203 protein-coding genes and 2 riboswitches (2 of these 205 running past the window's edge) are annotated in these 230,686 nt (G+C 50.7%); of the genes, 141 read left to right on the forward strand and 62 right to left on the reverse strand.

Annotation, left to right across the window (positions count from 1 at the left end):
- The 3 genes from AC1DF0_RS04605 to AC1DF0_RS04615 all read left to right on the forward strand — a co-directional run.
- On the forward strand, positions 1 to 923 hold the 3' portion of the coding sequence (locus AC1DF0_RS04605) for a type 2 periplasmic-binding domain-containing protein (protein WP_477573206.1). It extends 769 nt beyond the left edge of the window; only the last 923 of its 1,692 coding nucleotides appear in the window; its start codon lies off the left edge, out of view; its stop codon occupies positions 921 to 923.
- A gap of 76 nt (positions 924 to 999) precedes the next feature.
- Positions 1,000 to 2,334 carry a jacalin-like lectin gene (locus AC1DF0_RS04610; RefSeq protein ID WP_477573207.1) on the forward strand — a complete coding sequence of 445 codons (1,335 nt, stop codon included), beginning with the start codon at positions 1,000 to 1,002 and terminating at the stop codon, positions 2,332 to 2,334.
- Between the two features lie 72 nt (positions 2,335 to 2,406).
- Positions 2,407 to 3,084 (forward strand): MgtC/SapB family protein, encoded by a 678-nt coding sequence (locus tag AC1DF0_RS04615; protein ID WP_442048588.1) that lies wholly within the window; start codon positions 2,407 to 2,409, stop codon positions 3,082 to 3,084.
- Between the two features lie 5 nt (positions 3,085 to 3,089).
- On the opposite strand, the gene AC1DF0_RS04620 is transcribed toward AC1DF0_RS04615, so the two are convergent.
- Complete coding sequence (locus tag AC1DF0_RS04620) at positions 3,090 to 3,692, reverse strand: TetR/AcrR family transcriptional regulator (protein ID WP_477573208.1); 603 nt, start codon at positions 3,690 to 3,692, stop codon at positions 3,090 to 3,092.
- Positions 3,693 to 3,872: 180 nt separating this feature from the next.
- On the opposite strand from AC1DF0_RS04620, the gene AC1DF0_RS04625 reads away from it, so the two are divergent.
- Positions 3,873 to 4,610, forward strand: a complete 738-nt coding sequence (locus AC1DF0_RS04625) for an SDR family NAD(P)-dependent oxidoreductase (RefSeq protein ID WP_477573209.1) — start codon at positions 3,873 to 3,875, stop codon at positions 4,608 to 4,610.
- Between the two features lie 312 nt (positions 4,611 to 4,922).
- Here AC1DF0_RS04625 and AC1DF0_RS04630 read toward each other — a convergent pair whose 3' ends face one another.
- Both AC1DF0_RS04630 and AC1DF0_RS04635 read right to left on the reverse strand, forming a co-directional pair.
- Positions 4,923 to 5,879: a DMT family transporter gene (locus tag AC1DF0_RS04630; protein WP_442048591.1), complete on the reverse strand. Its 957-nt coding sequence runs from the start codon at positions 5,877 to 5,879 to the stop codon at positions 4,923 to 4,925.
- A gap of 159 nt (positions 5,880 to 6,038) precedes the next feature.
- A complete protein-coding gene (locus tag AC1DF0_RS04635; RefSeq protein WP_475822897.1) occupies positions 6,039 to 6,626 on the reverse strand; it encodes a TetR family transcriptional regulator in 588 nt (195 codons plus the stop codon).
- 322 nt (positions 6,627 to 6,948) lie between these two features.
- Between AC1DF0_RS04635 and helD the strand changes: the two genes are divergently transcribed.
- The 4 genes from helD to AC1DF0_RS04655 all read left to right on the forward strand — a co-directional run bounded on the left by helD (position 6,949) and on the right by AC1DF0_RS04655 (position 12,144).
- A complete protein-coding gene (gene helD, locus AC1DF0_RS04640; protein ID WP_477573466.1) occupies positions 6,949 to 9,369 on the forward strand; it encodes an RNA polymerase recycling motor HelD in 2,421 nt (806 codons plus the stop codon).
- 171 nt (positions 9,370 to 9,540) lie between these two features.
- Positions 9,541 to 9,993 carry a helix-turn-helix domain-containing protein gene (locus AC1DF0_RS04645; protein ID WP_475822896.1) on the forward strand — a complete coding sequence of 151 codons (453 nt, stop codon included), beginning with the start codon at positions 9,541 to 9,543 and terminating at the stop codon, positions 9,991 to 9,993.
- Between the two features lie 5 nt (positions 9,994 to 9,998).
- Positions 9,999 to 11,549 (forward strand): tetratricopeptide repeat protein, encoded by a 1,551-nt coding sequence (locus AC1DF0_RS04650; RefSeq protein ID WP_477573210.1) that lies wholly within the window; start codon positions 9,999 to 10,001, stop codon positions 11,547 to 11,549.
- Between the two features lie 16 nt (positions 11,550 to 11,565).
- Positions 11,566 to 12,144: a Crp/Fnr family transcriptional regulator gene (locus AC1DF0_RS04655; RefSeq protein ID WP_477573211.1), complete on the forward strand. Its 579-nt coding sequence runs from the start codon at positions 11,566 to 11,568 to the stop codon at positions 12,142 to 12,144.
- Here the strand turns inward: AC1DF0_RS04655 and AC1DF0_RS04660 are convergent.
- Positions 12,119 to 12,832 carry a DUF4386 domain-containing protein gene (locus AC1DF0_RS04660; RefSeq protein ID WP_477573212.1) on the reverse strand — a complete coding sequence of 238 codons (714 nt, stop codon included), beginning with the start codon at positions 12,830 to 12,832 and terminating at the stop codon, positions 12,119 to 12,121. The genes AC1DF0_RS04655 and AC1DF0_RS04660 overlap by 26 nt on opposite strands.
- A 913-nt stretch (positions 12,833 to 13,745) precedes the next feature.
- Here AC1DF0_RS04660 and AC1DF0_RS04665 point away from each other — a divergent pair.
- The 7 genes from AC1DF0_RS04665 to AC1DF0_RS04695 all read left to right on the forward strand — a co-directional run bounded on the left by AC1DF0_RS04665 (position 13,746) and on the right by AC1DF0_RS04695 (position 24,009).
- On the forward strand, positions 13,746 to 16,073 hold the full coding sequence (locus AC1DF0_RS04665; protein ID WP_442048597.1) for a hemoblobin-interacting domain-containing protein: 2,328 nt from the start codon (positions 13,746 to 13,748) through the stop codon (positions 16,071 to 16,073).
- A 22-nt stretch (positions 16,074 to 16,095) separates the two neighbouring features.
- On the forward strand, positions 16,096 to 17,799 hold the full coding sequence (locus AC1DF0_RS04670) for an S-layer homology domain-containing protein (protein WP_442048598.1): 1,704 nt from the start codon (positions 16,096 to 16,098) through the stop codon (positions 17,797 to 17,799).
- Positions 17,800 to 17,928: 129 nt separating this feature from the next.
- The gene (locus AC1DF0_RS04675) at positions 17,929 to 19,731 is read left to right on the forward strand and encodes a sensor histidine kinase (protein ID WP_442048599.1); all 1,803 of its coding nucleotides are present in this window, start codon (positions 17,929 to 17,931) and stop codon (positions 19,729 to 19,731) included.
- Positions 19,728 to 20,864, forward strand: coding sequence for a response regulator (locus AC1DF0_RS04680; protein WP_442048600.1), 1,137 nt, complete (start codon positions 19,728 to 19,730; stop codon positions 20,862 to 20,864). The genes AC1DF0_RS04675 and AC1DF0_RS04680 overlap by 4 nt, the downstream gene beginning before the upstream one ends.
- Positions 20,865 to 21,081: 217 nt before the next feature.
- Entirely contained in the window at positions 21,082 to 21,762 is a 681-nt protein-coding gene (locus tag AC1DF0_RS04685) for a response regulator transcription factor (protein WP_477573213.1), read from the forward strand.
- Positions 21,759 to 23,519, forward strand: a complete 1,761-nt coding sequence (locus AC1DF0_RS04690) for a sensor histidine kinase (RefSeq protein ID WP_477573214.1) — start codon at positions 21,759 to 21,761, stop codon at positions 23,517 to 23,519. The genes AC1DF0_RS04685 and AC1DF0_RS04690 overlap by 4 nt, the downstream gene beginning before the upstream one ends.
- Positions 23,509 to 24,009, forward strand: coding sequence for a hypothetical protein (locus AC1DF0_RS04695; RefSeq protein ID WP_477573215.1), 501 nt, complete (start codon positions 23,509 to 23,511; stop codon positions 24,007 to 24,009). Before AC1DF0_RS04690 ends, AC1DF0_RS04695 begins: the two co-directional genes overlap by 11 nt.
- A 60-nt stretch (positions 24,010 to 24,069) precedes the next feature.
- Here AC1DF0_RS04695 and AC1DF0_RS04700 read toward each other — a convergent pair whose 3' ends face one another.
- Positions 24,070 to 24,819: a YheC/YheD family protein gene (locus AC1DF0_RS04700; RefSeq protein WP_442048604.1), complete on the reverse strand. Its 750-nt coding sequence runs from the start codon at positions 24,817 to 24,819 to the stop codon at positions 24,070 to 24,072.
- 153 nt (positions 24,820 to 24,972) lie between these two features.
- Here AC1DF0_RS04700 and AC1DF0_RS04705 point away from each other — a divergent pair, with 153 nt between their 5' ends.
- Positions 24,973 to 26,157: an ATP-grasp domain-containing protein gene (locus AC1DF0_RS04705; protein WP_477573216.1), complete on the forward strand. Its 1,185-nt coding sequence runs from the start codon at positions 24,973 to 24,975 to the stop codon at positions 26,155 to 26,157.
- A gap of 52 nt (positions 26,158 to 26,209) precedes the next feature.
- On the opposite strand, the gene AC1DF0_RS04710 is transcribed toward AC1DF0_RS04705, so the two are convergent.
- The 3 genes from AC1DF0_RS04710 to AC1DF0_RS04720 all read right to left on the reverse strand — a co-directional run bounded on the left by AC1DF0_RS04710 (position 26,210) and on the right by AC1DF0_RS04720 (position 28,833).
- Positions 26,210 to 27,568: a catalase gene (locus AC1DF0_RS04710; protein WP_477573217.1), complete on the reverse strand. Its 1,359-nt coding sequence runs from the start codon at positions 27,566 to 27,568 to the stop codon at positions 26,210 to 26,212.
- 293 nt (positions 27,569 to 27,861) lie between these two features.
- A complete protein-coding gene (locus AC1DF0_RS04715) occupies positions 27,862 to 28,134 on the reverse strand; it encodes an alpha/beta-type small acid-soluble spore protein (protein ID WP_442048607.1) in 273 nt (90 codons plus the stop codon).
- A 54-nt stretch (positions 28,135 to 28,188) separates the two neighbouring features.
- On the reverse strand, positions 28,189 to 28,833 hold the full coding sequence (locus AC1DF0_RS04720; RefSeq protein ID WP_442048608.1) for a peroxiredoxin-like family protein: 645 nt from the start codon (positions 28,831 to 28,833) through the stop codon (positions 28,189 to 28,191).
- A gap of 147 nt (positions 28,834 to 28,980) precedes the next feature.
- Between AC1DF0_RS04720 and AC1DF0_RS04725 the strand changes: the two genes are divergently transcribed.
- The gene (locus AC1DF0_RS04725) at positions 28,981 to 29,589 is read left to right on the forward strand and encodes a TetR/AcrR family transcriptional regulator (RefSeq protein ID WP_442048609.1); all 609 of its coding nucleotides are present in this window, start codon (positions 28,981 to 28,983) and stop codon (positions 29,587 to 29,589) included.
- Here the strand turns inward: AC1DF0_RS04725 and AC1DF0_RS04730 are convergent.
- A complete protein-coding gene (locus AC1DF0_RS04730) occupies positions 29,581 to 30,456 on the reverse strand; it encodes a LysR family transcriptional regulator (RefSeq protein ID WP_442048610.1) in 876 nt (291 codons plus the stop codon). The two genes, AC1DF0_RS04725 and AC1DF0_RS04730, sit on opposite strands and share 9 nt — an antisense overlap.
- Positions 30,457 to 30,567: 111 nt before the next feature.
- Between AC1DF0_RS04730 and AC1DF0_RS04735 the strand changes: the two genes are divergently transcribed.
- The gene (locus tag AC1DF0_RS04735) at positions 30,568 to 31,284 is read left to right on the forward strand and encodes a tautomerase family protein (protein ID WP_477573218.1); all 717 of its coding nucleotides are present in this window, start codon (positions 30,568 to 30,570) and stop codon (positions 31,282 to 31,284) included.
- Positions 31,285 to 31,353: 69 nt separating this feature from the next.
- On the forward strand, positions 31,354 to 32,979 hold the full coding sequence (locus AC1DF0_RS04740) for an S-layer homology domain-containing protein (protein WP_477573219.1): 1,626 nt from the start codon (positions 31,354 to 31,356) through the stop codon (positions 32,977 to 32,979).
- A 61-nt stretch (positions 32,980 to 33,040) separates the two neighbouring features.
- Here the strand turns inward: AC1DF0_RS04740 and AC1DF0_RS04745 are convergent, their stop codons facing one another.
- Entirely contained in the window at positions 33,041 to 35,428 is a 2,388-nt protein-coding gene (locus AC1DF0_RS04745) for a glycoside hydrolase family 2 TIM barrel-domain containing protein (RefSeq protein WP_442048613.1), read from the reverse strand.
- Between the two features lie 180 nt (positions 35,429 to 35,608).
- On the opposite strand from AC1DF0_RS04745, the gene AC1DF0_RS04750 reads away from it, so the two are divergent.
- Positions 35,609 to 36,460, forward strand: coding sequence for a helix-turn-helix domain-containing protein (locus tag AC1DF0_RS04750; RefSeq protein ID WP_477573220.1), 852 nt, complete (start codon positions 35,609 to 35,611; stop codon positions 36,458 to 36,460).
- Between the two features lie 124 nt (positions 36,461 to 36,584).
- Here the strand turns inward: AC1DF0_RS04750 and AC1DF0_RS04755 are convergent, their stop codons facing one another.
- Together AC1DF0_RS04755 and AC1DF0_RS04760 are read right to left on the reverse strand one after the other, a co-directional pair.
- On the reverse strand, positions 36,585 to 37,853 hold the full coding sequence (locus tag AC1DF0_RS04755) for a sensor histidine kinase (protein ID WP_477573221.1): 1,269 nt from the start codon (positions 37,851 to 37,853) through the stop codon (positions 36,585 to 36,587).
- Complete coding sequence (locus tag AC1DF0_RS04760) at positions 37,853 to 38,530, reverse strand: response regulator transcription factor (RefSeq protein WP_442048616.1); 678 nt, start codon at positions 38,528 to 38,530, stop codon at positions 37,853 to 37,855. The genes AC1DF0_RS04755 and AC1DF0_RS04760 overlap by 1 nt, the downstream gene beginning before the upstream one ends.
- Positions 38,531 to 38,732: 202 nt before the next feature.
- On the opposite strand from AC1DF0_RS04760, the gene AC1DF0_RS04765 reads away from it, so the two are divergent.
- The 3 genes from AC1DF0_RS04765 to AC1DF0_RS04775 are packed head-to-tail and all read left to right on the forward strand — an operon-like array spanning position 38,733 to position 41,941.
- Positions 38,733 to 39,479, forward strand: a complete 747-nt coding sequence (locus tag AC1DF0_RS04765; protein ID WP_442048617.1) for a polyphosphate polymerase domain-containing protein — start codon at positions 38,733 to 38,735, stop codon at positions 39,477 to 39,479.
- Positions 39,476 to 40,153, forward strand: a complete 678-nt coding sequence (locus AC1DF0_RS04770; RefSeq protein WP_442048618.1) for a DUF4956 domain-containing protein — start codon at positions 39,476 to 39,478, stop codon at positions 40,151 to 40,153. The genes AC1DF0_RS04765 and AC1DF0_RS04770 overlap by 4 nt, the downstream gene beginning before the upstream one ends.
- Before the next feature lie 27 nt (positions 40,154 to 40,180).
- Complete coding sequence (locus AC1DF0_RS04775) at positions 40,181 to 41,941, forward strand: carbohydrate-binding domain-containing protein (RefSeq protein ID WP_477573222.1); 1,761 nt, start codon at positions 40,181 to 40,183, stop codon at positions 41,939 to 41,941.
- Between the two features lie 266 nt (positions 41,942 to 42,207).
- Here the strand turns inward: AC1DF0_RS04775 and AC1DF0_RS04780 are convergent, their stop codons facing one another.
- Positions 42,208 to 43,653: a DEAD/DEAH box helicase gene (locus AC1DF0_RS04780; protein WP_442048620.1), complete on the reverse strand. Its 1,446-nt coding sequence runs from the start codon at positions 43,651 to 43,653 to the stop codon at positions 42,208 to 42,210.
- A 63-nt stretch (positions 43,654 to 43,716) separates the two neighbouring features.
- Entirely contained in the window at positions 43,717 to 44,487 is a 771-nt protein-coding gene (locus AC1DF0_RS04785; protein ID WP_477573223.1) for an alpha/beta fold hydrolase, read from the reverse strand.
- Positions 44,488 to 44,631: 144 nt separating this feature from the next.
- Between AC1DF0_RS04785 and AC1DF0_RS04790 the strand changes: the two genes are divergently transcribed.
- The 3 genes from AC1DF0_RS04790 (at position 44,632) to AC1DF0_RS04800 (ending at position 47,638) form a co-directional block, all read left to right on the forward strand.
- A complete protein-coding gene (locus AC1DF0_RS04790; protein ID WP_477573467.1) occupies positions 44,632 to 45,552 on the forward strand; it encodes a helix-turn-helix transcriptional regulator in 921 nt (306 codons plus the stop codon).
- 119 nt (positions 45,553 to 45,671) lie between these two features.
- A complete protein-coding gene (locus AC1DF0_RS04795; RefSeq protein ID WP_477573224.1) occupies positions 45,672 to 46,133 on the forward strand; it encodes an SRPBCC family protein in 462 nt (153 codons plus the stop codon).
- Positions 46,134 to 46,153: 20 nt separating this feature from the next.
- Complete coding sequence (locus AC1DF0_RS04800; RefSeq protein ID WP_442048623.1) at positions 46,154 to 47,638, forward strand: protein adenylyltransferase SelO; 1,485 nt, start codon at positions 46,154 to 46,156, stop codon at positions 47,636 to 47,638.
- 147 nt (positions 47,639 to 47,785) lie between these two features.
- Here AC1DF0_RS04800 and AC1DF0_RS04805 read toward each other — a convergent pair whose 3' ends face one another.
- Both AC1DF0_RS04805 and AC1DF0_RS04810 read right to left on the reverse strand, forming a co-directional pair.
- Complete coding sequence (locus tag AC1DF0_RS04805) at positions 47,786 to 49,480, reverse strand: ABC1 kinase family protein (protein ID WP_477573225.1); 1,695 nt, start codon at positions 49,478 to 49,480, stop codon at positions 47,786 to 47,788.
- Positions 49,477 to 49,779: a phasin family protein gene (locus tag AC1DF0_RS04810; RefSeq protein ID WP_477573226.1), complete on the reverse strand. Its 303-nt coding sequence runs from the start codon at positions 49,777 to 49,779 to the stop codon at positions 49,477 to 49,479. The genes AC1DF0_RS04805 and AC1DF0_RS04810 overlap by 4 nt, the downstream gene beginning before the upstream one ends.
- 205 nt (positions 49,780 to 49,984) lie before the next feature.
- On the opposite strand from AC1DF0_RS04810, the gene AC1DF0_RS04815 reads away from it, so the two are divergent.
- Positions 49,985 to 50,341: a nucleotide excision repair endonuclease gene (locus AC1DF0_RS04815; RefSeq protein WP_442048626.1), complete on the forward strand. Its 357-nt coding sequence runs from the start codon at positions 49,985 to 49,987 to the stop codon at positions 50,339 to 50,341.
- A 65-nt stretch (positions 50,342 to 50,406) separates the two neighbouring features.
- Here the strand turns inward: AC1DF0_RS04815 and AC1DF0_RS04820 are convergent, their stop codons facing one another.
- A complete protein-coding gene (locus tag AC1DF0_RS04820; RefSeq protein WP_477573227.1) occupies positions 50,407 to 51,195 on the reverse strand; it encodes a helix-turn-helix domain-containing protein in 789 nt (262 codons plus the stop codon).
- A gap of 140 nt (positions 51,196 to 51,335) precedes the next feature.
- Between AC1DF0_RS04820 and AC1DF0_RS04825 the strand changes: the two genes are divergently transcribed.
- The 6 genes from AC1DF0_RS04825 (at position 51,336) to AC1DF0_RS04850 (ending at position 59,795) form a co-directional block, all read left to right on the forward strand.
- Positions 51,336 to 52,688, forward strand: a complete 1,353-nt coding sequence (locus AC1DF0_RS04825) for a glycoside hydrolase family 30 protein (RefSeq protein ID WP_477573228.1) — start codon at positions 51,336 to 51,338, stop codon at positions 52,686 to 52,688.
- A gap of 18 nt (positions 52,689 to 52,706) precedes the next feature.
- Positions 52,707 to 54,920 (forward strand): glycoside hydrolase family 3 N-terminal domain-containing protein, encoded by a 2,214-nt coding sequence (locus tag AC1DF0_RS04830; protein ID WP_477573229.1) that lies wholly within the window; start codon positions 52,707 to 52,709, stop codon positions 54,918 to 54,920.
- A 164-nt stretch (positions 54,921 to 55,084) separates the two neighbouring features.
- Positions 55,085 to 56,662, forward strand: coding sequence for a helix-turn-helix domain-containing protein (locus tag AC1DF0_RS04835; protein WP_477573230.1), 1,578 nt, complete (start codon positions 55,085 to 55,087; stop codon positions 56,660 to 56,662).
- 128 nt (positions 56,663 to 56,790) lie between these two features.
- Positions 56,791 to 57,804 (forward strand): ABC transporter substrate-binding protein, encoded by a 1,014-nt coding sequence (locus tag AC1DF0_RS04840; RefSeq protein ID WP_442048631.1) that lies wholly within the window; start codon positions 56,791 to 56,793, stop codon positions 57,802 to 57,804.
- A 19-nt stretch (positions 57,805 to 57,823) separates the two neighbouring features.
- Entirely contained in the window at positions 57,824 to 58,795 is a 972-nt protein-coding gene (locus tag AC1DF0_RS04845; RefSeq protein WP_477573231.1) for a FecCD family ABC transporter permease, read from the forward strand.
- Between the two features lie 4 nt (positions 58,796 to 58,799).
- Positions 58,800 to 59,795, forward strand: a complete 996-nt coding sequence (locus AC1DF0_RS04850) for a FecCD family ABC transporter permease (protein ID WP_477573232.1) — start codon at positions 58,800 to 58,802, stop codon at positions 59,793 to 59,795.
- 53 nt (positions 59,796 to 59,848) lie between these two features.
- Here AC1DF0_RS04850 and AC1DF0_RS04855 read toward each other — a convergent pair whose 3' ends face one another.
- Positions 59,849 to 60,670 (reverse strand): alpha/beta hydrolase, encoded by an 822-nt coding sequence (locus tag AC1DF0_RS04855; protein WP_477573233.1) that lies wholly within the window; start codon positions 60,668 to 60,670, stop codon positions 59,849 to 59,851.
- Between the two features lie 16 nt (positions 60,671 to 60,686).
- Positions 60,687 to 61,295: a TetR/AcrR family transcriptional regulator gene (locus AC1DF0_RS04860; RefSeq protein ID WP_477573234.1), complete on the reverse strand. Its 609-nt coding sequence runs from the start codon at positions 61,293 to 61,295 to the stop codon at positions 60,687 to 60,689.
- 204 nt (positions 61,296 to 61,499) lie between these two features.
- On the opposite strand from AC1DF0_RS04860, the gene AC1DF0_RS04865 reads away from it, so the two are divergent.
- Positions 61,500 to 62,261 carry an SDR family NAD(P)-dependent oxidoreductase gene (locus AC1DF0_RS04865; protein WP_337100646.1) on the forward strand — a complete coding sequence of 254 codons (762 nt, stop codon included), beginning with the start codon at positions 61,500 to 61,502 and terminating at the stop codon, positions 62,259 to 62,261.
- 65 nt (positions 62,262 to 62,326) lie between these two features.
- Here AC1DF0_RS04865 and AC1DF0_RS04870 read toward each other — a convergent pair whose 3' ends face one another.
- Positions 62,327 to 62,875, reverse strand: a complete 549-nt coding sequence (locus AC1DF0_RS04870) for a helix-turn-helix domain-containing protein (RefSeq protein WP_442048636.1) — start codon at positions 62,873 to 62,875, stop codon at positions 62,327 to 62,329.
- 282 nt (positions 62,876 to 63,157) lie between these two features.
- Here AC1DF0_RS04870 and AC1DF0_RS04875 point away from each other — a divergent pair, with 282 nt between their 5' ends.
- The 5 genes from AC1DF0_RS04875 to AC1DF0_RS04895 all read left to right on the forward strand — a co-directional run bounded on the left by AC1DF0_RS04875 (position 63,158) and on the right by AC1DF0_RS04895 (position 67,776).
- Positions 63,158 to 63,706 carry an alpha/beta hydrolase gene (locus tag AC1DF0_RS04875; protein ID WP_477573235.1) on the forward strand — a complete coding sequence of 183 codons (549 nt, stop codon included), beginning with the start codon at positions 63,158 to 63,160 and terminating at the stop codon, positions 63,704 to 63,706.
- 18 nt (positions 63,707 to 63,724) lie between these two features.
- Positions 63,725 to 64,498 carry a DODA-type extradiol aromatic ring-opening family dioxygenase gene (locus tag AC1DF0_RS04880; RefSeq protein WP_477573236.1) on the forward strand — a complete coding sequence of 258 codons (774 nt, stop codon included), beginning with the start codon at positions 63,725 to 63,727 and terminating at the stop codon, positions 64,496 to 64,498.
- Between the two features lie 109 nt (positions 64,499 to 64,607).
- Complete coding sequence (locus AC1DF0_RS04885; protein WP_477573237.1) at positions 64,608 to 65,963, forward strand: hypothetical protein; 1,356 nt, start codon at positions 64,608 to 64,610, stop codon at positions 65,961 to 65,963.
- Positions 65,964 to 66,393: 430 nt separating this feature from the next.
- Positions 66,394 to 67,206, forward strand: a complete 813-nt coding sequence (locus AC1DF0_RS04890) for an AAC(3) family N-acetyltransferase (RefSeq protein ID WP_477573238.1) — start codon at positions 66,394 to 66,396, stop codon at positions 67,204 to 67,206.
- 27 nt (positions 67,207 to 67,233) lie between these two features.
- Complete coding sequence (locus tag AC1DF0_RS04895) at positions 67,234 to 67,776, forward strand: GNAT family N-acetyltransferase (protein WP_477573239.1); 543 nt, start codon at positions 67,234 to 67,236, stop codon at positions 67,774 to 67,776.
- An 81-nt stretch (positions 67,777 to 67,857) separates the two neighbouring features.
- Here the strand turns inward: AC1DF0_RS04895 and AC1DF0_RS04900 are convergent, their stop codons facing one another.
- A complete protein-coding gene (locus AC1DF0_RS04900) occupies positions 67,858 to 68,778 on the reverse strand; it encodes an aldo/keto reductase (RefSeq protein WP_477573240.1) in 921 nt (306 codons plus the stop codon).
- Positions 68,779 to 68,993: 215 nt separating this feature from the next.
- Here AC1DF0_RS04900 and AC1DF0_RS04905 point away from each other — a divergent pair, with 215 nt between their 5' ends.
- The gene (locus AC1DF0_RS04905) at positions 68,994 to 69,509 is read left to right on the forward strand and encodes a VOC family protein (RefSeq protein WP_442048643.1); all 516 of its coding nucleotides are present in this window, start codon (positions 68,994 to 68,996) and stop codon (positions 69,507 to 69,509) included.
- Positions 69,510 to 69,796: 287 nt separating this feature from the next.
- On the opposite strand, the gene AC1DF0_RS04910 is transcribed toward AC1DF0_RS04905, so the two are convergent.
- Entirely contained in the window at positions 69,797 to 71,605 is a 1,809-nt protein-coding gene (locus AC1DF0_RS04910) for an SgrR family transcriptional regulator (RefSeq protein ID WP_442048644.1), read from the reverse strand.
- A gap of 146 nt (positions 71,606 to 71,751) precedes the next feature.
- Here AC1DF0_RS04910 and AC1DF0_RS04915 point away from each other — a divergent pair, with 146 nt between their 5' ends.
- From AC1DF0_RS04915 to AC1DF0_RS04925, 3 genes are all read left to right on the forward strand, one after another.
- Positions 71,752 to 71,922, forward strand: coding sequence for a hypothetical protein (locus AC1DF0_RS04915; protein ID WP_477573241.1), 171 nt, complete (start codon positions 71,752 to 71,754; stop codon positions 71,920 to 71,922).
- A gap of 88 nt (positions 71,923 to 72,010) precedes the next feature.
- Positions 72,011 to 72,757 (forward strand): ABC transporter ATP-binding protein, encoded by a 747-nt coding sequence (locus tag AC1DF0_RS04920; RefSeq protein ID WP_477573468.1) that lies wholly within the window; start codon positions 72,011 to 72,013, stop codon positions 72,755 to 72,757.
- A complete protein-coding gene (locus AC1DF0_RS04925; protein ID WP_477573242.1) occupies positions 72,754 to 74,718 on the forward strand; it encodes an ABC transporter permease in 1,965 nt (654 codons plus the stop codon). Before AC1DF0_RS04920 ends, AC1DF0_RS04925 begins: the two co-directional genes overlap by 4 nt.
- Before the next feature lie 35 nt (positions 74,719 to 74,753).
- Here the strand turns inward: AC1DF0_RS04925 and AC1DF0_RS04930 are convergent, their stop codons facing one another.
- Both AC1DF0_RS04930 and AC1DF0_RS04935 read right to left on the reverse strand, forming a co-directional pair.
- Entirely contained in the window at positions 74,754 to 75,761 is a 1,008-nt protein-coding gene (locus tag AC1DF0_RS04930) for a sensor histidine kinase (protein ID WP_477573243.1), read from the reverse strand.
- A complete protein-coding gene (locus tag AC1DF0_RS04935; protein ID WP_442048648.1) occupies positions 75,758 to 76,429 on the reverse strand; it encodes a response regulator transcription factor in 672 nt (223 codons plus the stop codon). The genes AC1DF0_RS04930 and AC1DF0_RS04935 overlap by 4 nt, the downstream gene beginning before the upstream one ends.
- Before the next feature lie 147 nt (positions 76,430 to 76,576).
- Between AC1DF0_RS04935 and AC1DF0_RS04940 the strand changes: the two genes are divergently transcribed.
- Positions 76,577 to 77,815: an RNA polymerase sigma factor gene (locus tag AC1DF0_RS04940; protein WP_477573244.1), complete on the forward strand. Its 1,239-nt coding sequence runs from the start codon at positions 76,577 to 76,579 to the stop codon at positions 77,813 to 77,815.
- Positions 77,816 to 77,888: 73 nt separating this feature from the next.
- On the opposite strand, the gene AC1DF0_RS04945 is transcribed toward AC1DF0_RS04940, so the two are convergent.
- On the reverse strand, positions 77,889 to 78,746 hold the full coding sequence (locus AC1DF0_RS04945) for a class II fructose-bisphosphate aldolase (RefSeq protein ID WP_337100670.1): 858 nt from the start codon (positions 78,744 to 78,746) through the stop codon (positions 77,889 to 77,891).
- Between the two features lie 331 nt (positions 78,747 to 79,077).
- On the opposite strand from AC1DF0_RS04945, the gene AC1DF0_RS04950 reads away from it, so the two are divergent.
- On the forward strand, positions 79,078 to 79,425 hold the full coding sequence (locus AC1DF0_RS04950; protein ID WP_442048650.1) for a potassium channel family protein: 348 nt from the start codon (positions 79,078 to 79,080) through the stop codon (positions 79,423 to 79,425).
- Between the two features lie 59 nt (positions 79,426 to 79,484).
- On the opposite strand, the gene AC1DF0_RS04955 is transcribed toward AC1DF0_RS04950, so the two are convergent.
- A complete protein-coding gene (locus AC1DF0_RS04955; RefSeq protein WP_442048651.1) occupies positions 79,485 to 79,916 on the reverse strand; it encodes a MarR family winged helix-turn-helix transcriptional regulator in 432 nt (143 codons plus the stop codon).
- 251 nt (positions 79,917 to 80,167) lie between these two features.
- Between AC1DF0_RS04955 and AC1DF0_RS04960 the strand changes: the two genes are divergently transcribed.
- Positions 80,168 to 81,361: an MFS transporter gene (locus tag AC1DF0_RS04960; protein ID WP_477573245.1), complete on the forward strand. Its 1,194-nt coding sequence runs from the start codon at positions 80,168 to 80,170 to the stop codon at positions 81,359 to 81,361.
- A gap of 63 nt (positions 81,362 to 81,424) precedes the next feature.
- On the opposite strand, the gene AC1DF0_RS04965 is transcribed toward AC1DF0_RS04960, so the two are convergent.
- The 3 genes from AC1DF0_RS04965 to AC1DF0_RS04975 form a co-directional block, all read right to left on the reverse strand.
- Positions 81,425 to 82,711: an MFS transporter gene (locus AC1DF0_RS04965; RefSeq protein WP_442048653.1), complete on the reverse strand. Its 1,287-nt coding sequence runs from the start codon at positions 82,709 to 82,711 to the stop codon at positions 81,425 to 81,427.
- A gap of 72 nt (positions 82,712 to 82,783) precedes the next feature.
- Positions 82,784 to 83,254: a MarR family winged helix-turn-helix transcriptional regulator gene (locus tag AC1DF0_RS04970; protein ID WP_442048654.1), complete on the reverse strand. Its 471-nt coding sequence runs from the start codon at positions 83,252 to 83,254 to the stop codon at positions 82,784 to 82,786.
- A 117-nt stretch (positions 83,255 to 83,371) separates the two neighbouring features.
- Complete coding sequence (locus AC1DF0_RS04975) at positions 83,372 to 84,427, reverse strand: LLM class flavin-dependent oxidoreductase (protein WP_337100855.1); 1,056 nt, start codon at positions 84,425 to 84,427, stop codon at positions 83,372 to 83,374.
- 567 nt (positions 84,428 to 84,994) lie between these two features.
- Here AC1DF0_RS04975 and AC1DF0_RS04980 point away from each other — a divergent pair.
- Together AC1DF0_RS04980 and AC1DF0_RS04985 are read left to right on the forward strand one after the other, a co-directional pair.
- Positions 84,995 to 85,543: a hypothetical protein gene (locus AC1DF0_RS04980; protein WP_477573246.1), complete on the forward strand. Its 549-nt coding sequence runs from the start codon at positions 84,995 to 84,997 to the stop codon at positions 85,541 to 85,543.
- Positions 85,544 to 85,706: 163 nt separating this feature from the next.
- Complete coding sequence (locus AC1DF0_RS04985; RefSeq protein ID WP_442048656.1) at positions 85,707 to 86,723, forward strand: SDR family oxidoreductase; 1,017 nt, start codon at positions 85,707 to 85,709, stop codon at positions 86,721 to 86,723.
- Between the two features lie 50 nt (positions 86,724 to 86,773).
- On the opposite strand, the gene AC1DF0_RS04990 is transcribed toward AC1DF0_RS04985, so the two are convergent.
- A complete protein-coding gene (locus AC1DF0_RS04990; RefSeq protein ID WP_477573247.1) occupies positions 86,774 to 88,060 on the reverse strand; it encodes a glycosyltransferase in 1,287 nt (428 codons plus the stop codon).
- A gap of 128 nt (positions 88,061 to 88,188) precedes the next feature.
- Between AC1DF0_RS04990 and AC1DF0_RS04995 the strand changes: the two genes are divergently transcribed.
- The 12 genes from AC1DF0_RS04995 to AC1DF0_RS05050 all read left to right on the forward strand — a co-directional run bounded on the left by AC1DF0_RS04995 (position 88,189) and on the right by AC1DF0_RS05050 (position 105,600).
- Complete coding sequence (locus AC1DF0_RS04995; RefSeq protein ID WP_442048659.1) at positions 88,189 to 90,603, forward strand: choice-of-anchor A family protein; 2,415 nt, start codon at positions 88,189 to 88,191, stop codon at positions 90,601 to 90,603.
- Positions 90,604 to 90,775: 172 nt separating this feature from the next.
- On the forward strand, positions 90,776 to 91,753 hold the full coding sequence (locus AC1DF0_RS05000) for a substrate-binding domain-containing protein (protein WP_475822836.1): 978 nt from the start codon (positions 90,776 to 90,778) through the stop codon (positions 91,751 to 91,753).
- A complete protein-coding gene (locus AC1DF0_RS05005; protein WP_442048661.1) occupies positions 91,750 to 93,219 on the forward strand; it encodes a sensor histidine kinase in 1,470 nt (489 codons plus the stop codon). The genes AC1DF0_RS05000 and AC1DF0_RS05005 overlap by 4 nt, the downstream gene beginning before the upstream one ends.
- The gene (locus AC1DF0_RS05010; RefSeq protein WP_442048662.1) at positions 93,194 to 94,732 is read left to right on the forward strand and encodes a response regulator; all 1,539 of its coding nucleotides are present in this window, start codon (positions 93,194 to 93,196) and stop codon (positions 94,730 to 94,732) included. The genes AC1DF0_RS05005 and AC1DF0_RS05010 overlap by 26 nt, the downstream gene beginning before the upstream one ends.
- Positions 94,733 to 94,754: 22 nt before the next feature.
- Positions 94,755 to 95,900, forward strand: a complete 1,146-nt coding sequence (xylF, locus tag AC1DF0_RS05015) for a D-xylose ABC transporter substrate-binding protein (RefSeq protein WP_442048663.1) — start codon at positions 94,755 to 94,757, stop codon at positions 95,898 to 95,900.
- 454 nt (positions 95,901 to 96,354) lie between these two features.
- On the forward strand, positions 96,355 to 98,448 hold the full coding sequence (locus tag AC1DF0_RS05020; RefSeq protein ID WP_442051959.1) for a methyl-accepting chemotaxis protein: 2,094 nt from the start codon (positions 96,355 to 96,357) through the stop codon (positions 98,446 to 98,448).
- A gap of 133 nt (positions 98,449 to 98,581) precedes the next feature.
- Positions 98,582 to 99,697, forward strand: coding sequence for a sugar ABC transporter substrate-binding protein (locus AC1DF0_RS05025; protein WP_477573248.1), 1,116 nt, complete (start codon positions 98,582 to 98,584; stop codon positions 99,695 to 99,697).
- 90 nt (positions 99,698 to 99,787) lie between these two features.
- Positions 99,788 to 101,308 (forward strand): ATP-binding cassette domain-containing protein, encoded by a 1,521-nt coding sequence (locus AC1DF0_RS05030; RefSeq protein ID WP_442051961.1) that lies wholly within the window; start codon positions 99,788 to 99,790, stop codon positions 101,306 to 101,308.
- 11 nt (positions 101,309 to 101,319) lie between these two features.
- Entirely contained in the window at positions 101,320 to 102,495 is a 1,176-nt protein-coding gene (locus tag AC1DF0_RS05035) for an ABC transporter permease subunit (RefSeq protein ID WP_475822829.1), read from the forward strand.
- Between the two features lie 150 nt (positions 102,496 to 102,645).
- On the forward strand, positions 102,646 to 102,981 hold the full coding sequence (locus AC1DF0_RS05040) for an ArsR/SmtB family transcription factor (protein WP_477573249.1): 336 nt from the start codon (positions 102,646 to 102,648) through the stop codon (positions 102,979 to 102,981).
- A gap of 19 nt (positions 102,982 to 103,000) precedes the next feature.
- On the forward strand, positions 103,001 to 103,513 hold the full coding sequence (locus tag AC1DF0_RS05045) for an SRPBCC domain-containing protein (RefSeq protein ID WP_477573250.1): 513 nt from the start codon (positions 103,001 to 103,003) through the stop codon (positions 103,511 to 103,513).
- 143 nt (positions 103,514 to 103,656) lie between these two features.
- Entirely contained in the window at positions 103,657 to 105,600 is a 1,944-nt protein-coding gene (locus AC1DF0_RS05050) for an S-layer homology domain-containing protein (RefSeq protein WP_477573251.1), read from the forward strand.
- An 80-nt stretch (positions 105,601 to 105,680) separates the two neighbouring features.
- On the opposite strand, the gene AC1DF0_RS05055 is transcribed toward AC1DF0_RS05050, so the two are convergent.
- Both AC1DF0_RS05055 and AC1DF0_RS05060 read right to left on the reverse strand, forming a co-directional pair.
- A complete protein-coding gene (locus AC1DF0_RS05055) occupies positions 105,681 to 106,541 on the reverse strand; it encodes an aldo/keto reductase (protein WP_477573252.1) in 861 nt (286 codons plus the stop codon).
- Positions 106,542 to 106,569: 28 nt separating this feature from the next.
- Positions 106,570 to 107,781: an MFS transporter gene (locus tag AC1DF0_RS05060; protein ID WP_477573253.1), complete on the reverse strand. Its 1,212-nt coding sequence runs from the start codon at positions 107,779 to 107,781 to the stop codon at positions 106,570 to 106,572.
- A gap of 159 nt (positions 107,782 to 107,940) precedes the next feature.
- Here AC1DF0_RS05060 and AC1DF0_RS05065 point away from each other — a divergent pair, with 159 nt between their 5' ends.
- Both AC1DF0_RS05065 and AC1DF0_RS05070 read left to right on the forward strand, forming a co-directional pair.
- On the forward strand, positions 107,941 to 108,333 hold the full coding sequence (locus AC1DF0_RS05065; RefSeq protein WP_337100692.1) for a winged helix-turn-helix transcriptional regulator: 393 nt from the start codon (positions 107,941 to 107,943) through the stop codon (positions 108,331 to 108,333).
- Between the two features lie 25 nt (positions 108,334 to 108,358).
- A complete protein-coding gene (locus AC1DF0_RS05070; protein ID WP_442051967.1) occupies positions 108,359 to 109,195 on the forward strand; it encodes a YitT family protein in 837 nt (278 codons plus the stop codon).
- Positions 109,196 to 109,232: 37 nt separating this feature from the next.
- On the opposite strand, the gene AC1DF0_RS05075 is transcribed toward AC1DF0_RS05070, so the two are convergent.
- A complete protein-coding gene (locus tag AC1DF0_RS05075; RefSeq protein WP_477573254.1) occupies positions 109,233 to 110,174 on the reverse strand; it encodes a helix-turn-helix transcriptional regulator in 942 nt (313 codons plus the stop codon).
- A 170-nt stretch (positions 110,175 to 110,344) separates the two neighbouring features.
- Between AC1DF0_RS05075 and AC1DF0_RS05080 the strand changes: the two genes are divergently transcribed.
- Positions 110,345 to 111,970 (forward strand): alpha-amylase family protein, encoded by a 1,626-nt coding sequence (locus AC1DF0_RS05080; RefSeq protein WP_477573255.1) that lies wholly within the window; start codon positions 110,345 to 110,347, stop codon positions 111,968 to 111,970.
- Between the two features lie 258 nt (positions 111,971 to 112,228).
- Here AC1DF0_RS05080 and AC1DF0_RS05085 read toward each other — a convergent pair whose 3' ends face one another.
- The gene (locus tag AC1DF0_RS05085; protein WP_477573256.1) at positions 112,229 to 113,068 is read right to left on the reverse strand and encodes a DegV family protein; all 840 of its coding nucleotides are present in this window, start codon (positions 113,066 to 113,068) and stop codon (positions 112,229 to 112,231) included.
- A gap of 234 nt (positions 113,069 to 113,302) precedes the next feature.
- Here AC1DF0_RS05085 and AC1DF0_RS05090 point away from each other — a divergent pair, with 234 nt between their 5' ends.
- The 5 genes from AC1DF0_RS05090 to AC1DF0_RS05110 all read left to right on the forward strand — a co-directional run bounded on the left by AC1DF0_RS05090 (position 113,303) and on the right by AC1DF0_RS05110 (position 118,629).
- Positions 113,303 to 114,466 (forward strand): S-layer homology domain-containing protein, encoded by a 1,164-nt coding sequence (locus AC1DF0_RS05090; protein WP_477573257.1) that lies wholly within the window; start codon positions 113,303 to 113,305, stop codon positions 114,464 to 114,466.
- Positions 114,467 to 114,654: 188 nt separating this feature from the next.
- Positions 114,655 to 115,737 (forward strand): dual-specificity RNA methyltransferase RlmN, encoded by a 1,083-nt coding sequence (gene rlmN / locus AC1DF0_RS05095; RefSeq protein WP_477573258.1) that lies wholly within the window; start codon positions 114,655 to 114,657, stop codon positions 115,735 to 115,737.
- Positions 115,738 to 115,865: 128 nt separating this feature from the next.
- Positions 115,866 to 116,345: a transcription elongation factor GreA gene (gene greA, locus AC1DF0_RS05100; protein WP_475822818.1), complete on the forward strand. Its 480-nt coding sequence runs from the start codon at positions 115,866 to 115,868 to the stop codon at positions 116,343 to 116,345.
- Positions 116,346 to 116,640: 295 nt separating this feature from the next.
- Entirely contained in the window at positions 116,641 to 117,288 is a 648-nt protein-coding gene (locus AC1DF0_RS05105; protein ID WP_477573259.1) for a hypothetical protein, read from the forward strand.
- Positions 117,289 to 117,345: 57 nt separating this feature from the next.
- The gene (locus AC1DF0_RS05110) at positions 117,346 to 118,629 is read left to right on the forward strand and encodes a polysaccharide deacetylase family protein (RefSeq protein ID WP_477573260.1); all 1,284 of its coding nucleotides are present in this window, start codon (positions 117,346 to 117,348) and stop codon (positions 118,627 to 118,629) included.
- Positions 118,630 to 118,683: 54 nt separating this feature from the next.
- Here AC1DF0_RS05110 and AC1DF0_RS05115 read toward each other — a convergent pair whose 3' ends face one another.
- Together AC1DF0_RS05115 and AC1DF0_RS05120 are read right to left on the reverse strand one after the other, a co-directional pair.
- Positions 118,684 to 119,865 (reverse strand): NAD(P)/FAD-dependent oxidoreductase, encoded by a 1,182-nt coding sequence (locus AC1DF0_RS05115; RefSeq protein WP_477573261.1) that lies wholly within the window; start codon positions 119,863 to 119,865, stop codon positions 118,684 to 118,686.
- Positions 119,866 to 119,895: 30 nt separating this feature from the next.
- Positions 119,896 to 120,327, reverse strand: a complete 432-nt coding sequence (locus AC1DF0_RS05120; protein ID WP_442051977.1) for a DUF1641 domain-containing protein — start codon at positions 120,325 to 120,327, stop codon at positions 119,896 to 119,898.
- 398 nt (positions 120,328 to 120,725) lie between these two features.
- Here AC1DF0_RS05120 and AC1DF0_RS05125 point away from each other — a divergent pair, with 398 nt between their 5' ends.
- The 19 genes from AC1DF0_RS05125 to AC1DF0_RS05215 all read left to right on the forward strand — a co-directional run bounded on the left by AC1DF0_RS05125 (position 120,726) and on the right by AC1DF0_RS05215 (position 142,035).
- Entirely contained in the window at positions 120,726 to 121,376 is a 651-nt protein-coding gene (locus AC1DF0_RS05125) for a glycosyltransferase (RefSeq protein ID WP_442051978.1), read from the forward strand.
- A 99-nt stretch (positions 121,377 to 121,475) separates the two neighbouring features.
- Complete coding sequence (locus AC1DF0_RS05130; protein ID WP_477573262.1) at positions 121,476 to 121,808, forward strand: MGMT family protein; 333 nt, start codon at positions 121,476 to 121,478, stop codon at positions 121,806 to 121,808.
- 144 nt (positions 121,809 to 121,952) lie between these two features.
- Positions 121,953 to 122,447 (forward strand): glutathione peroxidase, encoded by a 495-nt coding sequence (locus AC1DF0_RS05135; protein ID WP_442051980.1) that lies wholly within the window; start codon positions 121,953 to 121,955, stop codon positions 122,445 to 122,447.
- 99 nt (positions 122,448 to 122,546) lie between these two features.
- Positions 122,547 to 123,005: a hypothetical protein gene (locus tag AC1DF0_RS05140; protein WP_442051981.1), complete on the forward strand. Its 459-nt coding sequence runs from the start codon at positions 122,547 to 122,549 to the stop codon at positions 123,003 to 123,005.
- 143 nt (positions 123,006 to 123,148) lie between these two features.
- Positions 123,149 to 124,921 carry a sensor histidine kinase gene (locus AC1DF0_RS05145; RefSeq protein WP_477573263.1) on the forward strand — a complete coding sequence of 591 codons (1,773 nt, stop codon included), beginning with the start codon at positions 123,149 to 123,151 and terminating at the stop codon, positions 124,919 to 124,921.
- Positions 124,902 to 125,948: a response regulator transcription factor gene (locus AC1DF0_RS05150; RefSeq protein WP_442051983.1), complete on the forward strand. Its 1,047-nt coding sequence runs from the start codon at positions 124,902 to 124,904 to the stop codon at positions 125,946 to 125,948. The genes AC1DF0_RS05145 and AC1DF0_RS05150 overlap by 20 nt, the downstream gene beginning before the upstream one ends.
- Before the next feature lie 205 nt (positions 125,949 to 126,153).
- Positions 126,154 to 127,548 carry an extracellular solute-binding protein gene (locus AC1DF0_RS05155; RefSeq protein WP_477573264.1) on the forward strand — a complete coding sequence of 465 codons (1,395 nt, stop codon included), beginning with the start codon at positions 126,154 to 126,156 and terminating at the stop codon, positions 127,546 to 127,548.
- A gap of 69 nt (positions 127,549 to 127,617) precedes the next feature.
- Positions 127,618 to 128,502 carry a carbohydrate ABC transporter permease gene (locus AC1DF0_RS05160; RefSeq protein ID WP_477573265.1) on the forward strand — a complete coding sequence of 295 codons (885 nt, stop codon included), beginning with the start codon at positions 127,618 to 127,620 and terminating at the stop codon, positions 128,500 to 128,502.
- Positions 128,499 to 129,323 (forward strand): carbohydrate ABC transporter permease, encoded by an 825-nt coding sequence (locus AC1DF0_RS05165; protein WP_442051986.1) that lies wholly within the window; start codon positions 128,499 to 128,501, stop codon positions 129,321 to 129,323. The genes AC1DF0_RS05160 and AC1DF0_RS05165 overlap by 4 nt, the downstream gene beginning before the upstream one ends.
- 53 nt (positions 129,324 to 129,376) lie before the next feature.
- Positions 129,377 to 130,411 (forward strand): Gfo/Idh/MocA family protein, encoded by a 1,035-nt coding sequence (locus AC1DF0_RS05170; protein WP_477573266.1) that lies wholly within the window; start codon positions 129,377 to 129,379, stop codon positions 130,409 to 130,411.
- Positions 130,412 to 130,561: 150 nt separating this feature from the next.
- On the forward strand, positions 130,562 to 132,307 hold the full coding sequence (locus AC1DF0_RS05175; protein ID WP_477573267.1) for an ABC transporter ATP-binding protein: 1,746 nt from the start codon (positions 130,562 to 130,564) through the stop codon (positions 132,305 to 132,307).
- 39 nt (positions 132,308 to 132,346) lie between these two features.
- Positions 132,347 to 133,021 (forward strand): response regulator transcription factor, encoded by a 675-nt coding sequence (locus AC1DF0_RS05180; RefSeq protein ID WP_477573268.1) that lies wholly within the window; start codon positions 132,347 to 132,349, stop codon positions 133,019 to 133,021.
- Positions 133,018 to 134,085, forward strand: coding sequence for a sensor histidine kinase (locus AC1DF0_RS05185; protein WP_477573269.1), 1,068 nt, complete (start codon positions 133,018 to 133,020; stop codon positions 134,083 to 134,085). Before AC1DF0_RS05180 ends, AC1DF0_RS05185 begins: the two co-directional genes overlap by 4 nt.
- Before the next feature lie 196 nt (positions 134,086 to 134,281).
- On the forward strand, positions 134,282 to 136,336 hold the full coding sequence (locus AC1DF0_RS05190; RefSeq protein ID WP_442051991.1) for a methyl-accepting chemotaxis protein: 2,055 nt from the start codon (positions 134,282 to 134,284) through the stop codon (positions 136,334 to 136,336).
- 16 nt (positions 136,337 to 136,352) lie between these two features.
- Positions 136,353 to 136,919: a class I SAM-dependent methyltransferase gene (locus AC1DF0_RS05195; protein ID WP_477573270.1), complete on the forward strand. Its 567-nt coding sequence runs from the start codon at positions 136,353 to 136,355 to the stop codon at positions 136,917 to 136,919.
- 306 nt (positions 136,920 to 137,225) lie between these two features.
- Positions 137,226 to 138,020 carry an ABC transporter ATP-binding protein gene (locus tag AC1DF0_RS05200; protein WP_477573271.1) on the forward strand — a complete coding sequence of 265 codons (795 nt, stop codon included), beginning with the start codon at positions 137,226 to 137,228 and terminating at the stop codon, positions 138,018 to 138,020.
- Positions 138,020 to 138,880 (forward strand): ABC transporter permease subunit, encoded by an 861-nt coding sequence (locus AC1DF0_RS05205; protein ID WP_475822798.1) that lies wholly within the window; start codon positions 138,020 to 138,022, stop codon positions 138,878 to 138,880. Before AC1DF0_RS05200 ends, AC1DF0_RS05205 begins: the two co-directional genes overlap by 1 nt.
- Positions 138,881 to 138,906: 26 nt before the next feature.
- Positions 138,907 to 139,965: an ABC transporter substrate-binding protein gene (locus AC1DF0_RS05210; protein WP_477573272.1), complete on the forward strand. Its 1,059-nt coding sequence runs from the start codon at positions 138,907 to 138,909 to the stop codon at positions 139,963 to 139,965.
- Between the two features lie 144 nt (positions 139,966 to 140,109).
- Positions 140,110 to 142,035, forward strand: coding sequence for an S-layer homology domain-containing protein (locus AC1DF0_RS05215; protein ID WP_477573273.1), 1,926 nt, complete (start codon positions 140,110 to 140,112; stop codon positions 142,033 to 142,035).
- 285 nt (positions 142,036 to 142,320) lie between these two features.
- Here AC1DF0_RS05215 and AC1DF0_RS05220 read toward each other — a convergent pair whose 3' ends face one another.
- From AC1DF0_RS05220 to AC1DF0_RS05230, 3 genes are all read right to left on the reverse strand, one after another.
- Positions 142,321 to 143,379 (reverse strand): MJ1477/TM1410 family putative glycoside hydrolase, encoded by a 1,059-nt coding sequence (locus AC1DF0_RS05220; RefSeq protein ID WP_442049336.1) that lies wholly within the window; start codon positions 143,377 to 143,379, stop codon positions 142,321 to 142,323.
- Positions 143,380 to 143,386: 7 nt separating this feature from the next.
- Positions 143,387 to 144,364 (reverse strand): N-acetylglucosamine kinase, encoded by a 978-nt coding sequence (locus tag AC1DF0_RS05225; protein ID WP_477573274.1) that lies wholly within the window; start codon positions 144,362 to 144,364, stop codon positions 143,387 to 143,389.
- Positions 144,365 to 144,434: 70 nt separating this feature from the next.
- Entirely contained in the window at positions 144,435 to 145,079 is a 645-nt protein-coding gene (locus tag AC1DF0_RS05230; RefSeq protein WP_477573275.1) for a LysE family translocator, read from the reverse strand.
- A 185-nt stretch (positions 145,080 to 145,264) separates the two neighbouring features.
- On the opposite strand from AC1DF0_RS05230, the gene AC1DF0_RS05235 reads away from it, so the two are divergent.
- The 20 genes from AC1DF0_RS05235 (at position 145,265) to AC1DF0_RS05330 (ending at position 165,503) form a co-directional block, all read left to right on the forward strand.
- Positions 145,265 to 146,077 (forward strand): DUF6492 family protein, encoded by an 813-nt coding sequence (locus tag AC1DF0_RS05235; RefSeq protein WP_477573276.1) that lies wholly within the window; start codon positions 145,265 to 145,267, stop codon positions 146,075 to 146,077.
- Between the two features lie 14 nt (positions 146,078 to 146,091).
- Positions 146,092 to 147,237, forward strand: coding sequence for a glycosyltransferase family 4 protein (locus AC1DF0_RS05240; protein ID WP_477573277.1), 1,146 nt, complete (start codon positions 146,092 to 146,094; stop codon positions 147,235 to 147,237).
- Positions 147,238 to 147,250: 13 nt separating this feature from the next.
- Positions 147,251 to 148,630, forward strand: a complete 1,380-nt coding sequence (locus tag AC1DF0_RS05245; RefSeq protein ID WP_477573278.1) for a sugar phosphate nucleotidyltransferase — start codon at positions 147,251 to 147,253, stop codon at positions 148,628 to 148,630.
- Between the two features lie 261 nt (positions 148,631 to 148,891).
- Positions 148,892 to 149,830, forward strand: a complete 939-nt coding sequence (locus AC1DF0_RS05250) for an MBL fold metallo-hydrolase (protein WP_477573279.1) — start codon at positions 148,892 to 148,894, stop codon at positions 149,828 to 149,830.
- 409 nt (positions 149,831 to 150,239) lie between these two features.
- Positions 150,240 to 150,833, forward strand: a complete 594-nt coding sequence (locus AC1DF0_RS05255) for a TerD family protein (protein WP_337100724.1) — start codon at positions 150,240 to 150,242, stop codon at positions 150,831 to 150,833.
- A gap of 39 nt (positions 150,834 to 150,872) precedes the next feature.
- Complete coding sequence (locus tag AC1DF0_RS05260) at positions 150,873 to 151,448, forward strand: TerD family protein (protein ID WP_337100725.1); 576 nt, start codon at positions 150,873 to 150,875, stop codon at positions 151,446 to 151,448.
- Positions 151,449 to 151,568: 120 nt separating this feature from the next.
- Positions 151,569 to 152,150, forward strand: a complete 582-nt coding sequence (locus AC1DF0_RS05265; RefSeq protein ID WP_442049344.1) for a TerD family protein — start codon at positions 151,569 to 151,571, stop codon at positions 152,148 to 152,150.
- Between the two features lie 108 nt (positions 152,151 to 152,258).
- Positions 152,259 to 153,524: a TerD family protein gene (locus AC1DF0_RS05270; protein WP_477573280.1), complete on the forward strand. Its 1,266-nt coding sequence runs from the start codon at positions 152,259 to 152,261 to the stop codon at positions 153,522 to 153,524.
- A gap of 31 nt (positions 153,525 to 153,555) precedes the next feature.
- Positions 153,556 to 154,302 (forward strand): TerC family protein, encoded by a 747-nt coding sequence (locus AC1DF0_RS05275; protein WP_442049346.1) that lies wholly within the window; start codon positions 153,556 to 153,558, stop codon positions 154,300 to 154,302.
- A gap of 291 nt (positions 154,303 to 154,593) precedes the next feature.
- Positions 154,594 to 155,739, forward strand: a complete 1,146-nt coding sequence (locus AC1DF0_RS05280; protein ID WP_477573469.1) for an HpcH/HpaI aldolase/citrate lyase family protein — start codon at positions 154,594 to 154,596, stop codon at positions 155,737 to 155,739.
- Positions 155,684 to 157,111, forward strand: coding sequence for a phosphoribosyltransferase family protein (locus AC1DF0_RS05285; protein WP_477573281.1), 1,428 nt, complete (start codon positions 155,684 to 155,686; stop codon positions 157,109 to 157,111). The genes AC1DF0_RS05280 and AC1DF0_RS05285 overlap by 56 nt, the downstream gene beginning before the upstream one ends.
- Positions 157,108 to 158,268, forward strand: a complete 1,161-nt coding sequence (locus AC1DF0_RS05290; RefSeq protein ID WP_477573282.1) for a cysteine protease StiP family protein — start codon at positions 157,108 to 157,110, stop codon at positions 158,266 to 158,268. The genes AC1DF0_RS05285 and AC1DF0_RS05290 overlap by 4 nt, the downstream gene beginning before the upstream one ends.
- Entirely contained in the window at positions 158,265 to 159,095 is an 831-nt protein-coding gene (locus tag AC1DF0_RS05295) for an HAD family hydrolase (protein ID WP_477573283.1), read from the forward strand. The genes AC1DF0_RS05290 and AC1DF0_RS05295 overlap by 4 nt, the downstream gene beginning before the upstream one ends.
- Positions 159,092 to 160,126, forward strand: a complete 1,035-nt coding sequence (locus AC1DF0_RS05300) for an ATP-grasp domain-containing protein (RefSeq protein WP_442049350.1) — start codon at positions 159,092 to 159,094, stop codon at positions 160,124 to 160,126. Before AC1DF0_RS05295 ends, AC1DF0_RS05300 begins: the two co-directional genes overlap by 4 nt.
- A 142-nt stretch (positions 160,127 to 160,268) precedes the next feature.
- Positions 160,269 to 161,039, forward strand: coding sequence for a DUF456 domain-containing protein (locus tag AC1DF0_RS05305; protein ID WP_442049351.1), 771 nt, complete (start codon positions 160,269 to 160,271; stop codon positions 161,037 to 161,039).
- A 70-nt stretch (positions 161,040 to 161,109) separates the two neighbouring features.
- Complete coding sequence (locus AC1DF0_RS05310; RefSeq protein ID WP_442049352.1) at positions 161,110 to 162,210, forward strand: toxic anion resistance protein; 1,101 nt, start codon at positions 161,110 to 161,112, stop codon at positions 162,208 to 162,210.
- A 222-nt stretch (positions 162,211 to 162,432) separates the two neighbouring features.
- Positions 162,433 to 163,374, forward strand: coding sequence for a methylenetetrahydrofolate reductase (locus AC1DF0_RS05315; RefSeq protein WP_477573284.1), 942 nt, complete (start codon positions 162,433 to 162,435; stop codon positions 163,372 to 163,374).
- Positions 163,375 to 163,688: 314 nt separating this feature from the next.
- Positions 163,689 to 164,252, forward strand: coding sequence for a hypothetical protein (locus AC1DF0_RS05320; RefSeq protein ID WP_477573285.1), 564 nt, complete (start codon positions 163,689 to 163,691; stop codon positions 164,250 to 164,252).
- A 10-nt stretch (positions 164,253 to 164,262) separates the two neighbouring features.
- Positions 164,263 to 164,859, forward strand: a complete 597-nt coding sequence (locus AC1DF0_RS05325) for a sigma-70 family RNA polymerase sigma factor (RefSeq protein WP_337100736.1) — start codon at positions 164,263 to 164,265, stop codon at positions 164,857 to 164,859.
- Positions 164,860 to 164,891: 32 nt separating this feature from the next.
- A complete protein-coding gene (locus AC1DF0_RS05330) occupies positions 164,892 to 165,503 on the forward strand; it encodes a flavin reductase family protein (protein ID WP_442049354.1) in 612 nt (203 codons plus the stop codon).
- 126 nt (positions 165,504 to 165,629) lie between these two features.
- Here AC1DF0_RS05330 and cobA read toward each other — a convergent pair whose 3' ends face one another.
- The 3 genes from cobA to nirB are packed head-to-tail and all read right to left on the reverse strand — an operon-like array spanning position 165,630 to position 169,204.
- Entirely contained in the window at positions 165,630 to 166,406 is a 777-nt protein-coding gene (cobA, locus tag AC1DF0_RS05335; RefSeq protein ID WP_477573286.1) for a uroporphyrinogen-III C-methyltransferase, read from the reverse strand.
- A 28-nt stretch (positions 166,407 to 166,434) separates the two neighbouring features.
- The gene (nirD, locus tag AC1DF0_RS05340) at positions 166,435 to 166,749 is read right to left on the reverse strand and encodes a nitrite reductase small subunit NirD (RefSeq protein WP_442049356.1); all 315 of its coding nucleotides are present in this window, start codon (positions 166,747 to 166,749) and stop codon (positions 166,435 to 166,437) included.
- A 13-nt stretch (positions 166,750 to 166,762) separates the two neighbouring features.
- A complete protein-coding gene (nirB, locus tag AC1DF0_RS05345) occupies positions 166,763 to 169,204 on the reverse strand; it encodes a nitrite reductase large subunit NirB (RefSeq protein WP_477573287.1) in 2,442 nt (813 codons plus the stop codon).
- Positions 169,205 to 169,597: 393 nt separating this feature from the next.
- On the opposite strand from nirB, the gene AC1DF0_RS05350 reads away from it, so the two are divergent.
- A complete protein-coding gene (locus AC1DF0_RS05350; protein WP_337100741.1) occupies positions 169,598 to 170,215 on the forward strand; it encodes an ANTAR domain-containing response regulator in 618 nt (205 codons plus the stop codon).
- Between the two features lie 12 nt (positions 170,216 to 170,227).
- A complete protein-coding gene (locus tag AC1DF0_RS05355; RefSeq protein WP_442049358.1) occupies positions 170,228 to 171,271 on the forward strand; it encodes an anthranilate phosphoribosyltransferase in 1,044 nt (347 codons plus the stop codon).
- Positions 171,272 to 171,383: 112 nt separating this feature from the next.
- Here the strand turns inward: AC1DF0_RS05355 and AC1DF0_RS05360 are convergent, their stop codons facing one another.
- The 5 genes from AC1DF0_RS05360 to AC1DF0_RS05380 form a co-directional block, all read right to left on the reverse strand.
- Positions 171,384 to 172,163, reverse strand: a complete 780-nt coding sequence (locus tag AC1DF0_RS05360; protein ID WP_442049359.1) for a hypothetical protein — start codon at positions 172,161 to 172,163, stop codon at positions 171,384 to 171,386.
- Positions 172,148 to 172,687 (reverse strand): hypothetical protein, encoded by a 540-nt coding sequence (locus AC1DF0_RS05365; protein WP_442049360.1) that lies wholly within the window; start codon positions 172,685 to 172,687, stop codon positions 172,148 to 172,150. The genes AC1DF0_RS05360 and AC1DF0_RS05365 overlap by 16 nt, the downstream gene beginning before the upstream one ends.
- A gap of 131 nt (positions 172,688 to 172,818) precedes the next feature.
- The gene (locus tag AC1DF0_RS05370) at positions 172,819 to 174,282 is read right to left on the reverse strand and encodes a hypothetical protein (RefSeq protein WP_477573288.1); all 1,464 of its coding nucleotides are present in this window, start codon (positions 174,280 to 174,282) and stop codon (positions 172,819 to 172,821) included.
- 239 nt (positions 174,283 to 174,521) lie between these two features.
- Positions 174,522 to 175,043 carry a hypothetical protein gene (locus tag AC1DF0_RS05375; protein ID WP_477573289.1) on the reverse strand — a complete coding sequence of 174 codons (522 nt, stop codon included), beginning with the start codon at positions 175,041 to 175,043 and terminating at the stop codon, positions 174,522 to 174,524.
- A 27-nt stretch (positions 175,044 to 175,070) separates the two neighbouring features.
- On the reverse strand, positions 175,071 to 176,519 hold the full coding sequence (locus AC1DF0_RS05380; RefSeq protein ID WP_477573290.1) for a hypothetical protein: 1,449 nt from the start codon (positions 176,517 to 176,519) through the stop codon (positions 175,071 to 175,073).
- A gap of 293 nt (positions 176,520 to 176,812) precedes the next feature.
- On the opposite strand from AC1DF0_RS05380, the gene AC1DF0_RS05385 reads away from it, so the two are divergent.
- Complete coding sequence (locus AC1DF0_RS05385; protein WP_442049364.1) at positions 176,813 to 177,724, forward strand: NAD(P)/FAD-dependent oxidoreductase; 912 nt, start codon at positions 176,813 to 176,815, stop codon at positions 177,722 to 177,724.
- Between the two features lie 22 nt (positions 177,725 to 177,746).
- On the opposite strand, the gene AC1DF0_RS05390 is transcribed toward AC1DF0_RS05385, so the two are convergent.
- A complete protein-coding gene (locus AC1DF0_RS05390) occupies positions 177,747 to 178,685 on the reverse strand; it encodes a phosphotransferase family protein (RefSeq protein ID WP_442049365.1) in 939 nt (312 codons plus the stop codon).
- A 194-nt stretch (positions 178,686 to 178,879) separates the two neighbouring features.
- Between AC1DF0_RS05390 and AC1DF0_RS05395 the strand changes: the two genes are divergently transcribed.
- On the forward strand, positions 178,880 to 179,674 hold the full coding sequence (locus AC1DF0_RS05395) for an APH(3') family aminoglycoside O-phosphotransferase (protein ID WP_442049366.1): 795 nt from the start codon (positions 178,880 to 178,882) through the stop codon (positions 179,672 to 179,674).
- 85 nt (positions 179,675 to 179,759) lie between these two features.
- Here the strand turns inward: AC1DF0_RS05395 and AC1DF0_RS05400 are convergent, their stop codons facing one another.
- Positions 179,760 to 180,326 carry a beta-class carbonic anhydrase gene (locus tag AC1DF0_RS05400; RefSeq protein ID WP_442049367.1) on the reverse strand — a complete coding sequence of 189 codons (567 nt, stop codon included), beginning with the start codon at positions 180,324 to 180,326 and terminating at the stop codon, positions 179,760 to 179,762.
- Between the two features lie 120 nt (positions 180,327 to 180,446).
- Positions 180,447 to 182,603: a YhgE/Pip domain-containing protein gene (locus tag AC1DF0_RS05405; RefSeq protein WP_442049368.1), complete on the reverse strand. Its 2,157-nt coding sequence runs from the start codon at positions 182,601 to 182,603 to the stop codon at positions 180,447 to 180,449.
- A 149-nt stretch (positions 182,604 to 182,752) separates the two neighbouring features.
- On the opposite strand from AC1DF0_RS05405, the gene AC1DF0_RS05410 reads away from it, so the two are divergent.
- From AC1DF0_RS05410 to hxlB, 3 genes are all read left to right on the forward strand, one after another.
- Positions 182,753 to 183,076: a winged helix-turn-helix transcriptional regulator gene (locus AC1DF0_RS05410; RefSeq protein ID WP_337100753.1), complete on the forward strand. Its 324-nt coding sequence runs from the start codon at positions 182,753 to 182,755 to the stop codon at positions 183,074 to 183,076.
- A 127-nt stretch (positions 183,077 to 183,203) separates the two neighbouring features.
- A complete protein-coding gene (gene hxlA, locus AC1DF0_RS05415) occupies positions 183,204 to 183,836 on the forward strand; it encodes a 3-hexulose-6-phosphate synthase (protein ID WP_442049369.1) in 633 nt (210 codons plus the stop codon).
- 20 nt (positions 183,837 to 183,856) lie between these two features.
- Positions 183,857 to 184,414 (forward strand): 6-phospho-3-hexuloisomerase, encoded by a 558-nt coding sequence (gene hxlB, locus AC1DF0_RS05420; protein ID WP_442049423.1) that lies wholly within the window; start codon positions 183,857 to 183,859, stop codon positions 184,412 to 184,414.
- A 324-nt stretch (positions 184,415 to 184,738) separates the two neighbouring features.
- Here the strand turns inward: hxlB and AC1DF0_RS05425 are convergent, their stop codons facing one another.
- Positions 184,739 to 186,442: a PucR family transcriptional regulator gene (locus tag AC1DF0_RS05425; RefSeq protein WP_477573291.1), complete on the reverse strand. Its 1,704-nt coding sequence runs from the start codon at positions 186,440 to 186,442 to the stop codon at positions 184,739 to 184,741.
- A 226-nt stretch (positions 186,443 to 186,668) separates the two neighbouring features.
- On the opposite strand from AC1DF0_RS05425, the gene AC1DF0_RS05430 reads away from it, so the two are divergent.
- From AC1DF0_RS05430 to AC1DF0_RS05470, 9 genes are all read left to right on the forward strand, one after another.
- On the forward strand, positions 186,669 to 187,898 hold the full coding sequence (locus AC1DF0_RS05430) for an amidohydrolase family protein (protein WP_477573470.1): 1,230 nt from the start codon (positions 186,669 to 186,671) through the stop codon (positions 187,896 to 187,898).
- 43 nt (positions 187,899 to 187,941) lie between these two features.
- Positions 187,942 to 189,198 carry an ABC transporter substrate-binding protein gene (locus tag AC1DF0_RS05435; RefSeq protein ID WP_477573292.1) on the forward strand — a complete coding sequence of 419 codons (1,257 nt, stop codon included), beginning with the start codon at positions 187,942 to 187,944 and terminating at the stop codon, positions 189,196 to 189,198.
- Positions 189,199 to 189,247: 49 nt separating this feature from the next.
- The gene (locus AC1DF0_RS05440) at positions 189,248 to 190,129 is read left to right on the forward strand and encodes a branched-chain amino acid ABC transporter permease (RefSeq protein WP_477573293.1); all 882 of its coding nucleotides are present in this window, start codon (positions 189,248 to 189,250) and stop codon (positions 190,127 to 190,129) included.
- Positions 190,130 to 190,167: 38 nt separating this feature from the next.
- On the forward strand, positions 190,168 to 192,006 hold the full coding sequence (locus tag AC1DF0_RS05445; protein WP_477573294.1) for a branched-chain amino acid ABC transporter ATP-binding protein/permease: 1,839 nt from the start codon (positions 190,168 to 190,170) through the stop codon (positions 192,004 to 192,006).
- Entirely contained in the window at positions 191,993 to 192,709 is a 717-nt protein-coding gene (locus AC1DF0_RS05450) for an ABC transporter ATP-binding protein (RefSeq protein ID WP_442049374.1), read from the forward strand. Before AC1DF0_RS05445 ends, AC1DF0_RS05450 begins: the two co-directional genes overlap by 14 nt.
- 34 nt (positions 192,710 to 192,743) lie before the next feature.
- Entirely contained in the window at positions 192,744 to 193,967 is a 1,224-nt protein-coding gene (locus AC1DF0_RS05455; RefSeq protein WP_442049375.1) for an amidohydrolase family protein, read from the forward strand.
- Between the two features lie 238 nt (positions 193,968 to 194,205).
- Positions 194,206 to 194,640 carry an SRPBCC family protein gene (locus AC1DF0_RS05460; RefSeq protein ID WP_442049376.1) on the forward strand — a complete coding sequence of 145 codons (435 nt, stop codon included), beginning with the start codon at positions 194,206 to 194,208 and terminating at the stop codon, positions 194,638 to 194,640.
- Between the two features lies 1 nt (position 194,641).
- Positions 194,642 to 194,965 (forward strand): ArsR/SmtB family transcription factor, encoded by a 324-nt coding sequence (locus AC1DF0_RS05465; RefSeq protein WP_477573295.1) that lies wholly within the window; start codon positions 194,642 to 194,644, stop codon positions 194,963 to 194,965.
- 200 nt (positions 194,966 to 195,165) lie between these two features.
- On the forward strand, positions 195,166 to 196,092 hold the full coding sequence (locus tag AC1DF0_RS05470; protein ID WP_477573296.1) for a hypothetical protein: 927 nt from the start codon (positions 195,166 to 195,168) through the stop codon (positions 196,090 to 196,092).
- A gap of 81 nt (positions 196,093 to 196,173) precedes the next feature.
- Here AC1DF0_RS05470 and AC1DF0_RS05475 read toward each other — a convergent pair whose 3' ends face one another.
- Positions 196,174 to 197,553: an NAD-dependent epimerase/dehydratase family protein gene (locus tag AC1DF0_RS05475; RefSeq protein ID WP_477573297.1), complete on the reverse strand. Its 1,380-nt coding sequence runs from the start codon at positions 197,551 to 197,553 to the stop codon at positions 196,174 to 196,176.
- A 317-nt stretch (positions 197,554 to 197,870) separates the two neighbouring features.
- Positions 197,871 to 197,955, forward strand: a riboswitch (cyclic di-GMP riboswitch).
- 93 nt (positions 197,956 to 198,048) lie between these two features.
- A riboswitch (cyclic di-GMP riboswitch) is annotated at positions 198,049 to 198,133 on the forward strand.
- 80 nt (positions 198,134 to 198,213) lie between these two features.
- Between AC1DF0_RS05475 and AC1DF0_RS05480 the strand changes: the two genes are divergently transcribed.
- The 15 genes from AC1DF0_RS05480 to AC1DF0_RS05550 all read left to right on the forward strand — a co-directional run bounded on the left by AC1DF0_RS05480 (position 198,214) and on the right by AC1DF0_RS05550 (position 215,844).
- Complete coding sequence (locus AC1DF0_RS05480) at positions 198,214 to 199,599, forward strand: glycosyl hydrolase family 28-related protein (protein ID WP_477573298.1); 1,386 nt, start codon at positions 198,214 to 198,216, stop codon at positions 199,597 to 199,599.
- Positions 199,600 to 199,837: 238 nt separating this feature from the next.
- Entirely contained in the window at positions 199,838 to 200,866 is a 1,029-nt protein-coding gene (locus AC1DF0_RS05485) for a polysaccharide deacetylase family protein (protein ID WP_477573299.1), read from the forward strand.
- 21 nt (positions 200,867 to 200,887) lie between these two features.
- Positions 200,888 to 201,508, forward strand: coding sequence for a YveK family protein (locus AC1DF0_RS05490; RefSeq protein ID WP_477573300.1), 621 nt, complete (start codon positions 200,888 to 200,890; stop codon positions 201,506 to 201,508).
- Positions 201,509 to 201,556: 48 nt separating this feature from the next.
- The gene (locus AC1DF0_RS05495) at positions 201,557 to 202,570 is read left to right on the forward strand and encodes a Gfo/Idh/MocA family protein (RefSeq protein WP_477573301.1); all 1,014 of its coding nucleotides are present in this window, start codon (positions 201,557 to 201,559) and stop codon (positions 202,568 to 202,570) included.
- A gap of 19 nt (positions 202,571 to 202,589) precedes the next feature.
- On the forward strand, positions 202,590 to 203,921 hold the full coding sequence (locus tag AC1DF0_RS05500) for a nucleotide sugar dehydrogenase (protein WP_477573302.1): 1,332 nt from the start codon (positions 202,590 to 202,592) through the stop codon (positions 203,919 to 203,921).
- Positions 203,922 to 203,938: 17 nt separating this feature from the next.
- The gene (locus AC1DF0_RS05505) at positions 203,939 to 204,526 is read left to right on the forward strand and encodes an acyltransferase (protein ID WP_477573303.1); all 588 of its coding nucleotides are present in this window, start codon (positions 203,939 to 203,941) and stop codon (positions 204,524 to 204,526) included.
- A complete protein-coding gene (locus tag AC1DF0_RS05510; protein WP_477573304.1) occupies positions 204,523 to 205,626 on the forward strand; it encodes a DegT/DnrJ/EryC1/StrS family aminotransferase in 1,104 nt (367 codons plus the stop codon). The genes AC1DF0_RS05505 and AC1DF0_RS05510 overlap by 4 nt, the downstream gene beginning before the upstream one ends.
- A gap of 11 nt (positions 205,627 to 205,637) precedes the next feature.
- The gene (locus tag AC1DF0_RS05515) at positions 205,638 to 206,921 is read left to right on the forward strand and encodes a lipopolysaccharide biosynthesis protein (RefSeq protein ID WP_477573305.1); all 1,284 of its coding nucleotides are present in this window, start codon (positions 205,638 to 205,640) and stop codon (positions 206,919 to 206,921) included.
- Positions 206,922 to 206,950: 29 nt separating this feature from the next.
- Positions 206,951 to 208,336: a polysaccharide deacetylase family protein gene (locus AC1DF0_RS05520; protein WP_477573306.1), complete on the forward strand. Its 1,386-nt coding sequence runs from the start codon at positions 206,951 to 206,953 to the stop codon at positions 208,334 to 208,336.
- Between the two features lie 20 nt (positions 208,337 to 208,356).
- On the forward strand, positions 208,357 to 209,451 hold the full coding sequence (locus AC1DF0_RS05525) for a glycosyltransferase (RefSeq protein WP_477573307.1): 1,095 nt from the start codon (positions 208,357 to 208,359) through the stop codon (positions 209,449 to 209,451).
- Complete coding sequence (locus AC1DF0_RS05530; protein ID WP_477573308.1) at positions 209,441 to 210,718, forward strand: O-antigen ligase family protein; 1,278 nt, start codon at positions 209,441 to 209,443, stop codon at positions 210,716 to 210,718. Before AC1DF0_RS05525 ends, AC1DF0_RS05530 begins: the two co-directional genes overlap by 11 nt.
- The gene (locus AC1DF0_RS05535; RefSeq protein WP_477573309.1) at positions 210,684 to 211,829 is read left to right on the forward strand and encodes a glycosyltransferase; all 1,146 of its coding nucleotides are present in this window, start codon (positions 210,684 to 210,686) and stop codon (positions 211,827 to 211,829) included. Before AC1DF0_RS05530 ends, AC1DF0_RS05535 begins: the two co-directional genes overlap by 35 nt.
- Before the next feature lies 1 nt (position 211,830).
- Positions 211,831 to 212,955 (forward strand): glycosyltransferase family 4 protein, encoded by a 1,125-nt coding sequence (locus AC1DF0_RS05540; RefSeq protein ID WP_477573310.1) that lies wholly within the window; start codon positions 211,831 to 211,833, stop codon positions 212,953 to 212,955.
- A gap of 40 nt (positions 212,956 to 212,995) precedes the next feature.
- Complete coding sequence (locus AC1DF0_RS05545; protein ID WP_477573311.1) at positions 212,996 to 214,408, forward strand: sugar transferase; 1,413 nt, start codon at positions 212,996 to 212,998, stop codon at positions 214,406 to 214,408.
- Between the two features lie 14 nt (positions 214,409 to 214,422).
- On the forward strand, positions 214,423 to 215,844 hold the full coding sequence (locus AC1DF0_RS05550; RefSeq protein ID WP_477573312.1) for a glycosyl hydrolase family 28-related protein: 1,422 nt from the start codon (positions 214,423 to 214,425) through the stop codon (positions 215,842 to 215,844).
- 8 nt (positions 215,845 to 215,852) lie between these two features.
- Here AC1DF0_RS05550 and AC1DF0_RS05555 read toward each other — a convergent pair whose 3' ends face one another.
- The 10 genes from AC1DF0_RS05555 to AC1DF0_RS05600 all read right to left on the reverse strand — a co-directional run bounded on the left by AC1DF0_RS05555 (position 215,853) and on the right by AC1DF0_RS05600 (position 228,137).
- Positions 215,853 to 217,193 (reverse strand): glycosyl hydrolase family 28-related protein, encoded by a 1,341-nt coding sequence (locus tag AC1DF0_RS05555; protein ID WP_477573313.1) that lies wholly within the window; start codon positions 217,191 to 217,193, stop codon positions 215,853 to 215,855.
- Between the two features lie 152 nt (positions 217,194 to 217,345).
- Positions 217,346 to 218,176 (reverse strand): 1,4-dihydroxy-6-naphthoate synthase, encoded by an 831-nt coding sequence (locus AC1DF0_RS05560; RefSeq protein WP_477573314.1) that lies wholly within the window; start codon positions 218,174 to 218,176, stop codon positions 217,346 to 217,348.
- Positions 218,173 to 218,868, reverse strand: a complete 696-nt coding sequence (locus AC1DF0_RS05565) for a futalosine hydrolase (protein WP_477573315.1) — start codon at positions 218,866 to 218,868, stop codon at positions 218,173 to 218,175. The genes AC1DF0_RS05560 and AC1DF0_RS05565 overlap by 4 nt, the downstream gene beginning before the upstream one ends.
- Before the next feature lie 86 nt (positions 218,869 to 218,954).
- Complete coding sequence (locus AC1DF0_RS05570; protein ID WP_477573316.1) at positions 218,955 to 220,322, reverse strand: TrkH family potassium uptake protein; 1,368 nt, start codon at positions 220,320 to 220,322, stop codon at positions 218,955 to 218,957.
- A 90-nt stretch (positions 220,323 to 220,412) separates the two neighbouring features.
- Positions 220,413 to 222,041 (reverse strand): histidine kinase N-terminal 7TM domain-containing diguanylate cyclase, encoded by a 1,629-nt coding sequence (locus AC1DF0_RS05575; RefSeq protein WP_477573317.1) that lies wholly within the window; start codon positions 222,039 to 222,041, stop codon positions 220,413 to 220,415.
- A gap of 185 nt (positions 222,042 to 222,226) precedes the next feature.
- A complete protein-coding gene (locus AC1DF0_RS05580) occupies positions 222,227 to 224,500 on the reverse strand; it encodes a PAS domain S-box protein (protein ID WP_477573318.1) in 2,274 nt (757 codons plus the stop codon).
- Between the two features lie 261 nt (positions 224,501 to 224,761).
- Positions 224,762 to 225,256 (reverse strand): hypothetical protein, encoded by a 495-nt coding sequence (locus AC1DF0_RS05585; protein ID WP_477573319.1) that lies wholly within the window; start codon positions 225,254 to 225,256, stop codon positions 224,762 to 224,764.
- 133 nt (positions 225,257 to 225,389) lie between these two features.
- Complete coding sequence (locus AC1DF0_RS05590; RefSeq protein WP_337100789.1) at positions 225,390 to 225,893, reverse strand: hypothetical protein; 504 nt, start codon at positions 225,891 to 225,893, stop codon at positions 225,390 to 225,392.
- Between the two features lie 132 nt (positions 225,894 to 226,025).
- Positions 226,026 to 226,727 carry a multicopper oxidase domain-containing protein gene (locus AC1DF0_RS05595; protein ID WP_477573320.1) on the reverse strand — a complete coding sequence of 234 codons (702 nt, stop codon included), beginning with the start codon at positions 226,725 to 226,727 and terminating at the stop codon, positions 226,026 to 226,028.
- Entirely contained in the window at positions 226,728 to 228,137 is a 1,410-nt protein-coding gene (locus tag AC1DF0_RS05600) for a multicopper oxidase domain-containing protein (RefSeq protein WP_477573321.1), read from the reverse strand.
- Between the two features lie 230 nt (positions 228,138 to 228,367).
- On the opposite strand from AC1DF0_RS05600, the gene AC1DF0_RS05605 reads away from it, so the two are divergent.
- From AC1DF0_RS05605 to AC1DF0_RS05615, 3 genes are all read left to right on the forward strand, one after another.
- Entirely contained in the window at positions 228,368 to 228,628 is a 261-nt protein-coding gene (locus AC1DF0_RS05605; RefSeq protein ID WP_477573322.1) for a hypothetical protein, read from the forward strand.
- A gap of 262 nt (positions 228,629 to 228,890) precedes the next feature.
- A complete protein-coding gene (locus AC1DF0_RS05610; RefSeq protein ID WP_477573323.1) occupies positions 228,891 to 230,291 on the forward strand; it encodes an MATE family efflux transporter in 1,401 nt (466 codons plus the stop codon).
- A 233-nt stretch (positions 230,292 to 230,524) separates the two neighbouring features.
- Positions 230,525 to 230,686: the beginning of a YceI family protein gene (locus AC1DF0_RS05615; protein WP_442049394.1), read on the forward strand. It continues 372 nt past the right edge of the window; 162 of the gene's 534 nt are visible here — the first part of the coding sequence; it begins with the start codon at positions 230,525 to 230,527; its stop codon lies beyond the right edge, outside the window.

Raw genomic sequence — 230,686 nt, forward strand, 5'->3', positions numbered from 1 at the left:
AAATCATTAGACAATGGGATAAAGAGCTTGCCGCTCTGACGTTCAAAAAACAGCTGTACGATCAAAAAATTATAGACAGCGACTACATTAGCGACAAAGACGGCTCGAAGGCGAAGCAAGACTTCCTGAACGGCAAGCTTGGAATCTATGCGAACTTCAGCATGAGCTGGTTCGATTTTACAACGAAAGATCTGGTTACCCTCAAAAATAATGTGCCGGATGCCGTTGTAGCTCCAATGGCGTTCCCTGAATCGCCGTTCGGCCAATATACGGGCGCAGTCGATAATCCGATTCAGATGACGACGGTATTTAACGTGAATACGAAGGATCCGGTCGCGGCAGCCGAATACGTCAACTTCATATTGGAACCGGAGACGACGAAAATGCTGATGAAGGGTGAAGAAGGCACGCATTGGGTAGCTGGAGCGAACGGTTGCGCAACGTATCCGGATAGCGAGAAGTGGACGACAGAAGCAGGCTATGCGGGCGGATATGGTCTGTTCCTCAGCAGAGGCACCGACAAGTGCAACTTTGTGGTCAATCTATTCGATCCTGCTGACGAGCTGCAGAAGGCTGGTCTAGACATGTACTTAGCCGCTAAAGAAATGTATTTGGACCCATCCAAGCAATATCCTGGCTTCACTCTTGGCGACCATATCCCAGGCTTGCCTAGTGATCTAGATGTCATTCGTGCCAACGTGCTGAAGGAAATCAATGATCTTTATGTAAAAGCGATTGTCAGCGGCGCGAAATATAGCGCGGATCAAGCGGTTGCGGATGCACAAGCGGCATGGGAGAAAGCCGGCGGCGCGAAAATCATCGATTTCATGAATGAATGGTATGCGGCCAATAAGGATATCGCATTCATGGCCGATGATCTGTGGACGATTGTTGAGCAGCAGAAGGCATTGGCTGCGAAGTAAGGACTGGCAACTGCAACCGAAAGACATTCATCTCAGACACAAGCAGCTCTTATTATGATGAGAGAGGGTTGAGAAGATGATTCGTTGGTTAAGCAAGCTAGCTGCAATCGGATTGGCAGTATCCTTAGTAATCGGTTATTTGCCCGCACAGCATACCGTACACGCAGAACCAGGAGCGACTGGATCGTTCTCGATATTGTCTTATAATGTGGGAGGACTACCGGGCATTATCTCTAGTTCAGACCCGGCTGTATATACGCCGCTCATTAGCCCGCTGCTGAATCTGTACGATATGGTTAACGTGCAGGAAGATTTCAATTATCATGCGGCCCTTTACGCGAGCGCGAATCATCCCTACAAGACAGCGACGACCGGAGGAGCAGGAATTGGCAGCGGATTGAATTCGCTATCTGTCTTTCCGATGAGCGACTTGACTCGCGTGACTTGGAATGATAGATACGGCATATTCGACAGCGGCAGCGATCAACTGACGCCGAAGGGCTTCACCGCCAAGCGGATGAAGCTGGCTGACGGAGCGTATGTGGACATTTACAACCTGCATGCTGACGCCGATGTCGACGCTGGATCAATGGCGGCTAGAGCAAGCAATATGCGCCAGCTGTACGCGTATATTAACACGTATTCCGTCGGCAACGCGGTTATCGTCTACGGAGATACGAATACKCGTTATACAAGGGAAAGACCGCTGCTTGACGAATTTCTTGCCGCAGCTAATCTGACGGATGCTTGGGTTGAGCTCGTTCGCGGCGGCGTCGCGCCAGGTCTCGGCGATGCGCTGATGGATGCCACAGACCGGAATGGTCCTAATTTCGAGGTCGTCGATAAGATATTCTATAGAAGCAGTCAAGTGCTTGCTTTGGATGCAGTAGCTTACCGGCTTGAAGATGAAGTGTTCGTAGATGCGAGTGGAGAGCAGCTGTCCGACCACTATCCGATTAGCGCGGAATTTGAGTACACGTTGTCGAGCAATATCGGGCTTAGCGATTCGTTCGGCGGCACAGGCGGCATTCCTTTCAATCAGTTAAATCTATTGCCAGCATCCCGCATAACGCAGCTTACTTTGCGTAGCGGGGCAAGAGTTGACGGCATTCAGCTTGGATTCGCGAACGGGTCGACGCTTAGCGTCGGAGGAACGGCAACCGCGAGCAGTATCACGCTGGACAGCGATGAGTATATTAAATCGGTTACGCTCAATAAAGCGGCAAGAAACGGCAGTGACCGGATCTTCTATGCCCGGTTCGCCACCAATAAAGGCAAGCAGCTTGCAGGCGGAACCGCCAAGCCTGACACCGTTACGTATACGGCGCCCGATGGCTGGTATATTGCCGGATTTTACGGCAAAGCAGAGGCTGAAATCGATCGGCTCGGTGTGATCTATAAACGTCTATAAAGCAAAGCCGGCTGAAACAGCGTTAACGTATGCTGCTCAGCCGGTTTTTTCTATTTAACAGGGGGGACTGTCATGCTCGATGATTATGCAATAAAGCTGGCTATAGCATTGCTGTTGGGGTTGTTAATCGGGATCGACCGGCAGCTCCGTCATAAGCCGCTCGGGATCAAAACAAGCATGGTTATTGCCATCGGCAGCTGTCTCGTTACGATTGTATCTATCGAATCGGTAGCGAAATTCGCCGTTCCAGGCTTGACGACGATGGACCCGATGCGGCTCGCGGCCCAAATTGTCAGCGGCGTCGGCTTCATCGGGGCGGGCGTCATCCTGCGCCGAAATAACGACGTTATTTCCGGATTAACGACGTCGGCCATGATCTGGGGCGCTTCGGCACTCGGCATTGCGACGGGAGCGGGATTCTACAGAGAAGCGTTAGCTGCGGCGTTCTTTATTATGCTTTCCGTTAACGTCGTGCCATGGGCCATTCGTTTGATCGGTCCTTCCAAGCTGAAGGAGCGGGACTTGTCCGTCCACATTATTGTGGAGGACTATCAGGATGTGCAGGAGGTTGTCGAGGGTATTCGGTTAAGCCACAAAATCAAGCATACTAAAATTAAAGGGGTAGAGGGCAGAAGCCAGGAGCTTCATCTCATTCTTTCATTAGCAGGAAAAGGTGATCCGGCGACCAAGCTGTATCATGAAATCAAGCGAATGAACCGCGTTCATGCGGTGGAAGTGGAAAGTATCTGAGCAACCTATTGCCCGACATATTTAATCGAGTGCATATGGGTTTTGGTTAATTCAATCACTTCATGGATAAACTCCTCTTGGGAGGCTTTGAAATCGGAATTGATCCAATTCAGAATAAGTCCATAGAAGCCGTAAGCCGTGTAGTGTTTGAAATAGTCCATGTTAACGGGCATATTGTTGATCGTCTCGAATACAAACTGCTCCTTGTAAATCTTGAGTATCGTTTGCGGGAATGCCGTATGCAGCCTTGGCAACGTCTCGTCCAATTGAACAAGCTCGAAAAAATCCCGATGCTGGAAAATATAAGTAACGATATTAAAAGACGGCAGGTTTAGCTTGGACGTATATACCTTCTGGCCGGGAACGTAGGGTTTGCCAACGGCATCTTCCAATCCTTGAAGCATGGAAGTGAGCAATTGTTCAGCCAGTTCAACTTTATCTTGGTAATGAACATAGAAGGTGCTGCGATTATAAGAGGCGGCATCCACGATGTCCTTTACAGATATAGAATGGTAGCCTTTTTCTTTGATCAGTTTAATGAGAGCCGATTTGAAATGCTCTTGGGTCCTAATCCGCCGCTGTGTTGTCACCGTTTGTTCGTTATTCATGTATAGCCCTCCTTCGCAAAAAAGACATTCTCGCATGAAGTGTCTACTAGGTGGACATTTCATCATTTGTTGCTGATTGTTAATTGTGAACAGGATAGTACAATTAAGTTGTAAACAAAATATCGCTAAGTGAACGTATCCATTAGCGCTATTAAAAATATTGTACTGGAGGAATCAACGATGGGCAAATTGCAAAACAAAGTAGCTGTTATTACTGGTGGAGCATCCGGGATCGGCGCAGCTACTGCGCGTTTATTTATATCAGAAGGAGCCAAAGTGGTTCTTGTTGATTTGAATGAAGAAAAGGGAAAAGCGGTTGAGAGCGAGCTCAGAGCACTGAATGCCGAAGCGCTGTTCGTTAAAGCGAATATTACGAGCGAAGAAGAGGTTGCAGGCATCTTCAAACAAACCGTAGAAGCTTTCGGCAGAGTCGATGTTGTATTCAACAATGCAGGAATAGGCCGCGTTCATCCTTCGCATGAGTTGGAATTCTCCGAGTGGCGCAACACGGTTAATGTTGACTTGGATGGCGTCTTCTTGGTGGCACGAGAGTCGATTCGCGAGATGTTGAAAACGGGCGGAGGCGCAATCGTAAATACCGCATCGATGTACGGATGGGTAGGCTCGCCGGGTTCAGCGGCATACAATGCAGCCAAAGGCGGCGTAGTAAACTTGACTCGTTCGCTCGGTCTTGAATATGCGGAACAAAATATTCGCGTTAACGCATTATGTCCAGGATTCATTGACACGCCGATTATTCCGGAAGAAAGCAAGCAGGCTTTGTCTGCCATGACTCCGATGAAGCGTCTCGGACAAGCGGAAGAAATGGCGAAAGCCGTATTATTCATGGCTTGCGACGATTCCTCGTTCATGACAGGCAATAGCTTGATCGTTGACGGCGGCTATACGGCTCAATAATTGCAATCGAATTGAAGGATCTAGAGGGGGGCAGCTTCGTGCTGCTCCTTTTTTCGACGAAACGATGACGTCTATAGAAATGGACGACGCCAGGCGTTTCACCTTGTGCAACGGCATTCTGGGAAACTAATCTATGGGTTGCGCCTAAACCGCCTCATTTAGTTCGATTTCGGGACGTTAATGAGGCGGTTTTGCTGTCTAGTCAATAAAGTGGCTGAGTAGTTTGACGAAATGCCGCTAATCGCATACCTTTCGGCAGACCTCCTAATTTAGTTCGACGAAATGCCGTTACATACTCAAACTTGGTCGCTTTTAAGCAGTCGTGGTCGTTATCTTTCTCGTGCCGCGCTGCCTAGCCGGGAGATTCGTGCCAATCACTCCGACGATAATGAGCAACGAACCGACTAGGTGATACCAAGCGATCGTTTCCCCGAGAACCAAAGCGCCGGCAGCGATAGATACAATGGTGGACAGGTTGAGGAACACGCCCATCTTCGAGGCTTCGATGCGGGATAAAATATAGCTTCCCATCAGCGCGGTAGCTAGCTGGACTGAGCCTAGAAAGAGAATCAGCCCGATAAAAGTTAGGCTTGCAAGCGGTGCGAACAGGCTGCCAAGCGTTCCGCTTGTGCCATGCACGGTGAATGAAATCACGAGCGCAGCGGCAAATCCGACGCTTACCATGAAATAGCTGATTTCCACGGGGCTAAAATGTTTGGTGATGGAGCGGGCCAACACGCTATATCCGGCAAAAGCCGTACATGACAGAAGCAGCAGGACGATGCCTTTCAGGTTGGAAAAATCGAAGCTGCTCCCCTTCATCATAAAAATAAATACAATGCCGAATACGGATAACAGCGTAGACAGCTTTTGCAGCAAGGACGTTGCTTCTTTCAAAAAAGCGCTGGCGAGTACCAACGTAACTACCGGCGAAAACGCACTGATGATTCCGCCTTCTACGGAAGTGGCATGCTGCAGCCCAAACGTCTGCAAGGTGAAAAATCCAATCGGGTACATCGTTGCGAGCAGAAGCAGCTTATATATGGGCTTGCCCCGATAATTCAGCTTAAACAGGCCGAACGCTGTCGGAATGGACAAAATAATGAACGCCGCGGCAAAACGGAAGGTAAGCGTATCGAACGGGCTTGCGTAGTTGAGCGACAGTTTGACGAACAGGAACGATGCTCCGATAACGATGGCGTTGATAACAGCCAGCATATAGGCAAGCTTTACTCCTTTGGAGCTTTTGGACGAAGCACCGTTACTCATGACTCAGCACCTCCTGTGAACGTTTTTTTGCTAGTTCCAACTTCTTCATCTCACTCATCCCTCTTCTAAGAATCAATTCCATGCGTCTTCTCGCCGTTTTTCTAGTTAAATTAGGAAATTGTCTGTCAGTGCTTACTGACATCTACCTTGTAAAAATAGCTAGGTGGTCAACCCCCTAGCAAATAGGCTCACGCTTTCAAGCATGAAAGGCTCTAGCTCGATGTTCGGATAATTCTTCCCGGCATTTAGATCATTCATGAAGGCGCCATATTGAGACATCATGAACGTAAAGGCCTGCATTCTCGGATTGGTTCGAATCATCTTGCCTCGCTCGCCCATCGTGACAAAATAAGTCGTTAGAAACTCGAGCAGCTGCAGCGGGTGCTGCTGCGTCCGTTCCTTGAATCCGGGCAATCTGGACTCATCCTTCGTGCTGATCTCGATAAGCTTCCGATTGCGGTTCATGATCGTATGGTACGTCTTGCTGATCGTAAGCAGGTCTTCCTCCAGCTCCCACACCAGCTTCTCTTCGAAAAGCTTCCGCATCTCTTCGGCGTAATGATACCGGTCGAAGGCCGACTCCAGGAGATTCTGCTTGCTCTGAAAATGGCGGAACAACGTCTTCTCGCTTAGGCCAGCGGCCGTGGCGATCTCCTGGGTCGTCACGCCATTATAGCCCTTCTCGGAGATCAGATTGATTGCAGCCAATAAGAGTCTGTCGCTGCTCCCCAGCTTGCTGTTATTCATATGCCCCGTACCTTTCAAAAAGCAAATGTCAGTGACTACTGACATCAGCGTATACCAGTCACATCCACCTGTCAAGGGGCATCACGGAAACGTACAAGTCCTGCATATAAATCAAAAAAAGAACCGGCAACGTCTGCCGATTCTTCACTCATATATATTGCACGTTAACGAATAACGTGATATGCTTACAAAACGATTGCCTTATTTTTAAATAAAACATATTTATTGCATCTTAACTACAATACAATTGTAGCATGTGGAATCGTTGTTTGTCAAACGTTATTTTCTTCATTCTACTTAAGCAAGGAGCGTGGTCGTGAACATGGTAAACGAGAACGATTGGCAGCAAGAGCAGGAGCGGCTGGATCTGGTTACGGAGAAGCTGCGATCGGCAATCGCCGAATTGGAGCCGGAGGTGACAGGCCTTCGGAACCAGGTAGCTGACATTCGCAAGCGGTTCTGGGAAGAAGTTACGATCAACACGAGTACGTATGAGGATTTCGAAGACAGCTTCTACAGTATTAAGCAGCAAGAAGCAATATTGACGGAGCGGGAGCGCAGCCATCGGCAACGGCTGCTGCGCTTTAAGAGCATGAAGCGACTGCTGCCGACGCCTTATTTCGGCCGGATTGATTTTCATGAGGATGGTCTAAGTTCCAGCGAGTCTATCTATATCGGTGTTGCATCCTTCGTTGATGCAGACGGTATCGACTTCCTGGTGTATGACTGGCGAACGCCTATTGCAAGTATGTATTATGACCATTCGCCGGGGGTAGCTGCCTACGAAACGCCGGGCGGCACCGTCTCGGGGACGATGACGCTGAAGCGGCAATACCAGATCCAAGGCGGGCAGCTGCGCAATGTGTTCGATACGAGCATAACGATCGGCGACGAGTTGCTTCAGCAGGTGCTTGGCAAGAGCGCCGATAACCAAATGAAAAGCATCGTAGCAACCATCCAAAGGGAGCAGAATGCCATCATCCGCAACGTAAAGAGCCGAATGCTCATCGTGCAAGGGGCAGCCGGCAGCGGAAAGACGTCTGCTGCACTGCAGAGGGTAGCCTACTTATTATATAAATACCGCAATAGGCTCAAGGCGGATCAAATTGTCCTCTTCTCGCCTAATCCGATGTTCAACAGCTATGTATCGACGGTTCTTCCGGAGCTCGGGGAAGAGAATATGCAGCAGACGACGTTCCAGGAATATCTCGATCATTGGTTAGGGACTGCGTTCAATCTAGAGAGCCCATTCGAGCAGATGGAGTATGTACTAAGTTGGGAAGGTACTGAGGGCTATGAAGCGCGGCTTAGCGGAATCCGATATAAGACATCCGAAGCATTCCTGACTGCACTCCAAAGCTATGGGCAGTGGTTGTGCAAGGAAGGCATGTTATTCCGCGGCATTAGCCTTCGAGATCGGGAGCTGATCACCGCGGAGCAAATCGAATCGCAATTCTACAGCTACGACAGTTCGATTCGACTGGCTAATCGCGTTGCTCTGCTGCAGGAATGGCTGATGGGTGAGCTGCGGTCACTTGAACGTAAAGAGCAGGACGCGAACTGGGTCCAGGATGAATTGGACTATCTCGACAACGACCAATATGCCGAGGCTTACAGCATGCTGCGCAAGAAGTACGGGCAAGAAACGGTCGTTCTGCCCTTCGACGAACAATACAGGGAGATGCTGGAGGCGATGCAGGCGGATGAAGACGATGATTCGGACTTTCGAATGCAGGATGAAGAAGAGGAACTGCTGCGCCGGATGATCGTGAAGGAGTCCTTCAAACCGCTCAGACGGGACGTGAAGAGGCTAGTATTCATAGATGTGGTAGGGCTTTATAATCAGTTGTTCCGTGATGCTGCCGCTTATCAGGAGATGACAAGCGGGATTGAAGTGCCTGCGCATTGGCCGGAAATCTGCAAGCAAACGAAGGAGAAACTGGAACGGAACGAACTGTTTTACGAGGATGCGACTCCGTTCTTGTATCTGAAAGAGCTCGTAGAGGGTACTCGCATGAATATGGAGGTTCGGCATCTATTTATCGACGAAGGTCAGGACTATTCGTCCTTCCAATTCTCGTTCCTCAAGCAGCTGTTTCCTAGGGCCAGTATGACGGTGCTGGGCGATTTCGGTCAGGCGATCTTCCCCCAAGCGACGAATCTGCACGAGTCGGATTCGCCATTGATTCGGCTTTACGGCGAAGAGGACACGAGCTTGATCCGTCTTGTTCGGAGCTATCGTTCAACCCGCGAGATTGTAATGTTCACGAAGGCGCTGCTGCCTGGCGAAGAGATTGTGCCTTTCGAGCGGAGCGGTGCGAAGCCGTACCTCTTAAGGACTGGCGATGATGCAAGGAGGGCGGCGCGAATCAATGAAGATCTTGCGGCACTGCAAGCTGAAGGCTTCGACTCCATCGCTATCATTACGAAGACTGCAGCGGAAAGCCGTGAAGCTTATGAAGCATTGAAGGCACAGGGCGGTGGGGAGCTGCGGCTTATTACGAAAGAGACTCTTACCTTTGAGAAAGGCGTAATGGTTATTCCTGCGTATCTAGCCAAAGGTGTCGAGTTCGACGCGGTGCTGATCTACGATGCCTCTTCCGAGTCGTACCAACGGGAGAGCCAGCGGAAGCTCTTCTATACAGCATGTACACGAGCGATGCATCGTCTTCTGCTTTACACGACAGGAGATTGGACACCGTACATCGCATCATTGAATCCGTCTCTGTATGAGATGGAATAATAAATGAAGTAAGGAGTCTATTTGTAAGGCATTCCTCGAAGGAAGCCCACAAATAGGCTTTTTTCTTGATAGCAACTGCAGGTTGCGGAGGGCGGCAACGAAAGGTAGCTTTACTTTTGGGATCGGATTTTACAATAATGGGGTACAGATTGCGGGAAGGTGATAGCTGATATGATATTTGGCGATAAGTTGAAGATCGAGAGAAAAAACAAAGGCTGGTCGCAAGAGGAATTGGCCGAGAAGCTGTTCGTCAGTCGACAGTCCGTGTCCAAGTGGGAGAACAATCAAAATTATCCGAGCATTGAAATCATTATTAAAGTAAGCGATCTATTCGGAGTGACCATTGACGAGCTATTAAGGAGCGATGAGGAGTTGACGAAAAAAGTGATCCATGACGGGAAGCAATTAGCATATCCAAGGCTGAAATTTATGTTTGATGTTTTATTTCTGATTGGCGTCGTTCTGTTGATTATTAAGCTGGCGGTTGTCATACTGAATAAATTGGCGGGCTTCGATATGGAGTTGTACGGCGGGTGGTTTATTTGGAACTTTGGGCCGTTGATCTTGATGATCGGTGCGGGGATTGGTTCTGGCGTATTGAAAGAAAAATATAAAGAGGGTTAGCGCATATGACGATTGAGAAACAACAACGATATCGCTTCAGTGAAGCTCCTATATGGGAGATACAGCGGAGCTATTATGAGCAAAAAGGAATAAGGGCATGGAATAATGACCAGGTGCCTCAATATATAACGAGTAATCCGATGATTGCTGCCGCTTATGCGGAAATGATATTTGGCTTTCTTCAAGACCGGGCTGCTAAGGGATATCGTTCAGAGCCTGTACTTATTGTGGAGCTTGGAGCGGGGGCGGGACGTCTTGCTTACCATGTGCTGCATGAGCTATGTCAATTAAGGGACTACGCAGGCATTTCATTGCCCTCGTTCCGCTATATAATGACGGATTTGGCGATGCACAACGTGATGGCTTGGAAGGAGCATCCTGCTCTGCAAGCTTTTATTGCCGAAGGGCTGCTCGACTTTGCTCGTTTCGATGCGGTTCACGATACCGAATTAAACCTCGTGATGTCCGGCACAACCGTTAGTGAGGGCGATCTGCAGCAACCGATAGTTATCGTTGCCAACTACTTCTTTGACAGTATTCCGCAAGAGCTGCTTTATGTCGGTGACGGCCAGATTTATGAGGCAGATGTGTTTGTTGAATATCCAGAGGATAGAGAGTCTCTTACGCCGACACAGCTATTGGATCAAATAGAGCTGCATTATGAGCATAGACGTACACCGGAGTACGAAGCAGAGGATTATCCATACCGTGATGTGATTAGGGTGTATCAGGAGCAGCTAGAGGACTCGCATATTTTGTTCCCTGAGGTTGGAATCACTTGTTTGGAAAGAATGAATTTGCTTTCCCGTGAGGGCTTTCTGTTGCTGACGGCGGACAAAGGCGATCACTTGCTTGATAACTGGAAGTTCGCAGATCCGCCTGAGTTGGTCGTACATGGAAGCTTCTCGCTTACAGCCAACTACCATGCGATAAATCATGTATTCGAACAACGGGGAGCTACCGTTTTGTTTCCCTCGCATCATTATAAAAACATAAATGTGGGCTGCCTGATACACACCGATGAGCCGACGGAATATGGCAATACAAGATTAGCTTATCGACGGTCGATCGAACGTTTTGGCCCGGACGAATTTTTCAGCCTGAAGGAATGGGTAGATCTTCATCTAGGAAGCATGGGTTTCCAGCAGCTGTTAAGCTTTTGGCGCTTGGGCGGCTATGATGCGGAATTTTTCATTCAGAGTAAAAAGCAGCTCTCCCGTCTGTTGCCGGATGCGAACGATGAAGAAATGCAGGATATATGGAGAGGCATACAGCTCATGTGGTCATCGTATTATGACATCGAGCATCGCAACGATCTGGCGCTCAATGCCGGAATGGTGCTGTTCGAGATGGAAATGTACGAAGCTGCCATGTTTTTCTTGGAGGTATCGGTCCATGAAGACCAGGCTGAACGCATTTCAACCTTATATTATTATTTGGCTATTTGTTGTTTGGAGCTTGAGATGTATGAAGAGGCTTCGCGTTACACGAGGGAATTGTTAAAGCTGGAACCTGATCATGATGAGGGTTTGGCGTTGTTGAACCGGTTGAAGTAGGAGGAGGGAGTCGGGCATGGAGCGTATATTGTTCGAGTACATGACCAAGTTTACAACGCTTAGCGACGAAGAACAGCGGGAAATCGCCCAACAAATCCCCATCGAGTCATACAAAAAAGGAACCGTTCTCCTTGCGCAGGGAGACGTTCCTTCCAAATGTTATTTCGTGTTGAAAGGCTGCATCAGGCAATATTCCGTTAATGAGTTTGGGAAAGAGGTTACGTCTAATTTTTATACCGAAGAGCAAGCGATCTCGGTCTTCAATCACCATAAGGAGGATAAGTCTTCGGATTACACGTTTACATGCCTTGAAGATTCGGTATTAGTTGTTGGCATACTTGAACATGAAAGGGACATGTACAGCCGATACAACCAATTGGAATCGATGACCCGCATCATGGTAGAGCAGTTTTTTGGCCTTGTACAGGAGGAATTCGCTTCGTTTGTCGCTTCTACGCCCGAAGAAAGGTTTAAAGCTCTATTGCGAAACCGCCCCCAGTTGATCGATCGCGTGCCCCAGCATCAATTAGCGAGTTATCTCGGAATGACTCCGGAGTCATTAAGCCGAATTAAGAAGCGGGTTTCCATCCTCTGAACAGCAGCCATATCCCAAAACCCAATTCTCCGGCTGTCATGGGAGCGATAAATACATAATTAAGGATCGATATCATTTGATCGTATTGTGGTAGAAGCGCGGTGCCTAAGTGAATGGTTATATAGCCGAAGGAAGCAAGCAGCATGAGGACACCGAGGATCTTAGGTATGCGGTTGGATTTCAGAGCCAAATAACCGACAATCATGAGATGTCCGCCGAAAATAACTAAACCGACCGACCACATCGTTTCAAAGGCTTCCAGTGAAAGCATCACATATGCTTGGAGATGATCCGTCTTTAGTGCGGATAAATAGTAAGGATTATAAGCGAGCAGCATGGCAAAAATGAGATTGAGCAGGGCAACGCCCAATATAGCCGTATAAATAAGACGGAAGCAGGCGCCTAGCAAGGAAATGTTCTTGTTGATCGGTTTAAGCAGAACGTAGAAAGCCCAGGCGACTACGATATCGCAAATCAGGATCAGGAGCCAGCCCAGGATCTCGGCTTTGAACAGGAGCTCCGACGATAGGAGATTATCCCATGTAGCGGCGGGGTCCCCCTGTACGACCAGACTTCCATGAGCATAGCCATAACAAAAAAACGCCGCGATGGCCATAATGATTAGCGTTATGCCGGCAGCTAGAGCGGATGGTCGATGACCGATGTTTTCGGCTTGAATATGAATCATTTAAACAACCTCCCTATTATCCAATATGGTTTCATCATACTTGGAGGATCATAGGGAGGCATTGACTTAAATCAAGACGGACAACAAAAAATCATTTCTATCGGTATTGCCGCATCAAACGAATATACTCTCTGGCGATCTTGAGGTCCTCCAGCGCTTCCTTCGACTCGCAAGGGGCCGGGCGCTCGCCGCGTACGGCAGCGATCGAAGCAGACGAGCAAGCTTTCATGCCACTCGATCGAGGTGTGGTAAGGGGCCATCTCCAGCGCAACGGTGATGCCGCTGTCGCTTTCCCCGTTTATTGCAGTTTGCCGTATTCAACGCTTTGCTTCCATTCCTGCGTGCTCCATCGCGGGGTCGGAACGTTTGTGATAGCCGACCATATGGAGAGTTGCTCTTTCCTCCGCGATCCTCACTAATTGCTCGCCGGCCTCGACGGCCCGCTTGGCCCTCTTCCGATGAGATCCTAGCTTATTACACAAGTATACGGACTCAGCTTCTCCACCATGAATTTCCACTTAAGTTACTGCAAAAATCCAACATAGCAGTCTGGCTAACGGCTAGCTGCATACGTACAAAAGGGCTACCACTAAGCGATCTCCCTCTCAACAGAATGTGGGAGATCGTTTTTTGACCCGCCACCAAAGGACGGCATAAGCTAATTCGCCTTGTCTTGTTGCATGTTTTTATGTCGTAGTTTGTCATTTTGTAGTCATCGGGAAGGAATATACTTGTCTACATCATGGGTACAAAACAAATTTTTTTAATTTTTATTAATTGGGAGTGGAGAAAAGACATGGTAATAAGAGATGGGAAAAGCAATTCAAGCATTAAGCGAATGATGTCACAATGGATGGCAGTTGTCATGGTATTGACCACAGTTTTGACGGTCTTTCCTGGAGCAAGTCACGCAATGGCTGGAGCTGATTCTATTACATCGGCAACAGCAGCAGTAAGCGGCGACAACACTACTGTAACCGTTACGTTTAATACGTATGCGACTCCAACGGTTTCTTTGGTCGATCTAATATCGAACATTGAAATTGAACGTTCGGGTTCCGATACAGCTGTTAGTCTTTTAACGGACGATGCTGACAATGAAATCAGTATAATAGAGGATGAGGAAGAGGAAGTCAGCCGATTAGTTATTACGCTCGATACGGCGCTCGAGGGTGCCTCCAATGCCGTTACGGTTAAGGCGGGCTCCGTTATGAATAGAGACAGCGTCAGCTCGGTTGCTGACATAACCGTCAACAATATCACGGCACACGATATTACTCCGCCAGCTTTTGTGGGCGCCGAATCGTCCGATGGCGATGATGTGTATTTGAAATTTGATGAGAGTTTTACGATTAATGTGCCTAACGGGGGCAATGCCGATACTTTCTTAGCAAGCCGCATTAGTATTTCGTCTGAGGGGGGAGCGTTCGTACCCTTTACTTCGCAAGCTGGCCAGGCCTACCAAGAAGATGCAGCTCAAATTTACTTGTCCTATGATAACGATGTGAGCATCATTGCAGGCCCGAATACGGTTATCAAAATCGCAGCCGGCACTTTAATAGATGAAGCAGGCAACCTGAATGCGGAAATGAATGTACAGGTTAGTCCTCCTGTCATCGAAAGCGCCGAAATTAGCAGCGACAATCGTGATGTAACGATTACTTTCAATAAGAATGTGTTTGACCATACAAATAACTACTTAAAGAACTATATTTACTTAGCAAGAAACACCAATTCAAACAGCGAGGGCTTAGCAGAAGGCGATACCGTATCGATTGTTGCCAACCAACTGCATATTCACTTTGCAACGGCTTTGTACGGGGATTCCAATCAAATCATTATACAGGGCAATACGCTTAAGGACGCTTACGGGAATGTTCAGAATAGCTCCCGAGCATCGGCTTTGATTCAAGCCCATGAGCTGGAAGACGATCAAACGCCGCCTAAGCTTGTGAATTATTTATTTACCAATTCCTTGCATGATTTAGCTTTGATCTTTGACGAAGAGGTAACGATCAATGAAGAAGACATCGCGTATTTCAAACAAAGTGTAAGGCTGTATCTAAATTACTACGGATATTATCACGGGCTTCCTGCGGATGCGACGGTGACCATCTCCGGTTCTGTCGTAAACATTCACTTCCCAACTTTACCAGCCGGCAGTGTCAGTGTTTTTTACTTCTATGGAATGAACGTCATGAGTGATAGGGCTGGAAATATGTATAATGGTCAGATTGAGACTCAATGGGTTAACGTGGACGACTATATACATCCTTATATTAATTCAGGATATTTCTCGAAAGACGGCCGTTTCTTAAGTATTGATATCAGCACGCGCTCGGGCGAATTAGTCGATCTTACTCTTGATGCACAGGGCTCGCACTTGAAAGATCGTATTACCCTATCAATGGATAACGGATTAACCTTCTCGCCCTTAGAAGCAGATGATGTTGTAACGATGGCAGAGGATAAAATAATGATTATTTTTGCCGAGCGGAAAACAGGCGGCTCGATAAGAGTCAAGATCGCTGCGAATACAGTAAGGGATGTTCATGGATATGGAGACGCCAATATTGAATTAAATGAAGCGATTGCTTATAACACGCCTGATATGACAGGCTATTTCCTTAGCAACGCAGCAAGCGAATTCGTATTCGAGGACAATTCCGATTGGAGATCCAATGTAGGCTCGGTCATGATTTATGATAATAATTACGACACATATAGACAGTTAAACAGCTCGGAATATGTTTTATCTGAGGGTAAGTTCATAGTTAAGCAAGGTGTTTTCCAAGAGGGCAGCTATTATTATATTCGAATTAATGCGGCGGGCTATAGCGAAAAAGAGCTCAGCGGAAACAGCTATCGATCGTCCGAACTATTCTATATTACGGCTCCGGTAGTAACCGCAACAAACGGCATTACGGCTACATTAAATTTGCTTAGCAATGCCTATAATGACGACACCATCGGCAATCAAACGATTATCTTCGAATTGTTCGACGGACAAACGCCGGTTAGCATCGTAGCAGCAGATTTGAAAATCGGCACAGGCACGTATTCCGCCAATTTCAACGTGAGCGATGCGGCTACAAATTCAGATTACACGGTCAAAGCTTATGTAGTCAGCCATTATAACAACGATCCTGCTTATGTCGGATTAAATCTAGCTACGGTGAAGACGCAAAGCGAATTTGAACTGGCTCTAATCCAAGCGGCCGAAAACAACTATCCTAACTAATTGGAAAAGGAGGAACCAACAAGTGAAATTCCGCAAGCTAAGTATCCTACTAGCTCTTATGCTTTGTTTATCTCTAGTTCCTGTTGCAGCTTATGCGAGCAGTTCTGAGATCGAGTTAAATCCGATTGCAGCAGTTGAGCAGGGCGACTCCGTTGTTATTTCCGGCACAACTACGCTGACTGAAGTCATTGTTAAAGTGCTGCGTCCTAGCAACAGCGTTTTGTTTTACGATATCGTACAAACAAGCGGCGGACAATTTTCCGTTTCGTTTACTCTTGCCGACAGCGAGGCTAAAGGAACGTATAAGGTCGTTGCCGGACAGGCGGACCAAGTCGACACGGTGGACTTTGTTGTTAAGTCGGCTAGTACAGGTGGTGGCGGTGATCCGATAGGAACGATTACGCCTCCTGAAACAGCACCTGATACGAGCCGTCCTGTAACGCCGGGTGAAACGAATGCCAATCCGGTTGTCGTTGATACCAGCAACAATGTTGTCGATCCTTCAAAGGATGCGAATGGTCGAGTAACAAACATTGTTAAGCAAGACGATGCTGCTCTTGCTGCTGCCCTCGCCGAAGCGGCGCGTCAGGATAACCATGGTGATACTCCGATTGTTTATATTGCTTACAGCAATAAACCAGGAGAGGGCGTTGAGTTCAATCTATCGGCAGCAATCCTGGCTGCTGCTGCACAAGGCGCGCCGGACACGATTGTTTCCTTGCAAACGATGGACGGGGAGTATTCTTTGCCTCTAAGTATTATCGATTTTGCTGCACTTGCGCAAAGTTTGGGCACTACACTGGATAAGATCAGTATCCAAGTGAATATTTCGACAGTTGCGGCGGATATCAATGCCCAGATTAAAGAAAAGGCGCTTGATTTGGACGCTTCCCAGCTTGGAGTGGCTATTCAATTCACGATCACCGTTGCAGGTAATGGAAAATCAATCGAGTTGAACCAATTCGGATCTGTCTATGTCGATAGAAACATCGTATTGGACAGCACGGCGGATAATGCTCATGCAACCGTTGTTCTGTACGATCCGGTGACAGGTCAATTTTCCTTCGTACCGGCTACGTTCGAAAAGCAGAAAGACGGCACGACAAAGATTACGTTTAAACGGAACGGCAACAGTATATATACCGCCCTTTCCCTAACGAGAACATTTAATGATACCAGCACCCATTGGGCTAACAAGGATATTGAACTGCTGGCTTCCAAGCTGATCGTTAAGGGCGTTTCGGATAACCAGTTTGCTCCGAACAAACCAATTACGAGAGCGGAATTCACAGCATTATTAGTCCGTTCCTTAGGCTTGTCGGTGGAAACGCCTTCCACTAATTTCAAGGATGTAAGCACGGACGATTGGTTCGCTGGCGCCATCGGCGCAGCTGTGAAAGCTAAGCTGGTTGAAGGCTATAACGATAACAGCTTCAAGCCAAACGATACGATTACTCGTGAACAAATGGCCGTTATGGTGGCAAGAGCTATAACAGCAGCAGGCAAAACGGTTCATGTCGAAGAGCAGCACAATCAATCTTTGGCTGTATTCACTGATTATGAAGACATAAGCAGCTGGGCGCAGAAGTCTGTAGCGCAATCCATTGAAGCGAAGATCATTACAGGTCGGACAGACGGGTCGTTTGCTCCTTCGGCAAATGCTACTCGTGCTGAAGCGGTTGTCATGCTGAAGCGGTTATTGCAATATGCAGCCTTTATAAACTAAACGGCAGAAAGTTCGTTGAAAGGGAGTGCTAGCCTTTGGTTGGCACTCTTTTTTGTAGATTAAATTCTATATTCTGTTAACATTAGTTGCATAGCGAAACATCACATATTTTGTCGGGAGCTGGCATCGGTGCAATATAACTTGTATTTATCAGCTCTACTCATCGCAGCTACCTGCTGTACATTAATTATTTCCTACCTATCCTGGAATAAGAGAGAACTTCCCATTGCAAGAAGCTATGGACTGGGTATGCTGGTCAGCGCGTTTTATTCGTTGGGATATGCCTTTGAGATCATTAGCATCAATTTGGAGCATATTCGTTTCTGGCTTCGTCTGGAATACATCGGAATTTCTTTCTCTACTGTATTTTGGGGAATAATGGTGCTGCAATATACGGGCCGGCAAGCATGGGTGAGCAGAAAAGTTGTTGCATGGCTGATGGTCAGTCCTATTATTACCTATATCGCTCATTTGACGAACGAGTGGCATCATTTTTTCTATACGAGTATGACGATCGATGAATGGAGAGGCATGCCGCTCGCCGTCTTGGCAAAGGGACCGCTGTACTATATTCATGTTGTATATGCCTATTCCCTATTTGTAATAGGCATGGTTATGTTGATCCAAATGTTCATGAAAGCTACGCCCCGTATGAAAAAACAAATCGCCTTTATGATTATTGGTTCGTGGGGGCCCTACGGATTCACTTTGGTTTACTTAAGCGGGTTGATTGATATGCCTATCGATCTATCACCCTTTGGATTTGTATTGTCAGGTGTATTCTATATGTGGGGTATTTATCAATTCAACATGCTGAGACTAGCTCCTCTGGCATCGCAAAAGGTATTCGAATCGATGCAGGATGCAGTTATCATAATGGATATGGACAATATTCTAACAAGCTATAATCAGTCGGCGGAACGTATAATTGGTGGATTGAACAAATTGTTAATCGGCCAGCCTGCTGACCAAATATTAGCCCAATACCCCGTGTTGTTAGCCAAAACGATTCAAAAGCCTTCCTTAGAAAGCAGAGTGCGCCTTGTAGATTCGGAGGCCGTCGCTTTTTATAATGTCCATTTATTTTATTTCAATAATAAAAATCAAAAGCCGGTCGGCAAAGCGCTTCTATTAAGCGATGTGACGGAAATGGTGCGCTCCGAGGAGAAAGTGCTGGAGAATGCAAGAAAGCTGAGTGAGCTGAATACGTTCAAGGATAAAATGTTCAATGTGGTCGCGCATGATATCCGCGATCCTCTCGCCGTACTCATCAACTTGATGGAATTAATGGAGGAAGAAATCCATGCACGGGGAGAAAGCCCGGATGAAATCGTGTTGGAAATGAAACAACAAATCGAGAACACGTTTATTTTAGTGGAGAGCTTGCTGGATTGGTTTCGCAGTCAACAAAAGGGTTTTGTTTTTCACCCCATGGAAAGGGATTTAGGTCATGTGGTGCAGCAAAACTTGCGTTTACTGCATGTTCGCAGCGAAGGAAAGCGCATCCAAATCGTATCTGATATACCAGACCGCTCGTACGTGTATGCCGATAAGGAAATGCTTGATTTAATTATTCGAAACCTGCTGTCCAATGCGATTAAATTTACAGATCTCGGCGGTAGAATTACGTTGAAAGCAAGCGTGAAGGGCAATCAAATGATCGTAGCTATAAGCGATACGGGAGAAGGGATATCCCCTGATCAAGCCCGAACGTTACTTAACGAAACGTATCCGAGCTCATCTGTGGGGACAGCCGGAGAGCGGGGTGTAGGTCTAGGGCTGGCCATGTGCAGGGAGTTCGTCCGATTAAACGGCGGGGAAATATGGTTCGACAGCGCTCCTGAGCAGGGAAGCACGTTTTATTTCTCTATTCCAGCTTCCCGGGAATCATTACCAGCGCGAGCCTTGAGCATTGGAGGAGAAGCCCTATGAAAGTTATTGTAATCGACGATGAGAAGGCGATGCACTTAATTCTGAAGCGAATGCTGGGTAAAATGGAAGGCATTGAAATAGCGGGTTTCTTTCTGGAGACGGGAACCGCATTTACATATATGAAGAACCATGAGGTAGACATCGTCTTTCTAGATATCAGCATGCCAAGGGAAAGCGGATTAGAGTTTGCCGAGAGGCTGCGGGAGAGCGGCAAACAAACGAAGCTCGTATTTATAACCTCCCACAAGGATTATGCGCTGCACGCTTTCGACGTATATGCCTTTGATTATATTGTGAAGCCCGTTGTTCAGGAAAGGCTTCAAAAAACCGTTCAAAGGGCTCTGGCAGAGAGTCATTCTGAGCGCGTGCTCCATGCGGATTCGAAGCAGATATCCGAGACCGTTTTATTTAATTGCTTGGGCGGAATCGATATTCGAAGCGAGCAGGGTAACAGGGTCAAATGGAAATCAAGTAAAAGCGCAGAGCTATTCGGTTATTTGCTTATGCACAGAGGCAGGCTTGTATCCAGGGCGAGACTGATCGACGATATATTCAGCGGCATGGAGCAGAAAAACGCGGAAATATACTTAAATACAACGGTATATAAGCTGCGCAAAGTGCTGGATCAGTACGGGTTAAAGGAAAGCCTGCATTCGGATATTAGCCATTACGGACTTAATCTTAGCCGTGTGCGTGTCGATTTTCATATCTTTGAAGAGGATATTAGGAAGATGGCTATCGTCAATGAAGTGAATATCGATCAGGCTTTGCAGCTCGAACAGTCATATACGGGAGAGCTTTTCGGAGAGTATGCTTTTAATTGGGCATTGAACGAAGTGGAGCGAGTATCATTGATGTATCATTCCTTCTGTCGACGATTATGTCAGGCCCTCTATGATAACGGAGATATGGATACAGCCGTTCGGCTCCTTCTGAAGCTCAAGGGGCGCAATCCGATAGATGAAGAAACGATTATGCAGCTTATGAAGGCGTTGGCCATGCAGAAACACAAAGAAGCGCTAACGTTGCATTACCTGCAATTCGTTGAAAGGCTGCAGCAAGAAATAGGTGTAGCACCGTCCAGAGAGGTTACGGTGCTGTACGAGCAGTTGTTGGACAATATGGATTTGTAAGAGATGGGGTCACCGCGAGGTGGCCTTTTTGGTTGTACATCCAACCTTCTTGCAACGTACACACGATGTACACAGCAGTCCTCTATATTTACACTTAGAAGAACACGCGGAGGTGAGTCAGTCAAATAAGGATCGGTTTAATAGATAGGGTATAAGAATTGCTGTCCAGGCTTACATTATGGAACAAAGATAGCGTGTAGATACGGAGCGTACTGCCATGAATCGGAAGATACTATTAGTCGAAGACGATATGCTTATGCGTGAATTTATAACGGACTATTTCAAAAAAGAACAGTGGCAGGTGTACGAGGCGGAGAACGGGAGAGTCGGGCTGGAATTATTCGAACGGACTTCCGTCGACCTTGTCGTCCTAGACATTATGATGCCGGAAATGGACGGCTGGTCGTTATGCAGGCGCATTCGAGAGAAATCCGATGTTCCGATCATCATCATTACGGCACGGTCGGAGGACGATGATCAAATGATGGGATTCGAGCTTGGAGCGGACGAATACGTGACGAAGCCTTTAAGTCCGAGGGTGCTGGTCGCCCGGGCAACTGCTTTAATGAAGAGGAAAGAGGGTACGATGGGACAGCAAGGCGACGTGCTCAGCTATGGCGATCTGCTCGTCAACCGAATGGCTCATACGGTAACCATAATGGGAGCGGCGATTCCATTGTCGCCGAAGGAGTATGAATTGCTGCTCTTTCTCACCAAGCATTATGGAAAGGTAGTGTCCCGGGAATATATTTTGGATGCGGTATGGGGTTACGATTATTATGGCGACTTGCGTACCGTAGATACGCATGTTAAGAAGCTTAGAGCTAAGCTTGGAGATGAAGGCCGCTACATTCGCACCGTCATTCGTGCGGGCTATAAGTTTGAGCTGGAAGCATGAGAAAGCATAGCGTCGTTCGTAAGCTGTTCATTGTTACGTCCGTTCTGATCTTAATTGTTTTTTCCTTAGTCATGCTTGCGGAAGGCTTGTTCTTCGAACGGTTCTACCGGGCTTCCAAGACGGATACCCTTGAGCGGAATATGAATCAATTCGCGGAACGATTCCGGCAATCCGAGGAGAGCGGACGTCTCGTCTCGCCGCTGCTCGGCACATTCATGAATGAGAACGATGCGAGCACGGCTGTTTTGAATAGCCGGTTCGAACGTTTAACTTTAAATCCTTATTATGTGAAGCTGGACACGGAGGGGAAGATCGTTACGATCCTGATTCCGACAGCCAGGATGACGATGGATGCGATCCCGCAAGGGCTTCAGAAAGGCGATAAGCTGGCGATAGACGGCATCTTCATGGACGAGAAGGATACCGTAATGCATCCGGTCGTCATAAGTCCGACAAGCTCCGAGCCGGAGGTCGGTATGGTACGCGTAACGGGGAAGATAGCCGATGTGCTGTTGCCCGAGAAACGCTCTTACAACCCTCTGTATCAAGATACGATGATTGACGACGCGCTTGGCAAGTGGGTACCGGAAGCGGGTTCCTTCCTTCCTCGTTTGCAAAGCGGATCAGTCATACAGATGGATTGGAGGGATGAATGGAGCGGAGTCGAGTATGCCGTGCTCATCCGAGCATTGCCGGAGGACAGCCATGGAGCGCGTTACTTTATCGCGATGACCTCCCTCCAGCCTGTCGGGGAAGCGGTCGGGATATTAAAGCAATATGTCTTCTATATTGCGCCGATCATCGTCGTGCTCGTCATTCTTCTGTCCATGATCTATTCAAAAATCGTCTCTCGTCCGCTCGTGCAGCTAAGCCGTTCTGCAGAGCGACTCGCTCGGCTGGACTTTACCGAGCAGCCATCCATCCATACGAAGGATGAGTTTGGCGAGCTATCGCGCAATATGACCTTATTATCCCGAAATCTGGACAGCGCTTTGCAGGAGCTTACGCTTGCCAATACGCAGATGCAGCAGGATATGAGAGAGAAGGAAAGGTCCGAGGAGCTTCGCAAAGAGCTGATCGCGAACATATCCCATGAGCTCAAGACTCCGCTTGGTATCGTCAAAGGGTTTGCGGAAGGGCTGCAGGACGAGGTGGCAAGCGACAAGAGAGACCGATATCTAGCCTTAATCGTGAATGAGACGGATCGGATGAATGCGCTCATAATGGATATGCTGGAGCTTTCCAAATTCGAGGTGAAGGCTGTCCAGTTGCAGCCTAGACGACTATTGCTGACGACTCTCATTCGGAAGGCGGCCGATTCGTTCGACCAGCAGTTGGAGAGCAGGCAGCTAGCCATTCGATTCATCGTGGATGAAGAGAAACCAATGTTCGTTATGGCGGACGCTAGAAGGATGGAGCAGGTCGTATTAAACTTACTGAGCAATGCCATCCGTCATGCGACGCAGAATAGTACCATTACAATCAGTGTTAGACGAACATCCGGAGGTAAAGTATCGACAACGATTGAAAATTTAGGGTCGCCCATTGCCGAGGAAGATTTGAGCCGAATATGGGATCAATTCTACCGGGCCGAGCGTTCCCGGGATCGCAAATCCGGCGGGACGGGTCTTGGACTTGCCATTGTGAAGCATATTCTAGAGCTGCACGGGAGCGAGTATGGTGCGACGAACACGATATCAGGCGTTGCCTTTTCTTTTAACTTAAACGAAAGCAGGGAAAATCCCAATGAAAACTAAAAAATATATGTTACTCGTATTCACTATGCTGGTGCTTCTTCTAGCCAGTGCATGCGGCACGAAAACGGGCGCTGAAGCGCCTGCGGACGCGGCGACGTCGAAGCCGGAGGCTTCCAGTCCGGCGAATACCGATAAACCAGCCGACGACGATAAGGCAGACGCAGATAACGAAATTTTGATCATCATTGATCAGACCCCGAAGCCAATCGAAGGGAATAGCTTTGATTTTACAGTGAAGCAGCTTCCTGAAGGATATGCTCTAGCAGAAATGCAGTGGGTTTCCGGGTCTAACAAAATCATTAATTCCATCCAGGATGCAATTGCCCATGGAGGCAACGGAGAAGACGGATTTTATATTAGCGGAGACGGACAATTCATGGGTTTCTTCTATCCGGATACGATGAAGGATGAGAAGGGCGAGGTTATCTTCATCTTCAGAAATGAAGCGGGCAAGGAGCTGACTTGGAAGAAAGAGATCACGTTGAACTGATATCATAGCTTCATAACGCAACTAAGGCACCCGGCTGACGGGTGCCTTTCGCTGTATTCATTATTGCTTTCGATTCATAGCTTGGTATCTTCGAATCGTTCGATACATGCTGAGATCCTTCAAGTAGCGGAAGCCGCCTACCATCGGTGTGCAGTTGGCTTCAATCATCCATACGCGGCCGTTCACATCGACTGCGAGATCGTAGCCCCAGATCGTCTGCGCTTTGAAGGTACGAGAGAATACTTTGGACGCTTTGAGCGACAAATAATCGAGGTCGGCCATCGTTTTCCCGATGTTTTTGATATGCGCTTGCTGGAGCGCTCTTCGAACCGTTTCGACATTCGCCCCTTGCTGGAGGTTCGTGACGATTGAGCCTTTCTTGCCGATCTTGGCATACTTGCCGGTAATGATCCATTTGGATTCGCCTTTCTCGCGCTGTACGATGTAGCGAAAATCGATCAGCTTGCCTTCGACGCTAGCGAGCGCGATGCAATATTGGATAATGAGCGTCCGCTTCCCCTTTAATCTAGTGATTAAGGCGATCAGTGCGTCGCGTCCGGCGGCTTTTTCATTAACCCCCGATGTCTGTACATGGTAAACCCCGTCACTTACTGTCGACACTTTAATGATGCCGACGCCGCCGGAGCCGACAACCGGCTTCAAAATAATATCCGGATAAAGATTCAGCAATTTCCATAGATTAGCGGACGAGTATCTGTATGATTTAGGAAGAAATCCGACCAACGCTGGACTGTTCATTAATAGCTGATGCTTATACCACTTATTCCTTCGCAATTCGCTTGCTATCATAACCACACCCTCGCTCCATAGTCTATTTACTATACGAGAGAGCGATCGCGCATGACTGGTCGTTCGCCCGATTGTTAGAAAATAGATGGTAACCTACGGTTCATTTCTGCTAGATCGAATAAACTAGCTTCTGAGTAATGTGAATCGAAGGGAATGGTAGAATTGGAGCCGCTTCTTACGCTTGAACAAGTTTTCGGCCGTGGATATGTCATGAATGGCAGAGGCTCGTATCATAACAGCCAGTGGCTTCCTGGCGAGCTTGGCCAGGACTCATCCTCCGGCAGCTTGCTGACGATAGCCGGAGACATACCGATGTTGTGTCATACGGATGTGGGGAGAGATTGCTGTCTCGACGTGCTCCAAGCCGCCGGCCACCAAGTCGGGGCCAAACTGCTTACTTACACGAATGCTGACAGCTACTATGCATTATTGAATGAATTGCAGCAAGACGGCAAAAACGTCATATTCAATTACGCGCATCTGCCGAATGAATTCGAGGCGGAACAATATTGGATAGAGAGGGAGCTGCTATTATTTCTCAACAATAAGCGGAATTTGTCTGAGCTCGTACCAGGGCGACATGTTCCAAACCGCGTTCTATTATCGATAGAACAATTTTTGAACAAGGACCGAGATGCTTTTGATTATCCCTATGTAGTCAAAGCAGCTACCGATCAGCCTAACGGCGGGGGAATCGAGGTTGTTATTTGTTATTCACCTGCGGAATTAGAGCAGGCTAAGGAGCTTTTCGCCTCCTGTTCTTACGTTGTTATGGAGCAGTATCTCGATATCCGTAAAAATTTCTGCATTCAGTTCGCACAAACGGTTGAGGGGGAACTGGTGTATTTGGGCTCGGCCGAGCAGATTATAAATAAACAGGGGAAATATTCGGGGAACTGGATGGATATGCATGACCAGCCGCCTGCCGAAGCGATCGATCTATGCAAGCAGGTTATGCGCAAAGCGGCAGCACAGGGTTACTACGGATTCGCGGGTATTGATACGGTTATTACGGAGGATAATGACATTTATATCATCGATCTGAACTTCCGGCAGAACGGGTCGATGGTGGCGCTTCTCTTTCAGAATAGTGTCGCAGTGGAGTGGGGGGCGACGGTGATGAAAGCGAGGAAATGGAAGTCGAATCTGAGCTTCGATGAATTGGAACTGCATGCTCGATCGTTGATAGCGGATAAACGGCTGCTGCCGCTATGTATCTACAACCCGGCGATGCAGACTGCGGATAAGCCGATCTTCTTATCAGGCGCAGTCGTTGGCAAGTCCAAGGCGGATGTGTTGGAAACGGAACGGCATATGCTAACGCTGGGATTCGAATAAGGCTGCATGAAGCAGCCCCCGACTTGTTATCAAGGCGGGGGCTGTATTATTTTTATATGCCTTTATTGTGGGATTGAATTTGCTGGGTTACCCGCGCTCCTAGTTCTGCCGAAGCTTGGTGGAGGTATCCTAAGACGATATTTTGCGTTTCGTGCGAGATGCCGGCGAGGTCAGCTGAAAGGTTGCTTACCAGGTGGTCTTGCTGTACCGAATCCAAAGCGCGATAATATTGGCCAGCTTGCGTGAAGTTATCCGGTTTGGGTATTTCGGAACGCGTAAGACGCCCTTGGACATATTCGCCGTTACCGCTGGTCACAAGGGAAGCGGGAGTCCAGTGTTGTTGATGATTGATCGGAACTTTGCGGTAATCAGGTCCCATTCTATAGCGCTGCGAGTCCCCGTAAATATTGGCGCGGCCTTGCAGCATCTTATCATTCGATAACTCGGCGCCTTCCAGCAGATTAGAAGGGGAGAAGGCGATTTTTTCAACTTGTTCCATATAGTTATCGGGATTACGGTTCAATACGAGACGGCCAACCGGGAGCAAAGGATATTGCTGCTCGTCCCAGATCTTCGTATCATCGAGCGGATCATAAGGGAGTGCAGCTTCATCCTGAGGGTTCATAAGCTGTACATAAAGTCCGTATTCAACGGTTTTTCCCGCTGCAAGCGTGTCATACAGATCTTTGCCCGCGTAATCGGGATTGTCGCAAGCGAGCTTAGCAGCCTCATGACGATCGATATATTGGACGCCTGCCAACGGAATCCAGTGATATTTTACGTAGGAGCGCACGCCTTGATCATTTCGCCATACGTACGTATTTACACTGTGGCCCGGGATGTGGCGGAGACTTTTGACCGTTCCTCTATCCGAGTATAGCCATACGAGAAAGTTGGTCGCCTCTGGCGCTATGGCTATGAAACTCCAAAATCGCTCGGGATCCATCAGATTGTTAACGGGCGATGGCAAGAAGGCTTTGATGGACTCGGGAAAGCGTATCGCGTCACGTACTAGAAAAACGGGAATATGATTGCAAAGCAAATCGAAAACGCCATGCTCGGTATAAAACTTCGTGGAAAATCCGCGCACATTGCGAGAAGTGTCCGGTGTACCTTTGTTGCTTACGGCAAGGGAAAACCGTACCGTAACGGGAACCTGCTGTCCAGGCTGCTGCAAAAAGCAAAGCTTCGTATACGGAGCCATGGAATGAACGGTTTGAAAGTATCCGAAAGCGCCATAACCTTTGACGTGGACCGGTCTTTCCGTAATTTTCGTATGTACAAAAGTTTCGAGTGTTTCGTGCAAAATATGATCTTGTTCCAATACAGGTCCTCGGTCTCCGACCGTCTGCGAGTGAAAGGGGGCTGGTATATCGCCCGCCCGTGGAGAAGATTTATGATTGTCTTCCATGATCCGAACCTCCCGAAAAAATTTCAATCCCCTGATCCTTGCTATCCTATTCTCGGATGGCATCTATTAGTACAAGATAAGGGGAATGAAATTAGAGTTGTTCTAAATATCGTATAAACCAACTTTACGGATCGTTCAAATCAAGGGTTTTGATCGAAAAATCGTACAAAATCATCGGCTGCGTGGATGGATTAGCTACTTTTGTATGATAAATCGTATAAGCTTTGACAGTTCACCTCTTGTTTAACTGGCTTTATGTGAAAAATCATACAAAATTGAGATCTGGAGTAACGTTAATCCTGCTTAGACAGTTTATCTTGCGCAAGCCGAATCATTTCCCGAACCATTGAGCCGCCGATTTTGCCTCCGATATGCCCTGCATCTTCGGTTGATAATTCACCGTTGTAGCCTGGCTGGAGCGGGATGCCGAGCTCCTTGGCAACCTCGAATTTCACATCGTCTGGTCGATTCGAATTAACGGCGTAGCCTTCGCGCTTCATAACATCGGCTTTGAACGCTTGCATGGCTTGCTCCGCACCGGGTACTGTATATCTTCTTCTAGCCATTATGGACACTTCCTTTCATTTTGCTTGTAGTGTGCCCTTATGATCGGAAGTTGATTAAAGCTTCTGCAATTGATCGACAATGGCGTGAGGCTCAAGCCGCTGCATGAAATCCGGATTCGCATAAGCGAAGCGGATGAGGCCGGTTGTATCGATGATGAATGTCGAAGGAATGGGGAGAATCCAGCGGTCGGTTGCATTATAATCGGTGAGATTCACTTTGAGTGTATTTGCCATCTTATGCTGCAGGGCAGAAGGAACATCGAATAATACGCCATAACGGTCGGCTGCTACGCCGTCCGTGTCGCTGAGGACGTGGAAACGAAGGTCCTCTTTCTGCTGCTGCGACAGCGTATTGTCAGGGCTTTGCGGACTTAAGGCAATTAATTGAGCGCCCAGTGCCTCTATATCGGGCAGAATGCTCTGATAAGCTCGAAGCTGCAGATTGCAGAAAGGGCACCAGCCTCCGCGGTAAAAGGTTAATACGGCGGGACCTCGTTCAAGCTGTTCATACAGGTTTACAGCAGCACCTTGCGCATTGTTAAGCGTAAAATCTTGCGCTTGCTGCCCTTCCTGTAAGCCGTAAACCGCTTCTGATTGCTTCTGCTCGACCATTAGGCGATAGATTTCATCCTGAACGTCTGCAGGCACTTTAACTGTAAACTGTTTTTTAGCTTCGTCCAGCATCTCGCTAAGTAACATAGGTTATTCTCCTCCTGTACATTCATTTTTGGGAAAAGATACCGATCGGTATTTTTACATTAGCATAGCAGCTTCCTACCACGCAAGCATAATTTCCTTTGGTATAATGAAGCTAATTAGGATTCGCAAGCGCAAAGGGGATTGGACATGCTTAAGGGAGAAAACACCCGCAAACATATTATTGCGAAGTCCGCCGAGCTGTTTAACCAAAAGGGTTATGCAGGTTCTTCCTTGTCGGATATTACAGAGCTGACGGGCATCAAGAAAGGAGGTATTTACCGCTACTTCACCGGCAAGGACGAAATCGCCATAGAGGCTTACCAATATGCGGGAAGTATCGTGAGCCGCACCATCAATGAGGCGCTTGATGAACAATCTACGGCGATGGGCAAGCTGCTCGTGTATCTAAGGGTGTATGCGAACGTAGTGGAAGATCCGCCATTTGTAGGCGGATGCCCGTTGCTTAACCTAGCTACGGAGAGCGATGACAGCCATCCGGTCTTGCGTGCGAGGGCGCGTCAGGGGATGGACAACACGTTGGATACGATGAAGCGGATCATCGCGGAAGGTGTTGAATCCGGAGAGTTTAAGGCAGAACTGGACATCGAGGCATTAGCAACCTTCACGTTGTCCATAATGGAAGGCGGCATCATGCTCAGCAAGCTGGAGGGCGACAATCGGCATGTCCGCATGAACATCGAAACCTTGTCGGCCTACTTGAAGGGAATGTGCTTACGCAGTCAACCTTCAATGTAAGGTGATTTGCTCCGTTATGAGCTTCATCAGAAGCTTCTTCGAGGCAGATATATATTCATCTTTGCGCAGCTGAAGCAGGCCGACCTGAATGGTCGATTCGTTCATCTCTACTTCAACCCTCACAACATCGGGCGGTAGGAGCGTCGAGTCGAGCACGACCCCAACGGCAGTCGTTTGTCTTATAAAATAAGGGATGGCGGAGATCTGATTGACCGTGCTTAGAGCGGCAGATCTCGCGTAGCGAGATAATTGCTTTGCTATCCGCAGGTGATATAGACAGGTACGACCTCCGATAACGATTGGGTAGCCCAGGAGCTCCTCGAAAGGAATGCTGTTTCGATCGCTTAAGGGATGGCCGCTGTTCACAACAAACGCAATATGCTCATTATAAAGCGGTTCGAAGCGGAACGGAGTCGGGTCCGGCGGCTCGCCGCAGAGCGCGAAATCCAGCTCATCTTGCAGAATGGACTGCGAGAGGGAATCGGTATTTCCTATGACGAAATGACAGGATAGGTTTGGTTTTAAAGCTTGAAATTCGCGCAAAGCATTTGGGAGCACGGAGGTCATCATACTTTCAAGCGCCCCAACCCGCACTTCGCCGATCTCCTCCTCCGACAGCGCCTTTGCTTGTTCAGATACGTAGTTCCAATGGGCAATAAGTCCATCGATCTCATCCGCTAACACTTTCCCCGCATCCGTAAGCTCCATATCCCATCCCCGTTTGAAAAGCTGCAAGCCGAGCTCCTTCTCTAGTCGTTGGATCTGATTCGTTATGGTTGACTGCGCATAATTCAATTTCTCCGCCGCACGAGTGAAATTGCCTTCTTGAAGGATCGTTCTGAAGGCAGTCAGTTCTTTTAAGTCCACTATTCGCACCACCTATATCGATATTATTGAATGAGTTTATCATTTTATTCAATTATACAAATGAAGATGCGAGGATTACAATGGTGACATCATCTTGGGGGAGGGTTATTCATGCCATTCATCAGAGTCAGTTACCGTGAAAAGCAATACGAATCAAAGCAGCTCGAATCGATAAGCAAAACGATTATGAACGCGCTCATTCAGCACTTCCATGTGCCGGTAGACGATTGTTTTCAGGTGTTTCATGCGCATAAAAGCAGTGAATTCGTCTATGACACGAACTATTTGGATATCGAAAGAAGCGACAGATTGCTCTATATCCAGATCACGCTTAAATCCGGAAGAACGATTCAACAGAAAACGAGCTTCTATACGTTACTGGCAGAGCAATTATCGATTGTCGTTGGCATTAGGCAAGAAGATGTATTCGTTGTCCTTGTCGGCACGGAATTCGAAGATTGGTCGTTTGGCAACGGCCAAGCCCAGATGCTTGAGTGCAAAAAAATGGCTGCAACGAACGTCCGCGCATCGTTAGGAGAACTTGCGCCTGCCTTCGTCGACTATTCGGAAAACGTACTTTTCGGAGATTTATGGAAGAGAGAAGGGCTGTCGCTGCGGGACCGCAGTCTCGTTACGTTATCCGCATTAGTTGCTAGCGGACAGACCGAACAACTGCCGTATCACCTTCGATTAGCGATCGATCATGGATTGACCCGCGAGGAGATCATCGAAGCGATCACGCATCTTGCCTATTATGCAGGCTGGCCGCGCGCGGCGTCTGCCCTGGAGACGGCGAAGAATGTGTTCCCTACTCTACCAGTATTTTAGCGATGATTAATAGTAGTATCCTTGGTATAATTCCACGATTGGAATAATCCGAGGAGGATTACAAATCTCGTGAAGCTTATTGTAAGTAAATTCGTAACCGTAGCAATCGCTGGCTTTCTAGCGGCGAGCACATTGTCGCAGGCAGCATCTGCCGCCGCGAAGGCGCTGCCGTTTGATGATATTAGTACGAGCTATGCACGCAATGAAATCATAGATTTATATAATAAGAAGATTATTAGCGGTACATCGGCTACGAGCTTTTCGCCCAAGAAGTCGATTACGAGAGCTGAGTTTATTACCGTTCTGGATCGTCTGCTGAAGCTTGAGCCTGTGACAAGCCCGGTGTCTCCTTACACGGATGTCGCGAAGAGTGTCTGGTATTACGGCTGGATACAAGCGGCTGTTCAGCTTGAGCTTGTCAGCGGCACGTCTGCTACGGCTTTCGCCCCGACGAAGCCCGTTACCCGCCAGGAGGCGGCCGTCATGATTGCAAGGGCGCTCAAGCAGACAGGAACTGTGGCCGCGTCCAGTTCCGCTTACAAGGATCAAGACCAAATTGCCGAATGGGCAAGCTCAGCTGTAGCTTCGGTGAGCGGGCTAGATCTAATGAAAGGCGATGAAACCGGCAGCTTCCGGCCTTCGAATCCGATTACGAGGCAGGAAACGGCCGTCCTTCTGGCTCGCGTGCTGAAGCAGGCAAGCTGGGCGTCGGAGCTTGAGGCTAAGCCTGACGAACGTATTGTATTGGGGTGGCAGTATGGACAGACGACTGCGCAGTACCAGAGTAATATTCTAAAGTCGAATGTGAACACGCTGTCCCCTCGTTGGTATTTTGTGGGGAGCACGGGTGCTGTATCGGATGGGACGGATGCCGCCCTTGTCACATGGGCGAAGAAGAACGCCAAGAAGGTTTGGGTCATGGTCGGCAACCGCTCCGATCAAGAGGCTACTCATCAATTATTATCTAGCGCGTCTGCAAGAACGAAGGCGGTTGATGCGCTGGGCGCCCTTGTAAACAAGTATGGGCTGGATGGACTTAATATCGATTTCGAAAACGCAGCTCCGGCTGACCGCGCGTATTTCACAACGTTCGTGACGCAATTAGCCGTTAAGCTTCATGCGCTGGGTGCCGTGCTGTCCGTTGACGTCTCGCCCGATCTAGGCACCGACTGGACCGACGCATTCGATTATGCCGCGCTCGGCAAGCAAGCCGATTACATGGTATTGATGGGTTACGATGAGCATTACGGCGGCAGCTTATATCCCGGTCCGAATGCTTCTCTTCCGTATGATCGGGGCGCAATTCAGACACTGACGAAAGTCGTGTCAAGCAAGAAGGTCATACTGGCGTTTCCGTTCTATAACCGCGACTGGTCGTTAAACTCGAATGGCACGGTTGCGTCCTCCGCTTACGTTTCGTTGACCGAGCAGAACCAATTATTGTCCAGCTATGCGATGAAGCCGATATGGAATCCGACTTTGGGGCAATATGTGGCCAGCTATACGAAGGGATTGATTAATCATACGATATGGATTGAGGACGGACGCTCCTTGATCGCGAAGTATCGATTGGTCGTGCAGAACGGTTTAGCGGGCGTTGCCTACTGGCATATCGGCGGCGAAAGTTCGGATATATGGGCCAGTCTCAGAAACGCAGAGAAATATGAAGACTATGACTTCGGCAGCACCAATTGAAGTTGCTTCATAACAAAAAAGCACGTTCAGCGCCCTTAAGCGTCGAACGTGCTTTTTGCTTTTATACGGTCGTTATCTCCACTTGTGCAGGCTGCAGTCCGCGAGACGCCGCTTTCACAACGATTCGTCCCGGCGCCTGTTGCGTTCGAATGTAGGCAAGAAGCTTGCCGTTGAACGCTTTTCTGGATTTGGAGCTATACGGCGTGAGGTCCTGACTATCTCCGTTCTCGATGCCGATGATTTCTCCCGGCCCATCGACGGACAGCTCGATCAAATCATCAGATCCGTATACAAAACGACCTTCGCTGTCGGTCACCTGGATTTCGACATGGGCAATATCTTCGCCGTCTGCCTTCAGGTCCGAACTATCCACATGCATCGCGATCTGCTCCGGCTTCGAGACGGTACGAAGCATACACGTATATCGATTCCCGTCAGCACCTTTGGCAACAGCTTCTAAGATCCCCTCTTCATAGGCGACTTCCCACGTTAAGTAGAGCTTCGGAGCATCGATAAGATGTTTTATGCCGAGCGAACGGCCATTAAGGAAGAGCTCGACTTCTTCGCAGTTCGTATGGCAGGCGATCTTAAGTTGATCACCTTCCGCCCAGTTCCAATGGGGAACGCCGCCTGCCCACCTTCCGCGGGCTCCATGCTCGGAATTGTCCACTTTCATTGAAGTAAGGTGGACCATTGGTTTGTCGCTCCATAGACTTTGACGATAGTAATAATTCGATTTTTTAAACCCGGCTAGATCCATGAATCCGGCCTGCGCGACTCTAACGGGCCAGCCCTTCGCTTCTCCCAAATAATCGATGCCGGTCCATATGAATTGGGCGCTTATATAGTCATTGTCCCTGACGGCTAGCCATGCTTCCAAGCTGGAGCTGTTCTCGCTGCCGAGGGTTACTCTGTCCGGATATTTCTGATGATCCTCCTCATAGAATTGCTCTTTGTAATTGTAGCCTACTACATCGAGGGCATCCGCATAGCCGGTCAGATTGGACAACTCGGGAAACGCAAGCGCTGCCGTCACAGGCCTTGTCGTGTCGCATTCTTTGACGTACTTCGCGAGGCGTCTCGCAATCGTTGCAAGCCTCTCGGCGTTCGGTTTATTCGGATCGTATTGTCTTTCCGCTGCCGGTTTGTTGGCATCGTTATTGCCGGTCATCGTCTCGAAGTACGGATGGCAATACGGATCATTCGGATAGTCGACTTCATTGCCGATGCTCCACATAATGATGGAAGGATGGTTGCGGTCCCTCAGCACCATCTCCTTCAAGTCGGCTTCGCCCCATTGCGGAAAGTCCTCGTAATAGCCAAAATGCTTAGGCGGATATACATTGTGGCCGGTTGACCACTTGTTCTTCACGCCTTCCCATTCGTCGAACGCTTCGTCGATGACGAGGAATCCCATGGAGTCGCATAAATCAAGCAAATTCGGCGCCGGCGGGTTATGGCTCATGCGAATCGCATTGCAGCCCATCTCTTTCAGGGCCGTAAGTCTGCGAACCCATACTTTCGCGGGCACTGCAGCTCCGAGGCCGCCTGCGTCATGGTGCACGCATACGCCTTTCATTTTCATATTGACGCCATTCAGGAAGAAGCCTTTGTTAGCATCGAACTGGATCGAGCGAATACCGACAACGGTCTGTACCTCGTCAATCAGCACGCCGTCCTTGCTAAGCTCCGTACGCAACGTATACAGGGAAGGGCTATCCGGCGACCATAGCTTCGGATTATCGACAACAATAGTCGCGTGGCCTTCCGTCCCCGATTCGGCAAGTACGGTCCATGCATCAGTTGCTTGCCCGATGACTTCTCCGTCACCGTTCACTAGCACATTCGTCACTTGTATCGTCTCGTCCTGGAGGGCCTCATTAGACAGTCGAACTTGGACGGCTACCGTCGCTTGCTCCGAGGAGACGTCCGGCGTCGTTGCGAATACGCCGTATTGATCGATGTGAATCTGATCCGTAACCGTTAGATAGACGTCCCTGTATATGCCCGAGCCGGTGAACCATCTGGAATCCGCGATGTCCTTATGATCCGCCTTTACCGAAAGGACATTGTCGATATCTCCAAAAGACACACAGTCCGTAATGTCATACGTAAACGTGCTGTAACCGTAAGGTCTCTTCCCCAAATAATAGCTGTTGCACCATACCTGGGCGTTGTTATAGATACCCTCGAAGGTGATATATACGCGCTTGCCCTGCAGATCTTGCGGCAAATCGAACCTTTTTCGATACCATCCGATACCGCCGGGCAGGTAGCCGGTTCCGCTGGAATGCTCCTCGGAAAATGGTTCTTCGACGGACCAGTCATGAGGCAAGGTCACACTCCGCCAGCTTGCGTCGTCGAAGCCTTTGTACCATGCGCCAGGCTCGTCGCCTCTATGGAACTTCCAATCCAGATTCATCCGTTCAATGCGTCTTCCTTTGCTCATCGTCAGTCTCCTTTTCGCTTCCTAAGCTGTAGGAACTCTTATATTAGGGACATTCACAAAATTGCTCATCATAAACAGTTCTTTGTGATGGCTGCGCTTTCATTATAAGGTTATAATGAGCATGGGAGAATATCGCATATTGCTATAAACATGGACAAAATTGTTGTCGGAGGACGAAGCATGATCAGTATATCGGGTAATGCGATGAGAGAGTGGCATGAGTTCGGAGTGGCGAATACGGATTGTTTTCTAACCGTGAACTGCTGCGGCTACCAGAAGCTGATGACGAAAAACTTGGAGCGCAATCGCGATCAAGGCAGAGTGGATTATCAGCTCATCTACATCGTCAGGGGGAAGGCCGTGTTTCGCTTCGGCGAAGTGGAGATAGAGGTGGGCGGCGGACATATGGTCTTCTATGCGCCGGGCGAGCCGCAAAATTATTGTTATTATGCCGAAGAGACGACGGAGGTTTATTGGATTCATTTCAGCGGGCATGCCGTTCACGATTATTTGGAGCAATTCGGGCTGCTCGGCGAGCCCATTCATGATATAGGCATGATGGATGAGATCGTCGCTTTGTATAACAAAATCATCTACGAGCTGAATACAAATAAGCCGCTGAGCGGCCATGTGACAACGGCCTACCTTCTGGAGCTGCTTGCGCTGCTCGGGAGGAAGCTCCAACACGCGGAGGAGCATCACAAGGGGAGACAGCATGCGGATATTACGATGATTATTGGCGTTATGCACGAGAGGTACAGCGAGCAGCTTGTCATTGCCGATCTAGCGAGGCAGATCAGCCTTAGTCCCTTCCGGTTCATCCATAAGTTCAAAGCCGTAACGGGTTCGACGCCGCTTAAATATGTGACCGATATCCGCATGAATGAAGCGAAGAAGCTGCTGTCGGAGTCTTCTCTTCATGTGCGGGAAGTAGCATCTATTGTCGGGTACGACAATCCGCTTTACTTCAGCAGGATATTCCGAAGCACGGTTGGTTTACCGCCTAGCGAATATAAGAAACAGTTTCAGTAGGCGATTAGGTTGGATGATTTCCAATCAAAACAATGACAAGCATCATGACATAGGAATATCCCGTTTCTACACGAAAGGACTGTCTCAAAGGTAAAGTGAGACAGTCCTTTATTTTACATTTCAGTTATACAAGCTGCACGTAGAACGTTGTCGTCTTGCCCAGTACGCTCTTCGCGTAGATTTTGCCCTTGTGCTGCTCGACGATCGACTTCGCGATAGCTAGCCCAAGGCCGTAGCCGCCTTGCTTGCGGGATCTCGAACGATCGACGCGGTAGAAACGGTCGAAGATGCGATCCAGATGCTCGGGGGCGATCCCTTCGCCTGTATTCGTCACCGCCAGCTGAATATCGGTGGCGCGCTTCTTGAGCGCCAGTATGATCAAGCCTTGGCTTCCGGCATACTTGATCGCATTATCGAGCAATATCATAACGACCTGCTTAATCTGCTCGCCGTTGCCGCTCATAACGAGCTCCGGTTCGATCTCATAGCTGAGCTCTATATTTTTTTCGAAAATGACGGCTTCCATCGTTAGAATTACGCTCTCGACAGCTTCGCTCAAGTTGAACGGCGTGTAAAGCATTTTCTCCCTTGAATCGTCGATTTCCGTCAAATAGAGAAGATCATTGGTCAACGTCTTCATACGTTCCGTCTCCGACTTAATATGGTGCAGCCACTTCGCTTGCTCGCGTATCGTGTCGTCCCGATTGGCGAGCAGGACATCCGCATTCGTGTTAATAACCGCAAGCGGCGTCTTCAATTCATGGGAAGCGTCGGCGATGAATCGCTTCTGCTTGTCGAACGCCTCCTTAACAGGGGTGATGGAACGATTGGCGAAATAACGGCTTGTGAAGTAAATGACGATGAGCATCACCAGCGCGACCGCAAGGAACGTATAAATCAGATTCGTCAAGATCGTCTGCTGAGCCGTAACATCTAGAAATACGATGTTATAGCCACTCATTGTATTCTGCACCGAGAAAGCCCACTCGTTGCCTTCCAAGCTGAATTGGCCTCGATCCGAGCTCGAAGCTCTGACTTTATTAATCGCATCCGTATAGAAAGCTTCATCCATATCGAAACGCGAATCCGTTGCGGTCATATTCCACTCCTCGTCTGTCTGAAGCGAGAAGGAGACGGTGCGATCAGGCTGCCACATCATATCTTTGTCTTTGCCTCCATGAGGAGGCCCGCCGTCGCCGTCAGCGTGCGGCTCGCCGCCCATCATGCCGTCTGACGGCTTGAAGAAATCGGATACCCGATTAAGATCCATCGTAATATCATTGCGCACGTTCCGGTACGTGATGGTGTAGATCGAAGCAAAGGCGATGAGCATGATAATCGTAATAATGGCCATATTCACGACGAGGAATCGATTGCGCAGTCGATTGAACATTAGGAAGTCACCTCAAGCACGTAGCCTACGCCCCGGATCGTATTGATCTTCACCGTCGATTGCAGGAAGCCCAGCTTCTTCCTTAGAAACGAGACGTACACCTCCACGTTATTATGTTCGACCTCCGAATCGAAGCCCCAAAGCTTCTCGATGATCTGCTCTTTGGAGGTAATTGCGCTTTTCCTCGAGACCAGCAATTCCAACAGCTCGCTTTCTTTCAGAATCAGCTTAAGCTCTTTGTTCTTGCAGGATACCTTCAAGGTCGCCGTATTTAATTCGATATCGCCGAACTTAATCGCATCATCGGGCACGACCTCGCCCTTCCTCCTTAGAGCTGCCCTTATTCTTGCCAGCAGTTCTTCCGTCGAGAACGGCTTGGCGACATAGTCGTCGGCCCCGTAATCAAGTCCGGCGATCTTATCGGACGTTTCTCCCTTGGCGGTCAGCAGGATCACGGGCGTCGCCAGCCCCTTTTCCCGAATCGTCTTCAATATCGTAATGCCGTCCATTTCCGGAAGCATAATGTCGAGCAGCAGCAGATCGTATATTCCGCTTAGCGCGTTGTCGAGTCCCGATTCGCCGTCATGCACGACATCGACGGAGTAATTGTTTTTCTTCAATATTTGGGACAGCGCCTCCGCCAGATGAACTTCATCTTCTACTATTAATAAACGCATTGTTGTTTCCCCCTTAACCTCTATGAAAGCTGACCAGCAGCGTTATGTCTTTACTATAGGAAGCGAACCTTTAATTAACCTTAATCGTACCACAGGTCGATTGTTAAGAAATGTTTAAGATTCATTAAAGGTTCGTTTTCTAAGATACAGTCATGGAAGCGGCGATGCATTCGCCACAAGAAAGAGAGGAGCGTGCGGGCCGATGGCGATTGAGGTGTTCAACCGTTACGAGAGCAAGTACCTAATGGATAACCAAGCTTTTCATATGATTTATAACCGTTTGCTCGAATATATGGAACCTGATGAACACAACAAAAACGAAAGATTTTATTCAATCAGCAACATTTATTACGATACCGAGCACGATACGCTCATCCGCAACAGCTTGTCGAAGCCGAAGTACAAGGAGAAGCTCAGAATCAGAGCATACGGCGTACCGGAGGCTAACGCAAAGGTATATTTGGAGCTGAAGAAAAAGGTGTTCGGCTTGGTGAACAAGCGAAGGACTTCGCTGAGGCTGAACGAGGCATATGCATTCGCCGGAACGGGCGCTGTGCCTGAGCTTCAGCCGTATATGAATAAGCAGGTGATGATGGAAATCGAATACTTTTTGCGGCGTTATGATCTACAGCCCAAAGTGTACTTAGCTTATGACCGACTTGCCCTATTTTGCAAAAACAGCCGCGATCTTCGCATTACGTTCGACACGAATATCCGGTCAAGACGTTACGATGTGAGGTTGGAAGCGGGAGATTACGGCGAACAGCTGATGGAGGAGGGACAATGGCTCATGGAGGTAAAGGCGGAGAAGACGATTCCGCTTTGGTTGTCCCAATTGCTGTCCGAGCTTGGCATGTATCGAACAAGCTTCTCCAAGTACGGCAATGAATATAAGAAAACGGTACGTTACGGTATTGGACAAAGAACAAAGGAGAGTATTTTAATATGATCGAATCCCTATTCGCCGCTTCGACGGCAACGGAATTAACGTTAACAGACGCTTTGCTTACGATTTTTATTTCCATCGTTTTAGGCACGATGATCAGTGTTACCTATATGAAAACGCAAACGGGCTATACGCAAAATTTTGCTTTGACGCTGATCGTTCTGCCTATTATCGTCGCTATCATTATTCTTTTGATCGGTAGCAACATTGCCCGCGCCTTCAGCTTAGCCGGAGCGTTCTCCATTATTCGGTTCCGAAGCGCGCCTGGAGATCCGAAGGATATTGCGTTCGTGTTATTCACGATGGCTGCCGGTCTCGCCTGCGGTGTCGGATCATTCGCTTACGCAGTCCTGTTCACGGTCGTTATGTGTGCCCTGATGTTTGTCCTTAAGGCTATCAAATTCGGCTCCAAGAAATCGACGCAGAAGCTGCTTAAGGTTACGATCCCAGAGGATCTAGGGTACGAGGAAGCGTTCGAGGAGTTGTTCCATATGTTCGACATTCCTTATGAGCTTCGCAAAGTGAGAACAACAGAGCTAGGCAGCCTATATGAGCTTGTATACGCGGTGACGATTGATCACCTGATGAATCAGAAGGAATTTCTTGACGCTGTCAGAAGCAGAAACGGCAACTTAGACGTGACGTTGACGATGGCTCCGACGGTGTCGGATTACTAACCCGAAACAAAGAGAGGAAGATGAACAATGAAACATCCATGGAAAATAAAACTGGGAACACTCTTATTATGTGCGGCGCTGCTCGCTTCATGCAGCAACAATACAGGCAGCGCAGCTAATGACGGAACCGAGGGGACAGCGGTGACCGCGACGACGGATTCCGGCGATACCGCCGCGGCTGAGCTGGCCGGTGTCGATCTGACGGAGCAGGTCGAGTATGAGGAGGATGACGCTTATACGGATTGGACAGCGGGCGACTCGGTAGCCATTGCGCTGACCGGGACAGGCGCGACGATTAGCGGTGAGGGAGCAACGGTCGACGGAGGCAAGATTACGATTACAGCTGCGGGCACTTACGTGGTTAGCGGCAAGCTTGAAGAAGGACAGCTTGTCGTCAATGTGCAGGATAAAGGCGTCGTTCGTCTCGTCTTGAACGGAGTCGACATTCACAATAGCAGCAGTTCGGCCATTTATGTTGAAGAGGCAGGCAAGACGATCATTTCGCTTCAGGAGGGTACGGAGAATACGCTGTCCGATGGCGAGACTTATGTATATCCGGACGCAACGACTGACGAGCCGAATGCGGCGCTGTTCAGCCATGATGATTTGACGATTAACGGCACGGGTAAGCTCGCGGTACAAGGAAACTTCAATAACGGCATCACGAGCAAGGATAAGTTGAAAATTACGGGCGGCACGATTGACATTACGGCTGCCGATGACGGACTCATGGGCCGTGACCTCGTTGCTGTGAATGACGGCTCGATCACGATTAAGTCGGAGGGCGATGCGGTTAAGACGACGTACGATACCGATACGACCAAAGGTTATATCGTTATCGAAGGCGGCTCATTTAGTATCGATGCCGGCGATGACGGCATTCACTCCGAGACCGCAATTGCGATTGCAGGCGGCAAGGTTGATATTACTCAAAGTAACGAAGGCATCGAAGCCCCGACGATTGCAATCTCGGGCGGTGAGACAAGCGTAGTCTCGACCGATGACGGCATTAACGTAGCAGGCGGAGACGCAGGGACGGCAGCCGAGGGAGGGGGGGCTAATGGAGGTGCTCCAGGATCGGGAGCTTCTTCTTCGAACATGCTGGTCATTAGCGGCGGCTACCTGAGCGTTGATGCTGCTGGCGACGGGCTCGATTCGAACGGCTCGGTTCAGATGAGCGGCGGTACAGTTATCGTGAACGGCCCGACCAATAACGGCAACGGATCTTTGGATTACGACGGTTCCTTCGTCATGACGGGCGGCTACCTCATTTCTGCCGGCAGCTCAGGCATGGTGCAGGGGACGGCTGATACTTCGACGCAGCCAGGCATCCTAATGACGTTTACAGCTGCGCAGCAAGCTGGCACCTTGGTCCATCTGGAAGATAGCGACGGCAACGCGATCATGACATTCGCGCCGTCMAAATCGTATCAAGCAATATTCATCAGTTTCCCTGATTTGAAGCAAAACAGCTCGTACACGATCTATTCGGGCGGCACATCGACAGGCACCGAAACGAACGGCCTGTACGAAGGCGGCACATACGAAGGGGGAACGAAAGTCGTATCCTTCGAGAATGCCACGATTGTTACTTGGGTGAATGAATCAGGCGTTACCGAAGCGCAAAGCGGAATGGGAGGCCCTGGCGGAAGAGGCGGCGGTGGCTTCGGCGGCGGCGGACAACGCGGCGAAGGAGGCGGAGATCGGATGCCTCCGGACGGCGAAATGCCGCAGGATGGCACGATGCCGCAAGGCGGAGAGCCTCCGCAGGACGCTGCAGCTCAGTAAATAGGAAATGCGAAAAGCCCTTTACCTGCCTTGATGGCGCGGTGAAGGGCTTTTTTTCTATGGCAATGTTATAGTGGCATTTTGGGCAACTAATATTGGGCTTACATATAAACAGCTTCATATAGTTCGATTTCGGGCCGCTAAAATGGAGGTTTTGGACTTTTGATCAGAAAGTGGCTAATTAGTTTGACGAAATGCCGCTAAACGCTAGCTTGTTCACCAACCAACCTATTTAGTTCGACGAAATGCCGTTATATGTGAGATGTCTATTTCTTGCCTCTGCGTACTTTAAGCAGCTTGCCCTTAACGGTAGTGTCCTTCATCAGCTCAAGCACGAGAGGACCTTTGCCGTTCAGAATCTCAACATCGGATACATGATCGAGAATCGTAATGATCCCGATATCGTCCGCAGACACACCGTCAAGCTTGGCGATCGTTCCGACAAAGTCGACGGCGCGAAGCTTTTTCTTTTTGCCGCCGTTGAAGTTAAGCTTCATGATCTGCTTGCTCAACTGCTCGCGCTTATCCTTCTTGAGCTCCGGTCCGATATTGATCTTCTGCTCGAATTCATCTCTGCGTCGCTCCACCGCTTCTTCGGACGGGGCTTTCACTTTCGAAATCTCGAAACCGATATAAGCCTCGATATCTGCTAATCGACTGTAATCTCTAGGCGTGACGAACGTAATCGCTTTGCCCGTCTTGCCGGCTCGTCCGGTACGGCCTGTGCGGTGGACGTAGCTTTCTTTTTCCAACGGAATATCATAGTTAATGACATGCGTAATGTTCGTAATATCGATCCCTCTGGCAGCTACATCCGTCGCAATCAAATAACGGAATTGCCCTCTTCTGAACGCATTCATGACCTCGAACCGTTCTTCTTGCTCCATTCCTCCGTGAATGCGGTCGCAAGGATAATCGAGTTCGGCCATTTCGCGGAATAATTGATCGACATGCTCCTGCGTACGGCAAAAAACGATGCAGCTGTCAGGGTTCTCGACGATAAGCAGATTTTGAAGCACAGCCAGCTTGTCCGCTTCCATCACCTGAATAAGGGCGTGCTCGATGGTCGCTGTCGTGAGGCCGCTTGCTTTGATCTCGATTTGGGCAGGATCGCTCATATATTTGCGCGACAGCTTGGCTACATCCTCTGGAAAAGTAGCGGAGAACAGCATCGTGACTCTCTCCCTAGGCAATGCCCCGATAATCGACTGAACTTGCTCGATGAATCCCATATTGAGCATTTCATCGGCTTCATCGATAACGAGATAGGCGATGCGATCAAGCGATAACGAGCCGCGTTCGATATGATCCAGCACGCGCCCCGGCGTGCCGACAACCATATGCGTTCGTTGTCTGAGCTCCGCCTTCTGCATATGGAACGGATGTTTCCCGTACAGAGGCGTTGATTTAATTCGCTTGAATCGGCCGATATTGGTCAAGTCCTCGTTAACCTGCACGGCGAGCTCCCTTGTTGGCGTCAGAATTAACGCCTGCGGCTTATTCTCGTTCCAATCGACGAGCTCGCAGAGCGGAATGCCGTATGCCGCTGTCTTGCCGCTGCCGGTCTGCGATTTGACGACAAGATCCTTTTTCTCCAGCGCAACGGGGATAACCTCCGTCTGGACCTCCGTAGGCTTCTCGTAGCCGAGGCCGTTCAGCGCCCTCATTATTTCCTCACTTAGTCCGTAATCCGTAAACTGTTTCTCGCTCATTGCTGACCTCTTCTACCTTATATTTGAATACCTATATCTACAGGTTTCCACCTTGCAACAACCCTATTCTGATCTATTATACTCTGAATTTGGCTGCAGAAGGTCATTCACGGTCTGTAAAAAAATTTCTATGGCATGTCTCACGCCATTCGGGTCGCTGAGCATGGGGAGGTGGCCCGTTTCAAGGCTATGCACCTGCTCAGGAGACAGATTGGCGATCATTTGCTGCTGCAGGGCAGGAACAAGCTCCTTATCCCGTGTAAGCTTGATGAATAGCTTCGGCACGCTCGGAACAGGCGCCTCGGCTCGATCCGTATACACATATACCGACTCAGGTGTAAACCTGCGTACAATCTCGTTCGCACTCTCGGGCGACAAGTCATTGCATATACCGGATCGGATAGCCGATTCCGGCGGTCTCGTCCCTGCGAGCCGCATGATCACCGATAACAATAGTCTCTTGGCAAAAGGCATTATGGATACGAATGATCCGCCATTTTTCGGTATGGCCGCTCCGATCGCTACGAAGCCCTTAACTTGCTCGGGCATTTCGGCAGCAAGCCGGAGGCCGAGAACGCCGCCTAAAGAATGTGCGACAATCACAATCCTCTGATAGTTCTGTTCATCCACTTGTCTTCGTATATGGGCGACGTAATCTTTCAAATGCAGATCCTTCAGCGATCCGCCGGTGTCCCCGCGATGCGGATAATCAACCAGGAGGCAAGGATAATTCATGCCGTCCGCTACTTGTTTCCAGATTCGGCTATCCAGCCCGGCGCCATGTATAAATACGAGAGCTATCTTGTCTTGCTTAAACCGATGAATATCCATCATTTTTTTCTCCTCCTCGTATCGTCCCAATCGATATCTAAATCAACCTTAATCTATAAACAAGACAAATAATGTCTTATTATATGGATAAGATAAAAATAAATACGAATTAGAGGTGGGCTTACTCTGCAGAAGTCACAGCGATTAATCCAACTCATTATGATGATCAACGCAAGAAAATCATTCACCGTGCAGGAGCTTGCTGATGAGTTCGGCTTATCGAAGCGGACGATTGCCCGCGATTTGGATGAATTAAGCAGTCTTGGCGTTCCCGTGTATTCGGTTCAGGGAAGAGGCGGCGGATATAGGCTGCTGCAGGAAAGGCTGCTGCCGCCGATCAGCTTCACCGAAAGCGAGGCCGTCGCTTTATTCTTCGCCTGCCAGTCGCTCGATTATTTAAGCACGGTGCCTTTCGGTGACGGTGCCACAACCGCTTTGCATAAGTTCTATCACTATTTGCCGGCCGATGCCAGGGAGCGGATCGATCGTCTCAAGAATAAGGTCATGATTTGGAGTCCGTACCGTCCGATGTCCACGGAGGTACTGAACACGATGATGCAGGCGATTATGATACCGAGCATTGTGACGGTCGAATATAGCTCCGGAAACGGCGTGACCACGCGCGACATTCAGCCTATCGGTCTGTACGCCAGCTCAGGCTACTGGTACTGTCCCGCCTATTGCTTCAAGCGCAAGGAGATCAGGCAATTCCGGGTAGACCGAATACGAACGGCTGTGCTTAACGCGTCTATTCGATGCCGGGAAGACGTCGATCAGCTAAGCTTGCTGGATAAGCCCGTAACCGATCCGTCGGAGGGGATCGTGCTCCGGCTATCACTTACGAGCGAAGGCTTATGGCATCTCGAATCGAACGCCCGGTTTGCTCCTTACTTGCAACGCAGGGATGATGGAAGCGGGTCGGCTGACGTTCCGATTGCTTCTAAGGACTTGCCATTCTATATGGATTTAATCTGGAAGCTGAGAGAGGATGTTACCGTGCTAGGGCCGAAGGAAGCGATTCAGTGGATGAGGGGGAAAATCGAAGCCATGGGCTTTTTGTATCCCTGAATGCTGTTTTTGTAATTTACATCTGATTCGTTTATACTTCAAGCACATATACGCGTGGGCTCCAAAGGATGAAAGAAACGTCTTTATATAACTTTTTTTATGCAGGAGGAGAGATGACGATGGCAACGTTGATTAACGCGCCGGTGGCAAAAGCGGAAATGCTCATCAGAAAGCCGGGTTCAGAGGTGTACGAGGCTTTCATTGATCCGACAATTACGACGCAATTCTGGTTCACTAAGGGAAGCGGCAGATTGGAAGCGGGGAAGAGCGTCCGGTGGGATTGGGAAATGTACGGCGCTTCGGCCAGCGTGGAAGTGATCGAACTGGAGCCTAATCAGCGAATCGTGATCGACTGGGGCACCTTTGTTGAATTTAGCTTCACTCCGCAATCCGAGACGGAGACGTTCGTCACGATAACCGATACGGGCTTCCAAGGGGACGCGGACGAGATCGTGGGGCAAGCCATCGGTTCAACGGAAGGCTTCACGATCGTATTATGCGGATTAAAAGCATGGCTGGAGCACGGCATTCGTTTGAATCTTGTAGCGGACAAAGCCCCATACGCTCACATTGAGCGCTAATTCGCGCGAAGGAGATACCTATGACGATAAAAAAACCATCCATAACAGCAGGCGGCTGGAACTTTGATAACAGCTATGCCCGTCTGCCGGAGTTATATTATACAAGACTGAACGCATCCGAAGTGAGCGCTCCGGAGATCAGCATCCTTAATGAACCGCTTGCGGCAGCATTGGGGCTAGACGCTGAGGGGCTGCGGAGCGAAGAGGCCCTGGCGGTGCTTGCCGGGAATGAAGTGCCTGAGGGCGCTTTGCCGCTTGCCCAAGCTTATGCAGGCCATCAATTCGGCCATTTCAACATGCTGGGCGACGGTCGCGCGCTGCTGATCGGTGAACACCTTACGCCGAATGGCGAGCGGGTTGATATTCAGTTGAAAGGCTCCGGCCCAACGCCGTATTCACGTCGCGGCGACGGACGCGCCGCGCTTGGTCCGATGCTGCGCGAATACATCATCAGTGAAGCGATGCATGCGCTTGGTATACCGACGACACGTAGTCTTGCGGTTGTGACGACGGGTGAATCGATCGTCCGCGAGAGGATGTTGCCGGGTGCGGTACTGACTCGCGTGGCGGCAAGTCATCTGCGCGTGGGCACATTCCAATATGCGGCTTATCGGGGAACGATCGAGGAGCTTCGGGCGCTTGCGGATTATACGCTGCAACGACATTATCAAGATATAGATGGTAAAGATGAGGATCGCTATCTGCGCCTGCTGCAAGAAGTCATTAAGCGCCAAGCTTCGCTTATTGCCAAGTGGCAGCTCGTAGGCTTCATTCACGGCGTTATGAATACGGACAATATGGCGATAAGCGGCGAGACCATTGATTATGGGCCGTGCGCTTTCATGGATACGTACGATCCGGCAACGGTGTTCAGCTCTATCGACACCCATGGTCGATATGCTTATGGCAATCAGCCGAATATTGCCGTGTGGAATTTGTCTCGATTCGCCGAGACGCTATTGCCGCTGCTGAACGACGATCAAGAGCAGGCGATACCGCTTGCCCAAGAGGCGTTAGAGCAGTTTGCTCCGTTATATGAAAGCTACTGGCTTGCAGGAATGCGGGATAAGCTTGGCCTCTTCGGCGAGGACCAGGAGGACGAATCGCTAATTATGGACCTTCTCGCCATGATGCAGGAGAAGGGCGCGGACTATACGAATACTTTCCGCGCACTCTCAATGGATAAGCCCGAGTCTGTGACGGGTCTGTCCGGCAGCTCCGGATTCGAACGCTGGCTGGAACGCTGGCAGGCTAGACTGGGCAAGCAGGAGCAGACTTTAGACAAAAGTTATGCACTCATGCGCAGCAGCAATCCAGCAGTCATCCCTCGTAATCATCGAGTTGAGGAGGCACTGGATGCCGCCGTGAAGCTAGGCGATTACAGTGTTATGGAGCGGCTGCTTCAAGCGCTCTCAACGCCTTTTGCGTACTCGCCTGAACAGGAAACGTATTGCTCGTTGCCCGATCTGTCGTCAGGCGGCTACCAGACGTTCTGCGGTACCTAATTAAAATAAGCGCCTTGTCGTGTTCGCCCGCGACAAGGCGCTTTTTATATCGTAGTAGATTATCTGAAGCTGGGAGAGGGAGGACATAAGGAAGGTAAGACGGTGTGCGCCGCCGATCTGGATAGGACCGGCCGAGTAGCTGTCAGGCTAGAATCGGCCGGAACGGAGTATAGCGAAGATTAGCCACAAGAACATGAGCAACGCGATGACGAACCCAATCTCAATAATGGGAATGCCCCAGAATAACGTTTGCGCATGATTCAAGGCCGCGCTGATAATTAAACCGACCATTACGATGCTAAGGGCAAGCAGTATGATGCTGAACGATAGGCGATTGCTGATCCGATCCATTCGTTTCATCAAGCTATCCACTTGGGGGATTCCAACCTCCACCTTCAGCCGTCCTTGACGCATCGACGCGACCAGTTCCTTCACCACGATCGGAATGTCTTGCACCAGATCCACATAATCAGGGACCTCATCTATCCACGACTTCAGCTTCTGGACAGGGTTGATCTGCTCGAGAAGCAGCTTCCTGCCGAAAGGCTCAGCCACGTTGAATACGCTGAATGTCGGATCTAGAGACAACACGACGCCTTCCATCGTGAGCAGCGTCTTGCCCAGCAGCGTCAGCTCGGCGGGAATCCGGATACGATGCCGAAGCGCGACCGCGAACAAATCCTGCACCGCCTCACCCATACTAATTTGGTTAAAAGGTACGTCGTAATATTTATCCCTTAGAGCATCCACATCGAGGTGCAGCTCATCCTTGTTCACATCCTCCGGCACAACTCCCATATGGCTAATGGCGCGAATGACGCCTCTTGTGCTCTGATTCCTCAGAGCAATGACGAAGGAGGCAAAATGTTTCTTCGCTTCAGGGGTCAGCCTCCCCACCATGCCGAAGTCCAGCATGACAAGCGTGCCGTTCTTGTGCGCGAGCACATTGCCGGGATGAGGATCGCCATGGAAAAAGCCGTCGATCAGCACCTGATGCAAAATAATCGCAGTGAATCGCTCCGCCAGCACGCGCAGGTCAATTCCGGCTTGTATAAGCTGCTCCTTATCGGAAAGCTTAATTCCTTCCATATAGGTCGTCGTCAATACCCGTCTCGAGCTATAGTCGCGCCATACCTTAGGAACTCTTACATCCCCTAAAGCTTTGCTTTGGCTTTCGAATCGCTCCGCGTTCCTTGCTTCAACGGTATAGTCGAGTTCGGATCGAAGCGCCTTGCCGAGCTCCTCGACCATGCTGCCGAGCCGATAGGCGCCAGCCCATTCGAGCCGGGTTTCGGCTACTCGCGCGACATCAGCCAAGATGTCTAGATCGGTTTCGATCCGCGCATGAATGCCGGGACGCTGCACTTTAACGGCGACCACTGTCCCGTCCTTCAACACGGCGCGATGCACCTGTCCGATAGAGGCGGCAGCCATGGGCTCTTCCGCGAATTCGAGGAATAGTCTGCCAAGCTCTTCTCCGAGCTCCTCTTCTATGATGCGCGCCGCTTCCCTATAGGAGAATGGGGGCACATGATCTTGAAGCCGCTCTAGCTCGGACAAGATGCCCGGAGGAATCAAGTCGGGACGCGTGCTGGCGATCTGCCCCAGCTTCACGAACGTCGGGCCCAATTCCTCGAGGATGAGCCGGATGCGCTCGCCGATGCTTTTGGCCTCGATTCCTTTGCGCTTGCCGTGCCCGAATAAAGAGAACTTCTCATGAAGTCCGATATCGTGGAAAATGTACCCTAAACCGTTGCGGGCAAAAGCAGACGCGATCGTCCGGTAGCGCTTCAACTGCCGGATTCGTTTGCTAATGCCGATACGGGGCAAGCCGTTACTCATCCTTGCGGTCCCTTACGCTCTAGAGCGTCTAATCTCTCGTGAATTCGCTCAATGTCCTCCCGCGTAGCCCATTGCTGACTGTCGCCCAGGGGAGAGGATTGCCGTTCCGCCGCCGCCGCTTCCATCTGCTGGCGAGCTTCTTCGCCCTTTTTCACAAGCCGGTCAATCAACTCTTTGGACTCTGCCCGATTGACCTCTCCCTTTTTTACTAGCTCCTCAACCGTTTTTTCAACCTGCTCCTTGCCGGCAACGACGACGCCAACTCCTAACGAAAACATTTTTTCAATCGTGTCTTTCATTTTCATCCCATCTCCCTGCCTAAAAATCTGACTTTGGGGATAGTATTCTCATATCGGCGAGAAATATAAAAAAATGCCAGCTTTGGCAGACACGCCATTCGAAGTTCTGATGCAGCATGCGCGTTCTCTGCTAGCATGTGGTAATATAGAAAACATGGGACAAGGGTTATAACCGTGATATCCATATAGAGAGGAATGAACCGATATGATCAACATTACGCTGCCAACGCCGGACGTGACGATTTTCAAGCAAGACAACCCGCAGGAAAGCAACATTTACGGATTCACTCAATTTCATCTCATTACGAGAGAGCTGGGCGGTTTCTTCATGTTCTACAATGATAAGGACGAGCTGCTGTTCGTGGGCAAGGCAAGGAAAATAAGACCGCGAATTAAGAAGCATTTCGAAGATTCCGTATCGCCAATGAAGAAGCATCGGGACGAAGTGCATAAGATAGAGGTTTACGTCGTGGAAAGCGCAGTGGATCGGGACATCTACGAAACGTATGCGATTAATGAATTCAAGGCGAAGTACAACGAGGACAAGGTGTATTACAAATAAGGAACAGTTGGCGGAAAAAGCCATAGAAACCAGGAGCGCAGGTCGCTTCTGGTTTTTTTTGTTGGTTACTGCTTCTTTCGATAAGCACCGGGCGAGATGCCGTAGCGTTCTCGGAACAGCCGATGGAAGTAAGCGTAGCTGCCGAGGCCGGCTTCCGCCGCGATCTGCTCCAAGGACAGTTGGCTGTGATCGAGCAGCTTCACGGCGTGGCTGAGCCGGAGCTGCTGCGCATAGCCGATAATTGATATACCGAAGTGCGCTTTGAACAGATGGACGGCGCGAGACACGCTAAGTCCGGTATGATGGGCGACCTGCGCGAGGGTGATTTCCTCGGCGGCATGCTCCTCGATATATTGCCGCATGCGCAGCGCATGAGAGGCAAGCGGAGAAGGAATGTCCGGCGCTTCGTCCAGGGCGCGGTCGATCAGCATGAGCAGCGACCAGACAAGAGAGTCGACAATATCCCTGTGTCCGCCGTCCAGCCGACGTTTCTCGAGAACGATCTGATGCCAGATCGCTTTCAGTCTGCTGTCCTCGGCGATCATGGACAATGTCGGTCGCATGCGCTGTTCCCACCACTCCCGCATGCCCGGTCCGTTTCCCATTACGTAGTAGTCGCTAGACAGTTGTGCTCCTCTTGCTCCGAAGCCTATGCGCAGATCGTAGATATCGCCGGGCTTGCACAGCATGAGATGGCCCGGGCGTATTTCCCTCATCTGTCCGTCGATGAGCGCTTCACATATTCCTTCAATTTGTAGCCGAATAATATAGGTGTCCAGACCGTTGCCGTAATATTGGCGAAACGGCTCGACATGCTTGGAGTATTCGCTTAATTGGATATTAAGCGCGCTCAACGTTCATTCTCCTCTCATACGCTTTTTATTATAATCAATCAGATTGTTGATATATTCGACCATATTGTTTCTTCAAGGGCGGGTCTCACTCCTATTATAATAAAAGCATCACGAATTACGAAAGKGGAGTAGAACTCCATATGTCTACACGTACGATTAGAACAATCCAAACCTCGCAAGGCAATCAAGACCGATTGACGGAGATCGCGCCGCTTGAGCTGCGCGAAGATAAAGCTGGCGTAGAGAATCAGATCATTAATGTTTATGAGGATGTCGAATATCAATCGATCATCGGTTTCGGAGGCGCGATTACCGAGGCGTCGGCCGTTACGGCGGCGAAGCTGAGCGACGAGAATAGCAAGCGCATTCTGAATGCTTACTATGACGAGAAAGAAGGTATCGGTTATACGATCTGCCGCACTCATATCAATAGCTGCGACTTTGCGCTGGGCAACTACTCCTACGTGCAAGATGGCGATACGGAGCTCAGCACCTTCGACATTAGCCATGACCGCGAGGTTATCATTCCATATATTCGCCAGGCGAGAGAGCTTGCAGGCGATAGCTTCACCTTTTACGCATCCCCGTGGAGTCCTCCGGCATGGATGAAGACCAACGGTGAGATGAATAACGGCGGCAAGCTGAAGCCGGAATATCGCGACGTATGGGCGCGTTATTACTTGAAGTTCATCGGGGCCTACGAGGCGGAAGGATTGCCGGTATGGGGGCTTACCGTTCAGAACGAAGCGAAGGCTGTCCAAATCTGGGATTCCTGTATTTACACGGCCGAGGAAGAACGCGACTTCGTGCGTGATTATCTTGGACCGGAGCTGCACAAGGCTGGGCGCAAAGACGTGAAGGTCATGATTTGGGACCATAACAAGGAGCACGTATATGATCGCGCGAAGACGGCATTCGATGACGCCGAAGCTTCTAAGTATATCTGGGGCATTGGCTTCCATTGGTACTCCGGCGATCACTTCGAGGCGCTTGATGCCGTATCCCGCCGCTACCCGGACAAAGCGCTTATGTTCACGGAAGGCTGCCATGAAGGCGGCGTGCAGCTCGGCTCGTGGAAGAGCGGAGAGCGCTACGCGCATGATATTATGGGCAACCTGAACAACGGCATGTCCGGCTGGACGGATTGGAACATCGTGCTTGACGAGCAGGGCGGACCGAATCACGTCGGCAACTACTGCGACGCGCCGATCATCGCCGATACGAAGTCTGATTCGCTTACGTTCCAGTCGTCGTATTATTACATCGGCCACTTCAGCAAATATATCCGTCCGGGCGCGATTCGCGTCAGCTGCACGAAATATACGGAAGCGCTGCAAACGACGGCGTTCAAGAATACGAACGGCGAGCTCGTTGTCGTTGTCCTGAACCGCTCGGACGCGCCGCATCCTTACGTGCTTCGCAACCGCGAGCAAATCGCCGAGGGCAGCATTCCGGCGCATTCTATCCAAACGCTGATTTTCCCAAGCTTGTAAGAGGAGGGTATGTCGAAAATGGAACAGCCACTAACGCCAGTAAAATCACAAGCCTCTAATCCTCGCAAATGGATGACGCCGGACATTGTCCGTCAGGCGGAGCAGCTGTTGTCCCGCATGTCGCTTGAGGACAAGGTCGGCCAGATGACACAGTACGACTGGGGCTTCAACCCCATTAACCCCGAGACGGGTGTATCTCAGCGCGATCTGCTGCTGGAAGAAATTCGCCAAGGGCGAGTGGGCTCGATCTTCAATCTGTCCGGCGCAGAGGAAGCGAACGAGCTGCAACGGGCCATTCAAGAGCATACCTCACAGCAGATCCCGCTGCTGATCGGCCGCGATGTCATTCACGGCTACAAAACGGTGTTCCCGATTCCGCTGGCGCAGGCGTCGGCGTGGAATCCAGACTTGGCGCGGCGCACGGCGGAAGCCGCATCCCGCGAATCGCTTGTTGATGGCGTCGCATGGGTGTTCGCGCCGATGATCGACGTAAGCCGCGATCCGCGATGGGGACGCATCGCCGAGAGCATCGGCGAAGATCCGCTGCTGACATCGCAGTACGCCAAGGCATGGGTAGAGGGTGCGCAGATTGATGACGGAGCAGGCCAGGCGACAGCTAGCTGTCCGAAGCATTTTGCCGGTTACGGGCTTGCGGAAGCGGGACGCGATTATAACACGGTCGATCTGTCCGACCGCGTGCTGCGCGAAGTGATACTGCCGCCTTTCCGCGAGGCAGTTGATGCGGGTACGCTTAGCATCATGGCATCGTTCAATGAAGTGAACGGCATACCGGTATGCGCTAACCCATACTTGTTGAAGACGATTCTTCGCGACGAATGGGGCTTCGAAGGCATTGTAGCGAGCGATTACAATGCGCTGCAAGAGCTGATCGTGCACGGCGTCGCTGGCAGCGAGGAAGAAGCGGCCGAACGCAGTATCCTTGCGGGCTGCGACATGGACATGCATTCCGGCTTCTATATGCGCCATCTGCCGAAGCTTGTCCGCGAAGGCCGCGTGCCGGAACGTCTTATCGACGAGTCCGTGCTGCGTATTCTCGCGGTTAAGATTAAGCTAGGCTTGTTCGAGCAGCCGTACGTCGCCAATCCGACCGCCGAAGCGGCTGCCGAAGCACGCGCTTCGTTCACCGAGCTCGCTCGCGAGGCGGCGAGAGAATCGATCGTCCTGCTGCGCAACGAAGGGCAAGTGCTGCCGCTGCGCAAGGAAGGCGTATCGATCGCCGTGATCGGGCCGCTTGCGGACAACAGCAAAGACCCGCTCGGCTGCTGGGCAATGGACGGCAATCCGGCTGACGTGATCAGCCTGCTCGCGGGCATCCGCCAAGCGGCAGGCGCAGAAGCGGGGGCAGCCATCCATTATGCGGAAGGCTGCGCGATTGAAGACGATGCCGAGGACGGCTTCGAAGCCGCGCTGGAAGCGGCGCGCCAAGCGGATGTCGTCGTCCTGGCGCTGGGCGAAGCGCTCGAGATGAGCGGCGAATCGCGCTCTCGGACATCGCTTGATCTGCCGGGCGCGCAGCGCAAGCTAGTGCAAGCCGTCGCCGCGCTGGGCAAGCCAGTCGTAGCTGTATTGCTGAGCGGCAGGCCGCTTGCGATTCCATGGCTGCAAGAGCATGCTGCAGCGATCGTTCAGGCTTGGCATCTCGGCGTACAAAGCGGTCATGCGATCGCCGATGTGCTGTTCGGCGACTACAACCCGAGCGGCCGTCTGTCGGTTACGTTCCCGCACAATGTCGGACAGGTGCCGATCTACTATTATCGCAAAAAGACCGGCCGCCCTCCTGCGGGTGTCTATTCTTCTTACTACATCGATTCGACTACCGAGCCGCTATACCCATTCGGCTACGGGCTTAGCTACACAAGCTTCGAATACAGCTCCATTACGGCAGACCGGACGTCCATGAGCGCGAACGGCGATCTCAATTTGTCCGTGACTGTCACGAATACCGGAGACCACGAAGGCGAAGAAGTCGTACAGTGTTATATCCGAGACGAGGTGGCGAGCGTCACTCAGCCGCTTAAGAAGCTGATCGGCTTCCGCAAGATTAGCCTGCGGCCTGGTGAATCGGCAAACGTAACGTTGAACGTACAAAGCGATTCTCTCGCTATATTGGACCAAGATATGAAGCTGACGACGGAGCCAGGCGACTTCACCGTATGGATCGGCCCTAATGCAAGCGCGGGGCAGACGATAACGATCAAAGTTGTGGAATAGGAATAGCAGTCAGCAAGCGGCGTGTTTTCCAATCAAAGAGGACAGCTCGAAGTCATACCTTCGAGCTGTCCTCTTTTTTACTCCCCCTTCAACTCTCATAGGCAACAAGCTATTATTAGAGGAACAGCTCGTCTAGATCGACACGAGAGAGGACAGGGAATGCGATGCAGCAACAGGTGCTTAAATTGGAACATATATCGCTAACAAAGCTCTATGCTTCGGTTGCCCGCGAGAAGCTAACCTTCGACACATACACGCTGCTCATTATCATACACGGAGCAGGGGAGCTCTGGATCGATAACAAGAGCTATCATTTGGATAAGTCGGGCATGGTCGTTTATTGCAAGCCGGGAACGGCTATGCACTATACGGAAGAGAGCGGGCATGAACAGGGACTACTGTTTTATCAACTGACGATTGGCGTTTATTCCAAGGGCGCAAGGGTCCCAGAGGGCGGACTGTTCAATAATGGAGAAGTGGCGCGGCGCTGTTACCACCAGCTCAGGGATTTGGCAGAGAGTATAGAGCTGATGAACGGGGTGCATAGTGCTGCTCAGGACTTCAAGCGACAAATGCTGTTCAACGAAATGATGTTTCTCATTTCCCACGAGCATGAAGAGTCCAAAGAGAAGCCGGACACAACCGCTATTGATAGCATTATTGCCTACACAGAAAGCCATTACCATGAAGATATTCACCGGGATCAGCTTGCCAGAATGGTCGATTTGAATCCTGAATATTTTTCGCGGTTGTTCAAAAAAGTGACGGGAAGCACGTTCAGCAGCTACTTAACCGAGTTAAGAATCAGGAATGCGCAGCAATATTTGCTTACCTCAAGAGGCAGCTTAAGAGAGATTGCCCACCGCGTCGGCTACAGCAACGAGTTTTATTTAAGCCGCAAGTTCAAAGAGGTAACAGGCGTGTCGCCGACCTTCTATTTGCAGATGCCTAAGCGCATCGCTTCCGTTTCTTCGCATTTCACCGCTTGCTTGCTCGCCCTTGGCGTAATCCCGAGCGTAGCGAAAATTAACCCCTATATTCAAGAGCTGTACAAAGACAGCCTGTGCGATGGATCGACGCAGCTCATGGATCTGCATACGTTTCACTATAATCAGATTGTTGCGGATGCGTCGCCGGATCTTATTTTTTGCTACGATACTTATCCGGAATTAGGCGATCTGAAGCGGACTGCCCCGACCATTTCGCTTTCGCTGAATAAGCTGGGATGGCGTGAGCAGTTCATGTTCATCGCCGAAATCGTGAATGCCAATGAGAAGGCCAATGAGCTTCTTGGAAGCTTGGACGAGCAGGTCGTTCAGGCGAGAAGACAGCTAGCCGACAAGATAGGCGACCATGAGACGGTACTAATCCTTGAGATTTGGAACGATAAAATTATGGTCATCGGCGACTCCRGCGGCAGAGGCGGCCAATTGATCTACCATATGCTGAAGCTGAATCCGCCGGCGCGGGTCCGAAGCGAGCTGTTTGCAAGGCAATGGTACAAGCTGATAACGCCCGAGGAGCTTCCTCTGTATTCTGCCGACTATATTTTTGTGACTATTTATGAGGAAAAGGGAGGCAGCCCGTATGCCGCGAAAATCATGAACGGAAACTTCTGGAATAGTCTTCCTGCCATCTACAAAAACCGTGTATTCATCAATGATCACAGCATCTTTTACAATTGGGACCCCGTGTCGCTGCATGTACAGCTAGAGCTGCTCATGCGCCACTTCATGTCATAATTTCATAAAGGATATCGTCACAATAGGAAATGGACGGTGGTTATCCCCCATGTTATGATTGTCATCGTGATAATGATTATCATTATTATGATAAGCATTCATTAACTAACAGCGGGGGTATTGGGAACATGAAAGTGAAATCACAACAGCTACTCATCTTGCTACTCGTCTTCGTATTTATCGTAGCGGGCTGCGGCAATCAAGCAGACAATAGCAATACAGGCAATAATGAAGCTGCACAGACGGCGACGAACGAGCCTGCGCAGGCAGAAGATGAAGGCGTTACAGAGACAGGTGGATTGAAGACCGTTACTTACTTGGGCAAGGAATATCAAGTGCCGGAGAAAGCGGAGAAGATCGCCATTCTCGCCGTTGAGGCGATGGAGGAAATGCATGTGCTCGGCGTGAAGCCTTATGCCGCAGCTAAAGATATGTACGTGAATGGCATTCCAGAGGAGATCGGTGATTCGTTGGAAGGCGTGCAATGGATTGATTCGGGCGTACAGCCGGACAAGGAGCAATTGCTTGCCTTGAAGCCGGACCTCATTCTCACTACAGCAAGATTGGATGCGGAGACTTTGAAGCCGCTTGAAGAGATCGCTCCGACGATTCCGTTGTCGTTCAGCGGTGCAGATACCGAAGCGAACATTACGGTCGTAGGCGAAGTGACAGGCAAGGCGGAGGAAGCGAAAGCCGCAATCGAGGCTTATAAGAAGCAGCTCCAAGAGTCGAAAGACAAGCTCGGCGCGTCTGCCAATAAGGACAAAAAAGTCGTTTACATGCGCATCAGCACGGAGTACGGACTAAGCGCCTACTCGACGCAAACGACATATAACGCGGTGCTTTACGATGGACTCGGCCTTACCGTTCCGGATGTAATCGGCAATATCGAACGCCGCGAGACGCTTTCGCTTGAAGTTGTGGCGCAAGCGAATCCCGACTATATCTTCGCGCTCGTTCCGCTCAATGATCTGAAGGCGATCGACGACTTGAAAACGAAGCCTCTTTGGAACGGCATCAGCGCCGTGAAAGAAGGGCATGTCATTGTGAACCCGGTTCACCCGGACTTGTTCGGAACGCCGATCTTGAGCAAAACGAAGTTCCTAGAGCAAGTGACGGCAACATTGGTCGATGCCGAATAGAAGAAAGTTAATTATTGTTATGAGCTGCCCTGTACTGCTGGCCCTCGGTATTTTCTTATCGATCAGCTACGGGGCAGCCGTTCTGTCGTTACAGGATGTCGTTCATGCTGTTTTTCACTACGATTCAAGCAACATTACGGACAATATCGTTATTACGTCGAGACTGCCCAGAGCGCTGGGCTCGGTTATAATCGGAATCCTGCTTGCCGTTTCGGGCGCTCTTATGCAAGGGGTAACGCGAAACTACTTGGCTTCTCCCTCGATTATGGGGGTATCCGAGGGCTCGGCTTTCTTCGTGACAATTGCGATGATTACAGCCGCTGCGGCAAGCTCTCTCGGTCTTATGTTGTTTTCTTTCATAGGGTCGCTCGTAGCGATTCTGTTCGTGTTCGGCATTGGGAGGCTTGTGCCGAACGGCTTCCAGCCGGTGCGGCTTGCCATTATCGGGATCGTCATAGGCACGTTCTTAAGCAGCCTGGCCGCCGCGCTGGCGCATTTTTTCCAAATCTCGCAAAGCGTCAGTTTCTGGTACAATTCGAGGCTCGACAAGATGGATATGGCGGACGTGTACTTAGTTCTTCCCTTTGCGGCGGCAGGGTTGATCGCCTCGATGGCGATATCAAAGTCCGTTACCATCCTGTCATTAGGGGAGGAGACTGCCGCGAGCTTAGGGATGCGGCCGATGCTTATTCGAACGACCGCGATGCTCGCGGTTGCGCTAATGACCGGCTCGGCAGTCGCCATCGGCGGCAATATCGCCTTCATCGGGTTGGTGGTGCCTCATATTGCTCGGTTCCTGGTCGGAACGGATTATCGCTGGCTCATTCCGTGTTCGGGGCTTATTGGCGGCGTGTTTCTATGCTTCTCGGATATAGCTAGCCGTTTCTTCAACTACCCGTATGAAACGCCGATTACGATCGTCATCTCGATCATCTGCATCCCGTTCTTTATTTATTTGGTGTACAAGAAGGGGGGGACTCAAGGTGTATAGACGAATGATGCCACGGATCGCGGTTATCGCATTCCTTCTCTTGGCGGCCGTGTATATGAACATAACGAGCGGAAGCTTGGAGATGAGTCTCTCGGATATTATACGTACGCTTCTTGGCAAGCAAGTCGAGAAGGATTTTACAATGACCATCTATGAATACCGGCTTCCGCGAATCGTACTGGCGCTTATCGTTGGATTCGGTCTTGCGATCGCCGGTACGGTCATACAAGGCGTGACGAACAACGGACTCGCCGATCCCGGCATATTGGGCATTAGCGCCGGTGCGGGTGCGGGCATCGTCATTTTTATTTTTTTCGCCCAAGGATCGGTCATAACGGATGATTGGTACAGCGTATTGATTCGTCCGTTGTTTGGTTGGGCAGGCGGGATGGCTGCGGCAGCAATCATTTTCTTCCTCTCGTGGAGGAAGGGCATGCTCGATGTGACGCGGTTCATTCTGATTGGCATCGCCGTATCCGCGGGGTTCAGCGCCATATCGATCTATTTCTCGTTGAAAATGGACCCGAATGACTTCCAAAAGGCTAATATATGGCTGCATGGCAGCATCTACAATGCGACTTGGACGTACATTCTCGCGGCTCTTCCATGGGTGCTTCTGCTTACTCCCTTCATCTTGTACAAGCATCGCATTCTCGATCTTTTCCAGCTTGACGATGATACGGCCCGCAGCTTAGGCGTTGCCGTCAATCGGGAGAGAATGTGGATGATTCTGTGCAGCGTTGGTCTCGTAAGCGCAAGTGTATCGATTGCCGGCAATATTACGTTTATCGGATTAATCGCTCCACATATCGCAAGGCAGCTGGTCGGCGTACACAATCGATTGCTGCTGCCGGTCAGCGGCCTGCTGGGGATGCTGCTTGTGCTTGCTGCCGATTACATAGCGCGCAATATTGCGCCGTCGGAAATTCCGGTCGGCATCATTGCCGCTTTGATCGGCGTGCCTTATTTAATCTATTTCCTGCTGAGACGGAAGGTATGAATATGACGCAGCAGACTCAAAAATTGAAAAACCTTATGAACGCGCGCTGCGTCTCATAAGGTTTTTTGCATAGCGAAGCGTAGACCTTGGCTAATGAGGAGAGGCAGGACGGAGATGTGGCTTTCATCCTCGAACCTCTTGAAAGCAACGCTTAGCCGAGTTGGACTAAGCTGGCTTAACCGACTTGCCATAGCCTCGGTTTTCTCGTAATTGCGGCCCTCCGCCTCGCGCTCCAACTCTCCGATCGTAATGAGCAGCCTGATTGGCACGTCATTATCATAGGGCAGAAGCGAGGCAAGCGCTCGCTCTTGCTTAAGCAGCGGCTTCTCGTTCCAGTAAATAGAAGGGCTGCCGGCAATATAGGTTTGGAAGCTGCCCGGCTTAGAGAAGAGGGCGTTTAGCACGAACAGGCCGCCCAAGGAATGGCCAAGCAGCGTTTGCCGCTTCGTATCGACGGCGAAGTCACGTTCGATCATCGGCTTCAGCTCTTCTTCAATAAAACTAAGGAAATAAGCAGAGCCGCCTTGCTCTGGCCATGATTTCCCATCAGGATGGGGAGGAAGCTCGGACGGAAGGGATGGATAAGTGAAATCATAATGGCGCGATAGATGAAATGGAGTATCCGTTTCGTAGCCGATGCCGACGATGATCGCCGGATCTACGCCTGTCCGTTCGGGGAATCGGGACTGCGCTCTGTTCGCCTCCGTCATCGTGCCGAACACGGCATTGCCATCCAGCAAATAGATGATGGGAAAGCCGCCCGGAGGCGCCGGCTGGAGGGGCAGGCTGATGAGAATGTGATACGTACGTCCTCCACGGGAGACGACAACTTGTGAGGCCGTATTCGAAATCGTCACTTTGTCATAAGATGGCATTAAACGAAACTCCTTGCTAATCTTTGTTTGTAAGGTTCGACATATACACGTTATTTTCTAGATTGGCGCGCACGAATTCCAACGATTGCTTAGCCATATAAGCCGAGCTGTATTTGAAATCTCCCTTAATCCAGTCAATGATCATGCCGAGAAGACCGTGAGCGCGATAGCCGGCGAGCAGCTCCTGGTCAATCTGCGGGTTGGGAGTCATATCGGTGAGGTCATCGAGAAACAGCTTCTTGAGCACAAGATGCAGCTTATTTTGAAAATCGGCTAATGCGTTCGTCTTGACCAGCAGCTTATAAAATTTCGCATAATGCTCGACGTGGTCGAACAGCTTAATGGTTGCCGAAGGCAAGCTCTTGACCTCGAAGGTGTGATGATGCTGATATGGCGCTCTGTAGGATGCGATCAGATCGGCTGTAATATCTTCAAGGATCTCGTCCAGCAGTTCTTCCTTATAAGGATAGTGCTTATAGAAGGTGCCGCGATTCAGCTCTGCCAGCTTGACGATGTCGGTTATAGCAATTTCGTCGAATTCCTTACGCTCCATCAGCGTCAGTAAGGCGTCCTTCAAAGCGGACTTGGACTTCTTAATTCTTCGATCAGAAGACTCATTATGCATCTTGGTCCTCCTTTGTTCATTAATTAGACGTAATCGAACATACAGCCGGCAGGCTGTTGGATAATGAACAAAACCGTGAAAGGTTGAATATTGTTGACCCTATCTACCATGATTATACTACTTCGTAGAGCGTATGACATGCTCTTGGTCATTGTTTGTGAGAGCGCTTCACGCGTGACAACTATGAGCGAAGGGATGATAAATATGGGAAGATTATTAGGCAAAGTAGCGATTATTACAGGAGCTGCTGGCGGAATGGGCTTGGCGGATGCGCAATTGTTCGCCAAAGAAGGAGCGAAGGTTGTTGCAACGGACGTACAGTTCGAACTGCTGCAGCAAGGAGTCGACGCAATTAATGCAAACGGCGGAGACGCAGTAGCGGTGAAGCTGGACGTATCCTCGCCGGAAGGCTGGAAGCAAGTCGTTGATCTTACTGTAGAGAAATATGGCAAAATCGATATTCTCGTCAACAATGCGGGTATTCATATAGCCAAAACAATTCTAGAGGCTGACATCGACGATTGGAACAAAGTGATGGCGATTAATACAACGGGCGTATTCCTTGGCATGAAATCGGTTATTCCGGAAATGCAGAAAAACGGCAAAGGCTCGATCGTTAATATTTCATCCATCGCTGCCATTGTCGGCGGAGAGAACGCGGACGGTAACGGTGCGGCATACAGCGCCTCCAAAGGCGCAGTTCGCTCCTTGACGAAGCATGCGGCGCAGTCATTCGCAAAAGACAATATTCGCGTGAACTCCATTCATCCAGGTCCGATCAAGACGCCGATTATGGGCGAATTCGCGAAGATCGCCGGCGATATTTACAAAAATGCCGTGCCGCTTCCTCCGCATGCCGGAGATCCGGAGGACATTGCATACGGCGTTCTATATTTGGCTTCCGATGAGTCGAAGTTCGTAACAGGCGAAGAGCTTGTGATCGATGGCGGGGCTATTACGAAATAATCCGAATAATTGAAGAGACACTCCTTGCAACCGCCTGTGTTGAGGGAGTGTCTTTTTGTTGATAGTTATTGATAGTTCGGAGCAAGCTCCGTTTCCGTATAGATGGAGATGAGCACGATCGCCAGCTCCTCGCCAATGTTCTTGACCAAGTGCGGCGTACAAGCGTTCCAGCTGAAGGAGTCCCCCTCATGGAACTCGGCGGCATCCTCTCCTTGCTCGGCATATATCGTGCCTTGGAGCACGACATGCACTTCCTCGCCCTCATGCGCGTGGGCTTCTCCTGTGGAAGCTCCGGGAGGGAGCTCAACAAGCACCATGCGAACGTTTTTAGTGGCGCTTAGATGCGCTACCTTCAACTGATGTATTCCGCTCGTCGTTATTTTCCGATCGTTCTTGCGCACAATATGCATGCGGTCTTCCTTCTTAAGGAGCAGGTAGGCAAGCGGCACTTTCAGTGCGCCTGCAATGCTTTCCAGCGTTGCGATAGACGGCGAAGTTTTGTTCGTCTCGACTTGGCTCATGAACCCTTGCGACAAGCCTGTTTCCTCGCAGATTTGTGCGATCGTAATGTTTTTGCGCTTGCGGATAGCGCGTATATTCGAACCGATGTCCATTCGATTTCACCTCAGAATATTTGTAATACAGAATATAAATTCATATTAACAATAAACTAGTTGACGCGCTACTCTTTTCGGAATAATATTAGCTATATAAAAGTTATATACCTATTCCAAATAAACGAAGATAGCAACACCCTATAAAATGAAGTGGAGGCGTGCAACTATGAATCCAAATCCAGCCTATGCGTATGACATTCACTTTCCACCCCATTTTGAAGCGAACAAGAAATACGCGACGATCTCACTCTGCACGGCAAAGGCTCGAATGAGCGGAATATGTTCGGTTTAGTCGCTCCTTTATCGGAATCGTTCATTATAATCGGTATTCGAGGCGATCTGTTGCTGGGGGCAGGCTATCAATATTATGAGCTGAAAAGCCTCGGCAATCCGCTCCGCGAAACGTTCGACCGTGCCGTACGGCAGCTTGAGTCGTTCATCGACTATGCAACTGAGAAATATGCAGTCGACCCGGATAGACGTTATTTGCTCGGCTTTAGCCAAGGCGCGATTTTGTCGATGACGCTGGCTCTCACGATGGGGGATCAGTTAAAGGGAATCGTCGCGCTGAACGGCTATGTACCTGAATTCGTGAAGACGGAATATCCACTGAAGAGCGTGGAGAATGTCTCGGTATTTGTTTCTCATGGCGAGTTCGACTCCGTTTTCCCGATACCTATCGGGCATGAGACATCGGCTTACTTCGAGAGCTTGACGCCGAAGCTGACGTTCAAGACGTACCCGTCCGACCATGGAGTAATTGAAGAGAACCAACGTGATTTTACTGAATGGCTTATAAAAGACGCGAACCTGCGATCAATCCAATAATAAGGAGTGAATGATAAGATGATACCTTCCTACTTTATGGCCCATGGCGCCCCGTCCCTCGTCCTTGATGAAGTGGATTATACCCGTTTCTTGAAAAAATTCGCCCAAAGCATGCCTGTGAAACCAAAAGCGATCGTATTGTTCTCGGCGCATTGGGAAGAGAACGCGCAGACGGTAAGCGATGTTGATACGTACAGCACGATCTACGACTTCGGCGGCTTCCAGCCTGAGCTGTACGAAATGACTTATCCGGCTAGCGGAGATCATACCATAGCTGAGCAGATTCAAGCGCTGTTCGGCAAGCACGGAATTGACAGCGTTCGGGATGAGCAAAGAGGTCTCGATCACGGAGCTTGGGCTGTGCTGAAGCTGGTGTATCCGGATGCGGACATTCCGGTCGTCGCTTTATCCGTCAACCGTTATTTGACCAACGAGCAGCAATACGAGATCGGCAAAGCATTGACGGAGCTGCGCGAGCAGGACGTTCTTATTATTGGCAGCGGGGGAACGGTTCATAATTTGCGCAGAGTGAATTGGGGAGCGGAAGCGGCGGACAGCTGGGCTGAGGCCTTCGATAACTGGTTGCAAGACAAGCTGGAGACTTGGGATACCGAAGCGCTGTTCGGTTATAGAGAGCTGGCGCCATATGGGCAGGAGGCTGTGCCGACGAACGAGCATTTCATTCCGCTGCTGCTGGCAATGGGGGCGGGAGATCGCACGCGTAAGGCGAAATTGCTCCATCGCAGCTATCAATATGGTAATCTTAGCTTAAGCTGCTGGCAGTTCAGCTAAGGGTTCGGAGACGAATTAGACATTAGGAAAGAAGGCGGTTAGCATCAAATCTGCTTACCGAACCATGCTGGATCAATCGATTATTTTACTTTTAGCGGCGGTTTTCATCTTGCAGCAGTTTACGGGCTGGGAGATGCTTACCGCCGTGCTTGGCGTTCTGGTTTTTGTTGCGATTGCGGTGCTGCTTCCCCGCCTAAAAGGAGTCACGCTTCTGCTGACATCCGCCTTCGTAGTCGGCGGTGTTGTGCTTATGCTCGTTCAGAAGGCGGATGCCCAAATGTGGTGGAGCGCTGCCGGCATGAATGCGACGATCGTCACTTTGTTTGCGTTCGCGCCGTTATTCGGTATTCCCGTGAGGCTGCCGAAGTACGTGGCGGCGTTGCGGCGTTTCTACGAGACCAAGGTGCAGAGCGGTATCGTTTTATATGCAGGCACGCAGCTGCTGACGCAGATCATGGGCGCATTTATCAACGTAGGCTCTATATCCGTCGTGTATCATTTGGCCTTCGTGAAGCCGCGGCCAGCCGGCATCTCGAAGCTGCTTGCGAATGCGCTGAATCGCGGATTTGCCGGGGCGATTGTTTGGTCGCCTTATTTTGCGGCGATGGCGCTAATCACCTCGGCGCTTGGGGTAAGGTGGTCGGAGCTGCTACCGTACTTAATTGTATTGTCGTTGCTTAGCTTTCTAGTGAGCGTGGGGATAGACTTGCGGAAGCTGCTTGATCCGGAGCGACAAGTGAAGAAAGAGGCTGCTCCGTTAAGTGATCAACAGGGCGAGTCTGGAGAAAGTTCCGCGAAACCGGAAGCGGAGGCGGAAGAACAGCAAGGAGGCGGCGGATTCCCGATCGGGCTCGGGATATACCTCGCTACGGCGATTGCCGTAATTCTAATTATGGAATCGATCGTTGATCTGCCGATGGTTCTGATCACTTGCATGACAGCTGTCGTTGTTCCGCTCCTCTGGTGCTTGGCGCAAGGGCAAGGCTCCGTTTACCGGCAAGGCCTTGTGAATCATATGCAGGTGACGCTGCCATCGCTAAAAAAGGAAATCACGTTATTTCTAGCGGCAGGTTTCTTTAGCGGCTCGATCGGCGCGACGGGGATAGGCGATTCCTTGCCTGCGCTGCTTGCGGGCATACCAATTCCTATCTGGCTGTCATTCTCGGTTATGGTCGTCATTCTTATGATTATTTCTGCACTTATCGGTCTGCATCCAATCGTGCTCGTCACGATATTTGCGACAGGCATCGACCCTGGCGCCATTCAGATGAGCGCGAACGACTATGCCATCCTGCTGCTCGGCGGCTGGGCATTATCCAACCCGATCTCTCCGGCCTCGGCGGTAAATAATTTATTGGCTGGATTGTTCAAGAAGCCCGTATTCGAGATGGCATCGCCTAATTACAAGTACGCCGCTTGCATGGCAGTGCTTCTGCTTCTGTTTATGCTTGCTCTACGGATCTAGACGTATGAAGAACGGCTGTGCCGCCTTGTCAAAAAGGCGTCGCGGCTGTTTTTGTTTGGAATAAAGGGAATTCCTCCCGTTAATTTCATCGGTATCGCCGATTCGAAGGGAGGAGGGTCATATTAACCGGAGGAATTCCATTTAATTGCTATAAGACGGCGGGATGAGCAGATTTAACGGGAGAATTTCCAGATATTCGAACCTGCGCACGAACCCGCATCGAAATAAACGTTAAGTGAGGATGAAGAAGATGGCAATGCGCGGCTGCCACGTCTACGATCCGGAAGGCAGCATGCTGCTCATTTGCACCCTGCCTCATTCGTAACGGCGCTTAAGGCATACCTCGTTTGCTCGCTCTTCACCCACGCGATATAATGTTTGCATTCCTAGAAGGCCGTTACGGTAACGGCTATGAAAAGAGTGATGCACCATGAGTGAACAAAATATTATCGATCGTACGAGGCTGCCAATTACGGTAAATACGATTGTGGAACAATTGAGAACGCTTGGCGTTCACGAAGGAGATATGCTGCTCGTCCATTCCTCGTTATCTGCCTTGGGGTGGGTGTGCGGCGGGGCGCAAGCAGTCGTGCAGGCGCTCCTTCAAGCGGTTGGCGAAGCGGGTACGCTCATTATGCCGGCGCAGAGCGGAGACTGGAGCGATCCCGCAGAGTGGGGAAACCCGCCAGTGCCCGAGGAGTGGATCGAGATTATCTATAACGAGTTGCCGGCTTTCGATCCGAGCATTACGCCGACAAGGGGGATGGGGCGAATTGCCGAGTTGTTCCGAACTGTGCCTGGAACGATAAGATCAACGCATCCGCAAGTTTCCTTCTGCGCGAATGGGAGGCAAGCAGCGGAAATCGTCTACAGCCACCCGCTGACGCCGCAATTCGGGATGGATTCGCCGCTCGGCAAGCTGTACCGCGGCGGCGCCAAGGTGCTGCTGCTCGGCGTGGGATACGATTCGTGCACGAGCTTCCATCTGGCTGAAGCTATCCTACCGGACATGCCAACGAAGCGGATGGGTACGGCGATCATGGAGGATGGCGAGCGGATGTGGAAGTGGTTTACCGACTGCGCTTACGATTCCGGTGATTTCGATAAGCTTGGCGAGCAGTTTGGCAACGAACGCGCTACAAGGCTTGGCAAAGTAGGCAATGCCGATTGCTTCTTGTTCGACATGGAGGAAGCGGTTGACTTCGCGGTAGAGTGGTTGGCGAATAATCGGACGATGAACTAATTAGCGGAGAGGAAGGCGCGGATCAACATGAGCAACAATAATCCTATCTACTTAAGAAACATCAAGGCGGAGGATGCCGCCTCGTTACTTGATTTAAGATTGAGAAACCGCAGTTTTCTGCAGCCATTCGAGCCGATCAGAGAGGAAAAGCATTTTACGCTTGAAGGGCAGCAGAGCGAGATTGCAGTCAACATAAGTGATGCTATCGACGATAAGGGTTACATATACGGCGTTTTCGCCGAAGAGACGGACGAGCTGGTCGGACGAATTGCATTAACCGGCATCGCACGCGGACCAGCTCAGCATGCTAATGTTGGTTACTTCATCGATCAGCGTCATAACGGCAAAGGGTATGCGACGTCAGCGGTATCTCTATGCGTGGCCCAAGCGTTCGATGTGCATGGTCTGCACCGTGTGCAGGCCGGCGTAATGCCTAGAAATATGCGCTCGAGGCGCGTGCTGGAGAAGGCGGGTTTCCGGCTTGAGGGGTTGGCGGAGCGGTATATTTATATTAACGGCGTGTGGGAGGATCATCATTTGTTCGCCATAACGTCGGATGAAACACGTTAATAGGCGTGGCTGGCTGACAAATAAATCAACAAGGACACCCTTTGCAGCCAAAGGGTGTCCTTGTTATGTCTTCCGTTCGATTTAAGGAAGGATATTGCCAGCCGCAAGGAAGATCGAGTACCACTCTTCGCGAGTGAGGCGAATCTCGGCCGCCTTGATGCAATCCTTAAGCCGATCGATATTCATCGTGCCGATGACCGGTTGCATATTCGCCGGGTGACGAAGCAGCCAAGCGACAGCGATCGTCGTGTTCGTAACTTCGTATTTGGCGGCGACTTCGTCGATCTTTTTGTTCAGCTCAGGGAATTTCTCGTTGCCGAGGAATACGCCCTCGAAGAATCCGTATTGGAACGGAGACCAAGGCTGAATCGTAATGTCGTGCAATCTGCAGAAGTCGAGAATGCTTCCGTCGCGGTTAACTGCGGCGCCGTTCTCCATGTTGACGTTGAAACCTTGGGAGATCATCGTCGCATTCGTGATGCTGAGCTGGAGCTGGTTCGCGATAAGCGGCTGCTTCACGTATTTTTTCAACAGTTGAATTTGCATCGGATTTTGGTTGGAGACGCCGAAGTGGCGCACCTTGCCGGAGCTCTCCAGCAGGTCGAACGCTTCCGCTACCTCTTCCGGCTCGACGAGCGTATCCGGGCGGTGCAGCAGCAGTGTGTCCAAGTAATCCGTGTTCAGACGCTTCAAAATGTTGTCAACCGAGTTCAAAATATGCTCTTTCGAAAAGTCGAACATGACGCCCGGCACGATGCCGCATTTTGATTGAAGAATAAGCTTCTCCCGAACTCTCGGGCTCATATGTACCGCCTCTGCGAATAGCTCCTCGGCTTTGCCGGCGCCGTAAATATCGGCGTGCTCGAAGAAGTTAGCGCCTTCATCAAGCGCCGTTTGTACGAAACGTTCGGCCTGCTGCTTGTCCAGCGATGGAAGTCGCATGCAGCCTACTGCGATAACGGGTACTTCTAAGTTGCTGCTTCCAAGCTTCATTGTTTTCATGCTCATATACCTCCATAGGTTTGGTATGATAATGGGATTGTGTATGGTGAAAATGGCGCAAGGCCCATCCCCTCTATTGTTGCACAGGGCAATGGACGTTTCAATCCTATTAGGCAGAATGAAGGCAGTTAATCATGATAAGAAAGTATATTCCTTCGCAGGATTGATTTGCTATTATTGGTGTAACAAGAGAAATGGGGAGGACAACCGCAATCATGAGTCAATTGCCCAAGCCTACCCAGCAGCCAGAAGAGAAGCCGGAAGGCTATCGACCGTTCCTAGCGCCGAAAGCGCTTAAAATGATCTATGGAGGGAAAACAATGACCGATCAACAGCACACCGTCGAAGGCCATCCGTCAACGAGCCCGATCAAAAACAAGGTAGGATCGATATTCGTGCCTGTACGCGATATCGAAAAATCTCGCAGCTGGTATTGTCGCGTTATGGGGCTGCGCGAGGAAGACTGCAGCATCATGGGCGGACATCTGTGTCCGCTGCCGATGGACGGCGTCGGCATCATTCTCGACACGATGCCGATGTGGGGAGGCGACCGGCCGGAAGGCGCTCCTTCGATTCAAACGCCGGCCTTCATGCTCATGACCGACGACTTGCAAGGCTCGTTCGATTTCATGAAGCAGCTTGGCGTAGAGCTTGTAACGGAAATCGAGCATGACCATTGGTTCGTCGTAAAGGATCCCGACGGCAACAAAGTGATGATCTGCCGCGAATAAGGGACTAAGGACCTCTGCATTTCACTTTAAAGTGGAATGTATGAGGTCCTTCATCTGGTCGTTGATTACTTTTGAATGGAAATCGTCCAAGCAAATAGCTTGTTGTAGAAGGAACAAGTGCCTTTGAGTGGAAATCGTACAGCCTAATTCGCCGCTTTAGCCCGATTCCTCCCAATATGCCTCATTTGCCTGTAGGAAATCCACCCAAACTGCTTTTTGGATGTCACTTAGCCCATTAGCCTGTATAAAATCCAATCACCTTAGCCTCTATATGGCAGTGGAGTACATTAAACTTGCAGCTGTTCCAGCCACACGTCCTTAAAGTCGATCCAACCAAGCGAATTCAGCTTTGTCACGCCCCGGACCGATGGGTGCAGGTACGTGTTGTTTTTGCGGTGAGTAAGGAACAGGATTGTAGCATCCTTCCGGAACCGCTCTTCAATCTGGCGCAGTGCCGCGCGTCGCCGTTCATTGCTATCGGCAACGAGAGCCGTATCAACCTGCTCGCTTATCCAGTCCAAGCGATCGTTGTCCAAAAACGATTGCATGACGCAGCTTCCATGCTCGTAAGCTTCGATCTCGCATACTTCGTCCTCCGCGAGCACGATGCCGAACATCGTACAATCCGCTTCCATGACCTTCTCTAGGTTCGTTCCGGAGATCGTCACCTCCGCTTGGATCCCCCATTGCTTAAGGCGGTTCATGATCCATCTAGCATCGTCCTCATAATTCTCGTGTACGGCAATGAGCAGAGGTGAGCCGTCATAGTCCGCTTGCTGCAGCGCAGCGCGGACTTGCTCGGCTCGGTACGGCTCGACATTCAGATGCCGGTTCGTCTCTATTCGGAATCCGAAAGCCGGCATCACCCGGCTGCCTCCCAGCTCGTCGATCATATCGATCGGGTTCAAGATCATCCTCACTGCTTGACGGAATGCTTCGGAATGATAGGGCCCTTCACGATTGAAGTTCCAACAGAACATCGTACATCCGCGGCATAGCTGCTCAATCGCAAGCCAGTCTTCGACCGCTTCCTGGTCAATGGAGGGCCAGCCGCATTTACCGGTATGGAGGACATCCGGCGATACGGCCGTGTCTCCCCTGTATTCCTCCGGAAGAACAACGAGATCCACACGATCAAGAAAAGGTCTACCCTGATAATAGCCGTGATGTGCTTCGAGCCGAATGCGGTGCGCGGTGCTTGAGACAAGACGGAACGGGCCGGTCCCGATAGGTCGCTGCCAGAAATCATCCTCGGGATGTCCACCAAGCTCCGCGGGGATAATCGATGCCGCTGTCGTACACATGAACCGGTCAAAAATCCGGTTTGGCTTGTGAAGCCGGATCCGAATGACGAGACGGCTAACAGCCGCAATGTCCGAGACGCCGCGCATGATCCAGCGATTGTCCGCATCGCCGCGAAGCCGCTGAAGGGAATAGACGACATCGGCTGCAGACAGCTCTCTGCCGTCGTGGAAAAGCACGCCTTTTCGCAGATAGAAGGTCCATTCTTTGCCGTCTGAGTCTGATGTCCAGTGGTAGGCAAGTCCGGGCACGATCTTGTCGGTACGTTCGTCAAACTGCAACAGCCGGTCGCAAATCTGACGCAGTAGATGGGAGTCGAAAACATAGTTAACGTAAGCGGGATCGAGCGTCACGATCTGATGGATAATGGGAAAGACGAGCGTATCGCATGGTCCGTTTCCATCTCCGCGTTCCTCTTGCCGATAGCCGAAATGTCCATCCAGCCATTCCAAAAACTTTTCCTTCGCGTCCGTGCCTTCCCCGTAAGTGCCAAGCAGCTCGAACGCTGTCTTGTAATCGCCGCTCTCCGCACGGTTGCGTGCTAGACCAAGTAGATACGATGGTTTGTCCTTTAGGAATACGATCCTCGAATGATGGCCGCGTCCGCGTCCGGGCAGCCATTCGATCAATCCCTCGTCTTCCAGCTTCTGCAGAATGATTCTTGTGTTGCGCTTGGAGCAGAACAAAGCCTCCGAGAGCTCTTCCATCGTTACTTCCATAGGTGAACCTGTAAGGCGTATATCTCCGAATCGATCAACTAGGATCAAGTAACGTTCAACGGTCTGTATTTGCAAAGTGATTGCCTCCTCTAGCAGGACGCTAATAGCTGTTTGAATAAAAGGGGAAATCCATTGCCGAAAGTATACGCTTTTTAGCCCCTTTTGAAAAGATCATAATGGTGACAACAAGAAGAAGCCGGAAACGGAAGAGGGGAATGGATATGTTGGAGGAGTACGTGAATGAGAAGCTGAGACAATACCGACAAGCGGAGATGGAGCGATGGGCTCGCATGCACGCAGAGAACGGCGTGAATATAGAAGGCAAGTCCAAGGTTGGCAAGCTGAGAGCAGGCCTCGGCATGTTGTTGTCGCTCTTTGGTATACCTAAGTGACAGTAATGTCACTTGGATGTTTGTTTGTTCGATGGATGGAAATAAAGAACATCATTAGAATAAAGGATAGAAAGGGGAGGAACATATGATGCAAAACGTGATCCTAACAAAAAATCTATCCAAAAACTATGGCGCTACTACGGTGCTTAAAAACATTGACCTAGAAATTCATGCCGGCGAGTTGACGGCCATTATGGGCCCTTCGGGCTCAGGGAAATCTACGCTTATGAATGTGTTGTCTACGATTGACCGATTAACGGGAGGCGAAGTATGGCTGGAAGGGAAGTCGCTGCTTGGCATGAAGAAGCAGTCGCTTAGACAATTCCGCCAGGAGCGCATGGGCTTTATTTTCCAAGATTACAATCTGCTCGATACGTTGACGGTGAAGGAAAACATTCTGCTGCCGCTGTCGCTTCGGGGCTTCAAGGCCGGAGAGATGGAGAAGCGTCTGCAGCCGATCCTTCAGGCGCTCAATATCGAAGCAATCGTAGCCAAGTATCCGAATGAAATATCGGGCGGCCAGAAGCAGCGCGTTGCATCGGCCAGAGCCATTATTACGGAGCCGGCGATCGTATTCGCCGACGAGCCTACGGGCGCTCTTGATTCCCGCTCTGCGACACAATTGCTGGAGCAGCTTGTCGGCCTTAATGCCGCATTCGGCACGACGATTCTGATGGTTACTCATGATACTTACGCGGCGAGCTACTGTAAAAGGGTTATTTTTCTTCGTGACGGCGGCGTTGTGAACGAGATTTACGCAGGAGAGCAGACTCAGCGCCACTTCTATGATCGGATACTGGAGAATCAGAGCTTGATGGGGGGCAAGCTGCGATGAGCCTGCTTGATCTTACCTTAAGGAATGTGAAGCGCAACTTTCGGCTCTATTCCATCTACCTGTTCTCGATGATAACGGGCGTCATCATTCAATTTACATTCTCTTCGCTCATGTACAACGACGATGTGATCGCTGCGCTTCAGAACCGGGCGAACTTCCAAGTGGGCGTTGCCACCGCTTCGGTAGTTGTATACTTATTTATTATCTTCTTCATCCTGTACGCGAACTCGTTCTTCATGCGCCAGCGCAAAAAAGAGTTCGGGATGTACTTGCTGTACGGCTTAAACGAAAAGCAAGTCACGCGTATGGTTTTTTACGAAACGTTGCTTATAAGCGGGGTATCGCTCGTGACTGGTATTCTGGTCGGCGGATTGCTGTCCAAGCTGTTCGGCATGCTGCTTATGAATCTGATGCAGTATGATCAAGTGATCTCGCTGGCGTTCCCGGTTGAAGCTATAGCAACAACGGCAGGGGTGTTCCTTCTGCTGGCCATTATCATTAGCATACAGAGCTATATTATGGTGAATCGCGTACAGCTAACCGAGCTATTCCATGCGAAGCAGAAGTCCGAGAAGCCTGTCCGTGTCTCTGTGTGGCTTGCTTTGCTCGCTGTCTTGCTGTTAGGTATTGCTTATGGGCTCATCAGCAGCGGCAAAGGATCGGTATTCTGGCAGGATTACGCGACGGCGAGCTTAATCGGCTCAACGGTAGGCGTTATCGCCGGCACGTATTTGTTCTTCCGCCAATTCGCAGGCTGGCTGCTTCAGACGATAAGCAAGCGCAGAAAATATCACGAAGGCAATACGGTGCTGTGGACGTCATCGCTCCGTTTTCAAATTCGCGGCAATACGCTCAATCTGACCTTCATCTCGTTGTTCAGCGCAGCTATTATGATGCTGCTCTGCTTTGTAACGATCAATTATAAGGTGCAGTTCGAAGCGGTTGGGCGCAACCTGCCGAACGACATTGCCTTCCAAACGCTGGATGCACCGACGAATGAACGAATCGACCGTGTCATTAATGAGTCAAAGCATAAAGCCATTTACCATCTGACGCATGAAGTGTTAGTCGTGACGCCGGTAACGGACATGAATGTAATCGTAGATAACCCTGAGATGTACATGCCGGAAGTACTGCTCGTGGCAGAGAGGACCTATAACGAGCTTATAGAGCTGCGCGGACATGATCGGAGCGTGAAGCTGCAAGGGAATGAAGCGGTATCGTTGTCGCAGGGCTCGGACTTTCCTAAGGTATATACGCCGGGGGAGCGGCCGGCATTCATCGTGAAGACAGATGAAGAGTCAACCTTCGCGCTTGTCGATAAGAAGGACTATGCCTATCTAGGCTGGTCAACCAATCCGGCAACGTCCATGGACTTGAAGCCGGCGGTGATTGTCATATCCAATGAATCTTATGACGGATTAAAGGCTCATACGGACAGTCGGCTGTATGAAATCTACGGCATTCGCGATGCGAGAAACGCCGACGAACTGTCGAAACAGGTCCATGCCATCGTCTCGCAGACGCCGGATGCCTACTACTCTTCGTTCGCCGATGTGTATTCGAAGCAGATCGAGAGCTCGTCGCTCATGCTGTTCGCCAGCGGATTTCTTGCTCTGATTGCGACGTTCGCGCTTGCCAGCGTCATCTACTTCAAGCAACTGCGGGAAGCCACGGAAGAGAAGCTGCAATATGCGGTGCTGCGCAAGATCGGTGTCGATAACCGGCAGATCAAGAGCGTTATCCGCAAGCAACTGCTGTTCGTTTTTTTGCCTCCGATCGTGATTGGCGTGTTTCATAGCTGGCTTATTATCAAATATTACATTCTCGAATCGGTGAGCGACTTTCCGGAGCTGCCGGGTCTAGTTGCAGCTATTATAGGCGTTTACTTCGTCATCTACCTGTTGTTCTACGCATCCTCCACGAATCTGTACTATAAGATCGTGAGCGAGAATGTCTAATAATATAAAAAATAAAACGCAATGACCTCTGAAGGTCATTGCGTTTTTTGTACGTGACTCTTTTGCAGCGTGCTTAGGTAGGGATCATTGTTTCTCGGAAAATGAATAACGAACTCGGTGTAGCTGCCAGGGACCGATTCGCAAGTAATGAAATGCCCTAGCTTCCTCGAAAGCTCTTGGGCAAGATACAATCCCATGCCGGTCGACTTCGCGTGCGTGCGTCCGTTGGTGCCGGTGAACCCCCGGTTGAACACTCTCGGCAGATCCTTCGCATCAATGCCGATACCGTTATCGCGAATGATGAGCAGCTTCTCTTGCTCGGCGACCCGAGCTGTAATCATGATTTCCCCATGCTCGTTCGTATATTTGAGACTGTTGGTCATGAGCTGATTCACGATAAACAAAAGCCATTTGGAATCCGTTTGTACGACGGTCGGCGGGATGTCCAGTCGGATCTTAATTTTCTGAGTGATGAACGATTTGGAATGGGCTTTGACGACTTGCTTGGCGAGCAGCTCCAAGTTGCAATTCGCTAATTCGTAATCTTGATTAAAGCTGTCCAGCTTGGCATAATACATCGCTTGCTCCACGTAATGCTCGATACGGCTAAGCTCTTCCTCCAGGCTGCGGGGATCGACTTCCGTCTGCTGCATTAAGCGAAGGACGGCAATCGGCGTCTTGATCTCATGAAACCAGGAGACGATGAAATCATAATTGTCCTTCTGCTTCTGTTGCACCTCATTGAGCGCGCGGATATGAGACATACCGGCATGCTCCAGTGCCTCCCGGTACGCTTCGGCTTCAAGAGACAGCGGTTCGGCCTCATCGTCGTTCATACGGCGGATTGCTTGCGTGTTCTTGACGTAACGACGGAAGATGAATGCGGTCAGCACAATGAAAGCAAGTGCGAACGCATAGAAGAAGGACTGCCATTGCCAGACGGTTAGCGGATCAGTTGCGAATATTGCTACCGTAAGCAGGAATATAACGGCGCACAACAATAGGTAAGAGCGCTCATAACGGATGAATCGCCAAAACCTCATTCGACGATATACCCCATTCCTTTGCGCGTCGCGATAAAGTCGTCGGCTCCTAACGCCGCGATCTTGCGCCGCAGCCGGTTGACGTTAACAGTGAGCGTATTGTCGTCGATGAACTGTTCGTCATTCCAGAGTACCTGCATCAGATCGTCCCTCGAAATGATTTTGCCGATATTCCGCATGAGCGTCTGCAAAATAATGAATTCATTCCGCGACAGCTCTGCCGTCTGGGCTCCGAATTGAACGGAAGAGTTCGAGAGATGGAACACGAGCTGGCGATGCGTGATTTGGAGACTATCGTCTTGATATGTGTAATTGCGCCGCAGCAGAGCGCTTACCTTGGCGACGAGAACGCTTAGGTCGAACGGCTTCTGCACATAATCGTCCGCGCCCATATTAATAGCCATAATGACGTCCATATTCTGATCGCGAGACGAGAGGAACAGGATCGGAACCTTGGATACGGCACGAATTTGCTGACACCAGTAAAACCCGTCATACACGGGCAAATTGACGTCCATCAGTACCAAATGCGGCTGCGTTGCCGTGAACTCATCTCGTATACGTTCGAAGGAAGTAAGCTCAATAACCTCGTATTGCCACTTGCGTAAAGCGTCGGCGACGATGCTTCTAATTTTGTCGTCGTCTTCAATGATCATGATTCGGAACAAAGGCGACTCCTCCTTCTCCTTCCTACTATAGTTCAAAGCCGGGGGCTTGCTCAAGCGGCGATGTCCAAGGTTTTTTTGTTTTTCATGTGGCTTTTTCGCCTGGTGCGGTGTCTAATCAATTGTAAGATCAAGAGGAGGTTCTTACTCATGTCTCGAGCTCAAGACCAGCAGGCTGTTCATCCGGATGGACAGGAAAAGATTGAACAATTCGAAGCTAACTATAATCAATATCGCCGAGCGATATGGAACTATTTCGCCATTAAAGTCAACCGCGAGGCTGCCGATGATTTGACGCAGCATGTATTTATGAAAGCGATCGAGAACCTGGATCGGTTCAATGAGAACGCAAGCCTGTTCACTTGGATATTCACGATCGCCCGAAATACAGCGAAAAACGAATATAGAAGCCGTTCTCGCAAGAAGGAGTACACGTCAGACTTTGCGGAATTGGAAGCTTCGCAATCGATTTCGCTTGATTTTGCTAAGTATGTGGAAATTCGAATCGATATAGGTTCCGCGTTAGGCAAGCTGAGCGAGTTGGATCAGCACATTATTTCGCTGCACTTCTTCATGGATTGCACGCTCGCGGAGGTTGCGGGGATCGTTGGCATGCGCCAGAGCGCAGTGAAGAACAGGCTTTACCGTGCACTCGAAAAGTTAAGGAAACAATTAAAAGATTGGGGTGACATCGCCATTATGTCTATTCAAGAGCTGATAGAGATTGTGAGTAAAAATGAACAGAGCGGCGCCGGTAGTGCAGGAGGCGAGAAAAAGGTTCATCAGGACGTATTGCGAGAGCTAAACGGCAGCGTGGAGCAACTGGCGAAGAAGCTTAAGCACCAGCCGTCACAGAAGATCGTTATTGAAATCTACCCTGACCTGCCTGCTTTTCATCAAGCGGTAGGAGAGCCGGATGCTCCGAATTGGTTCATGGGCACATTTGCAGGGAATACGCTTAAGATTGTTTCCCCGCTTGATCCCGGCCCAAATCATACGTATCAATCCATTCTAAGATCGACGACTCATTTATTCGCGATGTGGCTCGTACGAGACATTAATCCACAGGCGCCGAAGTGGCTGTGCCAAGGTATCGGCGGATACGAAGCGAAACAGATGAGCGAGCAATTTCTTAAAGATACGACTGCGGATGCTATACGAAGCGGAACCATTCCGACATTGGATCAGCTTGAGAATGATACATGGGATTTCGAAACGATGGGAGGTTTTCAATTTTCCTATTTGATGGTTGAATTCATTGAGAGGACGTACGGACTGGATGCTCTGAATCAGCTGATTCGCAGTCCTGGCAATTGCAGCGGAATACTCAATCGTACGGAGTCCGAGCTGCGGGAGCAGTGGATCCAATATTTAAGCAATCGTCCATGAGCATAACAATAAAGGCTGGACTCGCTGCCCGTAAGCAGCTTGTCCAGCCTTTGTTGTTGCGTTAAGCGATTTATTAAGCTTTACCTGCAGAACCGAATTCACGCATTTTGCCGGCAACTGTTTTCTTGATAGCATCGCGGCCTGGCGACAAGAATTTACGAGGATCGTATACTTCGGAATCGGAAGTAAGAATCTCACGAGCCACTTTCGTGAACGCGATTTGGTTTTCCGTGTTAACGTTGATTTTAGCAGTTCCCAGGGAGATCGATTTCTTGATGTCCGCTGTAGGGATGCCAGTTCCGCCGTGCAATACGAGAGGAAGCTTGATTGTTTGGCAGATTTCTTCCATTTCTTTGAAGCCCAGGTTCGGCTCGCCTTTGTAAGGACCGTGAACGGAACCAAGTGCAGGAGCCAAGCAGTCGATGCCAGTGCGCTCTACGAGCTCTTTGCATTCTGCTGGATTAGCGTAGATAACGCCGTCAGCAACTACATCATCCTCTTGTCCGCCAACTGTTCCAAGCTCAGCTTCAACGGAAACGCCGCGCTCATGCGCGTAAGCAACAACTTGTTTCGTTGTTTCTACGTTTTCTTCGAATGGGTGATGCGAAGCGTCGATCATAACGGAAGTGAAACCAGCGTCGATCGCTGCTTTACATTTCTCGAAGCTGGAACCGTGGTCAAGGTGAATGGCCACTGGAACTGTGATTTTCATCTCTTCGATCAACGATTTAACGATCGCAGTAACGACCGTGAAGCCGCCCATATAACGAGCTGCGCCTTCGGATACGCCAAGAATTACCGGCGATTTCTCTTCTTCGGCAGCACCAAGGATTGCTTGCGTCCACTCCAGGTTGTTGATGTTGAATTGACCAACAGCGTAACCTTCGTTCAAACCTTTAATCAACATTTCTTTCATCGAAACCAATGCCATTTGTTAAATCCTCCTTCAAAATAATTGCAACGTAAGAACTCGACTTTTCAATCATACCCCATTTGGCCGCCGTTTAAAAATGATCGTTCTAAGCCGGCGTACATACGAGTATGAACGGAATAATGTATCCCCGTCCACGCAGTTCCTTTAAGTCAATATGTTATCACAATTTTCACGATAAAACTACAAAATAGGAGCGGTTGATTCGTCGAATTGGAATGATAGCGCTATCTTGTCGTATGGTGCAATGAAGAGAGCATCAATAGGAATTCATGTACATGGAAATAATGAATAAGTGATTGTTAACGTGTTAGCCGAAGGGGAAGTGTTGATGATTTCGTTTATGCTGACATTGGGGCGGTTGTTGAAGGGACTGTGGAAGTCCTTGAAAATGAGAAACTTTCAAGCGCTGCTCATCCTAGTGCTTATTATGCTGCTGTCCGGTACGATTTTCTACGTGACAGAGGAAGGGCTGTCGATTATCGATGCCTTATACTTCTGCGTGACGACATTAAGCACGGTAGGTCATCCCAGCTTCGAGCCCCGGACGATTCTAGGGAAGCTGTTTACGATGGTGTATATAATTGTCGGCACGGGGTTGTTCCTCGGTCTGATTGGCTTTGTCGCTTATTCGCTTATTAAGCAGCCGGAGAAACCCGATGAACCCTCTCCATCCTAAAGTCTGTTTATTATAAAAAAGCCCAGGCATGAATCGCGCTGGGCTTTAGCTGTAATCAATTACTTTTTCGTACGCAGCACATGATTGAACTTATGAAGCATCTCGCCAAGCAATTGGCGCTCTTCTTCTGGCCATTCATCCAGCAGTCTAGCAATGCTGGCTTGCCGCGATTGCTTATATTCGCTAATCGCTTGCGCTCCCAGCTCGGTTATTTGGTAAAAGTAGGCCCGGCCGTCCTGCTCGTCAGGCACTTTGACGGCGTAGCCCTTCTGCTCCAGCGCGGCTGCTTGCCGGCTTGCGGTCGATATATCGAGCAGAAGCGCGTCCCCCAGCGCTTTGACGCCGGCCGAGCCTTCGACCGATATTTCATGCAGCAGCAAATAAGCGGAGCGGTCGAGATTGCCGACACCTTTATTCGAAGTACGGGAAGTAATAAGTCGGACTAGAAAGGCCAGTTCTAGCTCTATAGTCGCTAGTGAATCGTCATTCATGAATGGAACACCTCATTGGCAATTCATTTGATTGTTCATAGCACGCAGCGCGCTGCATTACTACTATAATGATAGACTTCGGCGTTGAATTAATCAAATAAACGCGTTGTAAATAGCCATTGACACCCCTCTAGTTGTATAATACAATCAAATGGTTGTATGATACAACATTAAGCGTAACCACTCCATCAAATGATCATAAAGGGGATAATTTCGTGGCTTCTACGGCAGTTTTAAAAAGTGGACCGGAGTTGTTGAAACAAAAGAACGGCATTCTGAATCAACCTATCGCCGTTTGGGCGGTATTTTTCGCGAGTGTCATTGCTTTCATGGGCATGGGACTTGTTAATCCGATTCTGCGTGAGTTGTCCGCCAGCTTGCACGCTTCTCCAAGTGAGGTCAGCTTGCTCTATACGAGCTATAATGCGATTATGGCCGTTGCCATGCTGATAACCGGTACGGTATCGACTCGTCTAGGAGCAAAGTGGACGCTGCTGTCGGGTATCGTAATCATTGCGATCGTATCTTTCTTCGGCGGATTCGCGGACAGTATTTGGACGTTGGTCGGCTTGCGCGCATTCTGGGGACTTGGCAACGCCTTGTTCGTTGCTACGGCTTTAACGGCTCTTGTATCGTTATCCAAGAACGGAACGGCGAAAGCAATCATCCTCTATGAAGCGGCTGCTGGCATCGGGATGTCGATCGGGCCGCTGCTTGGCGGAACGTTAGGCTCGATCTCGTGGAGAGGCCCGTTCTTCGGTGTCTCAAGCTTCATGGTCATCGGCTTCCTCGTTCTTATTCTGACGATGCCGAAACCGGCTGCGAAGACTGCTCCGCAGAACAAAACATCGCTGCTTGCACCGTTTAAGGCGATGAAGCATCGTTCGCTGTTGACGCTCGGTATTGTCGCAGCACTTTACAATGTAGGGTTCTTCACGATTATGGCTTATGCGCCATTCGTTATGGGATTGAAGCCGCGCGGGATGGGTTATGTGTTCCTTGGCTGGGGCGTGCTGCTGGCGATTACTTCCGTCTTTATGGCCCCTAAGCTTCAAAGACGATTCGGCACGCTGAAGGCGATGTGCTTCATGTTGATCTTGTTCGCTGCTGATCTGGCGCTAATGGGTATTTTCACATCGACCAAATGGGTTGTTATTTCGGCGGTCATCTTTGCCGGGGCGATACTAGGCAACAGCAATACGCTTATTACGACTGCCGTAATGGACGCTGCTCCTGTAGAGCGTTCGACATCCTCGGCGACATACAGCTTCTTGCGCTTCATCGGTGCGGCGATTGCGCCGTATATGGCCAACAAGCTGGCGGAGATATACAATGCTCATGTGCCGTTCTATGTAGGCGCAGGGTTCGTGCTTCTGTCAATCGTGTTCATTGCGATCAGCTACAAGCATATCCGCCACATCGATCGGGCGAAGCCATCACACTAATCGTTAGTTTGAGCTAAGACGCAAAAGTCCATTCCACGAGGAATGGACTTTTTTATCGATCGATTAAGCAGTCGCTTGGGCGCTTGCAGAGCTATGCTTGCGAATCCGCACGGCCATTAAAGCCGCTGCGAAGCATACGAAGCCGGCGATGACGAACGCTTGCGAATAGCTGCCGAACCAGTCGCGCATAACGCCTGCTCCGTAAGCAGCGGTAGAGGCGCCGATCTGATGCGCAACGACGATCCAACCGAAGACCATGCCGGACTTTTCCTTGCCGAATGTCTGCCCAGCCAGCTTGGCGGTCGGAGGAACGGTTGCGATCCAGTCAAGACCATAGAAGACCGCGAATACGACGAGCATTGCCGGCGAACCGCCGAGCGCATAGGGCAGGAACAATAGCGACAGTCCGCGCAGCCCATAATACCAGAACAGAAGCCAGCGGCTATCGAACCGATCAGAGAGCCATCCCGATATCGTCGTGCCAAACAAGTCGAACAAACCCATCATGGCGAGCAGTCCTGCAGCAGTTACTTCCAGCATGCCATGATCGCCGCAAGCAGCAATGAGATGAGTGCCGATAAGGCCATTGGTCGAGAAGCCGCAGAAGAAGAACGTTCCGGCAAGCAGCCAAAAGGTAAGGTTCTTCATCGCCAGTCGCAGACTGCGCAGCGGGGCAAGAAAGAGATTTTCGCTGAAAACAGGCGGCTTTACGATCTGATCGGAGCCGTATGGCGCAGCTCCTACATCGTACGGATGGTTTTTCATCCAGAAGATGACGGCGACAAGCACGATGAGGATGCCCGCAATTGCGGTATAAATCGCATATCGCCAGCCGAAATCAGCAGTCATCTTCGCGAATAGAGGAAGGAATAGCAGTTGGCCCGTTGCAGCGCTTGCCGTCAGCAAGCCGATAATAAGTCCCTTGCGCTCCACGAACCAAAGATTGCTTACTGTGACGCCAAGCACGTTGGCCATCATCCCGGTAGCAAGCCCTGAGACAAGTCCCCATAGCAGCTCGAATTGCCATAGCGATTGAATGTAAGGCGTCGCTGCGAGGCTTGCCGCCAATACGGCAAGCGAGCTAATAACGACTTTGCGAATGCCGAAGCGCAGCAGCAAAGCAGCCGAGAAAGGACCTACTAGTCCGTATAGGAAAATGCCAATGGAGATGACGCTTGAGATGCCTCCTCTGCTCCAGCCGAATTCCTCTTGGAACGGAACGAGCAGAATACTCGGAAGGGAGCGGATGCCGGCGGATACGAGCAAGGTGGCAAAGGTAAGGAAAACGATGATCCATCCATAATAAAATCGCGGGCGTTTGACAGCATCTTGCCCAGCAGACTCATTCATGAGTAAACAACCTCCATTTATTATTCATCTATATTTTGTTTGTACATACAACTTAAAAGGCGCGGAAGAGAGTTAACTCTCCAGCTTCTGACTCGATTCTTCTTGATAGCCGGTCAATAATACAGCGGCTTCTTTGCCGAGAAGGGCTTCGTAGGTTTCCTTCAGCCGTTTGGAAGCTTCGCGAAGGGACGGTCCAAGCTGCTTGCCCTGTTCGGTTGGATAGACGAGCACGGTTTTCCCTTGAACCTTGCGCTCTACGAGTCTTTTCCCTTCCAGCTTATCGATGAAGCGAGTTAGCGTCGATGGCGTAATATACAGCTTCTCGGACAGCTCTTTCTGCGTAATGCCGGGTTGGCCGATGACGAGGCGGATGAGATAGCCGTAGGCCGGGGTAAGTCCGGTCGTAGCGAACGCTTCATCGGCCATGCGCGTAATCGCTCTGTTTAAGCGATTCGTCGTGAAATATAAACAGGTGTGAAGAAACGAATCGTCATGGTCGGAAGATTGCTCCGGAGCGTTATGAGTCTGTTGTTCATCGGGCATTATGTCGTCCTCCTTTTTTTATTTTGTATGTACAACGAAAATACATCATATGAACGAGGCTGTCAAATGGCAAAATGAAAGGTCGCTTATAGTCATGCTATAAGCGACCTTCTCTCTTTAGTTCGTTCCTTCCATGCGCGCGATTTCCTTGCGAACGATAGGGGCAACCTTCGTACCCAGCAGCTCAATAGCGTGCAGCACTTCCTTATGCGGCATCGTGCCGACGTTGACATGGAGGAAGAAGCGGGTGATGCCGAGATTTTTGCGCAGGAGAACGATCTTCTCTGCAACGTACTCGGGATCGCCGACATATAATGCGCCTCTTAAGCTTCGTGCGGCGTCGTATGCAGCACGGTCATAAGAGCCGCGCCAGCCGCGCTCGCGTCCGATAACGTTCATTTGTCTCGCTGTCGGCAGGAAGAAGGAGTCGGCCGCTTGCTCATTCGTGTCGGCGACGAAGCCGTGGGAATGCGTTGCGATCGACAGCTTGCTTGGATCGTGACCGGCACGTTCGGCTGCCTGCTTGTACAAGGCAACGAGTTGTGCGAAGCTTTCGGGCATGCCTCCGATTATCGCGAATGCGACCGGAAGCCCAAGTGTTCCGGCGCGAACGGCCGATTCCGGATTGCCGCCTGTGGCGATCCATACCGGCAGCGGTTCTTGAACGGATCGCGGATATACCCCGAGATTGTCGATAGCGGGACGAAGTCCGCCGCCGGGCCATGATACTTTCTCGGACTGGCGAATTTTAAGCAGCAGCTCGAGCTTCTCATCGAATAGCGCGTCATAGTCATCAAGGCTGTAACCGAATAACGGGAACGATTCGATGAACGAGCCGCGGCCTGCCATAATCTCGGCCCGTCCGTTCGAGAGCGCGTCGAGCGTAGAGAAGGATTGATATACGCGCACGGGATCATCCGACGACAGAACGGTGACGGCACTTGACAGCCGTATCCGCTTCGTTACCGAAGCTGCAGCGGCCAATATGATGGCCGGAGCGCTGCCCGCGTAATCGGGGCGATGATGCTCGCCAATTCCATAGACGTCAAGGCCTGCTTGATCGGCCACGACGATTTCTTCCACCGCATTGCGGATTCTTTCCGCATGGCTGATGACGATTCCGGTTGACGGATCCGGTGTCGTCTCTAGAAACGTACTAATTCCTATTTCCATATTAACTGTCTCATTGGACATTGATAATCGCCTCCTCAATAGCTTTAGTTTACCATTTTCCACATCAAAATGTTAAGTACCTTACAAGAATATAGCGAAATAGTTAACTTTACGAGTGCCCCGCCAAAGACGGCACAGAAACGATCTGCGCAAAGAAGCAGCTAACGGTTCGTGCAAAGCGACAGCCGTTTACGCTTGTATATCGTATAATGCTCTATTTTCCAATTTATAGTACAAAAGTCGAGGCGAATTGAAGGGGGAATGAGGATGTCGATTCAGGACGGGATGAAAGCTACTAGTATACTTCTTGCGAGATTGAACCCTGGCCCATTCTACATCAACACGGAAAATATTGCGGGAGCAAAGGAAGCGGAGCTAGTCTTGGCGCGCATCACGTGCATATTGAAGGAGGTGCAGCCGAGAGAACGTCTGCAATCTATTTCTGTAAGGCTAGGCCTATGCAGTTCCTAATCACTCTCTCTTCCATAAAATGATAGATAACAATAGTCTCGGCATAACGCTGCTAGAGTGGCGTACAAGCCAATGACTTAGGAGGAGAGGGTTCACATGACAAAGGATTTGCGTCAAAAAGTCCGTATCTCGTTGTCTCCKCCAGAAGCGACATTCTGGAGCGAGATCAAGTATTCCGTGGGCAAGGACCGGCTAGTAACGGTCGAGCCCATKGTGCAGCTTCCTGACGGGAGTTTTCAGATTACGCTGAAGGTATGCGGTTTAAGTAAAGCGAAGGCGCTTGCAACACTTTTATTGTCCACGAAGTCGTTCGGCAATACGAGAGTTGCGGTAAGAGTGAAGTCGGGGGGCAAGATCGTCAGCCCAATCACGACAGGACTGACGCCGGCTAAGATCGTTGCGCTGTATCGAATTGCCTTCCGCACGAACGAACTGTTCAGCTTTGTTGTGGCGAGGACACCTTTCGGCAATACGTTCGTGTATCCCGTGTTCAAGGTGAGAGTCGTGCAGTTCTTCAATGACGACTTATCGGATTTCTACAGCAACTACAACAATGTAGCGGCCTTTGTCTTCCGTAATGTACTTCGCAATGTGATTAACGGAACGGCTATTCAGTTCTCTACGGCACAGAAGAAAGCTAAATAAAAGGTTTGTTTGGCCCAAAAGAAGAGCGCCCGGAGCAGGCGTTCTTCTTTTGTTGGGAGGGTTTGCCGCAGTAACGTCGAATAAGTCTATGAACGCCTGTTCATAAGCATCGATATGCAGGAGAGGCGCTAGACCCGACTACACTTCGGAGGTGTGCGAATAAATGAAAGCGTTATTTATTGGAGGCACGGGCATCATTAGCTCTGCCATTACGAGCCAGCTGCTGGAGCAAGGCCATGAGCTGTACCTTCTCAACAGAGGTTCAAGAAACGAAGGGCTGCCGGCCGGAATTAAGGTGCTGCAAGCCGATATTAACGATGAAGCGCGGGTAGCTGCGCTGATCGAGGATTTAAGCTTCGATGTCGTTGCAGATTTCATTGCTTTCGTACCATCGCAGCTAGAGCGGGATTATCGCTTGTTCAGCGGCAAGACGAAGCAGTTCATGTTCATTAGCTCGGCTTCTGCTTATCAGACGCCTTTATCCGATTATAGAATTACGGAAGGAACTCCGCTGTCTAATCCGTATTGGGAATATTCCCGTAATAAAATTGCCTGCGAGGAGTACTTGATTAAGCAATACCGAGAGCAGGGCTTCCCGATTACAATTGTTAGACCAAGCCATACTTACGATGAACGTTCGATTCCGCTTGGTGTGCACGGAAGCAAAGGTTCATGGCAGGTGGCGAAGCGGATGCTGGAAGGCAAACCGGTCATTATTCATGGAGACGGGACATCGCTTTGGACGATGACGCATAATAGCGATTTTGCCAAAGGATTCATCGGATTGATGGGCAACATCCATGCGATTGGCGAGTCCGTCCATATTACGTCCGATGAGTCGGTGACTTGGAATCAGATATACGAGATTATCGCCGATGCTCTAGGCGTGAAGTTGAATGCGGTTCACGTATCGTCGGCCTTCCTTGATGCTTGCAGCAACGAAGATTTCAGAGGCGGCTTGCTGGGTGATAAAGCGAATACCGTTGTATTCGATAATGCCAAGTTAAAGCGGCTCGTGCCGGAATTCGTTGCGACAACGCGGCTTGACCAAGGCATTAAGAGGACGATTGAGTACATTTTGGAGCATCCAGAGTATCAGAAGGAAGATCCAGAGTTCGATGTTTGGTGTGATAAAGTAATCGGCGCTCTTGATGCGGCGATTGCAAGCATAAAGGAATAACAACGGACGACAAAGGACGCCCCTCGCGAGGGGCGTCCTTTGTCGTTCGTTCAAACCTCTTCGAGCAGCGGCTTCAATTGATGCTGCCAAATCCATTCGGGATTATAGCGCTGACGGGCTGTTGTTTTGGCATGGAGAACAGGGTTCTGTTCCATCTGGCCCACTATGGCCGCGGCATGCTCCAGCATATAGTGACGCTCGGAAGGGTGATAGTGCTCCTGCGTATCATAGCCGATGTTCCGGGCATTCCAACGCATGAAGTAGGCATGGAGCTGCTTGCCCAGCTCCTCCAAAGCGGGAACGGCTTCGTTCAGCACGATGAAATTGCCGCGGCTGGCTGCTTCCAGCACGATCAAACCGAACGATTCGGAATAGGAGGGGCAAATAAATAAATTGCTGATCGTGAACAGCTCCATGACGCTGCGATGGGGGAATCCGTCAGGCCAGCCTGCATCGGAGGTGAACACGATGTCTTCCTTATGAAGTCCGTTGTGTATACCGGCTTCTACAATCATTCGCTTGAACGCAGCTGCCTCAATATCGAGCGAGGGAAAGTCGCAGAAGACGAGCTTTACGCGCTTGCCTGAGGCAGCGGCGATTGCCCCCGCTAAGGCAGCAGCCTTGTTCTGCTGCTTGCCGGGAGTAAGCCGCCCGGGATAGACGGCCACAATATCCGGCGACAGCAGGTCGGTCTTCGCGGCTAGCTGCTGCAGCTCTTGGCTGAATTCAGCGTACGGGTTACAGCAATTGGAGATGGCACGGCAGCGCTCTAAAGGGACGTTGTACTGCCGGGCAAGCGCCGCTAGTCCGGATTGTGTCGGGTAGAGGTAGGTCGTATTAGGCAAAGGGGTATACCGCGCCGAGAGCGGCCAGTCCATACGAGCCGGCCTTGGGATCGGCATGGAATGGCTCATGGCGAGGAATCGAAGATTGGGCAGCCGACGCTGCATGATCCGAACCGCTACATTATGAACGAGATGCCATCCTTGATACAAAATATCGTGCATGATACATACGTCCTCATGCTTTAACGCTTTATATAAGCTCTCGGCAATCGTCGCCGCTTCATCGTAGAAGGCTTCATGAACTCTGCCTGTCGGCTGCGAATAATCCATCCAATGTATCTGCTGTCCTTGCAGCCGATTCGTAATTTTCACCCATTCCAGCCGATCATCGGCGAAGATGCCGAAGCGCTCGGAATCCGGGCAATCTTGGCTGACGAGCAGCTTCACTTTTACGCCTGCATCGAGCAGCATATGCAGATGCTCTTCGACGACGCTGACGAGAGAATAGGTTTTGGCAAGTCCGTTGAACATCGTTAGGACCGCAACCTTCATCGAAAACTCCCTCTTTGCGAATTTTTTTAAAGTCCATACTCATGTATGTTTGAGACTAGCTCATTATGCATACACATSATGGAATGACATTTAGGAATTGACCTCAAGATGGAGGAGGGGCGCAGAGGATGGCTTGTGTGAATTTAGGCATCGCCAACGACTTTAATGTTTTTGTTTTCGGAGATCATACCCAGTCTTTCGTCGATTCGGAAGGACGCGTTGCCGTTGGAGGGACGGCTACCTACACCAGCTATGGCATCGGCGATACGCTGCCCGTGTCAACGACACGGCCGGATCTGATCGTTCAAGGAAACATTAACGTTTCGATGGGTACGAACTTTGCGGGCAATACGGTCATCTATCCCGATAGCGAAATCATTAATTACACGATGACCAACAACAACGGCGTTCCGAATCAGCCWTTAGTCGGCACACCTATCGACTTTGACTTAGCGGAGCAAGAGCTCGCGGCGCTTTCACTCAATCTCTCGGCTGTAACGCCAACCGGGACGGTAGCGAACAATTTTGGCCAGATTGTGCTAACCGGAACCGATCCTGCGTTCAACGTGTTCACGTTTAACGGAAATAATGTCGACGGCAACGGGCTTCGCCTCGATACCGCCAACGGGATCGACATTGTTGCTCCGGCAGGGTCGACGATCATTATTAATGTCGGCGGAACGGATGTAGGCTTCGGCAGCTATACAATCTTCCGCAATGGCGTTACGTCCACGCGTGAAGACGGAGCAACGATTCTATGGAACTTTTATCAAGCGACAAGGGCATTTAACCAAAACTTATCCATTACGGGCTCCGTGCTTGCGCCTTATGCGGACTGGGAAGCGATCGGCTTTGGCAACATTAACGGAACGATTATTGCGGCTTCGCTGACGAATGTGTCGGGTACACTTGAGGCGCATAATATTCCTTTCGTGGGCTGCTTGCCTGGGCCGATGGTCGTTCCTCCAACATCAACGACGACAACAACATCGTCCACGACATCTACAACATCCACTACATCGACTACATCGACTACCTCAACCACCACTACATCATCCACAACCTCTTCGAGTACGACGACAACAACCCCAGCAGTCATAACGGGGCCGAACATTGTCGGAACGAAGACGCCAAGCGTGTTAACCGCTCAGTTGGGCGATACGATCACGTATACGATCACGATTACGAATACGGGAACAGCGCCGGGCGAAGCGATCTTAACCGATGTATTCCCAGACGGAATCATCGTCATCCCGTCAAGCCTGTTCATTGACGGCGGTCGATTCAGCGGCGTGGACATCGGCTCGGAGCTTGTGCTCGGGACGATTGCTGTCGGGCAGACGGTCACGATTGAATTCCAGGTGTTCGTTGCGGGTTTTCCGCCGCAGGGACTAATTACGAACAACGGTGTTGTTGTGACTGTTCCTCCAGGAACGCTCGTTCCGACTTGCAGCCCGATGGAGATCGCCATTCCCGGCACGCCGGGCGTAACGCCGGTGAACGGCATGCTTCTGCCCGTTCTTCCCGTGTTCAAACCGGGAGTAACGCCGGCGCCGGGAGACAATGCGGGCCAGCCCCCGCTAACGATAGCAGGAGGCGTCGTTGTATTGGATCAGCCGGTAACGATTCCTGGCATCACCTTGCCGCCGCTGCCGGGCGTAACGATTCCGTTCATGGGCGGCACGGTTCAGCCTATTGTCAATACGGCACTCGTAACGGTGATTCGAGCGTTCCAGCCGACATCGCCAAATCTGCTGCTGTCGAAAACCTTTCTCGACGTATCTTTATTCATCGGTCAACGCATTACGTTAAGTCTGTTCGCCGTCAATAACGGCAATGCGATATCGGTCCGAACGACGCTGCAAGATGTCCTACAGCCGAATCTGCTCTTCATACCGGGCACTGTTATTGTTGATGATGTGTTGGAGCTGGAGGCGAATCCGAATACGGGCATTAATCTCGGTCCTATTCCGCCGAATGAGGCGGTATTCGTTCGGTTCGATGCTTTGGTAACGGGCGGCAGTTCATTCACGAACACGGCGCAGGCGACGGCGAATTTCCTTCTCGCGAACGGAACGATCTCGACGCAGACGTTCCAGTCGAATACGATCGTGAATCCGATCCTGCAGATTAGCGCATCCGATTTCTCGAATTTCATTAAGACGGCAAACGTTCAGACGGTTAGAGTGGGAGAAAGCTATCAATATCATGTAACCATTAGCAATACATCGACCGATATCGTAGCGGGCAACGTTATCTTCTATGATAAGCTGGCCAATCAGCTGCAATTCGTATCGGGCAGTCTGGTCGTCGACGGCGTCAGCCAAATGGATCCGAAGGTAGGCGTCGGCTTAGGCGCGATCGGACCGGGCGTCACGCGCACGCTGTCGTTCCGGGTTAGGGTTCTGTTCGAGCCGGCAGGCGATTTCATCGAGAACCAAGCGGTCGTCTTCTTCGAATTCCGCTTCGGCTCCTCGTGTTTCAGAGCGGCACTGCTGTCCAATACGACACGCATTATCGTAACGGAGGAGGAAGAGGAGTAGCAGGAGAAGGCTGTATGCATGCATGAATTGAACAAGGGATGCTCCGCTGCTTGCGGGGCATCCTTTGTTTGCTTCGATTAAACGATGAAATAACATAAGCGTAGTTGAACATTTTCCTATTCATGGATATGATGATGCTAGATGTTAGGCTCGAACAAAGGAGACGCTTCTCTTGCGCAAAATGGTCATGGTTCTACTCGGCATTGTATGTCTTACGTTATGTTTTTTTACCTTCGTGTCAGCGGGCAAAGCCTTCCGTTCTGATTGGCGACTGCCGCAGACGGAGATCCCAAAGCAGACCGAATATCGTCTGGTGCTCATCACGCAGGAGCTGGAGACGACGTTCTGGGACAAGGTTGGCCACGGCGCGGTCGAGCAGGCGCGGAAGGACGGAGCGAGTCTTGAGGTATGGGGCAGCTACGGGAAAAACAAAGAGGAATTTTTGGAAAAAATAGAAATCGCGATCGACTCCAAAGTGGATGGCATTATCGTGCAGGGGCTTGATGCAGAGGAGTTCAAGAGCCTGACCAAGATTAAGGCGGCCTTCTACGGCATTCCCATTATAACGGTCGCTAACGACGTGCCGATGGCGGAGAGCTTGAGAAGAACCTACGTCGGCTCCGATCAGTACGCGGCGGGGCAGATGATCGCCAAGCAGCTGCTTGCGGATATGGGGCAATCGGGCAACGTCATTTTGCTGGGAGACACGTATCAGGAGTATTATCAGAAGCAACGGCTGGCCGGTATTCAAGACGTCTTGAAGGATTATAAGGATGTTCGGACGGCTTACGCCGAAACAGAGGCGACAAGGGAGCAGGTCATTGCCACGACGAAGGATCTGATGAACCGGGTACCGGACGCCGATGCTTTCATTGCGGTGAACGCCGGCATGGCCAGCGCGATGCTGCATGAGATCGGCAGGCGCTCGCAGATCGGACCGTATCATATTTATTCATTCGATGACGGGCGCGAGTCGGAAGAGCTGTTCGAGCAGGGCAAGCTGGACGGGATGATCGAGCAATCTCCGGAGAAAATGGGCGAGCTGAGCGTGAAGCTGATGATGGAGTGGTTGAGCGGCGAGACGGTTCCTCTTGAAATGGACGGTTATCTCACCGATATTCGGATGGCGAAGGCGATGGAAGCGCGATGAACATCAGCATTCAGAAAAAAATATGGACACTGGCGGCGATCGTGCTGTTTTTTATGGCGACGATATGGATAGCGCTTACTTATTACAACCAGAAGACGCAAGATCGGTACAATGACATTTTGCAGCGCTACCTTCGCATGAATGAGGTGACGACGGCAAGCCAGCAGATCATTACGTCGCTGAACAACTACCTGATGACGCCGAGCGAAGCCAACCTGACCCAGCTGGACGAGAGCCGTGAGAGTATTCTAGGGGCGAAGAACGAGGTGAATATGCTTCGCAATGCGGAGAATGCGTTTGTCTTAACCAGCTACATGAACCTAATCGACAGTCTCGTCGAGACGACCGACCGATCGCTTATTTTCCAATCTGAGAAGGAGACGGAGGCCTCGTCCCAGGCGTTCACGGAAGCGACGCGCATCTCCAAATACATCTCCGAGATGACGCTGACGCTGATCGATACCGAGCTGAGGACTTATGACCGCTTCTACCGCGGCATTATTGAGCAATCCAAGGAGCTGAGGGAGCTGGGCGTCTGGCTTCTCATGCTTATCACGTTCCTCCTGCTCGTCTTCACGTACTGGTTCTCCTTGAGTATTACGCGTCCGGTTCTGAAGCTGACCCAAGCGGCCAAGGAGCTGTCCAGAGGGCGGTTCGACTTAGTAGTGGAAGTGGAGTCCAACGACGAAATATCTTTCCTTGCGAAGATGTTCGACCGGATGAGGATCAACATTAATAACTTGATCTCGGAAATCCAACAGAAGGCGCAGCTCGAGAACGAGCTGCAGCAAAACAAGCTGCTGCTTCAAGAGAGCCAGCTTCGCAGCCTGCAGAGTCAGATTAACCCGCATTTTCTGTTCAACACGCTCGATACGCTGTCGAAGAAAGCTTATTTGGAAGGCTCGGAGGAGACAAGCGATCTGCTTGTCAGCGTGGCGGGCTTGCTGCGCTATAATCTGAAGCGACTGGATCGCTCCGTCACGCTGTACGATGAAGTGAAAGTGATGCGCCAGTATATCGATATTCAGAAAGCGCGGTTCACGGAGCGGCTAAGGCTGCACATAGAGCTCGACGAGTCATGCCTGTACGTGCAAATTCCAGGTCTTACGCTGCAGCCGATCGTCGAGAATGCCGTCATATACGCGGTCGAGCCCGAAGAGGAAGGCGGCAACATTTGGTTCCGCGTCATCGACGGGGAAGAGCGAGTTACGATCGAGATCGAAGACGACGGCCCGGGCATGACCGAGGAAAAAATCCAAAGCATATTAGCGGAGCATGCCGTTGAGGCGGAAGGTCACTCGACGGGTATCGGCATGAGCAACGTCGTCAAACGGCTTCATCTGTTCTACGGCCTTGAGGACGTGATCGATATTAAGAGCGGAAGCGGGCGCGGCACGAAGGTCATTATGAAAATACCGAAAACAAGGGGAATCGAAACCTATGATAAAGCTCCTGATCGTAGATGACGAGCAAATAGAACGCGAAGGTCTGCAGGCGATATTGCGCAAGGGCTACCCGGACCTAGTCATTGCGCAAGCCCAGAACGGGAAGATCGCGGTGCAGATGGCGGGCGAGTTCGAGCCGGACTTGATTCTAATGGATATCAAAATGCCGGGCATGACGGGTCTGGAAGCGGTGGAAGTGATCAAGGAGCAGTATCCTCGGATCAAATATGTCATGGTAACGGCGTATGACGCGTTCGATTACGCTCGGCAGGCGATCAAGCTTGGCGTGAAAGACTACCTGCTCAAGCCAAGCAAGGCGAGCGAAATTATAGCCACGGTCGGGAAGGTGCTCCGGGAGATTGAAGAAGATCGCATGAAGCAGAATTCGCTGCAGAAGGCGCTGCCGCTCATTGAGACGGACGTCGTGACGCAGCTGCTGTTCGACCATGTGCACGATGTGCATGTCGACGAGCTGGTCGGCCTCCTTGATATTCGGACGGCAAATGAAATGTTCGTCATGCTCGTGCTGCTGCCCGCAGGCGCGGAACAATTCTATACAGCGGTGAAGGAGAAGGTTAGGCAGGCAGGAGGCGGTCTGGTCGGAGCACTCTACGGCCGCCAGCTGCCCATTATCGTTGTTAGGGATCCAGAGCGCTCGTACCGAACCCAAGCGATTTCCCTCGCCCGAGATATTCTATCCGTTGCGAAGCAGGACGCCATTTCGGGCTGGTTCGTTGGCATCGGCAACATGTCGGGATCGCTCGAGCACATTCGCCAGTCTTACCAAGAATCGCTAATAGCTTCAATGGATACGTCGCTACCGGTCAAATACAGGTTTTATGAGGACACGCCCGTATTGGGCGCCGTGCTTGACGGCCAGCTGGCCAAGCAGCGGGAGAGGCAGTTCTTCGACCAAATCAGGTTGGGACAATGGGACCAGGTGAGGGCTGGCGTCATGGACTTTATCCAGCAGTATGAGAACGAAGGCGCCGAATTGATGCAGACGCAGCAACGCGTGCTCGAGCTGCTGTGGGTGGCTTCCCGCGTGCTCAGCGAGATGGGCATCGAGGCGGAGACGCCGCTGTTCTCCTTCCAGTCTCAGGACGGCCGCCAGCTGAGGGCCGAAACCGGACGTTTGCTGGATCGCATGAAGCAGTCCTACGCGGAACACTACGAACAGGTGGAGCCGGACACGATCCAGCAGATCAAGTTGTATATCGCGGAGCATTCTCAAGAGGATATTTCGCTAGATGCGATCGGGAAACGCGTGGGACTTAGTCCGTTCTACATTAGCAAAATGTTCAAGGACCAGCTTGGCATCAACTACATAGACTTCCTAACGGAATGCCGCATCGAAAAAGCGAAGAAGCTGATGGCGGACCCGGAGAAGAGCCTCAAGGAAATTACGTTCGAGGTCGGGTATCACGATCCGAACTACTTCAGCAAGGTGTTCAAGAAGATGTGCTCTGTCTCGCCCAAGGAATATCGCAAGACGCTGCTCGGCGGCAGAAAGCTGACCGACGATGAGAGCTGACGGCAGAGAAGGAGCGATTAGCGTGAAGCGTATATGGATGCGAGTCAGGACGGCTCTGCTTGCAATCGTTATCGTCTTAGCCGTTGCCGCTTGCGACAATAACGGCGACGACGGCGCACTTGGCGCGGATGCGGATAGAGGTGGTGGCGCGTCGAATTCGGTTGTTTCGCCCTCGCCGGTATCAACCAAAGATGGAACAGGCGGAAGCTCTGAGACCGTGGAGCAACCGATCAAGATCGGATTCTCCATGGATACGCTGCTGGAGGAACGCTGGCTGAAGGACCGGGATTTGTTCCGGGAGTCTGTGGAAGCTCTCGGAGTTGAGGTCGAGATCAGTGCGTCGAACGGAGACGACGCGCTTCAGATCGTACAAGCGGAGACGATGATCAGCCATGGCATCGATCTTCTCGTCATCGTACCCCATAATGCGGAGGCCACGGCAGCGATTGTGAAGAAAGCCCATTCCTCTGGGGTGAAGGTTATCGCTTACGACAGGCTGGTCAAAAATGCAGAGATCGATCTGTACGTTTCCTTCGACAACGAGCTGGTCGGCGAACTGCAGGCCAATTCGATCACGAAGCTTGTGCCGAAAGGCAAATATGTGTATATCGGAGGAGCGGAGACGGACAACAACGCCCACTTGTTCAAGGAAGGCGTGTTCAACGTGCTGCAGCCGTTCATTGACAGCGGAGATATTACGGTCGTCTACGACCAGTGGACCAAGGATTGGACGCCGGCTAACGCCAAAGCCAATATGGAAGAGGCGCTGAAGGCCAATAACAATCAGATCGATGCGGTTATTGCCGCCAACGACGCGACGGCAGGCGGCGTCATAGCAGCATTGGAAGCACAAGGACTGGCCGGCAAAATTCCGGTCGCCGGACAGGATGCGGATCTCGCTGCCGCGCAGCGTATCGTAACCGGCACTCAGGAGATGACGGTGTATAAGCCGATCCATGCGCTGACGCTTAAGGCGGCCGAGCTTGCCGTCATGATGGCCAAGGGCGAGACTCCGCACGCCGACCGGAAGGTGAATAACGGCAAGATCGAGGTGCCGTCCGTACTGCTGTCGCCGATCGCGGTAGATCGGCTGAACCTGGACGCGACCATTATTGCCGACGGCTTCCACGCCAAGGAGGATGTGTACAGGTTCGCGCAGCCGGAATAACGTTTATTTATTAGAGAAAGAGGATCTCAGCCTTCACCTTGCCGTGAATGGGTTGAGATCCTTTTCTGTATAAATCGGAGACTCGCATACTGAGGTTTATTTTGCCTGTATTTCATACAGTCTAATAGGTCAAAATCGCCCGCTGAACTGACTTTTGAATGGAATTGATACAGCCAGAATCGGCCTTTTCGCCCCCAGTGACCTTTCTCCGTTCATTTGACTGCATAAAATCCAATCAAACATCGAAATCTTCTCGTTCCTAGCCTTTTGACTGTACGAAATCCATCCAAAATGCGAGCACACCTCTATTGAGCCGAATGATTCGACAGGCAGCACAAAAAAATACTAGGTAACACAAATTTATCATCTTAATTGTTAAGCGGGTATCCAAGCAAGTCGAGTAATATTTGGGTAGAACGAACAACAACCCAAATATTAGGCGGGGGATAGACAGATGAGGAAGACGCGAGGGTGGAATTTTAATTTCCGTAAAATCGTTCGGTTTCGCATGAACGGGCGATCGCTGCGGGTCAAGTGGATGGGTCTGATCTCGGCGGCGATACTGTTGTCCTTGATAGGCTCGAGCGCGATGAACTTCGGCACCATGCAGGCTTCGCTTGCAGAGACGTTCGCAAAGGCAAACGCGACACAAGTTGAAAGCGCTACCAGAGAGCTTCGGATGTTCGCCGAGCAATACGAGAAGGCGGTCGAGGGGATGGCGGGAGAAATCGGACGAATGAGCCGCCGCTCCGGGAATTCGAATCAGGATATCGCAAGCATGCTGCAGGATGTGAAGGCTCAGGATCATTCGCTGCTCGGGGCGTACTTCATCCCAGCGTCGACAGGACAACAGTTGACGACTCACGAGAAGGGCCATTCGGGTGATGCGAGAGAGATGCCTCACTATAAGCTTGCTCTTCAAAACAAGGATACATCTTGGACGGACGTCCGGTTGGATGAATTATCGGGCAAGATGACGGTTTCGATCGTGACGCCGGTGTTGACCGGAGAAGATTTGTACGGTGTCGCGGGCTTCGATATCGACTTGAACGGGATTGGATTGCTGCGGGAATCCAACGAGAAATTCGGGGATAACAAGCTGGTCATCTACGATAACCAGGGCTTGATCATTTCCTCGTTCATGCAAGGCTTGGACGGAACGAACATTGATCCGAACGCGAGCGGCAGCATACCCGGCGTGCTGGACGCGCTCTCCGAGCCAGCCGATATGAAGCGGAATTTTGGCTGGGTGGCGGACGTGGCGGCAGGCCAAAGAAGCGGTATCGACATGGAATGGGAGGATGTCCGGTATAAAGGAGAGGTCTCGTTCGTTTATTCGATGAATTGGAGCGTCGTTTCTTTTGTGGACAAACAAGCGTTGACCGACAGTCTTTTCGAGTTCGTGGCCACGAGCCTGATCTCCCTCGCAATCGGTCTTATCATCGGGGCGCTGGCTGCTTATACAATCGCGACGGGACTGCTGAAGACAATCAATTCGCTTCGAATGACTATTGCTAAAACCGCGGAAGGCGACTTGATGTCGGAGTTCAGCTATGCGAAACAAGATGAGATTGGCGAGCTGGCGACCAGCTACAATACGATGCTTGGCAGCATGCGCGCATTGATAAGGAAAGTCGACCTCAGCGTGCAGGCGGTGGAAGAGACGGCTGGCTTCGTTACGACCATTGCAAGCGAGAATGCGACCTCGGGCGTCGAGATTGCCCGTTCGGCGGACGAAATCGCGCGCGGCGCTTCCCACACCTCGACCGAAATCGAGAAAAGCTCCGAGGCTGTTCAAGTGCTAAGCCGGGAAATCGAGACGCTCATCGGTCAGTCCGGCGACATCAAGCTTGTGCTTGCTGAATCCAGCCGTGATCTCAAGAGCGGCAACAGCCAAGTAGAGCAGCTCGAGCTGTCGTATACCCGCTTGGAGCAGGCTTTCGGAAAGGTATCGGATATCGTGAATCACTTAAGCCGCCAGTCGCAATCGATTGCTTCCGTGGCGAAAGCGATCTTCGCCATTACGGATCAGACCAATATTTTGTCTATCAACGCTTCGATCGAGGCCGCTAGGGCCGGCGAGCACGGCAGAGGCTTCGCTGTCGTGGCGGGCGAGGTGCGCAGCTTGGCGGTTCAGGCGAAGCAATCGGCGAAGAGCATTCATGCGACCATCTCCGAGATGCTGTCGCAAACGGAAAATCTCGTCTCCGTCGTCGGCGATACGAACGCGATGAACGAAACGCAGCGGATAGCCGTGTCCGAGGTGAGCCGAGCCATGAGCGGCATGAACGATTCGCTCGGCCGAATGCAGTCTCGCCTGCAAGGAGAACGGGGTACAATCGCAAGCATCGAAGCACAAAAGGAAACAGTAGTCGCGTCGATACAGACGATACTTGCCGTATCCGAGCAGACGACGGCTTCCACGCAGCAGATCGCATCAACCATGGACATGCAGACGGAATCCATCGGGGAAGTGTCCGAGCATGCCAGCAGGCTCGTGGAGCTGGTAGCCGAGCTGAAGCTCACGGTTTCCAAGTTCAGGACCTAAGAACGGACAAGACTCACCTTAAAAAAGTATAGGATTTTATAAAAGAGTGCTATTGTATAGCGCTTTCATGAATCGAGTTAGGTGATATATTTGACCTGTAAACAGCAGAAACACATTTGAGAGGGGTAAAAAAATGAATAAAAAGTTTAAAGCGATTTCTCTCCTGCTAGTTGTGATGGTGTTCGCTACAATCATGGCGGCATGCGGCAAAGACGGAAGCGGTGGCGGAAGCGACGTAAGCGTCGGTATCGTATTGCCGACCAAAGATGAGCCAAGATGGGTACAAGACGAGCAACGTTTTAAGGATGCGCTATCCGGCACGAAATATACGACGGAAATTTTGTTCAGCCAAGGTTCCTCCGCTAAGGAGAAAGAAAACGTGGAAACGTTGATTAACAAAGGCATTGACGTCCTCATTATTTGTCCTCAAGACGGCGCAGCCGCTGGCGCAGCCGTAGAAGCAGCGAAAAAAGAAGGCATCAAAGTTATCGCATACGATCGTCTGATCACGGATACGGATGCGGTTGACTACTACGTCACGTTCGACAGCGAAGCGGTAGGCGCGGCGCAAGCGAAATACCTAGTAGACAATGCAAAAGGCGCAGGCCAACCGCTGTACCTGTATGCAGGCGCAGCTACCGACAATAATGCATTCCTATTCTTCGCCGGCGCATGGAAAGTACTGCAACCAAAAATCGCTGACGGCACATTCGTTATCGCCAACTCCAGCGAAGCGGTTGCTTTGAAAGACAAAGCTGAACTGTCCCGCGATGAGCTAAGCAAAATCATCGGTCAAGTTACAACGAACTGGGATCCGAACGAAGCTAAAAACAAAGCGCAAACTCACCTGACATCCGCTGCCGCTAACGCAAAAGGCGATGTTCTGATTCTTGCTCCAAACGACGGCACGGCTCGCGCCATCGCGGACGTATTCGGTTCCGACAGCGCGGTATCGAGCTTCGTCGTAACCGGCCAAGACGCGGAGAAAGCATCCGTTCAATACATCATTGACAGCAAACAGTCCATGACGGTATTCAAAGACGTTCGTACGCTGGTTAAAGACGCAATGGGCATGGCGGTAACGCTGCTCGACGGCGGAACGCCTGAAACGACAGGTTCGTACAACAACGGCAAAATTGACGTCGCAGCTAAACAAACAGACGTTATCGTTGTTAACAAAGCGAACGTAAAAGCAAAGCTTGTTGATTCGGCTTACTACAAAGCGGAAGACTTCACAGGTCTGGAATAAGACAAAAGCATAGCCCAGGCGGGATAGTGGTAGTCCATGGCTATCACTATTCCGCAATATTAACGGCTGCTAGGTTAAGGGGGCATAACAATGAGCGAATATATATTGGAGATGAAGAACATCTCCAAGGAATTTACGGGAGTCAAAGCGCTCACTGATGTCAGCTTCAAGGTGGAAGAAGGCGAAATCCACTGCTTGATCGGTGAGAACGGCGCCGGAAAGTCCACGTTGATGAAGGTGTTAAGCGGTGTATATCCTCACGGCACGTATTCAGGCGATATCGTGTACGAGGGCAACGTACAACAGTTTGGCCGGATCAGCGACAGCGTGAAGGCGGGCATCGCCATTATTTATCAAGAGCTGGCGTTATTCCCGGATTTGACCGTATACGAAAATATTAGTGCGGGCAACGAAGTGAAACGCGGCGGAGTCATCGATTGGAACCAAACGATCGTTCATTCGAAGCAAATGCTCCAGAAGGTTGGATTGGACGTCAATCCGGAGGTGCTGATCAAGGACCTCGGCGTCGGCAAACAGCAATTGATTGAAATCGCCAAAGCGTTAAGCAAACACGTCAAGCTGCTTATTCTAGATGAGCCGACCGCGGCGCTGAACGAAAACGACAGCGAGAACCTGCTTGTGCTGCTGCGAGAGCTGAAGAAACAAGGCATCACCTGCATCATGATTTCTCACAAGCTGAAAGAAGTCATCTCCATAGCGGACCGGGCAACCATCCTTCGCGATGGACGCACCATCTGCACGCTCGATGCATCGAAGGGCGAAATAACCGAAAGCGCGATTATCAAAAACATGGTCGGTCGCGAGATCGACGACATTTATCCGAAGAGAACGAACAAGAAATTCGGCGATAAAATTTTGGAGCTTAATAATTGGTCCGCTTACGATCCAAAGTTAGGACGAAACGTTGTTAAAAAGGTTGATCTTCATGTTAAACAAGGCGAAATCGTCGGCATAGCCGGCTTAATGGGCTCGGGGCGTACGGAGCTCGCTCTTAGCATCTTCGGCAATCCCAAGTCCTATAAACTGCAGGGCGACTTATTCGTGGATGGCATGCCCTCGAAATTCCAGCATACAAGCGATGCGATCAAAGCGGGTATCGCATACGTAACCGAGGACCGGAAGGGCGATGGGTTGTTCTTGGCCCAAGACATCAAAAGCAATGTCGTTGCGGCTAACCTAAGCGGAATTGCCAAGAACGGCGTCATTAACGAGAACGAAGAAGTGAAAATTTCGAACGAGTATAAGAGCTCCATGCACGTCAAAGCTCCATCCGTGGAGCAAATCGTCGGCAAGTTGAGCGGCGGCAACCAGCAGAAGGTGTCTCTCGGCAAATGGCTGTTCGTCGGACCGAAGCTGCTGATCCTGGATGAGCCGACGCGCGGCATCGATGTAGGCGCCAAGTTCGAAATCTATACGATTATGAACAAGCTGATCAGCGAAGGAATGAGCATTATCATGATCTCGTCCGAGCTCGGAGAAGTGCTTGGCATGAGCGACCGTATATACGTCATGGCTGAAGGAAAGATGAAGGGCGAGTTGCCGATCGCAGAGGCTACCCAAGAAAACATTATGCAGCTTGCAACGCAATAGGAGGAAGACCAATGAACCTTTTTAACGAAGCGAAGTCGCTTGTCAAAGTGAATATCCGTGACTACGGCATGTACATTGCGCTGTTTGTCATTATGCTTACCTTTACGATTATGACGGACGGATTGTTTATGTCATCGCGTAATATTAGTAACCTGCTCGACGCTACGGGCTACATCGCCGTGCTCGCTGTCGGCATGACGCTTGTCATCGTTATTCGCGAGATCGACTTGTCCGTCGGCTTTGCAGCCGGATTCATGGGTGCGATCGCAGCGATCCTAATGACGCAAATGGGAGTACCGGTGTACTTGACCATTCCGATCATTTTGGTTCTTGGCGTTGTAGCCGGGTTATTCAACGGCGTGCTTGTAGCTAAGATCGGTATCCCATCGTTCGTCGCTTCCTTGGCTTTTATGCTTATTTTCCGAGGCGCGTTGCTGCAAGTCACCGAAAAGACGGGAACGATCAACGTAGATAACGATTTCTTTAATGCGCTCGGCAATGGCTTCATTCCATCGCTTGCTCAAGTAGGCGGCCTGCATGTGCTATCACTGCTCCTGGGCTTGCTATGCATCGTATTCTACATCTATAGCGAAATCACCCAGCGCAGGAACAAGATGAAGTACCAATTCGAAGTTATGTCTGTAGGCTTGTTCACAGTCAAGTTGATCTTCATCTCTTTCATTATTGGTTATATTACTTGGATTCTTGCAGGTTACAATGGATTCTCCTGGACGGTTATCATTATGCTCGGCGTAGTTGCTATTTATCACTTCCTGACGACGAAGACGGTGCTCGGCAGACATATCTACGCCGTAGGCAGCAATCCGGAAGCGGCTCACCTTACAGGTATTAACGTTAAAAAAATTACCTACATCGTATTTGGATCCATGGGCATGTTGTCTGCTCTATCTGGAATTCTGTTCACCGCGCGCATGCAATCGGCTTCGACAACGGCGGGTACGCTGTTCGAGCTTGACGCCATTGCTGCGGCTTATGTCGGCGGCGTATCCTCGGCGGGCGGTGTCGGCAAAGTAACAGGAGCGATTATTGGCGCAATTGTTATGGCGTCTCTCTCGAGCGGCATGAACCTGCTCGGCGTTGGCGTCTCCTATCAGTACATGATTCGTGGCGGCGTGCTTGCCGCAGCCGTTATCTTCGACGTTATGACGCGCAAGAAAAGAGGCTAGGTTAGACAACAAGAAGGCGGACCTCAAGCGAGAGCAATCGTTTTGGGTCTGTTTTTTGCATTGAATATTCCTTGACAGGAATATTCAAATTGAAGTATATTAATGGTGCAGGATATGTTAACGACTGAACAACAAAGGAACGTAAGGTGAATGGATACAACAACATTTAGCGCTCTTTCTGAGCCGAACCGCTTGCGAATTGTAGAACTGCTCCAGGCCGGACCTCTGACGGTAGGGGAAATTGCTGAACGCTTAAGCCTTCGGCAGCCCCAGGCGTCCAAACATTTGCGCGTCTTGCTGGAGGCTGGATTGGTTGAAGTGCAGGCGGATGCGAATCGGCGTCATTACAAGCTGCGGGAGCAGCCTTTTCGAGAAATGGATAAGTGGCTGGACGACTACCGCAGATTGTGGGAAGAACGCTTTGACAACTTAGAACTTTATTTGCAGAAGCTGCAAGCGAAGAACGAGAACGACACGACAAATTAACTTTGGGAGGAATTGTAAAATGACGAATGAAATGCTGACAAAGGTAGAAGGTCAAGAGTTTGTGATGGAGCGTGTCTTCAACGCGCCAAAGGGTCTTGTGTTCAGCGCATTCACCGAGTCTGAGCACTTGAAGCATTGGTGGGGTCCTCGCGGATGGACGCTGACGGTTTGCAATGTTGATTTTCGTCCGGGCGGTGTATGGCATTACTGCATGAAGTGTATCGATGAGGCGCAAGGTGACTTCTTCGGCTTCGAATCATGGGGCAAAGCTGTCTATGAGGAGATCGTGGATCAAGAGAAGATTGTATATGTAGATTACTTCTCGGATGCCGAGGGCAACGAGGCAGAGGGTATGCCGCCATCGCATGTGACGTTGGTGTTCGAAGAGTTGGAAGGCAAGACGAAGGTTATCAGCCGTTCGCGTTTCGATTCGGAAGAAGCAGTTAAAACCGTTATCGAGATGGGTATGGAGCAAGGTATCAGAGAAACATKGGATCGTCTGGAAGAGCATCTGCAAGCTTCGAAAAAATAGGGAAGGAAGAAGAGCTGCGCCGCGCGAGAAACGGCTGGCTCTTCTTTTTTTAATGCTTGTTAAGGCTGTTATTTTGCTATAATGAAGAAGTTTCATAGCGTATTCGTGTATTACACAGCGTGAAAAGAGGAGGTTGACTTATTTTGCTAAACAGATTCCAAAAATTATTATCCAGCGTGCTTGTGTTAGTTGTATTTATTAGTATATTTCCGCAAATGATGTTCGCGGCGGGGAGTTCGGAGAACAAGTTTCTTAGCTTCTCGGTGGAAGGCAATCCGGGAGTGATCGATAACGATAGCCATACGATCAGCGTTATCGTTCCTTTCCGCTCGGCCACGTACAACATGCTTGAGCATTTCGAAGTTTCGCCGGGCGCCTCCGTTATAAGTCATACGAGCGGGGAGACAAGATCGGACTATTCGTCGTCTCCGGTAGTATTGACGGTAGTTGCCGAGGACGGCAGCCAGCAGCCGTATGCCGTTACGGTAACGGAAGGACCGAGCAACTTAAAGGCGATAACTTCCTTTAGCCTATCCAACCCGGCCATAACCGGCTTTATTGACGAAGAAGCCTTCTTGATCTACCTGACTGTTCCGGAAGGAACGGATGTAACGCAATTGACGCCTTCCTTCGCAACCGAAGGGGTGCGAGTAGAAGTGAGTGGCGACATTCAAACAAGCGATGTGACGGCGCAGGATTTTACTTTGCCCGTTACCTACACCGTTGTGGCCGCCGATGGCAGCACGAGGAACTACACGGTGACCGTGAATACGCAGCAGGAGCTGAGCACGGCAAAAGACATAACTTACTTTGCTTTCCCGGCAACGAGTTCTATTGGTTATATCGATAGCGAAGTCTATACTGTCCAGATTAAAGTGCCATTCGGAACGGATCTTCACAGTCTGGTGCCTGCGTTTACGACGACGGGCAGCATCGTGAGAGTGGATGACTTACAGCAGATTAGCGGGGAAGTAGCCTACGATTATATTGATTTCTCGAGCCCCGTTGTTTACCGGGTGTATGATGAAGCAGGTGATTACAGAGACTATACTATTAATGTTCAAACAGCTAATGCTGAAGAAAGTTCGAGCAAAGAGCTGCTGACCTTTGCCGTGAACGGCGTTGTCGGCACGGTGAACGAGTCTGCTCATACGGTATCCGTCGTATTGCCATACGGCAGCGCATTGGCGAATCAAGTCGCAACGTTCACGTCGTCGGCCGAATCGACGGTATGGATCGGGAACCGCATACAGACCTCCGATGCGAGCCTTAACGATTTCACTGGGCCTCTTACGTATACGGTATATGCTGAAAATGGAACAACGCAGGCTTATACGGTCACCGTAACGGTTGCGCCGCGCAGGCCTACGCAGCCGCCGGTAGAGCCTGATCCGGAGCCTGAGGTCGAGCCTGAACCGCCGGTAACGCCGGCTGCGCCTTACAACTCGGTTGTAGACGCGGAGAAGCTGAAAGCCTATGTGAAAGCAAGGATTGAAATGAATCAGAACAATCCGGCTAGCGGAGCGTTCTCGGATGCCGGTGGACATTGGGCCGCATCGGATATAGCGTTATTCGCAAAGTTAGGCGTTATAAGCGGCTATGATGACGGAACGTTCCGTCCGAACGGCAGCATTACGCGTGCGGAATTCGCCGCGATTGCAGCCAGGCTGTTCCAACTGAACGCTGTTGCCGGCGGAAGCGCTCCAGCCTTGAATGACGTGCAGGCTCATTGGGCCAAAGACGCCATTGTCGCGTTAGCCTCCAAAGGGATTCTGACCGGCTATACAGATGGCTCGTTCAAGCCGAATCAATTCATTACCCGAGCCGAGATGGTTTCCATCATCGTGCGCATCGTTAACCTTGATGCTATCGAAAAGCAACAGGACGTTGCCTTTAACGACATTGCAGGCTCGTGGAATGAGAATGCGATTAAAGCTGCAGCAGCCGCGGGCTTGTTCGAAGGACGAGACGCTAATACCTTCGCCCCTGGAGCTTTCTCTACGCGTGCGGAAGCGTTGACGATCATTTTGCGAGTATTGAATTTGGATGCGGATATGACGAGTCTGCTTGATGAATTGAGAAACTAAGCAATCATAATGAAATAAGGCTCGCACCGGCATGTTTACTCTCAAGCCGAGGCGAGCCTTATTTGTTGATGCATAGGACATTAGAAATCGAAGTTGTCCGGGTCCGGGCCGACGCGGCGATTCTCGTTCAAGGCTTCGATTTGTTCCATATCGCCGCTCGTAAGCTCGAAGTCGAACACATTCGCATTCTCGATTATGCGCTGTTCCTTCGTCGATTTCGGTATCGTGATGATGCCGCGCTGCAGATCCCAGCGGAGAATGACTTGGGCGACGGACTTGCCATGCTTAGCGGCGACCTCTTGCAGAACGGGATGCTCGAACAGCTGACCTTGCATGAGCGGTGACCAGGCCTCTAGCTGAATGCTCTGCTCCTTGGCGAAGCTGTGAAGTTCCTGTTGGGTCAGTAATGGGTGCAGCTCGACTTGATTAATCATCGGTTTGATCTCGGCTGTTTCCATTAAGTCCTTCAGATGATGAATCTGGAAGTTGCTGACGCCGATTGCTTTTACTCTTCCTTGCTTGTAAAGCGTCTCAAGCGCTCGCCAAGCTTCTTTGTATTTGCCCGCGACAGGCCAGTGGATGAGGTAGAGGTCCAGATAGTCGAGGCCGAGCTTGGTGAGGCTCGTCTCGAACGCGGCGAGTGTCTGCTCATAGCCCAGATCGGCATTCCATACTTTGGATGTTACGAAGAGTTGGTCACGAGATAAGCCGCTTTCGCTTAACGCTTCGCGTATGCCTTGTCCGACTCCGCTTTCGTTCTCGTAGATGGCAGCCGTATCGATGCTGCGGTAGCCATGATTGACCGCTGCTTTGATAGCTTCGATGAGCTCGGAGCCTTCCTCTACCTTGAATACGCCAAGGCCGAACCAAGGCATGCGAACACCGTTGCTTAATGTTGTCGTGGATTGCAGATTTGTGATTGGGTTAGTTGTTGTAGTCATAATAATACATCCTCTCAAATTTTATGATTTATGCGGAAGCGCGCAGCTTCTCTCCTTGCTTCGTGTCGTTTGCCTCGAGCTTGCGAACCCAGCCGGTTAGGACGACTGCGCCGGCGACCATAACGGACCCGATCCATGCGGTATGGATGATGCCGATGCCCCCGGCAATGACGCCGCCGAGATAGGAGCCGATCGCAATGCCTGCATTGAATGCGGCAATATTGAAGGCAGAGGCGACATCGACCGACTTCGGCGTATAGCGCTCAGCCAGCATCACAACATAGAGCTGTAGCCCCGGCACGTTCATGAACGCCAGCAAGCCCATGGCGATAATCGTCAGGAGGCCGGCAATCTTGAATGGCGCGGTGAAGGTTAGGATAAGCAATATAACGGCTTGCATAGCGAACATATAGAACAGAGCTTTTACAGGATTACGGTTGGCGGCCTTTCCTCCAATAACGTTACCTATGGCAATCGCGATGCCGTATACGAGCAGAAGAAAGACTATCGTTTTCTCGCTGAATCCGGTTATGTCGTGCAGCAAAGGGGATAAATAAGTGAAGACGACAAACGTTCCGCCGTAGCCAAGCGCCGTAATGGCGAAGGCCAGCAGCAGTCTTCCGTTCGTGATTACTTTAATCTGATCGCGCATCGTAGTGGATGCTCCTTTGCGCAAGCCCGAAGGGACGAGAATCAGATTAGCAATGAACGACAGGATGCCAATGGCGACAATCGCGACGAATGCCATGCGCCAGCCAAGCTGCTGGCCAATCCAAGTGCCGAGCGGCACGCCGGTAACGGTAGCAACCGTAAGCCCGGAGAACATAAGGGCAATGGCACTCGCTCTGCGGTTCTCCGGCACGAGATCAGCCGCGATCGTCGAGCCGATCGACATGAATATGCCGTGGGCGAGAGCGGATACGAGCCGTCCGATCAGCAGGACGGCAATGCCGCTCGCCAGCGAGGCCAGCGTATTGCCGATGATGAAGACGATCATAATCGCCAGCAGCAGCGTCTTGCGAGATACTTTGGAGGTGAGCGACGTAAGAATCGGAGCGCCAAACGTAACGCCTAGCGCGTATAGCGATACGGTTAATCCCGCAGTTGTTATCGATATGTGCAAGTCGTCGGCGATGAGAGGCAGCAGCCCCACGCTGATGAACTCTGTCGTTCCGATGGCGAAGGCGCTTATCGCTAACGCAAGCAGCGCAAAGGTACTTCTTCGTTGATTTGTTGTCATACGTTTTTTCCTCCACAGTAGTAATGACCGGCCGGTAAATGCTATTATGGATGAATCGCGCGGCGATGGATAGTACGTACTTTCAAGTGCTATAGATACCGTGAAGTGCTATAGGTACTGAAAAGTACCTATGGAAATAGAGGCAAGGAGGAATACGATATGGCTCCAAAAAGGTACAATATATCGGTAGAAGCAACGCTTGAGGTGATTGGCGGGAAATGGAAATGCGTCATTCTATGCCATCTGACCCATGGGACGAAGCGTACGAGCGATCTTAAACGATTAATGCCGGCCATTACGCAGAAAATGCTGACCCAGCAATTGCGGGAGCTGGAGCAGGACGGCATCGTCAACCGGATCAGCTATAATCAGGTTCCGCCCAAGGTGGAATATGAGCTTAGCGAATACGGCTGGAGCTTGAAGCCGATTCTGGATTCGCTATGCAATTGGGGCGAGCTGCATATTATTAAGGAGTACGGCGATATTAACGAGATGCTGGAGGACAGCATATTGAATTATAAGGATAAGGAAGAGCAGACGGTTATTCGTTAACTGCGGCTATTTTAGGAGATACGTGATGAAGAAAAGGCTGCTAGATATACTCATTATTGTGGGTGGAGCGTTCCTGTTTGCCCTAGGCGTCAATCTGTTCGTGATTCCGAACGAGCTTGGAGAGGGCGGCGTAACGGGCATTACGATTATTTTGTACTACTTGTTCGAATGGTCGCCGGGTATTGTCAACTTGGTTATCAACGGTCTGCTGTTGATCGTCGGTTATCGGTTTCTTGACCGTACGGCCGTTCTGTATACGATCATTGCCGTCGCGAGCAACTCGCTGTTCCTCGTCCTGACGGACCATTGGCGCATCGAATCGGATGAGATCGTCGTTAACGCTATTTTCGGTGGCATGTTTGTCGGGATCGGCATCGGCATGATCATCAGGGTCGGGGGCACGACGGCAGGTACGACTATTTTGGCCCGAATCGCTAATAAATATTTGGACTGGAACATCAGCTACGCGCTGTTGTTCTTCGATCTGATCGTCGCATTCTCTTCCTTCTTCATCATTGGCGCGAAGGCGCTCATGCTGACGATTATCATGCTGTATATTGGAACGAAGGTAATGGACTTCATCATTGAAGGCGTCAATCCGAAGAAGGCTGTTACGATTATTTCCAAGGAGCATCAGAAGATCGCCGACCAAGTCATAACGGTCATGGACCGCGGCGTCACGATCATGCACGGACAGGGCTATTACACGAAGAACAAGCAGGAGATTCTGTATATTGTGATTAGCAAGCAGGAGCTCAGCACGCTCAAGAAAATCGTCAAAAGCGCCGACAAAAATGCTTTCATCACCATTCATGATGTGCGCGACGTGTTCGGCGAAGGGTTTATCGATATATCGAAGTGACGGGACGATCGGACCGCAGCTTATGGCTGCGGTTTTTTCATTGTTGCTCAAGCTCAAGCTTAAGCTCCAGCGGAGTTAGGTAGTGGAGTGAATCGCGTTCCGAGCGGCGGAAGCTGCCCGGCGTCATGCCTGTCCATTTGCTGAATTGGCGAATGAAGCTTTGCACATTTTCGAACCCGATGCGATATGCGATTTGTTCTAAGGAGTCGTCGCTGTTCACAAGCGAATGCATTGCTTCCTGCTGTCTGAGTACGGCCAAGTAATCGCGCGGGGACATACGGTAAGCTTGCTGGAATACACGGTAACAATGGCGGCGGCTGATTAGCAGCTTCTCTGCGATCTGAGCGAGCCAATTGTGCAGCGGTTCACGGGTTTCGAACCGGTCCTCGCTATCAGAAGGGCGGAATGTAATCAGCATCTCAATCTCACGAGCAATAAGTGAGGGCAATGTTTCTTCAGAATAGTGAGGGCTGTCTGACTGCTGCGTCTTCATATGACGCTCGAGCAGGCTCATCATCATGAGAGCGTTGGCGAACAATGCGATTTGCGAGTGCGAGTCATCCTCTTGGAGCTGCTCGATAAGCTGCATGATGATCGGTCGAAGCTTCTCGTTAAGCGGATCTCCCTTCGGATAATGGAGCTGCTCGCAGTTGTTCATAAGCTGCATGAATGCCGTATCGGATACTTGAACATGCATAACAAAATAATGCAGCGGCTCCTGTCGATCCGACTTGTAACGATGGGGCTTCATAGGCGGTATGATGAGAAGATCGCCAGCCTGCTGCTCATAGACGGCATGATCCATAATGGCAGTCTGAGTCCCGCTCAGCACGAGATTGACCTCCACCATCATGTGGTGAAGATGCCGCTGGCATAACCAGCCTTTGCCGGTTACGCCTGTATGCATGCCATACAGATAAACCTCCGATTTTAAGTTGGGAAAAGTACGGCTCTTCAGCGCAGCAGCCCTGTTCGTCATTGTTGGCAACTCCTTTCTTGCTGTATCTCTCTATCATGTCCCATTTGGTTCATTATTTCTAGCAGCAAGACCTCATATGTGATAACGAATGCAGCGATAGTCCTTTATACTCTCATTATCGAGTTTTCTATTAAGGCATACAAGGATGAGCAGAGAGGGGATTGTAATATATGTCACTATCTATTTTGCAGCAGCCAATCGATATTCGGGTAGAGACGGATCATGGCTGGAAACAGCTGACCCTGCAGGAAACGGGAAAGTGGAGTAAAGACCGGGTTGTAGTGGAGCTTGCGGGGGCGCAAGCGTCTGATGGGGCGCCGGTGCATCTGTGGTTGGAGTCGGCGGTCGAACCAGTTCTTACAGTGAAGATCCGCTGGGCGAAGCGGGCAGAAGGCAAGCTGCTCGTATTGGGCGATCACTGGGAGCGGGCTTATGGGGATTTGGAATGGCGGGGCATAGTGCCTGAGCGAGTGATGCCATGGTACTTCTTGACGAATAACGGCAATGTCACGAGCGGGTATGGCGTGCGGACAGGACCAAGCGCATTTTGCAGTTGGAAACTCGATCAGGAGGGAATAACCTTCACCGCGGATGTGCGTAATGGTGCAGTCGGCGTAGTGCTCGGAGATAGAAGGCTGGAAGTAGCTGTATTATTGGCGTTCGAAGGAAAAAAGGGGGAATCAGCCTTTGCTGCCGCACGGCGCTTCTGCCAGTTGATGTGCTTGCAGCCCGTATTGCCGTCTCAGCCGGTATATGGGGGCAATAACTGGTATTATGCTTACGGCAATAGCTCGCATGAGCAGATCCTGGCGGACTCGGCGTTCATATCCTCGCTCGCTTCATCGGAAGCTAACCGTCCATTCATGGTAATTGACGATGGCTGGCAGCTTGCAAGCGGAGGCGGAGGCTGTAAGGGTGCGCCGTGGACGGGCAGCGACAAGTTCCCTGATATGGCGGGGCTTGCGCGAGCGATGAAGGAGACCGGCGTTCGTCCAGGCATTTGGTGCAGGCCGTTGATGTCGTCTGATCCGAATGTGCCGAAGGAATGGGTACGATATTCGGCAAGCGAGACGGACAGCGTGCTTGATCCAACCGTACCGGCAGTACTCGAGTTCATTGCGAAATCGATCAAGGATATGTCGGATTGGGGCTTCGAGCTCATTAAGCATGATTTCTCTACCTATGATCTGCTTGGCGAATGGGGGTTCCGAATGAAGTCGGACGTGAACTCGCTTGCGAATACGTTCAGCGACCGATCGAGAACAACAGCCGAAATCGTGCTTGACCTCTATCGGACTATCGCTGAAGCTTCTGGCAGCAGTTTGTTGATCGGCTGCAACACGATCAGTCATCTTGCTGCGGGCCTATTCGAAATCCAGCGTACTGGCGATGATACGAGCGGCAAGTCATGGGAGCGGACGCGTTATATGGGCGTCAATACGATGGCATTCCGCATGGCCCAACATAATACCTTCTATAGCCATGATGCCGATTGTATCGGCATTACGAACGATGTTCCATGGGAGCTGAACAAGCAGTGGCTCGACTTGCTAGCAGGCAGCGGCACGCCGCTCTTCGTCTCCGTTGATCCAGCCATCGCGACCGAGGAGCAGGAGGCTGCTCTGCGGGCCGCATTCGACCTAGCATCCCAAGAGCTGCCGCCCGGCGAGCCGCTCGATTGGATGGAGACGACCTGTCCGAGCCGATGGCTGCTGAACGGTGAGGAGACGGCATTCCAATGGAGCCGCAACCCGCTTGAGAACGTGGACGAGTATGATAACGAGTGGTGGCTGTAAGGCTGTGTGCCTTGACCGGGGGGGTGGAATAGCGTAACGAATTTTCGCTATTTCACCTGGGGCACACGTACTAGCTTCAATAACGTAACGATTTTACGTTATTGCGCTAGCAATTCGTCTCCATCCGCCTAACTCGCACACTTTGAGAATAAATAGAGTAAAAAAGTTTCGCTATTTGCTCACGAGCCAACCTGGCGTAGAGCAATAGCGAAACTTTTTTTCGTTATGATAGCAAGCAGCTTCCGAGCCTGTAAATGATTATTCAACGCAATACATAAAGCCAATAGCGCCAGGTCCTGTATGTGTCGTTATGACCGGCGTTGCGGGCTGAATACGGATGGGTGCTGCCGTAAAGCGACTAATCTCGTCGCGCAGCCGTTCGGCTAAGGTAAGGTTGTCCGCATGGGAAATGCCGATCTCCTTCACTTCTTTTCCTTCGGTATCGGCTTTGAAACGTTCGATTAGGTTTTTAATAATTTGTGTGGTGGTCCGAACTTTGGCAACAGGCGTATAGACGCCTTTATCAAGCATGGCAATCGGTTTGATACTGAGAACGGTGCTGATCCAGCCTTTGGCTTTGCCGATGCGCCCGCCTTTAACCAGGTTTTCGACCGTATCGACTACGACATATAAAGATGTTCCTTCAAGTATGCCGCGCAGTTTGGCTGTAATTTGGTCGATTGTGCTTCCTGTGTGCGCCATCTTCGCTGCTTCAATGACTTGGAATCCAAGCGCTTGCGATATCATTTGCGAATCAACAACGACGACGTTGCTTTCCGTCATCGTTGCAGCTGCGCATGCAGTCGAATACGTTCCGCTCATGCCGCTGGTCATATGAATAGAGAGGATCGTATGGCCGTCGGCCCCGAGCCGGTCATATAAGTCTACAAATGCTCCTACAGCAGGCTGCGAGGTCTTTGGCAACTCGACAGCTTGTTTCATTTTGTGAATAAAATCTATCGGAAAAATCGTAACGTTATCTTCGTAACTTTCCCCATCTATATAAACTGACAGCGGAATGACCTCCACCCTGTGCTGTTGAAGTAATTCCTTAGGCAAGTCTGTCGTGGAATCGGTAACAATTCTGATGCCAGTCATAATGCGGCCTCCTTCGATGTATAAGACCAGAGTATGTACGGTTTTATTTGTTGAAAGTTTCAAGGTTCGCTCTTCTACAGGTAGTAGTTGAAAGATTAACCAAAAGTAATAGACGGATAGTCCTCAAGGGCTATCCGTTTTGTTTTGAAGTTATATACTTTTGAAGGAATTTGTTGAAAAATGGCGAATAAAGGAAGTCGGTGATTGTAACCTACAAACTGGAGGAACAGACGAATGAAGAAAGGTTTTATAGCAGCCGTTATACTTGCAATGCTTGTATCGATGAGTACGGTAGGCTTTGCACAGGAGGCTGCGAAGACGTATGGACAAGTATTGAGCGAGATAGGCTTGATTCAAGGCTCGAACGGTGACTTGAATGAGAGCGGTGAACTGACACGCACTCAAATGGTCGTCATTCTGAACCGATTAGGCGCGAAGTCGGATGAGGCTTTCACGCCGCCGGCGAAGGCGACATTCACGGATGTGCCAACAACGCACTGGGCTTACAAAGATGTGGAGAAAGCATATAGCGATAAAGTTACTACCGGCATTGGAAATGGCAAATTCGGCGTTAACAATAAGATTACTTACCAGCAAGCAGCAGCTTTCCTGCTGCGCGTGCTCGGTTACGAGGTTAGCTATGACAAGGCATTGACTGAGGCGGCTGCCAAAGGAATCAAGTTGGCTGGCGAGAAAAGCGCGAATGCGAATTTGCTGCGTGCGGATATTTTCGAGCTTATGACCAAGACGTTGGTTGCGAACGTTAACGGAAGCAATGAACAACTGGTTGCTTCGATTGCTGCGGTTGATGAGTCGCATCGCACAACGTTCCTTAACGAGTACGCACAAGCGATTAATCCGGAGCTAAGAGCATTCAGCTATACGCCAGTGGCCGATGTGTACAAAGGCAGCGACGAGTTTTTGAAGAAAAGCTCGGCCGACGGCAGGAAATACGGGCTTCAAGTAGAGAAGGTAGTGAATGTGTTTACGGGCACGGGTACGGCGGTATCGTATGCAGATTTCTTCAAATTGATTAACCCGGAAGAGACGATTGATTTCCAGTTCGCTTGGTCCGAATATTCGAATGACCCGGAGTATGGCGAGTACGGGATTTATGGATGGTCTTACGTATCAATTGATGAGAGCGGATATTTGTTCGCCCACGTAACAGCAACAGAAGGCGAGTCTGGTTATGAAGCGTCCAACCCGACCGTGACGAAGTACAAACCGGTTACCGTGGACGGCAAGCAAGTGACGCCTTATCATGTCGAAATGGATTTGGAGGGTTTCACGGGCGAGATTGAGCCGTATGACCTCTTCTTCCTTCTGGATGCCAAAGGTGTCTATACCGTTGCTAGCGTTGGGGCTTTCGGTGACGGCGTGCATACGCGTCAATAGCTGATTGGTCATCTAGTTAAATGAAGTGCCGCAGACGGGAAGGCGTTAAGCCTACAGCCGTCTGCGGCTTTTTTTGCAGGCCGGTTGCTGTGATATATCCCTCCTTGTGTTCCGTTCGAAATTTTGGGACAATATGATATAGCGAAAATGTGACGTACGAGGAAACAGCGTTGAAAAGAGGGCAACCAATGAGCAAACCATCCATTTACGGATTAACGCTTGCGCAGCTGACGGAGTGGCTGCAAGAGCGTGGACATAAGAAGGGCAGAGCGGCGCAAGTATGGGATTATTTATATCGCAGACGGGTAACACAATTTACGGAGATGACGGATCTGAACCCGCTATGTGCGGAGCTTCTTGCCGAGCACTTCACGATTCAGACGTTAACCGAGCATGTGAAGCAGCAGTCGGCTGACGGAACGGTCAAGTTCTTGTTCCGGTTGACGGACGGCAACTTGATTGAGACGGTTATGATGCGTCATAAGTTCGGTCTGTCCGTCTGCGTGACAACGCAGGTCGGCTGCAATATCGGCTGCAGCTTCTGCGCGAGCGGTCTGCTTGCGAAGAGCCGCGACCTGTCGAGCGGAGAAATCGTGGAGCAGATCATGAAGGTGCAGCTTCATCTAGATAGCGCAGGCGCTGGGGAGCGTGTAAGCAATATTGTCGTTATGGGTATCGGCGAGCCATTCGATAATTACACGAACATGTCGGACTTTATCCGTGTTGTGACCGACCATAAGGGTCTTGCTATTGGACCTAGACATATTACGGTATCGACAAGCGGGCTAGCGAAGAAGATTATCGAGTTCGCGGATGATACTGAGATCCCGGTTAATCTCGCCGTGTCGCTGCATGCGCCTAACGACGAGCTGCGCACGAGAATTATGAAGATCAACAAGGCGATACCGATCGAGAAGCTGATGCAGGCGATCGATTATTACTTGGAGAAGACGAAGCGGAGAATCACGCTGGAATATATATTGCTGAAGGACGTCAACGACAAGAAGGAGCATGCGCTTGAGCTGGCTGAGCTAGTAGCCAATCGCAAGCAACTGGCGACGGTGAATCTGATTCCGTATAATCCGGTTGATGAGCATAGTCAGTATCAGCGGAGCGAGCAGGAATCTATCCGAATCTTCTATGATACGCTGAAGAAGCAGGGTATCAACTGCAGCGTTCGTCTAGAGCATGGCGCGGATATCGATGCAGCCTGCGGCCAACTGAGAAGCAAACAGCTTCGCAGCAACGATAATGAGGCGGTTTTTGCCTAATACTCAACAAGCGAGAGCGTATCCGAAGGGTCGGGTACGCTTCTTTCTATCATTACCAAGAATGAAAATTTCTGTTTTGGACCAATATCGGTTAAACTATATAAATATTACTAGTGGGAGTTGTCTAAATGTCGAATGACGAAATAATATTGACCCAAGAAGGGCTTGAGAAAATAGAAGCTGAATTGGATGAATTGAAATACGTGAAGCGCAAGGAGTTGGCTGCCCGTATTAAGCTGGCGATCAGCTACGGCGATTTGAAGGAGAACAGCGAATACCATTCGGCTAAGGAAGATCAGGCGTTCATGGAGACGCGTATTACGATCCTGACGAAAATGCTGAAGAAGGTACGCGTTGTAGACGCTGCCACCCTCGATACGTCGAAGGTGAATATCGGCCTTACTGCTGTGCTTAACGATATTGAGTTCGCTGAACGGATAGAATACAAAATCGTCGGCAGTGAGGAAGCGGATGTCGAAGATAACAAAATTTCGTACGAAAGCCCGCTTGGCAAGGAGCTTATTGGCAAGAAAGTCGGAGATATCATTGAGGTAACAGCGCCGATGGGCATCATTAAATACGAGTTGCTCGAAATACGAGCAGATTGATCGATTGACAGCTTAATTTAACAGCAACTGCCTATGAGCCGTGCACTTGTCCGCCTGGACGAATGTCACGGTTTGTTTGCGTTCGAAAAATAGGCCTTTAGTTCGATTTGGTAAAGTTAGGTACAAAGTCTCGCTTATGGCGTCTGTAATTATTTTATAATAGATCCAATAAAGTTCGACAGATAATGACAAATTTAATAGATAAATTAGACAAGGTGATGATGAGAGAATGATTTCACCCTTCTTCAAAAAAAAGGATGCAAAAGATCAACAACAGGAGCTTGGATCTGAACCATTGGTCCCAAAGTCTGCGCCTGACAGCGGCTTAGCCGATTCCGAGCTGGCCTCGGCAGCAGAGGAGTCGTTATCGTCCATGCCATTCGCAGCCAGCAAGTCTAATCTAGACAAAAAGTCGCTCGATCTCGTATTTGCCGTTGAGCAGATGATTCAAGCCCGCCAGCATGCGGAAATCAACATTTACGAGCTGCAGGATCGGTTGACGCATTCGAACGGCAACATTGAACGATTAACCCGCGATCTGAAGAACTTGAACAAAGTGATTGAAGAGCGCGAGAAGAGCATTCTGGATCTGGAGCAGAAGCTGATTGAGAAGAACTTGAAGGTCGATCAAGTCATCGAGGATTACCGGGAGCTCCAATCCACCTTGTCGACAGAAATCGATGACCTTAAGAGTGTCATTGACCTCGAACAGCAGAAGTATACGAGTCTTGCTCAGACCCATAACGAGGCTAATGCCGAGAAGATGAAAAAAATCAATGAGATGGAAGAGCGGATCGGCAGACTGGAAGTAGAGAACGCGCATGTGAAACAGAAGTATGATACGGTACGCCAAGAGAAGGCTTACTTGTCCAACATGATTAGCGACTTTACGAGCCGGATGTCTGTACCGCTAAGCCAGAACAAAAACGATCGCAACGACTAATAGAATAACGTATCGCATTCATACATAAATGATCGGTTATGAGAGTCGGGAGCAGCTATGGAAACTAAAACAGTCCAAATGATTGAGCTATCGTCCATTGAGCAGACACGGACCGGCTTTCAGATGGAGGTCATCATCACTCGCAATCAGGAGCCGGCTCGGTACGTCATCGCCATCGATGAGTTTACCTACAATGAAATAATCGCACTCCATCCTCTTGCTGCGAACAGAGTGAGGATGTCTTTATATGCCAAGTGGGATCCGTTCCGCAATCGGCATTATAGCTCGCTGATCAAGATGGATGAACGTTTCGGGGAAACGCTGTATTTCGCTTGCTCGGAGTCCTATGCCGTACAGTTGGAACAAATGCGGCTGAGTGATTCGGTTCCGGAGAAGGCTGCTTCTGCAACAGCAGAAATACAGCCGCCTCAACCAAAGCCTCGCAAGCGTAAATGGGCGCCGTTCGTCGGCAAGGCAGCGCTGCGTCTCGCCATGGTGGTTTGCTTATTTTTCTTGTTCGCTTCTCGTACGGAGAATGGTTTGTTCTCTAATCATGCTGATGCACTAAGCCCGGACAGCGGCGATACGGTAAGCGCCAATGCGGCACAATCGTTCCCGTTTGTCGATGAGCTCTTAATAAGAACTACACCGAGGCCGATTCTGCCGACAGTGAAACTTGTAGCCCAAGAAACGCCGCCTGCAGAAACGGTCGAGCCAAAGACGGAAGCTGCTGCCCTCGGCTACGAAGTGTTGGAAGCTGACGCTGAGGAGTATACCTATTCCGTTCCGAAAGGGTACGTTGCCTTGACGTTCGACGACGGCCCTTCCGAGTATACGGAGCAGATCGTCGATATATTGAAGGAGCATGACATCGCGGCTACGTTCTTGTTCGTAGGTGTTAATGTGAAGCATGATCCCGAAGCTGCGGCGTATGCCGTTGATAATGGTATGGCTGTAGGCAATCACTCTTGGGCGCATAACGACTTCACGGCGAGTACCGCTGAAGAGAACGCCGATAGCATTGCAAGAGTGAACGAGCTGATTGAATCGAAGGCGGAGGGCGAGAACACAGTCGTTAACCTGTTCCGTCCGCCATACGGAGCGATTGATGATGAAGTAAAGGCGGTTGCGAAGCAGGAGCAGATGAAGGTGCTTATGTGGAATCGCGATCCTGTTGATTGGAAGGCGAAGACGGAGAAACAAATATTAAGCTACTTCAAGCAAAAATCGCCGTCCGGCGGCATCTACGTCATGCACGAGAAGAAATTAACGGTCGAAGCGCTTCCTGAAATCATACAATATCTAAAGAGCAAGCAATTGAAATTCGCTATATTCAAATAAAAAAGAAGGTCGGGAGCTTCCTATGAAGCCCTCGACCTTCTTCTATTTCCTAGCTTAGTAAGCCAATGCGAATAGACCGTGGATATGCGACAGGTAGCGGATGTTGCTCGCTTCCTTCATCAGCGATGCAGGCAAGCCTTTCAGCTGCGTTGCGTTGCCGCCGATAGTACCTACGCCGTCTTTGCGACCCAAGCTGCCGAGCGTTCCGGAGAATACAGGCTCGAACTTGCTCATAGCGCCGCCTTTGAACAGAACGCCAAGGTTATGGCCGACTGTTTCACCCATTTGCCATGCAAGCTGAGCAGTTGGCGGGTATGGACGCTCGCTGCCCTCTGGGAACACAACCGCGCAGTCGCCTGCAAGGAATACGTCCGAGTGGGAAGTCGATTGAAGCGTTGGCGTAACCGTCGAACGACCGCGATCTTCTGCAAGGCCGCTGCTGCCGACAACAGGGTTGCCTTTAACGCCGCCAGTCCAGATGATTGTGTTGGATTCGATTGTATTGCCGTCCTTCAAGGATACAGCTGTTTTCGTTGCTTCCGTGATCGCTACGCCAGTGATGAACGTAACGCCGCGTTTCTCAAGGCTGGATACCGCGCGCTCGATCAACACTTTAGGGAAGATTGGCAATACGGCAGGGCCGGCTTCTACGCAGTACAACGAAATATCGTTGAAGTCGATGCCTTTGCTTTTGCATACTTCAGGCAGTTTGTCAGCGAATTCGCCAACGAGCTCAACGCCAGTCAGACCGCCGCCGCCGACTACGATTGTAGCGTCAGCTTTGTTGCCGGATGCTTTGTAAGCGTCCAGACGAGCTTCAACATGCTTGCGGATACGGTTAGCATCAGCAACCGACTTCAGCACCATGCTGTTCTCTTCCAGTCCAGGAATTCCGAAGTAGTTCGTTTCGCTTCCGAGTGCAACAACAAGCGCATCGTAACCGATTACTTTGCCGCTCTCGAACTCAACGATTTTGTCGTCAGGTCTGATTTGCTTAACGGTGTCAACAACGATGTCGACGTTTTTGTCGCCAAGCAGTTTGTTAAGAGGGAGGGATACAGCATTCTCCTCAATAGTGCCGCCGGCAAGACGGTGAAGCTCCGTAATGATCTGATGAGTCGGGAAACGGTTGACAACCGTAATTGTTGCTTCCGATGCAGACAGATGTTGGCGTGCTGTTAGAGCGGAAAGAAGACCACCGTAACCGCCGCCCAAAATAAGAATATGTTTAGACATGTCCATCCTCCATTCTTTGCTTATTTGTAATTAGTTTTTGCGCTCTGCCAATACGTTCAAGAAAGCTTGAGCGAAGCGAAGCGTTTTTTGAACTTCTGGATCTTTCAGCATTTTAAGCATAGCGAATAGACCGACTGTCGAAGAAGTGTCGGCTTGCGAGCGCTCGCCAGCTTCGATAGCGGCTTGAGCGATGCCTTTGGCTTTCTCTTGCACGGGTTTCACGAATTCGCCGATACCTTGAGCGAAATCGTTGATCAATACTTTGTCAGTCGCGATGCCTTTAGCGAAGTCATAGGCAGTTGTCATTGCAGTGACCATTTCAGCTAGCTTAGGCAGGTTATCCACCAATACAGTCAGAGAGTTCTGTACCTCTGGCTGCATAAGCTGATCGAGCACGTCTAACGATTTTTTTTCTTCCGCGAGGCTTGCAGAAACCTCTTGTTGGGCAGATGGTTGTGACATTGGGGAACGTCCTCCTTTACATAGGAATGTAGGTGAGTCATGGGCTCGATGATGTCAAACGCCTTAGGCAAGGTGAGTAAGGCATGAGATTGTAACATTTTTCACATAGTAAAAGAGAAAAACTCCTTACAGGTATGTTACAAAGTAAGTCTTACTTTGCCGACGGCAAGCATCGGTGAGTTTGACGAGATCGGGCATTAACTCTTTACTTCTATTCTACATCCTTTATCGGAAAAATAAAAAGCAAATTTATTGAAAGTCGAAAAAAATGTCGAAATCGTAAATAAAAACAGCAAAAAGGTGGAAAAACGATCAAAAGTTTGTAGTCGCATGGAAAAGATCGATTGGGTCACACTAATCTCAGGCGTGTCGTACAACCACTTGGAGGAGATGTGTGCATGTTAAGAAAATCAGTTGTGATGACCCTATTATGTGCAGCGCTTATATTCGGAGCCGGTATACCCGGTATGAAAGCTCAAGCCGCGGAGAATAATCCAACTAAATGTCTGAGTCAGTCCGCTGCTACGCTGAAGCAAGAACTGAGAAAGCTGTGGATTGATCATGTCGTATGGACACGGTTGTATCTCGTTAGCACACTAGCTGGGGTTGGAGACCAGGAACAAGTGCTGGCAAGATTGCTTCGCAATCAGAAGGATATCGGCGACGCATTCAAGCCTTATTATGGCGAAGCTGCCGGTACGAAGTTAACGGAGCTGCTGACCGAGCATATCGTATTGGCAGGCAAGCTGCTGGATGCGCTGAAGAGCGGCAAGTCGGAGGAGGCGGCAGCGTACAACAAGCAGTGGTATAAGAATGCGGACGATATCGCGAAGTTTCTAAGCGCCGCCAATCCGAATTGGTCGTACAAGGAATTAAAAGACGATATGGAAACCCATCTGAAGCTGATCACCGAAGATGTGTCGGCAAGAATGAACAAGGATTGGAATGCAAGCGTAGCGGCATTCGATAATGGCGAGAATCATATGGCGATGTTCGGCGATAAGCTGGCGGCGGGAGTCGTGAAGCAATTCCCGGCGAAGTTCAAATAACGCGTAGTTGACGCTGCACGGTGCAATCGAGTATCCTCTGCTTACAAATATAGCGCTGCCTTCAGGCAGGCAAAGAAGGCAGAGGAGCGTCATAAAGTTATGCAGCCTTTCACGCAAAGGGTTATATCGATTATTCAACAAATTCCGGAAGGGCGCGTCATGACGTATGGTCAGGTAGCCGAGCTGGCGGGCAGCAGCCGGGGCGCGCGTCAAGTCGTTCGTATTCTTCACTCGATGAGCCGTGCGCATAACCTGCCATGGCATCGGGTCGTTAACGCCAAGGGCGAAGTGGCGATTCCGGATGACGAAGGACGTTTCCTGCAAATGATGAATTTACAGGAAGAGGGCGTTGAGGTGAGCGATGCAGGCAGGATCGACCTCGCTCGTTACCGCCATTCGCCGCTTGCTTGGGAGGAAGAAGAACGAATCTAGCTAAGTAAAGGGCTGACTGCCGAAGGGATTCGGACGGTCAGCCCTTTTTGTTTTGCATGAGGTACCGATCAGGGTTGACATCAGCTTTTTGATTGTATACAATTTAATTATACAAAATCGAGAAAATCGAAGGAGCGGATGAACATGTCTATTTATAATATCGATGTAAAGACGATCAAGGGGGAGGAGCAAACGCTCGCGCCTTATAAAGGTCAAGTGCTGCTGATCGTGAACACGGCAACGAAGTGCGGTTTTGCTCCGCAATTCAAAGGGCTTCAGAAGCTCCATGACGATCACAAGGGGGAAGGCTTCGCCGTCCTTGGCTTCCCATGCTCGCAATTCAATAATCAAGAGCTGGCTAACGACGATGAGATCGCGCAGTCTTGCGAGATTAACTTCGGCGTGTCGTTCCCGCTGTACGCGAAGATTGATGTCAATGGCAGCAATGCGCATCCGCTGTTCCAGCATCTGACGAACGAGGCGCGCGGCGTGCTCGGATCGAAGCTGATCAAGTGGAATTTCACGAAGTTTCTCGTTGACCGTGACGGCAATGTCGTCAAGCGGTTCAGCCCGACCGATGACCCGGCTAAGATCGAGAGCCACATCCAGAAGCTGCTCGGCACGGCAACAAAAGTATAATCCGGATTTATTATGATGTTTTTCTCATAAAGTACCGATTTGAATCCTCGGTTTCGAACCTTTATGATGGTATAGACCATCTGGAAGGGAGAATTCATTATGACTAACGAAATGAAGCAAATTGACGTACGCAATTTTACCGTATCAACAGAAATTTTCTTTAAGCCGAACCTCGATATTTACTCGCAAATGATATATATCGTCTTAAGCTCCCGGACATCGGAGGCGTCTACATTGACGTTGTCCGAAGTATCCAGGAAAGGGCGTATGACGGTTAAGCAAGCGATTAAAGCGATGCAGTCGCTCGTCGATCAGCAGTTGATTCCACACAAGCTATTCCGTAAAATGATCGGCGAGTTCCAGGATGACCGTCTATCCTGGGCGGCCAAGGGCTTGCTCACTTACTGCAAGCAGCAACCGGATATTTCAATGCAGGAGCTGCTTGCGCTATCCGACCAATCCGGCGAGGACGAGAACAGCATCCGCAAGGCGCTGCTTGAGCTGGAGCTGAACGGCTACTTAGAGGAATTTCCGGAGCTTAGAAAAATAGCAACTTAAATAAACGTGCAAGTCGAAGGCACCCGTATGCAACGGGTGCTTTTTTGCATGTTAAGTGATTTACGGTTGGACCAATTATGCTATAATACGGCATTATTGCTCGGACAGATTGGAATACTATCATCAGAGCGGGGTGCTGTGCCATGAGAGAGGTTCTCCGATTGATCGTCATGCGGGTGATGAACCTTAAATTTTTCACGAAAATTTTCATCTCGATTTCTATCGTTTCGGTAATAGGCGTGTTCAGCATCGTCTATATTTATCAGCAATATTTTCAGAAAATCGTCACGGAGAACGAGATGGAGCGCGTGCAGCGCTCGATCAATCAGGCCGGCCTCAACCTGGACAACCAGTTGAACCGAGTCGTGCAGAACGTATACTACTTCTTTTACTACTCCGACAACGGTACTGAGCTAATAGGAGCAACGGATCGGAACAAGGTCGAGAATGCGCTGGAAGCGTTCCGGACGCAATATTCGAGCGAGCTGGAATCGGTGCTGCTCATGATCAAGGATAATCGAACCGGCGGCGAGGAAACGATGATTTACGACGAGAACCTGGATCGCGTCCGCGATATCGATTATAAGGGACAGGCATGGTACCGCCATTTCTTGAACAAGGATACGGAGCTGTGGTCAAGACCGACGAAGGAGCATCTGTTCTATCAGGACCGCTCCTATAAGACGATTTATTTGACGCTGGCCAGATACGACGACAACGGCAGGGACGGCATGCTGGTCGTGCGCCTGAACGGCAAGCTGTTCAGCGATGCCTTCCGCTTGCTGGCTGCCTCCGACCTGCTTATCGAGCTCAAGGATGCGCAAGGGCATATCGTCTACTCATCGTTTCCTGAAGACGCCGGTTCGAACAAGGCGGTGTATTTGAAAATGGATTCGAAGCTCAGCTATAGCGGCTTCGAGGTGCAGGCGTATATCAACCAGCAGGCGATTACGGGCAAAGTGCGGAAGATCCAGAACGTGCAGCCGTTCGTTATCGTCGTTATTTTGCTCATTACGCTGGTCATTTCGATCGTGCTTTCACTGACGCTCGTTCAACCGATCAGGAAGCTGCTGCAGCTCATGAAGAAAGTGGAAATCGGCGATCTGGACGTGCGCTTCGCGACCAAATATACCGACGAGATCGGGCTGCTGGGACGGAATTTCAATAAGATGTTAGCCAACCTATCGGAGATGATCGACAAGATGTACGTCGTCGAGATGGAGAAAATAAACGCGGAAATGAAGCAAAAGGACGCCACGCTGCTCGCGATGCAAAATCAGATCAACCCGCATTTTCTGTACAATACGCTTGAGGTTATTAATTGCCAGGCCATCATTAACGAAGTGCCCGCGATCAGCCGCATGAGCAAAGCGATGGCCGATTTCTTCCGCTATACGATCGACAATCCGAAGGCCGAGGTGGAACTGCGCGTGGAGATCGATCATGTGAAAACGTATTTGGAAATCCAGCATGAGCGATATCCCGATATCGAGATCGATCTGGACGAGCTGGAGCCGTTCAACCGTTATCCGATCGTGAAGCTGACGCTGCAGCCCATCGTGGAGAACGCGTTCCATTACGCCTTCATCGGAGAAAGGGATTATTACTTGAAAATCTATGCCGAGGATATTCCGCAGAGCGAAGCTTATGCGCTCTACATCGAGGATAACGGGCAAGGCATGGATGAAAACGCGATGGCGGCGTTAAACCTGTTGTTCGAGCGGAACGATACGGACGTGCCCGAAACGGACGCCAGCCGCAAACGGGGCATCGGCCTGCTGAACGTCCACAACCGGATTCGCCTGCGGTACGGGGAGCCGTTCGGATTGTCGATCGAGGAGTCGATGACGGGCGGCGTGACGGTTCGCATAGTGCTGCCGAAGGAGGGGAAAAGCTATGAGAGTGCTGATCGTTGACGACGAGGTCGTCATACGGAAAGGGATCGTGAAGCTGCTGGAGAACTTCGGCAGAACGATAACCGAAACGGACGAAGCAAGGAATGGCGAAGAGGCGCTTCAGCGGTTAATCGATAAGCGTCCCGATATGATCATAACGGACATTCAGATGCCGGTGATGAACGGATTGGAGCTTATCGCCCGCGTGCGGGAATCGAACCCGGAGCTCGAAATTATCGTCCTTAGCGGTTACGCCGAGTTCGAGTACGTGCAGCAGGCGCTGCGGTATCAGGTAACCGATTATTTGCTCAAGCCGGTAACGCAGGAGAGGCTCGACGAGGTCATCTCCAAAGTGCTGCTTAAGGATCCGTCCAAATGGACGGCGCAGATGAACGCGGACAGTATACGCTTCATGAAGGAAACGGCAGCCGCCCTGATCAAGAATGTATTGGCCGAGCATAAGGCGGAGGCGAATCGCCTCATCGACGATTGGGGCGCCTACTGCAAGTCGCAAGGCTACACGCTGCTCGAATTGAAGCGGATCATGGGACATTTCCAGCTGTTCTTCCGCTCGGAGCTGCTGCTCTCGCTGAAGCAGGATGCAGGCGGGCAAATGATGGCGACGCCGCAGCCGGCCTCTACGGCCGAAGAGTTGTTCGAAGGCTGGAAGAGCTACGTAGCCGATGTGATTGCCCGCGTATCCGAGAGAAGGGCGCCTCGCAACAAGCGCGTCGTCGAAGAGGTGATGTCCCAAATCGACAGCCGCTACGGCGATGCCGCTCTGAACCTGCAGGCGCTTGCCGATCACAGCGGCGTCAGCTCCCCCTACTTAAGCAAAATATTCCGCGAAGTGATGAAGAAGCCGATCACCCAATATATAAGCGAATACCGGCTGGAGAAGGCGCGCGAACGGCTGATGGGCGAGGATTCGGCCAAGATCAACCTCATCGCCGAGCAGTGCGGATTCAACGATTATCCGTATTTTTCGAAAATATTCAAAAAGTATTTCGGCGTCTCTCCGCTCGAATACAAGGAAAAAAATAGCTAATCTATGTGACGAACCTTCACACGAAGGTTTGTTTTTGTTTATTTTTCGCATTTCAGTTTTGAAAAGACAAGAGTCGGCGTCACAATACATTGTTGAAAACGCTTTACAGTTCTATTATTTGTTATATCAACACCGCAAGTGTCGGATGAATCCAAAACAATGTGATGTTATCTGACACAAAACTCAGACAGGGGAGTGTCTATCAATGACAAAGAAGTGGTCTCAGTTAATCGTTGTCATGCTGCTCGTAGCCGTCCTATCGGCATGCGGAAGCAACAACGGCAATAACGCAGGCAAAGGCAATGCAGGCGGGGGAAATGCGGGCGGCGCCTCCGGCGGCGCAACGGATACGCTTGAAGCGTGGGGGGAAACGATCAAATCGCAATACGGAGGGCAGGAGCTGAATCTAGCATTCGCGAGCCATCCGTCCACGGAATCTTTCCAGAAGCTTACGGGCGACTTCGAGAAGCTTACCGGCATCAAGGTGAAATGGGAAGTGATGGAGGAAACGTATCTCAAAAACAAGCAGCTGCTTGATTACACGGGCAAAACCGGTACGTACGACGTGCTTATGGTCGACGGATTCTGGATGAGCGAATACGGCGCGAAGAAAGTGGTCGAGCCGATCGATTCCTATATCACGGACAAAACGCTGACGCCGGACTGGTTCGACTACGAAGATATCGTACCGGCTTACCGCAACGGCATCAGCAAATACGACGGCAAGACGTACGGCATTCCGACGGCGGGCGAAACGCGATTCATCGCTTACCGCAAAGATCTGTTCGAGAAATATGCCAAGCAGCCGCCGGTTACGATGGACGAATTCCTGGAGCTCGCGAAGTTCTTCAACGGCAAGGAAGACGGCTTATACGGCGTGACGATGCGCGCGCAGCGCGGTACGCATGCGGCATCGGGTCTTATGACCGTCATGTACAACTTCGGCGGCGGATTCTTGAACCAACAGACGGGCGACGTTACGATGACCGATCCGAAGACGGTTCAAGCGATGCAATTTTACGTAGATTTGCTGAAGAACGCACCGAAGGACGTAGCATCCTATACGCATGAAGAAGCGTTGTCCGCCTTCACGACGGGTAAAGCAGCTATGTGGCTGGATGCGACGGCGCTGGCGAAGCGGATTCTCGATCCGGCAAGCTCGCAAGTGTATGACAAAGTAGGTTTCGTGCCGACGCCGGAAGGTCCGGAAGGCAAAGCGAGCGCGCTCGCGGGCTGGAACATGTCGATCTCGGCGCTGTCCAAAAACAAGGAAGCAGCTTGGGCATTCATCGTGTACATGAACAGCAAGCAAAATGCGAAAGCATACGTGGAAGGCGGCGGCGTGCCGGTTCGCACATCCATCTACGAGGACGCCGAGCTCGTAGCGGCGGATCCTTCGTACCCGGTACAGCTTGCAGCGCTTAGCGATGCGAACGTACTGGTCGAGAAGGGCATTGCTTGGATTCCTCCGCACGAGAAGCTTGGTCAAATTCTTGACCGTGTCGGTTACTATGTGAGCGCGGCGATGTTCGGCGAAATTACCGTGCAGGAAGCGGCGGAGAAATCGCAAGCGGAGCTAGAGGATATTGTCGGCAAGTAAACGTTAAGGATCCGGGCCGCGCGGGAAGCGCGGCTTGGATAAGCTAAAGCAAAGAAGGTGACAACAGCTATGATTCGCTCCTATTTTGAGAAGAGGCCTCATCTCGTATATATTATGCCGGCTATGGTTATCCTCGGCGCGCTAACGTTTCTGCCTACGATCTTCCTGTATGTGCTGAGCGTTACGGATTACGAGCTGGGCTATTCCTCCTTCAACTTCGTCGGCTTGGATAACTTCATCCGGTTGTTCTCGGGACAAGACGCCGAGTTCTGGTATTCGGTGTCCATTAGTATCKGGTTCATGATCATTACGACGGTTATCGAGCTGCTGCTCGGATTCTGGCTGGCCGTGCTGCTCGACCGAGAGTTCAAGCTCAAATTTCTAGTCTTCGCCTGCATGATCGTGCCGATCGCGATGACGCCCAGCATTACGGGGCAAGTATGGAAGCTGATGATGAATGCGGAGTACGGCGTTCTGAACTACTTCCTGCAGTTTGTCGGGGGCAAGGTGATCTGGCTGTCCGGCGAAAATGCATTCTGGTCGACGGTGCTCGTCGACGTTTGGCAGAACACGCCGTTCGTGGCGCTTATTATTTACGCAGGTATTCGTTCGCTGCCTTCCGATCCGTACGAAGCGGCTGCGATCGACGGCGCCAACAACCTGCAAATTTTCCGTAACATTACGATGCCGCTGTTGTGGCCAATGATTTTGCTCGCGGTTATTTTCCGCGCGATCGATTCGCTTAAGACGTTCGACATCCCGTACTCCCTCACGCAGGGCGGACCGGGCAGCTCGACAGAGTTCTTAAGCCTTCATGTCTACAGGCTTGGATTTGCCGGAACGGGCTGGATCGGGCGATCGGCCGCCGTATCCGTCGTGCTTCTCATTCTGACTACGGTCATCAGCATGGTGCTCATCAAGATGTACCGGAAAGGGGTTGAAAACAAGGGATGAATCCGCTTGGAAACAAAAAACTCGGCCTCTCTACCGCCGCCATATTGGCAATCGTCTGTATCGTCTGTGTGTTTCCGCTCTTTTGGATGCTTATTATCAGCTTGAAAACAAAAACGCAAACGTACGACCCTAGTATTTGGTTTTTCTCACCGACCTTCGAAAATTACAAGCAAATCTTTGAAAATAGGCATGCGCTCGATTATTTGAAAAACAGTGCGATCGTAGTCGTTCTTACGACCTTGTTCTCGATCTTCATCGGCGGGATGGCCGCATACGGCTTCGCCAGGTTCGAATTCAAGAAAAAGGAGAACCGCGCGTTCTGGGTGCTCAGCCTGCGGATGCTGCCTCCGATGGCATCGGTTATTCCGATCTTCGTTATGGCGAGCATGCTGCGCATTCTGGACACGCATTTCGTGCTTATCATCTGTTATATGCTCTTCAATATTCCGTTTACGATCTGGATGATGCGGAGCTTCTTCGAGGAAATTCCCGTCGCGCTCGAGGAGGCGGCATTCGTGGACGGCGCATCGCGGTTCCAGGTTTTCATGAAGGTTATTCTGCCACTCGCCACGCCGGGACTGATCGCCACCGCGATCTTCTGCATCATCAATTCGTGGAATGAATTCGTATTCGCGTTATTCCTGACGAGCTCGGATGCAAGCACGCTGCCGACGACCGTCACGCTGTTCCTGTCCGTAAGCGGCGTCGTGTGGGGCGAAATGTCGGCGATCGGCATTGTGACGATCTTACCGGTGCTCCTGTTCGCCATGGTTGTCCAGAAGTACATGATTCGCGGCTTAACCTTCGGCGGTGTGAAGTAAATGAACGAGATCGTTTTATTAATTTCTATTACTAACTAGAAAAGGCGATGACAATGATGACAACGATCAAAATGGGTATTGTAGGCGCAGGTACTTGGGGCGAGACGCATGCCTTTATTTATAACGATCATCCGCAAGCGGAAGTGACTGCTATATGCGATATGAACGCAGAGCGCGCCAAAGCGCTTGCCGCGAAGTTCAACATCCCGGAGTCGAACGTCTTTACGAGCCATAACGACATGCTGGGCAGCGGCCTTGTCGACGCAGTCGCAATCGTGACGCCTGACTTCGCCCATACGCGGATCGCGGTGGACTGCGCGAACGCGGGCAAACATTTCATTATCGAGAAGCCGCTTACGACAAGCCGCGAAGAAGCGCTTGAGATCATGGAAGCCGTGGAGAAAAACAATGTGCGCATGATGGTGGACCTGCACAGCAGGTGGAGTCCGCTGTTCGCGATTCCGAAGCAATCGATATTGGACGGCGATATCGGCGATCCATACAGCGCGTATTACCGTTTGAACGATATTAAATGGGTAGCGACCGATCTATTGCCATGGGCGGCGAAATCATCGATCCTCTGGTTCCTTGGCTATCATAGCGTAGATGTGCTGCGTTGGTTATTCGATGACGAAGTGGAGCGTGTATACTCGGTATCCCGCGAAGGCGTCCTGAAGGACGAAGGCGTTGATACGGTTGACGTATACCAGACGATACTTGAATTCCGCGGAGGCGGCATCGCCACGATGGAGAATGGCTGGATTACGCCGAACTCGAACCCGAACGTGAACGATATGAAGCTGAACATTACCGGCACGAAGGGCATGTTCAATATCGATCCGACGCACAGTCAAATGCTGGAGCGCTTCACGGAGACGAAGGCCGACCGTCCGGATCTGCTCGTCCGCCACTTTATCCACGGCAAGCCGAAGGGCTTCGCCTACGAAAGCATTCGCCATTTCGTCGATCAGTTGATTACGGGGGAGCCGTTCCTCGTAACGAAGGAAGATGCTTATAACACGACGATGGTCATTCTTGCGATTATGGAATCCGCGAAAACAAGAACGCCGGTTAAGGTTGTTTATTAGAAGGAATAGAAGGAGCTCTGTCTCTCGCTTATTGCGGGCGGCAGAGCTTTTTTTTGTTGAGGTGTGCTGCCCTTCTTTCGTTTAAATTGCGTTTAAATGGGTACGGTACAGTACGAAGAGAGATAGAGAAACAAGGAATAGAGGAGTGGTATGATGAATACTCAAAAAGGAAGTCTTAAGCGATTCATTCGCCTGTTAATGGATACGAACCCGCCCAAAGCGCTATTGTCTATCGCAGTCGTGCTTAGCGTGATGAATACGCTCGTCAGCTTGACGATCCCGTTGTTTACGAAAAACCTGGTGAACGGGTTCTCGTTCGGCTCCTTGAGTACGGGACAAATGCTGGCGCTGGCGGCGGCATTCATCGGGCAAGTCGTATTCGGCGGTATATCGGTGTACTTGCTGCATTATGGAGGCAACAAAATCGTTGCTGCTATCCGCGAACGGTTATGGGGCAAGCTGCTGCGGCTGCCTGTTCCGTATTACGACAGCAAGTCTTCTGGCGATACGGTCAGCCGTCTGACGAATGACACAGGCATCCTCAAAGGGCTTATTACGGAGCATGTGACCGGATTTTTTACCGGCATATTATCGATTATCGGGTCACTTGCTATATTGTTCTATATGAATTGGCAGATGACGCTCGTCATGTTAGTTGTATTTCCGGTAGCAGCACTCATTATCATGCCGATCGGACGTCAAATGTATAAGGTGTCGAAGGAAACGCAGGCGGAGAACGCGAGCTTCACCTCGGTGGTGAACCGCGTCGTCTCGGAGATCCGTCTCGTGAAGGCTTCGGGATCCGAGCCGGCTGAATACGAGCATGGACGCAAAGGCATTCACAATCTGTTTGGTTTGGGGCTTAAGGAAGCAAAAATGCAGGCGCTTATTTCGCCTATCATTACGTTTATTATCTTAATGCTGCTGGTCGGCCTGATCGGCTTCGGAGGCGTGCAAGTATCATCGGGCAAAATGACGGCAGGAGAGCTTGTCGCGTTCATTATGTATTTGTTCCAGATCATGCTGCCGATCACGCAGATTTCACAATTTTTCACGCAATTCCAGAAGGCGATGGGGGCGACGGAGAGCATTATCGGCATTCTCGAATCCGAGGAGGAAGAACAGAACAAAGGGCAGATGCTGTCCGCTATGGATAAGTCGCTGCAAGTGGAGGGCGTCTCGTTCGCCTACAAGCCCGAAGAGCCGATTCTGCGCGATATCAGCATGACCATTGAGGCGGGCAAGGTGACGGCGATCGTCGGTCCGAGCGGCAGCGGCAAGACGACGCTGTTCTCGCTGCTGGAGCGGTTCTACAAGCCGTCGTCGGGCACCATTCGGCTCGGAGGCCAAGATATCTCTGGCGCATCGCTCCGCTTCTGGCGTCAGCAAATCGGTTATGTATCGCAGGAGAGCCCGATTATCGCGGGAACGATCAAGGATAATTTGTGCTACGGTCTCGAGCGTGAGGTTGATCAGCAGGAATTGGAACATGCCGCGAGAATGGCTTATGCGGATGGATTCATAAGCGATTTGCCAGACGGTTACGCGACGGAGGTTGGAGAGCGGGGCATTAAGCTCTCGGGCGGTCAACGCCAGCGCATTGCGATCGCCCGCGCCTTGCTGCGGGATCCGCAAATCTTAATGCTGGACGAGGCGACGTCGAATCTCGACAGCAAGTCGGAGGAGGTCGTGCAGCAAGCGCTGAAAAACCTGATGGCCGGCCGGACGACCGTTGTCATTGCGCACCGGCTGTCTACGGTCGTTGATGCCGACTCCATCGTTTTTCTGGAGAAAGGCGAGATTACGGGTGTCGGTTCTCATGAGCAATTGTACCGCACTCATCGTCTGTACAAGGAATTCGCGGACGGTCAGTTGCGAATGAACAAATCCGCTTAAGCACTCTTGGGGAAGAAGCGGCAGAGGAGAGAAGGACGAATGAGCTATATATTGGTCGTGGATGATGACCCTCATATTAGAGAGCTTGTCAGCGTTATTTTGCGGAAGGAAGGCTATAGCGTACAGGAAGCGTCGGATGGCCGGGAGGCGCTCGCAACGATGGAGAAAGCTGCCGCCGATATGGTTGTGCTCGACGTCATGATGCCGAACATGGACGGCTGGGAATTGTGTAAGGAGCTGCGTGACGCTTATGATATACCGTTGCTTATGCTGACGGCCAAGGGAGAAATGGGCGACAAGGTGCGAGGATTCAACATTGGAACGGACGACTACCTTGTGAAGCCGTTCGATCCGGCGGAGCTCGCCGTTCGCGTCCGGGCGCTGCTCAAGCGCTATCGGATTGCGCTGTCCCAGCAGGTGACGGCCGGCGAGCTTCAATTGGATCGACATAGCTTCGCGGCTGCGGTGAACGGCGAGCCGGTGACGCTGCCGCCGAAGGAATTCGAGCTGTTGTTCATGCTGATCAGCAATATGGGGCGGACGCTGCCGCGGGGGCAGCTCATCGAAGCGATCTGGGGTTACGACTTCGAAGGCAATGAACGCACGCTCGATGTGCATGTGAACCGGCTTCGCGAACGATTCGCGGGTTGGGAAGTATCGGTGAAGATCAGCACGATTCGCGGGCTCGGCTACCGGCTGGAGGTGCAACGATGAAGCGCAAGCTGTCGAAGCTGCAGATCACGTTGCGAAGGACGGGTGCGGTCTCCGTTCTGCTCGTATTTTGCGGCAGCATGTTCTCGCTCGCGTATATGCTCTCTCGATGGTTTTATCGAACACATCATGTATCATGGTCCGACTACATCCTCCAACTAATCAATTGGGGGCTTGGTCTTCTATTTATTGTCGTCATGTGGATGATTATCGGAATACTGGTGCTTCCGAAGCAACGCAAAGTGTGGAACGAGATGTTGGATGCGCTGCGCCGAATCGCTAAAGGCGACTTCAATGTCGTTGTCGACGAGGAAGGGAGATATGACGGGCAGATCGGCCACATTGCTCAATCCATTAACGAGATGACGCAGGAGCTAAAGCAGGTGGATCGGCTTAGGCAGGAGTTCATCTCCAACGTGTCGCATGAAATTCAGTCGCCGTTAACGTCGATCAGAGGGTTCGCGAGCACGCTGCAACGCGCGGATTTGACGGTAGAGGAGAGAATGCACTATTCGGCGATTATCGAGAAGGAGACGACGAGGCTGTCTAAGCTTAGCGACAACCTACTCAAGCTTACCTCCCTGGAAGCCGACGAACAGCATCTTGAGCTCCGGTCGTTCAGGCTGGATACCCAGCTGGAGACGATCGTGCTCGCGTGCGAGCCGCAATGGTTGGAGAAAGAGTTAGAGCTCGACTTGGCGCTTGCCGAGGCTGAGATCGTAGCTAATGAGGAGCTGTTAAGCCAGGTGTGGGTGAATCTCATTCATAACGCAATCAAGTTTACTCCCGTCCGCGGCAGCATCAAGCTGACGCTTGCGCAGACACAAGAGCACACAATCGTATGCATTGCGGATACAGGAATAGGCATGACGGATGAAGATCGGAAGCGGGTGTTCGAGAGGTTCTACAAGGGTGACAAGCAGCGGACGAGAACGACTGAAGGCAGCGGGCTTGGGTTATCCATCGTGCAGAAGATTGTCGACCTGCATCAAGGCAGCATAACAGTGGAGAGCCGCTTGAACGAGGGCTCGATCTTCGAAGTCAGACTGCCGCGCAAAGCGGAGTAGGGCCAATATAGGAATCGCTGGAGCTTCATCCGCGCGGATGAAGCTTCTTTGTCGTGAGAGTATCCTTGAAAAATTAAAAAAATGAATAAAAATTTGTCGAATGATGCCTGTGATCTTACTCGTCATCCGATATAAAAGGTATGGTATAAGTGTGACAAGCATGCGGGTACAAGCCCGGTACAGGAGCGATGACGAGATGGAAGAGAAAAAGAGGGTCAATTTTTGGAAACGAAACGTATCACTGAAATGGAAGCTGCCGATTTACATTTCATTGCTGGTGGCGGTAGTTTTCGCTGGCACAGCGACGATGATTTATCAGAGCAATTCGGAACTGCTGTTCAAAGAAAGCAAAGAGTCTTTGTTAACCAGTGGAACGCTGATCGGCGAGAACCTATGGTCTTCTGTATTGTCGGAGAGACAGAGCGTTGCATTGGCTGCAGATCACAATACATTCAAGTCGTTGTTGACGCTCAGAAACGCTGGACAGATGACGGACGATCAATTTTTCTCACCGAGCAACGAGTTGTTGACGCAATCCAACGGTATATTAAAATCGGGTCTCGAAAAAACGAAGGGCTTTCAATCTTTTCAACTTATAGATGCGAATGGGATTATAGTGGCGTCGTCTTCCGAGAGCGATGTCGGAGGCGATCGGACGGATCGGGAATATTTTCAGGAGACGATAAAAGGCAAACCTTTTATTAGCGATGCAATCATTTCCAAAAGCACGGGCAAACTGATCATTCCTTTTACGGAACCAATCATAAGCCAAGAAGGATTTGTAATAGGCGTGTTCAACGGAACGATTGACGCATCGTTTTTTGTTGAAAAGCTGGAGCGCGTGCAGACGGAGGGAAGCCTATCTATATTAAGCCGCTCGGGCATCGTGATATACGACAATGTGAATCCGGATAGCGTGGGTCAGAAATTGAACTCGCCGGGTCTTGACGAATGGTTGAAAGAAAGAGCCGCGGGATCCCCCATTCAAGGCAACGCAGAAAGCGGGAACGGTATCGTTAGCTTCACGAAAATTCCTGATGCGGACTTCGTTATCACATTGACAGAATCCTATGAACATATTAACGAGCCTGTCAGAGAAATGATGACAGAGTTGATTGTCGTGACCTTGGCGGCCATTCTTCTCGCTATTGCGGTGGGCATCTTTATTTCTCGCAGCATGACGAGACCGCTTATTAATCTGTCTAAGTTGTTCAAGCAAATGGCAGCCGGCGATTTGACGGTAAGGGATGACGCGAAATATAAGAGCGAATTCAAGGATCTTGCGGACAGCTTTAATATGATGGTTCTTAACAGCAAGGAATTGATAGGCAGCATGAACCAGTCCATCGGGATTATGAAGGTAAGCACCAATGAGCTGGATACTTCTGCGAAGCAAACGTCCGTTTCGATTACGGAAACAACAACAACGAGCGTAGAGATCGCAAGGGCAATGGAAACGCAATCGAAAGACACCGAGCAGATCGTAGACAAATTCCACGGCTTCGGAGAAAGTTTCGTTTCGTTGCGAGAGAAAACGGATTTGATTAAAGGGGAAGCCGAGAAAATCGTAGGCATTTTCCATCAAAGCCGCGAAGTTATTGAGAACCTGATTCGAGTAAAAGAGCAAAACGAGCATGAGGTTCAAAAAATTTCGGAAATCACAGCTAAGCTGCAGCACAGCTCCACCAACATTAGCCAAATTACGGGGGCGATCAAGGATATTGCGGGCCAAACGAACTTGCTTGCTTTGAACGCCTCTATTGAAGCGGCCAGAGCGGGCGAGCATGGGCGGGGCTTCTCCGTGGTCGCGTCGGAAATTCGTAAGCTAGCCGAGCAAAGCACGAAGCAGTCTCAGGAAATCAACGAGATTATCGGGCAGAACCTTGGCTTCGTTCAAGAAAACAATGCCAGCGTATTGGAAATTCGAAATGTTTCCGCTCTGCAAGAGCAATATGTAGAAGAAACGAAGGACGCTTTCCAAGCCATCTTCGAAAACGTGTCGCATATCGCGGATGAAATCCATGAAATGTCCAGCCGCGTCGTGGAAATGGAACGCGACAAGGACGACGTCATGGAGTCAGCTCAGAGCTTGTCGGCAACGGGAGAAGAAGTATCGGCTTCTGTAGAAGAGGTCACGGCAACGATGCAGGAGCAATCCGCAATGGCCCAGCAGCTTGCCGGCATGGTTGAAACGATCGACTCCCTTACCAAAGATCTGGCGGAGGCTGCATCGAAATTCAAGGTTAATTAGGCAGGAGTGAGGCGGGGTGAGCTCTACGTTCTATAGTACGTTCATGACTATTGTTGCGGGAGTTGTACTGATTGGACTCGTCTCGATCGTCTACAGAAGCTGGCGCAACGGCATATCGCCGATGCCCTCTTCGGCGCAGGCCCGCAGAGCCGTGTCTACGGTGATCGGCCGAATGAACGGACCGGTGAGAGTCATTGAAGCGGGATCCGGATGGGGACATCTTGCTCTGCATATCGCAGAGAGGTGCAAGGAGTGCACGGTGGAAGGGGTCGAGAATGCTTCCCTTCCGTTATGGACTTCGAAGCTGGCCAGATTTGCATTATGGCGGAGCAACGTCATCTTCCGCAGAGGAGATATCTACAAGGAAGCGTACGAGCAAGCTGATGTCATCGTCTGCTACCTCTACCCCGGTGCTATGAAGCGGTTAAGCGGAATTTTCAAAGAGAAGGCTAAGCCGGGAGCGCGTATTATTAGCGTATGTTTTGCTTTGCCGGATTGGCAACCTAACGGGGTTATCGTATGCAGCGATGTTTACCGCACACCCGTATACCTTTACGATGTACCTAATCGAATACCCGAGTAGAGTGGAATAGAGGCTGTCCCACAAGTCATTGTATATGGCTAGGGCGGCCTCTTTGCGTTTTCTGAGTTTGTTATTTATGTGATATTTTGATGACGAGCAACATGTCGGAAGGCCGTTATCGGACATAAACCTAACATAAAAATGCCGTTTTGGGTACACTGAACAAACAAATTTCACAAATTTGGCTACTTTGAATATTGTTTCAGGCAAATTCCGATGCTAATATGTTACTTAACTTAACACATAATCATTAATCGATCTGATTAAATAGATGCCGATAACGATTAGCGCAAAGGAGAGGGACGTATGGCGGGAACAGCGGAGAAGCAACTGGTAGCCTTCGAGCATGTGAGCAAAATGTTTAGTACCGGAACGTTAGCGCTCAACGACATTCATTTTACGATTCAAGAGGGAGAGTTCGTCAGCTTTCTAGGGCCATCAGGCTGCGGCAAGTCGACGGCACTCCGGATGGTAGCGGGTCTGGTGGAGCCAACGACGGGCCAGGTGACGGTGAATGGCAAATCGCCTAAGCAGCTCGTTCGCGAATCGAATGACATCGCCTTCGTATTCCAGGATGCTAATCTGCTCCCATGGCGCACTGTGCTGGACAATGTTGTACTGCCGATGGAGCTTCGGGGCGGTAGCCGCAAGGAGCACAAGGAAACGGCGCTTCATGTGCTGGAGATGGTCGGCTTGAAGGATCATATCAAGGCTCACCCGAGGCAGTTGTCGGGCGGCATGAAGATGCGCGTGTCGATTGCCAGGGCACTGGCTGCAAAGCCGAAGCTTCTGCTGATGGACGAACCGTTCGCTGCGCTCGACGAGATAACGCGTCAGTCGCTCCAAATGGAGCTGCTCGATATTTGGCAGAAAGAGAAGATGACCGTGCTGTTCGTTACGCACAATGTCTATGAAGCGGTATTCCTATCCTCCAAGATCGTCGTCATGTCGGCCCGTCCGGGAAGAGTGTCGTCCATCATCGATGTAGACCTTCCTTATCCGCGCGAGCTTGGAATGAGAACGACACCGAAGTTTTCCGAATATGTGGACTTGGCATCGAGCCATCTGGAGCATGGGGCAGACCGAAGGGAGCTGGGATAATGTCGATCTCAAGTGTCGAAACGGCTGGCAAGGCCATTGTTCCTGTGGGGGAGATGGTAAAGAAGAATCAGGGCTGGCACCGCTTCAAGCACTATTATCTCGGCCCGATTATCGCATTCATCGTGTTCATTACGTTATGGGAGATTATCCCGTCGATGCTGGGGCTGAAGCATTTCATCTTCCCTAAGCCATCGGATGTGTATAAAGCTGCTATAGAGGACTGGAGTATTCTGACTGCGGCTATTCAAATTACGGTTGTCGAATCTCTAATCGGATTTGCGGTTAGCGCGGTCATAGGCATCCTATTATCCGTACTGCTCGCCAGCTCCAAGATTATGGAACGAAGCATTTACCCGTATGCGATTATTTTGCAGACGATTCCCGTTGTCGCGGTCGCGCCGATTGTCGTCATCTGGTTCGGAGCGGGGTACAAATCCATTGTCGTCATTTCGTTCTTGATCGGCTTCTTCCCTATCATCTCTAACACGCTTATGGGTCTGAACTCGGTAGACAAGAACATGGATGAGCTATTCACGCTATACAACGCTTCCAAGTGGAAGAAAATGCTGAAGCTGCGCATTCCGGCTGCAATGCCTTACATTATGGCTGGTCTAAAAATCTCCTGTACGCTGTCGATCGTAGGCGCCATTGTTGGTGAATACGTCGCGGGTATTGGCGGAGGGAAGGGCGGTCTCGGTTATGCGATCACGGTCGCTGCCATTCAAGTGAAGACGCCATTTCTATTCGCATGCGGTATTGCTGCCGCCATTCTAGGTATTGGGTTTTATCTAATAGTCAGCATTTTTGCCAAGTGGGTATTGGGATCATGGCATGAGTCGGCTATGAAGGTTGAAAAATAAATAGATATAGGCGGAGGAGAGAGAACATGCAACATTTCAAAAAGGGTAAAGTACTTATTTTGTGTCTATTGGTGGCGGTATTCGTAGCGGCTTGCGGCGGCGGAGGCAACAACAACGAACCGACGAACGCTCCTGCGGCAACGGACGGAGCAACAAACGGAGCAGCTACGGATGCACCGGCTGCAACAGATGTACCTGTGGAGAAAGTGAAGCTTGTCCTCAACTGGTTCCCGAAAGCACAGCATGGCGGCGTATATGCGGCGCAAGAGAAAGGTATCTTCAAGGACAACGCGCTTGACGTTACGATCGAACCGGGCGGCCCGCAAGTATCGGCGATTCAGATCGTCGCTTCCGGAGCAGCGGAGTTCGGTCTTGTGCATGCCGACCAAATGGTTATCGCTAGAAACCAAGGCATCGAGCTGGTAGGCGTAGCAGCGGCGCTGCAAGGCAGCCCGCAAGCGCTTATGTTCCATGAGAATGCGGACATCCAGTCGTTCGATGACCTCGCAGGCCGCTCGGTCTACATTCAGCCTGGTATTACATACTGGGATTTCCTCAAGAGCAAGTTTGACTTGAGCAAAGCGAAGGAAGTTGCTTATAACGGCCAGCATGTGAACTTCATCGCCGATAAAGAATCGGTAAGCCAAGCGTTCGTCACTTCCGAGCCGTATTTCCTTGAGAAGGAAGGCGTGAAGACGAAGACGATTCTTATCTCCGAAGCGGGTTATGACCCGTACAACATCGTATTGTTCGTAACGAAAGACTATTTGGAGAAAAACAAAGAGACGGTTGCGCGTTTCGTCAAAGCGTTCTCCGAGGGCTGGATGTCCTATAAGGATTCCGCTACGGAAATCAACGAAGTCATTCATGCGGCGAACCCGAACATCGAGCTTGACGCGCTGAACTTCGAAGGCGAAGCGCAAACGAGCTTCGTATACGGCGGCGACGCTGCCGAGCACGGCTTCGGCTATATGTCCGAAGAGCGTTGGACGACACTGATCACGCAGCTCGCGGATCTCGGCTTGCTGAAAGAGAAGTTCGATGCGAAAGAAATCTTTACGACAGAGTTCTTGCCAGCGAAGTAAGAGGCAGAGCTATAGAAGACCGGTTCGCGTATGCGACCGGTCTTCTTGTTGTTTCTATGAGGAAATTACAAAATAATAGATGAAATTGTGGAAAGCTCCTGTATAATTAACAAAAAATACTAGAATAGAATAGGTGGATGTAGATTGCAGAACTATATAAAGCGAAGCTCGTATTTGCTGTTGCTGCTCGTAACCATGGTATTGTTATCGAGCTGTGTATCCAATGCTAGTCTGATTACGATACATATGATCGAGGACGATATGGAGGATGGTCTGTCCTTGTACGGTCGATTCGAGGATGGTACCGTCACTAAGGCGGTATACAGCGAGGATGGAATAAAACCGGGTTATGACGATTACATTATCAACAACCCTAACGAAAAATGGGTTGTTGGGGGTTATGTAACGGATGGAGTGATGAGCTGGGTTCCAGGGAATACCAATGATATCAGCATTAATGATTTCATCACTCAGACCAACAGCATTGGTGAGTCGAAGCCCGATCAAGCTGCCGCATACGCAGTCATTGAAACTTATTCGCAAGTAGGAGACATTCCCGCTATAGATCTAAATTTGGGAGTGTCCGTTCATTCCGAAGACGGACAGTTGCTAACGCAAGGAAGTACAGAAGTGTTTGCAACATCGACTAATTCTGATATTAATCTTTATGGTCAAGCGACAATATCGGTTGGTAATGTGCCGGTTCGAGGAGTTTCATTGGGAACTTCCGAAGGCTACGTCAATTTTACAGGCATATCAACTGATGTCATTAACGGTCCTCCTACATCATTCTTAAAGTTGAAAAACGGCAACAAAAACCTTCCTTTCTCCTTCGAGGCAAAAGCAGTTAAGAAACAGACACTGAGAAAAGGGGGAGCGAGCAAAGTATTCTCGCCTGCCGATCTAGCAACGGAGCGTGAAGGGAACGCGCTGACGCTTCTTGCCGCACCGGTGTCCAGTAACACAGACGCAGCTACCGCAGATATAGTGGACGGCAACCTGGTAATCCAACCTGGCACGCGAACAGGCAACGCTGTTATAACTGTCCAAGTAGATAATGGAGGTCCCTACACGCTCCCGGTCGACATTACGGTACAGGTTGTGAATCCTTCCGTGCCGGATAGCCCTAATACGGTGAATGGCCTTGTAGGCGGTACGCAGTCAGCGGATAGCGTGACGCTTAGCTTCCCTGCCGGCGTTGCTGATGGAAAGTTCAAGGTAGACATTGTGAAAATTACGGATCATTCAAGTTTGCCGGTAGAAGGAAGAACTGTTCTTGTAGGCTCAGCTTACTCAATTACGAAAGATACAACAGGCGGCTTCGATAAGGCGGTTACGATCACGATGAGTATCGATCCGGTATTGCTGGATACCGATTCGTACAGCTATGCAATCTATTGGTTTGACGAGGTGACTCAGAAATGGGTAAAGCTAGACCGTGTAACGGTTGATCGGGCAAACGGGCAAGTGACGGGTCAAACTGACCATTTTACGACATTCGCCGTATTAGGGACAGAGCTGGATAAGCCGGAGGTGATTGTTCCGGTGACATTGACTGATATTGCTGGCCACTGGGCAGAGAAGAGCATCGTCCAGTTAGTGGGCTTGGGCGTGCTTTCCGGTTATCCAGACGGCAGCTTCCAGCCTGAGGAAGAGATTACGCGAGCGGAATTTACCACAGCTCTTGTTAATGCGCTGAAGCTTCCTGTGACAGGCGACAGAGTGTTTGCTGACACGAGCGGACATTGGGCGCAGAAGCAGATCGCTATTGCGGCAGAGAATGGCATTGTTGGCGGCTACGAAGGTAATCTGTTCAAGCCGGATGCGTCGGTTACTCGTGAGGAAATAGCAGTAATGGTTGCTCGCGCAGTAGATCTGAAGCGCGGAGATAATGCTTTGCTTCCTAAGGATGCTGCTGCTATTTCTCCTTGGGCTGTAGACAGTGTTGCAGCGCTGATGGAGAAAGGTGTCATCAGCGGCTACCTGGATGGCAACTTCGATCCGAAAAGATTAGCGACGCGTGCAGAAGCGGCTGCAATTATTGTGAATACGTTAAATAAATTATTGTAATTATAGAACAAGGTTTAGGCCCTAACATCGCTATACAGCAGCGGTATTAGGGCCTTTTTTTCTACAAATAAAATTCACTTGTATCAATATTGGTCGTACAAATTAACTGGAATTTCTCCCGTTATTGCGGCGCTCCACGTTCATTTTGATCAAATTGATGGAATTACTCCCGCTAATGTACCCTATTCTCGGTTTGATGTGTATTACTGGTGAAATGAACTGGAGGAATTCCTGTTATTCTATATTCTTAGGGTCATGCTCAATAATTAACAGGAGAAAATCCCTTTATTTCATAAGCGAACTTGGACGTCCCGCGGGTTGAACACCGGCAATGACGTTCAAGTTATCAAGCTCGCGGTTGCTGCGCCCGGCGTAACAATAGAACCCTTCGGATTGACAGAGAATCGCATAACGCAGAATACGGATTTTGTTCATAAAAGGGAAGCCCCCAGGCTGATCTACATAATCAACAGATAATACGCGCTTGCCTGCGTCTGCTATTTGGCGGATATAAGCTAAGCGGTAATCAGTCTCGTCCTGTTCTTGCCGCTTCGTCTCGTTGAACCATAGGTCTTCGATGCCGATGCCGTCGATTGCGGACATATATTGACCGTCCTCATCGTACTTAATGATTCCCTCCCCGTTCTGGGGGAAAATCTGAAACGATTCGTTTTTGCCTCTAGCATACTCGGCAATTCGTTGTACGAAGGCGATCATGCGACTCGCTGATTCTTCTTCATCGATAGGATCGCCTTCCCTCTTCTCTTCGAGCCCTTCGCCATAGCTCTCAGCATCGCCCCAATAATAATAGGCGTCAACAATGTCCATATATAAGCCGTCGAATCCGGCTTCGATAATAGCGTCAAGACGGGGGCGGATGATGTTGTTCCACCAAGCCTCATCCCAATAGCGAACTTTGACGCTCTCCGGCCAATTCGGATTGGCTACTGTGCCCATCCACGCCGGGGCTTCCTTCTCGATGCGGAGTGCGCCGTCACGGAATTGTCCCCACTCGTTCTGCCAATAGGTACGGAAGTAGGACGCCTCGCCGATGCTTAAGTAAGCGAGCGGTGAGACGCCGGCCGTCTTAAGCGCCTCAATACGTTCTTTGCTGTAGCTCGTCTCATCTGTCCCGTCCTCGGTCGGGTCGATGACAGCAAGGGAATAGTCGCTGTCGGCCGCTTGCTCCGGCACAAAATTTTGCAACTGATACAGCCACGTCTGGCGCTCTTCAGCTCGTTCTTCGTAACGCCCCTCCAATGACTTGGAGTTAAGGAGTAAATATAGGAATACGGATGCTGTGCCCAGGACGACCACGGTGAGACCAATTAGCCAATAGCGCATAGTCGTATTAACCCGCCGCGATGAGCTTCTGCTGCAAGCTCTCTTCGTCGATCTGAATGTCTAGCCGCCTCAGTGCAAGCAGTACGGCGCCTGCGACAGGGGGGAGAGACGGCTCAGTAACGGAATAGCTCCGATTTCGCCCTAATGTGAGCTTCGCCGCAAGCGTACGGAGGAAGTACGGGCTGTTGGCAACGCTGCCTATGAAGGAGACCGGAATGGTTTCCGACTCGAAGGAGCGGGCGAGCAGCTCGATGCCGACAATCATTTGCTCGATTGCGCGATCGCACACACGAACAGCAAGAGGTACGCCTTCTTCCGCCGCGGAAGTTATGCAGGGAGCGAATTGACCGAATCTGCGATTTCTCTCTCTGGCGTCTTCTTCGAAGCCGCTGCGGGCAAGCGATGCGAGTTCATCCAGCGTAGAGCAATTCCAATGGTTAAGCATGGCGGTTATAAGCTCGCCGTCTGAAGCGTCCGTACGTCCTGCCAGTGCTTCATACACGGCGTCATAAGCGATGAAGCGTGCTGCACTTGCCGCATAATGATGAAAGTTATAATTGCTAATGGCTTGTCCGCTCTCGGTAATCGCCAATATGTTCGAGCCTGTGCCTGCAATTGCGACAATGCCCGGCCGCGCCATAAGAGCCCCGTAGTGAGCAGCTACCGTATCATTGACATGCCACTTAGGGCAATCTAGACCGGGCACGTCGGTCAACTGCTCCACCCATTCCAAATCAGCAGGGGAATCATAGCCCGCAATGCCCGCGGCAACACCGCGAACCTGATGCAGCTCGGCGCCTGCTTCTGCAAGGGCTGAGACAATCGCTTGCCGGACATTCGTTGCTGCAGACAGATCTTTGTGGAACGAGGCCGCGCCATCGACAACAATTGATGCTCTTACATTTCCTGATAGATCAGCCACTGCTACGCGAGTGTAAGTCCCGCCGCCGTCAATGCCAATGACTACTTCCTTCATTGCCGTCATTCCATCAGCTCCATTCTTTCTGTTCATTTCGTTATGACTAGTTTAGCAGATTGCGGAATGATTTGTCCTTCTACCCGATGACATCGCGCAGCCCGTCCCAAAACACTTTAATAGCGAAATAGAGGAACAGCATAGCGGAGACAAAGGACAGCACTCTCACGATCTTTTCCTTGAAAAAAGCGCCGGACAAGCTGCTCGCGAGTGCTACGCCAAGCGACCAAAGGAGTCCAGCTGTAAAAAATCCAGCTATGAATACGAGCAATGCGCTGCGGTCCGACAGATCGAATGTGGCGAGCAGCGTTCCTGCCGCGAATGCGAACCAAGCAATGACGGTAGGCGAGGAGACGGCAAGACCCGCACCAGCAAGCCAGTCACGAAACAGCGGCCGTTCGGCTGCTATAACTGCGTCTATAGGAAGATCGCGCGGCCGCCATGTCTCGCGGAACATTTTGTAAGTAAAGTAGAACAGCACGCCGGATCCGATAATCCAAAACAGCCATTTGATGACTGCAATCTCAAATATGACGCTCACACCGAGCAGTGCTAGTGACAAGTAGAATAAATCCCCGAAGCAGGAGCTGAACCCAATCATGAACGATGGTTTGAAGCCGCGCTCCATCCCCGTCTTAATAATTGCGACATTTACGATACCTAAATCGCAGCAAAGCGATAACGAGAACAAAAAACCTTGAACAAACGGAAGCCATAATTCCACCCTTACATCTATCCTCTCTCTCTCTCTTTATTTTACACGCCTGCATTTCCCGCTGCATAGCATGACAATCTATCAATCTATGATTGGCAATAAGCCTCTTTCATCTACTCTCTTTCCTTTGCCCATTCAATCTCTTTCAGGGTCGCATATGATAAGCAAATAATTGCGAAATGGAGTTGAGAGCGATGCCGCTTGTTCAAACTGGACAGTCGCGGAATGAACGTAACCCCCGGATCGATGTGCTTATTCCCGCGATCGAGAAAGATTTGGAGACACTGCCCTTCGTCATCGATGCTGTTCGCAAGCAGTCGGTTAATGCGATTAGCAATATCTATATCGTTTCTCCGCGCAAGGCGTCGATCATGGAGCTGTGCCGTAAGAAGGGCTGCAAATTCGTCGACGAGAAGACAGTGCTTCCTATTACAAAAAACGATATTCAATACCATTCTGCTAAGTGGGAACGCGCAGGCTGGCTCTATCAGCAGTTACTGAAGCTAAGCGGCGATCGCATTTGCAAGGAAGATTTTTTCCTCGTCATAGATGCAGATACGGTTCTTATTCGTCGCCATAACTTCCGGACCGGCGGGAAAACCGTGCTGTATTGCCGGAATTGGAGCCAAGACGAATATTTCAATTCGTATCGCAGGTTAATGAAGCAGCCGGTAACGGCCAAGCGATCCTTCGTGACGCATTATATGCTGTTCGAACGGACTAAGCTGGCCGAGATGAAGCGATACATGGAGAAGCTGCACGGCAAGAAGTGGTATCAGGCTATTCTAGACAGCGTCGATAAGAAGAGGCAGTTCGGTTTCTCAGAGTACGAGACGTACGGCAATTATTTGTACACCCGCTATCGGGATCGGCTTGTTCTGACAACGAACCGTAATAAGGGGCTTCAGATGAGCGTTCGGCGCATGTCGCAACAAAAATGGACCGAGATGAGCGGCAAATACCGTTCATTATCATTCCACAAGCGCGAAGTTTACAAACGAAAATGAAAGGCGGCCGCATCGTGTCGAAACTTACGGTTGTATGGGAAGGGCCGATAGGCAGGAAGAGCGGAACGGGCATAGCAAGCAGGGAATACGTACATGCGCTTAGAAGGCAGGGAGTTAACGTCAAGGTCGGAGCTGCCAAACATCGCAAAGTTTTGCCAGATGGCACTCACAGACCATTGATCTATCACCATACCGCAGACACGATCCAATTCGGCAAGCTTAGGCCTTATTATAAACCGATTATATTGAACACCGTATGGGAGACGACCAGAATTCCGAAGCGATGGCGTACTAACATCAACAAATTTGACGCGGTGTTTATCCCTTCGCTGCAGAATAAGAGAGCGCTGCGGGCAAGCGGAGTGAAGGTTCCGATCTATGTTGTGCCGCATGGCGTGCATTCGAAGAAGTATCGTCCGGGAACTAAGAAGTTTTCTCTTAGCGAGGCCAAGGGTCGATTCGTATTCGTATCGGTATTCGGCTTCCAACATCGCAAAAACCCCGAGGCTTTGCTCAGAGCTTACTGGGAGCAATTCTCGGCCAAAGATAAAGTGCTGCTCGTTATTAAAACAAGCGGATATAGCAGCAGCGAAACCGAGCAGTGGATCAAGAATAAGATTTCCAGCTATAAGAAGAAGCTTGGCATAGTTAAGCAAACAGCGCCGATTGTGGTTATTGCACGTCATATAAGCGAGCGGCAGGTTGCTGGCATCTATACGCTCGGGGATGCCTTCGTGCTGCCGACTCGCGGGGAAGGCGTCGGACTGCCGTTTCTTGAAGCGTTGGCAAGCGGTACGCCGGTTATCGCCACGGGATGGGGCGGTCATATGGATTTTCTTTCGAAGCGCAATTCCTTCTTGGTCAATTATAAACTCGTTAACCCTTCCTCTAGGATGAACGGCAAACATGCCATTTCGCGCTCGTTCCGCCATTTGTTCGCAGAGAGCGGGCAGCAATGGGCGGAGGCGGACATCGGAAGCTTGAAGCGGCAGATGAAATACGCTTACGATCATCCATGGCTATGCAAGAAGAAGGGACGGCAAGGATTGCGTGATGTACGGAAGATGACTTGGGGAAGCTCGGGTGCGGCGATGAAGCGGGCAGTCAATCAAATAGTAGGCAGAGGATCGGGAATGGAATCGGGAATAAAGCTGCAATAAGGAGGAATGAAAGATGCGAGTGGTGCTTTTATCGGGAGGTTCAGGAAAGCGGCTATGGCCGATGTCCAACGATGTACGGTCCAAAATCTATTTACGGCTTCTGCCTGACGGAGCCGGCGGCATGGAGTCCATGATCCAGCGTATAAGCAAGCAGTTGGAAGCGGCGGGACTGCTGCAATCGGCTTATATTATGACCCATAAGAGCCAAGCGGAAATAACAAAAAACCATATCGGCAACCGTATTCCGCTGCTGACCGAATCCTATAAGCGCGGTACGTTCACGGCAATCGCGCTGGCCGCCAGCTACTTTCATTCCGAATTAGGCGTACCGCTGGACGAGACGATCTGTGTCATTCCTGCCGACGCCTATGTAGAAGCGGACTTCTTCGCCACCTTGCGCCAGATGCCGGCCGCTCTAGCTGCGTCGGGCGCCGATCTGGCGCTGATCGGCACGCCGCCAACCTATCCAAGCCAGCAATATGGCTACATTGTACCGAAGAAGGGGGGCGACGAGAGCGGATATATTCCAATTGAGCAGTTCGTCGAGAAGCCGGATGAGCGGCTGGCGAAGCGGCTAATCCGCAAGCGGGCGATGTGGAATTGCGGTGTATTCGCGTTCTCGCTGCAGTTCATGCTGGACGCCTTGCGAGAGAGGAACTTTCCTACGCAATATAAGGATTGGAATGCCCTCTATGAAGGACTGCCGGAAATCAGCTTCGACCATGAAATTGTCGAGAAGACTGCTCGCGCGATCGTATTGCCTTATGCCGGAATTTGGGACGACCTAGGGAATTGGAATACGCTAACCGGCCATATGGGAAGCGCCATAGTCGGACTCGGCGATATAACGGACAGCAGCGAGCACACCCATTTGATCAACGAGCTATCGAGTCCAATCCATATTATCGACGTACCGAATATTATAGTAGCCGCCAGCGCAGACGGTATTCTAGTCGCCCGCAAAGACAAGTCGAGCCTGATCAAGGAGAAGCTCGGAACGGCTCTTCCCTGTCCGATGTATGAAGAGAAGACGTGGGGGAAAATGAGCGTTCTGCATCATGCGAGAGGCGAGCGGGGAGAAGTCGTCACGAGGAAGCTGGAGATCGAAGCAGATCGGCATACCGCGTATATGATGCATATAAAGCGGACGAAGGTATGGACCGTGGCGTCGGGTGAAGGCTCGTTCCTGTGCAACGGCGAGCTGCGCCGAATCGAAGCGGGGGATGTGCTTCATATAGCAAGCGGCACCAGATATGGGGCGAAGGCTTTAAGGACGCTTGTCATTATAGAGAACGACATCGGAGGAAGCTTGCTTAAAGAAGATGAAGTAAGCTTAGCTGAGACCTGGGAAAGCGCGCTGAGCTATGAGGGCTTGGGGCGGTCAGAGGCATAATTTGGACTTATGGCTGTCATTTATTATATGATTGATAATAGACTCGCTGCCTGGCGTCAGCCCGGCAGATTTCTCTATAAGAGGTGAGCTGTTATCTTTATCTTTATTATCGAAATAATCGTTGTTATAACCGTATTCACATACCTGCTGCTTAACTTCTATCCGGCCTTCGGCGGCAAGCTGACGAAGGAACGGAAGGAAGCGTTAAGCGCATCCAATCAGTATGAGAACGGCAAATTCATTAATGCAATTGCTACTTCTATGAATATGAGTTTCAAAGAGCAGGTGAAGGTAGCCTTTCAATTTATGAGGGGTAATCCGAAGAGCCGTCCAAGCAAGCCTGTTAAGGTAGAGACGTTGAACGCCGCTCGGCTGCAGAAGGCGAAGCGCCCGGCGATTACTTGGCTTGGCCATTCCGCGCTTCTGCTGGAGATGGATGGAAAGACCGTTCTAATCGATCCGATGCTCGGCAATGCGCCTTCGCCTTTTCCGATAATCGGAGGGAAACGCTTCAGCAAGCAGCTACCGATCGATATTGAGCAGCTTCCGACCATTGATGCGGTGCTTATTTCCCATGACCACTACGATCATCTTGATTATGGCTCTATCATGAAGCTGAAAGACAAGGTTAAAAAGTTTTTCGTGCCGCTGGGCGTTGGTCCGCATCTGCTGCGCTGGGGCGTTGACAGCCAGAAGATTGCAGAGGGTGATTGGTGGGATGAGTTCGATTACGAAGGAATGACGCTGGCCTGCACGCCAGCCAGACATTTCTCGGGCAGAAGCTTGACGGACCGCAACGCTACGCTGTGGTGCTCTTGGGTGATTCAAGGCCATGACATGAGCGTGTTCTTCAGCGGCGACAGCGGCTACGGGCCGCACTTTAGCGAGATCGGGGGCAAGTACGGCCCGTTCGATCTGACTTTAATGGAGTGCGGACAGTATGACGATCGCTGGGAGGCCATACATATGATGCCGGAGCAGACGGTACGGGCGCATCTTGACGTCCGTGGCAAAACGATGATTCCGATTCACTGGGGGGCTTTCACGCTCGCGCTTCATAGCTGGACCGACCCCGTCGAGCGGGCGGTGAAGGAAGCGGCGCGCCTCGGTGCGTCGATTGCAACGCCGAGGATTGGAGAGACGGTCTATCTGGATGCGGAGGATTATCCAGTGTCGGCATGGTGGACAAGGGATGGGTAGTCGAATTCCGTCTTCACTAAATATCAACTAACGCTTCCATGATCTAAAATGGTATAATAGTAAAATATTCGGAAGTTGAATGAATCGGCAAAAGACTGTTTTGGCACAATAATGACGGCATGTCTTGTCATGGACAAGCTTTCGTGCTCGCGCCAGCTTGTTAAGTGAGGCTAATGACCCGTATTTGCGGCATCGAGCCCAAAAAAAGTTGAAACCTTTCCTGAAGATACAACGTTATAGTACGACATATCCAAGCGTAAACTGCTGTCGCCGTCTTTGGCGGCATAGGCTTTCGTTTCGCGGTGAAATATAGGCAGAAGAATAAGAGTGAAACTTATACTTTCCTATATTTTGAAAATTTGCGAAAGTTGCCGAGCGACTCTGCAAGGAAAGGAGGTGAACATATAAAATGGCTTCGATTAATCTAGTAAAGGGTCAAAAGATTGATCTGACGAAAGGCAATACCGGACTTACGAAGGTTATCGTCGGTCTTGGCTGGGACCCTGTCCAAACGAAAGGTTTCTTCGGAATGAAGAAAGCTCCGAACATCGACTGCGATGCGTCCGCCCTTCTTCTGAACGATTTTGATAAATTGGCGAAAGACAATCAACTTGTATGTTTTCACAATAAGACGAGTCCGTGCGGCTCTGTCATTCACTCCGGCGATAACTTGACGGGTGATGGCGACGGAGACGACGAACAAATTTATGTAGATCTAGCGAAGGTGCCTTCGGATGTTCATAAGGTGCTTGTCGTCGTTAATATCTACGATTGCGAGAACCGCAAGCAGGATTTCGGAATGATTCAGTCCGCGTATATTCGGATCATGGACGGAAATAGCAGCAATGAGTTGATTAAGTTCAACTTGAGCGACAATTATTCCGGTCTGACCGCGCTTGTATGCGGTGAATTGTACCGTCACGGCTCCGAGTGGAAATTTGCCGCGATTGGTGAAGGAACGCATGCTCCCCATATCAATCTGCTCGCAAACCGCTATAAATAATAATATCTATTTAAACTAATGAGAAGAGGCGAATGAACCATGGCTATTAACTTGTCCAAAGGTCAGAAGGTAGACCTGACGAAATCGAATCCAGGTCTGAGCAAAATCACAGTAGGTTTAGGTTGGGACACGAATAAATACGACGGCGGCAAAGACTTCGACCTTGACGTATCGGTTTTCTTGACGAACGCTGCTGGCAAAGTTGAATCCGAGAAAAACTTCATCTACTTCAACAACAAGCAGAACGAGAACGGTTCCGTCGTACACACGGGCGACAACCGTACGGGCGAAGGCGATGGAGACGACGAGCAAATCCAAATCGATCTAAATTCCGTTCCAGCTAACGTAGAGAAAATCGCATTCACGATTACAATCTACGAAGCTAATGAGCGCAACCAAAACTTCGGTCAAGTATCCCGCGCTTATGCGCGTATTCTTAACGAAGCTTCGAGCCAAGAGCTGATCCGCTTCGACCTAGGCGAAGACTTCTCCGTTGAGACTGGCGTAGTTGTAGGCGAGCTTTACCGCCACAGCGGCGAATGGAAGTTCAACGCAATCGGCAGCGGCTACAGAGACGGTCTTGCGGGTCTGACTCGCGACTACGGCTTAGCATAAGCAACAACCACACACAAGCTCAAGGCTTTCCATCCGGAAGGTCTTGAGTTTGCCTAATCTTATAGGGGTTTCTAGAAGACCCGTCTGGCCGGACATTCATGAAGAAAGAAGGAGATTCGTATGACAATCAGTCTTTCCAAAGGACAGAGAATCGATCTAACCAAAACAAATCCGGGGCTCACGAAAGTTGTAGTTGGACTTGGCTGGGACACGAACAAATACAACGGCGGCAACGATTTCGACTTGGACGCATCGGCTTTCCTTCTCTATGAGGATGGCAAGGCGAAGGGCGCTGACGATTTCGTATTCTATAATAATAAGAGCGGCGGAGCAGGCTCGGTTCTCCACACGGGAGATAACCGTACAGGTGAAGGCGATGGAGACGATGAACAAGTCCAGGTCGACTTTAGCAAGATCCCTGCATCGATTCATCGAATCGGCATCACCGTAACGATTTATGACTATGAATCACGCGGGCAGAACTTCGGTCAAGTATCGAATGCCTTTGTTCGTGTCGTAGATGCCGCAACGGATCGCGAAATTATGCGTTATGATCTGGGAGAGGATTTCTCGACCGAGACAGCAGTCGTATTTTGCGAATTTTACCGTCACGGAACGGATTGGAAATTCCAAGCAATCGGCAGCGGCTTCCAAGGCGGCTTGAGCGCGCTTTGCAAGAACTACGGATTGGATGCGTCATAGGAAAAGGTGGCTTGGTGATGAAGCGATAAGCTGAATCACCTTTCTTCAATAAGAAGTGAAGTACCGATTATGCCTGACACAGCAAAGTGCCAAAGGGTGGAGAGAAGGATGACCGTACAAATTATTAAAGGCCAGAAGGCCGATCTGACGAAGACGAATCCAGGTTTAACCGAGGTAGTTGTCAGCCTAGGCTGGCGCGCGCCAAGCTCGATGGAGCTTGATACTTCGGCATTTCTGCTCCGGGGAAACGGCAAGGTATCCGGAGACGACGATCTTATTTTTTATAATAATCCAACGACTAGCTTTATATCGTATCAAGATGGACAAGCTGGCGGGGACAACAAGCAGTTCGTTATTAAGCTGCAGCAGGTTCCGACTGCCATAGAGAAGGTCGCATTCTCCTTGACGATCTATGACAGTGATAACCGCAAACAAAATTTTGGACAAGTGGGGAACGCCTTCATCCGGTTCGTCAATAAGCAGACCGGCGCTGAAGTTCTTCGTTATGACCTTGGAAACGACTTCTCCGTTGAAACAGCTATTGTTGTTGGAGAATTATATAGATACAATGGTGAATGGAAATTTAATGCGATCGGTGCAGGATTTGCCGGTGGACTTGGAGCGTTGTGCGGCAACTTCGGCATTGAAGTGAACGATGAGCCGGCAGTGCCGCCGCCGTCGCCCGTACCGCCGTCGCCAGCCCCGAGGCCGGCGCCGCCTGCTCAGCCACCAGCGCCTAAGCAAGAATCGCCGCCCGTACCGCTTAATCTCAACTTGAGCAAAATCGAGTTGAAGAAAAAAGGCGATACGATTAACTTGAAGAAAACGGCAGGCGGTTTGGGTGAAATTCTGATCAACCTGAACTGGAATCAGCAGACGAAGAGCGGCGGGTTCTTCGGACGCGGCAGTAAAGGCGTTGATCTCGATCTTGCCTGCTTATACGAGCTGAATAACGGTGAGAAGGGCGTCATTCAAGCGCTCGGAGAAAGGTTCGGACAGCTGAACCGTTCGCCGTTCATTGCGCTTGACGGCGACGATCGGACAGGCTCAGTCAAGACGGGCGAGAACTTGCGTATTAACGGTGCGCGAATTGCCGATATTAAGCGGATTCTCGTGTTTACTTTCATCTACGAGGGTGTGACAAGCTGGTCGCAAGCCGATGGCGTCGTAACCGTGAAGCAAGAAGGCGGTCCGGAAATCGTAGTCCATATGAACGAGCATGATAATAGCAAAGGAATGTGTGCGATTGCTATGATTCGTAATGTGAACAATGAGACGTTCAGTATCGAACGACTCGTTCAGTTCTATAATGGACATCGAGAGATTGACCAGGCTTATGGCTGGGGACTGCGTTGGGTCGCAGGCAGCAAGTAGCTTTTTGCAGTAGTCATCGCACTATGAGGAGATGGACAGGGTGGTAGATTTTTTTAACAGTGTCGTAGAAAACTACGGTCATTTTTTCTCGTGGCAAGAGGTTGTCAATACGTTGACAAGTCCGCAAAGCTGGACCATTATCGCCACATTAGTTCTGCTTGAAGGTTTATTGTCGGCAGATAACGCGCTCGTGCTTGCGGTTATGGTCAAGCACTTGCCGAAGGAACAGCAGAAGCGCGCGCTCTTCTACGGTATTATTGGCGCCTATGTCTTCCGATTCATCGCGATCGGTTTAGGTACGGTTCTTGTTCAGATTACCTGGATAAAAGTGTTAGGCGCGCTGTACCTGCTTTATATCGCTTATTCAGGTATATTTAAGAAGAAAGAAGAGGAAAGCGAGACGAAGAATAAAGGCTTCGGATTCTGGCGCACGGTACTTATGGTCGAGTTAATGGACATTGCGTTCAGTATCGACAGCGTAATCGCCGCTTTCGGCGTCAGCGAAGAAGTATGGGTATTGTTCGTCGGCGGACTTCTCGGCGTTCTGATGATGCGCGGCGTCGCGCAAGTATTCTTGAAGCTGATCGACAAGTTCCCTGAGCTTGAGATAACGGCGTTCATCATGATTGCGCTTATTTCAGCGAAGATGCTAGCAGCTGCCTTGTTCCATTACGAGCTGAACCATTTCATTTTCTTCGGGCTTCTAATCGTCGTATTTGGCGGTACAATCCTGTTAAGTTCGATGAAGAGGAAGCGGGAAGAGAAGCAAGGCGCTTAATGACCTAATGAAACGACAATGATTAATCAATTCCCGCCACAAAAAAGAAAGTTATAGTCTGTTGCGAACGGCTCCGTCCTTTGGTAGTAACGCACATACCGCAGGTTGCATGGAAATGCACCCGCGGCGTGTACTTAGGCGGAGTCGTTTCTGTATCATGAACCATGGTATCCATCGACAGCATTAACGATTGCCGAGTAACCATGCATTCGAAATAAGGAGGAGACGGCTCTGAGATATTTTAACTATTTAACACGCGAAGAAGAGACTGCATTGTTCGTCAGTCCGCCCATACCTTTCAACCAATCCTCCGACAAAGACCTGCTCGCATACGCAGTAGGCGCGGCTTTATATATGCCGGCTACTCGGCAAACGATTGCAGAAGACCTGCTTAACGCCAAGCATGAAGGACTTGCTTCCATTGTCATTGATCTGGAGGATGCGGTCGGTGACCAGCAAGTCGAGCTTGCTGAAGAGATGCTGATGCAGCAGCTTTTTCTCATTGCCTCCTATGTGAAGATCGGCGTGCTGCCCGATTCGCAGCTTCCGCTTATTTTCGTAAGAATTCGATCCGTGGATCAGCTCAAGAGATTGATAGGGACATTCGAGCAGTTAATTACGCATATAACCGGCTTCGTGCTGCCCAAGTTTACGCCGGAGAACGGCGAAGCTTATTTCTATGAAATTGCTTCGTACAACAAGACCAGGGGAGAATCGAGTCCTATGCTGTACGGGATGCCGATCTTGGAGACGGCATCGGTTATTTACCGCGAAAGCAGGGTGGAAACGCTGCTGGGCATTAAACGCATACTGGATAAGTATCAGACATACGTACTCAATGTAAGGATCGGGGCTACTGATTTCTCGAGCTTATTCGGGCTTCGCCGAAGTCCGGATATGACGATCTACGAGATTGCGCCGATTCGCGATACAATCGCTGATATTATTAATATTTTTGGTAGAGTCGATTCCGGGTACGTCATTTCCGGTCCGGTGTGGGAATATTTCTCCAACCGGGAGCGCGTGCTCAAACCTCAGCTTCGCATAACACCGTTCGAGGAGGCGCTCGGCCATGTTGGCCGCGATCTTCGTTCGCTTTATATATCCAACTCTATGGACGGACTCATTCGGGAAGTCATCATGGATAAGGAAAACGGCATTACAGGCAAGACGATTATTCACCCGACGCATATTAAGCCGGTTCAAGCGCTGTATGCCGTCACGCATGAGGAATATATCGACGCGACAAGCATTATTTCGAACAATAACGGCTATCTTGGCGTCATGAAGAGCCAATACGCCAACAAGATGAATGAAATTAAGCCGCATCTGAACTGGGCAAGGCGCATACTGGCGAGATCACAAATTTACGGGGTGTTACATGAGCAGCAGCATTTTATCGGATTATTGCCCGGACATGAGCAAGTATACAGTTAATATATTGGATCGCATCGACGTTCAGATCGAAGTGACGCATAACCCGTTCGAGCTTCCGGTCGATCTGTTCTTTGCTATGGCGGCGAGAATCAACAAGAAGCGTTCCTTTCTATTCGTCAGCAAAATGCTCGGCAAGCATATTCCGGTCAATCCGTATACGTCGCTTCTAAGCGGCGCAGCGCTTGCGCTGCTGCTTCTGACGGAGCAGGACGATGATACAGCGCTTCGCGTCAAACCGCTGCTGCAACGGGCGCTTGAAGGTCTGCGTGACGAGAGCCGGGCGCAGGCTGCCTACGAAGCGCTGGTGGCGGCTAAGCTGTCGCCATCGGCGCCGCTTGCCTTTATCGGCTTCGCTGAGACGGCTACCGCGCTTGGTCATGCGATGTACAATGTGCTTGCGGAGCGAGCGACTTATATTCATACGACGCGCGAGGATATTCCGGAGCTCGTCTCCGTTATTAACTTCGAGGAAGAGCACTCCCACGCGGTTGCCCATCGTTGTTACGCATTGAAGCCGGAAGCGCTGTCCGGCACGGAGCCGATTGTGCTGGTCGATGACGAGATTACGACGGGCAAGACGGCGCTTAATATTATTCGCGATATTCAGTCGAAGTTTCCGCGCAAGCGGTATATCATCGCTTCGTTGCTCGATTGGCGATCAGAAAGCGATGAGCGCGCCTGCGAGGAGCTGCAAGCTGAGCTTGGCATTGCGATTGAATCGGTATGCTTGCTGAAGGGGCGAATTACGGCAGTAGGCAGCCCGCCTGACGAGATAGCTGTGCCTCGCGATCTGTCGGGCTTCCCGGAAGCAGAGCTTTCTATTGTTCACTTAGGCGATAGCTTAGAGCAGGTAAAGCTTGCGGTAGGCTCCGTAGATTCGAGCGGCCATCCTAACGGGTCGCCGTACACGATCGCAACGGGCCGATTCGGTATCGAGGCGGCGCAGCGTTCGGCGATTGACGGAGAGATTAGCCGTGTTGCGGAGGAGCTGCGGCAGCAGCGCAGCAGTGAGCGGACGCTCATTATGGGCACGAGTGAATTCATGTATGTGCCGATGCGCATCGCGGCAGAGATGGGAACGGGCGTCCGCTACCAATCGACGACGCGCAGCCCGATTCATACATCGGACGAGCCGGGGTATGCGGTGACGAGCGGACAGCCGTATCCGTCGCCCGAGGACCTTGATGTGAGGCACTTCATCTACAATGTGGCGCCGGGGCAGTATGACGACATATTCGTCTTGTTCGAGCGGGATATGCCGCAGGAGCGCGTTGCGCCAATGCTTCAGATATTGCGGAGGCTGGCAGGCAGTAAAGTGCATGCGGTGTTCCTGACCGCGAATACGCACGGCTGGGAGAGTTTCGACCAATGAAGACGGAGAACAACGAAGCTGATGTACGATTGTCAGAGAAGATGATTGCACCTCCATCGCCTATTGGCAGCTATGATCCTTCTGACGTGACGTTTCTTCTGAAGGATATAAGCTTGGTTCAGCTTGAACGGACGACCGAGGAACGGGAAGCGGCAATTCAATCCGGTGTACATTATTCCGAGATGCTGCCTACGGAATATGAGCCTTCTGCGGCGTATATCGAGCTATTCCACCGGACGCTGGATCAATCCGCTCGGGATGTCGCCCTTGCGGCGGCCATTGTCGCAGAGCGGATTGCGGCGAAGCGAGGCAGGGACGTAGTGCTTGTCTCGCTCGCGAGAGGCGGAACGCCTGCGGGTATTCTGATTAAGCGGTATTTGGCTTATCGCTACGGCTGGAACGTAAAGCATTACAGCATCTCTATTATTCGCGGCAAAGGTATTGACGAGAACGCTATTCTTTATATTTTGCAGCAGCATGGGTCTCATACAGAGCTTCAGTTCGTGGACGGCTGGACGGGCAAGGGCGCGATTCGCGGCGTATTGGCCGAAGCGGCCGAACAATTCGAATCCAAATATGGCTATCGCATGAATGATGACCTAGCAGTGCTTGCCGATCCCGGCCATTGCTGTACGCTGTTCGGCACGCGCGACGATTATTTGATCCCGAGCGCTTGCCTCAATGCGACGGTCTCTGGCTTAATCAGCCGTACCGTACAACGCGACGATCTGATCGGTCCTGGCGACTTCCATGGCGCGAAGTATTATGAGGAATGGAAAGAAGCGGATTTGTCGCATACGTTCGTGGATACCGTATCGGCCAGCTTCCCGGATATTGCAGACGAGGCGGCTGCGCAAGCGGAAAAAATGGAGCGACATCCCGCCGCGGCGACGTGGCAAGGGCTTGCCGACATTCGTATGCTGCAGCAGCAATACGGCATCGACAACGTTAATCTGGTGAAGCCGGGCGTAGGCGAGACAACAAGGGTACTGCTGCGGCGCATGCCGTGGAAGATAATCGTGAACCGATTGGACAACCCGGGCTTGAAGCATATATTGCTGCTGGCCGAGGATCGGGGCGTGGCGGTGGAGGTTCTCCCCGAGCTGACATATTCTTGCTGCGGTATTATTAAACCGCTGAAAGGCGATACGGAATGATCTATGCAAGCGACCTGGACCAAACATTAATTTATTCGGCAAGATCGATCGGCGTGCCGACTGATTCGTATGGCATCGTGCCTGCGGAGAGGTATCAGGACAAGACGATTGCCCATATTTCGCAGGAAGTACTACGGCTGCTCGCCTATTTACCGCGTGACGTGCAGTTCGTTCCGGTAACGACAAGAACGGAAGCGCAATATCGACGCATTCATATTTTCCAAGACGTGATCGTTCCGCAATACGCGGTGACGAGCAATGGCGGCAATATTATGAAAAATGGCGTACCTGATCGTGAATGGCGCTCGCATATCGAGCGGAAGCTGGCTGCCGGCGCGGCGTCTTCCTTGGAAGTGAGAACACATTTTGCAGAGCTTCTAAGCAGCGATTGGGTACTGCGCGAGGACTTATGCGACGAGCTGTTCTACTCGATTCTGATCGATCGTGATCGGGTGGATCTGGAAGCCGTTATGGAGAAGGCAGAGACGGTGAAGCCGCTGGGTTGGGAAGTATCCATTCAAGGGCGCAAAATCTACCTCGTGCCTTCCGTCATTAACAAATGGGATGCAATCGCCCATATCAAGAAACGCCTCGGGGAGCATGAGGTGATTGCCTCCGGCGATTCGCTGCTTGACCGCTGCCTGCTGGATCAGGCGGATTACGCGATCGCGCCCGCCCACGGCGAGCTATTCCGCGAGAAGCAGCGTGATCCAGCGTCGGTGACGATAAGATTCACAGAGCGCTCCGGTATCTTCGCGGCTAATGAGATCGTAAATTATGTCCATCATATCTCACAACAATTGAAAGCGGTGAACAACCCGGCATGAAGAAGAAGGTTAATCTGTATTTCAATCGATGGTTCTCGGTTTCCTATTTATATATGAATCATTTGCGCAGTAATCCGGACGGCGTGGAGTTCAACATTTTCGGAACGCATCCCGATCCGATGCATATGTCGCTGCAGGGCTGCGATTATGCTGAGGTTGAGCCGGTGCTGGAAGGTGTGGAATATGTTCAATACCTGGTCGATTTTTGCCGCAAGCATGAGATTGATGTATTTATTCCGCGCCTTAAGATGCTAGACATCGCTAAGCATGTGCATCTATTCGATGCAATCGGCACGAAGGTGCTCGTCTGCCGCGATACGGTGCTGCTGGAATCGCTTGTCGAGAAGGATCAATTCTATAAGTCGCTCGCTGGCAAAGGCATTATGGAAATTCCCGCTTACGAGATCGTGAACAATGCCGACGATTTCAAGGCTGCTTACGAGCGCCTTGTTGCCGCCGGACATCGCGTATGCTTCAAGCCGAACAATTCGGAGGGCGGCCTTGGCTTCCGAATTATCGATAATGAGCGTGATCGGCTGCAGGAGCTGTTCGGTTATGTCACGCAGCTTACGTCTTTCGAAGACGCATATCGCACGCTGTCGAGCGTAGAAACCTTCGAAGATCTGATGGTGATGGAGCTGTTGCCGGGCCATGAATACAGCATTGACTGTCTCGCAGACGGTAACGGTCGCTTATTGGCGGCGGTGCCAAGGCGGAAGGAGAGCGGTCGCCTGCGCGTATTGGACAACAATGCGGAGCTGATCGAAATCGCTCACCGTGTTGCAGATACGTTCCATATTCCATTCAACTTCAACATACAAATGAAATATAACGGAGATACGCCGAAGCTGCTGGAGATTAATCCGAGAATGTCCGGCGGCCTTCATGTCACTTGTCTGTCGGGCGTCAACTTCCCATATCTTGCGGTGAAGTCGGCTCTAGGCGGAGAGGTTGGACCGATTACCCCGGAATTCGGCATCTGGGCAAGCCATATTGAGCAGCCGATGCGCATGCACGATTGGTCCAAATAAGATGATTTGCCAGCTGAATCCGACCTCTGAAGCGCGTGCGTGAGTTGACATGACCCTTATGTTATTTCTACAATATAAGGAATTATAAGTTGCACCTCTATAACTTGGCTTATAAAGACACGGCTTTAGGAGGTCGGGATTCATGGGATCGAAAAAAAATATGCTGGTAGGAGCCGGCGTCGGCTACGCAGGCGCAATCATTTCGAGCTTCTTCCTGCCTGAGTTCGCGTCGCTTGTCATACCTGCTGTAGGAGCAATGGTTGGCGGTCTACTTCCAAGTCGAAGCAGAACGCGGAATTCAATCGACGCCACGCCGTCTTCGCAGCAGCTGCCAAACGGCGGATATAATGGCGGCCAGCCTGTACAAGGTCAAATACAAGGTCAACCGGCACAAGGACAGCAATACAGTCCTCATCTCTTCAACCCGCAGCAGGGCGCACCCTTCCAGCAACAGCCGGAACCATCTCGCGCCGCTCCCGTAGTAGAGGAGACGAAGCAGAAGCCGGAGGTTAGCGCGGAGTTTGCTCCTGTCATTGAATATTTGGAAGTATTGGAAGACATGATTATATCCGAGGGCCGGAAGAATACGCTCGACAGCGAGATCGTCGACAAGTCGTTATCGTTGTTCGCCCGCGTGCAACGGGTCATTCCGCTGATTGACCAATTGGGCGACGGCAATATTAATCATACGATCCGCAGACTGGTCCTCAAAGATTTGAATGGCTTTATTAATCCGTTCCTACGCCTCAGCGGAGAAGCGAAGAGCAAGAACCGCCGCACGCTGTTGAATGGCCTTAAGGATGTCGATACGAAAATTTCCGATATCGCATCTACGATCGAGCATAAGGACTTGCTGGAGCTGCAGACCAAGGCGGAGCTTATTCACCAACGCTACAGAGGCTCCGATTTATAGAATCGCCAAAGTGATCATTCGCACCGCGACTGAAGCTTAAGACTAATAAATCGTTGTAGGAGGGGTTTAGATGGCAGTTCAAATGATGAATTTGAAGAAGGAAGACGAGCAGAAGGTTGAGCAGGAAGCATCTCAGCTTATACAGAAGGTGGCGCAGACTGATACGCTGTCGCTTGATCTCTTAATGGACGAGATCGGCAAGCTTGGCACGAAGACGCAAGAGAAAGCAGGACAGACGCTGAAGATGCTCGACCGTCCTGTCAACGACTTGATGTCCGGCAACCGAGCTGATGTATCCAACATGATTCTGAAGCTGCGCAGCGAGTGCGAGAGCTTGCAGCAAAGCAAGAACGTTGGATTCGTAGGCAAGCTGCTTCGCAAGAGCCCGCTTAAGAACTATGTGTACAAGTATCAGACGGTGAAGACAAACGTCGATGCGATTGTTACGGGTCTTCGCGATGGCAAGGACTCCCTTGAAGAGAACATCGTCAATATGCGTCAGCTGAAGCGTTCGTCGATCGACGAGATTTATAACTTGAATACGAAAATTGCTTTCGGCGATAAGCTGAAAGATTTGTTCGAGGTAGAAATCGCGAAGCCGGAGAACGAATCCCGCAAGACGCATCTGGAACGGGGTCTTCGCAAGGTCGTTACGCGAATCCAATCGATGACCGAGATGATCATGCTCTATAATCAAGCGATTGCCGCTACCGATATTATTAACGACAACAATGATAAGCTGATTGATTCCGTGAGCAATGCGATCGACAAGACGACGAACTTGATTACGGTGTCGGCGATGATCGCCCTTGCGCTGAACGATCAAGAAAAGGTTATCGCAGCCGTTGACGCGACGAACCGGACGATCGAGGAGCAGTTCAAGGAAAATGCTCGCTTGCTTCGGACGACGACCGAGAAAACGAATGAACTATTGTCTAAGCCGTCGATGTCGATGGAGGCTGTCAACCAAGCGATCGGCGATCTGATGGCTGCGCTTGATTCGTCCGAACAGTCKAATCGCCGCATCATTGACAGCTGCAAAGACTATACGGTCAAGATGACGGCCATCAACGGCCAGATGAATCAACGCCTTGGTCTTAACGCTGCAGCTACGCCGCAAGCGATTAAGGATGCCGCGTCAAGCGATGAGCTGAGCAGCTTTTTGAAATAAGAGTTGAAAGAAGAGGGGGACGCCTAGGCGTTCCTCTTTTTTTGTTGTCGAATAAATTAATTCCGATTGAAACGATTGGAATTTGCTAGTATGGACTAGCATTGAAGATTGAAAGCGGTTATTATAGAAGGAATTATATTGTTTGCAGGAAACATCCTATAGCGGAATCGCGGCTGCATACCTTGCAACTTGCAGCGGCATCGAAAAGGAAGTGTGCGATACATGTTGAAGCAGAAGATTTTGAACCGATCCACGGGGATATTGACATATGGCATTACGCCGCCGAAGAAGAGCCATACGCCGGAGAAGATGAACGAAATTGCGCAGAAGCAGCGCGAACGGCTGAGCAGTCTGGAACTGGACGGGCTTATTCTTTACGATGTGCAGGAAGAGGATGCAAGAACCGGTGAGGAGCGGCCTTTCCCGTATCTCGAGACAATGGACCCGAATACGTTTTGCAAGGAATACTTAAGCGAGCTCGATGTGCCGAAGATCATTTATCGCTGCGTCGGCAACAATACCGAAGAGGAAATGTCCAATTGGGTGCTTGGAGAAAGGGAGCAGGATCGCTACTCCGTATTCGTTGGCGCGTCCTCCAGTCAGCAGCAAGTCAAGCTGGACTTGCTGGACGCCTACGAGCTGAGCAAGAAGCTCAATGACCGCATCGTGCTCGGCGGCGTCGTCATTCCGGAGAGACATATGAAGAAGAAAGACGAACATATTCGGGTTGCGACGAAGACGGCCAAGGGCTGTCACTTCTTCATTTCACAGGCGACGTACAATCTGGAAGCGTCTAAGAACTTCCTATCCGATTACTACTACCATTGCAAGAACAATGATCTTGAGATGGTGCCGATACTGTTCAACCTTGCGCCATGCGGCTCGCAGAAGACGCTTGAGTTCATGAAGTGGCTTGGAATCAGCATTCCGAGATGGCTGGAGAACGATCTTGTTAATTCCAACGATATACTGGACAAGTCTATTAATCTATCGCGGAAGATTTTTGAAGAGTTGTTCGAATTCGGCTTGGAGAAAGGCGTTCCGATCGGCTGCAGCGTAGAGAGCGTGTCGACGAGAAAGGTCGAGATTGAAGCCTCTATCCAGCTTGCTAAAGATATTAGAGAAATTATGGATAAGAAGTTGCTCAGCGCTGTGATTCGTTAACATAGTGTCAAGCCCTCCCACATACAGTAATGGTAACTGGATGAAGAGGAGAGGAGGCTCTATGGTACCCTCGATCCTGCTGGGCGTTATCATCGTTGTGTTGATTGTCGTAGCAAGCAGTGAGAAAGCGGAAGCTATAGCCGAATTGAACGATGGATAGCCATACAATTGAAGCCCCAGCGATGGGGCTTTTTTTTGAAAGATCGGGCTGCAAAAGTTGAGAATCGACGAGATTGAACCTGCTATCCTTACGTAAGCGAATTTGATAGAATAGAGACAGAGAAGGTTAATGCTGGAATGGCGGAATGGAGGGAGTGCGCTTGGAGTTTTCATTCGAGTTAATGGATGATTCACAGATCAACATTTATTATCAGTACGGCAGTACGACGTTCATGTTCAATTTGTTCACCCAATACGGCGAGTGGACTCTGCATCCTTTTGACGGCATCCTGCTGCAGAACAAGGAAATGTGCGCGCTGGTTGTTGCGGAGCTGCTGAAGAACAAAGATTTTCATGTACTGTTGGCACGCKAGAACATTACACTCACCTCGCTGCGGACGACGATTGAGCTGAATCCGCGCACCGTACCTGCTGAGAGGCAGCAGCGTCGCGGTACAGATTCGAATTATGACGACAAGACGGACTTTATTGAGTCCAATACGTTCGAAGATATATTGGAGATGGAGAAGGAGCAGCTTCAAGAGCGAATTGCCTTTTTTCAAGACATTATCAGTCGGATGTATATGGACGGCTACGGGCCGGAGGATGAAGATTTCAACAAGGTGCAGACGCTGATCCGCATTTATAAGGAGACGCTGCAGCGCCTCTCGGATATAAACGGCTTTGATATGAAGCGCAGAAACGACAGAAGATGGTGACGGTGAGACGATGAATGAATTAATCCAGCTATCGCGTAGCGGCGACCCGAATGCGTTCAGGGAGCTGCTGTCGATCCATAAGGACAAGGTATACCATTTTGCCTTTCGGATATTGCGCAATAAACAGGAGTGCGAAGATGTCGTACAGGAGACGTTCATTCGCATTTATTTGAACCTGCATCGGTTCGATGAGAAGAAGAGCTTCACAACCTGGATGTTTGAAATTTGCAAAAATGTTTGCTACGACATCCTGCGCCGGGAGAAGGTGCGCAAGAAGCTGTCGCTTGATGCGGTCAATCCGGAATTGACGGACCATAATTCCTTCTTGGATATACTGCCGGATCTTGATAAGCTGCCGATCGATCAAGTGATTGAGAAGGAACTGAACAATCAAGTACATACCATAATTAATCATCTGCCTGAGCAGTATAAGGAACTTGTCTATCAGCGCTACATACTGGAGATGTCGCTAGAGGAGATGAGCGTACAGGACAGCTTGCCGATTAACACGGTGAAGACGAGGTTGTTCCGCGCGCGCCAGTTCATTAAGAAAAGATGGGGCGGCGTATTTTTGCGGGCGAACTTGTTGATGCTATCGATGATCTAATCGGCTGGGAAAAGGAAGGGGCATTCAAGGTTATGAAAAGCTTAGACGCAGCGCAGCTTAATGAGCGGGATGGTTACAAGCTGCTGATTGGCAGCATACTGCCGCGGCCGATCGCTCTGGTGACTACGCTGACAGAAGGCGGTACGGTCAATGCCGCCCCGTTCAGCTACTTCAATATCGTGACGGCTAATCCGCCGCTTATATCGATTTCGGTGCAGCGCAAGCAAGGCGGAATGAAGGATACGGCTAGAAATGCGGTTGCGAGCGGCGAATTCGTTGTTCATATCTCTGATGAGACGTATGTCGATCGGATGAATATGACGGCAGCAAGTCTTGAGCCTGAGGAGAGCGAGGTTGAACTTGCGGGCTTGACGACGGTTGCGAGCAGCAAGGTGGCCGTTCCCGGTATCGCTGAGGCGAGAATTCGGATGGAATGCGTGCTGGAGCAGGTGATTCCACTGGGCGAGAAGGACGGGGCGACTGCATGCGATCTGTTGATCGGTCGTGTCGTTTACTTCCACGTGGACGACGAGCTGTACGATAATGGCCGCATTAAGGTGCAGGAGCTGAAGCCGGTAAGCAGGCTTGCAGGCAGCGACTATGCAAAGCTCGGTGAAACATTCTCGTTGGAGCGGCCGAATTAAATAGTAGGAGAATCGTGCGATGGAGGCGCGGTTCTCCTTTTTTGTTGTACATGCCTTAGAACGCCAATCAGGCGCTGCATCAGCTTCTGCAAAAGCTGGTGTAGCGCCCGTGGGAGGAGATCTGACTTAGCTTATTAAAGCTACTGCCTGTTGCTCAGCTTGCAGCAGGCGTTCGCGTACACGAACGACTTCTCCGATGATGATCAGCGCGGGATTGCTTAGGTGCATGGAAGCGGCAAGCTTGTGAATATCAGCCAGTGTGCCAATAATGGTACGCTGGCTTGCCGTCGTTCCGCGTTCGATCAGAGCGACAGGGGTGGATGATAGCTTGCCGTGCTTCAGTAATTCCTCGCGAATCGCGCCCAACTGGCTGACGCCCATATAGATTGCAAGAGTATCGACGCTATGGGCTAGCAAGTCCCAGCGCACGGGCGATTGGTCGCCGTGGCAACGGTTGCCGGTCACGCAGGCGAAGGAAGAAGCGTATTCGCGGTGCGTAACTGGAATGCCGGCAGCAGCGGCAGCTCCGATCGCGGACGTAATACCCGGCACAATCTCGTACGGGATGCTGCAAGAAGCAAGCTCAAGCGCTTCCTCGCCGCCGCGGCCGAAGACGAACGGGTCTCCGCCTTTCAGTCGAACGACGGTTTTCCCTTGCGAAGCATAGCTGACAAGCGCTTCATTAATTTGCTGCTGCGGCATGGCATGCGCGCCGGGCGCTTTGCCGCAATACACAAGCTCGGCATCCTGCCTGGCATATTGAAGAAGCTCTTCGCTTGCCAGCCGATCATAGAGGATGACATCGGCGATTTGGATACGGCGCATTGCCTTGACCGTAATGAGTTCGGGATCGCCGGGACCTGCTCCGACAATGTACACAGTGCCATACGCCGTATTTTTCATAGATGCCGCTCCTTATCTTATCGATTGATTATGCGTATACATATATGGAGCCGCTCTCGTGGTCGACTTCCGTTTTGTAGGTCGTAATGCAACCGTCATCGGGCTCATGCGCGCGGCCGCTGTGAAGGTCGATCTTCCAATCATGGAGCGGGCAGTGTACGGCCGTGCCGCACACCATCCCTTCCGAAAGTTGGCCGCCTTTGTGCGGACACTTATTATCAACGGCTAGAATACTGTTATCGCTTAGGCGGAACAAGGCAATTTCCTTATCTTCGATCTTAAGCTTGCGGGAGCTCTTCACATCAATATCGGATAAATTGGCAATCAAAAATTTTGTTGTCATATGAAGGCGCCTCCTAGCTTTGTACCGGTTGCGGTGTAGTAATCTGTTCAAAGTTTTTGCGCAGTTCTTTATTTTCGATGATTTGTTTCCAAGGATCTTCTTGCAGGCTAATCGTTTTGTCCAGGCGATCTTTCAGCGCCATACGTACTTCATGGTCCTCCAGCGCCTTCTTCACATAGTCGAGACCGACGCGCTCGACCCAGTGCATCGTTCTTTCGCCCCATGTCGCTTCCTCGCGGTACAGCTGCAGGAACGCCGCCGACCATTCCATAACCTCATCCTCGGTCTTTACAACCGTGAGTAGATCGGTTGCTCTTACGTGCACGCCGCCGTTGCCGGCGATATGAATTTCCCAGCCGCCGTCAATCGCAACGAGGCCGACATCCTTGATTGTCGCTTCCGCGCAGTTGCGCGGGCAGCCGGACACGGCTAATTTGACTTTTGCCGGCGCATTCATGCGTTCGAACGCTTTTTCCAACTTGATACCCATGCCCATTGCGTCTTGTGTGCCGAAGCGGCAGAACGTATTGCCGACACAAGTCTTGACGGTACGAAGCGTCTTGCCGTACGCGTGTCCGGAAGGCATGTCGAGATCTTCCCACATGCTAGGCAGGTCTTCTTTCTTGACGCCTAGCAAGTCTAGGCGCTGACCGCCCGTGAACTTGACGAGCGGCACATCGTATTTCACGGCCACGTCGGCAATGCGCTTCAATTCTTCCGGCGATGTGACGCCGCCGTATATACGCGGAACGACCGAATACGTGCCGTCCTTTTGAATGTTCGCGTGATAACGCTCGTTCGTAAAGCGGGATTCCTTCTCGTCCACGTATTCCTCCGGGAACAGCATGCCGAGGTAGTAGTTGAGGGAAGGGCGGCATTTCGAGCAGCCTTCGGCGTTTTTCCATTCGAGAACGTTCATTACTTCTTTGATTGTTTTGAGGCCCATACGCTTAATTTCAGCTACAATTTCGTCTCTTGAATGCGTGGTGCAGCCGCAAATGCCTTCTTTGATCGGCTCGCCGACAGCGTCGCCTGCGTACAGATGCAGCAAACCTTCAACATCGATTTTGCAGCCGCCGCACGATGCAGCAGCCTTCGTGCACGCTTTAATGGCGCCGACGGTATTGCAGCCTTTGTTCAGGATCGCATTGCCGATATCGCCTTTGGATACACCGTTACAGCCGCAAATAATTTCGTCCTCGGCTAACGTCGCAAGGTGAGCGGTAGGATCCTTCTTAGCACCGCCTCCGTCTGGAGCGAAGCCGAGTAAAATTTCTTTCTCGCGGCCTTCGATGGACTCGCCTTTCTTAATCTTGGCGAACAGCTCGGCTCCGTCGGAGATGTCGCCGAATAGGACGGCTCCGATTAATTTACCGTCTTTGATTACGATTTTCTTATATGTGCTGGCAAGATCATCTTGTATACGCATGGAACGCGTGCCAGGCGTATCTCTGAATTGGCCGGCGGAGAATACGTCTACACCCGATACTTTCAGTTTCGTCGACGTAACCGAACCGTGATAACCGTCGGTAGCAACTCCTGCTAAATGTTTCGCCAGTACCGCGCCTTGCTCATAAAGCGGTGCGACAAGTCCGTAAGCGACACCGCGGTGCTCGGCGCATTCGCCGACTGCATAAACGTCTGGGATGCTGGTCTGCATGTAGTCATTGACGATAATGCCGCGGTTTACTTCCAAGCCCGTTGCTCGCGCTAGCTCAACATTCGGTACGATACCGGCGGCCATGACGACCAGGTCGGCGCTGGTTTCGGTACCGTCTGAGAATGTAAGACCCCTTACGCGCTCATTGCCGCTAACGCTCGCCGTTTGTTTGCTCATAAGGAAATTCATGCCTTGTTCTTCCAGCTCGCGTCTCAGCATCTCGGAAGCTGGCTCGTCAAGCTCTCTATTCATTAGGTAAGCATTTCTGTGAATAACGTCAACTTCCATGCCGAGATGGAGCAGGCCGCGCGCGGCTTCGAGCCCTAACAGGCCGCCGCCGATAACCGCCGCCTTCTTATATGCCTTGGCCGTATCGATCATAATCTCGCAGTCGCGAATATCGCGGAAGCCGATGACGCCTTCCTTATCTGAGCCTGGTATCGGCAACATGAACGGATTCGAGCCGGTGGCGATAACAAGGGTATCGTATTCTGCCACAAGGCCGAGGTGAGTGAATACTTTTTTCTTGTTCGTGTCAACTTTCATGACCGTATGGCCTGTATGCAGCTCAATGTTGTTTTCTTTGTACCAGTTCCAATCATTGATGACGATTTCGTTAATGTCGGCTCCGCCTTCGAGAACGGACGACAGCATAATTCGGTTATAGTTAGGATGTGGCTCCGATCCAAAAATCGTAATCTCGTAAGCGTCCGTCGTCAGCTTCAACAAATGCTCAACGGCGCGCACCCCCGCCATGCCGTTGCCGATAAGCACTAGTTTTTTAGGTTGTGTCATGATATTCTCTCCTCCCGCTAACTCTCTGTATATTTGGCTGTAAAATGAGTAAAGCCCGCTTTCGAAACACGGGATGGCATACATCTCCCATGAGAACGAAAGCAGGCGTCATTGCCGCTTCAATCGAATACATCGTTGTATTCGAGAATCATATTTGTTATTGGTAACGTAAATATACAACGTCAACCATCGTCATGTCAACATAGTTAACATGGAATTTTAGTTCAATGACGTATCGACATTTTCCCGTGTTCTATGTTATATATATTCACAAAGACTATAACGGCCATTGTTGAAGGGACTTATCATTCACCGCGAATCGTGAACTTGCGCCCTTATAGGGCGGAGACAATCGTATGCGTTTGTAAAGTCTAATGAAGGAGGCGCTCCTGCATGCGTTCTATGTTAGTGGTTGACAATCTGCGTGATCCGGCATTTAAGGTGTCCGGGAAGCTGCCAAGTCGTGGTCCCGCGGGACACACGCCGCAATATTTGCTAGAAGAGTACGGTTACCAGGTTACGCTGCTCGATCGGGATGATCAGACGGCGAAATATATAGACGGCGCGGATGCGGTCATCCTTCACGTCCCGCTGAACGAGGTGAAAGCATGGGGAACGAAGCTGCTTAAGCGGAAGCGCGTGCCGATCCTTTGGTGGTGCAGCACGACGGCAGCTTCCTTATCCGCTGCTTTCTGTGAGGACGATGCTCCGGTGGACGGCATATTAACGCCCAGCATGAGCGGGCCGGAGCTCCACTGGGCTCTTCAGTTCGGTTCTAAGCAGTGTATGGAGCGTCAGCAGTGGTACAATGAACGGAAGCAGCTGGAGTCGCGTATGGAGGAGCGTAAGTGGATCGATGCGGCGAAGGGGATACTGTGCAAAATAAAAAACGTATCCGAGGCTGAGGCTTACGATCTGCTGCGCAAGCAGGCGATGAATGAACGCAAACGTATGGTTGACGTGGCGACGTCTATCGTGAAGGTATATCAAATATTGCAGGATCAGAAATAAGGGGGCCGTATGATGATCGATCTATTAAAGGAAGTTGCCCGAGGCAAACGCGGCGCTCGTGACTTGACCTACGAGGAAGCGCATCAAGCAGCAGAGGCGATATTGAATATGAAAGCAACACCGGCGCAGATTGGCGCCTTCTTCATTGCCGAGCGGATCAAAATGGAGACGGTAGAGGAGCTGGAGGCGTTCACGGCTGTATGCCGCAGCCAAGCGTTCCGCTCGCCGATTCAAGAGGGACTGGATTGTGCAGGGCCGTATGATGGACGCAAAAAATCGTTTATCGCCACGTTCCCGACTGCGTTCCTGCTTGCATCTGCAGGGCTGCCGGTAACGCTGCACGGCACAGCGTCACTGCCTCCGAAGTGGGGCATTACGCTGCAGGACTTGCTGCTGCAGCTCGGCATCGATGCGGAGCGTGTGCCGCGGAATCAAATCATTCAAGCAGCGGAAAGCACGGGTGTTCTGTATGTTCCGGCCGAGCAATGGTGTCCGCCGCTTAAAGCGATCCGCTCGATTCGCGAGGAGCTGGGCATGCGGACCGTGCTGAATACGGCGGAGAAGCTGATCGACTACTCGCAGTCTCCTTACCTCGTGTTCGGCGTTTATCACAACACCGTATTCGACCGCATGTCCAAGTTGGTAACGAACCTCAAATATAAGAAGGCGCTAATCGTGCAAGGGGCCGAAGGCTCGGAGGACCTGTTCATCGAGCGTCCTACGCGCACCTATCTTGTCGAGAACGGGGAGCCGCAGCTTCATGTTATCAATCCTGAGACCTACGGGCTGGATACGCCGCTGCCGGAGATAGAGTGGACACCTCAGCTTCAGATCAGCGTAGCCGAGGACGTGCTGCAGGGACGCGGAGACATGGCTTTCACTAATCAAGTGCTGCTGAATGGCGCCGTTCGACTGCGACTTGCGGGTAAGGTGGAGTCGGTTGAAGAAGGGTTGTATACGTGCAAGCATTTGCTTGATAACGGCGCTCCACTCGAGCTGTACCGGAACTGGCAAGCGGTGATGAGAAGCGGCATCGCGCAAGCGGGACGCAACTAGTAGCAGCAGAGGAATTGATATTCATCGTTAGGTGAAAATATATAAAAAATAGGGTCATACTGCCTTGAGGCGGTATGACCTTATTTGCGTGCGATTAATCTTTCATAGGGGGCTAAGCTATCGAAAGCTCGTACAGCCCTGCTTCCTCGCTGCCCAATACAATGCAGCCATCCTTTAGTTGAATGTCTGATTGATCGTAGTAGGTCGTTACAACATCTAATCCAGGTGCATCAAATACGCCGGAGAGCGCAGTCCTTGTTCGGAGGAGCTTGACTCTAAATTTAATTTTCTCTCTAAACTGCCGAAAAATCTCTAGATTATCGGTAGGGTTAGCGATTGCGCTCTCTTTAGAGACTGAGGCAATTATGGATGGGGGAGTCGAAACGGCCGAGTATAGCTGACTAAACGTCTGATTGCAGCTTTTGGCGATGCGATCCAATACTTCTAACGGCATGGGATCGGCTCCAATGAAGCCAGGCTTGCTGGCTCTTTCATTTATCCTGTGGAGTAAAATTTCTGGATCCTGGGCTGCCAAAAGTATAAATTCCATTTCGAACCCGGCTCTAAGCAAAACTTCAATACAGTGTTTGACACCGCTTAACTTAACAGCTTGCAGTATAACAACTAGCGGTTTGTTGGATCCCGAATGATTCGTAAGGCGATCCTTCATCTCTCCGGCCGCTAACTCAACTAATCGGTTAACGGTTAATTTTAAGATGTCAGTAGGAGAGTTGGACTCTAGCTTCTTAAGCTTTGGTTCAAAGAATGTGCTATTCAATACATCTTTGTCTACCATAACAAACTGTGATCCTTTATATTTAACCTTCTCTATTTTGAGACTGCTGCTCTTGCCTATAGCGGGAGGGCCGAAAAGGACTACCACTCTTGCCAATCGGAATCCCTCCTAATCCATTCTTCCACTTCTTTGAATGTGACGCCTAGAGGTTCGAATATGGCATTTAACATTTTGGGCGTATAATCATCGAGATCTCTCTTAAGCAATACTTGTCCGGCATTATAGGCGATGTCGATTTTGGCCTCTGCCAATCCGTCTTCTCCCCTGGCTACTGCGTTAGTTAGCTCGGAATGAATGTATAATACGATATCCTCCAGGTGCTTGTAATGATTAGTAGACATGGCKACAGCGGATGGAGGTGCATCGGCAGATATCAGCTTGATTCCTTCATAAGCAGCGAGATTAGGATAGGGGTTTGCAGCTCCGATAGACTTGAAGTTGATGTCATAATAGGCTAGAGGCGAGACGGGTTCTGATAAAGTCGGTTCTAGAGAGTTCCGTTGGACCGTCATCTCAATTGTTTTTCCGTCTACAACCATAATCACGCGGCCCTCCGTATTTTTATATATCTCAGGCACACCCAGTCTAGTCCAATCTGCGTTCACGGCTTTATCTCCCATATGAATCACCTCTTCCATTCATTCGTATAGCCTTATTTTACCATAACTTCTTGGCCAATGCAGTCTTGTCTGCGAAAAAAAGCTTAAAGAGCTGTCCGAGGATGGGACGGCTCTTTAAGCTTTTGATTTGATTAACTATGAAGCTTCTTGGCGATCAAGTCCGGCTTCGGTGTCCGCTTCGTATGATCCGGGTTCAGGCCGATATTGCGGAGCAGCTCCTCGTATTGCGCGTCCTTGCCGACAACGCCTTTCTCGTAGATCGTATGCGCCAGGTCCGTCACGATCTTCGCATAACACTGGGCTACGCTGTTGAAGCCGTTCTTCTGCAGAAGCATCTCGCGGACCTTCGACTTGTCCTGCTTCTGGTCTTTGTTAGCTGCTTCCAGCTCGGCCGTCTTCTTGTCCACATCGAGGAAGCGGTCGACGACCTCTTCCTTGCGCGTGCGCTTCTTGTAAAATTTGTAGATCGCCGCGATGCCGCCGATTGCTCCTGCGACTCCAAGCAGCAGCCAGCCGACCGGGGTTGCCGCGCCGGCAGCGAGCAGAATGCCGCCGCCGATAATCATCGCCGCGCCCTTCAATGCCGTAGCTCCGCTCTTCGTCCGGTTAATCTTCTGCGTGCTTGCGGCAAGGCCGGCAGCTCGGTTCAAGTCCGTATCCTTGCCAGCCGTTTCTTTCTCAAGCGCATTCAGCTTGTTCATGCGCTTGCCGTGCGTGTACACGCCTGCTACGCCGCTGGCCAAATAAGCCGCGCCGCCAACAACGCCTGCCGCGCCCGCGGCTGCCGTTGCCGCGCCGCTGACGGCTGCACCCATGTATTTCTGCGTATTAACAACGCCCGTAGCGCCGAAGCGTGCGAGATCAGCCGCGCCGCTGACACCTTCGCCAACGGCATTCTCGAACTTGTCGAAGCTGCCTTGCGATTCGTCGTGATTCTGCACGGCATTATAGATTTGCATGCCCGCGGTTACGCCGCTAAGCGCTGCGGAAGCGGGACCCATGTCGATAACCGCGCCCATGGCGCCTTCCTTGGCGGCGCCCGCCAAGCCTTGCACTTCGCCGACGGTAGAGGCTGCTGCGCTCGATGCGCCTACGGAGGCGGCTGCGCCCGTTGTGGCATAGGTCACATAGTCTCGATCGGTGTCCTCGTTATAGTTCTGCGTCTTCTGGCTGTTGACTGCCCGTACGATCTTCGAGAACTTGTCCCAATCAATGCTCCTGCCGAAGAAGCCGGTCAAATTTTTCTTCGCCTTGGCTAAGGACGGGGCGCCGGTTCCGCCGGCGAATAAGTTAATGGCGATCTTCCGTTGCATCGGGCTAAGTCCCGTGTAATAGCCGTACAAGTCCGTCTTCTTATCTTTGGTCGCCTCGGCTTGAACCCAGCTCTCGATAGCTGCGGATCCGCCTGCTGCAGGGGGTGTCGCTCCGCCTGCCGCTTGGGCAACCTTATTGCCCGCCGATCTTTGCAGAGCGAGCGCGCCTTCGGGCGAGGCGCTTAATTGCAGCGGCGACGCCGCTGCCTTGGCAGACGACTCTGGGGATGATTTGCTCTGCGCTGGTGTTGGCTGCTTCGTTTGCGCTGATTCTTTCGACAAAATAGACCCCTCCATTGGCTTGTTGCTGCCTGTCCGTGCGTAATTCGTAGTGGTTCAATAGTAGCATGGATTTCCAGTTTTCACTATAGGGGTAACGGGCTCGCTGCCGGATTATTTATACATAATTGAACGTATATTGTCGAAAAAAGTTCATCCCGCACTAAATAACCCGCAAGCCAGTCTAGCGGCCTGCGGGTTAGGGGGTGCGATATCTATAAGGAGGATGTGCCTAAGTCTGTTTAGAGGGGCAACTTATCGAGCGCGCTTGCTGCCGAAGATCCGTCCAAGGCAACCTCCAGCAATCCATCGTAATAAAGCTGATGCAAATGAAGGATAAGACCGCTTTGAACGTCGATTGCTTTCACGTTCGCAGCCTCGCCGTTACTCGCCTGAAGCATGCAGTTGTACTTGAAGTACGCAACACCGGTTTCTTCGAACAGGCCGAATGCGCCAAGCGGGAGCGTCGTATTCAGCTTGGCGGCAAGACTGAGCAGCTCGCGGTAATGAGCAGCAGGCACTTCTTCGGCGATCGTGACGAATGTCTGCAGGAAGTATAGTCCTGCCTCGTCCGCCTCGGCCAAACCCGGCAGGAAGGAAAGCTCCATATGAATATCGCGCTGCTCTTGGCCAATGTCGTCGAACACAATGACGAGCGTGGCTGGTCCTTCTTCCGAGGCCTCTACAATGGCGGAAGGAATTTCGAGTTCATCATATTGCGCCTTTAATTGAACAAGCAAAGCATAAGGCAATTGAGCGGTCATCCGGTTACCATCCTTCCAGTCTATCGATTAATTGTGCAGCTTCTTGGCGATTTGATCCGGCTTCGGGGTCAGCTTCTTATGATCCACCTTCAAGCCGATGTTGGAAAGAAGCTCGACATATTGTTGATCCTTGCCCTTAACGCCTTTGTTGAAGATCGTCTGCGCCAGGTCGGCCGTAATCTGGTTGTAGCATTGAGCCATGCTGTTGAAGCTGCTCTTCTGCAGCAGCTTCTGACGAACCTCATCGCGGCTCACTTTCTCGTCAGGGTTGCCGGCTTGAAGCTTCTCGATCTTCTTGTCGACGTCTAAGAAGCGATCAACGACTTCATTCTGGCGAACGCGCTTCTTGTAAAATTTGTACACGGCCGCGATGCCGCCGATCGCGCCGGCTACGCCTAATAATATCCAGCCGACAGGCGTCGTGGCGCTGGCTAGCAGCAAGCCTCCGCCAATGATCATGGCGGCGCCTTTCAGCGCTGTCATGCCGCTTGTTGCGCGGTTGATGCTTTGCGACTTGGCTCCGAAGCTTGCGGCCTCGCGCAAGACATCGTCCTTGCCGGCGTTCTTCTCGAGCTCATTCAGCTTGTTCACGCGTTTGTGATGATTGATTACGCCGGCAGTACCGCTTACCATGTAGGCAGCGCCTCCGACAATGCTGGCCGCGCCAACCGCCGTCGTTGCCGTGACGCCTGCAACGGTGCCGAGCGCCTTATGCATATTGATCGCGCTGTTGGCGCCGGCGCTTGCCATATCGGCCAGGCCGCCGCCTCCTTGGCCGACGGCGTTATCGAACCGTTCGTAGCTTTCCATGGAGTCGTTATCGTTATGAAGCGCATTGGCCACCTGCAAGCCGGAAGAAAGACCGCCAAGCATTGACGTCGCAGGGCCAAGGCTGTTAGAGGCTTTCGCCGTATTCTCAGCTGTGCCTCCGATCGCCTTGCCGACGGCAGACGCGCCGGCGGAAGCACCCTGCGAAGCGCCCTTAACGCCTGCCAATCCATAGCCGGTAAAGTCGCGGTTCGTGTCCGCATTATGATTCTGCGTATTTTCTTTGTTGATGTCGCGAATAATCGTCGAGAACTTGTCCCAATCTACGCTGCGGCCGAAGAAGCCGGTCATGAACTTCTTCGCCTTGGCGAGCGAAGGCGTGCCGCCGCCTGAGAAGCGAAAGTGCGCAAGCTGCTTGCTCAGCGGCGCAAGTCCCTCGTAATGCGCGAATAGATCGGATTTCTTGTCCTTGGCGGCTTCGCCTTTCAGCCAGCCGATGATTGCCGCCGATCCGCCTTCGGTATGGGCCAATTCCGCTTTGGCCGCTTTCGTCGCTTTATTGCCCGCCGTGCTCTGGAGAGCTAGCGTCCCGCCGATCGCCGATCCGGTCTCCGACGTCGTCCCAACGGTAATGGAGGGTTGTCCCGGCGTTGACTTGATGTGCTTGGGCATAAGTGACGGTTTCTTAAGTAAAGCTTCCTTAGGCAATGAATTACCTCCAATAATAAGACAGAATAGTTCAATCCTATATGCGTTATAACGCGTATCCGTACCTATAAAACTGTAATTATATACTAGCATGATATTCCAGTTGTGACTACTGATGGCGCTTTCTATGAAGTGTTATATCATGCCAAATAAAGGTTATCGAATGGCGTGCAACGGGGCATCCTTCCTACTATAGTGAACGGATAAGAATAAACCGGTCTGAATGAGCATTGTTAGAGATATAAGAAGTTATACGTTTTTCGACTTATAACATAGATGAATGGAGGTGCGGCATGCACATCGATTGCGTCATTATCGGCGGAGGGCCGGCAGGGCTCAGTGCTGCGCTTGTGCTTGGACGCTCGCGGAGACATGTGCTGCTGTTCGACGATAATCGGGCAAGAAATGCGGTTACGCGGGAGTCGCATGGATTTATAACGAGGGATGGCGTTAAGCCGAGTGAGTTCAGGGCGTTCGCGCATCAAGACATTGCCCGGTATCCGAACGTAACGGTGAAGAGGGAACGCGTAACTGAGGTGAGGCATAGTGGCCGGGGGAGCTTCCTAGTGAAGACGGGCGACGGCATCGTTTATCATGCGCGAACGATCCTATTGGCAGCAGGTCTGAAGGAGTCATTGCCTTCTGTCCCTCAAATCCAAGACTATTACGGCAAAAGCTTATTTAGTTGCCCGTACTGCGACGGTTGGGAGCTGCGCGATAAGCCGCTTGTTGTGATTGGAGAGAGCGGAACGAATGCGGTATCGTTAGCTAAGTTCGTGTACAACTGGAGCAAAGACCTCGTCGTATGCACGAATGGCAGGCAAGTGCTGACGCAGGAGCAGATCGCGAATTTCGCCCGCAAGGGAATTAGGGTGCAGGAGCGGCGGATCAGGGCGCTTAAGGGGAGCGGGGGACAACTGCAGAGTATTCAGTTCGAGGACGGTTCGGAAATAAAGCGATCGGGCGGCTTCCTATCGCCGAAATGGCGGCATGCGGTCGACTTCGGCGAGAAGCTGGGCTGTGCGATGAACGAGCATGGCGGGCTCGTAAAGGACGATTACGGCCGAACGACGGTGCGAGGCGTGTACGCGGCGGGCGACGGCGCGCTCATAACGCCGGCTCAGCTCATCATTGCAGCAGGTGACGGCAGCCGCGCCGCGCTTGGCGTGAACGGGGATATTATTAACGAAGACTTTGATTTGTAATCGATCGACCTATTGGAATGCGTTAGCTTGGCAGAGCGAGCAGTCGGTCGCGCTCCTCCACGTAAGCGTGAGTCCAGCCTTGGTGGGCGTAGAAGCGCAGGGCATCTAGTCCCTTATAGTAACGGGCGCCGGTATAGCGTTCATGAAATTGCGGAATCGGTTTGCCGAGCTCCTCGTAATGAAGCCGGAACGCTTCTGGTATATCATGGCCGGGGACGGCGTCCGCAATCGATGCAATATCGATGACAAAATCGCCATACATCGCGTTGGCGTCAATAATGCCCGTAACCTTCGATCCGTCCGATAGGATGTTCCATTGGTGACAGTCGTTATGAACGAAATAACGATGTGGTTCATTATAGGCGCTATACACGAGCAGTCGGTTATAGATCTCTTCGAAAACATCCCGTTCTAAGCAGCTGGTGCGGAACAGCTCATGCCAATTTTCCCAGAACGATCCTCTCTGATCTTCGGCATAAAATCGGCGAATATAGTCATGCCATGAGCGGGATTCTCCATTGCCGGTACGGTTAATGAACCCATAACCGGTGGTGTTGCCGTTCAGCGGCACTTGATTCATCTCGCTAATCGCGCGCACGAGATCAGGAAGCACGGCAACCTTCTGCTCATCCGGCAGGTCGGCTACGACCTGACCTGGAATGTACTCGCGTATGATGAAATTATATGTGCCGTTCGTGCCGCGGCCGAACAGTTGCTGATAGCGGGCGCCGCCGGCGACGAGCAGGTTGGAGATGAATTTGCTGCGCGCATAGTCGGCTTCGTCGCTGGGCTCGGCTCTGCCGATACCGACGACAAAGGACTTTCCTTCCTTCTTGAACGAGAAGACGGAGCTGAAGTGGCCGTTGCCGATCGGCGACACTTCCTCTGCCGGTTCGCCCCAGTGGCTCAGCAGCAGCTCCTCGGCCTCCTTGACGGTTAACTTTGGGCTTTCTTGTGACATGGCGTTCATGCACCTCCTCTTTTTTCGATCAGTATAGGTGAACGAACGAGGCGGTTACAAGGGCGAAAACGAATTATAGATAAACTGTACCGTCGCCATTTCGCCGTATGTTGTTGCTTTAATTTATATTCCTGATTATGGTGGAAGAAAGAGGCTGTTCTAAAGGACATAGAGTTCAAAGGAGAGGTTGTCGCGTGTCTGAAAAGGATAGAGGGGAAACTGTATTGCCCCGGCCATTGCTGTCAATGACGGGCGATTGCCAGTGGCAGCGCATTACGCTTGGCATGTCGGCTTCGCGCACTTACCGATTAAGCGGCGAAAGGGAGACAAGCTATTTGAAGGTCCAATCCCTGGTGCCTTACGACTGCCTCTCGGACGAGAGAGATCGGATTGTGTGGCTGCAGGGAAAGCTGCCCGTGCCGGAGGTGCTATTTTACGATCGCGATGAAAGCCATGAATATTTGCTGTTGTCGGAGGTTGCCGGCGTGAACGCATCGGACAAGATTTACGAGACGATGCTGCCGCAGCTTATGGAGCAATTGGCAGTTGGCCTAAGGGCTGTACATGACGTGGACATCACGGGCTGTCCGTTCGATCGTACGCTTAACATCGTGTTGGAGGAGGCGAGGCGTAGAACGGAGCGGGGATTGGTGGATGAGGATGGTTTTGACGAGGAGCGGCAAGGGTTGAAGGCTGCGGCCTTATATAATGAGCTGTTAAAGCGCAAGCCTCAGACGGAAGAGCTCGTGTTCACGCACGGTGATTATTGCTTGCCGAACATTATTTTGCATCAGGGCGCTTTCAGCGGATTGATCGATTGGGGCAGAGGGGGAATCGCGGACAAGTATCAGGATTTGGCGCTGGCGGTTAGAAGCATCACTCATAATTTTGGCGAAAGCTGGGTCCCGCTATTTCTTGAGGCATACGGATTGCAGGGGGCAGACAAAGCGAAGTTGGAATTTTACAGGGTGCTGGATGAGTTTTTCTGACAAAAACAATAGCTTGACGGCGCACAAAAAAGCTATCCCTTGGTCGTGACGACCTTGCGGGATAGCTTTCATTTGCGTGCAGCATTTATTCTTCGCGGTAATCCTCGACGATCACTCTCAGCGCGCCGGTCTCGGGATGGATGACGAAGCCGTGAACGGGAATGTCCTTCGGAAAGAGCGGATGCTTGCGGATGATGCGAACGCTGTGCATAACGCCTTCCTCGGGTGTCGAGAAGCTCTTTAGGAACTTATCCATGCGAATGCCGGCATTCTCAAGCGTTTCAACAGCTTTCGGATCGATGCCGTGGTCGGCGAATTTGCGTACCAAGCCTTCGGCGTCCAGATTCGTCATGCCGCAGTTGTCGTGCCCGATAACGAGCACTTCGCGGGCGCCAAGCTCATAGACGGCAACCAGGATGCTTCGCATCGCGCTTCCGAACGGCTGCGTCAGAATAGCGCCGGCATTCTTGATGAACTTGGCATCGCCGTTGCGCAGGTTAAGAGCCTTTGGGAGCAGCTCGACAAGACGCGTATCCATACAGGTAAGAATGGCTATTTTTTTCTCGGGATATTTATCCGTCAAGTAAGCTTCATACTGCTTCTCTTCAACGAACTTCTTATTGAAGGCTAATAAATTCGGAATGATGGACATGGTAGGCCTCCTTGCAAAATAACGTGTATATTCTATTATTCATATAATGCTCGCCACAGTCAAATTACGAAAGCGCCTACATCTAGTATTTATTTTTCCTGATATTACCACATAAGGTGTCTAATGCAGCAAACGGCTTTCTTTCGCCTTATCGACCATTCGCTTGACGTAACGGTTAATCGGCTTTTTGAGAGCGAGTCCGAGCAGCAGGGTCAGCCCGGCATAGGCAGCTAGCACGAGGACGTCTCGGAGGACGACATCCCATAATAGGCCTCCGACCGCTTCCCGCATCAGACTAATCGCATAGGTGAAGGGGAGGAACGGGTGGATCGCCTGGAAAAAGGGAGGCGTCACTTGAACCGGGAATGTGCCGCCAGAGCCGCCAAGCTGCAGCACGAGCAGGACGATCGCCATCGCCTTGCCGACGTTGCCGAAGATCGAGACGAGCGTGTAGACGATCAGCATGAACACGGAGCTGAGCAGAACACCGAACGCAATGAACCAGCCTTTGTCGGCTGCGTAGGCACTCAGCAACCATATATCGCCGCTTGTGACGAGCAGTGCCTGCACAATCGCTATCGTTAGGAAGGTGAGGTAGCGCCCGATGTAAACCTCATAGCTGCGATAGGATTCGGCTTCATTCGTTGCCGGCATATCGACGGTAAGCAGGGAAACGAGCAGCAGCGCCCCAACCCAAAGCGATAACGTTGTATAAAAAGGCGACATCGCCGAGCCATAGTTAGGTATCGGGAACAGCCTTTGTTCGTTAAGTACGACCGGTTCGGCGAAAAACGCGCTCTCGCGCTGCGCGTTGTTCCGTAGCAATCCGATCAGCTCGTTCAGATTGCCTTCCTTCTCCAGCTCGCGGATACGCGCTGCTAATGCTTGCACTTTCGCTTCGGCGGCAGGAAGGCTTCTTCTGGCTTCCTCAAACTTTTCCCCGCCTAGCGCAAGCCCTTTCGCCGCATCACTCACGATATCTTCTATAGCCGGGATGGCGTTGCCTGCCTCGACGAGCAGTCGATGTGCCTGATCGGCTTTACCGGCAGCGCTCTTCGCCGCTTGTTTGATATTTGGTAAAATCTCGCTGTCATAGCGGCCGAGTATATCCTTTAGCAAGCCTACGGCGGCGCTCGATTGCTCCTGCAATTGCGTGATTAAATCTTCGGCGGGCTGCTCGCCCTTATTCACCGCTTCTTGAATTTGCTTAAGCAGCGCCGACTGCTGATTCAACCGGGAGGAAACCTGCTGCAGCCGCTGAATCGTTCCGTCCAGCCGTTCACTCCCGGCCGTCTGGCTTAGCCTCTCAAGCGTGGAAATCAGGCTGTCCGCGAGCGAAGACGCCGTAGACAGCCGGTCGGCTGCCGAGGATAGGGAAGCCTTGAGCGCCTCGGGATCCGCGTCCTGGCTGCCGAGTACAGATGTCAGCTGTTCCACCGCGCCAGCCGTCTGTGCCAAAAGCTGCAGGTCCTGCTTGACGGACGGGCCTATAGTGTCCAGCGCTTCTGTGGTTGCGCCGATGAAGTCCGTAAGCTTAGCGGTGAAAGCCTCGCCATCCTTCGCAAGCTGTGCCGCCTTTGGCAGCTCGGTCTGCAGGGTAGAGACGACTTTCTTCGATTTGTCGATGTCGTCAGCCGCGACCTGAACGGCTTGGTTGATTTCGGGAATAAGCGTCTCCAGCTTGAATACCGTATCGCGCACCTTCTCGATTGCCGGCAAGTTCGTTTCAAGCTCGACGCCGATTTCGTTGAACAGGCGGAATATCGTTTCATTCGCCGTTTGTACGAAGGCGCGGCTCACCTGCTCGATGATGCCGCTGGCACCTTTTTGGGTAATTTTTGGGGAAACGGCGTTGATTTTTTCGTTTACGACATAGTTGATTTCCGCCTGCTGCGGATTTTCATCGAGCACGGTAGCGAGCTTGGCAGAGAAGTCCTCTGGAATCGTAATGCTCGCATAATAGTCGCCATGCTGGACGCCTTTAAGCGCGTCCTTATCATCAGTGAACACCCAGCCGATGCTGCGGTTCTCCTTCAGCGAATCGATGATGTCGCGGCCTGCATGGATCGCCGTGTCGCGAAGCGTCGCGCCTTTGTCGTTGTCGACGACTGCGATGGATAGTCCGCCCGTTTGCCCATAGGGATCCCATGACGCTTTGATGTTGAACCACGCATATAGGCAGGGCAGGCAGGCCAAGCCCAGAACGAGAATCGCGGCGGAGATATTGGTTGCGATACTGCGAAGGTCGCCGGCGTATATCGATACGATTTTCCTCAATGGTCCACGGACTCCTTTTGCTGGAATGATTGGTTCTCTTAGTATTGCTGAACGTCCCGCGCGCTACTCAGGCGAATTGACTGATGAAGCAAGGAGCCGCTGTAAAATGGTATGATAACGATTAAGATGCGAAAGGGAGAAGATAGGCAATGGGAGACGCGCGTTTTAAACAATCGGTGGAGTTGACGCTTAAGGTGATCGGCGGGAAGTGGAAGCCGGTCATTCTATGCCATCTGACCGATGGCACGATGCGGTTCGGGGAACTGAAGCGGGAAATGCCTGAAATTACGCAAAAAATGCTGACGCAGCAGCTGCGGGAGCTGGAGCAGGACGCGATTATCGAGCGCAAGGTGTATGTTCAGGTGCCGCCTAAAGTGGAGTACTCGTTAACAAATTACGGCATGACAGTTAAGGAGCTGCTGAACGTCATGTCCGAGTGGGGCGAGAAGCATCAAGAGCGTATAGAAGGATGACGAAGTACGCTCCTCTTAGTTACCAAATGGGTACTACGTCACTTCAAAGTGCGTACTATTCATTTTGATTGTATCGATCTAGAATAGGTCGTGTTAGTCAAATAGATGGGATGAGGAGCGATAACATATGAAGTTGCAGCTGGCTTTGGACTTAGTGGATATTCCGCAAGCGAAACAATTGGTGAGCGAAGTGGAATCCTATATCGATATTGTGGAGATCGGCACGCCGGTCGTTATTAACGAAGGTTTGCACGCGGTGAAGGCAATCAAGGAGGCGTTCCCTAACTTGACGGTATTGGCCGATCTGAAAATTATGGATGCGGGCGGCTACGAGGTCATGAAGGCTTCCGAAGCGGGCGCGGACATCGTAACGGTGCTGGGCGTTGCCGAGGATGAGTCGATCAAGGGAGCGGTCGAAGAAGCGAAGAAGCAAGGCAAAGAAATCCTCGTCGATATGATCAGCGTCAAAAACTTGGCGGAACGCGCGGCAGAGGTTGACGCAATGGGCGTCGATTACATCTGCGTGCATACGGGCTACGACCTGCAGGCCGTCGGACAAAACTCCTTCGAGGATCTCCGCACGATCAAGAGCGTCGTGAAGCGCGCCAAAACGGCGATCGCCGGCGGAATCAAGCTGGCCACGCTGCCGGAAGTCATCGAGGCGAGCCCCGATCTCGTTATCGTAGGCGGAGGCATCACGGGTCAAGCGGACAAGCAAGCGGCTGCCGCGCAAATGCAGCAGTTGATCCGTCAAGGTTAAGGGCGGGCGCTTATATGCCGATAGCAATAAATGATTATTCAGCGGCAATCGCTGCGGAGCTTAAGCAGGCGTTAGCCGGTGTCTCCGAAGCAGAGGTCGAGCGGTTAGTCGATGCGATTGCGCAGGCAGGTCGTGTATTCGTGGCCGGCGCGGGGCGATCCGGATTGATGATGCGCGCATTCGCGATGCGCCTCATGCATCTTGGTCTCGATGCGTATGTCGTCGGCGAGACGGTGACGCGCAGTCTGGCCGAGGGCGATCTGCTTATTATCGGTACGGGGTCTGGCGAGACGAAGTCGCTTGTGCCGATGGTAGAGAAGGCGCGAAGCTTGGGAGCGGTCGTTGCCGCCTTCACGATATCGCCTGCATCAACGATCGGAAGATTGGCGGACGTCACCGTCCTTCTGCCCGGCGCGCCTAAGGATCGTTCGGACGGCGGCGGCGTGACGGCGCAGCCGATGGGCTCGCTATTCGAGCAGACGCTGTTAGTGCTGGGAGACGCCGTTATTTTACGGTTGATGGAGAAGCTGGGCTTGGACGGCAAGGCGATGTACGGCAATCATGCGAATTTGGAATAGAATTACTTTCTGACAAAAGGACCTCGGCTTTCACTTTACGGTGGAATGCTCGAGGTCCTTCGTTTTTTCGATTTTGAGTGGAAATCGTCCAAGTAAATAGTCAACTACAGGCGGAATAAATTCCTTTGATTGGAAACCATACAGTCTAATTCGGCAATTTTCTTCGTTTCCACCAAAATCGTCTTATTTACCTGTAGGAAATCCAATCAAACCGCTTTTTTGATTTCATTTAGCCCATTAGCCTGTATAAAATCCATTCACCTTTGACTAGTGATGACTCACGTTGTGCGAGCGCTTTTGGGACAACTCCTTTTTTGCATGCTTTTATTGACGCAGTTCGCTAGGTCCCGTCGTATGCTCTTCCTTCGACTTCAAGAGCGGCTCTATGGCGAAGGCGATGCGGAAGCGAAGGCTTTCCATCGGATCCTTCAGCTTAATGCCGGACAGCTTCTCGCATTTCTCCAGCCGATAGACGACCGTATTGCGATGCACGAACAGCTGCTTCGACGTTTCGACGAGCTGGCACTGCGTGTCGTAAAACACGCTTAACGTGCGCAGCAGTTCGCTTCGCTCATTGTCCTCGATTTGTCCAAAACATTGGAACGTTTCCTCGTAGAACTGCTTCAGCTCGTCATAAGGAATCATTCGGAACAGGTAGCCGATATCCTTCGATTGATAGGACTGTACGAATCTCGTTTTTTTCATCTGATAGCCGATTTGCAGCGCCTTGGCCGCTTCGGCGTACGACGTGCCAATATCGAGCACGCCTGTGACGGGATTGCCGATGCCGAGCGACAGACTCAGGCCCGTTTGCAGATACAACTGGTCGGTCATGAGTCCGAGCTGCTTGAGGAAGTCGTTTTCCTCCCAATTTGACTCTTGGATGAATAGCAGCAAGCCGAACAGATCGTTTTTGGTGAACATGACAAAGGAATGGCTGAGCTGTGCGAATTGGCGTTTGATAAGCTCGTATTGCATGTCTCTCTCCGAGATGAGGCGCTCATCTGACGGATGACTGGCCGGCATCGTCGTCATTCCGCCGCCAGGCGGACTTGCTGGATCATCCTTGCGTCCTGTCATAACGAGCCATGTTCCTTGCTGCTTCAGGCCGTATTTCTTGCCTCGGTGGAGCGCTTCTTGTTCCGATCCAATGAATCCGTCAATCAAGTCGGAGAAAAACTCGTTTTTGTACCTTCGGGATCTTTCCTTAACGGCTTGCCGCTTCGTCATTTCCATTCCGATAACGTTTGACGCCTGCTCGATGGTGAGGCCATACAGGCTGGAGGGAGCGTGATCTCGCTGGAAGGAAATGAGGCAGCCCTCGTGCCTGTAGGTATGAACAGGGTAAAAGGTCATATTGCGGTATTCCGCATGTGCAGGGTCCAACAGGCAGAGTGAAGCGGTTTCCGCCAGCGAGGGTACGGAGGCGAGTGCTGCGGTTACCGCGTCTTGAAGCGGCCGTAAGGCTCCATCACGGAAGTGGTCGGATTGCGAGACGATCTGCAGCTTGCTGCTAAGAAGCAATACCGGTGAGGACAGCAGAAGGGCAAGCGCCGAGACGATGTCGTCGATGCCTTTGCCTTTCATGATCATTTCGGAAAATTGTTTGTGAATGTGGAGCGCATATTGCAGCTCATGGTTTTTGTTGTCCAGTATGACGCTCGTCGACCGCTGCAAAATTTCGCCAAGCGAGAGCTCCACCGCTGATATTTCGATGACGGGAAATTGCAGCCGTTCGGCTTCGTCCAGCACTTCCTGCGGAATGTCGAGAGCGAAACGTTTCGTCTTGACCGCAATTCCGGAGCATTTCAGCCGATTCATATCCCGCATAAGCTCCAATAGCGTCGACGGCCCCTCCTTCATGAAATAGCCGTTCGTGAGCAGCAGCTCGCCCGGTCGCAGGAAATGAATAATATCGGGCGCATCCATAATATTGACCGTGTTCACGTTGCGAGACAAACCTCCGTGTCCGGCAAGTACATGCGACTTGGCAAAAATATTAACCTCCAACAGCTCTTCTAGCAGCATCGGAATCACCTCTTAATCGTTCTCTTATGATATAAAAACTAACATCTATGGATGAGTGTGTAAAGCTCTTATTGGATCAATCGTATAATGATCGAACATTATTTTGGATTATACGAACAATGACAAGAGGGGCGGCAGCCGTTATGCTCTTTTTATAGAAGTACACGTTAGATAATATGACATTAAAAATGATATCAATCGTCCGGGGGCGAGTGAATTGCTGGATGTGCTGATTAACGGGGCCAGGCTGCCGAGTGAAGATCGGTTAATGGACGTTGGCGTGAGGAATGGCTTAATCGTGTACGTGGAGCCTAGCGGGAGTGATATCGCTCCTGCGGCTAAGACGGTGGAGAATGGCCATGGCGGCGTCCTGCTGCCGGGTTTGGTCGAGCCGCATATTCATCTGGAGAAAGCGTATTTGCTATCGCGGATGGAAAGAGAGGCGGCTTCGCTGCAGGAAGCGATCGCGATGACGGCGGATATGAAGCATAGCTTCACCCGGTCAGATATGAAGGAGCGTTCGCTCGCTGTTATACGTGAGGCGGTTCGGAACGGCGTGACGCATATGCGCTGCCATGCCGAGGTAGACCCCATTCTCGGATTAACCGCGTTCGAAGCCGCACTTGAGCTGAAGGAGCAGGTTCGGCATGCGCTTGATCTGCAGATCGTCGTGTTCCCGCAGGAGGGGATCTCCAAGAGCCCGGGAACAACGGAGCTGATGGAGGAAGCGCTTCGGCTGGGCGGAGACGTTGTGGGCGGCATTACGTATCAAGATGCCGATCTTGACGGGCATTTGGATTGCGTATTCGGGTTAGCGGAGAAATACGGCAAGCCGCTCGATTTTCACGCTGACTTCTCCGATAATCCGGAGCAGGTCGCCATCGTAGGCATCGCGGAGCGGACAATCGCATCAGGGATGCAAGGACTAGTGTCGGCAGGACATGTGACCTCGCTTGGATCAATGCCCTATGAACAAGCGGCTGCGGTAGCGGAGCTGATCGGAAAAGCGGGCGTTCATATTATGAGCCTACCCGCCACTGATTTGTTCATTAACGGCAGGGGCGATCGCGAGAAGCCGCGAAGAGGGCTTACTCCGGTTCGCATGCTGATGGAGAAGGGCGTGAACGTCGTCATCGGCGTCAACAACGTGCGCAATCCGTTCACGCCGTTCGGCAAGGCGGATCCGTTGGAAACGGCGTGGCTGCTGGCGGTAACCGCTTATATGGGCGGCGAGTCCGATACGAAGCGATTGATACGCATGTTGACGTATGGCGCGGCAGGTGCGTTGGGTCTCACCGATTATGGTTTGCGTCTTGGTAAAGCGGCAGATATKGTGCTATTCGGGGAATCGTCGGAGCGGGATATTTTGCTGAACAAGCCGGAGAGCCGCACAGTGTGGAAGCGCGGTGTAAAGGTAGCCGACTCGCGAACAGTAAGCACTTTGATAGGGGTTTAAGGATTGGCCAAATAAACATTACATATAAGGGAGTGGATGAGAGATGAGAAAGACGGTTGGAACGAAGGTTATGCTTGTGATGTTGGTTGCAATGATGATGTGGGTGCTGGCTGCTTGCGGGGGCGGCGGGAACACGAAAGAAACGACAGAAACAACAGCGGGTACCGAGAGCAACAAACCGGCAGAGACGAGCGCGAGCAAGGAACCGATTCTGATCGGCGTATCGACGGAAGCGACAGGCGATAACGCGATGAATTCGATTAACCTGTATCAAGGCGTACAGGTAGCGGTCGATCAAGTCAATGCCAAAGGCGGCATTAACGGTCGGCTTGTTGAGCTCGTCGTGCGCGATACGGAGCAAAATCCGACGCGCGGCATCAGCATCATCCGCGATTTCGGCCAGAAGGAGAAGGTGCATGCGGCAATCGGAGGTTTCTACAGCACGGTTATGCTAGCCCAGTCGCCGATCATTATGGAAGAGAAATTCCCGTTCATGGTTGCTACTTCTAATGTTCCGGCTTCAGTTGAAAGCGGCATGCCTTGGACGTTCGGCGTCCGCATGAACGCCAACATTACCGCGAAATACGCGCTTAAGTTTATCGAGGAGCATTTCGGCACGAACAAGATCGCGATTTTGCACGAAAACGGCGGTTACGGTAAAGGCGCGGCGGCGGCAATGACGAAGGCGCTTGAGGAAGCGGGCTTGAAGCCGGCAGCAGTGGAGTCGTTCGACAACGCGAAGGATAAAGATATGACCGCTCAAGTGAACCATGCCAAGGAAGCGGGCGCGGAAGTCATTTACTTGTTCGGCCAAGGCGCGGGCAACGGTTATGTCATGCAGGCGATGGATAAGCTCGGCTGGAAAGTGCCGATCGTCGGCGAGAACGGCATGGCGAATAAAGGCGCTCAAGAGGTCGGCAAAGAGCTTGCCGAAGGAACGTATGCGATTCAGACAGCCAACTTCAACGTAGAGCAGACGCGCGAGCCGGCTAAAGTGTTTTTGGAGGATTTCACAACTAAATTCGGACATATCCCAACGACGTTCGCTTCTGCGGCGCAAGGCTATGACGGTGCGATGATGCTCTTCCAAGCGATTGGCGCTGCCGAGCTGACCGGCGATTTGAAGAAGGACCGCGAAGCGATCAAGAACAAGCTCGAGACGGGCTTCGGCGCATACAGCGGCGTTATTAAGGATTGGGAGCAGCCGTTCACAACAGACAATCACGACGCCATCGATATCAACTCCTATCTCATGTGCGTATGGAAAGACGGCAAGCTGATTATCTCCGATAAGCAATAAAAAACGACTTCACTTCAACTTTACAGATCTTTGGAAATGAGGGATAGACATGTCGCTGATCCTGCAGCTTGTTATTAGCGGGTTATCGGTAGGCTGCTTGTACGCCCTGATCGCGCTCGGCTACAGCTTGACGTACGTCGTCAATGGAACGCTGAACATGTCCCAGGGACAGCTGGTTATGCTTGGAGGAGTGCTCATGTTCGGCTTTGCCGGAACGGGGCAACTCCCCTTCTTCTTAGCGTTCGTGCTCGCTGCGCTGTTGGTCGGGCTGCTTAATCTCGGTATCGAGAGGTTGGCCATCCGCAAGTTCGACAAAGGCGCCAATTCGATCGAATGGGTGCTGAGCACAATCGCGGTCGGCATTATTATTCAAGATGTGGCTTTATATTTCAACGGCCCGGATGAAGGCGTTACGCCTTCCCTGGTCGGCGATCAGATGCTTCGGCTGTTCGGCGCGGGTATCTACTGGAAAGAGTTTGTGTTTCTGCCCGTCGTCGGCATCCTGCTCGTCCTGCTTGTTTTGTTTTACAAAAAATCGCATTGGGGCTTGTGGTTGCGCGCAACGGCGGACAATCGGACGGCCGTGGAAATCATGGGCATCAGCAGCAACCGGATCGTTGCCGTCGCTTACGTATTAAGCGGCTTGCTTGCCGGAATCGGCGGTGCTTTGATGTCCACCAACTACGCGGTATCGGTCGATGTTGGATTGCCGCTCGGGCTTAAAGCGATCTCGGTGGCGATATTGGCGGGCGTCAATAATCCGAAGGGCATCGTGGCGGCGGGACTGCTACTCGGCATTGGCGAGGTGTTCATCGGTCAATATATTTCGACGGCCTTCCGTGAGATGTTCGTATACGGCCTTGTCATTCTTGTCCTTTATTGGAGGCCKATGGGGCTGTTCAATGCCCGCAAAAGCATCGTGAAAGTGTAAGCGTAAGTGTAATGACGGACAATCAGGGGGGAGCGCAGATGAACACAGTGTTGCGCAAAAGCATGAACTACCGGGGAGCCGCCGGTTGGGCTGCCGCGCTGGCGGCGTTGGCGCTGTTAACCGCCGGCCCATGGCTGGTAGATACGTATTATTTGAATTTGATGTTCATGATCGGCATCTTCGTCATCACCTGCGCGGGGATGAATATCATCATTGGTTATTGCGGCATCGTCTCGATCGGCCATGCAGGCTTAATGGCGATTGGTGCGTATACGTCTTCGTATCTAAGCACCAAATACGGCTTGTCGTTCTGGCTTGTTGCGTTGATCGGCATTGTTGCTTCATTAATTATAGGCAGCTTAATTGCGATTCCGACCATTAGGGCGGGCGGCGTATACTTATCAATGATTACGATTGCGTTCGGAGTCGTCATTCACGAGGTGCTGATCCGCTGGGACGGCGTCACGGGCGGGCCTCTCGGCATCTCAGGCATACCGAAGCCGCAGATAGGAAGCTACACATTTGATCTAAAGGGGATGTACTTGCTCGTTCTTGTCATTGCGCTGGCCGCGCTGCTGCTTGTTCGCAATCTGCGTCGCTCCTCCTGGGGAAGAGCGATGATCGCAACGAAAGAGAACGAAATTGCCGCCGCTTCGCTCGGCATTCGCAAGTTCAAGGCGCAATACGTCGGCTTTGCAATTAGCTCAGTGCTTGCGGGTCTAGCGGGGGCGATCTACGCGCATACGAATAGCTTTATTAGCCCAGATACGTACCATTTTCCGACTTCGGTCCAGCTCGTGCTGATCGTTATTCTCGGCGGAGCGGGGCGAATGCTCGGACCGGTCATTGGAGCGGCAATCATCGTTTTCTTGCCGGAGCTGCTCGATATGGAGAAGCTGCGCATGGCGTTATACGGCGGCATTATGTTCGCGGTGCTGTATTTCTTGCCCAAAGGGATTGCCGGCACGATAGCCGGTTGGGTCGGCGCTAGGCTGGAAGCTTACCTGGGCCCGGCGGAAACGGAAGCTAGGGATAGTTCGCTTGCCGATTCGAAGCTGTTCCCGAACGCTGCCGCCCCGAAGGCTGTAGGTGAAGCGATGCTTGTGTTGGAGGGCGTCAACAAACATTTTGGCGGGCTGCATGCGCTTAAGGATATCGACATAACGATAAAAGCAGGCGAGGTGCATTCGTTGGTAGGGCCGAACGGCGCGGGTAAGACGACGCTGCTGAACGTGATTTCGGGTTTGTACAGCGCGGAGGAGGGGCGATTTCTTCTAAAGGGGCAGCCGCTTGTGCCGCGTTCGTTGTCTTCCGTCTCGGAGCTCGGCATTGCTAGAACGTTCCAGCATTCACGGCTATTCAAGGAATTATCGGTGGTCGAAAATGTGATGACGGGCGTAGCGCGAAGCCAGCGCAGCGGAATCGCGGAGGCGCTTCTGCGCACGCCGGGGCAGCTCCGCAAGGAGAAGGCGATGCGTGCCAGAGCGCATGCGCTGCTGGACTTGATCGGCTTCGAGGGAAGCAGGGATTTGCCGGCCAGTCAATTGCCTTACGGGCATCAACGCATGGTTGAAATCGCTCGCGCCTTAGCTACGGAGCCTAGTCTACTGCTGCTTGACGAGCCGGCTGCGGGTATGACCGCGGCGGAGATCGAACACTTGGAGCGGCTGCTGCAGAAGCTGGTCAAGGGCGGCATCACCGTTATTTTGATCGAGCATCATATGGACTTCGTGCAGCGTGTATCGGATACGGTGACGGTGCTCGACTTCGGCCGTGTTATTGGCACGGGCAGTCCGGACCAGATGCTGAACGATCCGCGCGTCATCCGCGCTTATCTGGGCGAAGAGGAGGAGGTGGCGGCCGGTGCTGAGCATTAAAGGACTGCATGTGCGATACGGCGCGATTCACGCGCTGAAGGGAATCGATCTTGAAGTAGGCGAAGGCGAGATCGTCGCTGTTATCGGCTCGAATGGCGCGGGCAAGACGACGCTGCTTCAATCCGTGTTAGGACTTGTGAAGCCTAGCGGAGGGACGGTCACATTCGAGGGCAAAGATATTACGGGGTTGTCCGCCAGCCGGACCTCTAATCTTGGCGTCTCGCTCGTTCCTGAGGGGCGCGAGGTGTTCGGGACGTTGTCCGTACTCGAAAACTTGCGGATGGGACTGAAGCAGAAGATCGGTTCCGTCTCGCGCGCCCAGTTCGACAAGGAGCTGGAGCTTGTGTTCGAGCGTTTTCCGCGCTTGCATGAGCGGCGCCACCAGCTTGCCTTCACGTTAAGCGGCGGCGAGCAGCAGATGCTTGTGCTGTCGCGGGCGATGATCAGCAAGCCGAAGCTGCTGCTTCTCGATGAACCATCGCTTGGCTTAGCGCCGATTATCGTGAACGAAATATTCGCGACTATCGCCGAGCTTAGCCGGGAAGGCGTATCGATCCTGCTCGTGGAGCAAATGGCGCACAAAGCGCTGTCGATAGCGGGAAGAGGGTATGTTATAGATAACGGAACGGTGGCCATGCACGGCCCGGCGGCAGCTTTGCTAGGTGACGAACGCATGATCAAGGTTTATTTGGGCGTACATTAAAGGAACTTATTATAGTCGCGAAAGGTGATGCAGCATGAAACGAACAACAATTAACCGCATTCGCATTGGCGAAGACCTATATAATATGACGATTGATCGAGAGCTGGGCGTTATCACAAGCTTGGAGAAAAATATCGGCGGGAAGATGACTGGCGGAACTGGCGAAGCCGGAGGGGAAGAAGCGCTGGATGCGGGTGGGTTGCTATACTTGCCTGCCATGAGCGATATGCACATCCATCTCGATAAGCATTTTCTCGGCGAACCGTGGAAGCCGCTGCAGCCGTTCGTGACGCTGCCTGGACAGCTTGCTTTCGAGAAAGCGATGATCAAGACGATGCCGACGACTGCCGCGGATCGGGCAAGGCGACTCATCGACCTGCTGCTGAGTCATGGCACGACGAAGATTCGGACGCATGTCGATGTCGATCCGGTGATCGGCATCTCCCATCTGGAGCATGTGCTGGCGGTGAGGGAGGAGTACCGGGGCGTGATGGAGATCGAGATCGTCGCATTTCCGCAGCAGGGGCTGCTGCGCTCCGATTCCGTTAAGGTCATGAAGGCAGCGCTGCGCGCCGGAGCCGAATATGTCGGCGGTGTCGACCCGGCAGGGCTGGACCGTCAAGTCGACTTCAGCCTCGAGACGATGTTCGAGCTGAGCTCGGAATTTGGCGCCGGCGTCGATCTTCATCTTCACGACCCCGGGCATCTCGGCTTGTACACGATCAGCCGCTTCGGCGACTTGACGGTTCAAGCGGGCAAAGGCGGACGTACGGCTGTTAGCCATGCGTATTGCCTAGGCCAAGTGACCGAGGCAGAATCGCGGGATCTGGCACAGAAGCTTGCGGCGGACGACGTCGCCATTATTACGAGCGTGCCGATTGATCGGCCGATGCCGCGCGTCGATCAGTTAATCGCCGAAGGTGTGCGCGTTCACGTCGGCTGCGACAATATTCTAGATGCATGGAGCCCGTTCGGCAATGGCGATCTGCTTGCAAGGGGCTCGAGGCTGGCCGAGAAGCTCGGCTGGATCGTCGACGAGGATCTGCTGCGGACGTATCCGCTCATCTCGTCGGGCTCGCTCGTGCCGAAGGCGGGGGATCCTGCCAGCTTTATGCTCGTGGACGCCATGAATCCGAAGCATGCGATTGCTCTTGCACCGCCTCGCGAAGCGGTGTTCTCCGCCGGCAAGCTGGTTGGCGGCAGGTGGAAGGAAGCGGCTGAACGTTTCGTTGCACCGGCTGCTTTGACCAGCTTATAATGTTACTCTTCAGAAGCACGGCCAGACATCAGTCAAGTTAGGTGTTTGGCAAGTGCTTTTTTTGTTTGCCTTCTTGGACATAATAGAAGCGCAGAACAAGGGATTATTTTCTATGTTGACATGAAACCAAATGGTTTCATATAATGAGAAGGCATCAGATTAGAAACCATTTGGTTTCATATCAATTGATTCCAGAGTGGACAAGCTCATTAAACATTGAACATTGGAGGTTATACTTATGGGAGACAACATTCATACACAGGACAAGCTGCCGGATATTCGCCAGACGGTCTTGTTGAAAGCGCCAATCGAGAAAGTATGGAAGGCCGTATCTACGGCAGAAGGCATAGCGGCATGGTTCATGCCGCCGAGTGATTTTCAGACGGAGGTCGGCTTCGAGTTTCATTTGAACGCAGGTCCATACGGTCAATCGCCTTGCAAGGTGACGGAGGTGGATCCGCCGAACCGTTTATCGTTTAATTGGGGCAAGGATTGGACGTTGACGTTCGAGTTGGCCGAGCTGCAGGGCGAGACGGAATTCACGCTCATTCACGGTGGGTGGACAGCTGGCATGGCGACCGAGTTCGGCGAACCGCATGACATCGTGCGAGGCAGAATGGAGCAAGGCTGGTCTGGCATTGGGCAGAAGCTCCGCGGCTATGTAGAGGAATAAGATGGCTGAACCGCTGCCGAAGCATGATGTGTTTCAAGCGATAGCCGATCCGACGCGGCGCAAGGTGCTTGAGCTGCTAGGCGATGAGGAACTGCCGCTAAACGCTATCAGCGGCCACTTCGCGATGAGCCGTACGGCCGTGTCGAAGCATCTCCGCGTCTTATCGGACGCCGGACTCGTGAAGGACCGGAAGGTCGGGCGCGAGACGCGCTACCGTCTAGACCCCGATCCGCTTAGAGAGCTGAAGCGCTGGCTGGCGTTTTACGAGCGCTTCTGGGATAACAAGCTCGCCGCGCTCAAGCGTTATGTGGAATTGGATGAATGATCATTGAAACTCGAATTGCCGAATGAACGTAAAGAAACGTTATTGAAGCCAAATGGCAAGAAACACCAACCGACTTCTTATAAGACGGTTGGTGTTTCTTGCAAATTCCGTATCTTATTGACGATCAAAAGGTTGAAAGGTATCATGGTAATAAATGTATCTTATACAATTCAATATAGGAGAAGAGGTAGCTACCACAAATGGACGATCAGCAATTTCTGAACGGTTGGGCCGAATTCAACCGTAAGAAATGGAACTGTGATGCAATAGTTAAAACCTTTAAAGCATCAAATTCAGATGCGTATTGTGATAGTTTAATGTTTCTTAATCATAACAAAAAGCTGTTTTTGCCTCCGCTTAATCCGTATCACCCTACTATTTTTCGCCCAACTCCAACGAATAAAGTACAGAAAATCGGAAGCCAGTGGCATGAGGTCTCAAAAGCATTCATTGAAAGTTTATATGAATACGCAGGGTCAGCCAATTTTTATTTTCCGCCTGAAATTACGGATATTCGCCCTTTTCTATGGCAAGGGTTCATAGCTGATATAAAGTATACATATTATGTGGATTTGCCTTATTCGGTAGAGAACATCAGCCCCTCTCTGCGCAACAAAATGAAAAAGGCCAATTCGTTGGGTTACTATTCTATTCGGACGGACGATATGGAGGCCGTTCACTACTGTTTATCCGGAACCGAAACGAGGAAAGGCTTTACCCATCAATTATCGGTTAAGGATTTATTGCTCGCGCAGCAATTGCTTGGAAGCGACAGGTTTCGCGGCTATGTTTGTTACTCCAATGAAGGTGAGCCTGTTAGCGCAAGCATCACCTTAGTATCCGGTGAACAGAACGCGATTGGATGGATATCCGCTTCCAAGAGCGAACACCTCAGTGATGGCATCGTACAGCAGCTGCAAAACCTTGAGTTTGAGGATCTGGACCAAATCGGGATTAAAACATTCGATTTCTACGGGGCGAATATTGAATCGGTTTCGGCGGCAAAGTCTCATTGGGGTGGGGACTTGCGGGTTTTTTACGGTATCAGACTGCCGGGCTACAAAGAGATTGTTCGGGCTGGTCGCGATTGGCTTGCGTTGAGTACAAAAAAAAGAACGGCCAGATAAACGGAAACAGAGCCCTGCCTGCACCATTGCGAATGGATGCTGACGGGGCTCTTCCGTATTTCTACTATTTAATAAAGAGTGTTAATGCTGAATAAGCTCTAAGTTCGAATAATCTTCTTGGGAGACGACTTGCGCTTCAATATTATGCTTCTTAAGACGATTGACGACGATGATCGCATCTTCGGACGTCGAATTCGACAACAAGATATAGATATCGCCGTTAAACGCAAGGCCGATGAAATCCGACTCGCGAAGCGAATCGTTCACTTGTTTGAGGAGCGCGCTGTCCTGAATGATATCCCTTGAAAGCGAAACGAGGGCGAAGCTTGCATTGTAATTGCGTTTCGCTTGCTCCCTAGAGCGTATAACGGCAAGGAAGACGTCAGGCTTAAGCACAGGCATGCCTTCCAGGTAACGCTCATGCTGGCTGAGGTATAGGCTGCGGATATTCCGGGATAGCGACGAGGCGATCAGTTCGTTATTAATGTTAATGTCGTCGAGCGTCGCGCCCGTGTTATCCGATTTTTTGGTTAGCGGCTTTAAATCGGCGGTGGATTGCGCAAACCATTCATACGTGCGGCGAATCCCCGTTTCGAAGCTGAACTTGGGCGACCAATCCAAAACTTTTTTTAGTCGGTTATTGTCGAGTCTTGAACGATATATATCGCCTGTGCGAGCTTTTTGCTTCTTGATTTCGGGGATCGGCCGAATGCTGCTCAATATGTTGACTAGATCATTGACTGATTGCTCCGTATCGGTGGACAAATTCATGATGCCGCTTTGGTCAGAAAGGCTTGCTTGATAAATAACATCCGCGACATCCTCCACGTATATGAAATCGCGGGTTTGGCTGCCGTCCCCGTAAATCACAAGCTCCTTGCCATCACGGATCCGTTCCATGAAAATGGATACGACTCCGCCTTCTCCAATCGATCCTTGGCGCGGTCCGTATACGTTGCTGAATCGGAAACAAATCGTATCCAATTGGTAAATTTCGTTCCACTTTGTGCAATAGTATTCCCCGAGAAGCTTGTTGATCCCGTATGGCGAGACGGGCTGACAAGGCATATCCTCATTTAGCGGAATCTGATCGTTCATTCCATAGACGGCCGCAGAGGAAGCGAATATGAGCTTCTTGGTTTTATATTTTGCGGCCAACTGCAAAATGTTGGTTAGTCCTAGGATGTTCGATTTTGTATCTGCGTATGGATTTTCCATCGAAGTGACTACATTGATCTGGGCAGCCAAATGCACAACAATGTCAACGTTATGGTTTTCGAAGATGGATTCACAAACGGTGCTCTCCACATCCGCGATGTATGATATATGGCGGAATTTGCAATTCGATATATGACCGGAGGTCATATTATCTATAATAATGACTTCATGTCCTTCGTTGAAAAACCTCTCAGCAACAAAAGAGCCAATAAATCCGTAGCCGCCCGTAATTAATATTTTCACGCTACCACCCCATTTTCCCTTCTGATTTTAGTGAAGAAGTCCGATTGCGGCTCTTTGGAGACCGGCGTTTTGCTATTATGTACGCTGCTAGAGTATTGTTAAAGATTGAGTCTAATAGGTGATAGCAGGGTCTACTTGACTATGATAATTGTTTAGGAAGAGGTTGTAAACAAGTTCTAATTTATGGCTAAACCCCTGTTGAAAATAAGTGTCGAATCTTATTCAAAATTAGGCTATGAATCTATTAAAACCTATTGCTTTATACCTATTAGTCTGGTAATATTTATTTAAATATTAAGTAACTTCATATACTCGATGTGTCGAAAAGGCAAACTGCGTGAAAACGCAGGACGCAAAGCTATAGGGGCTAAATGGGAAACCACACGCCAGCCAGATTCCGAAAACTTTTCAGGTTCTATTTTAGAACTTATGACATGTCATAAGTTCTTTTTCTATTCATCACACCAACATTTTCACTAACTTAATATTTGGAAACAGCGATAACGGCAAACCGCGTGAAAGCGCGGGACGCAAAACTACAGGGGCTAAATGGGAAACCATATGCCAGCCAGTTCCCGAAATGTTTTCAGGATGAAATAGGACAATCCTGAAATCTGGGATTGTCCTATTTATTTCATTCAGGATATGGAGGTAGTGAAAATGGGCATTTTCAGTAAATTAACGAAAAGCATGACCGCGATGGTGCTTGTAACGATTTTGAGCGGCATCGGTTTTTATGGACTATTCATCGAAGAAGCGAACGCTGCTAATATGATAAATGTTAAGACCTACGGAGCAAAGGGAGATGGCAAGACGGACGATACGTCCTCGATCAAAAAAGCGCTGGCAGAAGGCGCTGCGAAGAAAACGACGGTTTACTTCCCGAAAGGAACGTACCTGGTAAACCCGAAAGATCCGCTCGCTGTAAGCAGCAACACGAAAGTGCTCGGTGATGGCGCAACTTCGATCATCAAAGCTAGCACAAAAGATTTCGGCTGGGAATTAATGCGTGTATCGGGTAAGGATATTGAGATCAGCAACATTTCGCTCGACGGCAACAAACTAGTTAACCGTGTACTCGTTGTAAGCGGAGGAAGCGAACGCGTTAATATCAACAATTCGATTGTAGCGAATGCTTCCCACAGCACGAAAACGAGTAGCGATTACTTCTCGGGCGTGCTTTCGGGAATCCTTGTATACGGCAATACGAAAGCAATCACGATCGATAGTAATGAAGTGAAGAATATTGTTGCGCTCAACCCTACTGGTGGAAGCATGATTGCTAGAGGTATTTACGTAACAACGACTTGGGGCAAAAGCGAAGCTGCAGCAGCTAATGTATCGATAACTAATAACTATATTCACCATATCGGTCCTGCTGATGACGGCGATGGCATCTATTATGAAGATCCTAACATGGATGCAGGAAAAGGCACGGACACAAACAGCTTGATCTCGAATAACAAATTCGACAACAATGCCAAACGTGCTATTAAAATTTATGCACAAGGCATTACGGTAACTGGCAACCAAATTACGAATTCGTACCTGCAAAATAATTATTACAGATCGGGCTCGGATAAAGGGCTACTTGCTCCAGACATGTATTCGGCAATTAGCGTATACGGCAGCAACAACACGGTTAAACAAAATACGATTACAGGCTTAGGAAGCTTCTATGCTGCAATCGAGGTTGGCGCAGCGGAAACGGTTAAAAACATCGTTATCAGCAACAACAAAATTACTATGGGTGCAAAAAGCGTTCAAAAAGGCAAAACAGCCATTCGTCTTGGAAATATCAATAACTTCACGATTGACGGAAATGTCATTGAAAATGGAGAAAAAGCAATTTGGACGTGGCAAAACGCGGACAACGGTACGATTACAAATAACAAAATCAAAATGATAACTGGCGGAGGCATTGATTTAACGACATATCTTTCGCAGTTTTCTCAAAAAAATATCGTATGCTCGAACAACACAATCCAAGCTGCACAATTCACGGTTAAGCTCGCAAGCAGCAACTTTAACGTACAAGTTCTATAATAGTTTTGTAAACAACGAGACTTCGACATCTATTGTCGAAGTTTTTTTATTAACTTCTTTCATTATATAGAAGGAGTTATCCGTGAAAGGCACGGAAAATGTCGTTTCATTTTTATTTACTTGACGAGTCTTGAAGATTATAATACGAATATGCTTCAGGTGCAGGCAAACAGTTCTGGACTATGTTGGAAATTTTGTGGAAATAGCAAGTGACCATTGCATAAAGGAATGAGTATTTTTGACTAGACATAAAGGACTATTTGTTATTTCGCTTGATTTTGAATTGTATTGGGGCATACGTGATCTTTATGAACTAGATTGGTATAATAGTACGTTTGCAAAAGAAAGAGAGTTAATTCCTACCGTATTATCGTTATTCGAAAAGTATGGTATTCATGCCACATGGGCGACTGTAGGGCTATTGTTTTTTGAGTCTAAGGAAGAAATGATTAATAGCTTGCCGATAATTAAGCCTAGTTATATAAATCAAAATTTATCTCCTTATTCTTACTTGAAGAGTGAGCAGATCGGCGCAAATGAGTCATTCGATCCCTATCACTTTGCACCTTCGCTTATTCAACGGATTCGAACAACGCCATTTCAGGCGATATCCACACATACCTTTTCACACTATTATTGCAAGGAATCTGGTCAGACCGAGAAGGAATTTGTTGCTGATATTCACGCAAGCATCCAAATCGCCGAAAAACAAGGTATGACATTGGAGAGCATCGTTTTTCCAAGAAACCAAATCAATGATTCCTATTTGCAAGCACTGAATCAATTAGGTATTAAGTCATATCGAGGTAATCCGAAACATTGGATATACAAACATGGCTATAGCACCAATGATTCCCTGCCGTTGAGAGCTCTTCGTTTGCTCGATACGTATATTAATTTGTCCGGCAATCATTGTTATCGAATCGATGAAATAATGACCGAACTTCCCATAAACCTACCAGCCAGCCACTTCTTCCGCTCCTACTCTTCCAAGCTCCGCTGGTTAGAACCGCTTCGTATTAAGAGAATACTTGATGGAATGACCTATGCGGCTAAACACGGCGAAGTGTATCACCTCTGGTGGCATCCCTATAATTTGGCAAGTGATGCCAATGAAAATATGGATGTGCTGAACAGAATACTCGAACATTATCAACATCTGCAACATAAGTACGGGATGACGAGTTTGAATATGGAGGAGCTTTGTAATCAAGTATTAGCTAGTGCAAAGAGAGAGAAACGTTCTTCCTATCAATCGCAGCATTAATCCAAAACATGAGGTGAACGAATGGACATCCAGTTCTTAAAAGAGGCGAGCAAACGGTATTTTATAGTTATTTTATTAGTAATTGCATTATCTGTCGGAGGCGCATTTGCATTAAATACTTTCGTAAAGCCTACCTATCAGGCGAGTGTGAGTGTAGTGGCGAGTATAGCATCTTCAGGAGATGCAGGTATTTATAATGAGTTTTTAGCAAGCCAGCTGTTAACGGGTACGTATAAGGATGCTTTGAAAAGCTACTACATAGCAGGCAAAGTGAAAGAGAAACTCGGCAGCAATCTTACTGCAACGGAACTGCTGGGCAAACTGGAAGTGGAAACGAACGTAGACACGCTTGTTATCAAAATTAAAATAAAAGACGATCACGTAAAAGATGCGGTTGCTATTGCGAATGCATATGGAGAAACGTTTCTATCGGAGTCTAAGTCCATTATCCAGTATGCAAATATAACGATGTTGGACTTGGCAAGTATCGAACAAGCATCTGATCCTGTCAGTCCCAAAAAAGCGTTCAATCTCGCCATCTCCTTGTTTATAGGCGTTTTTGTGGGGCTAAGCATTGCTCTTATGCTGGAAGGGAAACGTCAGGAACGGAGAAGAAAGCGTTCAGAGAACACAAGCATCTAATCGATGATTACAAACGGAATAGAATGAGCGGGCGGGGTGGATTGGAAAATGATTAATTATGCGATTGTTGGCTGCGGCCATATTGCCAATAAACATATAGAAGCAATCGAGAAAACCGAGCAAGCAAGCCTTGTTGCTATCTGCGACACGAATCCCAATAGATTGAACCAGTATATGAACCAGACAGGCGTGGAAGGTTACGTGAACATCGATGAAATGCTGGAGCGACAGTCCAATATCGACGTGGTTTGTATTTGTACGCCTAGCGGTCTACACGCTCCGTTAGCCGTGAAGGCTGCTAAAGCAGGCAAACATCTCATAATCGAAAAACCGTTGGCGCTAACGATCGAGGATGCCGATGCCATTGCCGAAGCCGTGACGGTTTCGGGTGTCAAAGCAGCGGTTGTCCATCCGAATCGCTATCGGCCAGCAATTCAATTACTTAAATCGGCGTTGGAGAAAAACGTATTCGGAAAAATAAGCCATGTAAATGCCACGGTACGCTGGAACAGGGGACAGGCTTACTACGATCAAGCGCCTTGGCGCGGAACGAAAGCAATGGATGGCGGAGTGTTAATGAACCAAGCCGTGCATAATCTGGACTTGCTGCAATGGCTGTTCGGCAGAGTGGTTCAAGTAAAATCTATGGTCGATACGCGAATACGAAACATTGAAGCCGAGGACGTTGCCGTCGCCACGTTGCGTTTCGATAGCGGGGCCCTTGGCGTAGTGGAAGCAGCCACTACGATCTATGACAAGAACCTCGAGGAATCGATCAGTATATTCGGCGAGAACGGTTATGCGGTCATCGGAGGCGTAACCGCCAACTGGATCAAGCAATGGAAGTGCGATTCCATGAGCGATAAAGAGGTAGACTTGCTTAAGCAAAAGGTTGAGGCCGATCCGTACGGCGTATCGGGACATCAGCAAATTATTGAAGATATGGCCGAGGCTATTCGGGATAACCGCGAGCCAGCCGTAACGGTCGAGGACGGAAAAGCCGCGGTGCAGCTAGTTATCGATATTGTTCTTGACGGCAGCACCAGTCTACAAACGAATTAATCAGGAGGCGTCTTATACAATGGAAGCTGTTAAGCTTAACGAGTTAAGCGATAAATTGATAGAAAAGTTGCTCAATAAGTCGGCCGTCATCGGGGTTATCGGTTTAGGATACGTCGGCTTGCCTCTTGCCGTTGAGAAAGCCAAAGCCGGGTACAAAGTCATTGGATTCGATGTACAGCAGAAAAAAATCGATATGGTGAATAGCGGATATAACTATATCGGCGACGTCATTGACGAGGATTTGCGGATTATGGTCAAAAACGGGTCGCTCCGGGCTACATCGGATTATTCCTTTATAAGCGATGTCGATGCCATAGCCATATGCGTGCCTACTCCGCTTGATATTTACCAACAGCCCGACACGAGTTATGTGGAGAACTCGACGAAAGCGATATCCGAATACTTGCATCCGGGGATGCTGGTTGTATTGGAGAGCACGACATATCCGGGTACGACGGAAGAGCTGGTTAAACCGATCTTGGAAGCAACGGGGTTAAAATGCGGCGAAGATTTTTTCCTTGCTTATTCGCCTGAAAGAGTCGATCCCGGCAACAAGTTTTTTAATACCAAAAACACGCCTAAGGTCGTTGGAGGAATTACTCCGGCATGCTCGCAAGTTGCACAGACGCTCTATCGGCAAGTGCTTGACGGCGATGTTCATGCCGTATCCAGCCCCTCTATCGCCGAGATGGAGAAAATATACGAAAACACGTTTAGACATATTAATATAGCGCTTGCCAACGAAATGGCGATTCTGTGCGATAGAATGGGTATAAACGTTTGGGAAGTCATTGACGCTGCCAAGTCGAAGCCGTACGGATTCATGGCCTTCTATCCCGGGCCGGGTCTCGGCGGACACTGCATTCCAGTCGATCCGTTCTATCTGACCTGGAAGGCGAGAGAGTACAACTATCATACCCGCCTTATTGAGCTTGCAGGCGAAATCAACAATTCAATGCCCGAATTCGTTGTGCAGAAGATCGGCGAAATACTCAACAAGCATAAAAAATCGGTCAACGGCTCAACGGTTTATTTGCTGGGCGTCGCTTATAAGAAGGACATTGACGATTATCGGGAGTCCCCGGTACTTAAAATTATCGAGCTGCTGGAAGAACGCGGAGCATCCGTCGTCATCAGCGATACGCATATCGATACGTTTAGATATAACGGCAACCAATATGAGTGCGTGGAACTAACGGAGCAGAGGCTTGCCGAAGCCGATATTACGGTTATTACGACAGATCACTCGGGATTTGATTACGACCTAATCGGCCGGGCAAGCCAAAGCCTATTTGATACAAGAAACGGCATGAAATCGTACCCAAAACCGGATAACTACCATTTGCTATAAGCTGGAGGTTTGAAAACATGAGTTATTTCGCGCATGCGTCTGCCATTATTGACGATGGTGCCACGATTGGAGAAGGAACAAAAATTTGGCACTTCTCGCATGTATGTCCTACATCGGTTATCGGAAGCAATTGCAGCTTGGGGCAGAACGTATTCATTGCCAATAGCGTATCAATCGGCAACGGGGTCAAAATTCAAAACAACGTTTCCGTTTATGAAGGAGTCATCCTTGAAGATTATGTCTTCTGCGGACCGAGCATGGTGTTTACGAATGTAAGAACGCCAAGGTCGGCATTTCCACGCAATAGAAGCAGCGATTATTATAAAACAACAGTTAAGCGCGGCGCATCTATCGGCGCTAACGCAACAATCGTCTGCGGCGTAACCGTCGGGGAGTGGGCATTCGTTGCAGCGGGAGCGGTAGTCAATAAAGACATAGCCCCATACGAATTGTATGCCGGCGTACCTGCAAAGCGTTTGGGGTGGGTATGCGAATGCGGGGCTACTTTGCGCTTCTCCAATCATGAGGCCGTCTGCGGCGAATGCGATCGCGAGTATGCGATAGAGCAGGACTTGGTACGAAAAACGAAAGGGAGTTCACTATGAAACGCATTCCGATTCTTGACCTCAGCTATGAGATTCACGAGCTCAAACCGCAATTAATGAACGCCTTTGAGAGCGTTATCGATAACGGCGTATTTATTATGGGTGCCAACGTAAAGCAGTTTGAAGCGGAGGCTGCTGCGTATTTGGGCGTTAAGCATGCCGTGGCGTTAAATTCGGGTACGGACGCCCTCGTTATAGCGCTGCTTGCTGCAGGCATTCAGGAAGGAGACGAGGTCATCACGACACCGTTCACCTTCTTCGCAACCGCGGAGGCGATAAGCCAAGTAAAAGCGACTCCCGTGTTTGTTGATGTTGAGCCTAGAACGTACAACCTGGATTTGAACCAGCTTGAAGCGGCAATAACGTCAAAAACGAAGGCTATCATACCGGTCCATCTCTTTGGCCATACCCTCGACATGGATCGTTTGATGTCAATAAGCGAGAAGTATGGACTTGTAGTTGTCGAGGATGTCGCGCAAGCATTCGGCGGTATGCATAAAAATAAAAAGGTCGGCACGATTGGAGATTTCGGCTGCTACTCCTTCTTCCCGTCCAAAAACTTGGGCGCCTATGGCGATGGAGGAATGCTTGTCACAAACAACGCCTCGTTTGCCGAGAAAGCGGCAATGTTACGGGTTCATGGCTCCAAGAAAAAGTACTATAACGAGGTTGTCGGATTTAACTCACGTCTGGATGAAATACAAGCAGCCATCCTGCGGATAAAGCTGCCGCATATCGATGAGTGGAATGAGGGGCGGAGAAGCGCGGCGGACCGCTATGCTAAGCTATTGGAAGGCGTCGATGGAATCATTGCGCCAAGCGAAGATGATTATGCGAAGCACGTGTTCCATCAATATACGGTTCGGGTGACGAATGGAAAACGTGACGAGCTGCAGAAGAAGCTGGAGGCTGAAGGGATAAGCACGATGGTCTATTACCCGGTTCCGGTCCACAAACTGCCGATTTACGAGTCAATGCGCGTTCAGATGCCCGTCTCCGAACAGCTGGCAGAAGAAGTACTTTCGCTTCCGATATGGCCGCAAATCGATGCAACCGTCCAGCAGTACGTGATCCAAAAAATAATTGAAGCTCTTCAATAAGGGGCCTTTTTATGCTCAAGAAGTTAAAAAACTTTTCACCTGATTTATTTTTCAAAAACGTTGTTGTACTGGCGAGCGGGACGATCATAAGCCAGATTATTATCTTTGCGACATTGCCGATTATTACGCGGATTTATAATCCGGCCGATTACGGCACTTACTCTTTGTACACGTCCATCATAGCGATTTTGCTAATGATGGTTTCTCTCTCTTACGAAAACGCGATAACGCTCCCGGAGGATGACAAGACGGCTTCGAGCGTACTGACGCTTTCACTGCGTATTTGCGTAGTCGTAAGCGTATTAAGCGGAATCGCGATCTATTTCGTGGCCAGTCCTCTGGCGCATTGGATGAATGAGCCCAGTATGAAAAACTATTTCTTGTTTGTCATAATCGGTTTGTTCGGGGCTGGATTCTATCAAATATTGAATTCGTGGTCGGTTCGCAAAAAATACTTTAAGCAGCTATCGCGAACAAAATATACGCAGAGCATCGGTCAGGTCGGGACCCAGCTGGGCTTCAGCTTGCTGCACATCGGTCCGTCGGGCCTTATAGCGGGAGAGATTATCGGGCGCTTTGGCGGCGTTATTTCGCAATGGGGATTATGGAAGAGGGACGTCAAGGATCAAAACATCGTCACTACCGGCAAGGATCTAAAGGAGGTTGCTTATCGCTACCGCAGATTTCCTATGCTATCGCTAGCGTCGAATGTATTGAACGGTATCGGTTTGTACCTGCCTATGATTATGATTGCAGCCTATTACGGACCGCATGTTGCAGGCTTGATGGCGCTTGGACAGCGAATCCTTGGTTCGCCGATGACGCTAATTATGACCTCTGTCCGCCATGTGTATTTATCGGAGTCGTCGGAGTATGTCAATATGTCGCCAGAGAAGCTGTATCCCCTTTTTCTTAAAACGGTTCGAAACGTTTTTCTGCTAGGCTTGCTTATTATCATTGTGATCGTGCTAATTGGCCCATCAACCTTTGCTTTCTTATTCGGGGAGGAGTGGGCGCAGTCAGGCGATTTTATTCGTATCTTGTCCATCATGTACCTGAGCCAATTTGTTGCCAACTCGGTAGGTACGACGATTGACGTCATGGAACGGCAGGATCTGCATCTTTACCGGGAGCTTATAAGAACAACGATCATAATAGGCGCATTATTATTTGGGGAACTGACGCATCAAACCGCGGAGACGGCTATTTTGTATTTTAGTCTGGCCTCTACCTTCGGGTATGTGTTGCATCTCGCTTTATCATGGTTTTCTATCAAGAAGTTTAGGGGACGATGAATTCACTTATAGGAACGAGGGTAAAGGAATTGTTTATATTACGATCTCCAATGTCGCGTAAACCTGAGAGGGAATATATCTACCGTGTCATCCTTGAACAATTTCTTGGCGTTGATTGCAGCATCCACTATGAGGATAGGAACGATGTTGAAATTTCGCTAATAGGAAGCCAGAAGGATAAGCTTAATCTGGCCGATGTTTTGCTGCAGGCACGGGATGCGGATTGGCTAAAGCCGGCCTCCATGCCCCAGCGTCCATTGAAGCGGATTGAGGTAGACATATTTAAGGATATGCCAGTCCTATATGGCAAGCCTTGGGAGAACGGAGCATATGTCCAGGAGAAAGAGGGGACGTATTACATCGGTATCGATGTATTCGGAAGCGCCTTTTTTATGCTGACTAGGTACGAAGAGCTCGTGTCTAAGGAAAGAGACAGCCATGAGCGATTTGCGGCACGGCAATCGCTTGCATGGCAAGAACGGTTTTTGAACAGGCCGATCATTAACGAATATATCCACTTCCTGCTTCAAATCATGAAGCGGCTCTGGCCTGGATTGGAAACAAAGAAGAGACAACCTAGGCTGCTTATAAGCCATGACGTAGATTTTCCGTATTATGTTTATAGAAGAGGTCTTTTGAGCATTGCGAAGGAAAGCTTAGGGGATATCGTCAGACGGCATAACTTGGAATCGGGAATGAAGAAAGCAAGCATGTTATGGAAGGGCAGCCGAAGTCTTCAGGCGGACCCCTATAATCGTTTTCATTATTTAATGGATCTTAGCGAGCGACACGGCATACAGAGCGCCTTTTACTTCATTACGGAAGAAACAAGGCGGGGTATGGATGGCAACTATTCGATAGACGATCCAAACGTGCAGTCCTTAATGACGGAGATCGATCGGCGGGGTCACGAGATAGGGCTTCACCCCAGTTATGATACATACACGAGCCCGGCAAGCATCCGGCGACAATTCGAAAAACTAAAACAAGTCGCCGAATCGCTCGGAATCAAACGGCAACGGTGGGGAGGCAGGCAGCATTACTTGCGATGGAGCGCTTCGGAAACATGGCAGTATTGGGAAGACGCCGGCCTGCAATACGACAGTACGGTCGGTTATGCGGACTTTGCCGGTTTCCGTTCGGGTATTTGTTACGAGTATCCCGTCTTTAATTTGTTGACGAGAAAGGCATTGAAGCTGACAGAGAGACCGCTAATCGTCATGGATCAGACTTTGCTGCATTACGAATATATGCATTTGGACTCAAAGCAGGCGCTGCAAGCGATAAGGGAGTATTACAAGTCGTGCATGCAATACGATGGCGATTTTACGCTGCTATGGCATAACAGCCAACTGGTGAAATCATCCGATCGGTCTGTTTATCAGACATTTATGGAACAGCTGGGCAGCCGGTAAAGCGGAAAGGTGAATGTGAATTGAAGATTGCATACCTGATACATTGGAACGAAGGTCCCGAGAGCGGCGTTTTTAAGAAGGTTATTCAACAAATGACGCAATGGCATCAGTTGGGAAACGAAGTCGCTTTGTTTCTGTTCACCCATAAGGGCGACATCGAGTGGGCCGGGGAATTGCCCGATATCCGTTGTTTTGTGCAGCCGTATACGGGTTGGGGGGATCGCTTTCCGCAATTCAAGAAGCTTGCGAAACAACTAGACGAGTGGCAGCCAACGGTGATTTACCATCGGTTCGATTTGTTCTATTTCTCGTTGCCTAAGCTGCTCAGGAAGCATGCATCGATATTGGAAATCAATACAAACGACTTGACGGAAATGCGCATGGATCGCGATCTCAGGTACTATTACCACCGGCTAACGCGCGGATTGGTTCTAAGGGCGACAGACGGTTTTGTGTTCGTAAGCGGCGAGCTGGCGGAAGAGGGTCATACCAAACGTTATGTACGCGATCATGTCGTTATAGGCAATGGTATACGGTTGGATGATTTCCACCCTTCGCCGCCTCCTGCTAACCCTTCGCCGCGATTCGTTTTTATAGGTTCGGCTGGTCAATCCTGGCACGGCATTGATTGTATTTCGATTTTGGCGAAAGCACGCCCGCAGTGGCATTTCGATATCATCGGCGTTGAGCACACGGAGCTGGAAGAGGCTGTTCCCGCCAATATGCATTTTCACGGCAAGATGAGCAGGCCGCAATACCAGCACTTGATGGATAAGGCGGATATTGCGATCGGAACGCTAGCGTTGTACAGGAAGCAGATGAGGGAGGCTTCTCCTCTTAAGGTAAGGGAATACCTGGCCAATGGCCTCCCTGTTATTATTGCATATGAGGAAACGGATTTTAACGAAGATGTCCCGTATATTCTCGTGCTGCGTAACGAGCCTGACAATATTCATAGCGGCTTGGATGCGATCGATGCGTTTGTAGAAACGTGGCAGGGAAAGCGCGTAGACAGGGAAAGCATCTCTCGTTTGGATACGTTAGTTAAAGAGGCGCAGCGCGTTGCATATATGAAGCATATTACGGGTAAGAAGGGAAGCCTACGTGAACGTTGAATCGCTACTCTTTCTGACGTTAGCGGCAAGTATGGCCGTTTTATTTGTTCAGTGCATGACCATGCTGAAACTAAATATCGATGCAGGCTATATTGTCGGTTTCGCCGTGTATTTCGATATGTTCGGCTATTTCTACAAACAGTACGTACCAACAAACTCCTTTGTGCTTTTGCTTGCAGCTCCATTGCTGCCCGTTTGTTTAGCGCTGCTCAAGAAGACGGCTCACTCCGAAAGTTTGCTGACCGAGCCCGGTTTGTGGGCATGGGGGCTGTTTCTATTGTATAGCGTCACCGCTCTTTCATGGGCTTCCCACGAATCGGACGGTCTGATGAAAGAGCAGATTCTGTTTATTCGAGGCGTMATACCAGGTATCTATGCGTATATTATATACAAAAAATACAAGACCTTCTCTTGGACGGTCGTTGCGTTATTCGGACTGGCTTATGCGGTCATGCATCTTCTTCTCGGCGGCTATACTTCAGAGTTCCCTGGGCGGCTGACTATGCCGGGCGGAAATCCCATCTATGATTCCAGGATTGCTTTCTTTACGATAGCCGTCTGCTTATGGGGGCGGAATATTCATCCGGTCATTCGGCTTGTTGTGATCGCTGTTGCATTAGTCTCGGGGCTACAAACCCAATCGAGAGGACCGCTTGTCGCTTTTGTCCTCGTTAACGTTCTTGTATTTGCTCTTGTCCTATTCCGGAAATACAGAAAAGGCGAACTGAAAGTACTTGCCCGGTATGCTGTTCCGCTGTGTTTCGCGATTTTATTGGTCTTGTTCGGCAGCTACCTCTATGTGGGTCATTCCCACGAGTGGCTGGATAGCAGCAGGTTTACGGTTCTGTTTGACAGGGATCAGTTGCAGGCGGACGACAATTACTTGGGAAGGCTTAACCTGCAGAAGGAAGCTTTGGCGAGATTCATGGAGCATCCGTTCTTCGGTGCAGGGCTTGGCGCAAGTTCTCCCGGGATTACGCACGATCATCCCCATAACGTCATCATAGAGATGGCAAGCGAATTAGGGGTAATCGGGTTAATTCTATGGTTCGGCGCCTTTCTGTTCTCCATATGGATGGCATCCAAAAACCATATTATGTTGGTGCTGCTGCTGCAAACATTTGGATACGCCCAAATGAGCGGGGACTTCGGCTATAATTACGAGTATATATTGATGGCGTTCGTAGCTATGGCTTTAGTGCCCAAGAAAGAGGGAACAGGGAGGGAATTGCATGCGGAACATACTGTTTCTCATTACCGGATTTGATTATGCGGGCGCGGAGAATCAAGTCGTCCAATTATGCCGGGGGCTTCGGGCTAAACATTATAACATCCTTATTGTCAGCATGATCAAACCGGTGGCTTACTTGGACGAGCTAAAGACGCTTGGCGTAGATATTCAATCGTTGCATATGAATAAAGGGGTGCCGGATCCGCGCGCACTCTTGAAACTGCGCCGTATCGTGAAGTCGTTCGAACCGGATATTGTTCATAGTCATCTTGTCCATGCTAATATCATGGCTCGCGTTGCTCGCCTATTGGTTAAGATGCCTGTTCTAATCTGTACTGCCCATAATATTAATGAAGGTGGAAGATTGCGGGAATGGATGTATCGGATTACCGATCCGCTTTGCGATCTGACTACGAATGTCAGCCAAGAGGCGGTAAACCGTTACATCGACATTAAAGCGGCACCCGAGAACAAAATTATTTACGTGCCAAATGGCATCGACATGAGCCAATTCGAAAAAAACGATCACGATTATTCGAATATCCGCAATGAGCTGGGACTAGACGGACAATTCGTGTGGCTGGCTATCGGACGCTTTGTGCCGGAGAAGGACTATGCGAACATGTTAAAGGCTTACTCCCTGATCATACGTACCTATCCGACTAGCGTGCTGTTGATTGCAGGCATTGGCGTAGAGCGCGAGGCCATGGAAAAGCTAAGCCGCGATCTGGGACTCGAGCAGAACGTTCGGTTTCTAGGGATACGGACTGACATTCCGAAGCTAATGAATGCCGTCGATGCGTACCTGATGTCGTCCAAATGGGAGGGGCTTCCCATTGTGCTGCTGGAGGCGGCCGCAAGCGGATTGCCTATCGTGGCTACGAAGGTAGGGGGCAACGCCGAAGTTGTTCATCACGAGTCGAACGGTTATCTTGTGCCTTCGGAGAATGAGCAGGAGCTGGCCGACAAAATGGCTCTTCTCATGGCTAAGTCCGAAAGCGAGCGGCGTCATATGGGTGAGCAAGGCAAAGCCTACATTGAGAGCCATTATAATATGCAAAAGATCATAGAACGGTGGGAGCAGCTATACGGCGAGGCCCGCCAAGGGATGAGCAACATTCCGAGATACGCAGGCGGTGAACAGTAAAATGAACAACAAGAAAGCTGCCTATGTAGCAACCGTATATGCGCATATTAGCTCTTTCCACCTTCCCTTTATCCGGGATCTGCAGGAGCAAGGTTATGAGGTGCATGTATACGCGAGTCCTGACCATTGTCTGGAAGACGTGAAGAAGACAGGGGTAGAATGTCGGGATATACCGTTCAGCCGCAACCCGCTGGCGGGCAGCAATATCGCCGCTTTGAAGGAGCTGACCAAGCGGTTTAGAGAAGAAAAGTATCATTTGGTCCATGTACATACGCCGAATGCAAGCGTCATTTGCCGAATTGCGGCATGGCGGGCAAAACTAAAAAATATAGTGTATACCGCTCATGGCTTTCATTTTTTCAAAGGCGCCTCTAAGGCTAACTGGCTCATTTATTTCCCGGTGGAGTGGATGATGTCATCGTTGACGGATACGCTCATTACAATAAACAAAGAAGACTATGAGCGGGCCAAACGATTCCCGGTTCGCGGGTCAGTCATCTACATGCCGGGTGTTGGTATTGATTTAAGCCGCTACCGCAGTCTGGAGTCGGGAAGCGTGAGCGATCTAAAGTCAGAACTGGGCATCAAAGAGGATTCCTACGTCATTCTGTGTATAGCCGAGCTGAATCACAATAAGAACCAAGAGCAGCTTATCCGAAGCATTGGCGAGTTGAAGCGGATGGGAGTGCCGGTCGTTGGCGTTATTGCGGGTACGGGCACCATGGAAAGCCACTACCAATCGCTTTCGCGGGAGCTTGGCCTTGAGGGCGATATTCGATTCCTCGGATTCCGCAGAGACGTTCCGGAGCTAATGAATATAGCCGACGTCGTTACGCTGATGTCTAGGCGCGAAGGATTGCCAAAGGTATTGCTCGAGGCGATGGGCGTCGGCAAACCGATGGTCGTAACGGCAGTTCGCGGCAATCGCGACCTTGTCGTAAGCGGACATAACGGTTACGTCGTTCCAGTGGGCGATGTACAGGAGACGGTTCGGGCCTTTTACAAATTGTACGATGATAGAGAGGCAAGGGTCGAAATGGGACGGAATAGCTATAAGGATGCTAGCCGCTATGATTTAAACGCCATTAGACAGCTTATGACTGAGGCTTATGCACGCCTTACGTAACCGCGACTTTCGATAAACAAGGGGAAAAAGGGGCGGTTTCATGACAAAACTGTTTCGCATGAACGGACTTAAAATCGTGTTGTTGCTGCTTGATTGTTTTTTCATATACGTAAGCTTTATCGTTGCTTATCAATTGGAGTACCAAAGCGCGATACCAAGTGTGGAATGGGAATCTTTCCGGCAATATGCGCCATGGTTGGGTCTGTTGACGTTATTGACTTATTATTTTTTCAATCTATACGATTTAGCAGGGCGACGGAAGCCGGCTAAATTTCTGTATAACCTCATTTTGGCTCATGTCGTCTTTATTGCGGAAATGATCGTTTTAAGCTATTGGCTCAAGACGTTCAGCCTGCCCAAAGCGATAGCGATTATTGCTTTTTTCATCCAGCTGGGACTTGCATTCGGATTAAGGCTGCTAATCTTTTTCATTCAATCCAAAGTGATAGGCAAGAAAAAGGCAATCATTTTCGCGCCGGAAGCCGATATCGACATTTCCATGGTAGAGAAAATGGTAGACAAAGGGAAAGCTTGGTTTGATGTGCAGCGTATCATTATTGCAACCGACGATATGTACATTGGCGACCATGTTTTTGATGACATTGAAGTTATATTATTGGGGCCGGGCTTAACGGCGCAGTTGAAAACGAAGCTGATGCGGGAAGCGGGCAAGCAAAGAATCGAAGTGCTTCTCATTCCGGAGTTTTATGAGCTGTATTTAATGGACGCGGAGTCTCAGCAAATTGATGATTTGTTAGTATATTCCGTCGTGCCTCCCCATCTGACGCACTTGGAGCGGATTGCCAAACGGACGATCGATGTTATGATCTCCGGCATTTTATTGCTGATCGCTTCACCGGTTATGGTGCTCATGTTCGTCGTTATTCCGATTTCATCCAAAGGGAAGGCGCTATTCGTACAAGATCGGGTTGGTCTTTACGAGAAGCCGTTCAAGCTTTACAAATTCAGAAGCATGGTCGATAACGCAGAGAAAAGCACGGGTCCAGTGCTGGCTAGCGATAGGGATCCCCGCATTACGAGACTAGGGCAATTCATAAGAGCTACCCGAATCGATGAACTGCCACAGCTCATCAACGTTCTTGCAGGCGATATGAGTTTAGTCGGACCAAGACCGGAAAGAGAATTTTTTATTACGCAGTTCAAAGAGGAGCTCCCTCATTATACGTATCGTCTTATGGTCAAGCCGGGGCTGACAGGACTGGCGCAAGTCATGGCCAATTATACGACGACGCCGTCGGATAAGCTTCGTTACGACATTCGGTATATACGGACATATTCGCCGCTGCTTGATCTGAAAATTTTGTTCCAGACGATTATTGTCGTACTGTCACGAGAGCAATCCAAAGGGGTCTCGGCTGCAGGCGATGATAGCAGAAAAACAAAGGCCCTTATACAGAAGGCTATGCATGAGGTAGCGATCGCGAAGGAGTAAACGGAGGGAACGGCATGAAGCAATATTCTAAAATCCAATATGCGATTGTCGTTTCCATTGTGCTTGGAATCATGGCGTTAGCGTATTTCTCATTGTTTTATGATGGCGGTAAAGTAGGAAGCGTACAGGAGATTAATCGATACGAGAATGCGATTAATGTGAAAGACGTTGGGGCGGTTGGGGATGGTATAACAGACGATACGGCTGCCATACAACAAGCGATTGATCAGGCTGCCAAACAAAATCTGATTGTCTACGTCCCCAACGGCACTTACATCATTGATCCGGAGAAACCGTTGAATATTCCAACCGGAACGAAACTGTACGGCGATGGCAAGGAATCGGTGCTCAAAGCCGATGCAGCTCGTTTTGGATGGGATATTGTTCGCATACACGGTCAGCGAATCGAAATTCGCCATTTATTCATGGATGGCAATCAAGCGGTTAACCGGGTCGTTGTCGTTCGCGCCGGCAGCTCCCAAGTATCTCTGACCAATACCTTTATCGCCAATGCTTCGCAAAGCGAAGACAAGAACAGTAAATATTATGACCAATTAGTTGCAGGCATCGTCGTATACGGGGAAACAAGCGATATTAAGATAAGCAACTCGGAGATCTCGAATGTATATGCTAAACATGCGACAAACGGCAGTCGCATTGCAAGAGGCATCTATATTACGAAGACGTGGGGGGCAACCGAGAAGGCGGCCATGAACGTGGAGATTTCGAATAGCTACATTCACGATGTCGGTCCTGAGGACCAAGCGGATTGCCTCTATTACGAGGACCCTAACATAGGGCATGGCGAAGCGGTTCAAACGGGCAGCGTGATCCGCAACAACCAGTTCGCAAGATGTGCTAAGCGTGCTATCAATATTCACGCGAACGGCGTTGTCGTAGAAGGCAATAAAATAATGAATACATACCTCGGCGACAATAGTTCCAGTGAAAGCGATCCGTCAAAAAAAGCGGGCGCGGACATGTACTCGGGCATAACGATCAATGCAGATAACGTCACGGTTCGCAACAATACATTAGAAGGAATCGGGAGTTTTTACGCGGGAATCGAGATCGGAGTTTACGATCCAATCAAGGGGATCACGGTAACGAACAATCGTGTGTTTATGGGCAAAGCAAGTAAAATCGAGGATACGACGGCAATACGTATTGGAAACGTGGATCAATATACGATAACTTCGAACAGGCTTGAAAACGGGTTAAGAGGAATATGGACGTGGCTAAGCTCTTCGAACGGGCGGATTGCAGATAATGTAATCATCATGCCGCAAGGCGGGGGCATTGATCTCTCTACCTATTTGACTCCGAACTATCAGCAGAAGATGACGGTTGAGAATAATAGAATCACAGCGTCCGGCTATATGATTTTATCCGATCCCAGAAATCAAAGCATGACCATTATAGAAGAACAAAAATAGAGGCGCCCCTAGTCGGGAAGCGCCTCTATTTTTAATTTGCGGGCCGTTATGAGGTTGTTGGCAACAACAACCTTGGAATTTTTGTATTCCGTATAAAGTGTGAAGCGGATGCCGAAATCGATCTTATCGATCGTATTCGTTTTGATCGTGCCGACTTGCGTATCTGTGACTGGCGAGAATATGCCGGTCTGCATGTTCGTGATTTTGTTGCCGTGCACTTTGAAGCTATTGATGGAGCCGAGCCGGATTCCGTTCGTGTTTTTGATATTCGCCTTGACGCCATTCGAGATGGTATTGTTGTAAATCGCGATATTGCGCAAATCGCCAAGATCGGCTTCGATTCCAGCATAGTAGCTTCCGACACCGTCAATGATATTGTCTCTTACGACGACATTGCTGGCATAGACGGAAATGCCGGCGAACATATCCTGAGGAACGGCGTCCCATTTCGGATACATATAGTTGTTGTTGTTCAGATATACGTTCGTAATATGGTTGTTCGAGACCGTCACGCCTTGCACGGAAATTTTGATTCCGCGCTTCGCCACGTGCGTAATCGTGTTATTGTCCACAATGGAACCCGAACTAACGGCGTCTTTCTCCGGCATATCGAAATAAATGCCATCGGCGTCATCCCGAGGTTTGATGTTGCTTATGTAGTTATTCGTAATTTTCACCCGCTGCGCATACGGGAGATCATCTTCTGCATAGACCATGATGCCGCGTGCGACGGGGTCGGCGTTGAAGGCATATATATTGCGAATGACGTTATTGTCGATTGTAATGTCCGATGTGCCGCCATATACGAGAATGCCGGATACGGTCGCCTCATAGGCGCTGCTATTCGGATTTTTGGACTGAGTGACGTTCTGAATCACGCTATTGATGACTTTAATGTTTTTGGCATTGGAATGGATGCCGATTCCGCGGATCAGCTTAAAGCCGGCATCTATCTTCAAGCCGTTGATCGTAATGTTCGAGCCTCTGACATCAAACCCCTCGTATCCGAACGAATCCGTAGCGGAGAAGTTTTTGAAAATAAGCACGGGCTTGGATTGTCCTACTATGCTTACGTTGCTCCTCACATAGAGAGGTTCGGCGATGTCGATTAAATATTCGCCTTTGGGGACGAGCACGACACCACCATTTTTGTTCTCCGACACTTTGCGAAGAGCGGTCGCGAATGCTTTCGAGTCATTGGATTTGCCGTCTCCTTTGGCACCGACATGAAGCACGTTCACGGTATAAGGAATCTCGGCATTGGCGGTATCCGAGTTATAGGGATATAAAAGAACGAAGGTAGCAATCGCGGCAAACGCGAAAGCCACAATCTGAATGCGTCTAATCATGCAAGCAAACTCCTAACAATTGATATGATTGGCCAAGTGGATATTGTTGGATAAAAAAAGAGGATTACCAAGATTATAGCATACCGTATTAGGGAGATAAACCAAAGGAGATAGAAAAGCAGACTATCCTACTATAGGATAGTCTGCCAGCATTACTTGATTAACGAGAAATCGAACGAAGGAACTAATCCTTCCTTGGCAGCTCGTCCCAGCAGCGCTTCGACTGCGGCATAACCGTCTTCGCCAAGGTTAGCAGTGAACTCGTTCACGTACAGGTCGATATGCGACTGGGCGACGTCTTCCGAGAGCTCCTGCGCATGCTCCATCACATAGGCGCGCGACGCATCGGGATGCGCCCATGCATAGTCGACGGAAGAGCGAATCCAACCCGCAATAGCCTCGGCATCCAGCGAGCGCTTGGCGATGATAGCGCCCAGCGGGATAGGCAGGCCCGTATCCTCTTCCCACCAGTTGCCGAGATCGGCGAGCTTGCTGAGTCCATAGTTCGGATACGTGAAGCGGGCTTCGTGAATGACAAGACCCGCGTCGATTAGACCATCACGTACAGCAGGCATAATTTCGTGGAACGGCATGACGACGATTTCGCCGACGCCTTCTGGAACTTGTTGCGCAGCCCATAAGCGGAACAAGAGGTAGGCTGTTGAACGCTCGCTAGGAACGGCCACACGCTTGCCAGTCAATGCGGCTGGGGTGCCTTCGCCGTCCTTCGTCAGCACGAGCGGTCCGCAGCCTCGACCTAGAGCGCCGCCGCATGGTAGCAGTCGATAGTCTTCCAGCACCCATGGTAATGCAGCATAGGAAATCTTCATAACCTCAGGCCCTTCCGTGCGGGCAGCCCAGTTGTTTGTAATGTCGATATCCGCATACGTTACGTTAAGCTCCGGTGCACCTGGCACTAGGCCATGCGCCAATGCATGGAATACGAATGTGTCGTTCGGACACGGGGAATAAGCGATATTCATTCAAACACCTCCAGTATTGCGGCACTTGCCGCTTCAAGCGCAGCGAGCGCTTTACCTATCCGCCATGCGGCGCGGTCGCGCGGACCGACAGCGTTCGAGATTGAGCGCAGCTCCGTGAAAGGTATGGCTAGCCGCTGCGCGGCGACGGCAACGCCGTAGCCCTCCATCCCTTCCGCTGCGGCGCCGGGAATGCGGGCTGCATGCGCCGCAGCAGTCGCGGCGCTGCCTGTTGCCGTCGAGACGGTCAAGGCGGGAGCAAGTATCGCCGACAAGCCAGCCGCTTGGATCGCGTCATAGATGCGGCGACTCCAAGCGGGGTCAGCTTCAAGGCGAGCCGTGCCGAAGCCTAGCTCGTCCACGCTGATGAAGCCTTCCTGCGACTCGGCGCCGAGATCGGCGGCGATAATCTCGTCGGCTACGACGAGCGAACCGATGGCGGCAACGCCGTCGAAGCCGCCGCCGATGCCCGCGCTAATGACGAGTCCATACGGCTCGTCAGCGGCAGCAAGGGCGGCCGCAGTGCTCGCCGCCGCATAAGCAGGGCCGACGCCAGCAGCTATGACGTCGGCCTTTGTGTTGCCTCCAAGGCCGCGCAAGACGGCGTCCTTCTCGGCATCAACCGCCGTAACGATCAACACGCGCGTTCCGCGGCTCTGTTGTTTTTCGTTACTGCCATGATTAATGTTGGTCACGGGGTAACTGCCTCCTTTACAGAAACTGATACTATATATCTATCTTCTAATAGTATCACTCGCTAGAAAGGGTGTCCAAATCTCGCCTACCCAATCGTAATCTTTCCTTCCGGGAACCGGTATAGTTCCTTCTTGGAGCGCGAGTTGAGAGCGAAGGCGAGCGTTACCGGACCCAAACGGCCGACGAACATAAGCAGGATGATGATGACTTTGCCTGCTTCGGACAAATGCGACGATAAGCCGGAGGACATGCCGACCGTACAATAGGCCGACGTCGCCTCGAACAGGATTGCGAGGAATGAGCCGGTCTCCGTAATGGACAGCAGCATGGCGGCAGAGCAAATAATGGCGAAGGAAATCATCGTCAGCATAATAGCTTGATGGATCTGCTGCTTCGCAATACGGTAGCGGAACAGCACGATATCCTCTTTGCCCCGTATCATGGCAATCATGGCCCCGACTAATATCGCGAACGTCGTTACGCGAATACCGCCGCCCGTAGAGCCGGGCCCCGCCCCGATGAACATCAGAATAATGAGGAAAAACTGCGTAACCTCGCGCAGCATGCTTGGATCAACGGTACTTAATCCAGCCGAACGTGCAGTGATCGATTGGAATAGCGAACTTAACGTTTTGCCGGTTGCGGATAAAGGCTGCAGCGTTAAAGGATTAGAGAATTCCAGCAGAAAAATGACGACTGCGCCAACGATTGTAAGCAAGCCAGTTACGGATAAGACGACTTTACTGTGCAGGCTGAATTTTCTGTTCTTCGGATAGGTAAGCAACTCCGAGATGACAATGAACCCGATCCCGCCGAAAAAAATAAGCAGCATCGAGACGATATTGACGAACGGATCCTCGACGTAATGAATAAGGCTGCCAGCCCGCTCGGGGAATTGGCCGAACAGGTCGAAGCCGGCATTGTTGAAGAACGAGATGCTGTGGAATACCCCGAAGTATATCGCTTGTCCTACAGACATCTCCAGCATGAAGTAGCTGCTCAGCAGAATAGCGCCCGACAACTCGATGCATAGTGCATATAAGAGCACCTTACGGACCATCTTGACGATACCTTCCGTGGAGCCGTAGTTCATCGATTCTTGCAGAACAAGGCGCTCGCGGAACGAGATCTTCTTCTTGAAAAGCAGCGCGAACAAGGTCGCCATTGTCATAAATCCAAGTCCGCCGATCTGGACGAGAACAATGACGACAACCTGGCCGAAGGTAGAGAAGTGGGTGCCAGTATTCAATATCGTCAGGCCTGTTACGCAAGCAGCCGATGCCGAAGTGAACAGCGCGTCTAGAAACGATATGTGCTGATCTCCTGTATATGCGAACGGACGCGATAGCAATTGCGCGCCTATCATTATAATGACGACGAAGCCGAACAGCATGACCTGTGGGGGGCTCGGTCGAAAACGCAATCTTTTGCGTAGGGAAGCAGCGATGTGCATGGTGTCAACTCCACCTGACTCTTTCCGGTTAGTATGGGTAAAGGAATGTTATAACATGTGCTGATAAGATTAGCAATCGTTCAAAATGGCTTATAAATCCGTGTACGCGGCGGCGGCCTGCATATCGGCTAATCCAGCTTGTCCTTGCTCTACTCGATTCCTGCCCCCCCGCTTAGCAAGATACAAAGCAGCATCGGCCTTGCGCAGCAAGTCTTCAAGCTTGCGGCCAGGCTTGTTCAGCTCCACTTCGGAGACCCCAAAACTCGCGGTTATCCGGATGGCTTCGGTCGCAGGCGTGTTCAATAGGAGCGGAGCGGAAGCAAGCGCTTGTCTCATTCGTTGGGCTGCGTGCATGGCTTTATCGATAGAGGTTCTTGGCATGCAGACAACAAATTCCTCTCCGCCGTATCGGCCGAATATATCATCGGGCGAAATGATGCTTTGTATTTTGTTTACTACATGTCTAATTGCGAGATCACCTACATCGTGGCCGAACTGATCGTTGATCGCCTTGAAGAAGTCGATATCGAATAAAATGAAACACAAAGGCTCATGAGTCAATCGTGTGTGCTCCAACAATCTCTCGCTCTGCTCCAAAAAGAATGTCCGGTTGCAAATGCCTGTAAGCCCATCCGTCTCGGCCAAGCGTCGCAGCTTGTGCTGCAGCAGCATATGCTCGGTATTGTCGATCATGACTATCGTTCTACCCGCAAGCTCCCCTTTTGTGTTAAGCAGCTTGGAAGAACGCACGCGATAATAGCGGGTATCATTGCCTTTAATCCACTTCAATTCATGTTCGTACTCCTGGTCGGAACCACCAGCGTCCAGTTCTCCGTCGAATACGCCGGTATCTGCACCGCGCCTCCACACCTGCTCGATCGTTTTACCGATAGCCGATGGTGTTAACGAAGGTATAATCGTCGTCGCTGAGCTGTTGTAATCGACGATTTTGCCGGACAAGTCGAGCACGAGGACGCCGTCTCGCATACTCTCGAAAATATGATCGCGAGCGATCGGCGAGACGGTCAGCATGCCCATCGAAACGAAGGCACCCATATACAAGGCAGTGGTAACACACATAATAAGAGGTACGGGATCCATGCCAAGCGGAGTCATTCCGAGAACATAGAAGAACGCGCCTAGCATGGGCAGCGATTGTCCGATAATTAATGTAAGATGCTGTTTGCGATAGCCCTTGCTTGACTTGCGCATATGCATGATCAGCATACATACGGAGGCCAATAGACATCCGAACGTGTAAGCACCGTGAATGTAATACCACTTGCCAGGCACGATGTCGACCATAGGGGTGGGCGCGTTTTCGCGCAGATATAACAACTTGTAAAACAAATGATGATATTCGTTGGTTGTGTTCATGATTAGGGTGATTAGCGGAATAACAAAGTACACCCACCCTTTGCGGAAGGCGGCATAACGTTCCATGCCGATATAATGAAGCACGAGCAGCAAGCTGCAAGGTGCAATAAAGGGCATGCCGAGATATTCGATGTTCAGCCAGAATCGAATTTCCTGCAAGGAATCGCTTGAAAGCTCAAAGACGAAAGCGAAGGTGTATATTGCACTGAACGCGGAGGACCAGATGAACGCTTTGATGCCAGAGAAGTTGGTTTTCTTGAAGTAGGCGTATATGGCCAAAAGCACGTTGAGCACACCGGATATGATTACGAGTACGGCGTAATCATTAATGGAAAAGTTCATAGTTTGCTCCAATCAAGCATAAACGGCTGACGCCGTCATTAATTCTTAGAATTCAAGCGTAAACATTTATAACCGTCCTTTAGTCGGCATACAGCACTTTAGTTCATATGGAGATAGTGTAGCATACCAAGTTGAGTAGGTTCAAAGGAACTTTTGATATCAAGCCTAACAAAGAAGCGGCCCGTCTAGTGGCGGCCGCTTCCTGGTAGCGTAATCTCAGCGCAGGTGCCTACGCCGAGCGTGCTGCGGAATTCGATCTTGCCCTTATGGTTGGCCATAATCTGCTTGCAGACCATGATGCCTAGTCCGTTGCCGCTTCTCTTCTTCGTGAAGAACGGCTCGCCGAGACGCTGCAGATCCTCCTCCGACATGCCGTCCCCTTCATCGGTGAAACGGATGATGACGCCGTCGCCTGTAGAAGGCAATACGTCGATCGTCAGGTTGCCGCCGCTTGTCATCGCTTCGAAGCTATTCTTCAGCAGGTTGATGAATACTTGTTTAAGCTGATTGGACTCGCCCAGCACCATGGCTGTCTCTAGCTGCTTGTTGACCGTGAGCTGCACGTTGTGCAGATTGGCTTCGGCATCAAGTAGGGTGACGATCTGCTGCAGCGTATCGACGACATCGATCGGCTGCACATGGATCGCCTGCGGCTTCGCAAGCACTAGGAATTCGCTGACGATGAAGTTAATCCGATCAAGCTCTTCGAGCATAATGTCGAGATGGGAAGGGGACAGCTTGCCCGTCTGCTTCTGGAGCTGCACGAAGCCCCGAAGCGTCGTGAGCGGATTGCGCACCTCATGGGCGACGCCTGCAGCCAGCTGGCCGACGACGGACAGCTTCTCTGATTGCCGCAGCATCTCCTCCGTCTGTTTCCTCGCCGTTATATTCCGCGAGATCGCCGCAATGGCGACAATCTCTCCTTGCTCGTCCCGCACCGAGGACAGCGTAATGCTCAGGTCGATCGCCGCTCCCGACTTGTCGTAGCGAATCGTCTCATAATCGGTTACGGAGCCACCGGACAGCACCTTATCGGTAATCTCGCGATAATCGCGTTCATAGTCTTCTGGTACATGGTTAAGCTTCTTGCCGAGCACCTCGCTCTCGCTCCAGCCATACATCGCTTCGAACGCTTTGTTCACCTGCATGATGTTTCCGTTCAGATCCGTGACGTGGATCGCGTCGGCCGTATGGTTGACGAATGACTCCAAATACTGCTTCATGCTCTGCAGCTCGGCTGCGGAATTCTTCAATTGCGTCATGTAATGGAAAAGATTATTGCCCATCGTATTGACCCGCGAGGCGAGCGTCCCGAGCTCGTCCGTGTTCCGGATCGTAATCGTCTCGCCGAAGTTGCCGTCGGCAATGGCGTTGACCTTGAATAAGATTTGATTCAGCGAACGCATCATGAAGCCGGCTATAAAGTAGCTGGCGAACATCGTTATGACCACGAGGCACAACGAAATGACGGAATGGATGAAGAGCTGATGGTTCAGCGTATCCTGAATGCTGCTGAGATCGAATGTGATGCCGATGACATAGGTCTTATCAAGGGTTATTGACATGAAGCTGCGCATGATTTCCTTGCCGCCCACTATCTTCTTGACGCTATGCATCAAGTTGTCGTCGAGCGCCAGCTGAATATAGACGGAATCGACGTACGTATCCTTGTACTTGTACGTACCGAATGGAATGTCGCGCACGTCCAAATTGTAGACGGGCTTGCCTTGCTTCATCTTGATAATCGGTTTTTTGCCGAAAAATTGCGGGTCGAAGCCTGTTACCTCCAGCAGCTCGGGATGGTCGTCTGTCAGCTTGTTAATGACCGCGCCGCTGCCTATTTTATCGTTGAAATCTAGAAATACTTGGGCGTCTATATATGGATTGATAATGTAATTGGTCGTTCCGTCGTAATAATAGCCCCATTTGTTTGTAAAATCGGGGTCGGTGGAGGAGAAGTTGATCGGTCCAGACCAGAAGTTCGTCAGTTTCTGACCCTCCGGAATCGTAACAGCATGCTCGTCGAACAACTGGCTGAACGCGGTGTACCAATAATCCCACGTTTTCGAGCTGGCCCCGATTTCTTTCGGATAGGAAGATTTCTGAGCGACAATGTCGTCCGTTGTCCGTTTCCAAAGCGTAATATGATCGACGCCGATCTCTTTGCTCAGCGCGACTAGCTGTTCGTTGGTCACCTTGTCGATGTCCGGATCAAGCTGTTCCTTTGCGGCGATAGCCGCCATGCGCAGCTTCTCGCCGATCGTGTCCTCCATGAAGCGCTTCGCTTTCTCGGAGCTTTCCACAGATACGGCAACCTGTTTGGCGATATTTTTCATTTGCTGCTCGGCGTTCGCCTGCAGGTCTTGCTTAGAGGAGAAATGGTAAATTCCAATATTAAGAATAAKAATTATGGCGACTATGGCCGAAATGGCTACGGAGAGCTTAGCTTTGATGGACAACGGATTGTTCCTCCCAGGTGTCTTGGATGTCATCTTAACAATTAGACGCTGGGAGGCCAAAATCCTGTTTTTAACTTGCGGATATAAATTGGAGATTTCTAGGTGGCTAAAGTTACGCTCGAAATATAGGAAAGCATAAGTTTCACTCTTATCCATACGCCTATATTTCATCGCGAAACGAATGCTGCACGCCGCCAGAGGACGGCACAGAACCGAGCTGCGCAAAGAAGCAGCTAGCGGTTCGTGCGTAGCAATAGCCGTTTAAGCTCGAGTGAACTGTTCCTCGTCTAAATATTGCTCTGCTTCTTCATATGTTTCGAATGCCGATTCTAGATTTAGGCCGGCATATACATACCATAGATCGTCCTCGAACAGCAAAGTAAGCGTCGCATTGTCAGGACCGATCCACTTCTCTTCCTTCGGCGGCTTGCGCCCGGCAGACTTGCTCTTGGAGGGAGCTGCGGCCTGCAATCTTGGGGTTGTCGCGAGAGAAGTGATTGATTTCATAATCAACGCGCGAAGCTCGGCTTCGTTGTAATCGCGAATGTTGACCATGCCTTTGTCGTCGGTCGTCACGCCGTTCACTAGCCCGGCGAATACGAAGCCGTTGCCGTTCGGATGCAGGTGGTAGGCGACGGTCTTCTTTTCATGCGCGCTGTCTTCGAAGTGGAAGTTGACGCGTCCAAGCGAGACGTTATGCTGCGTGAGCTCCGCGAACGATTGGATGATGGATAGCTTTTGGTCAAAAGAAAGCATAGGCGTAGAGCCTCCTTGAAATGAGTATATCGATCATTGTACACGATATACCGGCTTCTATGCGACAACAGGCAAGGCCGCAGTCATCCGGGTAGGGACGGCTGCGGCCTTGGCGCCTCGCTTCGATGGCTTGTTAAATGTCTTTCTTCTTGGCGATCAACGTCAATGCCCCGATGATAATGAGGGCGATCGCGATAAGCGGCTGGCTGAACAAAATTTTGTTGTACAGCGTGCCTAGCGAGAAGACGGCGAAGAACAGCAGCGACAGAACGGTCAGAATGTTGATTGGGATAAGCAGCCACTTGTTTCGGTTGCCGAACCAGTAGAATTCGAACAAGCCGACCGCTGGAGCCAAAATGAATCCCGGCCACATATATCCCCAGCTGTCGAAGAGCATGCTGAATTGGCAGATGATACCGACCGTGAACAATACTCCGCCAGGAATCAATACGCCGATGCCTCTGCGTCCTAGCATCGAGAAATACATCCAGTGGAAGAATAGGCCTAGCGGGATTACGAAGAGGGATGGCCAGAAGTAAGCGAATATTTTGCCCGGACCGAACGATTCGCCTTGATTCAGGAACAGGACGACGCCGAGCAGGAGCAGCACCGCACCGCTAATGGTTCTTGCATTCATTCGAATGAACACTCCAATCTGATTTCAATTTGTTGTCATTAGCATATCATAGTTGTCAAAAACCTGTCCTCATGCTGCGGGTAGTTTGCAGTGCTGGACTTAAGTCCAGTTCTCTTTATAGAGAAGGCAATATTATTCGGGATGATTATGCGCCTCCGTGCCAACCTCGAACGGCGAGGTAACACCCTCGTACATAAGATGCATGGTCATGCCTGCAGCCGCATGCTGCAGATTGTGGCAATGATCCATCCACAAGCCGGGATTATCGGCGAGGAAAGCGACCTCGTACACGTCCCCCGGCGCAACGTCTAGCGTATCCGACCACCACGGACTGCCTGTAACGTCTTCGTTATTGCGCGACAGGACAAGCATATGATGGCCGTGCAGATGCATCGGATGGTCAACGGAGCTGCGGTTTATAATCGTCGTCTTGACGAGCTCATTCTCCTTCACGACGAACATCGGCGTATTAGGGAATACTTGGCCGTTAATCGTATCGTAAGCAGCGAAGCCGCCGTTATAGAAGGCAAAGCGATTGTCCAGAATCATCGTAAATTCACGGTCGAACTTACTGTCCGGGCCAAAAGGGGTCTCCGTCTCTGTGCCGTAGTGTGTCGGATCAAATACGGCCCTCGTCTCCGCAATGGCGGGCAGCTCGGCCTTTCCGTCGGGGCTCATAAGCAAGCCAAGTTTCTTGTTCTGGCCGATGCTTAACAGGACGGGATGATCAGGCATAATAAAGGTGACATCATAACGTGCTCCAGTTATGAGCTCTAGTCGCTCACCGAGAAGATCGCCGGGCTCATGCAGATCTGTGCCGTCAATCGCGACCACTTAGAACGACGTTCCGGTCAGGATGAACGATTGCCTTACCCAGTCTTGCGTATTAATGAGGCGCAGCTTAACGGGGGTTTCCGGTGCTATCGCTTTGCTCTGCAGCGTATCATTCGCTCCGATCGCCATGCCAGCACCATTCCACACATGCGTCATGATCGTAATATCTTCATAAGCTTCGGCGTGAGTATCCTTATCGGGCTCGACGATTAGCGCACCGAACAGGCCTTTCTGCACGGCTTCCTTCGAGTTCTGATGCGAGTGATACCAGAACGTTCCGACTTGCTCGGCGATGAATCGGTACGTATGCTTCCCGCCGGGCATGACGGCGTTCTGCGTCGCGCCTGCTACTCCGTCCTCGGCATTGGGAACATCAAGCCCATGCCAGTGAAGCGTCACGCCGCCTTCGATATCCTCGTTCAGCAGCGTCACCTCGACAAGCTCGCCCTGCTTCACCCGGATCTCGGGACCCGGAATTTGGCCGTTGTACGTCCATGCCTCGATGGTGCGGCCGGAGCTGAGCTGCACGCTCTTCTTCTGAGCGGTGAGCGTGTACTTGCGGTCGGCTTTGCCTGATTGCGGTCCGGTTAGCTCGGTGACGGGGACATCCGCGGCGGTGGCGCTAGCCAGCGCTGGAACGCTGTCCTGATGATTATGGTTATGCCCTGGCTCCACAGATGAGGCAATGCCGTAATCAGGCTTGCCGGTCATCATGTTCAGCCGGTCGGGCAGCTTGCTGCCTTGCATAGCGGTCAGTAGCGGGACGCTGCAGATAGCGGCAACGGCTGCTAACGTGCCTGTAAGACGCAGTCTCCGGCTCCAAGGGCGATAGGAGAACGCCTCCGGCGACTCGGATGCCTTGCGATTGCGGCTCGACTGCAGCATCCATAAGAAGCAGGCGAGCACCGTGAGCAGCGTTAATGGAATCGTAATATATGACCAGGCGAATGGAATCGGCGGCACGAATGCAAAATAAAACAAACCCGCGCCGGTCAACGCGGCAAAATGGTAAGGCGCTACAAGCAACGGCTCAGTCGATTGCCTGCGTCGCGACATGTCGGGTATAGCAGCTGTCTGCGGCCGTGTCCGCGCGAGCAGCATGCGTACCCGCGGGATCGCGCCTAACCACAGGAAGAGGACGGCTGCGGCGGCGAGCGGCGTGCGCAGCAGCAGACGGTCCAGCCAGAGGAGCGGATGCGCGTTCAAAGCGAGGAAGATGTCCGCCGCAGCCATAATAGAAGCGAGGACCGTGAGTGACACCGTCCAGAAATACAGCTTGCGCGTGCGCTTGTGAAGCTCCTTCTCCGTCTTGTAATAGATAAGCTTGGAAGCTTTGTTGGCCGCGATAAGGGAGAATAGGACGAACAGCATGAGCGCGCCAAGCTCAGTGTTAATAGAGATAGAAAACATAGACGAAAGCCTCCAATAATCATTCTTTTATTAAATGGTATCCGCTGCAGGCAACRCCCAAAACCGTCGATAGTCTTAGGCCTTCACTAGACTTGCGTCTAGTATTTTGACGAATGGACGGAGCCTCTACAAATAGCGGAAATAGTTCCTATTAAACGACAATATACACCTCTTGTGAACTTCTATGAAAGCGCTACAATTAAGGTAATAAGAAGCAGGAGGTGAATGGAATGAGCCAAGAACAAGAGATTGAATTGGTAGTTGCGGAAGAAGCCGCTGAGGTGGTATCGGAGGAGGCTGTAGCTGAAGAGGCTGCTGCTGCCGACGAGGAAGCCGTAGAGGGAGAAGCTGCAGCGGAAGAAGCGTCTGAGGAAGAAGCATCCGAGGAAGCGTCGGAAGAAGCAGTTGAAGAAGCTGCTGCTGAGGAAGAAGCGGCAGCGGAAGAGGAAGCAGAGGCCGCTGAAGAAGCGGATGAATCAGAAACGGACTAATGATGGCAATCATTTTAATAAAATAAGTGGGCTGTTTCCCGGACGTCATCGCACGGAGAAGCAGCCTTTTTGGCGTGTTTATCAACAGAGCCATATTTTGATTTACGGTAAATTACATATTGATTAGTGCATAAAGGGCGCAGGTGTGCTACGATACGGATTGCTTTTGTTTCACCGCGAAACGGATTGTAACGCGCATCGCCACCAAAGGATGGCGTTAGCCGTTTCGCTTTGAGCAACGTATTCGGAAGAAGGTGACATCTTGACTAACGCAGAGACGAAGAATGGACAAGGAAAGGCGAGGTCCAGCGAGCTGAATTTATTTATGCTCACATGGCCGATATTTTTGGAGATTTTCCTATTTATGCTGATGGGCATAGCCGATACGTTCATGCTGAGCGCGATATCCGACAATGCGGTATCTGGCGTCGGAGCTTCGAATCAGTATTTGCATATTGCGATTCTTATTTTGGAAGTCATCGGGAACGGGGCATCGATTGTCGTTGCCCAATATATCGGTTCGAAGAAGTTTATTGAGGCGGCCAAAATATCGGCGTTAGCGGTCACGCTAAACCTGATTGTCGGGCTGATCATAAGCGGATTGTTCTTGCTGTTCAATCATGCTCTCCTGGAGCGGCTTAATTTGCAAGGCGAGATTTTGGATTACGCAAGCAGCTATTTATCGATTGTCGGGGGCATGATCTTCTTACAGGCAATCATTAACTCGGTTTCGGCCATCATTCGAGTCCACGGCTATACGAAGGAAGCGATGTATGTTTCACTGGGCATGAATGTGATTCATATCATTGGCAACTACGCGCTCATATTCGGCAAGCTTGGCTTTCCGGAGATGGGTGTGCAGGGTGCGGCGATCTCTTCGGTTGTCAGCCGCTTTCTTGCGCTTCTAATTTTCTTCTGGCTGCTTTATCGTATTATGGAAGTCCGGGTGCAGATTCGGTATTACTTCTCGCTGTCGAAGACGTATATCGGCAACATTATGAAGATCGGCATTCCATCGGCTTTCGAGCAGGTCATGTACCAGACCTGCCAAATTATTTTTCTCTATTACGCGACGTTCCTCGGAGCGTCATCGCTGGCGGCAAGGCAGTACGCGTCGAACATCTCGATGTTCACGTATTTGTTCGCTTTTGCGATCGGCATGGGAACCTCGATCATCGTAGGCCGGCTCGTTGGAGCGGGCAGGCAGGACGATGCCTATAAGCGCGTATTCAGCAGCGTTCGTTATGCGAGCTTGTTCACCCTCATTACGGTTGTGCTTGTGATGCTGTTCCGCGAGCCGCTTATGAGCATGTTCACGAACGACGAGGAGATTATCCGGCTAGGGGCGAACGTGCTGCTGCTCAGCATCGTGCTGGAGACGGGGCGGACGATCAACATTATACTCGTCAACTCGCTTCGTGCCGCGGGGGACGCGAAGTTCCCGCTATGGATCGGTATGTTCACGATGGTCGGCATGAGCTTGCCGCTCGGCTACTTCTTCGTGTTCCAGCTCGACATGGGACTGGCGGGCATCTGGCTGGCGATTGCGTCGGATGAATGGCTTCGCGCCGTTATTATGTTCTTCCGCTGGCGGAGCCGGGCATGGGAGAGCCATGCGATCGTCAAGCCGACCGGAGCGTCTGCGAAGGAGACAACGGTATAAAAAAGACAAGGCTTAGGCCGTCGAAGCAAACTGCATGATGCAGGCTGCTTCGACGGTCTTTTTTTGCATGCTGCCCGTGGGTTTCAATCCGATTCCGAAAAAAGTTGAAAAAACGCCAAAAATACGTTTGACAAATTCAGGAGAACCAACTATTATGAAGTCATAAACATTATTTAAGTTAGTATATAGTTAAATGTAAGTAAATTATAAATGACGTTATGGAGGAATTTAAAATGGCAAAATCAAATTGGACAGTAGACGCTTCACACAGCGCGGTGGACTTTTCCGTAAAGCATATGATGATTGCAAAAGTAAAAGGCACCTTCCACACCTTCGAGGCTAACATCGTTGCTGATCCTCAGGATCTGACTTCGGCCGAGATCGACTTCAGCATC

Source organism: Paenibacillus sp. 05T425 (genome assembly GCF_056396205.1).

Excerpts from the sequence above, each read along its gene's own strand:
- AC1DF0_RS04615 (WP_442048588.1), top strand. The coding sequence starts at position 2,407 with ATGCTCGATGATTATGCAATAAAGCTGGCTATAGCATTGCTGTTGGGG.
- AC1DF0_RS04620 (WP_477573208.1), bottom strand. The coding sequence starts at position 3,692 with ATGAATAACGAACAAACGGTGACAACACAGCGGCGGATTAGGACCCAA.
- AC1DF0_RS04625 (WP_477573209.1), top strand. The coding sequence starts at position 3,873 with ATGGGCAAATTGCAAAACAAAGTAGCTGTTATTACTGGTGGAGCATCC.
- AC1DF0_RS04630 (WP_442048591.1), bottom strand. The coding sequence starts at position 5,879 with ATGAGTAACGGTGCTTCGTCCAAAAGCTCCAAAGGAGTAAAGCTTGCC.
- AC1DF0_RS04635 (WP_475822897.1), bottom strand. The coding sequence starts at position 6,626 with ATGAATAACAGCAAGCTGGGGAGCAGCGACAGACTCTTATTGGCTGCA.
- helD (WP_477573466.1), top strand. The coding sequence starts at position 6,949 with ATGGTAAACGAGAACGATTGGCAGCAAGAGCAGGAGCGGCTGGATCTG.
- AC1DF0_RS04645 (WP_475822896.1), top strand. The coding sequence starts at position 9,541 with ATGATATTTGGCGATAAGTTGAAGATCGAGAGAAAAAACAAAGGCTGG.
- AC1DF0_RS04650 (WP_477573210.1), top strand. The coding sequence starts at position 9,999 with ATGACGATTGAGAAACAACAACGATATCGCTTCAGTGAAGCTCCTATA.
- AC1DF0_RS04655 (WP_477573211.1), top strand. The coding sequence starts at position 11,566 with ATGGAGCGTATATTGTTCGAGTACATGACCAAGTTTACAACGCTTAGC.
- AC1DF0_RS04660 (WP_477573212.1), bottom strand. The coding sequence starts at position 12,832 with ATGATTCATATTCAAGCCGAAAACATCGGTCATCGACCATCCGCTCTA.
- AC1DF0_RS04665 (WP_442048597.1), top strand. The coding sequence starts at position 13,746 with ATGGCTGGAGCTGATTCTATTACATCGGCAACAGCAGCAGTAAGCGGC.
- AC1DF0_RS04680 (WP_442048600.1), top strand. The coding sequence starts at position 19,728 with ATGAAAGTTATTGTAATCGACGATGAGAAGGCGATGCACTTAATTCTG.
- AC1DF0_RS04685 (WP_477573213.1), top strand. The coding sequence starts at position 21,082 with ATGAATCGGAAGATACTATTAGTCGAAGACGATATGCTTATGCGTGAA.
- AC1DF0_RS04690 (WP_477573214.1), top strand. The coding sequence starts at position 21,759 with ATGAGAAAGCATAGCGTCGTTCGTAAGCTGTTCATTGTTACGTCCGTT.
- AC1DF0_RS04695 (WP_477573215.1), top strand. The coding sequence starts at position 23,509 with ATGAAAACTAAAAAATATATGTTACTCGTATTCACTATGCTGGTGCTT.
- AC1DF0_RS04700 (WP_442048604.1), bottom strand. The coding sequence starts at position 24,819 with ATGATAGCAAGCGAATTGCGAAGGAATAAGTGGTATAAGCATCAGCTA.
- AC1DF0_RS04705 (WP_477573216.1), top strand. The coding sequence starts at position 24,973 with ATGGTAGAATTGGAGCCGCTTCTTACGCTTGAACAAGTTTTCGGCCGT.
- AC1DF0_RS04710 (WP_477573217.1), bottom strand. The coding sequence starts at position 27,568 with ATGGAAGACAATCATAAATCTTCTCCACGGGCGGGCGATATACCAGCC.
- AC1DF0_RS04715 (WP_442048607.1), bottom strand. The coding sequence starts at position 28,134 with ATGGCTAGAAGAAGATATACAGTACCCGGTGCGGAGCAAGCCATGCAA.
- AC1DF0_RS04720 (WP_442048608.1), bottom strand. The coding sequence starts at position 28,833 with ATGTTACTTAGCGAGATGCTGGACGAAGCTAAAAAACAGTTTACAGTT.
- AC1DF0_RS04725 (WP_442048609.1), top strand. The coding sequence starts at position 28,981 with ATGCTTAAGGGAGAAAACACCCGCAAACATATTATTGCGAAGTCCGCC.
- AC1DF0_RS04735 (WP_477573218.1), top strand. The coding sequence starts at position 30,568 with ATGCCATTCATCAGAGTCAGTTACCGTGAAAAGCAATACGAATCAAAG.
- AC1DF0_RS04745 (WP_442048613.1), bottom strand. The coding sequence starts at position 35,428 with ATGAGCAAAGGAAGACGCATTGAACGGATGAATCTGGATTGGAAGTTC.
- AC1DF0_RS04750 (WP_477573220.1), top strand. The coding sequence starts at position 35,609 with ATGATCAGTATATCGGGTAATGCGATGAGAGAGTGGCATGAGTTCGGA.
- AC1DF0_RS04755 (WP_477573221.1), bottom strand. The coding sequence starts at position 37,853 with ATGTTCAATCGACTGCGCAATCGATTCCTCGTCGTGAATATGGCCATT.
- AC1DF0_RS04760 (WP_442048616.1), bottom strand. The coding sequence starts at position 38,530 with ATGCGTTTATTAATAGTAGAAGATGAAGTTCATCTGGCGGAGGCGCTG.
- AC1DF0_RS04765 (WP_442048617.1), top strand. The coding sequence starts at position 38,733 with ATGGCGATTGAGGTGTTCAACCGTTACGAGAGCAAGTACCTAATGGAT.
- AC1DF0_RS04770 (WP_442048618.1), top strand. The coding sequence starts at position 39,476 with ATGATCGAATCCCTATTCGCCGCTTCGACGGCAACGGAATTAACGTTA.
- AC1DF0_RS04780 (WP_442048620.1), bottom strand. The coding sequence starts at position 43,653 with ATGAGCGAGAAACAGTTTACGGATTACGGACTAAGTGAGGAAATAATG.
- AC1DF0_RS04785 (WP_477573223.1), bottom strand. The coding sequence starts at position 44,487 with ATGATGGATATTCATCGGTTTAAGCAAGACAAGATAGCTCTCGTATTT.
- AC1DF0_RS04795 (WP_477573224.1), top strand. The coding sequence starts at position 45,672 with ATGGCAACGTTGATTAACGCGCCGGTGGCAAAAGCGGAAATGCTCATC.
- AC1DF0_RS04800 (WP_442048623.1), top strand. The coding sequence starts at position 46,154 with ATGACGATAAAAAAACCATCCATAACAGCAGGCGGCTGGAACTTTGAT.
- AC1DF0_RS04805 (WP_477573225.1), bottom strand. The coding sequence starts at position 49,480 with ATGAGTAACGGCTTGCCCCGTATCGGCATTAGCAAACGAATCCGGCAG.
- AC1DF0_RS04810 (WP_477573226.1), bottom strand. The coding sequence starts at position 49,779 with ATGAAAGACACGATTGAAAAAATGTTTTCGTTAGGAGTTGGCGTCGTC.
- AC1DF0_RS04815 (WP_442048626.1), top strand. The coding sequence starts at position 49,985 with ATGATCAACATTACGCTGCCAACGCCGGACGTGACGATTTTCAAGCAA.
- AC1DF0_RS04825 (WP_477573228.1), top strand. The coding sequence starts at position 51,336 with ATGTCTACACGTACGATTAGAACAATCCAAACCTCGCAAGGCAATCAA.
- AC1DF0_RS04830 (WP_477573229.1), top strand. The coding sequence starts at position 52,707 with ATGGAACAGCCACTAACGCCAGTAAAATCACAAGCCTCTAATCCTCGC.
- AC1DF0_RS04840 (WP_442048631.1), top strand. The coding sequence starts at position 56,791 with ATGAAAGTGAAATCACAACAGCTACTCATCTTGCTACTCGTCTTCGTA.
- AC1DF0_RS04845 (WP_477573231.1), top strand. The coding sequence starts at position 57,824 with ATGAGCTGCCCTGTACTGCTGGCCCTCGGTATTTTCTTATCGATCAGC.
- AC1DF0_RS04850 (WP_477573232.1), top strand. The coding sequence starts at position 58,800 with ATGATGCCACGGATCGCGGTTATCGCATTCCTTCTCTTGGCGGCCGTG.
- AC1DF0_RS04855 (WP_477573233.1), bottom strand. The coding sequence starts at position 60,670 with ATGCCATCTTATGACAAAGTGACGATTTCGAATACGGCCTCACAAGTT.
- AC1DF0_RS04860 (WP_477573234.1), bottom strand. The coding sequence starts at position 61,295 with ATGCATAATGAGTCTTCTGATCGAAGAATTAAGAAGTCCAAGTCCGCT.
- AC1DF0_RS04865 (WP_337100646.1), top strand. The coding sequence starts at position 61,500 with ATGGGAAGATTATTAGGCAAAGTAGCGATTATTACAGGAGCTGCTGGC.
- AC1DF0_RS04870 (WP_442048636.1), bottom strand. The coding sequence starts at position 62,875 with ATGGACATCGGTTCGAATATACGCGCTATCCGCAAGCGCAAAAACATT.
- AC1DF0_RS04875 (WP_477573235.1), top strand. The coding sequence starts at position 63,158 with ATGTTCGGTTTAGTCGCTCCTTTATCGGAATCGTTCATTATAATCGGT.
- AC1DF0_RS04880 (WP_477573236.1), top strand. The coding sequence starts at position 63,725 with ATGATACCTTCCTACTTTATGGCCCATGGCGCCCCGTCCCTCGTCCTT.
- AC1DF0_RS04890 (WP_477573238.1), top strand. The coding sequence starts at position 66,394 with ATGAGTGAACAAAATATTATCGATCGTACGAGGCTGCCAATTACGGTA.
- AC1DF0_RS04895 (WP_477573239.1), top strand. The coding sequence starts at position 67,234 with ATGAGCAACAATAATCCTATCTACTTAAGAAACATCAAGGCGGAGGAT.
- AC1DF0_RS04900 (WP_477573240.1), bottom strand. The coding sequence starts at position 68,778 with ATGAAAACAATGAAGCTTGGAAGCAGCAACTTAGAAGTACCCGTTATC.
- AC1DF0_RS04905 (WP_442048643.1), top strand. The coding sequence starts at position 68,994 with ATGAGTCAATTGCCCAAGCCTACCCAGCAGCCAGAAGAGAAGCCGGAA.
- AC1DF0_RS04915 (WP_477573241.1), top strand. The coding sequence starts at position 71,752 with ATGTTGGAGGAGTACGTGAATGAGAAGCTGAGACAATACCGACAAGCG.
- AC1DF0_RS04920 (WP_477573468.1), top strand. The coding sequence starts at position 72,011 with ATGCAAAACGTGATCCTAACAAAAAATCTATCCAAAAACTATGGCGCT.
- AC1DF0_RS04925 (WP_477573242.1), top strand. The coding sequence starts at position 72,754 with ATGAGCCTGCTTGATCTTACCTTAAGGAATGTGAAGCGCAACTTTCGG.
- AC1DF0_RS04930 (WP_477573243.1), bottom strand. The coding sequence starts at position 75,761 with ATGAGGTTTTGGCGATTCATCCGTTATGAGCGCTCTTACCTATTGTTG.
- AC1DF0_RS04940 (WP_477573244.1), top strand. The coding sequence starts at position 76,577 with ATGTCTCGAGCTCAAGACCAGCAGGCTGTTCATCCGGATGGACAGGAA.
- AC1DF0_RS04945 (WP_337100670.1), bottom strand. The coding sequence starts at position 78,746 with ATGGCATTGGTTTCGATGAAAGAAATGTTGATTAAAGGTTTGAACGAA.
- AC1DF0_RS04950 (WP_442048650.1), top strand. The coding sequence starts at position 79,078 with ATGATTTCGTTTATGCTGACATTGGGGCGGTTGTTGAAGGGACTGTGG.
- AC1DF0_RS04955 (WP_442048651.1), bottom strand. The coding sequence starts at position 79,916 with ATGAATGACGATTCACTAGCGACTATAGAGCTAGAACTGGCCTTTCTA.
- AC1DF0_RS04965 (WP_442048653.1), bottom strand. The coding sequence starts at position 82,711 with ATGAATGAGTCTGCTGGGCAAGATGCTGTCAAACGCCCGCGATTTTAT.
- AC1DF0_RS04970 (WP_442048654.1), bottom strand. The coding sequence starts at position 83,254 with ATGCCCGATGAACAACAGACTCATAACGCTCCGGAGCAATCTTCCGAC.
- AC1DF0_RS04975 (WP_337100855.1), bottom strand. The coding sequence starts at position 84,427 with ATGGAAATAGGAATTAGTACGTTTCTAGAGACGACACCGGATCCGTCA.
- AC1DF0_RS04985 (WP_442048656.1), top strand. The coding sequence starts at position 85,707 with ATGAAAGCGTTATTTATTGGAGGCACGGGCATCATTAGCTCTGCCATT.
- AC1DF0_RS04990 (WP_477573247.1), bottom strand. The coding sequence starts at position 88,060 with ATGAAGGTTGCGGTCCTAACGATGTTCAACGGACTTGCCAAAACCTAT.
- AC1DF0_RS05005 (WP_442048661.1), top strand. The coding sequence starts at position 91,750 with ATGAACATCAGCATTCAGAAAAAAATATGGACACTGGCGGCGATCGTG.
- AC1DF0_RS05010 (WP_442048662.1), top strand. The coding sequence starts at position 93,194 with ATGATAAAGCTCCTGATCGTAGATGACGAGCAAATAGAACGCGAAGGT.
- AC1DF0_RS05020 (WP_442051959.1), top strand. The coding sequence starts at position 96,355 with ATGAGGAAGACGCGAGGGTGGAATTTTAATTTCCGTAAAATCGTTCGG.
- AC1DF0_RS05025 (WP_477573248.1), top strand. The coding sequence starts at position 98,582 with ATGAATAAAAAGTTTAAAGCGATTTCTCTCCTGCTAGTTGTGATGGTG.
- AC1DF0_RS05030 (WP_442051961.1), top strand. The coding sequence starts at position 99,788 with ATGAGCGAATATATATTGGAGATGAAGAACATCTCCAAGGAATTTACG.
- AC1DF0_RS05035 (WP_475822829.1), top strand. The coding sequence starts at position 101,320 with ATGAACCTTTTTAACGAAGCGAAGTCGCTTGTCAAAGTGAATATCCGT.
- AC1DF0_RS05040 (WP_477573249.1), top strand. The coding sequence starts at position 102,646 with ATGGATACAACAACATTTAGCGCTCTTTCTGAGCCGAACCGCTTGCGA.
- AC1DF0_RS05055 (WP_477573252.1), bottom strand. The coding sequence starts at position 106,541 with ATGACTACAACAACTAACCCAATCACAAATCTGCAATCCACGACAACA.
- AC1DF0_RS05060 (WP_477573253.1), bottom strand. The coding sequence starts at position 107,781 with ATGACAACAAATCAACGAAGAAGTACCTTTGCGCTGCTTGCGTTAGCG.
- AC1DF0_RS05065 (WP_337100692.1), top strand. The coding sequence starts at position 107,941 with ATGGCTCCAAAAAGGTACAATATATCGGTAGAAGCAACGCTTGAGGTG.
- AC1DF0_RS05070 (WP_442051967.1), top strand. The coding sequence starts at position 108,359 with ATGAAGAAAAGGCTGCTAGATATACTCATTATTGTGGGTGGAGCGTTC.
- AC1DF0_RS05075 (WP_477573254.1), bottom strand. The coding sequence starts at position 110,174 with ATGACGAACAGGGCTGCTGCGCTGAAGAGCCGTACTTTTCCCAACTTA.
- AC1DF0_RS05080 (WP_477573255.1), top strand. The coding sequence starts at position 110,345 with ATGTCACTATCTATTTTGCAGCAGCCAATCGATATTCGGGTAGAGACG.
- AC1DF0_RS05085 (WP_477573256.1), bottom strand. The coding sequence starts at position 113,068 with ATGACTGGCATCAGAATTGTTACCGATTCCACGACAGACTTGCCTAAG.
- AC1DF0_RS05090 (WP_477573257.1), top strand. The coding sequence starts at position 113,303 with ATGAAGAAAGGTTTTATAGCAGCCGTTATACTTGCAATGCTTGTATCG.
- rlmN (WP_477573258.1), top strand. The coding sequence starts at position 114,655 with ATGAGCAAACCATCCATTTACGGATTAACGCTTGCGCAGCTGACGGAG.
- greA (WP_475822818.1), top strand. The coding sequence starts at position 115,866 with ATGTCGAATGACGAAATAATATTGACCCAAGAAGGGCTTGAGAAAATA.
- AC1DF0_RS05110 (WP_477573260.1), top strand. The coding sequence starts at position 117,346 with ATGGAAACTAAAACAGTCCAAATGATTGAGCTATCGTCCATTGAGCAG.
- AC1DF0_RS05115 (WP_477573261.1), bottom strand. The coding sequence starts at position 119,865 with ATGTCTAAACATATTCTTATTTTGGGCGGCGGTTACGGTGGTCTTCTT.
- AC1DF0_RS05120 (WP_442051977.1), bottom strand. The coding sequence starts at position 120,327 with ATGTCACAACCATCTGCCCAACAAGAGGTTTCTGCAAGCCTCGCGGAA.
- AC1DF0_RS05125 (WP_442051978.1), top strand. The coding sequence starts at position 120,726 with ATGTTAAGAAAATCAGTTGTGATGACCCTATTATGTGCAGCGCTTATA.
- AC1DF0_RS05130 (WP_477573262.1), top strand. The coding sequence starts at position 121,476 with ATGCAGCCTTTCACGCAAAGGGTTATATCGATTATTCAACAAATTCCG.
- AC1DF0_RS05135 (WP_442051980.1), top strand. The coding sequence starts at position 121,953 with ATGTCTATTTATAATATCGATGTAAAGACGATCAAGGGGGAGGAGCAA.
- AC1DF0_RS05140 (WP_442051981.1), top strand. The coding sequence starts at position 122,547 with ATGACTAACGAAATGAAGCAAATTGACGTACGCAATTTTACCGTATCA.
- AC1DF0_RS05145 (WP_477573263.1), top strand. The coding sequence starts at position 123,149 with ATGAGAGAGGTTCTCCGATTGATCGTCATGCGGGTGATGAACCTTAAA.
- AC1DF0_RS05150 (WP_442051983.1), top strand. The coding sequence starts at position 124,902 with ATGAGAGTGCTGATCGTTGACGACGAGGTCGTCATACGGAAAGGGATC.
- AC1DF0_RS05155 (WP_477573264.1), top strand. The coding sequence starts at position 126,154 with ATGACAAAGAAGTGGTCTCAGTTAATCGTTGTCATGCTGCTCGTAGCC.
- AC1DF0_RS05165 (WP_442051986.1), top strand. The coding sequence starts at position 128,499 with ATGAATCCGCTTGGAAACAAAAAACTCGGCCTCTCTACCGCCGCCATA.
- AC1DF0_RS05170 (WP_477573266.1), top strand. The coding sequence starts at position 129,377 with ATGATGACAACGATCAAAATGGGTATTGTAGGCGCAGGTACTTGGGGC.
- AC1DF0_RS05175 (WP_477573267.1), top strand. The coding sequence starts at position 130,562 with ATGATGAATACTCAAAAAGGAAGTCTTAAGCGATTCATTCGCCTGTTA.
- AC1DF0_RS05180 (WP_477573268.1), top strand. The coding sequence starts at position 132,347 with ATGAGCTATATATTGGTCGTGGATGATGACCCTCATATTAGAGAGCTT.
- AC1DF0_RS05185 (WP_477573269.1), top strand. The coding sequence starts at position 133,018 with ATGAAGCGCAAGCTGTCGAAGCTGCAGATCACGTTGCGAAGGACGGGT.
- AC1DF0_RS05190 (WP_442051991.1), top strand. The coding sequence starts at position 134,282 with ATGGAAGAGAAAAAGAGGGTCAATTTTTGGAAACGAAACGTATCACTG.
- AC1DF0_RS05200 (WP_477573271.1), top strand. The coding sequence starts at position 137,226 with ATGGCGGGAACAGCGGAGAAGCAACTGGTAGCCTTCGAGCATGTGAGC.
- AC1DF0_RS05205 (WP_475822798.1), top strand. The coding sequence starts at position 138,020 with ATGTCGATCTCAAGTGTCGAAACGGCTGGCAAGGCCATTGTTCCTGTG.
- AC1DF0_RS05210 (WP_477573272.1), top strand. The coding sequence starts at position 138,907 with ATGCAACATTTCAAAAAGGGTAAAGTACTTATTTTGTGTCTATTGGTG.
- AC1DF0_RS05220 (WP_442049336.1), bottom strand. The coding sequence starts at position 143,379 with ATGCGCTATTGGCTAATTGGTCTCACCGTGGTCGTCCTGGGCACAGCA.
- AC1DF0_RS05225 (WP_477573274.1), bottom strand. The coding sequence starts at position 144,364 with ATGACGGCAATGAAGGAAGTAGTCATTGGCATTGACGGCGGCGGGACT.
- AC1DF0_RS05235 (WP_477573276.1), top strand. The coding sequence starts at position 145,265 with ATGCCGCTTGTTCAAACTGGACAGTCGCGGAATGAACGTAACCCCCGG.
- AC1DF0_RS05245 (WP_477573278.1), top strand. The coding sequence starts at position 147,251 with ATGCGAGTGGTGCTTTTATCGGGAGGTTCAGGAAAGCGGCTATGGCCG.
- AC1DF0_RS05250 (WP_477573279.1), top strand. The coding sequence starts at position 148,892 with ATGAATATGAGTTTCAAAGAGCAGGTGAAGGTAGCCTTTCAATTTATG.
- AC1DF0_RS05255 (WP_337100724.1), top strand. The coding sequence starts at position 150,240 with ATGGCTTCGATTAATCTAGTAAAGGGTCAAAAGATTGATCTGACGAAA.
- AC1DF0_RS05260 (WP_337100725.1), top strand. The coding sequence starts at position 150,873 with ATGGCTATTAACTTGTCCAAAGGTCAGAAGGTAGACCTGACGAAATCG.
- AC1DF0_RS05265 (WP_442049344.1), top strand. The coding sequence starts at position 151,569 with ATGACAATCAGTCTTTCCAAAGGACAGAGAATCGATCTAACCAAAACA.
- AC1DF0_RS05270 (WP_477573280.1), top strand. The coding sequence starts at position 152,259 with ATGACCGTACAAATTATTAAAGGCCAGAAGGCCGATCTGACGAAGACG.
- AC1DF0_RS05275 (WP_442049346.1), top strand. The coding sequence starts at position 153,556 with ATGGACAGGGTGGTAGATTTTTTTAACAGTGTCGTAGAAAACTACGGT.
- AC1DF0_RS05285 (WP_477573281.1), top strand. The coding sequence starts at position 155,684 with ATGAGCAGCAGCATTTTATCGGATTATTGCCCGGACATGAGCAAGTAT.
- AC1DF0_RS05290 (WP_477573282.1), top strand. The coding sequence starts at position 157,108 with ATGAAGACGGAGAACAACGAAGCTGATGTACGATTGTCAGAGAAGATG.
- AC1DF0_RS05295 (WP_477573283.1), top strand. The coding sequence starts at position 158,265 with ATGATCTATGCAAGCGACCTGGACCAAACATTAATTTATTCGGCAAGA.
- AC1DF0_RS05300 (WP_442049350.1), top strand. The coding sequence starts at position 159,092 with ATGAAGAAGAAGGTTAATCTGTATTTCAATCGATGGTTCTCGGTTTCC.
- AC1DF0_RS05305 (WP_442049351.1), top strand. The coding sequence starts at position 160,269 with ATGGGATCGAAAAAAAATATGCTGGTAGGAGCCGGCGTCGGCTACGCA.
- AC1DF0_RS05315 (WP_477573284.1), top strand. The coding sequence starts at position 162,433 with ATGTTGAAGCAGAAGATTTTGAACCGATCCACGGGGATATTGACATAT.
- AC1DF0_RS05325 (WP_337100736.1), top strand. The coding sequence starts at position 164,263 with ATGAATGAATTAATCCAGCTATCGCGTAGCGGCGACCCGAATGCGTTC.
- AC1DF0_RS05330 (WP_442049354.1), top strand. The coding sequence starts at position 164,892 with ATGAAAAGCTTAGACGCAGCGCAGCTTAATGAGCGGGATGGTTACAAG.
- cobA (WP_477573286.1), bottom strand. The coding sequence starts at position 166,406 with ATGAAAAATACGGCGTATGGCACTGTGTACATTGTCGGAGCAGGTCCC.
- nirD (WP_442049356.1), bottom strand. The coding sequence starts at position 166,749 with ATGACAACAAAATTTTTGATTGCCAATTTATCCGATATTGATGTGAAG.
- nirB (WP_477573287.1), bottom strand. The coding sequence starts at position 169,204 with ATGACACAACCTAAAAAACTAGTGCTTATCGGCAACGGCATGGCGGGG.
- AC1DF0_RS05350 (WP_337100741.1), top strand. The coding sequence starts at position 169,598 with ATGCGTTCTATGTTAGTGGTTGACAATCTGCGTGATCCGGCATTTAAG.
- AC1DF0_RS05355 (WP_442049358.1), top strand. The coding sequence starts at position 170,228 with ATGATCGATCTATTAAAGGAAGTTGCCCGAGGCAAACGCGGCGCTCGT.
- AC1DF0_RS05375 (WP_477573289.1), bottom strand. The coding sequence starts at position 175,043 with ATGACCGCTCAATTGCCTTATGCTTTGCTTGTTCAATTAAAGGCGCAA.
- AC1DF0_RS05385 (WP_442049364.1), top strand. The coding sequence starts at position 176,813 with ATGCACATCGATTGCGTCATTATCGGCGGAGGGCCGGCAGGGCTCAGT.
- AC1DF0_RS05390 (WP_442049365.1), bottom strand. The coding sequence starts at position 178,685 with ATGTCACAAGAAAGCCCAAAGTTAACCGTCAAGGAGGCCGAGGAGCTG.
- AC1DF0_RS05400 (WP_442049367.1), bottom strand. The coding sequence starts at position 180,326 with ATGTCCATCATTCCGAATTTATTAGCCTTCAATAAGAAGTTCGTTGAA.
- AC1DF0_RS05410 (WP_337100753.1), top strand. The coding sequence starts at position 182,753 with ATGGGAGACGCGCGTTTTAAACAATCGGTGGAGTTGACGCTTAAGGTG.
- hxlA (WP_442049369.1), top strand. The coding sequence starts at position 183,204 with ATGAAGTTGCAGCTGGCTTTGGACTTAGTGGATATTCCGCAAGCGAAA.
- AC1DF0_RS05425 (WP_477573291.1), bottom strand. The coding sequence starts at position 186,442 with ATGCTGCTAGAAGAGCTGTTGGAGGTTAATATTTTTGCCAAGTCGCAT.
- AC1DF0_RS05435 (WP_477573292.1), top strand. The coding sequence starts at position 187,942 with ATGAGAAAGACGGTTGGAACGAAGGTTATGCTTGTGATGTTGGTTGCA.
- AC1DF0_RS05445 (WP_477573294.1), top strand. The coding sequence starts at position 190,168 with ATGAACACAGTGTTGCGCAAAAGCATGAACTACCGGGGAGCCGCCGGT.
- AC1DF0_RS05455 (WP_442049375.1), top strand. The coding sequence starts at position 192,744 with ATGAAACGAACAACAATTAACCGCATTCGCATTGGCGAAGACCTATAT.
- AC1DF0_RS05460 (WP_442049376.1), top strand. The coding sequence starts at position 194,206 with ATGGGAGACAACATTCATACACAGGACAAGCTGCCGGATATTCGCCAG.
- AC1DF0_RS05465 (WP_477573295.1), top strand. The coding sequence starts at position 194,642 with ATGGCTGAACCGCTGCCGAAGCATGATGTGTTTCAAGCGATAGCCGAT.
- AC1DF0_RS05470 (WP_477573296.1), top strand. The coding sequence starts at position 195,166 with ATGGACGATCAGCAATTTCTGAACGGTTGGGCCGAATTCAACCGTAAG.
- AC1DF0_RS05480 (WP_477573298.1), top strand. The coding sequence starts at position 198,214 with ATGGGCATTTTCAGTAAATTAACGAAAAGCATGACCGCGATGGTGCTT.
- AC1DF0_RS05490 (WP_477573300.1), top strand. The coding sequence starts at position 200,888 with ATGGACATCCAGTTCTTAAAAGAGGCGAGCAAACGGTATTTTATAGTT.
- AC1DF0_RS05495 (WP_477573301.1), top strand. The coding sequence starts at position 201,557 with ATGATTAATTATGCGATTGTTGGCTGCGGCCATATTGCCAATAAACAT.
- AC1DF0_RS05500 (WP_477573302.1), top strand. The coding sequence starts at position 202,590 with ATGGAAGCTGTTAAGCTTAACGAGTTAAGCGATAAATTGATAGAAAAG.
- AC1DF0_RS05505 (WP_477573303.1), top strand. The coding sequence starts at position 203,939 with ATGAGTTATTTCGCGCATGCGTCTGCCATTATTGACGATGGTGCCACG.
- AC1DF0_RS05510 (WP_477573304.1), top strand. The coding sequence starts at position 204,523 with ATGAAACGCATTCCGATTCTTGACCTCAGCTATGAGATTCACGAGCTC.
- AC1DF0_RS05515 (WP_477573305.1), top strand. The coding sequence starts at position 205,638 with ATGCTCAAGAAGTTAAAAAACTTTTCACCTGATTTATTTTTCAAAAAC.
- AC1DF0_RS05535 (WP_477573309.1), top strand. The coding sequence starts at position 210,684 with ATGCGGAACATACTGTTTCTCATTACCGGATTTGATTATGCGGGCGCG.
- AC1DF0_RS05540 (WP_477573310.1), top strand. The coding sequence starts at position 211,831 with ATGAACAACAAGAAAGCTGCCTATGTAGCAACCGTATATGCGCATATT.
- AC1DF0_RS05545 (WP_477573311.1), top strand. The coding sequence starts at position 212,996 with ATGACAAAACTGTTTCGCATGAACGGACTTAAAATCGTGTTGTTGCTG.
- AC1DF0_RS05550 (WP_477573312.1), top strand. The coding sequence starts at position 214,423 with ATGAAGCAATATTCTAAAATCCAATATGCGATTGTCGTTTCCATTGTG.
- AC1DF0_RS05555 (WP_477573313.1), bottom strand. The coding sequence starts at position 217,193 with ATGATTAGACGCATTCAGATTGTGGCTTTCGCGTTTGCCGCGATTGCT.
- AC1DF0_RS05560 (WP_477573314.1), bottom strand. The coding sequence starts at position 218,176 with ATGAATATCGCTTATTCCCCGTGTCCGAACGACACATTCGTATTCCAT.
- AC1DF0_RS05570 (WP_477573316.1), bottom strand. The coding sequence starts at position 220,322 with ATGCACATCGCTGCTTCCCTACGCAAAAGATTGCGTTTTCGACCGAGC.
- AC1DF0_RS05575 (WP_477573317.1), bottom strand. The coding sequence starts at position 222,041 with ATGAACTTTTCCATTAATGATTACGCCGTACTCGTAATCATATCCGGT.
- AC1DF0_RS05585 (WP_477573319.1), bottom strand. The coding sequence starts at position 225,256 with ATGCTTTCTTTTGACCAAAAGCTATCCATCATCCAATCGTTCGCGGAG.
- AC1DF0_RS05590 (WP_337100789.1), bottom strand. The coding sequence starts at position 225,893 with ATGAATGCAAGAACCATTAGCGGTGCGGTGCTGCTCCTGCTCGGCGTC.
- AC1DF0_RS05600 (WP_477573321.1), bottom strand. The coding sequence starts at position 228,137 with ATGTTTTCTATCTCTATTAACACTGAGCTTGGCGCGCTCATGCTGTTC.
- AC1DF0_RS05605 (WP_477573322.1), top strand. The coding sequence starts at position 228,368 with ATGAGCCAAGAACAAGAGATTGAATTGGTAGTTGCGGAAGAAGCCGCT.